Origin of the sequence: Streptomyces sp. HNM0575, from assembly GCF_012726265.1 — a bacterium.
GTDB lineage: Bacteria > Actinomycetota > Actinomycetes > Streptomycetales > Streptomycetaceae > Streptomyces.
This window is the reverse complement of record NZ_JAASAG010000002.1, coordinates 230,687-461,372: the sequence shown is the minus strand read 5'-3', so window position 1 is coordinate 461,372 and position 230,686 is coordinate 230,687. Positions and strand designations below refer to the sequence as shown.

The 230,686-nt window shown below is 71.6% G+C and carries 188 protein-coding genes, 2 tRNA genes and 4 pseudogenes (1 of these 194 only partly in view); 119 read left to right on the top strand and 75 right to left on the bottom strand.

Features of this window, described 5'->3' with window-relative positions; genetic code table 11:
* The 3 genes from HCC61_RS05875 to ilvA form a co-directional block, all read right to left on the bottom strand.
* On the bottom strand, positions 1-731 hold the 5' portion of the coding sequence (locus HCC61_RS05875; protein WP_169134183.1) for an ABC transporter permease. Its footprint begins 136 nt before the window's first position; the window shows 731 of its 867 coding nt (coding positions 1-731); it begins with the start codon at positions 729-731; the stop codon falls past the left edge of the window.
* Positions 728-1,804, bottom strand: coding sequence for an ATP-binding cassette domain-containing protein (locus HCC61_RS05870; RefSeq protein WP_169134182.1), 1,077 nt, complete (start codon positions 1,802-1,804; stop codon positions 728-730). The genes HCC61_RS05875 and HCC61_RS05870 overlap by 4 nt, the downstream gene beginning before the upstream one ends.
* A gap of 456 nt (positions 1,805-2,260) precedes the next feature.
* Positions 2,261-3,616 carry a threonine ammonia-lyase gene (gene ilvA / locus HCC61_RS05865; protein WP_169134181.1) on the bottom strand — a complete coding sequence of 452 codons (1,356 nt, stop codon included), beginning with the start codon at positions 3,614-3,616 and terminating at the stop codon, positions 2,261-2,263.
* 295 nt (positions 3,617-3,911) lie between these two features.
* Between ilvA and HCC61_RS05860 the strand changes: the two genes are divergently transcribed.
* The 3 genes and pseudogenes from HCC61_RS05860 to HCC61_RS05850 all read left to right on the top strand — a co-directional run bounded on the left by HCC61_RS05860 (position 3,912) and on the right by HCC61_RS05850 (position 5,479).
* Positions 3,912-4,418: a MarR family winged helix-turn-helix transcriptional regulator gene (locus tag HCC61_RS05860; protein ID WP_240968620.1), complete on the top strand. Its 507-nt coding sequence runs from the start codon at positions 3,912-3,914 to the stop codon at positions 4,416-4,418.
* Positions 4,419-4,463: 45 nt separating this feature from the next.
* Positions 4,464-4,895 (top strand): annotated as a pseudogene (locus HCC61_RS30540) (sigma factor-like helix-turn-helix DNA-binding protein); the annotation flags it as partial.
* A 335-nt stretch (positions 4,896-5,230) separates the two neighbouring features.
* Positions 5,231-5,479 carry a hypothetical protein gene (locus HCC61_RS05850; RefSeq protein WP_169134178.1) on the top strand — a complete coding sequence of 83 codons (249 nt, stop codon included), beginning with the start codon at positions 5,231-5,233 and terminating at the stop codon, positions 5,477-5,479.
* A gap of 164 nt (positions 5,480-5,643) precedes the next feature.
* Here HCC61_RS05850 and HCC61_RS05845 read toward each other — a convergent pair whose 3' ends face one another.
* Positions 5,644-6,810, bottom strand: a complete 1,167-nt coding sequence (locus tag HCC61_RS05845; RefSeq protein WP_169134177.1) for a cystathionine gamma-synthase — start codon at positions 6,808-6,810, stop codon at positions 5,644-5,646.
* A 238-nt stretch (positions 6,811-7,048) separates the two neighbouring features.
* Between HCC61_RS05845 and HCC61_RS05840 the strand changes: the two genes are divergently transcribed.
* Positions 7,049-8,221, top strand: coding sequence for a hypothetical protein (locus HCC61_RS05840; protein ID WP_169134176.1), 1,173 nt, complete (start codon positions 7,049-7,051; stop codon positions 8,219-8,221).
* Positions 8,222-8,428: 207 nt separating this feature from the next.
* Here HCC61_RS05840 and HCC61_RS05835 read toward each other — a convergent pair whose 3' ends face one another.
* Both HCC61_RS05835 and HCC61_RS05830 read right to left on the bottom strand, forming a co-directional pair.
* Positions 8,429-9,838, bottom strand: a complete 1,410-nt coding sequence (locus tag HCC61_RS05835) for an amidase (RefSeq protein WP_169134175.1) — start codon at positions 9,836-9,838, stop codon at positions 8,429-8,431.
* 172 nt (positions 9,839-10,010) lie between these two features.
* Positions 10,011-10,817 carry an alpha/beta hydrolase gene (locus HCC61_RS05830; protein ID WP_169134174.1) on the bottom strand — a complete coding sequence of 269 codons (807 nt, stop codon included), beginning with the start codon at positions 10,815-10,817 and terminating at the stop codon, positions 10,011-10,013.
* Between the two features lie 319 nt (positions 10,818-11,136).
* Here HCC61_RS05830 and HCC61_RS05825 point away from each other — a divergent pair, with 319 nt between their 5' ends.
* On the top strand, positions 11,137-13,221 hold the full coding sequence (locus HCC61_RS05825; RefSeq protein ID WP_169134173.1) for a thioredoxin domain-containing protein: 2,085 nt from the start codon (positions 11,137-11,139) through the stop codon (positions 13,219-13,221).
* On the opposite strand, the gene HCC61_RS05820 is transcribed toward HCC61_RS05825, so the two are convergent.
* On the bottom strand, positions 13,163-13,870 hold the full coding sequence (locus HCC61_RS05820; RefSeq protein ID WP_169134172.1) for a TetR family transcriptional regulator: 708 nt from the start codon (positions 13,868-13,870) through the stop codon (positions 13,163-13,165). The two genes, HCC61_RS05825 and HCC61_RS05820, sit on opposite strands and share 59 nt — an antisense overlap.
* 190 nt (positions 13,871-14,060) lie before the next feature.
* Between HCC61_RS05820 and HCC61_RS05815 the strand changes: the two genes are divergently transcribed.
* The gene (locus HCC61_RS05815) at positions 14,061-15,272 is read left to right on the top strand and encodes a pyridoxal phosphate-dependent aminotransferase (protein ID WP_169134171.1); all 1,212 of its coding nucleotides are present in this window, start codon (positions 14,061-14,063) and stop codon (positions 15,270-15,272) included.
* 86 nt (positions 15,273-15,358) lie between these two features.
* Here HCC61_RS05815 and HCC61_RS05810 read toward each other — a convergent pair whose 3' ends face one another.
* Together HCC61_RS05810 and HCC61_RS05805 are read right to left on the bottom strand one after the other, a co-directional pair.
* The gene (locus HCC61_RS05810) at positions 15,359-15,760 is read right to left on the bottom strand and encodes a hypothetical protein (RefSeq protein WP_169134170.1); all 402 of its coding nucleotides are present in this window, start codon (positions 15,758-15,760) and stop codon (positions 15,359-15,361) included.
* Between the two features lie 292 nt (positions 15,761-16,052).
* The gene (locus tag HCC61_RS05805; RefSeq protein ID WP_169134169.1) at positions 16,053-17,891 is read right to left on the bottom strand and encodes a phosphoenolpyruvate carboxykinase (GTP); all 1,839 of its coding nucleotides are present in this window, start codon (positions 17,889-17,891) and stop codon (positions 16,053-16,055) included.
* 537 nt (positions 17,892-18,428) lie between these two features.
* Here HCC61_RS05805 and HCC61_RS05800 point away from each other — a divergent pair.
* Positions 18,429-19,064 carry a hemolysin III family protein gene (locus HCC61_RS05800; protein ID WP_169134540.1) on the top strand — a complete coding sequence of 212 codons (636 nt, stop codon included), beginning with the start codon at positions 18,429-18,431 and terminating at the stop codon, positions 19,062-19,064.
* A gap of 50 nt (positions 19,065-19,114) precedes the next feature.
* Here the strand turns inward: HCC61_RS05800 and HCC61_RS05795 are convergent, their stop codons facing one another.
* Complete coding sequence (locus HCC61_RS05795; RefSeq protein WP_169134168.1) at positions 19,115-20,764, bottom strand: D-aminoacylase; 1,650 nt, start codon at positions 20,762-20,764, stop codon at positions 19,115-19,117.
* A gap of 124 nt (positions 20,765-20,888) precedes the next feature.
* Complete coding sequence (locus HCC61_RS05790) at positions 20,889-22,166, bottom strand: alanine racemase (protein ID WP_169134167.1); 1,278 nt, start codon at positions 22,164-22,166, stop codon at positions 20,889-20,891.
* A gap of 165 nt (positions 22,167-22,331) precedes the next feature.
* Here HCC61_RS05790 and HCC61_RS05785 point away from each other — a divergent pair, with 165 nt between their 5' ends.
* From HCC61_RS05785 to HCC61_RS05765, 5 genes are all read left to right on the top strand, one after another.
* A complete protein-coding gene (locus HCC61_RS05785) occupies positions 22,332-23,648 on the top strand; it encodes a sugar kinase (protein WP_169134166.1) in 1,317 nt (438 codons plus the stop codon).
* The gene (locus tag HCC61_RS05780) at positions 23,645-24,409 is read left to right on the top strand and encodes an IclR family transcriptional regulator (RefSeq protein ID WP_169134165.1); all 765 of its coding nucleotides are present in this window, start codon (positions 23,645-23,647) and stop codon (positions 24,407-24,409) included. The genes HCC61_RS05785 and HCC61_RS05780 overlap by 4 nt, the downstream gene beginning before the upstream one ends.
* Positions 24,406-24,828: a RidA family protein gene (locus HCC61_RS05775; protein WP_169134164.1), complete on the top strand. Its 423-nt coding sequence runs from the start codon at positions 24,406-24,408 to the stop codon at positions 24,826-24,828. The genes HCC61_RS05780 and HCC61_RS05775 overlap by 4 nt, the downstream gene beginning before the upstream one ends.
* A gap of 191 nt (positions 24,829-25,019) precedes the next feature.
* A complete protein-coding gene (locus tag HCC61_RS05770; RefSeq protein ID WP_169134163.1) occupies positions 25,020-26,489 on the top strand; it encodes a gluconate:H+ symporter in 1,470 nt (489 codons plus the stop codon).
* Positions 26,490-26,767: 278 nt separating this feature from the next.
* Entirely contained in the window at positions 26,768-27,664 is an 897-nt protein-coding gene (locus HCC61_RS05765; protein ID WP_169134162.1) for a serine protease, read from the top strand.
* 331 nt (positions 27,665-27,995) lie between these two features.
* Here the strand turns inward: HCC61_RS05765 and HCC61_RS05760 are convergent, their stop codons facing one another.
* Positions 27,996-29,039: a chitinase gene (locus tag HCC61_RS05760; protein WP_169134539.1), complete on the bottom strand. Its 1,044-nt coding sequence runs from the start codon at positions 29,037-29,039 to the stop codon at positions 27,996-27,998.
* Positions 29,040-29,267: 228 nt separating this feature from the next.
* Here HCC61_RS05760 and HCC61_RS05755 point away from each other — a divergent pair, with 228 nt between their 5' ends.
* The 9 genes and pseudogenes from HCC61_RS05755 (at position 29,268) to HCC61_RS05715 (ending at position 38,995) form a co-directional block, all read left to right on the top strand.
* Complete coding sequence (locus HCC61_RS05755) at positions 29,268-30,740, top strand: Nramp family divalent metal transporter (RefSeq protein WP_169134161.1); 1,473 nt, start codon at positions 29,268-29,270, stop codon at positions 30,738-30,740.
* Between the two features lie 244 nt (positions 30,741-30,984).
* Entirely contained in the window at positions 30,985-32,145 is a 1,161-nt protein-coding gene (locus HCC61_RS05750) for a hypothetical protein (protein ID WP_206322132.1), read from the top strand.
* Positions 32,146-32,148: 3 nt separating this feature from the next.
* Positions 32,149-32,880, top strand: a complete 732-nt coding sequence (gene cpaB / locus HCC61_RS05745) for a Flp pilus assembly protein CpaB (RefSeq protein WP_169134160.1) — start codon at positions 32,149-32,151, stop codon at positions 32,878-32,880.
* 15 nt (positions 32,881-32,895) lie between these two features.
* Positions 32,896-34,059, top strand: a pseudogene (locus HCC61_RS05740) (AAA family ATPase); the annotation flags it as partial.
* 849 nt (positions 34,060-34,908) lie between these two features.
* On the top strand, positions 34,909-35,241 hold the full coding sequence (locus HCC61_RS05735; protein WP_206322211.1) for a pilus assembly protein: 333 nt from the start codon (positions 34,909-34,911) through the stop codon (positions 35,239-35,241).
* Positions 35,242-35,326: 85 nt separating this feature from the next.
* Positions 35,327-35,707 carry a TadE/TadG family type IV pilus assembly protein gene (locus tag HCC61_RS05730; RefSeq protein WP_346777075.1) on the top strand — a complete coding sequence of 127 codons (381 nt, stop codon included), beginning with the start codon at positions 35,327-35,329 and terminating at the stop codon, positions 35,705-35,707.
* A 75-nt stretch (positions 35,708-35,782) separates the two neighbouring features.
* The gene (locus HCC61_RS05725; protein ID WP_169134158.1) at positions 35,783-37,135 is read left to right on the top strand and encodes a CpaF family protein; all 1,353 of its coding nucleotides are present in this window, start codon (positions 35,783-35,785) and stop codon (positions 37,133-37,135) included.
* Positions 37,132-38,076 carry a type II secretion system F family protein gene (locus tag HCC61_RS05720; RefSeq protein ID WP_346777042.1) on the top strand — a complete coding sequence of 315 codons (945 nt, stop codon included), beginning with the start codon at positions 37,132-37,134 and terminating at the stop codon, positions 38,074-38,076. The genes HCC61_RS05725 and HCC61_RS05720 overlap by 4 nt, the downstream gene beginning before the upstream one ends.
* Positions 38,077-38,089: 13 nt before the next feature.
* A complete protein-coding gene (locus HCC61_RS05715) occupies positions 38,090-38,995 on the top strand; it encodes a DUF5936 domain-containing protein (RefSeq protein ID WP_169134157.1) in 906 nt (301 codons plus the stop codon).
* A 216-nt stretch (positions 38,996-39,211) separates the two neighbouring features.
* Here the strand turns inward: HCC61_RS05715 and HCC61_RS05710 are convergent, their stop codons facing one another.
* Entirely contained in the window at positions 39,212-39,475 is a 264-nt protein-coding gene (locus HCC61_RS05710) for a hypothetical protein (protein WP_169134156.1), read from the bottom strand.
* Here HCC61_RS05710 and HCC61_RS05705 point away from each other — a divergent pair.
* The 4 genes from HCC61_RS05705 to HCC61_RS05690 all read left to right on the top strand — a co-directional run bounded on the left by HCC61_RS05705 (position 39,462) and on the right by HCC61_RS05690 (position 41,815).
* A complete protein-coding gene (locus tag HCC61_RS05705; RefSeq protein WP_169134155.1) occupies positions 39,462-39,665 on the top strand; it encodes a hypothetical protein in 204 nt (67 codons plus the stop codon). The two genes, HCC61_RS05710 and HCC61_RS05705, sit on opposite strands and share 14 nt — an antisense overlap.
* 182 nt (positions 39,666-39,847) lie before the next feature.
* On the top strand, positions 39,848-40,399 hold the full coding sequence (locus tag HCC61_RS05700; protein ID WP_346777041.1) for a hypothetical protein: 552 nt from the start codon (positions 39,848-39,850) through the stop codon (positions 40,397-40,399).
* Positions 40,400-40,431: 32 nt separating this feature from the next.
* A complete protein-coding gene (locus tag HCC61_RS05695) occupies positions 40,432-41,028 on the top strand; it encodes a hypothetical protein (RefSeq protein ID WP_169134154.1) in 597 nt (198 codons plus the stop codon).
* Complete coding sequence (locus tag HCC61_RS05690; protein ID WP_346777040.1) at positions 41,021-41,815, top strand: OmpA family protein; 795 nt, start codon at positions 41,021-41,023, stop codon at positions 41,813-41,815. Before HCC61_RS05695 ends, HCC61_RS05690 begins: the two co-directional genes overlap by 8 nt.
* Before the next feature lie 147 nt (positions 41,816-41,962).
* On the opposite strand, the gene HCC61_RS05685 is transcribed toward HCC61_RS05690, so the two are convergent.
* Positions 41,963-42,142 carry a hypothetical protein gene (locus HCC61_RS05685; RefSeq protein WP_169134153.1) on the bottom strand — a complete coding sequence of 60 codons (180 nt, stop codon included), beginning with the start codon at positions 42,140-42,142 and terminating at the stop codon, positions 41,963-41,965.
* Between the two features lie 342 nt (positions 42,143-42,484).
* Here HCC61_RS05685 and HCC61_RS30075 point away from each other — a divergent pair, with 342 nt between their 5' ends.
* From HCC61_RS30075 to HCC61_RS05660, 5 genes are all read left to right on the top strand, one after another.
* Complete coding sequence (locus tag HCC61_RS30075; protein ID WP_206322131.1) at positions 42,485-42,994, top strand: SseB family protein; 510 nt, start codon at positions 42,485-42,487, stop codon at positions 42,992-42,994.
* On the top strand, positions 42,991-43,620 hold the full coding sequence (locus HCC61_RS05675; RefSeq protein ID WP_169134152.1) for a hypothetical protein: 630 nt from the start codon (positions 42,991-42,993) through the stop codon (positions 43,618-43,620). The genes HCC61_RS30075 and HCC61_RS05675 overlap by 4 nt, the downstream gene beginning before the upstream one ends.
* A complete protein-coding gene (locus HCC61_RS05670) occupies positions 43,620-48,299 on the top strand; it encodes a putative T7SS-secreted protein (protein WP_169134151.1) in 4,680 nt (1,559 codons plus the stop codon). The genes HCC61_RS05675 and HCC61_RS05670 overlap by 1 nt, the downstream gene beginning before the upstream one ends.
* A 51-nt stretch (positions 48,300-48,350) precedes the next feature.
* Complete coding sequence (locus tag HCC61_RS05665; RefSeq protein WP_169134150.1) at positions 48,351-48,743, top strand: hypothetical protein; 393 nt, start codon at positions 48,351-48,353, stop codon at positions 48,741-48,743.
* Between the two features lie 210 nt (positions 48,744-48,953).
* The gene (locus tag HCC61_RS05660; protein WP_169134149.1) at positions 48,954-49,385 is read left to right on the top strand and encodes an HIT family protein; all 432 of its coding nucleotides are present in this window, start codon (positions 48,954-48,956) and stop codon (positions 49,383-49,385) included.
* Between the two features lie 441 nt (positions 49,386-49,826).
* Here HCC61_RS05660 and mgrA read toward each other — a convergent pair whose 3' ends face one another.
* On the bottom strand, positions 49,827-50,879 hold the full coding sequence (gene mgrA / locus HCC61_RS05655; protein WP_169134148.1) for an L-glyceraldehyde 3-phosphate reductase: 1,053 nt from the start codon (positions 50,877-50,879) through the stop codon (positions 49,827-49,829).
* Between the two features lie 152 nt (positions 50,880-51,031).
* Between mgrA and HCC61_RS05650 the strand changes: the two genes are divergently transcribed.
* From HCC61_RS05650 to HCC61_RS05635, 4 genes are all read left to right on the top strand, one after another.
* Positions 51,032-51,832: an isoprenyl transferase gene (locus tag HCC61_RS05650; protein ID WP_169134147.1), complete on the top strand. Its 801-nt coding sequence runs from the start codon at positions 51,032-51,034 to the stop codon at positions 51,830-51,832.
* A 427-nt stretch (positions 51,833-52,259) separates the two neighbouring features.
* Positions 52,260-53,582 (top strand): PhoH family protein, encoded by a 1,323-nt coding sequence (locus tag HCC61_RS05645; RefSeq protein ID WP_169134146.1) that lies wholly within the window; start codon positions 52,260-52,262, stop codon positions 53,580-53,582.
* 489 nt (positions 53,583-54,071) lie between these two features.
* A complete protein-coding gene (locus HCC61_RS05640) occupies positions 54,072-54,764 on the top strand; it encodes a transglycosylase SLT domain-containing protein (protein WP_169134145.1) in 693 nt (230 codons plus the stop codon).
* A gap of 238 nt (positions 54,765-55,002) precedes the next feature.
* Positions 55,003-56,592, top strand: coding sequence for an AI-2E family transporter (locus HCC61_RS05635; RefSeq protein WP_169134144.1), 1,590 nt, complete (start codon positions 55,003-55,005; stop codon positions 56,590-56,592).
* Between the two features lie 101 nt (positions 56,593-56,693).
* Here HCC61_RS05635 and HCC61_RS05630 read toward each other — a convergent pair whose 3' ends face one another.
* Entirely contained in the window at positions 56,694-58,409 is a 1,716-nt protein-coding gene (locus HCC61_RS05630; RefSeq protein ID WP_240968612.1) for an alpha/beta hydrolase, read from the bottom strand.
* A gap of 642 nt (positions 58,410-59,051) precedes the next feature.
* On the opposite strand from HCC61_RS05630, the gene HCC61_RS05625 reads away from it, so the two are divergent.
* From HCC61_RS05625 to HCC61_RS05595, 7 genes are all read left to right on the top strand, one after another.
* Positions 59,052-59,879 carry a helix-turn-helix transcriptional regulator gene (locus HCC61_RS05625; RefSeq protein WP_169134142.1) on the top strand — a complete coding sequence of 276 codons (828 nt, stop codon included), beginning with the start codon at positions 59,052-59,054 and terminating at the stop codon, positions 59,877-59,879.
* Complete coding sequence (locus HCC61_RS05620; protein ID WP_169134141.1) at positions 59,876-60,244, top strand: DUF397 domain-containing protein; 369 nt, start codon at positions 59,876-59,878, stop codon at positions 60,242-60,244. The genes HCC61_RS05625 and HCC61_RS05620 overlap by 4 nt, the downstream gene beginning before the upstream one ends.
* Before the next feature lie 120 nt (positions 60,245-60,364).
* Positions 60,365-60,892, top strand: a complete 528-nt coding sequence (locus tag HCC61_RS05615) for a PadR family transcriptional regulator (protein WP_169134140.1) — start codon at positions 60,365-60,367, stop codon at positions 60,890-60,892.
* Positions 60,889-61,665, top strand: a complete 777-nt coding sequence (locus tag HCC61_RS05610) for an ABC transporter ATP-binding protein (protein WP_169134139.1) — start codon at positions 60,889-60,891, stop codon at positions 61,663-61,665. Before HCC61_RS05615 ends, HCC61_RS05610 begins: the two co-directional genes overlap by 4 nt.
* A gap of 239 nt (positions 61,666-61,904) precedes the next feature.
* Positions 61,905-64,154, top strand: a complete 2,250-nt coding sequence (locus HCC61_RS05605; RefSeq protein ID WP_240968495.1) for an ABC transporter permease — start codon at positions 61,905-61,907, stop codon at positions 64,152-64,154.
* Between the two features lie 284 nt (positions 64,155-64,438).
* A complete protein-coding gene (locus tag HCC61_RS05600; RefSeq protein WP_240968611.1) occupies positions 64,439-65,341 on the top strand; it encodes an SPFH domain-containing protein in 903 nt (300 codons plus the stop codon).
* A complete protein-coding gene (locus HCC61_RS05595) occupies positions 65,338-65,649 on the top strand; it encodes a hypothetical protein (protein ID WP_206322274.1) in 312 nt (103 codons plus the stop codon). Before HCC61_RS05600 ends, HCC61_RS05595 begins: the two co-directional genes overlap by 4 nt.
* A 65-nt stretch (positions 65,650-65,714) precedes the next feature.
* Here the strand turns inward: HCC61_RS05595 and HCC61_RS31175 are convergent, their stop codons facing one another.
* Entirely contained in the window at positions 65,715-65,993 is a 279-nt protein-coding gene (locus HCC61_RS31175; RefSeq protein ID WP_169134137.1) for an ANTAR domain-containing protein, read from the bottom strand.
* Between the two features lie 336 nt (positions 65,994-66,329).
* On the opposite strand from HCC61_RS31175, the gene HCC61_RS05585 reads away from it, so the two are divergent.
* A complete protein-coding gene (locus HCC61_RS05585; protein WP_169134136.1) occupies positions 66,330-66,905 on the top strand; it encodes a carboxymuconolactone decarboxylase family protein in 576 nt (191 codons plus the stop codon).
* Between the two features lie 134 nt (positions 66,906-67,039).
* On the opposite strand, the gene HCC61_RS05580 is transcribed toward HCC61_RS05585, so the two are convergent.
* The 5 genes and pseudogenes from HCC61_RS05580 to HCC61_RS05560 all read right to left on the bottom strand — a co-directional run bounded on the left by HCC61_RS05580 (position 67,040) and on the right by HCC61_RS05560 (position 75,303).
* Entirely contained in the window at positions 67,040-69,460 is a 2,421-nt protein-coding gene (locus tag HCC61_RS05580) for a SpoIIE family protein phosphatase (RefSeq protein ID WP_240968493.1), read from the bottom strand.
* A gap of 270 nt (positions 69,461-69,730) precedes the next feature.
* Complete coding sequence (locus tag HCC61_RS05575) at positions 69,731-70,360, bottom strand: class I SAM-dependent methyltransferase (protein ID WP_240968609.1); 630 nt, start codon at positions 70,358-70,360, stop codon at positions 69,731-69,733.
* A 775-nt stretch (positions 70,361-71,135) separates the two neighbouring features.
* A pseudogene (locus HCC61_RS30535) lies at positions 71,136-71,726 on the bottom strand (DUF402 domain-containing protein); the annotation flags it as partial.
* Between the two features lie 337 nt (positions 71,727-72,063).
* Positions 72,064-73,458: a class II fumarate hydratase gene (locus tag HCC61_RS05565; RefSeq protein ID WP_169134134.1), complete on the bottom strand. Its 1,395-nt coding sequence runs from the start codon at positions 73,456-73,458 to the stop codon at positions 72,064-72,066.
* A 147-nt stretch (positions 73,459-73,605) separates the two neighbouring features.
* Positions 73,606-75,303, bottom strand: a complete 1,698-nt coding sequence (locus HCC61_RS05560; protein ID WP_169134133.1) for a fumarate hydratase — start codon at positions 75,301-75,303, stop codon at positions 73,606-73,608.
* A gap of 277 nt (positions 75,304-75,580) precedes the next feature.
* On the opposite strand from HCC61_RS05560, the gene HCC61_RS05555 reads away from it, so the two are divergent.
* Together HCC61_RS05555 and HCC61_RS05550 are read left to right on the top strand one after the other, a co-directional pair.
* Entirely contained in the window at positions 75,581-76,291 is a 711-nt protein-coding gene (locus HCC61_RS05555; protein WP_169134132.1) for a DUF1707 and DUF2154 domain-containing protein, read from the top strand.
* A gap of 225 nt (positions 76,292-76,516) precedes the next feature.
* Positions 76,517-76,888 (top strand): WhiB family transcriptional regulator, encoded by a 372-nt coding sequence (locus HCC61_RS05550; RefSeq protein WP_169134131.1) that lies wholly within the window; start codon positions 76,517-76,519, stop codon positions 76,886-76,888.
* 130 nt (positions 76,889-77,018) lie between these two features.
* Here the strand turns inward: HCC61_RS05550 and HCC61_RS05545 are convergent, their stop codons facing one another.
* Positions 77,019-78,365, bottom strand: a complete 1,347-nt coding sequence (locus HCC61_RS05545) for a GDSL-type esterase/lipase family protein (RefSeq protein WP_169134130.1) — start codon at positions 78,363-78,365, stop codon at positions 77,019-77,021.
* 234 nt (positions 78,366-78,599) lie between these two features.
* Complete coding sequence (locus tag HCC61_RS05540) at positions 78,600-79,181, bottom strand: TetR/AcrR family transcriptional regulator (RefSeq protein WP_169134129.1); 582 nt, start codon at positions 79,179-79,181, stop codon at positions 78,600-78,602.
* A gap of 233 nt (positions 79,182-79,414) precedes the next feature.
* Here HCC61_RS05540 and HCC61_RS05535 point away from each other — a divergent pair, with 233 nt between their 5' ends.
* Complete coding sequence (locus tag HCC61_RS05535) at positions 79,415-79,867, top strand: GNAT family N-acetyltransferase (RefSeq protein ID WP_169134128.1); 453 nt, start codon at positions 79,415-79,417, stop codon at positions 79,865-79,867.
* Positions 79,868-79,996: 129 nt separating this feature from the next.
* On the opposite strand, the gene glpX is transcribed toward HCC61_RS05535, so the two are convergent.
* A complete protein-coding gene (gene glpX / locus HCC61_RS05530) occupies positions 79,997-81,031 on the bottom strand; it encodes a class II fructose-bisphosphatase (RefSeq protein ID WP_169134127.1) in 1,035 nt (344 codons plus the stop codon).
* 239 nt (positions 81,032-81,270) lie between these two features.
* On the opposite strand from glpX, the gene HCC61_RS05525 reads away from it, so the two are divergent.
* Positions 81,271-81,921: a DUF4245 domain-containing protein gene (locus HCC61_RS05525; protein WP_346777039.1), complete on the top strand. Its 651-nt coding sequence runs from the start codon at positions 81,271-81,273 to the stop codon at positions 81,919-81,921.
* Between the two features lie 114 nt (positions 81,922-82,035).
* Here the strand turns inward: HCC61_RS05525 and HCC61_RS05520 are convergent, their stop codons facing one another.
* The 3 genes from HCC61_RS05520 to xseA all read right to left on the bottom strand — a co-directional run bounded on the left by HCC61_RS05520 (position 82,036) and on the right by xseA (position 84,368).
* Positions 82,036-82,629 (bottom strand): malonic semialdehyde reductase, encoded by a 594-nt coding sequence (locus HCC61_RS05520; protein WP_169134126.1) that lies wholly within the window; start codon positions 82,627-82,629, stop codon positions 82,036-82,038.
* 137 nt (positions 82,630-82,766) lie between these two features.
* On the bottom strand, positions 82,767-83,144 hold the full coding sequence (locus tag HCC61_RS05515; RefSeq protein ID WP_169134125.1) for an exodeoxyribonuclease VII small subunit: 378 nt from the start codon (positions 83,142-83,144) through the stop codon (positions 82,767-82,769).
* Between the two features lie 9 nt (positions 83,145-83,153).
* Positions 83,154-84,368 carry an exodeoxyribonuclease VII large subunit gene (xseA, locus tag HCC61_RS05510; protein WP_169134124.1) on the bottom strand — a complete coding sequence of 405 codons (1,215 nt, stop codon included), beginning with the start codon at positions 84,366-84,368 and terminating at the stop codon, positions 83,154-83,156.
* 193 nt (positions 84,369-84,561) lie between these two features.
* Here xseA and HCC61_RS05505 point away from each other — a divergent pair, with 193 nt between their 5' ends.
* Positions 84,562-85,638, top strand: a complete 1,077-nt coding sequence (locus HCC61_RS05505) for a 4-hydroxy-3-methylbut-2-enyl diphosphate reductase (protein ID WP_169134123.1) — start codon at positions 84,562-84,564, stop codon at positions 85,636-85,638.
* A 114-nt stretch (positions 85,639-85,752) separates the two neighbouring features.
* Here the strand turns inward: HCC61_RS05505 and HCC61_RS05500 are convergent, their stop codons facing one another.
* Positions 85,753-86,370, bottom strand: coding sequence for a DUF6542 domain-containing protein (locus tag HCC61_RS05500; protein WP_169134122.1), 618 nt, complete (start codon positions 86,368-86,370; stop codon positions 85,753-85,755).
* A 358-nt stretch (positions 86,371-86,728) separates the two neighbouring features.
* Here HCC61_RS05500 and ychF point away from each other — a divergent pair, with 358 nt between their 5' ends.
* From ychF to HCC61_RS05475, 5 genes are all read left to right on the top strand, one after another.
* Positions 86,729-87,817, top strand: a complete 1,089-nt coding sequence (gene ychF, locus HCC61_RS05495; RefSeq protein WP_169134121.1) for a redox-regulated ATPase YchF — start codon at positions 86,729-86,731, stop codon at positions 87,815-87,817.
* Between the two features lie 375 nt (positions 87,818-88,192).
* Positions 88,193-88,945, top strand: coding sequence for a GntR family transcriptional regulator (locus HCC61_RS05490; protein WP_169134120.1), 753 nt, complete (start codon positions 88,193-88,195; stop codon positions 88,943-88,945).
* Positions 88,946-89,044: 99 nt separating this feature from the next.
* Complete coding sequence (locus HCC61_RS05485; RefSeq protein WP_169134119.1) at positions 89,045-89,269, top strand: SPOR domain-containing protein; 225 nt, start codon at positions 89,045-89,047, stop codon at positions 89,267-89,269.
* Between the two features lie 59 nt (positions 89,270-89,328).
* Positions 89,329-91,809 (top strand): SpoIIE family protein phosphatase, encoded by a 2,481-nt coding sequence (locus HCC61_RS05480; protein ID WP_346777038.1) that lies wholly within the window; start codon positions 89,329-89,331, stop codon positions 91,807-91,809.
* A 328-nt stretch (positions 91,810-92,137) separates the two neighbouring features.
* Positions 92,138-93,925 (top strand): SpoIIE family protein phosphatase, encoded by a 1,788-nt coding sequence (locus tag HCC61_RS05475; RefSeq protein ID WP_169134118.1) that lies wholly within the window; start codon positions 92,138-92,140, stop codon positions 93,923-93,925.
* A 162-nt stretch (positions 93,926-94,087) separates the two neighbouring features.
* On the opposite strand, the gene HCC61_RS05470 is transcribed toward HCC61_RS05475, so the two are convergent.
* The 6 genes from HCC61_RS05470 to HCC61_RS05445 form a co-directional block, all read right to left on the bottom strand.
* On the bottom strand, positions 94,088-95,887 hold the full coding sequence (locus tag HCC61_RS05470) for a serine hydrolase domain-containing protein (protein WP_169134117.1): 1,800 nt from the start codon (positions 95,885-95,887) through the stop codon (positions 94,088-94,090).
* Between the two features lie 549 nt (positions 95,888-96,436).
* Positions 96,437-97,339, bottom strand: coding sequence for a succinate dehydrogenase/fumarate reductase iron-sulfur subunit (locus HCC61_RS05465; protein WP_169134116.1), 903 nt, complete (start codon positions 97,337-97,339; stop codon positions 96,437-96,439).
* Complete coding sequence (locus HCC61_RS05460; RefSeq protein ID WP_169134115.1) at positions 97,336-99,315, bottom strand: fumarate reductase/succinate dehydrogenase flavoprotein subunit; 1,980 nt, start codon at positions 99,313-99,315, stop codon at positions 97,336-97,338. Before HCC61_RS05460 ends, HCC61_RS05465 begins: the two co-directional genes overlap by 4 nt.
* A 30-nt stretch (positions 99,316-99,345) precedes the next feature.
* Complete coding sequence (locus HCC61_RS05455) at positions 99,346-100,128, bottom strand: hypothetical protein (protein WP_169134114.1); 783 nt, start codon at positions 100,126-100,128, stop codon at positions 99,346-99,348.
* Between the two features lie 215 nt (positions 100,129-100,343).
* Entirely contained in the window at positions 100,344-100,649 is a 306-nt protein-coding gene (locus HCC61_RS05450; protein WP_169134113.1) for a hypothetical protein, read from the bottom strand.
* A 296-nt stretch (positions 100,650-100,945) separates the two neighbouring features.
* Positions 100,946-102,001: a bifunctional helix-turn-helix transcriptional regulator/GNAT family N-acetyltransferase gene (locus tag HCC61_RS05445; RefSeq protein ID WP_169134529.1), complete on the bottom strand. Its 1,056-nt coding sequence runs from the start codon at positions 101,999-102,001 to the stop codon at positions 100,946-100,948.
* A gap of 364 nt (positions 102,002-102,365) precedes the next feature.
* On the opposite strand from HCC61_RS05445, the gene HCC61_RS05440 reads away from it, so the two are divergent.
* The 7 genes from HCC61_RS05440 (at position 102,366) to HCC61_RS05410 (ending at position 113,180) form a co-directional block, all read left to right on the top strand.
* Complete coding sequence (locus tag HCC61_RS05440) at positions 102,366-104,666, top strand: ABC transporter family substrate-binding protein (protein ID WP_169134112.1); 2,301 nt, start codon at positions 102,366-102,368, stop codon at positions 104,664-104,666.
* 257 nt (positions 104,667-104,923) lie between these two features.
* A complete protein-coding gene (gene typA / locus HCC61_RS05435; protein ID WP_169134111.1) occupies positions 104,924-106,795 on the top strand; it encodes a translational GTPase TypA in 1,872 nt (623 codons plus the stop codon).
* Positions 106,796-107,116: 321 nt separating this feature from the next.
* Positions 107,117-108,757, top strand: a complete 1,641-nt coding sequence (locus HCC61_RS05430) for an ABC transporter substrate-binding protein (protein ID WP_169134110.1) — start codon at positions 107,117-107,119, stop codon at positions 108,755-108,757.
* Between the two features lie 14 nt (positions 108,758-108,771).
* A complete protein-coding gene (locus HCC61_RS05425; protein ID WP_169134109.1) occupies positions 108,772-109,695 on the top strand; it encodes an ABC transporter permease in 924 nt (307 codons plus the stop codon).
* A gap of 182 nt (positions 109,696-109,877) precedes the next feature.
* On the top strand, positions 109,878-110,933 hold the full coding sequence (locus tag HCC61_RS05420; RefSeq protein WP_346777037.1) for an ABC transporter permease: 1,056 nt from the start codon (positions 109,878-109,880) through the stop codon (positions 110,931-110,933).
* An 11-nt stretch (positions 110,934-110,944) separates the two neighbouring features.
* Entirely contained in the window at positions 110,945-111,982 is a 1,038-nt protein-coding gene (locus HCC61_RS05415) for an ABC transporter ATP-binding protein (RefSeq protein WP_346777036.1), read from the top strand.
* 49 nt (positions 111,983-112,031) lie between these two features.
* Positions 112,032-113,180 carry a dipeptide ABC transporter ATP-binding protein gene (locus HCC61_RS05410; protein WP_169134526.1) on the top strand — a complete coding sequence of 383 codons (1,149 nt, stop codon included), beginning with the start codon at positions 112,032-112,034 and terminating at the stop codon, positions 113,178-113,180.
* Between the two features lie 25 nt (positions 113,181-113,205).
* Here HCC61_RS05410 and HCC61_RS05405 read toward each other — a convergent pair whose 3' ends face one another.
* The 7 genes from HCC61_RS05405 to HCC61_RS05375 all read right to left on the bottom strand — a co-directional run bounded on the left by HCC61_RS05405 (position 113,206) and on the right by HCC61_RS05375 (position 122,905).
* Positions 113,206-113,799: an ATP/GTP-binding protein gene (locus HCC61_RS05405; protein ID WP_169134108.1), complete on the bottom strand. Its 594-nt coding sequence runs from the start codon at positions 113,797-113,799 to the stop codon at positions 113,206-113,208.
* Positions 113,780-114,169, bottom strand: a complete 390-nt coding sequence (locus tag HCC61_RS05400; RefSeq protein ID WP_169134107.1) for a DUF742 domain-containing protein — start codon at positions 114,167-114,169, stop codon at positions 113,780-113,782. The genes HCC61_RS05405 and HCC61_RS05400 overlap by 20 nt, the downstream gene beginning before the upstream one ends.
* Entirely contained in the window at positions 114,170-114,595 is a 426-nt protein-coding gene (locus HCC61_RS05395; RefSeq protein WP_169134106.1) for a roadblock/LC7 domain-containing protein, read from the bottom strand. It abuts the gene before it with no gap.
* 41 nt (positions 114,596-114,636) lie between these two features.
* Positions 114,637-117,369 (bottom strand): nitrate- and nitrite sensing domain-containing protein, encoded by a 2,733-nt coding sequence (locus HCC61_RS31170; RefSeq protein WP_169134105.1) that lies wholly within the window; start codon positions 117,367-117,369, stop codon positions 114,637-114,639.
* 470 nt (positions 117,370-117,839) lie between these two features.
* Positions 117,840-119,021 (bottom strand): NAD(P)/FAD-dependent oxidoreductase, encoded by a 1,182-nt coding sequence (locus HCC61_RS05385; protein WP_169134104.1) that lies wholly within the window; start codon positions 119,019-119,021, stop codon positions 117,840-117,842.
* A 156-nt stretch (positions 119,022-119,177) separates the two neighbouring features.
* Entirely contained in the window at positions 119,178-120,860 is a 1,683-nt protein-coding gene (locus HCC61_RS05380; RefSeq protein WP_169134103.1) for an amino acid adenylation domain-containing protein, read from the bottom strand.
* Positions 120,857-122,905, bottom strand: coding sequence for a beta-ketoacyl synthase N-terminal-like domain-containing protein (locus HCC61_RS05375; protein WP_169134102.1), 2,049 nt, complete (start codon positions 122,903-122,905; stop codon positions 120,857-120,859). Before HCC61_RS05375 ends, HCC61_RS05380 begins: the two co-directional genes overlap by 4 nt.
* A 425-nt stretch (positions 122,906-123,330) precedes the next feature.
* On the opposite strand from HCC61_RS05375, the gene HCC61_RS05370 reads away from it, so the two are divergent.
* On the top strand, positions 123,331-124,332 hold the full coding sequence (locus HCC61_RS05370; protein WP_169134101.1) for a GAF domain-containing protein: 1,002 nt from the start codon (positions 123,331-123,333) through the stop codon (positions 124,330-124,332).
* Positions 124,333-124,436: 104 nt separating this feature from the next.
* Here the strand turns inward: HCC61_RS05370 and HCC61_RS05365 are convergent, their stop codons facing one another.
* Entirely contained in the window at positions 124,437-125,600 is a 1,164-nt protein-coding gene (locus HCC61_RS05365; protein ID WP_169134100.1) for a hypothetical protein, read from the bottom strand.
* Positions 125,601-126,126: 526 nt separating this feature from the next.
* Between HCC61_RS05365 and HCC61_RS05360 the strand changes: the two genes are divergently transcribed.
* The 5 genes from HCC61_RS05360 to HCC61_RS05340 all read left to right on the top strand — a co-directional run bounded on the left by HCC61_RS05360 (position 126,127) and on the right by HCC61_RS05340 (position 132,360).
* On the top strand, positions 126,127-127,173 hold the full coding sequence (locus HCC61_RS05360; RefSeq protein ID WP_169134099.1) for an ABC transporter permease: 1,047 nt from the start codon (positions 126,127-126,129) through the stop codon (positions 127,171-127,173).
* 85 nt (positions 127,174-127,258) lie between these two features.
* Positions 127,259-129,052: an ABC transporter substrate-binding protein gene (locus tag HCC61_RS05355; protein ID WP_169134098.1), complete on the top strand. Its 1,794-nt coding sequence runs from the start codon at positions 127,259-127,261 to the stop codon at positions 129,050-129,052.
* A gap of 113 nt (positions 129,053-129,165) precedes the next feature.
* Positions 129,166-130,143, top strand: coding sequence for an ABC transporter permease (locus HCC61_RS05350; protein ID WP_169134097.1), 978 nt, complete (start codon positions 129,166-129,168; stop codon positions 130,141-130,143).
* A gap of 10 nt (positions 130,144-130,153) precedes the next feature.
* Positions 130,154-131,227, top strand: a complete 1,074-nt coding sequence (locus HCC61_RS05345; protein WP_169134096.1) for an ABC transporter ATP-binding protein — start codon at positions 130,154-130,156, stop codon at positions 131,225-131,227.
* Between the two features lie 14 nt (positions 131,228-131,241).
* The gene (locus HCC61_RS05340; RefSeq protein WP_169134095.1) at positions 131,242-132,360 is read left to right on the top strand and encodes an oligopeptide/dipeptide ABC transporter ATP-binding protein; all 1,119 of its coding nucleotides are present in this window, start codon (positions 131,242-131,244) and stop codon (positions 132,358-132,360) included.
* A 198-nt stretch (positions 132,361-132,558) separates the two neighbouring features.
* Here the strand turns inward: HCC61_RS05340 and HCC61_RS05335 are convergent, their stop codons facing one another.
* Positions 132,559-134,853 carry a S9 family peptidase gene (locus HCC61_RS05335; RefSeq protein ID WP_169134094.1) on the bottom strand — a complete coding sequence of 765 codons (2,295 nt, stop codon included), beginning with the start codon at positions 134,851-134,853 and terminating at the stop codon, positions 132,559-132,561.
* A 252-nt stretch (positions 134,854-135,105) separates the two neighbouring features.
* Here HCC61_RS05335 and HCC61_RS05330 point away from each other — a divergent pair, with 252 nt between their 5' ends.
* From HCC61_RS05330 to HCC61_RS05295, 8 genes are all read left to right on the top strand, one after another.
* Positions 135,106-135,300 (top strand): hypothetical protein, encoded by a 195-nt coding sequence (locus tag HCC61_RS05330; protein ID WP_028434116.1) that lies wholly within the window; start codon positions 135,106-135,108, stop codon positions 135,298-135,300.
* A gap of 31 nt (positions 135,301-135,331) precedes the next feature.
* Positions 135,332-136,270, top strand: a complete 939-nt coding sequence (gene mshB, locus HCC61_RS05325) for an N-acetyl-1-D-myo-inositol-2-amino-2-deoxy-alpha-D-glucopyranoside deacetylase (protein ID WP_169134093.1) — start codon at positions 135,332-135,334, stop codon at positions 136,268-136,270.
* The gene (locus HCC61_RS31445) at positions 136,267-136,854 is read left to right on the top strand and encodes a DUF6113 family protein (RefSeq protein WP_346777035.1); all 588 of its coding nucleotides are present in this window, start codon (positions 136,267-136,269) and stop codon (positions 136,852-136,854) included. Before mshB ends, HCC61_RS31445 begins: the two co-directional genes overlap by 4 nt.
* Before the next feature lie 133 nt (positions 136,855-136,987).
* Positions 136,988-139,072, top strand: coding sequence for a hypothetical protein (locus tag HCC61_RS05315; RefSeq protein WP_169133884.1), 2,085 nt, complete (start codon positions 136,988-136,990; stop codon positions 139,070-139,072).
* Positions 139,073-139,239: 167 nt separating this feature from the next.
* Positions 139,240-140,394 carry an ABC transporter ATP-binding protein gene (locus tag HCC61_RS05310; RefSeq protein ID WP_169134092.1) on the top strand — a complete coding sequence of 385 codons (1,155 nt, stop codon included), beginning with the start codon at positions 139,240-139,242 and terminating at the stop codon, positions 140,392-140,394.
* A complete protein-coding gene (locus tag HCC61_RS05305) occupies positions 140,391-141,128 on the top strand; it encodes an ABC transporter permease (RefSeq protein ID WP_169134091.1) in 738 nt (245 codons plus the stop codon). The genes HCC61_RS05310 and HCC61_RS05305 overlap by 4 nt, the downstream gene beginning before the upstream one ends.
* Before the next feature lie 143 nt (positions 141,129-141,271).
* Positions 141,272-142,795, top strand: a complete 1,524-nt coding sequence (locus tag HCC61_RS05300) for a sensor histidine kinase (protein WP_346777034.1) — start codon at positions 141,272-141,274, stop codon at positions 142,793-142,795.
* Positions 142,792-143,397, top strand: a complete 606-nt coding sequence (locus tag HCC61_RS05295; protein WP_346777033.1) for a response regulator transcription factor — start codon at positions 142,792-142,794, stop codon at positions 143,395-143,397. The genes HCC61_RS05300 and HCC61_RS05295 overlap by 4 nt, the downstream gene beginning before the upstream one ends.
* A 57-nt stretch (positions 143,398-143,454) precedes the next feature.
* On the opposite strand, the gene HCC61_RS05290 is transcribed toward HCC61_RS05295, so the two are convergent.
* Positions 143,455-144,330 (bottom strand): transglutaminase-like domain-containing protein, encoded by an 876-nt coding sequence (locus HCC61_RS05290; protein WP_169134522.1) that lies wholly within the window; start codon positions 144,328-144,330, stop codon positions 143,455-143,457.
* A gap of 168 nt (positions 144,331-144,498) precedes the next feature.
* The gene (locus tag HCC61_RS05285; RefSeq protein ID WP_169134090.1) at positions 144,499-145,620 is read right to left on the bottom strand and encodes a GNAT family N-acetyltransferase; all 1,122 of its coding nucleotides are present in this window, start codon (positions 145,618-145,620) and stop codon (positions 144,499-144,501) included.
* A 139-nt stretch (positions 145,621-145,759) separates the two neighbouring features.
* On the opposite strand from HCC61_RS05285, the gene fdxA reads away from it, so the two are divergent.
* On the top strand, positions 145,760-146,086 hold the full coding sequence (fdxA, locus tag HCC61_RS05280) for a ferredoxin (RefSeq protein ID WP_027764481.1): 327 nt from the start codon (positions 145,760-145,762) through the stop codon (positions 146,084-146,086).
* Between the two features lie 164 nt (positions 146,087-146,250).
* Complete coding sequence (gene dapC / locus HCC61_RS05275) at positions 146,251-147,372, top strand: succinyldiaminopimelate transaminase (RefSeq protein WP_169134089.1); 1,122 nt, start codon at positions 146,251-146,253, stop codon at positions 147,370-147,372.
* A 241-nt stretch (positions 147,373-147,613) separates the two neighbouring features.
* Here the strand turns inward: dapC and HCC61_RS05270 are convergent, their stop codons facing one another.
* On the bottom strand, positions 147,614-148,162 hold the full coding sequence (locus tag HCC61_RS05270) for an ATP-binding protein (protein WP_169134088.1): 549 nt from the start codon (positions 148,160-148,162) through the stop codon (positions 147,614-147,616).
* Positions 148,163-148,533: 371 nt separating this feature from the next.
* Positions 148,534-149,610 (bottom strand): heavy metal transporter, encoded by a 1,077-nt coding sequence (locus tag HCC61_RS05265; RefSeq protein WP_206322125.1) that lies wholly within the window; start codon positions 149,608-149,610, stop codon positions 148,534-148,536.
* A 51-nt stretch (positions 149,611-149,661) separates the two neighbouring features.
* On the opposite strand from HCC61_RS05265, the gene dapE reads away from it, so the two are divergent.
* The gene (gene dapE, locus HCC61_RS05260) at positions 149,662-150,741 is read left to right on the top strand and encodes a succinyl-diaminopimelate desuccinylase (RefSeq protein ID WP_169134087.1); all 1,080 of its coding nucleotides are present in this window, start codon (positions 149,662-149,664) and stop codon (positions 150,739-150,741) included.
* Positions 150,742-150,884: 143 nt separating this feature from the next.
* Complete coding sequence (locus HCC61_RS05255) at positions 150,885-151,637, top strand: TIGR00730 family Rossman fold protein (protein WP_169134086.1); 753 nt, start codon at positions 150,885-150,887, stop codon at positions 151,635-151,637.
* 151 nt (positions 151,638-151,788) lie between these two features.
* On the opposite strand, the gene folP is transcribed toward HCC61_RS05255, so the two are convergent.
* Positions 151,789-152,658, bottom strand: coding sequence for a dihydropteroate synthase (gene folP / locus HCC61_RS05250; RefSeq protein WP_169134085.1), 870 nt, complete (start codon positions 152,656-152,658; stop codon positions 151,789-151,791).
* Positions 152,659-152,835: 177 nt separating this feature from the next.
* Between folP and HCC61_RS05245 the strand changes: the two are divergent.
* Positions 152,836-153,165, top strand: a pseudogene (locus HCC61_RS05245) (DivIVA domain-containing protein); the annotation flags it as partial.
* A gap of 256 nt (positions 153,166-153,421) precedes the next feature.
* On the top strand, positions 153,422-154,027 hold the full coding sequence (locus HCC61_RS05240) for a DNA-3-methyladenine glycosylase I (RefSeq protein ID WP_169134084.1): 606 nt from the start codon (positions 153,422-153,424) through the stop codon (positions 154,025-154,027).
* A gap of 76 nt (positions 154,028-154,103) precedes the next feature.
* Here HCC61_RS05240 and HCC61_RS05235 read toward each other — a convergent pair whose 3' ends face one another.
* Positions 154,104-154,892, bottom strand: coding sequence for an enoyl-CoA hydratase-related protein (locus HCC61_RS05235; protein WP_169134083.1), 789 nt, complete (start codon positions 154,890-154,892; stop codon positions 154,104-154,106).
* 288 nt (positions 154,893-155,180) lie between these two features.
* Here HCC61_RS05235 and HCC61_RS05230 point away from each other — a divergent pair, with 288 nt between their 5' ends.
* Positions 155,181-155,348, top strand: a complete 168-nt coding sequence (locus HCC61_RS05230; RefSeq protein ID WP_206322124.1) for a DUF3117 domain-containing protein — start codon at positions 155,181-155,183, stop codon at positions 155,346-155,348.
* A 187-nt stretch (positions 155,349-155,535) separates the two neighbouring features.
* Here HCC61_RS05230 and HCC61_RS05225 read toward each other — a convergent pair whose 3' ends face one another.
* Complete coding sequence (locus HCC61_RS05225) at positions 155,536-156,192, bottom strand: O-methyltransferase (protein WP_346777074.1); 657 nt, start codon at positions 156,190-156,192, stop codon at positions 155,536-155,538.
* 200 nt (positions 156,193-156,392) lie between these two features.
* Between HCC61_RS05225 and sigE the strand changes: the two genes are divergently transcribed.
* The 4 genes from sigE (at position 156,393) to HCC61_RS05205 (ending at position 159,805) form a co-directional block, all read left to right on the top strand.
* Positions 156,393-157,166: an RNA polymerase sigma factor SigE gene (gene sigE / locus HCC61_RS05220; RefSeq protein ID WP_206322123.1), complete on the top strand. Its 774-nt coding sequence runs from the start codon at positions 156,393-156,395 to the stop codon at positions 157,164-157,166.
* A gap of 11 nt (positions 157,167-157,177) precedes the next feature.
* A complete protein-coding gene (locus HCC61_RS05215; RefSeq protein WP_240968591.1) occupies positions 157,178-158,176 on the top strand; it encodes a zf-HC2 domain-containing protein in 999 nt (332 codons plus the stop codon).
* A gap of 264 nt (positions 158,177-158,440) precedes the next feature.
* Positions 158,441-158,932: a sec-independent translocase gene (locus tag HCC61_RS05210; RefSeq protein WP_169134080.1), complete on the top strand. Its 492-nt coding sequence runs from the start codon at positions 158,441-158,443 to the stop codon at positions 158,930-158,932.
* Positions 158,933-159,151: 219 nt separating this feature from the next.
* Positions 159,152-159,805, top strand: a complete 654-nt coding sequence (locus tag HCC61_RS05205) for a hypothetical protein (RefSeq protein WP_169134079.1) — start codon at positions 159,152-159,154, stop codon at positions 159,803-159,805.
* 132 nt (positions 159,806-159,937) lie between these two features.
* On the opposite strand, the gene HCC61_RS05200 is transcribed toward HCC61_RS05205, so the two are convergent.
* The 3 genes from HCC61_RS05200 to HCC61_RS05190 all read right to left on the bottom strand — a co-directional run bounded on the left by HCC61_RS05200 (position 159,938) and on the right by HCC61_RS05190 (position 163,269).
* Positions 159,938-161,125: an Mrp/NBP35 family ATP-binding protein gene (locus HCC61_RS05200; protein WP_169134078.1), complete on the bottom strand. Its 1,188-nt coding sequence runs from the start codon at positions 161,123-161,125 to the stop codon at positions 159,938-159,940.
* Positions 161,126-161,240: 115 nt separating this feature from the next.
* Positions 161,241-161,936, bottom strand: a complete 696-nt coding sequence (locus HCC61_RS05195; RefSeq protein WP_169134077.1) for a DUF1003 domain-containing protein — start codon at positions 161,934-161,936, stop codon at positions 161,241-161,243.
* A complete protein-coding gene (locus HCC61_RS05190) occupies positions 161,926-163,269 on the bottom strand; it encodes a CBS domain-containing protein (protein ID WP_169134076.1) in 1,344 nt (447 codons plus the stop codon). The genes HCC61_RS05195 and HCC61_RS05190 overlap by 11 nt, the downstream gene beginning before the upstream one ends.
* Before the next feature lie 232 nt (positions 163,270-163,501).
* Here HCC61_RS05190 and HCC61_RS05185 point away from each other — a divergent pair, with 232 nt between their 5' ends.
* Complete coding sequence (locus tag HCC61_RS05185; RefSeq protein WP_346777032.1) at positions 163,502-164,209, top strand: hypothetical protein; 708 nt, start codon at positions 163,502-163,504, stop codon at positions 164,207-164,209.
* A gap of 259 nt (positions 164,210-164,468) precedes the next feature.
* Here the strand turns inward: HCC61_RS05185 and HCC61_RS05180 are convergent, their stop codons facing one another.
* Entirely contained in the window at positions 164,469-164,999 is a 531-nt protein-coding gene (locus HCC61_RS05180; RefSeq protein WP_169134074.1) for a hypothetical protein, read from the bottom strand.
* Positions 165,000-165,159: 160 nt separating this feature from the next.
* Positions 165,160-166,275: a magnesium and cobalt transport protein CorA gene (locus HCC61_RS05175; RefSeq protein WP_169134073.1), complete on the bottom strand. Its 1,116-nt coding sequence runs from the start codon at positions 166,273-166,275 to the stop codon at positions 165,160-165,162.
* Positions 166,276-166,833: 558 nt separating this feature from the next.
* On the opposite strand from HCC61_RS05175, the gene HCC61_RS05170 reads away from it, so the two are divergent.
* From HCC61_RS05170 to HCC61_RS05160, 3 genes are all read left to right on the top strand, one after another.
* Positions 166,834-167,421, top strand: coding sequence for a suppressor of fused domain protein (locus HCC61_RS05170; protein WP_169134072.1), 588 nt, complete (start codon positions 166,834-166,836; stop codon positions 167,419-167,421).
* 89 nt (positions 167,422-167,510) lie between these two features.
* Positions 167,511-168,152 (top strand): DUF6758 family protein, encoded by a 642-nt coding sequence (locus HCC61_RS05165; RefSeq protein WP_169134071.1) that lies wholly within the window; start codon positions 167,511-167,513, stop codon positions 168,150-168,152.
* Positions 168,153-168,318: 166 nt separating this feature from the next.
* The gene (locus HCC61_RS05160; RefSeq protein WP_169134070.1) at positions 168,319-169,194 is read left to right on the top strand and encodes a PHP domain-containing protein; all 876 of its coding nucleotides are present in this window, start codon (positions 168,319-168,321) and stop codon (positions 169,192-169,194) included.
* A 127-nt stretch (positions 169,195-169,321) separates the two neighbouring features.
* Here HCC61_RS05160 and HCC61_RS05155 read toward each other — a convergent pair whose 3' ends face one another.
* Both HCC61_RS05155 and HCC61_RS05150 read right to left on the bottom strand, forming a co-directional pair.
* Positions 169,322-170,263, bottom strand: coding sequence for an alpha/beta fold hydrolase (locus HCC61_RS05155; protein WP_169134069.1), 942 nt, complete (start codon positions 170,261-170,263; stop codon positions 169,322-169,324).
* Between the two features lie 210 nt (positions 170,264-170,473).
* Positions 170,474-172,273 (bottom strand): DEAD/DEAH box helicase, encoded by a 1,800-nt coding sequence (locus tag HCC61_RS05150; RefSeq protein WP_169134520.1) that lies wholly within the window; start codon positions 172,271-172,273, stop codon positions 170,474-170,476.
* A 330-nt stretch (positions 172,274-172,603) separates the two neighbouring features.
* Between HCC61_RS05150 and HCC61_RS05145 the strand changes: the two genes are divergently transcribed.
* The gene (locus tag HCC61_RS05145; RefSeq protein ID WP_169134068.1) at positions 172,604-173,335 is read left to right on the top strand and encodes a ferritin-like fold-containing protein; all 732 of its coding nucleotides are present in this window, start codon (positions 172,604-172,606) and stop codon (positions 173,333-173,335) included.
* Positions 173,336-173,503: 168 nt separating this feature from the next.
* Here the strand turns inward: HCC61_RS05145 and HCC61_RS05140 are convergent, their stop codons facing one another.
* The 4 genes from HCC61_RS05140 to HCC61_RS05125 all read right to left on the bottom strand — a co-directional run bounded on the left by HCC61_RS05140 (position 173,504) and on the right by HCC61_RS05125 (position 175,359).
* The gene (locus HCC61_RS05140) at positions 173,504-173,794 is read right to left on the bottom strand and encodes a hypothetical protein (RefSeq protein WP_169134067.1); all 291 of its coding nucleotides are present in this window, start codon (positions 173,792-173,794) and stop codon (positions 173,504-173,506) included.
* Positions 173,795-173,944: 150 nt separating this feature from the next.
* Positions 173,945-174,175 carry a DUF3107 domain-containing protein gene (locus HCC61_RS05135; protein ID WP_169134066.1) on the bottom strand — a complete coding sequence of 77 codons (231 nt, stop codon included), beginning with the start codon at positions 174,173-174,175 and terminating at the stop codon, positions 173,945-173,947.
* Between the two features lie 206 nt (positions 174,176-174,381).
* Entirely contained in the window at positions 174,382-175,005 is a 624-nt protein-coding gene (locus HCC61_RS05130; protein WP_169134065.1) for a TetR/AcrR family transcriptional regulator, read from the bottom strand.
* Positions 175,006-175,128: 123 nt separating this feature from the next.
* Entirely contained in the window at positions 175,129-175,359 is a 231-nt protein-coding gene (locus HCC61_RS05125; RefSeq protein WP_169134064.1) for a hypothetical protein, read from the bottom strand.
* Positions 175,360-175,473: 114 nt separating this feature from the next.
* On the opposite strand from HCC61_RS05125, the gene HCC61_RS05120 reads away from it, so the two are divergent.
* The 7 genes from HCC61_RS05120 to moeZ all read left to right on the top strand — a co-directional run bounded on the left by HCC61_RS05120 (position 175,474) and on the right by moeZ (position 185,635).
* Positions 175,474-176,547, top strand: coding sequence for an alpha/beta hydrolase (locus HCC61_RS05120; RefSeq protein ID WP_169134063.1), 1,074 nt, complete (start codon positions 175,474-175,476; stop codon positions 176,545-176,547).
* The gene (locus HCC61_RS31440) at positions 176,547-178,172 is read left to right on the top strand and encodes a DUF3152 domain-containing protein (protein WP_346777031.1); all 1,626 of its coding nucleotides are present in this window, start codon (positions 176,547-176,549) and stop codon (positions 178,170-178,172) included. The genes HCC61_RS05120 and HCC61_RS31440 overlap by 1 nt, the downstream gene beginning before the upstream one ends.
* A 214-nt stretch (positions 178,173-178,386) precedes the next feature.
* Complete coding sequence (locus HCC61_RS05110) at positions 178,387-180,480, top strand: DUF3492 domain-containing protein (protein ID WP_169134062.1); 2,094 nt, start codon at positions 178,387-178,389, stop codon at positions 180,478-180,480.
* Positions 180,477-182,093, top strand: coding sequence for a hypothetical protein (locus HCC61_RS05105; RefSeq protein WP_169133883.1), 1,617 nt, complete (start codon positions 180,477-180,479; stop codon positions 182,091-182,093). Before HCC61_RS05110 ends, HCC61_RS05105 begins: the two co-directional genes overlap by 4 nt.
* Positions 182,094-182,449: 356 nt before the next feature.
* On the top strand, positions 182,450-183,508 hold the full coding sequence (locus HCC61_RS05100; RefSeq protein ID WP_169134061.1) for an NAD-dependent epimerase/dehydratase family protein: 1,059 nt from the start codon (positions 182,450-182,452) through the stop codon (positions 183,506-183,508).
* The gene (locus HCC61_RS05095) at positions 183,496-184,395 is read left to right on the top strand and encodes a spherulation-specific family 4 protein (protein ID WP_240968491.1); all 900 of its coding nucleotides are present in this window, start codon (positions 183,496-183,498) and stop codon (positions 184,393-184,395) included. The genes HCC61_RS05100 and HCC61_RS05095 overlap by 13 nt, the downstream gene beginning before the upstream one ends.
* Positions 184,396-184,456: 61 nt before the next feature.
* The gene (gene moeZ, locus HCC61_RS05090; protein WP_169134060.1) at positions 184,457-185,635 is read left to right on the top strand and encodes an adenylyltransferase/sulfurtransferase MoeZ; all 1,179 of its coding nucleotides are present in this window, start codon (positions 184,457-184,459) and stop codon (positions 185,633-185,635) included.
* Between the two features lie 223 nt (positions 185,636-185,858).
* Here the strand turns inward: moeZ and HCC61_RS05085 are convergent, their stop codons facing one another.
* A complete protein-coding gene (locus tag HCC61_RS05085) occupies positions 185,859-188,927 on the bottom strand; it encodes a flippase-like domain-containing protein (RefSeq protein ID WP_346777030.1) in 3,069 nt (1,022 codons plus the stop codon).
* Positions 188,928-189,058: 131 nt separating this feature from the next.
* Between HCC61_RS05085 and HCC61_RS05080 the strand changes: the two genes are divergently transcribed.
* The 5 genes from HCC61_RS05080 (at position 189,059) to nudC (ending at position 199,735) form a co-directional block, all read left to right on the top strand.
* On the top strand, positions 189,059-189,439 hold the full coding sequence (locus HCC61_RS05080) for an MGMT family protein (RefSeq protein ID WP_169134059.1): 381 nt from the start codon (positions 189,059-189,061) through the stop codon (positions 189,437-189,439).
* A 296-nt stretch (positions 189,440-189,735) separates the two neighbouring features.
* Positions 189,736-193,437, top strand: a complete 3,702-nt coding sequence (locus HCC61_RS05075; protein ID WP_169134516.1) for an ATP-dependent DNA helicase — start codon at positions 189,736-189,738, stop codon at positions 193,435-193,437.
* A gap of 196 nt (positions 193,438-193,633) precedes the next feature.
* Complete coding sequence (locus HCC61_RS05070) at positions 193,634-197,176, top strand: ATP-dependent DNA helicase (protein ID WP_169134058.1); 3,543 nt, start codon at positions 193,634-193,636, stop codon at positions 197,174-197,176.
* Positions 197,177-197,254: 78 nt separating this feature from the next.
* Positions 197,255-198,697 (top strand): dipeptidase, encoded by a 1,443-nt coding sequence (locus HCC61_RS05065; RefSeq protein ID WP_169134057.1) that lies wholly within the window; start codon positions 197,255-197,257, stop codon positions 198,695-198,697.
* A gap of 132 nt (positions 198,698-198,829) precedes the next feature.
* Positions 198,830-199,735 carry an NAD(+) diphosphatase gene (gene nudC, locus HCC61_RS05060; protein ID WP_346777073.1) on the top strand — a complete coding sequence of 302 codons (906 nt, stop codon included), beginning with the start codon at positions 198,830-198,832 and terminating at the stop codon, positions 199,733-199,735.
* 116 nt (positions 199,736-199,851) lie between these two features.
* On the opposite strand, the gene HCC61_RS05055 is transcribed toward nudC, so the two are convergent.
* Positions 199,852-200,094 (bottom strand): mycoredoxin, encoded by a 243-nt coding sequence (locus tag HCC61_RS05055; protein WP_169134056.1) that lies wholly within the window; start codon positions 200,092-200,094, stop codon positions 199,852-199,854.
* 343 nt (positions 200,095-200,437) lie between these two features.
* Here HCC61_RS05055 and HCC61_RS05050 point away from each other — a divergent pair, with 343 nt between their 5' ends.
* The 4 genes from HCC61_RS05050 to HCC61_RS05035 all read left to right on the top strand — a co-directional run bounded on the left by HCC61_RS05050 (position 200,438) and on the right by HCC61_RS05035 (position 204,001).
* Positions 200,438-202,759 carry an ATP-dependent DNA helicase UvrD2 gene (locus tag HCC61_RS05050; protein WP_169134055.1) on the top strand — a complete coding sequence of 774 codons (2,322 nt, stop codon included), beginning with the start codon at positions 200,438-200,440 and terminating at the stop codon, positions 202,757-202,759.
* A 149-nt stretch (positions 202,760-202,908) separates the two neighbouring features.
* Positions 202,909-203,184 (top strand): hypothetical protein, encoded by a 276-nt coding sequence (locus HCC61_RS05045; RefSeq protein WP_346777029.1) that lies wholly within the window; start codon positions 202,909-202,911, stop codon positions 203,182-203,184.
* Between the two features lie 131 nt (positions 203,185-203,315).
* On the top strand, positions 203,316-203,681 hold the full coding sequence (locus HCC61_RS05040) for a WhiB family transcriptional regulator (protein WP_169134054.1): 366 nt from the start codon (positions 203,316-203,318) through the stop codon (positions 203,679-203,681).
* A complete protein-coding gene (locus HCC61_RS05035) occupies positions 203,678-204,001 on the top strand; it encodes a hypothetical protein (protein WP_169134053.1) in 324 nt (107 codons plus the stop codon). Before HCC61_RS05040 ends, HCC61_RS05035 begins: the two co-directional genes overlap by 4 nt.
* Positions 204,002-204,182: 181 nt before the next feature.
* Here the strand turns inward: HCC61_RS05035 and HCC61_RS05030 are convergent, their stop codons facing one another.
* Together HCC61_RS05030 and HCC61_RS05025 are read right to left on the bottom strand one after the other, a co-directional pair.
* Positions 204,183-205,631, bottom strand: a complete 1,449-nt coding sequence (locus HCC61_RS05030) for an AarF/ABC1/UbiB kinase family protein (RefSeq protein ID WP_169134052.1) — start codon at positions 205,629-205,631, stop codon at positions 204,183-204,185.
* Positions 205,632-205,685: 54 nt separating this feature from the next.
* Positions 205,686-206,807 (bottom strand): ThiF family adenylyltransferase, encoded by a 1,122-nt coding sequence (locus HCC61_RS05025; protein ID WP_169134051.1) that lies wholly within the window; start codon positions 206,805-206,807, stop codon positions 205,686-205,688.
* A 181-nt stretch (positions 206,808-206,988) separates the two neighbouring features.
* Between HCC61_RS05025 and HCC61_RS05020 the strand changes: the two genes are divergently transcribed.
* Positions 206,989-207,540, top strand: coding sequence for a M48 family metallopeptidase (locus HCC61_RS05020; RefSeq protein ID WP_169134050.1), 552 nt, complete (start codon positions 206,989-206,991; stop codon positions 207,538-207,540).
* A 75-nt stretch (positions 207,541-207,615) separates the two neighbouring features.
* On the opposite strand, the gene HCC61_RS05015 is transcribed toward HCC61_RS05020, so the two are convergent.
* Together HCC61_RS05015 and HCC61_RS05010 are read right to left on the bottom strand one after the other, a co-directional pair.
* Complete coding sequence (locus HCC61_RS05015; RefSeq protein WP_346777028.1) at positions 207,616-208,167, bottom strand: NUDIX hydrolase; 552 nt, start codon at positions 208,165-208,167, stop codon at positions 207,616-207,618.
* Positions 208,164-209,750 carry a zinc-dependent metalloprotease gene (locus HCC61_RS05010; RefSeq protein ID WP_169134049.1) on the bottom strand — a complete coding sequence of 529 codons (1,587 nt, stop codon included), beginning with the start codon at positions 209,748-209,750 and terminating at the stop codon, positions 208,164-208,166. Before HCC61_RS05010 ends, HCC61_RS05015 begins: the two co-directional genes overlap by 4 nt.
* A 285-nt stretch (positions 209,751-210,035) precedes the next feature.
* Between HCC61_RS05010 and HCC61_RS05005 the strand changes: the two genes are divergently transcribed.
* The 3 genes from HCC61_RS05005 to HCC61_RS04990 all read left to right on the top strand — a co-directional run bounded on the left by HCC61_RS05005 (position 210,036) and on the right by HCC61_RS04990 (position 213,400).
* Complete coding sequence (locus tag HCC61_RS05005) at positions 210,036-211,133, top strand: SDR family oxidoreductase (RefSeq protein ID WP_169134048.1); 1,098 nt, start codon at positions 210,036-210,038, stop codon at positions 211,131-211,133.
* An 81-nt stretch (positions 211,134-211,214) separates the two neighbouring features.
* Positions 211,215-211,682 (top strand): molybdenum cofactor biosynthesis protein MoaE, encoded by a 468-nt coding sequence (locus tag HCC61_RS05000; RefSeq protein WP_169134047.1) that lies wholly within the window; start codon positions 211,215-211,217, stop codon positions 211,680-211,682.
* 623 nt (positions 211,683-212,305) lie between these two features.
* Entirely contained in the window at positions 212,306-213,400 is a 1,095-nt protein-coding gene (locus tag HCC61_RS04990) for a PDZ domain-containing protein (protein ID WP_169134045.1), read from the top strand.
* A 92-nt stretch (positions 213,401-213,492) separates the two neighbouring features.
* Here the strand turns inward: HCC61_RS04990 and HCC61_RS04985 are convergent, their stop codons facing one another.
* The gene (locus HCC61_RS04985; RefSeq protein ID WP_169134044.1) at positions 213,493-214,068 is read right to left on the bottom strand and encodes a PPA1309 family protein; all 576 of its coding nucleotides are present in this window, start codon (positions 214,066-214,068) and stop codon (positions 213,493-213,495) included.
* 110 nt (positions 214,069-214,178) lie between these two features.
* Between HCC61_RS04985 and HCC61_RS04980 the strand changes: the two genes are divergently transcribed.
* From HCC61_RS04980 to HCC61_RS04965, 4 genes are all read left to right on the top strand, one after another.
* Positions 214,179-217,067: a UPF0182 family protein gene (locus tag HCC61_RS04980; protein ID WP_169134043.1), complete on the top strand. Its 2,889-nt coding sequence runs from the start codon at positions 214,179-214,181 to the stop codon at positions 217,065-217,067.
* 86 nt (positions 217,068-217,153) lie between these two features.
* A tRNA-Met gene (locus HCC61_RS04975) sits at positions 217,154-217,227 on the top strand.
* A gap of 194 nt (positions 217,228-217,421) precedes the next feature.
* The gene (locus HCC61_RS04970; protein WP_240968490.1) at positions 217,422-219,203 is read left to right on the top strand and encodes a tetratricopeptide repeat protein; all 1,782 of its coding nucleotides are present in this window, start codon (positions 217,422-217,424) and stop codon (positions 219,201-219,203) included.
* A gap of 135 nt (positions 219,204-219,338) precedes the next feature.
* Positions 219,339-219,412: transfer RNA gene (locus tag HCC61_RS04965), tRNA-Met, on the top strand.
* Positions 219,413-219,521: 109 nt separating this feature from the next.
* Here the strand turns inward: HCC61_RS04965 and HCC61_RS04960 are convergent.
* Positions 219,522-219,938: a Fur family transcriptional regulator gene (locus HCC61_RS04960; protein WP_169134041.1), complete on the bottom strand. Its 417-nt coding sequence runs from the start codon at positions 219,936-219,938 to the stop codon at positions 219,522-219,524.
* A 127-nt stretch (positions 219,939-220,065) separates the two neighbouring features.
* On the opposite strand from HCC61_RS04960, the gene HCC61_RS04955 reads away from it, so the two are divergent.
* A complete protein-coding gene (locus HCC61_RS04955) occupies positions 220,066-221,532 on the top strand; it encodes a catalase (protein ID WP_169134040.1) in 1,467 nt (488 codons plus the stop codon).
* Positions 221,533-221,660: 128 nt separating this feature from the next.
* On the opposite strand, the gene HCC61_RS04950 is transcribed toward HCC61_RS04955, so the two are convergent.
* On the bottom strand, positions 221,661-222,074 hold the full coding sequence (locus tag HCC61_RS04950; RefSeq protein WP_169134039.1) for a CBS domain-containing protein: 414 nt from the start codon (positions 222,072-222,074) through the stop codon (positions 221,661-221,663).
* A 219-nt stretch (positions 222,075-222,293) separates the two neighbouring features.
* Positions 222,294-223,088, bottom strand: coding sequence for a histidinol-phosphatase (gene hisN, locus HCC61_RS04945; RefSeq protein ID WP_169134038.1), 795 nt, complete (start codon positions 223,086-223,088; stop codon positions 222,294-222,296).
* Positions 223,089-223,311: 223 nt separating this feature from the next.
* On the opposite strand from hisN, the gene HCC61_RS04940 reads away from it, so the two are divergent.
* Positions 223,312-224,004: a TetR/AcrR family transcriptional regulator gene (locus tag HCC61_RS04940; protein WP_169134037.1), complete on the top strand. Its 693-nt coding sequence runs from the start codon at positions 223,312-223,314 to the stop codon at positions 224,002-224,004.
* Positions 224,005-224,010: 6 nt separating this feature from the next.
* Here the strand turns inward: HCC61_RS04940 and rsgA are convergent, their stop codons facing one another.
* From rsgA to HCC61_RS04925, 3 genes are all read right to left on the bottom strand, one after another.
* Positions 224,011-225,021 (bottom strand): ribosome small subunit-dependent GTPase A, encoded by a 1,011-nt coding sequence (gene rsgA, locus HCC61_RS04935; protein ID WP_169134036.1) that lies wholly within the window; start codon positions 225,019-225,021, stop codon positions 224,011-224,013.
* Between the two features lie 13 nt (positions 225,022-225,034).
* Positions 225,035-226,441 (bottom strand): 3-phosphoshikimate 1-carboxyvinyltransferase, encoded by a 1,407-nt coding sequence (gene aroA / locus HCC61_RS04930; protein ID WP_169134035.1) that lies wholly within the window; start codon positions 226,439-226,441, stop codon positions 225,035-225,037.
* 202 nt (positions 226,442-226,643) lie between these two features.
* A complete protein-coding gene (locus tag HCC61_RS04925; protein ID WP_169134034.1) occupies positions 226,644-227,357 on the bottom strand; it encodes a M50 family metallopeptidase in 714 nt (237 codons plus the stop codon).
* A 122-nt stretch (positions 227,358-227,479) separates the two neighbouring features.
* Here HCC61_RS04925 and HCC61_RS04920 point away from each other — a divergent pair, with 122 nt between their 5' ends.
* The 4 genes from HCC61_RS04920 (at position 227,480) to rsrA (ending at position 230,671) form a co-directional block, all read left to right on the top strand.
* Positions 227,480-228,298: an SOS response-associated peptidase gene (locus tag HCC61_RS04920; RefSeq protein ID WP_169134033.1), complete on the top strand. Its 819-nt coding sequence runs from the start codon at positions 227,480-227,482 to the stop codon at positions 228,296-228,298.
* 137 nt (positions 228,299-228,435) lie between these two features.
* Positions 228,436-229,239, top strand: coding sequence for an alpha/beta family hydrolase (locus HCC61_RS04915; protein WP_240968489.1), 804 nt, complete (start codon positions 228,436-228,438; stop codon positions 229,237-229,239).
* A gap of 164 nt (positions 229,240-229,403) precedes the next feature.
* Entirely contained in the window at positions 229,404-230,228 is an 825-nt protein-coding gene (locus tag HCC61_RS04910) for a sigma-70 family RNA polymerase sigma factor (protein ID WP_206322121.1), read from the top strand.
* Positions 230,225-230,671, top strand: coding sequence for a mycothiol system anti-sigma-R factor (gene rsrA / locus HCC61_RS04905; RefSeq protein ID WP_169134031.1), 447 nt, complete (start codon positions 230,225-230,227; stop codon positions 230,669-230,671). Before HCC61_RS04910 ends, rsrA begins: the two co-directional genes overlap by 4 nt.
* Positions 230,672-230,686 lie beyond the last annotated feature (15 nt).

Genomic DNA, 230,686 nt, shown 5'->3' with positions numbered 1-230,686 from the left:
TTGCCGAAGAGCTCGCGGCAGGCCTGGACCGTCGCGCTGAACGGATTCCACTCGGCGAAGTGCCGCAGCACCGTCGGCATGTTCTGCGAGGGGACGAAGGCGTTCGAGATGAACGTCAGCGGGAAGAGCCAGATCAGCCCGCCGGAGGTGGCCGCCTCGGGCGTGCGGACCGTCAGGCCGATCAGCGCGCCGATCCACGTGAAGGCGTACCCGAGGAGGAGCAGCAGGCCGAAGCCGGCCAGCACCCTCAGCCCGTTCTCATGGGTGCGCCAGCCGACGAGGAGCGCGACGAGGGCGAGCACTATCAGCGTGAGCCCCGTCTGCACGAGGTCCGCGAGCGTGCGGCCCGTGAGCACCGCGCCACGTGCCATCGGCAGCGAACGGAAGCGGTCGATGAGGCCCTTGTGCATGTCCTCGGCGATGCCCGCTCCCGCGCCCGCCGTGGCGAAGGTGACGGTCTGGGCGAAGATCCCGGCCATCAGGAACTCGCGGTACAGGCCCGGGTCCAGGCCGGCTCCGGGGAGGTTGATGGAGCCGCCGAAGACGTAGCTGAAGAGCACCACGAACATGATCGGCTGGAAGAGGCCGAAGACGACGACCTCGGGGATGCGCAGCATCCTGATGAGGTTGCGCTTGGCGACCGTGAGCGAGTCGCGTACGGACTGGCGGAGGCCGCCTCCGCCCGTGGCGGCCGGAGTCGGGGCCGCAGGTGCCGTGGTCGTGGCGGTCACTGGACGGCCTCCTCCTTCTTCTTCTGCTTCCTGCTCTTGCGCTTCTGCTTCTTGCCAGGGCCGCTCTTGCCGGGCCCGGCTCCGGCGTCCTCGGCCGTGCCGGCGTCCTCGTCCTCGGCCGCGTGGCCGGTGAGGGTGATGAAGACGTCGTCGAGGGTGGGCCGCCGCAGGCCGATGTCGTCGATCTCGACGCCGTGGCCGTCGAGTTCGCGGATGACCTCGGCGAGCAGCTTGGCGCCGCCGGTGACGGGGACGGTCAGCCTGCGGGTGTGCTGCTCGACCGTGACGCCCTCCGGGCCGGCGCCGGCGCCCGGGATGCTGTGCCTGGCGAGCAGGCTCTCGGCCGCCGGGATCCCGTCGCGGTCGTGCACGACGACCTCGATGCGCTCGCCGCCCGTCTGGGCCTTGAGCTGGTCGGAGGTGCCGCGCGCGATGACCTTGCCGTGGTCGACGACGGCGATGTCGTGGGCGAGGCGGTCGGCCTCCTCCAGATACTGCGTGGTGAGCAGGAGGGTGGTGCCGCCGGCGACCAACTCCTCTATGACCTCCCACAGTTGAAGCCGGTTGCGGGGATCGAGGCCGGTGGTCGGCTCGTCCATGAACATCACCGGCGGACGTACGACGAGGGCCGCCGCGAGGTCGAGACGCCTGCGCATGCCGCCGGAGTACGTCTTGGCCGTGCGGTCCGCGGCGTCCGCGAGGTTGAAGCGCTCCAGCAGTTCGCCCGCCCTGCGCTTCGCGTCGCGTGCCGTCAACTGGTAGAGCTGCCCGACCATTCGCAGGTTCTCCCTGCCGGTCAGGTATTCGTCGATGGCGGCGAACTGGCCGGACAGGCCGATCGAGCGCCGCACCTCGTTGGGCTGCTTGAGGACGTCGAGCCCGGCCACGACGGCCTTGCCGCTGTCGGGCCGGATGAGGGTGGTGAGCACGCGCACGGCGGTGGTCTTGCCGGCGCCGTTGGGCCCGAGCAGGCCCAGCACTGTGCCCTCGGGGACATCGAGGTCGACGCCGTCCAGTGCCTTTACCCGGCCGAAGGTCTTCACGAGACCCTCGGCGTGAATGGCGCCTGGCATAAGTGGCTCCCAGGTGTGGAGAAGTGACGGTGGACGAACGGTCAGGGGCGGGCACGGACGCCGGAGATGTCCGGCACGCGTGGAAACGGCTGTTCTGCACGATGGCGAGGCCAGTAGTATGAGCGAACGCGATACATCGCGTCAACAAGTGGCCGGCAACTCACGACAGTCGTGAGTGCTTCCGGGGTGGAATCAGAGCTATGAGGACTACGAGAGATACCGGTGCTACGGGACGGAGCGTGGGCCGAGAGGCTTCCGGACGGGCCGGGCGCGGATCGGACGCCACGTGGAGCGCCGGTGGCCGCACCGCGCCTCCGGCCGCGAAGACGGCCGGCTGCAACCCCCCTTCGTGCGTCCTCCCCGCCGGCGCCGGGCGGCTCGGTGGAATGCGTCGTACGACTACGGTCTATGACCGCCGGCCGGCGCGGGACTCATCGCCCGGCTCCCCTCGCGGGCTCACCGGGCGAGGACGACCGTGTACCCCGCCTCGCGGAGTCTGGCCGCGACGTCCTGGCAGTGCTCCGGTCCCTTGGTCTCCAAGTGCAGTTCCACCTCCACCTCGTCGAGCCCGAGCCGCGGATCGGTCCGTACATGGCTTACGTCGAGGACGTTAGCGTCCGCCACTGACAACTCCCTCAGCAGCGCCGCGAGCGCCCCCGGACGGTCCGTCAGCCGCAGCCGCAGCCAGAGATAGCGGCCGGCGGCCGCCATGCCGTGCCGCAGGGTCCGCTGCATCACCAGCGGATCGACGTTGCCCCCCGAGAGCACCGCGACGACGGGCCCCTCGAACGACTCGGGTTGGGAGAGAAGCGCGGCGACGGGACTGGCACCCGCCGGCTCCACGACCAGCTTGGCCCGCTCCAGGCAGAGCAACAGCGCGCTGGAGAGGGCGTCTTCGGAGACCGTGCGGACCTCGTCGACGAGGCTGCCGACGATGCCGAACGGCACGTCGCCGGGCCGTCCCACCTTGATGCCGTCCGCCATCGTCGACACCGAGTCCAGCACCACCGGCTCGCCGGCCGCGAGCGAGGGCGGATACGCGGCGGCCCCCTCCGCCTGGACGCCGACGATCCGTACGTCCGGACGCAGCTCCTTGACCGCCACCGCGATGCCCGCGATCAGGCCGCCGCCGCCCACCCCGACCACGATCGTGCGCACCTCGGGGCACTGCTCAAGGATCTCCAGGCCGAGCGTGCCCTGGCCCGCCACCACGTCGGGGTGGTCGAAGGGGTGGATGAAGACGGCGCCGGTCTCGTGCGCGTACTCCTGGGCGGCCCGCAGCGTCTCGTCGACGACCTGGCCGCACAGCCGGACCTGCGCGCCGTAGTCGCGGGTCGCGGCGACCTTCGGCAGCGGGGCGCCCTCCGGCATGAACACCGTGGAGGCCACACCCAGCAGCGAGGCCGCCAGCGCGACGCCCTGCGCGTGGTTGCCGGCGCTCGCCGCGACGACGCCGCGCTCCCGCTCGGCGGGGGAGAGCCCGGCGATGCGCACGTAGGCGCCGCGGAGCTTGAAGGAGCCCGTGCGCTGGAGGTTCTCGCACTTGAGATGTACGGGGGAGCCGACGAGCGAGCTGAGGTGGCGGCTGCCTTCCATGGGCGTCGTACGGGCCACACCGGTGAGCGTCTTCTGCGCGGTACGCACGTCGTCGACGGTGACGGACGCCGTCGCGGAGGCCGCGGACGCCGCGGCCGTCTCAGCCTGGGCGGCCGGGTCGGCCTGGGCGGCCGGGTCGGCCTGGGCGGCCGGGGCGCCCGAAGCGGCCGCTGACGAGGCGGACGGCGCCGATGCGTCGGGGGCGGGGGAGACCATGGCGTCAGTGTCGCAGTTCGGGGGCCTGTGGGCGCCGTGAGGTGCGGTACAGCTTCGTAAGCACCGGTACGTCCCGCTCGCGCGCCGCGTACTCTGGGCAGCACAATCAGGTCTTTTCCGTGTCCCTTGGAAGTTCCCGGGTGGAACCTCCCGAAGAAGCGAGCGCCTCGGCATGCCCATGCAACCGGACACCATGACAGTGAACAGCACCGACCAGCCCACGGGCCGGTCGTCGGCCCGTACCCCTGCCCAGGCCCGGGGCGCGCAGGAGCCCGAGGGGCCGGTGCTCGAGGCGATGCAGCACCAGGTCGCCGTGTTCGCTCGCCGCGCGGAGCAGACGCGTCTGGGCGGCATAGGCCAGGCCCGCAACTCCATGGACCGGGCCGCCTACCTCCTGCTCAACAGGCTCGAACAGGTCGGCCCGATGGGAGTCAAGGCGCTCGCCTCCGGCATGGGGATCGACTCCTCGACGGTCACCCGGCAGGTGGCGCCCCTCGTCGAGGCCGGGCTGGTCACGCGCACCACGCACCCCGAGGACGGCCGTGCCGTCGTGCTCAAGCTGTCCCCGCACGGCACCGCCCGGCTGGGGCAGGTGCGCTCCTCGCGGCGCGAGCTGATGGCCGTGCTCACCGAGGACTGGAGCGAGGAGGACCGCGAGACGTTCTGCCGGCTCCTGACCCGCTTCAACAACGCGATGCAGAGCATCCACCCGTCGACGGAGCAGCCGGAGCCGGCGCAGACCCCGCAAGCAGCGGAGGGCGCGGAGGCGCCGGAGTCCCCCGAGGAAGTTCCGTCCTCTTGATTTGATCAGTGCGCCTGCCGTCCTATTGCGGTACGGGAGGCAGAGGTGGGAGAGCGGCGTACGCGGGAAGAACGCCGCCGGGCCCGGGAGTTCGAGGCGTTCGTCGCGGGCGCGGCAGGCAGGCTGCTGCATGCCGCCACGCTGCTCACCGGAGAGCCCTTCGGCGCCGCCGCGGACGCGGAGGAACTGCTCGTAGGCGCCCTTTCACGTACGTACGCGGACTGGGACCGGCTGCGCGGCGAGGACCCGTACGAGCACACCCGCCAGGATCTGACCGCCCACTTCGCGCACACCGCCCGCCGCTACCGGCGGCCGCGCGGCGGCCTGCTGGACCGTCTGCCGCCGCAGGAGCGGCTGATGCTGGTGCTGCGGCTCTACGAAGGGGTCGCGGAGGAACAGGTCGCCGCGTCGCTGGGACTGCCCGTCGAGCGGGTGCGCGGGCTGTGCACGCGGGGGATGGCGGCAGTGCTGAGCCGCGGGGCGGGGGACGCCGCGGGCCGGGAGGCCGGCGTCGGCGCCGGTGATCGCGCAGCGCCCGTAAGCGGAGACGGCGGCGTGAGCGCGGACGACGGCGTGAGCGGGGACGGGAGCGGAAGCGGAAACGGGAGCGGGGGGCCGGGCCTGGTCGGGGAGCACGGAAGCGGAACGGGAAGGCGGCCCGGGTCGGCGACCGTGCTCGCGTCCCGCATCGTCACGGGGCTGCGGCACACGGGAGCGGCCGTCGCCCGGAACGTGCCGCATCCCCACCATCCCCGCCATCCCCACCGCGAAGGCACGGGCACGGGCCCGGACCACGGCCCGGGAGGTCCCGCGTGAGGCTGCCCGACCGCAAGGAGACCGAGGTGCGCGCCCTGCTGGAGTCCGTGCCGCCCGTGCCCGTGCCGACCGACCTCGCCGCCCGTGCCCTGGCGCGCGGACTGCGTCTGGCGCACCGGCGGCGGGCGGTGGCGCTGCTGCTGTGGGCGTTCTTCGCCGCGGCCGTCGCCTTCGCCGTGTGGGCGGCGGTCACCGAGCCGTGGATGGGCGAGCCGGCGCAGACGACGCCGCCCCTCGGCTGGTAGCCGGCGGCCTGGTGGGGCGGCCTGGCGGGCAGTGGGCCCTCCGCTTCCCCGGGCCTGGCCGACCCCGTAGCCGTAGCCGTCGGTCCGCGGGACCGCACGGGACCGGCCGTACCGGAATCGGAGGGCCCGCCCGGCCGCGCCGGAAGCGGAGGGGCCCGCGGCGGTCAGCCCAGCGCCTGCCGCAGGTCCGCCAGCAGGTCCTCGACCGACTCGATGCCGACCGACAGCCGCACCAGGTCCGCCGGCACCTCCAGCGCGGAGCCCGCCGCCGACGCGTGCGTCATGCGCGCGGGGTGCTCGATCAGCGACTCGACGCCGCCCAGCGACTCCCCGAGCGTGAACAGCCGCGTGCTGTCGCATACCCGGACTGCCGCCTCCTCGCCGTCCTCGACCCGGAAGGAGACCATGCCGCCGAAGGCCCGCATCTGCTTCGCCGCCGTCTCGTGCCCCGGGTGGGAGGGCAGCCCGGGGTAGTAGACCTGCGATACCCGGGGGTGTGCCTCCAGCATCTCCGCGATGCGGGACGCGTTGGAGCTGTGCCGCTCCATGCGCACGGCCAGGGTCTTCGAACCGCGCATGACCAGCCACGAGTCGAACGGGCCCGCCACGGCGCCCATCGCGTTCTGGTGGAAGGCGATCTCCGCGGCCAGCTCCGCCTCGTCGAGCACGAGGGCGCCGCCGACGACGTCCGAGTGGCCGCCCATGTACTTCGTCGTCGAGTGCACGACGACGTCCGCGCCCAGGGCGAGGGGCTGCTGGAGATAGGGGCTCGCGAAGGTGTTGTCCACGACGAGCCGCGCCCCTTCGCCGTGCGCGAGCTGCGCGAGCGCGGTGATGTCGCTGATGCCGAGCAGCGGGTTGGAGGGTGTCTCCACCCACACCGCCTTCGTGCGGTCGCGCATCGCGGCACGCACGGCCGCCGGGTCGGAGGTGTCGGCCACCGACCACTCGATGCCCCAGCGTTCCGCGACCCTTGCGAAGAGGCGGAACGTACCGCCGTAGGCGTCGCCCGGGATCACCACGTGGTCGCCCGGCACGAGCAGGGTCCGCAGCAGGCAGTCCTCGGCGGCCATGCCGGAGGCGAACGCGAAGGCGTTGCGCCCGCCCTCCAGGGCGGCGAGGTTCTGCTCGAGTGCGGTACGGGTGGGGTTGGCGGAACGGCTGTACTCGTAGCCGCCGCGCAGGCCGCCCACGCCGTCCTGCTTGTACGTGGAGACCTGGTAGATCGGTGGTACGACCGCGCCCGTCGCCGGGTCGGCGGTCTGCCCCGCGTGGATCGCGAGGGTCTCGAAGCTGTGGGGCGTGTGCCCGCTGTCGCGCTGGTCGCTCATGGGGCGAGGGTAATGCGCCGTACGGTGTAGTCAGAGCGGCTCGGGCGAACCGCTCCGGCGGATTACACCCGTCACGTGAGCATCACGTCCCGCACCGGTTCCGCATCACGTGCCGCACCGTCCCGAACCGCCCGTCGCCGTCGTCCAGCCGTCCGCCCGTCCGACCGACCAGCCGTCCACCCAACCGTCCGTCCAGTCGTCGAGGGTCCCGACCCGCACCCAGGGGGAGACAGCAGCAATGGAAGCCCTGCTCGTGCTGATCGCACTGACCGCCGTATTCGGCGTCCTGATCGCGCCCGCGCTGCGCCGCCGCAGGCAGCGGCTCCAGGGCGCGCAGGGAGTCTCGCGCGCCGTCGATCCCGGCGCCGGTTACGGCTTCGTACCGGCGGAGCAGCTGGACGTACGGCTGCCGGGCCCCGACCACGAGTTCACCGAGGCGCTGGAGGAGACCCAGCGGACCCAGGACTGGCAGCCGGTCGCGCGGCTGCTGGCCCTCACCGGCGACGAGTGGGAACTGCGCTGGCAGCGGGTGCAGTCGATGGCCGGCGCGGCCGCGATGGAGCTCGCACAGGCCCGTGCGCTGGGCGCCCCCGGCTCTCCGGCGGCCGGAAAGGACGGCCCGGGCGGCGGCGTCTCCTTCAGCAAGGAGCCGGGCGTGCGCGACGCGCGCTGGCTCCGCGACTGGCGCGCGCAGCAGCCGGGCGACCCCGGCGGCGCGCAGGTGTACGCGCAGTTCCTGGTCTGGCAGGCCGTCTCCGACCCCTCGTCCGCGGACCACCGCATCATCCTCGAAGAGGCCCGTACGATCTGCGAGGAGGCGGCAAGGCTCGCCCCTGACGACCCCACACCGCACATCACCGAGCTGTTCGTCGCCCGCCATCTCTCCTACCGGCGGGCCGACTTCGAGGAGCTGTGGGCGACGCTGCGGCGCAAGGCGCCGGACCACATGGGCGCGCACATCGCGGCCCTCCCGTACTGGTCGGAGAAGGGCTGCGGCTCACGCGAGGACGCCGACGCCTTCGCGCAGACCGCCGCCGCGCACGCGCCCGAGGGCACGCTGCTGCCGGCGCTGCCGCTCTTCGCGGTGTACGAGCACCTGCCCGAGGTGAACGTGGTGCGGGGCCTGTATCAGAGCGCGGAGATCGAGAAGGCGGTCGAGGCCGCGGAGTACGCCGTCGACCAGGTCGAGGACGACCACCCCGTACGCCCGCACGTGCTGCATCTGCTGATCTGCTTCCTCGTGCGTGCCGAGCGGTACGGCGAGGCGATGGACGCCCTGCGCGTCGTCGACGGCTATGTGGGCGCGATGCCGTGGGCCGACTCGGGCGACCCGGCGAGCCATTACGCGGCGTACCGCGCCCTGGCGGTCTCGGGCTGGGAGGCGACGGGGGGCGCCCGCGCACAGCTCTAGTCCCGTCCGGCCCCGGGCCGGTCCCGGTACGGCTCCGTCCGGTCCCGGCCCGGGCGGCGTACCGCGCGCCGTGCGGCGTGCACGATGGGGGATGCTTTCGCCGGGCTGCGTGCCGTCGGCCCCAGGCCCGCGGTGCGGTACCGCTTGCGGGTGTCGCGGAGTGCGTAGAGGCCGGCGCCAGGGCTCCAGCGGCGAGCACCGCATGTGTCAGGTCAGGTCTGGGTGTTGGTGCCGTACGGGGCTGACCGTCTCGAGGGCGGTGGCGACCCGGAGGAGGGTGGTCTCGTCGTACCAGCGGGAGACGAGCTGAACACCGATGGGCAGATTCTCGCGAGTCCGGCCGAAGGGCAGCGACAGTGCCGGGAGGCCGGTGAGATTGAACGGCACGGTAGCCCGCATGATGCCGCGTGACGGGACGGTGACGCCTCCGACGTCGAACGTCGGCTGTGCGTGCGGCGGAGCCGGAATGGGGCACACCGGGCACAGCAGTGCGTCGTACTCCCGGAAGTATCCGGCGAAGAAGGAGCTGAGGGCTTCAACTCGTTGCTGGGCGCTGACGTAGTCAGTCAGGGGCACTTCCGGTGCGCTGATGCTGCGTCGGGTGACGGCGTGTAGTTCGGAGTCCCGGCCGGCCACGACCTGCCGGAAACAGGGTGCTACCTCGGCAGTGAACAGCACTGTGCTCAGCGCGGTGGCGTCGAATGACTCCAGACCCGCCAACGGGACGGGCTCGACGGTGCAGCCCAGAGTCTGCAGCGCCTGGGCTGCGGCCGTGAGGGCAGCAGTCACTTCGCTGTCCACCGGACCGAAGGCAGGTTCGGTCGCCCAGCCCACCCGCAGTCCCTTCAGGTCCTTCCGCTCGTCAAGGTCCAAGGGCGCGTGCCTCGTATAGCCGTCGACGCCGTCAGGCCCGGCAAGGATCCTCACCGCAGTCGCGACGTCCCGCACGCTGCGGGCCATCGGGCCCACATGCCAGTAACGGCGTGGCACCTCCGGCCAGTGTCCCGTGATCGGTATCCGTCCGCGGGTCGCCTTCAGCGCCACGATGCCGGTGTCGTGGGCCGGCCCTCGCACGGAGATCGCAACGTCACTGCCCAGCCCGAGAGGCGACATCCCGGAGGCGATCGCGGCCGACTCTCCGCCGCTCGAACCGCCCGGAGTGCGCTCGCCGTGCCAGGGGTTGCCGGTCCTGCCGTTGATGACGTTGTCGGTCTCGGTCCAATAGGAGAACTCGGGCAGGTTGGTCTTGGCCAGCACGATCCCGCCGGCCGCCCGAAGGCGGGACACCGCGGTGGCGTCCCTGACCGGCACGTGGTGCCGGAACAACGCCGAGCCGCGCGTGGCCACCGTCCCCGCGACGTCCAGTGAGTCCTTGACGGTGAAGGGAACACCGTGGAGCGGTCCCAGAGCGAGGCCGGATTCCACCGCGTGGTCTGCGGTGCGTGCGGCAGCGAGTGCCTTCTCTGCGGTCATCGTGACAACCGCGTTGATCTCGGGATTGAGCAGCTCGATGCGGTCGACGTGGGCCTGCATCACCTCCAGCGCGGAGACCTCCCGTCGGCGGATCATCTGCGCCAGCTCTGTCGCGTCCGTGTAATGGATCTCGCTCGCACCCATCGGCAGGCGTAACTCCCCTCCCTGTGAGATCGCGCTGTCCGTGCGAGGCGACCGGGCACGAGCCGGTCGTGGGAAGGTCCCCCCGGCTGTCCGCATCATCCGAAGACCTCGCCCGGCCTCCTAGCGGAACGACCGTCGCCACCGGCCGAATTCGCCCGGCCTGACTGACGCACTATCGGTCGGTGCCGATGGTCCCTCCCAGCAGCTTCGCCGTCGCTCGCGGCGCCTCAACCGGGAAGTGGTGGCTGCCCAGGTCGACGAGCACGATGTCGAAGCGGTCGCCGTACCGTTCGATCGCCTCCATCGTCACCAGGTCACGGATCGCGAATACGGTGACCGGCTGTTTCGTCTCCCGCAACGCTGCGTCCATGTCCCAGTGCACGAGGCCCTCGATGGAACGCAGGCCCGCGGGCTGCCGTACAGCGATCATCTTCCCGAAGTAGGCATCTTTGAGGGCGGTGTCGGTGCCTGCCGGCGAACCTCCTTCGACGAGGCCCCGCACCCCTCCGGCGAAGTCCTCACGGAACATGTGCAGCGTCGCTTCCCGCTGGCCTTCGTTCTGTGCCGGGAACAGTGACAGGTAGTGAAGCGCGTCGAGCGCCACCACATGCGTGACCGTGTCCGGGAGCAGCCGGCCGACTTCGACGGCCACCGCCCCGCCCAGGGAGTGCCCTGCCACGACGCACGAACTCACAGACTCGGCTTCCAGCACGGCTGCCACGTCCCGTGCGAACTCCTCCATGGTCCAGACGTCCCGCGTCGACCGTGACTCGCCGTGCTCGGCGAGGTCGATCCCGAGGACCCGGAGCGTCGCGGGCAGATGATCGGTCACCGCATCGAAGTCGCTGCGGTCGCACGCCCAGCCGTGTATCAGAACCAGGGTCGGTCCTCCAGCAGGACCGCTGGCCGTGTACCGGATCGTCGTTTCCTCCGATCGCCGAACCTCTAGGTTCAGCCGGGCCGTTGGCCCAGTCCCCATGGTGTCTCCTTGTGCCGGATCGTGGAATTCCGGGGCGAACCCACACGCGAGTGAGGTGAGTCCGAAGCCGGCGCGCGACCGACGATCCGGCACGCGCCGGACGGATACCAGAGCCCATTCATCCTGGTACAGGCGCTACCAGGCAACCGGCTGTGGCCCGCCGCGCAGTAGCGGCACGAGTGCGACCGCCGTCGGTGCGACGGGGCGCCCGCGCACAGCTCCAGTCCCGGTCCGGTCCCGGTCCGGTCCCGTCCGGTCCCGGGGTGGGCGCGCGCCCGGGCGGCGTATCGCGCGCCGCGCGTCGTGCACGATGGGGGGGATGGCGAACCGACTCGCGGACGAGACGAGCCCGTACCTTCTCCAGCACGCGGAGAACCCGGTCGACTGGTGGCCCTGGTCGGAGGCCGCGTTCGAGGAGGCGCGCAGGCGCGGGGTGCCCGTGCTGCTCAGCGTCGGGTACGCCAGCTGCCACTGGTGTCACGTGATGGCGCACGAGAGCTTCGAGGACCAGGCCACGGCCGACTACCTCAACGAGCGCTTCGTCTCCGTCAAGGTCGACCGCGAGGAGCGCCCCGACGTCGACTCCGTCTACATGGAGGCCGTACAGGCGGCCACGGGCCAGGGCGGCTGGCCGATGACCGTCTTCCTCACCCCGTCCGCCGAGCCCTTCTACTTCGGCACGTACTTCCCGCCCGGTCCCCGCCACGGCATGCCCTCCTTCCGGCAGGTGCTCGAAGGCGTCGCCACCGCCTGGTCGGACAGGCGCGAGGAGGTCGCGGACGTGGCGGGCCGGATCGTGCGGGACCTGGCGGCACGCTCCATCCGCTACGAGCAGCCGCAGCCGCCCGGCCCCGAGGAACTGGCCGGGGCGCTGCTGGAGCTGACGCGCGAATTCGACGCCGAGCGGGGCGGGTTCGGCGGTGCGCCGAAGTTCCCGCCGTCGATGGCGCTGGAGTTCCTGCTGCGCCATCACGCGCGTACGGGCTCCGACGGCGCGCTGGAGATGGCGCAGGCCACCTGCGAGGCGATGGCGCGCGGCGGCATCTACGACCAGCTCGGCGGCGGGTTCGCGCGCTACTCCGTGGACGCCGGCTGGGTCGTGCCGCACTTCGAGAAGATGCTCTACGACAACGCGCTGCTGTGCCGCGTCTACGCCCACGCCTGGCGCAGCACCGGATCCGCCCCGGCCCGCCGGGTCGCGCTGGAGACCGCGGACTTCATGGTGCGTGAACTGGGCACGGCACAGGGCGGGTTCGCCTCCGCGCTCGACGCCGACAGCGACGACGGGCAGGGCCGGCACCGCGAGGGCGCGTACTACGTATGGACTCCCGGCCAGCTCACCGAGGTCCTCGGTGAGGAGGACGGGCGGTGGGCCGCCGGGCACTTCGGAGTCACCGAGGACGGCACCTTCGAGGAGGGCGCGTCGGTGCTGCGGCTCCGTGATCGCGCGGGCGGCGACGGCGAGTCGGGAGACGGGGACGGAGACGGGGACGGCTTCGGTGAGGACGGGGCCGCACGTCTCGCCTCCGTACGGGAGCGGCTGCTGCGCGCCCGTGAGCAGCGGCCCCGTCCGGAGCGTGACGACAAGGTCGTCGCCGCGTGGAACGGGCTGGCCGTCGCCGCGCTCGCCGAGACCGGCGCCTACTTCGACCGTCCCGACCTGGTCGAGGCCGCCTCCGCCGCCGCCCGTCTGCTGACGGAGCTGCACATGCGCGGCGACGGCCGTCTCGTGCGCACCTCGCGCGACGGCACGGCGGGGCCCAGCGCGGGCGTGCTGGAGGACTACGCGGACGTCGCCGAGGGCCTGCTCAGCCTCTACTCCGTGACGGGAGAGACGAGTTGGCTCGACACCGCCGGCGTGCTGCTGGAGACCGTGCTCCGCCACTTCACCGATCCCGACGGCACGCTGTACGACACCGCCGACGACGCCGAGGCCCTCATCCGCCGCCCGCAGGACCCCACCGACAGCTCCACCCCTTCGGGCTGGACGGCCGCCGCGCACGCCCTCCTGTCGTACGCCGCGTACACCGGCAGCTCCCGCCATCGGGAGGCCGCCGAGCGGGCGTTGGGGATCGTACGGGCGCTGGCGCCGCGTGCCCCGCGCTTCATCGGCTGGGGCCTGGCGGCGGCCGAGGCGGCGCTCGACGGTCCCCGGGAGGTCGCCGTGGTCGGCCCGCACACCGATCCGGGCACGGGCACGCTGCACCGTACGGCGCTGCTGGCGACGGCCCCCGGCGCGGTCGTCGCGCTGGGCGAGCCCGGCTCCCCGGCGGCGCTGGACGTGCCGCTGCTGCGGGACCGCCCGCTGCTCGACGGCCGCCCGGCGGCCTATGTCTGCCGCGACTTCACCTGCGACGCCCCGACCGGCGACCCCGAGGTCCTGGAGCGGGCACTGCGGAGTTGAGTCCGCTCTCCACGAGGCTCAGGGCGCGGTCGACGGTGCCGGACAGGTCCCGTGCGTCGTCGCTCCCGCCCCAGCAGAACAGGGCCTCGGTGAGTGCGCCCAGCAACGCCCCTGTCAGCACCCGCAGTTCGAAGGAGTCCTCGGAGAGGCCCGTACGGCCGGCCAGGGCGCTCGCGAGGAGGCGGCCGGTGTCCGACATCTGCTCGGTCATGCGGGCCCGCAGTGCCGGCACGTCCCGTACGAGGCGCATCCGCCGGTGGGTCTCGTCCTCGTACGGTCCGCGGCCGGGCTCCTGGGCCGCCGTCCGCCCGAGGACCTCCACGACGGCCCGGCGCAGCGCGGTCACCGGAGGCTCGCCGGCGGGGCGGGCCGACAGCGCGTCGTGCAGCAGCGCGTCGTACTCGCCGGAGAGCACGATGTCCTCCTTCGTCGGGAAGTAGCGGAAGACGGTGCTGGGGGAGACCTCCGCCTCCTCCGCGATCCGCTCGACGGACGTCGCGCCGTACCCCTGCTCGTCGAAGAGCCTGTAGGCGGCCTTCCGGATCGCCTGCCTGGTCTTGATCTTCTTCCGCTCGCGCAGTCCGGGACGTGAGGCGGGCACGGCGGAGGGCTCGGTACGCGCGGGGGGCTCGGTACGCGCGGGAGGCATGGCGCTCATTGTCCGCCACCGCACCATGGGGGACCAGCCGTGCGTCGGGGCCCCGGGCGTCCGGGCCCGCAGCCGGCCCGGCGGGGTCCGGCGCGGTCCGGCGGTCCAGCGGTCCAGCGGTCCAGCGGTCCGTCACCAGGGTGGTCAATAACACGTGGCCCCGTGCGGGACCCGCCCGTAAGGTGGCGGAATGCAGGTGATCCAGTCGGCGAAGCTCGCAAACGTCTGTTACGAGATCCGGGGTCCGGTCCTGGAGGAGGCGATGCGGCTGGAGGCGGCGGGCCACCGCATCCTCAAGCTCAACACCGGCAATCCGGCGCCCTTCGGCTTCGAGTGCCCGCCCGAGATCCTCGAGGACATGATCCGCAACGTCGGCGAGGCCCACGGCTACGGCGACGCGAAGGGCCTCCTCTCGGCCCGCCGCGCGGTGATGCAGCACTACCAGACGCAGGGCATCGACCTCTCCGTCGAGGACATCTACCTGGGCAACGGCGTCTCCGAGCTGATCCAGATGGCGATGCAGGCGCTGCTGGACGACGGCGACGAAGTCCTCGTGCCCGCCCCGGACTACCCGCTGTGGACGGCCTCGGTCTCCCTCTCGGGCGGTACGGCGGTCCACTACCGCTGTGACGAGCAGTCCGACTGGATGCCCGACCTCGCCGACGTCGAGAGCAAGGTCACCGACCGCACCAAGGCGATCGTGATCATCAACCCGAACAACCCCACGGGCGCCGTCTACGACGACGAGATGCTGCGCGGCCTCACGGACATCGCGCGGCGGCACGGCCTGATCGTCTACTCCGACGAGATCTACGACAAGATCCTCTACGACGACGCCACCCACACCCCGACCACCGTCATCGCTCCCGACCTGCTCACCGTCACCTTCAACGGCCTGTCGAAGGCGTACCGGGTGGCCGGATACCGCAGCGGATGGATGGCGGTGTGCGGGCCGAAGGGCCATGCGCAGAGCTATATCGAGGGCCTGACGATCCTCGCCAACATGCGGCTGTGCGCGAACATGCCCGCGCAGCACGTCGTGGCCGCCGCGCTCGGCGGACGGCAGTCGATCAGCGACCTGGTGCTGCCGGGCGGCCGGCTGCGGGAGCAGCGCGACATGGTGCACGACCTGCTGACGCAGATCCCCGGTGTCACGTGCGTGAAGCCGAAGGGCGCCATCTACGCCTTCCCGCGGCTCGACCCCAAGGTCTACAAGATCAAGGACGACCGCGAGATGGTCCTAGACCTGCTGCGGGCGGAACAGATCATGATCGTCCACGGCACGGGCTTCAACTGGCCGGACCCGGACCACTTCCGCATCGTCAACCTCCCGCCGGCGGACGAGCTCCAGGACGCGGTCACCCGCATCGGCAACTTCCTGGACGGCTACAGCCAGCCGTAGCCGCGCAGGGGTGCGGCCGGTTCCGGGGCGAGCCCAACTGGGCTTGGAATAGGAGCGCGTGCGGTTCGCGCCGCCCGGTCAGCCGCTCAGGCCGCCGTGAGACCGAGGGCCGAGGCGTGGAAGTCCCGGCACCGGCCGGCCACCACGAGGGCCGGCTCGTCGGCCCGGTACGTGGCGATCACGACGGCGTGGCCCGCCAGGGTGTGTGCCCGGTGGTGCAGCGAATCGATGTGCGCGGCCTCGGCGACCCGCGTCGTAGGGGCCGCGCGGAGCGGCTCGGCGCGGAGCCGGGTGATCTGGGCGGCCAACTCCTCTGCCGCCTCGTCGAGTTCGTCACCCGGCGTGATCGCGCGCAGCTCGTCCGTGACGGTCAGCAGTGCCGTGAGGTGTCCGGCCAGCCGGATGTCGAGCTCCTCTTCGCGCGTGCGGTGCGGGAAGTCGGCCTCGGCCAGGGCGTGCACCGACTGGCTGCGGATCGGTTCGTACATGGGTCGGCCTCCTGCGTCACGTCGCTCGGATGCCAGCCTAACTTAGACTCCGTCTAAAGTTGAGCCGCGTACATAAAAGGACGAGACGGGGGCTTTGCCCGGGTCGTCTCGTCCTTCGCGGGCGGCGGGAGGGGCGGTACGCACCGGGTCCGCGCGTGTGGTCCGCACGCCCACCGGCCGGACAGAGCGGTGCCCCCCACCTCGCGGTGAGGGGCACCGGACGGAACCGGGTACGGGGCCCGAGCGGGAGACCGATGCCCGAGCGGGCGCGAGCCCGCACCGTCCCGGACTGTCAGCCCAGCCGGTCGACCAGCGCGTGGTACTCGTCCCACAGCTCCTTCGGCGTGTGGTCACCGAAGGTGTTGAGGTGCCCGGGCACGAGCGACGCCTCGTCGCGCCAGACCTCCTTGTCGACCTCCAGCACGAAGTCCAGCTCCGCGTCCGACATTTCGAGCCCGTCGCGGTCGATCGACTCCTTCGTCGGCAGCACGCCGATGGGCGTCTCGACGCCCTCCGCCTCGCCGTTGAGCCGCTGCACGATCCACTTCAGCACGCGGCCGTTCTCGCCGAAGCCGGGCCAGACGAACTTGCCGTCCTGGTTCTTCTTGAACCAGTTGACGTAGTAGATCTTCGGCAGCTTCGACTGGTCCGCGCCCTTGCCGATCTTCACCCAGTGGGCGAAGTAGTCGCCCATGTTGTAGCCGCAGAAGGGCAGCATCGCGAACGGGTCGCGGCGCAGCTCGCCGACCTTGCCCTCGGCCGCGGCGGTCTTCTCGCTGGCGACGTTCGCGCCGAGGAAGACCCCGTGCTGCCAGCCGAAGGACTCCGTCACGAGCGGCACGGCCGAGGCGCGGCGCCCGCCGAAGAGGATCGCGGAGATCGGCACGCCCCGCGGGTCCTCCCACTCCGGCGCGATGATCGGGCACTGCCCGGCCGGGGTGGTGAAGCGGGCGTTGGGGTGGGCGGCCGGAGTGCCGGATTCGGGCGTCCAGTCGTTGCCCTTCCAGTCCGTCAGATGAGCGGGCGTCTCCTCCGTCATGCCCTCCCACCAGACGTCGCCGTCGTCGGTGAGGGCGACGTTGGTGAAGACGGAGTTGCCCCAGAGGGTCTTCATCGCGTTGGCGTTGGTGTGCTCACCGGTGCCGGGCGCGACGCCGAAGAAGCCGGCCTCGGGGTTGATGGCGTACAGCCGCCCGTCCTCGCCGAAGCGCATCCATGCGATGTCGTCGCCGATGGTCTCGACCGTCCAGCCCTTGATGGTGGGCTCCAGCATGGCGAGGTTCGTCTTGCCGCAGGCCGAAGGGAAGGCGGCGGCAACGTACTTGGACTCGCCGCGCGGCGGTGTGAGCTTGAGTACGAGCATGTGCTCGGCGAGCCAGCCCTCGTCGCGTGCCATGACGGAGGCGATGCGCAGCGCGTAGCACTTCTTGCCGAGCAGGGCGTTGCCGCCGTAGCCCGATCCGAAGGACCAGATCTCACGGGTCTCGGGGAAGTGGGAGATGTACTTGGTGCTGTTGCACGGCCAGGGCACGTCCTGTTCGCCCGGCGCCAGCGGGGCGCCGACGCTGTGGACGGCCTTGACGAAGAAGCCGTCCTCGCCGAGCTCGTCGAGCACCGGCTGTCCCATGCGCGTCATCGTGCGCATCGAGACGGCGACGTAGGCGGAGTCGGTGATCTCCACGCCCAGCGCGGAGAGCGGGGAGCCGAGCGGGCCCATGCAGAACGGGACGACGTACATGGTGCGGCCGCGCATGCAGCCGCGGAAGACGCCTCCCTCAGAGCCTTCGCCCTGGAAGATCGCCCGCATCTCGTCGGGTGCCTTCCAGTGGTTGGTGGGACCGGCGTCCTCCTCCTTCTCGGAGCAGATGAACGTACGGTCCTCGACGCGTGCGACGTCGCTGGGGTCGGAGGCGGCGTAGTAGGAGTGCGGCCGTTTCACCGGGTCGAGCTTGGTGAACGTGCCCTTTTCGACGAGCTCTTCGCACAGCCGCTCGTACTCCGACTCGGAGCCGTTGCACCAGACGATGCGGTCCGGCTCCGTGAGAGCGGCGATTTCCTCGACCCAGGAGACCAGCTCCTGGTGGCGGGTGGGAACGGGGTTGATGGCGGGAGCCGCAGAACTGCGCGCCACGATCTCTCCAGACGTTGAGGGTTCGACGGATAACTGCACTGGTATCCGCATTTTTTGACTTGTGCTTCAACTCGCCCCTTGGGGGCCGCGACCCGGATGCGTTCGTGGTGTTGCTGCTGTGCTGATGTGTCTGCGCGGCTCGCTCATCCGGTGTCACCCTTGCTCCTCTGAGCATGGGAGCGTAACGCCCCACTGTCCAGATGGAAAGAATGTGTCCATCCCCACTCCGCTGAGCGGCATGAGGCCGCGGAAGAGCATGCCGCCGGTTACCCTCCCGTAGCTACGATGGGCCGCATGACTGACGCGCCTCGACCGAACGAGCCCGTGAACAGTGCGGACTCCGATCACGGCGCGGGCGGAACCGGGACGCCGGAGAGCACCGGGAGGCCCGAGCCGGTGGGAACGGATGAGCACACGGCGAAGCCGGGCGGCCCGAAGCAGCCGGAGAGCGCCGGGAGTTCCGCTACCGCGTCGCTGGAATCGGCCGCCGCCGCCGTCACTTCGGCGGCGTCCAGGGCGGCCGACGCGATCCCCGCGATGATCAAGCCGCGGCTGCGCGGCTGGCTGCACGCCGGGATGTTCCCCGCCGTGCTCGCCGCCGGGATCTTCCTGACCGCGCTCGCCGACAGCACGCGCGGCCGCGTCGCCTGCGCCGTCTACACCCTGACCGCGTGTCTGCTCTTCGGCGTGAGCGCCCTCTACCACCGCGGCGAATGGGGGCCGCGCGCCACCGCGGTGCTGCGGCGGCTCGACCACGCGAACATCTTCCTGATCATCGCCGGGACCTATACGCCGCTGACGATCCTGCTGCTGCCGGACGGCGGCGGTTCGCCGCTGCTGTGGGGCGTGTGGGGCGCCGCCGTCTTCGGCATCGGCTTCCGGGTGTTCTGGGTGGGCGCCCCGCGCTGGCTCTATACGCCGTGCTACATCGCGATGGGCTGGGCGGCCGTGTTCTATCTGCCCGCCTTCCTGCGCGAGGGCGGGATCGCGGTGCTGGTGTGCGTGATCGTCGGCGGCGTGCTGTACAGCGTGGGCGGTCTCGTCTACGGCATCAAGCGGCCGAATCCGTCACCGCGTTGGTTCGGCTTCCACGAGGTGTTCCACTCGTTCACGCTCGCCGCGTTCGTCGTGCACTACGTGGGGATCTCGCTGGTGGCCTACCAGCATCCGTAGCCCTTGCGCCGTGCGGGCCCGGCCCGAGCCGGGCGGGCGCGGCGGCGTCGTCAGCGGGCCGGGGACGTGCGCCCGGGTGTGCGGCGCACGGCGCGGCCCGGGAGGGCCTGTGTGCGGCGGCCGTCGTCGATGACGGGGCTGCCGTCGACCAGTACGTACGGGATGCCCGTGGGCAGCACGCGCGGCTCCTCGTACGTGGCGCCGGGCGCGACCGTCTCCGGATCGAAGAGCACGAGGTCCGCGCGGTGGCCCTCCCGTACCTGGCCGCGGTCGGGGAGGCGGAGCCGTGCCGCCGGGCGCGAGGTCAGGTGGGCGACGCACTCTTCGAGGGAGAGGACGCCCAACTCCCGTACATAGCGCCCGAGATACTGCGGGAAGGTGCCGTAGGCGCGCGGGTGCGGCTTGTCGCCCTGGAGGATGCCGTCGCTGCCGCCCGTGTGGGCGGGGTGGCGCATCATGTGGCGCACGTTCTCCTCGTGGCCCACGTGCTGGAGGATCGTCGTGCCCAGCCTGTCCTCGATCAGCAGCCGGCGGGCCGTGGCGAAGGGCTCCTCGCCCTCGGCCGCCGCCGACTGCGCGACGGTCCTGCCGACGTGGCGGGAGAGCGCCGGGTCAAAGACGCCGGAGATCTCGATCGTGTCCCAGTCCATGGGCACCCCGTGGCAGCCGTCCGAGCCCTCGACCTCCATGACGTGCCGGATGCGGACGCATGTCTCGTCGTCCGCGAGCCGCTCCAGGACCGCCTCCGGGCCGCCCGCGCTCGCCCAGCTCGGCAGCATCGCCACGAGGGTCGTGCAGCCGGGCGTGTACGGATAGGTGTCGAAGCTGATGTCCGCGCCCGCCGCGAGCGACCGGTCCAGGAGGGCCGTCAGCTCGGGCGCGCGGCCCTCGTTGACGCCGAAGTTCATGGTGGCGTGGGCGAGATGGAGAGCGCAGCCCGCCTCACGGGCGAGCGTGATCATCTCCTGGTACGCCTCCAGCGCGCCCATTCCGTAGGAGCGGTGGTGCGGGCAGTAGTAGCCGTCGTACGAGGCCACCGTGCGGCACAGCTCGGCGAGTTCGGCGTCGGAGGCGTACATGCCGGGCGTGTAGGTCAGGCCCGATGACATGCCGACCGCGCCCTGCTCCAGGCCCTCGGCGACCAGGCGGCGCATCTCACGCGTCTCGGCGGCCGTCGCGGGCCGGTCGTCCCAGCCGACGGCCAGCATGCGGACGCTGCCCTGCGGTACGAGATAGGCGGCGTTGACGGCGGTGCCCTGGCGGTCGATGCGGTCCAGATAGCCGCCGACCGTGCGCCAGTCGAAGTCGAGGGAGCCGGGGGAGGTGTCACCGGGCGGGCTGCCGTTCCAGCCGGTGATGGCGCTGCGCACCTCGGCGAGGGTGCGGTCGTCGACGGGGGCGTAGGACAGTCCGTCCTGGCCGACGACTTCGAGGGTCACGCCCTGCGCGGCCTTGGCCGAGTGGTCCGGGTCGCGGAGCAGGGCCAGGTCGGAGTGGGCGTGCATGTCGATGAAGCCGGGGGCGAGGACGAGGCCCGTGGCATCGATGGTGCGCCGGGCACCGGCCGTGCGGGCGCCTGGGCCGTCCGTTTCGGGGACGACGGCGGTGATGCGGCCGTCCTCGACGGCGACGTCGGCGCGGTAGGCGGGGGTCGTGCCGGAGCCGTCGACGACGTCCGCGTTGCGGATGAGCAGATCCATCAGAGCCGTCCCTTCGCGCCGGGTGCGGGCGTCCGCGCATTCGGAGACATCGGAGCAAGAGGCTTGGGAAGCCGGGACTTCGGAAGCGGAGGCGTCGGAGGAACAGGCGTCAGAGGAACAAGCATCAGAAGAAGGTGCGGATGTAGCCGGTGACCGTGCCGTCCGCCGTCGTCTCGGGGATGAGCTGCCACTTGTCGAAGATCGTGCAGGGGTGGGAGAGGCCGAGGCCGACCCACTCGCCGACCTCGAGCGGCGCGTCCGCTTCCGTACGCACCCAGGCGTGCTGGTCGGAGAGGGCGGTGACCGTGACTCCGTCCGCGGGGCGCGTCGTGCCGTCGGCGGAGCGGATCGTGTGCGGCTGGGGCAGGTGGAGGTCGAAGGCCGCGTCCCGCTTGCCCGCGTTGAGGAACGCCTGGCCGGGGGAGGGGCGGGAGACGACCTGCGTCCACAGCGTGAACGCCGCCTGGAGGGCGCCCTCTTCGGGGACGCGGTTGAAGGGCGTCTTCTCCCGGTAGGCACCGTCGTCGTGCGACACGTACGCGCCCGAGCGCAGCAGCTTGAGCACCGGCCTTGACAGCGGGGGGAGTTGGGCGAAGACGTCCGATACGGCGTCGAACCAGGCGCTCCCGCCGGCGCTGACCACGATCTCGGAGAGCCCCTCGAAGCGGCCCGCGGCGTCGAACGAGGCGGCGAGGGAGGTCAGCCGGTGCAGCCACGCCGTGACCGACTCGGTGGCGGCGTCCGGGACTTCGCCCTCGTAGCCCGCGACGCCGGTGAGCCGCAGGGTGGGCGCGGCGGCGACGGCGTCGGCGACCGCCTCGCAGTCGGACTCCGTGCGCGCTCCGGTACGGGCGCCCTCACCGGCGGCGAGCTCGACCACGACGTCCACGGGCCGCGCCGCGCCCGCCTCGGCCAGCGCGGCGTCCATCTGCGCTACGCCCTCGGGTGAGTCGGCATAGCAGAGGAAGCGGAAGTCCGGGTCGCCGTCCAGCTCGCGGGCGATCCAGCGCAGCGCGGCGGGGTCGACCAGCTCGTTGGCGAGGAAGATCCGCGGAATCCCGAACGCCCGTGCCACGCGCACCTGATGGGGCACCGCCAGGGTGATCCCCCAGGCGCCGTGGGCGAGTTGGCGGTGGAAGAGCTGCGGGGCCATCGAGGTCTTGCCGTGCGGGGCGAAGGCCAGGCCGTGCCGCTGCGTGTACGTCTCCATCAGCGCGAGGTTGTGCTCCAGGCGCTCCGCGGAGAGGGCGAGCACCGGGGTGGTGAAGCCGCCGGTGAACAGGTCGCGGTGCTCGGCGGTGAGGTCGGCCACGGTGGAACCCGCCGCGTCCGGCGGCAGGCCCTTGAAGCGGTGGTCGACGGGCTCAGCGGCGAGTGGGGCGAGAGGGTCCGCGGCGGCCATAGGGGCTCCTGCTGCGTTGCGTCGAGGGTTTCGGGTGTGGTGTGCCCGGCGGCGGGGGAAGGTGCCGGGCCCCCTGCTGCGTTGCAGTAAATGCAATCGCCATTGCGTATTTCGCTCAGAGCTGTTTAGCATCCCGCCGAACACCCGTCAATCGATGAGGAGCGGATGCGGACAGTGGTGAGCACCGACGTCGTCTGCCTCGGCGAATCCATGGTCACGTTCCTGCCTTCGCAGGCCGGACGGCTCGCGGACGTACCGTCCTTCGAGCGGGCCATCGGCGGCGCCGAGTCCAACGTGGCCTGTGCGCTTGCCGGTTCGGGGCACTCCGTGCGCTGGATCAGCCGGGTGGGCGCGGACGGATTCGGCGACCACCTGCTGGAGGCGATCGCGGCGCGCGGCGTGGACGTCGGCTTCGCCGGGCGCGATCCGCGGCGCCCGACCGGCATCTACTTCCGCACGGACGGGGAGCGGCCCACGGGCCTCGGCCCGCGCGATCCGCTCGGCACCGGCGCCCGGGGTGAAACCGGTGCCGGTGCTGATGCCGGCGACGGCCACGGCGACGGCGACGGCGACGGTGCCGCTGCGGCTGCCGACGACGACGCTGCCGTTGATGCCGCCGGCGGCAGTGCCGGGGGCGCGGGCGCCCGTACCGCCGAGGTCGTCTACTACCGCGCGGGGTCCGCCGCTTCGGCCATGTCGCCGCGGACCGTGGACCTCGCGGCCGTGGACGACGCGAGCGTGCTGCACATCACGGGCATCACCGCGGCGCTCTCCCCGGAGTGCCTGGAGCTGATGCGCGTGCTGACGGGGCCGCGTGCGGACCGTCCGCTGGTCTCCTTCGACGTCAACTACCGCGTGGGGCTGTGGGACCGGGCCGTCGACGCCGGTCACGGCCCGGGCATACTCCTCGAACTCGCCCGCGGCTGCGACCTCGTCTTCGTGGGCGAGGACGAGGCGGAGGCGGCCTGGGGCGTCACGGGCGGCCCTTACGCGCTGAGGGAGCGGCTGCCCGAGCCGGGGGTGCTCGTCGTGAAGCAGGGGGCGACGGGGGCGACCGCCTTCGTACGCGGCACGGGTTCCGGCACCGGTTCCGGCGGTGACCCCGAAACCGGCACCGACACCGGCACCGACACCGGCACCGACACCGGCCCCGACCCCGAAACCGGCCGCGGCGACGCGCACGACCGGCTCCGTGACGAGGTGCACACCGTCCCCGCGCTGCGCATCGACGTCGCCGGTTCCGTGGGCGCCGGCGACGGCTTCGCCGCCGGGTTCATCTCGGCGACGCTGCGCGGACTGCCCGTACGGGAGCGCCTGCGCCACGGCCATCTCACCGCCGCGGCGGCCCTCACCGTGCCCGGAGATCTCGCGGAGCCGCCGTCGCGCGAACTCGCGGACCGGCTGGCGGCGCTGGACGACGAGGCGTGGGGAAGGCTGCGCCTCGGCCCCGGCTGGAACACCCGGAAGGCGAACGCATCATGAGCCAGACCGTCGACCGCGCACTGAGCATCCTGCCCCTGCTCGCCGAGGGACCGGCGAACCTGGAGCAGGTCGCGAACCGGCTCGGCGTGCACAAGTCCACCGCGCTGCGCCTGCTGCGCACGCTCCACGAGCACGGCATCGTCCACCGCCAGCCCGACCAGCGGTACCGGCTCGGCACCCGGCTGTTCGCGCTCGCGCAGCAGGCCGTGGAGAACCTGGACGTGCGCGAGATCGCACACCCCCACCTCGTCGAGCTGAACGCGGCGACCGGGCACACCGTCCACCTCGCCGTGCACGAGGAGGACGAGGTCCTCTACATCGACAAGGTCGAGAGCCGCTACCCGGTGCGGATGTACTCCCGCATCGGCAAGCCCGTCGCGATCACGAACGCCGCCGTCGCCAAGCTGCTGCTGGCCGATCTGCCCGAGCAGGAGCGGCGGGCCATCGCCCAGCGCCTCGACTACCCCCGCTATACGGCCCGTTCGATCACCGACGCCACGGCCTTCCTCGCGGAGCTGGCGAAGGTACGCGAGCAGGGCTGGGCCACCGACCTCGGCGGCCACGAGGAGTCCATCAACTGCGTCGGCGCCCCGGTGCGCGGGCCGGACGGGCGGGCGGTGGCCGCCATGTCCGTATCGGCGCCGAACGTCGTCGTCAGCGCCGGCGAACTCCTCGAACTCCTCCCGCTGGTGCGGCGCACGGCCGAGGCCATCAGCGACGAGTACTCCGGAAAGACCCCAGAGAAGGAACGGCAGCCATGAGCGAGCAGACGTCCGGTGCGGCCAAGACCGCACTCACACCGTCCACGCACACCACGCCGCCCGCGAAGTTCTCGCACGGCGTGCGCAAGGGCAACATCCTCCAGGTCGCCGGGCAGGTCGGGTTCGCGCCGGCCGTCCCCGGACAGCCGCCCACACCGGTCGGCCCCGGTCTGCGCGAGCAGACGCTGCGCACCTTCGCCAACGTGGAGGCCATCCTCCAGGAGGGCGGGGCGAGTTGGGAGGACGTGGTGATGATCCGCGTCTATCTCACGGACACCGCGCACTTCGCCGAGTTCAACGAGATCTACAACGAGTTCTTCGCGGACCTCACCGAGGCGCCCGCCGCCCGTACGACGGTCTACGTGGGGCTGCCCGCGGGGCTGCTCGTCGAGATCGACGCGCTCGCCGTGCTCGGCTGAGGCACCGGGGCCGCTCCGGACCCCGGCACATCCCCGTACGCACCCCGCCCGCCTCCGTACGCACCCGGCACCCGCCTCGGTACGCACCCCGCGCCCGCGGCGCCCACCTCAGTACGCACCCCCCACGCCCCCCGTATGTCCCGATCCCCTTCCGAATCCGAGCTGTTGACACAGAAACCCCGAGGTCCACCATGCTTCTGCTCGCATCCGCGCCCGAGAAGGCGCCACCGCACACCGGCGGTCTGCTCGCCCTGATAGGCGGCACCCCGGGGCTGCTGACCGTCGCCGCCCTGGGCATCCTGCTGCTGCTCTTCCTGATCATCAAGGTCCGGTTGCAGCCCTTCGTGGCGCTGCTGGGCGTCTCCATAGCCGTCGGCCTGGCCGCAGGGCTCTCGGTCACCGAACTCTTCGGCACAGTGCAGAAGTCGGACGCCGTCTCCCTCATCGAGGACGGCATGGGCGGCATCCTGGGGCACGTCGCCATCATCATCGGGCTCGGCACCATGCTCGGGGCGATACTCGAGGTCAGCGGTGGCGCCGAGGCGCTCTCCAGCAGGCTGCTGGCCCTCTTCGGGGAGAAGCGCGCACCGCTGGCCATGGGCCTGACCGGCCTGATCTTCGGCATCCCCGTCTTCTTCGACGTGGGCATCTTCGTGCTGGCGCCGATCGTCTACGCGGCGGCCAAGCGCTCCGGAAAGTCGATCATCCTCTACTCCATGCCGCTGCTCGCCGGCCTGTCCATGACGCACGCGTTCCTGCCGCCCCACCCGGGGCCGGTGGCCGCCGCGGGACTGCTGAAGGTCGACCTCGGCTGGATCATCCTGATGGGCGTCGTCACGGGCATCCCGGCGGTGCTGGCGGCATGGGCGTACGCGGCGTGGATCGGCAACCGCCTCTTCGTCGAGGTGCCGCACGACATGGTCGAGGCGGCGGACGAGGCCAAGGCGGCCGTCGCCGCCGAGCAGAAGGCGGCGGGGGTCGCCACCGAGCGGCCCGTCTCGCTCGCCGTGGTGCTCGGCATCATCGGCACCCCGCTGCTGCTGATCCTGCTGGCGACGTTCTCGTCGATCGCGCTGGACCCCTCGACTCCGCGCTCCGTCATCGAGTTCTTCGGGCACCCCTTCGTGGCGCTGACAATCGCGCTGCTGCTGGCGTACTGGCAACTCGGCCTGAAGCGCGGCTGGTCGCGCAAGTCGCTGGAGACCGTCTCCACGTCCTCGCTGAAGCCCATCGGCAACATCCTGCTGGTCGTCGGCGCCGGCGGCGTCTTCGGCGCGGTGCTGGACGGCAGCGGCGTCGCGCAGGCGCTCGCGGACACCTTCGGCGACGCGGGGCTGCCCGTCATCGTGCTGTCGTACCTGCTCTCGCTGGTGCTGCGCGTCGCACAGGGCTCGGCCACCGTGGCGATCGTCACCACGGCCGGAATCGTCGCTCCGCTGCTGTCCTCCGGCGACTACTCGCAGCCGCACGTCGCCCTCGTCATCATGGCGATCTCCGCGGGCTCCATCTTCGCCTCGCACGTCAACGACGGCGGCTTCTGGATCGTCTCCAAGTACTTCGGCATCTCCGAGCGGGACACCCTGAAGTCCTGGACGGTCCTGGAGTCCGTGCTGTCGGTGGCGGGCTTCGCGGTGGCGGCGGTGGTGAGCGCGTTCGTCTAGGAAGGCGGGGCCCGGCGCCTCTCCGGCGCCTCTCCGGCGCCTCTCCGGCGGTTCGCCGCCGGGGAGGCGCCGTCGTCGTATCGGCCCGCGCCGGGAGCGTTCCGCGTACGGGCCCGTGTGGGGGTGCGTTCCGCCGTGCCCGCTCGGAAGGCCATCTTCCGTTTCTGGGGGCGCCGTTGGGGTCTTGTGGGGGTGCCGCATCTGCACCAAGAATGCACGGCGTCACCCCCAATGAATCACCGCAACAGGATTCGGTGAAGGAGAGGAAACCCCCCACCATGAAACGACCTCTCGTGATCACCCTGGCCGCCGGCTTCTTCGGAGCCGCCGCAGCCGCCGGGGTCGTCGTGTCCCCCGCCACCGCCCAGGCCCCCGACGCCAAGGCCAAGGCGGAAGCGAAGGCAGACGCGAAGGCGGAGGCCAAGGCCCATGCCAAGAAGGCCGCACCCGACTTCGCGGGCACGGTCGCGCTCAGCAACTGTTCGGGCTCACTTGTGAAGATGCCCGACTCCAAGGCGTCCGACCCGGCCCTGGTGCTCACCAACGGCCACTGCCGCGAGGCGGGCATGCCCGAGCCCGGCCAGGTCATCGTCGACGAGAACGTGAAGCGCGACATGACCCTGCTCGACGCCAAGGGCGACGACGCGGGCAAGCTCACGTCCAAGAAGATCGCCTACGGGACGATGACGGACACCGACGTCACGCTCTACGAACTCGACTCCACATACGAGGAGATCAAGTCGAAGACGAAGATCGACCCGCTCGAGGTCCAGGCGGCGCACCCCAAGGAGGGCACCGCCATGACCGTCGTCTCCGGCTACTGGAAGGAGACCTACAGCTGCTCGGTCGACGGCTTCGTGCCCGAACTGCGCGAGGACGGCTGGAAGATGAAGGACTCCATCCGTTACACGAAGGAGTGCGAGACCAAGGGCGGCACTTCGGGCTCCCCGATAATCGACGACTCCTCCGGCAAGATCCTCGGGATCAACAACACCCGTAACGAGGACGGCGAGAAGTGCACCCTCAACAACCCGTGTGAGGTGGACAAGGACGGCAAGGTCACCGTCCACGAGGGGATCGCGTACGGGCAGCAGACCCACACCCTCACCAGCTGCATCGCCGCGGGCAACAAGGTCGACCTGAGCCTGGCGGACTGCAAGCTGCCGAAGCCGTAGGCCGCGCCCGGCGGCCGGACCCTCGCAGTCGTGGCCGGCCGCCGCCGTGGCGAAGGGATGCCCCGGGGCACCGGCCCAGGCGTCGGGCCGCAGTACGGAGCCCGGCAGCTGCCGTCCGGCGGCGTGGTGCGGCGGCACCACGGCGCCGGACGGCGGTGAATCCGGCACCCGGCCCAGAACGGGCGACGCCCCCCGGACGGTGAGTCCGGGGGGCGTCGCGTGCGTACGGGGAGGTGGGGGACACCCCGCAGCAGTCGGGGAGGAGCCGTGGCGGCTCCGGCGGGCAGCCGGCGGGCGCGGCGACAGGGGCCGCGCGCCGCGCGCCGCGCGGTTACGGCAGCTTGTGCACGTGCGGGCCGACCGTGCCGGACCAGCCGTTGCCGTTGGACGCGTCCCAGTTGGTCGACCAGGTCATGGCGCCGCGGATCCCGGCGTACTTCTTCTCCGGCTTGTAGCTTCCGCAGTTCTCGCCCTTGGACAGGCAGTCCAGGGCGTCCGTCACCACCTTGGGCTCGACGTAGCCGGATCCGGCGGCCTTCGAGGACGCGGGGGTGCCGATGCCGACCTGCGACGGGTCGAGCCCGCCTTCGAGCTGCACGCAGGCGAGGCCCGTCAGGAAGTCGACGCTGCCCTGGGCGTAGGTCTTGCCGTCGCAGCCGTTCATCGAACCGCTGTTGTAGTACTGCATGTTGACGACCGTCAGATAGTCCTTGATCGCCAGCGCGGTCTTGAAGTACTCGGTCGACTTGGACTGCATGTCGATGGTCTGCGGGGCCATCGTCACCACGACGTCCTTCTTCTCACTGTGGATCGCGTCGAGCGCCTTCGTCATGTACGTCGAGTTGACGCCGTTCTCCAGGTCGATGTCGACCCCGTCGAAGCCGTACTCGTCCATGAGCTTGACGATGCTCTTGGAGAAGGCGTCGGCGGAGGCGTCGTCGGCGACGCTGACCGAGCCCTTCTCGCCGCCCACCGACACGACGACCGACCTGCCCGCGTCGTGCAGGGCCTTGACGTCGGCCTTGAAGTCGTCCGCGGAGCTGTAGCCCGTGGCCGGGTCCAACTTGAAGTCGACCGCGCCGGCGGTGCCGGTGGCGTCGGCGAAGGCGACCGCGACGATGTCGTAGTCCTTCGGGACGTCGGAGAGCTTCTGGGTCTTCGCGCCGTTGTCGAAGTTCTGCCAGTAGCCGGTCACGGCGTGCGCGGGGACCTCGGAGGCGCCCACCACGGGGCTGCTCGCCTTCTTCGCGGTGGCCGGCTTGGCGCCGTCCGCGGGACCGGCGTTGGCGGTGCCGACCGTGACGATGCCGCCGACCGCCAGTGCCGCCGCTGTGAACGCGGCGAGTACGCGCGGCCGCGTCAGCGAGTGGGACAGGAAACTTGCGCGTGCCACAACTGCCTCCGGGGTGGGGGGAGATGGGGGGAGGAACGGTGCTCGGTGTGGTGCGCGGGGCCCTGCGCTTCGCTGACAAGATGGTCCAGACCAATTGAGTTGTCAAGGCCTTCGGCGGTCGTACGGGGCCTTGTATTGATCGTCTGTCGGGGATTGGATGCGCCGGAGCAGGACCTCTTTCCGAGGGGACGAGCGCAAAGGCGGTCAGAGATGGCAACCGAGGACAGCAGGCAGAGCGGGGATTCCGCCGCCACTCCGGGCGGTCCGGGCACCCCGTCCGGGCCGGCCGGACCGGACGGTGCGAACGGCCCGTCGGACACGGGGAGTTCGCAGGCGCCGGCGGCTCCGCCCGTACGCAAGGCCAGCTGGAAACTCATCGGCCCGGGCATCGTCGTGGCCGCGACCGGCGTCGGCGCCGGCGACCTGGTGGCCACGCTGATCGCGGGCAGCAAGTACGGATACACCCTGATGTGGGCCGCCGTCATCGGCTGCATCGTCAAGATCGCGCTCGCCGAGGCGACCGGGCGCTGGCATCTGGCCACCGGCCGCACGATCTTCGACGGCTGGCGTTCCCTCGGCCCCTGGACCACCGTCTACTTCGCCGTCTACGTCGTCGTCTGGGGCTTCGTCTACGGGGGCACCGCGATGTCCTCCTCGGGGCTGCCCCTCGAAGCCCTCTTCCCCGGCGTCCTCGACCTCAAGGGCTGGGCGATCATCACCGGCCTGGTGGGTCTCGTCTTCGTCTGGTTCAACCGCTACGCCGTCTTCGAGAAGGTCATGACGGTGATGGTCGGCATCATGTTCGTCGTCGTGGTGTACGTCGCGGTCCTCGTCTCGCCGGACATCGGGGCGAGCTTCGCGGGACTGGTGCCGGTCCTGCCGGACGGATCGGTCATCTACACGCTCGGCCTCATCGGCGGCGTCGGCGGCACCATCACGATGGCCGCGTACGGGTACTGGGTGAACGCCAAGGGCTGGACCGACAGCAGCTGGATGAAGATGATGCGGCTCGACAACCGCGTCGCCTACGTCACCACGGGCATCTTCGTCGTGGCGATGCTGATCGTCGGCGCGGAGCTGCTGCACTCCACGAACATCGCGATCGCCGAGGGCGACTCGGGACTCTCCGACCTCGACAAGGTGCTGGAGGCACGCTTCGGCGCCTTCACCTCCACGCTCTTCCTCGTGGGCTTCTTCGCGACGTCCTTCACCTCGCTGATCGGCGTGTGGCAGGGCGTCAGCCTGATGTTCGCCGACTTCGTCGAGCGGCTGCGCGCCGCACGCGGGGCGCAGGGAGCGGTCGGTGCGGGCGGTGCACCCGGTGCCGCGGAAGGTGCCGGTGCCGGAGAAGGCGAAGGCGCCGGCGGCGACCAGGACGCCGTGCAGGCCGTGGCCGGCGGACAGCGCGAGCGCTCGCTGCCGTTCCGCGCGTACCTGCTGTGGCTGACCTTCCCGCCGATGACGCTGCTGTGGCTGGACCAGCCCTTCGCGCTCGTCGTCGCCTACGGCGTGCTCGGCGCGTTCTTCATGCCGTTCCTCGCGCTCACCCTGCTGTGGCTGCTCAACTCCGGCCGTACGCCCAGGGAATGGCGCAACGGAATCGTGAGCAACGTGATGCTCTTCGTCTCCGGGATGCTCTTCGTCGTGCTGTGCGTGCAGCAGGTGAGGGAGATTCCCTGGTAGGAGCGCCCGCGCCGCGGCGGGTTCGCGGGGCCGGGGCGGCGGACCGCCCCGGCCCGCTCCTTGTAGCGATGTGAGTACCGCTCGCCTGAGCGGATTGACCCGCGGACGGGGCGGGGTATGGCAGGGACAGCGGCCGGGGCCGAGCTGTTCCGAGGCAGGGTCTCCGCCCGTAAGGTGTGATGTCGTCAGATCAACTTGGCGCTAGTTCTCGGGCCTTGGGCCCGACCGGGAGCTCGGGGGCGGGATGACCACTGCGATAGCAGTCACCAGCCACGGTCACATGCTGCCGCCGCCCGACCGGAACACCCCGCGTGCGCACGTCTTCCAGCCGCCGGACGAGCAGCCCTTCGACGTGGCGCTCGCACAGACGCAGCGGCTGATCGAGCAGCACGGACATCTCGTCGTCGTCCATCCCACGACGCTGGGCAAGACCTTTCTGCACAGGCTGCACGCGATCCGCTCCGTACTGGAGACCGACCGGATCGCGCTGATGCCGACGTCGCTGCCGCCGCTCGGAACGGCCGTGCTGGTACGGCAGTTGAGGCAGCTCTCGCGGTGCGAGTTCAGCCCGGGAGTGCTCGGCGCGTCCGTACGGCTGCTGGCGCACTACATCTACGCGGGTGCGCAGCTGAATTCGGTGGCGAAGCTCGACCACGTGCCGGTCTCCCTCACCGCGAACGCCAAGTCCTGGAATCCCAGGGCACAGTTCGCCGTGCTGGCCGCGCCGACGCCGCAACTGGTGCGTACGGACGGCGGCGGCAGCAGCGGGAACGGCGGCGGGAGTGGTGGGAGCGGAGGAGGCGGCGGAGGCGCGCACGGCGCTCCGGGAGCGGGCGCCGCGATCCGGGCGACCCTCACCGGTCCGCAGTTCCCCACGCATCTCACCGTCGCGCACGGTCAGTTGAACTCCGACTGGGTGTCCTCGTCGCTGGCCCCGCAGTGGCAGGTCGGCGGGGTCCACGAGACATATCTGCCCGACGAGTCGGCCCGCTGGTGGGGGACGGGCAGGCTCATCGAGTTCGCCGCCGCGATCCCCGACGTCTCGGTGCTCTACCGGCTGGTGTCGTCCGTGCGGCGGGACGAGTGCCACTGGTGCGGGCTCGAACTCATCGGGGACCGCTGCGCGTTCTGCGCCGCGCCCGCCCCACACGGGCACGGAGGGCGCGGTACGGCCGCGGCCCGCCCGGCCCCGGCCCGTCCGGCTTCCCGCACCGGATCCGGCGGCGGCTCGGGTCCGGGCTCCGGTCCGGGTGCCGCCCGCGAGGGCGGCGGTCGCCGTGGCGGCATCCCCGGCAGGGGAGGGGCCGGACTCGCCGCGTTCCTCAAGCAGAAGCACACCGCAGCCGCCGAACGCTCCGATTCGCAATCCCGTCACGCCGTCGTCGCCGATCCCCGAGGTCTGTAGTCCATGAATTCACGCCAGCGCCGTGGCGTCATCCTGCTGGTCGTCTCCGTCCTGTGCGCCCTGGCGGCGTTCGGGGGCGTGCTGGCGCTCATACGTGACGTGGAGTCGAAGGTCGGCCCCGAGAAGACGGCGTACAAGCTCAAGGCGGACGTCCCGGCCTACAAGTCCCTGGACGAGGGGCAGTTCGAGAAGGTGTCGGTGCCGAAGCGCTGGCTGCCGGACACCGCCGTCACCGATCTCGGCGAGCTGCGCGACAAGGTCGCCGCCAGCAAGCTCCGCAAAGGATCGCTCCTCCAGAGCGACATGGTCTCCGACCGGCCCGAACTCAAGGCGGGACAGCAGGAGATCGCCATCATGATCGACGCCGAGACGGGTGTCGCCGGGAAGATCGACCCGGGCAGCAAGGTCAACATCTACGCCACCTTCGAGGGCGAGCAGCAGTCGGCCGGCAAGGGCAAGGCCCCCAACCAGTCGAAGGTCATCGTCAGCGACGCGGAGGTCATCGACGTCGGGAAGCTCACCCCGTTCAAGGACAGCGCCGACGAGGACCAGCGCACCCGCCAGCTGGAGCGCGACGGCGTCCCCATCACCTTCGCCCTCTCCACCGCGGACGCGCAGCGCGTCGCGTACGCGGAGTCCTTCGCGGAGCACGTGCGGCTCGCCCTCGTGGCGCCCGGCGACGGCAACGACATCCCCCAGAGCGACCGTACGTACACGCTCACCGGGGACGAGTGAGGCAGGAATCAGCCGATGGTCACCCGCATTCAGCCAGCCGTCAGCGACCCGGAAGCCGCCAGGTCGGTCGTCGGCCTGCTCAGCCAGCTTCCCGACAGCGAGCCGGTGGCGCCCGCCGTCGACTCCACCCAACTGCTCGACTCGCTCGGGCGGTTGGCGGAGGGGACCGTCGCGGACCTGCCCGAGGTCGTGCTCGTCCACGAGCTCATCCGGCCGCTTCCCGCGCTGGAGCTGATCCGCGAGATCGCACTGCGCTTCCCCGCGGTCGGCGTCGTCCTCATCACCCGTGACACCAGCCAGCCGCTGTACTCGGCGGCGATGGACGCCGGCGCGCGCGGTGTGCTGGGGCTTCCCCTCAGCTACGACGACCTGGCCGCGCGGGTGGGGGCCGCCGCCTCGTGGGCCGTGGGCGTACGGAAGCACCTCGGCGGCATGCCGGACGAGCCCGTCGGCCCCGGGGGCACCGTCGTCGCCGTCACGGGCGCCAAGGGCGGCGTGGGCACGACGCTCGCCGCCGTCCAACTCGCCCTGGCGGCACAGGCGTCGGGACGCGGCACCGCCCTGGTGGACATGGACCTCCAGTCCGGCGACGTGGCCTCGTACCTGGATGTGCAGTTCCGGCGCTCGGCGGCCGACCTCGCCGGCATCTCGGACATCTCCGCGCGTGTGCTCCAGGACGCGGTCTTCGCACACGAGTCGGGACTCGGGCTGCTGCTGGCGCCGGGCGAGGGCGAGCGCGGCGAGGAGGTCGACGACCGTGCGGCACGGCAGATCATCGGGGCGATCAGGGCGCGTTACGACATCGTCGTGATCGACTGCGGCACCCAGCTCAACGCGGCCAACGCCGCGGCGATCGAGACCTCCGACAGCGCGGTGCTCGTGACGACGCCGGACGTGGTGGCCGTACGGGCCGCCAAGCGCATGGTGCGGATGTGGGACAGGCTCCAGATCCGCAAGGCGGAGGAGACCGTCACCCTCGTCAACCGCACGTCGCGCTTCACGGAGATCCAGCCGGCGCTGATCGCCCGCATCGTCGGGACGCCGGTGGCCGGGACGACGATCCCCGCCAACTACAAGGAACTTCAGAGCGCCGTGGACGCCGGGCGCATCCAGGACCTGGAGGCCAAGAGCTCCGTCAGACAGGCGCTTTGGGCCTTCGCCGGAGAGCTGGGACTCGTCACGGCGGCCGAGGCGCAGGGCGGCGGCAGGCACGGCAAGGGCGGCGGCGTGCGGGGCGTCAAGGGCACGAAGGGGCTCGGGGGGTCCGGGCAGCCCAAGCAGGTGCTGCCGCCCACGGTCTCCGGCTCCGCCGCCGGGCGCGCCCTGCCGCCGGGATCCTCGGCGGGCACGCAGGGGCAGCAGCCGGGGCAGCAGCCGGGGCAGCCGGGGCAGGCTGCCGCCGGCGGACGGGCGGGCGGTACCGGCCGGTCCGGTGAGCCGGGGCAGACGCCGCAGACAGGGCAGCCGGGGCAGGCGGCCGGTCAGGGGAGCCAGGGCACGCACGGCCCGGGGCTGCACGGCCCGGGACCGCACGGGCCGGGGCTGCACGGGCCGGGTGCGCAGGGCGCCGCACAGCAGGGGCAGCAGGGACAGCCCGGACAGCAGGGCCAGGCGGGCCAGCAGGGTCAGACGGGCCAACAGCCCGGTGCCGCCGGGCAGTCCGGACTCTCGGGTCTCTCCGGTCTCGCGGGCCGTGGCGGCGCCGGGCAGGCTCCCGGGCCACGGCAGGGCGACCCGGGCGCCGAGGGACGGCAGGCGCTGCCTCCGGGCGCGTCGGGCCGTACGCTCGGCACCTCGCACGACGAGCGGACGCCCCCCGAGTACCGCGACCACCGCGCGCCGCAGGAGCCGAACAGCGCCGCGCCCTTCCACACCCGTACGAGGGTGGCGCCGGTGGGACCCGACATCGGACGCGTGGCAGGGGGCCGCCCCGTACGGCCGCCGCTCGACGACGACGACATCGACGACGACGAGGGCGAGACCAGCGTCTGGGGCGAAAAGGGCGCCGTCACCGTGGAGTTCGCGGGTATGGCGCCGGTCATCCTGGCCGTGCTGGCGGTGCTGTGGCAGTGCGTACTCGTCGGCTACACGTTCTCGCTCGCGGGCAACGCGGCCGACGAGGCGGCGCGGGCGGCGACCGCTGCGGCCTCCTCGGGCGACGCTCAGGGCGCCTGCGAGTCCGCTGCGACGAAGCATCTGCCCGCGGAGTGGCGTGACGGTTCGGACGTCAGCTGCAACCTCGAAGGCCACCTGTGGAAGGCGGACGTGGGCCTGTCCGCGCCCGTCCTCTTCCCCGGCGCCGGGAAGCTCCCCTTCAGCATCAGCGGCGACGCGGGCGCCGCGCAGGAGGGGGAGGGGTGAGTGCGGGATGAGCCGTACGGGGGCGGGGACGCCGGGTGGGAGACGGGTTGTGCGGGTTGTGCGGGCGGTGCGCTCGTCGCCGCCGGTGCGCGCCCTGCGCGCCCGGACCGGCGACCGCGACCTCGAACGCGGCGCCTCCAGCCTGGAGTTGGCGGGCATGCTGCCGCTGCTGCTGCTCGTGGCGATGGCCGCGATACAGCTCGGCGTCGCGGGCTACGCCGTACAGCAGGCCGGTACGGGCGCCCGTGCCGCCGCCCGCATCGCGAGCCGGGAGGACATCGCAGACGACTACGCGACGTCGGGCAAGGCGGCGATGTCGGACTGGACCGCCTCCCGCAGCCGTTTCGCCCTCGGCGGGGGAGCGGACGAGGTGAGGGTGACCACCACGGTGACCATCCCGTCCGTCGTCCCCGGGGTCGACGACTTCGGCCGCGCATCCCGCTCCGCGACCATGCCGCGCGACTGACGGGACGGGCCACATGAACGCAAACGTGAACGCAAACGTGAACAGGAATGTGAACGCACGGAGAGGAGGCCGGAATTGAGCCTGCGGGCCCGTATCACCACGCCGGAGACCCGGACGCGCAGCGGTTCGGCCGCCGACGGCGGTACCACGCACCTCGTGTCGGTCTACCGCGCGAAGCTCCTCCAGGAGATCGACCTCGCCGAGATGTCCGCCCTCGCGCCACAGGAGCGAAGGGCACGTCTGGAGCGCGTGCTCGGGCACATCATCAGCCGCGAGGGCCCCGTACTGTCCACCGCGGACCGGGCGCTGCTCATCCGCCGCGTCGTGGACGAGGCGCTGGGGCTCGGCGTGCTCGAACCGCTGCTGGAGGACGCCGGCATCACCGAGATCATGGTCAACGGACCGGATCAGGTCTTCGTGGAACGGGCGGGCCGGGTCGAGCAGGTCCCCGTCCGCTTCGCCTCCGAAGAGCAGCTGATGCAGACCATCGAGCGCATCGTCTCCACCGTCAACAGGCGTGTGGACGAGTCGAATCCGATGGTCGACGCGCGGCTGCCCTCCGGCGAGCGCGTCAACGTCATCGTCCCTCCGCTCTCCCTCAGCGGGCCGGCGCTGACCATCCGGCGCTTCCCCCGCGCGTACGCGCTGCACGAACTGATCGCGCTGGGCACGCTCGACGAGTACATCGTCTCGCTGCTGTCGGCCTTCATCCGGGCACGCTTCAACGTGATCGTCTCCGGCGGCACGGGCAGCGGCAAGACCACCCTCCTCAACGCGCTCTCCGGGCTCATCCCGGAGCACGAGCGCATCATCACCGTCGAGGACGCCGCCGAGCTCCAGCTCCAGCAGCAGCACGTCATCCGGCTGGAGACCAGGCCGCCGAACGTCGAGGGCAAGGGCCAGATCACCGTGCGCGACCTCGTGCGCAACTCGCTGCGCATGCGGCCCGACCGCATCATCGTCGGCGAGGTGCGCGGCGGCGAGACGCTCGACATGCTCCAGGCCATGTCCACCGGGCACGACGGCTCGCTGGCGACGGTGCACGCCAACAGCGCGGAGGACGCGCTGATGCGGCTCCAGACGCTCGCCTCGATGTCGGAGGTCGAGATCCCGTTCCCGGCGCTCCAGGACCAGATCAACTCGGCCGTGGACGTGATCATCCAGCTCGCGCGCTTCGCCGACGGATCGCGGAAGGTCGTGGAGATCGTGCTGCTCGCCTCGCACGGCAGGGAGGTCTTCCGCATCGCGTCCGTCGCCCGCTTCGACGCGCAGCCCATGTCCGCGGACGGCAAGGTGCACGGCGGCTTCGAGCATCTGCCCGTGCCGAGGCGCGCGGCCGAGCGGCTCTACATGGTCGGCGAGTCCGTGCCCCCGGTCTTCGGCGTGGCCGACGACGCGGACCAGCTGGCGACAAGGGAGGCGGTGTGAACGTCACCGCTCAACTCGCCCTCGGCGCCTTCCTGCTGGCGGCCGCCCTCGCCGTCGCCGCGGTCATGGCGTTCGCCTCGGGACGCGCGCAGAAGAAGGCCCTCGTGGAGCGGCTCACCGCCGAAGCGGTCGGCCGGGAGCCGCGGGAAGGCCCCCGCCGCGCCTTCGCCGGGGTGGACAGGCGGCTGCGCCGCACCAGGCCGGGCCGCCTCGTACAGAACCGGCTGGCGGCCACCGGACTGGACATCACGCCCGGCGAGTTCGCCGTCTATGTCGTCGTGCTCGTGGCCGGGCTGTGGCTGGTCGCCGCCTCCGTGCTCGCGCCGTTCTTCGGCCCGATCGCCGGGATAATCGGCGTGGTGGCCGCCGGCGCCTTCCTCACCCATCAACGGCAGCGCCGCACCGAGCAGTTCATCAACCAGCTGCCGGAGCTGTCCCGCATACTCGCCAACGCCACCTCCGCCGGGCTCGCCCTGCGTACGGCGCTCAGCATGGCCGCGGAGGAGCTGGACGCCCCGGCGGGCGACGAACTCACCCTCGTCACCAACCAGCTGGCGCTGGGCCGTTCCGTCGACGACACCCTCGGCGAGCTCGCCGAGCGGCTGCCGTCACGCGAACTCGTCGTGCTCGTCACGACGTTGGTCCTCGCCAACCGGGCGGGCGGCACGCTCGTCGCGTCCCTGCGCAACCTCACGACGACGCTGGAGGAGCGCAAGGAGACCCGGCGCGAGGTGCGCACCATGCTCGCCGAAGTGAACGCGACGGCCTTCACCGTCCCCGTGCTGGGCCTCGGCGCGATGCTGATGATGAACTCGATGATGCCCGGCGCCCTCGCCCGGGTCACCGGCTCCGCGCTCGGCCAGCTCGCGATCATCGTGGCCGTCGGCCTCTTCGCCGCGGGCTTCTTCGTCATCCGCCGGCTCGGCAAGATCGAGATCTGAGGAGGAGAGAGACATGACCGCCGTGCCCGTGCTGCCCTTCCTTCTCGCCGCCGTCGCCGGACTCGCCGTGTACGGGATCATCGCGGGCGTCCGCATGTACCGCGCCGACGCCGAGCTGCCCAGCGACCTCGCCCTCGCGCTCGAAGTGGGCTCCACCCGAACGACCAAGGGCGGAGCGGCAGTCGACCGTCTCGGCATGCCGCTGGCGCCGCTCGTGCTGCGGCTGATGGGCGAGCGCCGGGTCGACGCCAAGCGCCGCAGGATCGACCAGGCGGGCAATCCCGGCGGCCTGACCATCCACCGTTACGCGGCCAGGCGCGGCGCGTACGGGCTCTTCGGCATCCTCATGGCGCTGGTCGGACTGGCCTCCGACAGCTGGCTGTTCGCGGTCGTCGTGCTGGCCTTCGGCGCCACCGCCGCCGATCTCGGCATCCGGCAGGCGGTGCGCGACCGCAAGCGCGTCATCGAGCGCACCCTTCCCGACTTCCTCGACGTACTCGCCGTCGTCGTCTCCGCGGGCCTCAGCTTCCGGCAGGCGATGGAGCGGGTCGCCGAGCACTACGAGGGGCCGTGGGCGGACGAACTGCGCATCACCCTGCGGCAGATGGACCTCGGCGTCAGCCGCCGCGAAGCCTTCGACGACCTGCGCAGGCGCAACGACAGCGACCAGGTCGACCAGTTCGTGTCGGCGCTCCAGCAGGGCGAGGAGCTGGGCGCGCCCATCGCGGACACCCTCATCCAGATCGCCACGGACATGCGCCGCACGGACGCGCAGAACGCCCGCCGCCAGGCCGCCAAGACGGTGCCGAAGGCGACGATGACCACCATCGCGTTCCTGCTGCCGGGCACGCTGCTGCTGATCGTGGCCACCTTCGTCCTCGGCTCGGACACCGACTTCGGTTCCGTACTGAACGGGTGACGCGATGACAGCGGGCAGAGCGCGAACAGCGGGAAGAGCGCGAACGGCGGGAGGAGCCGCGACGCACGGGACGCGGCGTACGCCCGCGGGTCACGCCGGATCCCACCGCCCTTCGGCCGCCCTCTTCGTCGGAGGCGGACGATGTGGCACAGTCTGCATTCGGGCAACGACGGTGGGCTACGAGGTGGGGGCGGGATGACGGGGCGTCGGACCACTTCAGCGCCTTCGGGCTTCAACTCGCTTGCGCCGGCGGCCCGTTTGGCCGCCGACGAGACAGTGCAGAAGACCTTCGAGAGCTTCGAGGACGTCGAGAGCTTCGAGGACGTCGAGGACTTCGAGACCTGCAACACCCGCAAGACCGCCGGGAGTACCGGCGCGCAGACGGCCGAGAAGACCGTCGAGAAGAAGACCGTCGAGCAGACCGCCGGTACCCACACCGAGCCCGTCATCACCGAAGGAGACCGCGATGTCGAATGCCATCCGCAACTGGCGCCGACGCGTCTGGGAGCGCATGCACGGCCGCGAGTCGGACAGGGGCGCCAGCGCCATCGAATACGCGGGCATCGTGATCATCGTGGCCGCGATCATCCTCGCGATCAGGGGGCTGGGCCTGAACACGGCGATCTCCGCGGGGATCGCGAAGGCCGTCAACAGCATCCTGGGCGGTTGAGTCCCGGACGCGAGGTTGCCGGACGCGAGGGTCGCGGACGGCGGGGTCCCGGGCGGCCGGGTCCCGGGCGGCCGGGTGCGGTCCGGCAGCGCCTGGTCCGGCAGCGTCTGATCCGGCTCAGCCCCGTACGGCTTCGGCGCCGGCTCGACGCGCGGTCCGGGCACGGCGACGAGGGAGCGACCGTGATCCTCTACGGGGCGGTCATCGCCGGTCTGCTCTTCCTCGCCTTCGCCTTCTTCGCGGTCGCCCAGGCCGGCACCGTACGCAACGGCGGTCAGTCCGCCGCCGACGCCGCCGCGCTCGCCGCCGCCCAGGACGACCGGGACGAGCTGTTCGAGGACTTCCTGGACGCCGTCGTCGACGGCGACGACCTGGAGGACATCCTCGACGGACTCGGCTCGCTCGCCGGTGACGGATGCGGCGAGGCGGACCACTTCGCCGGCCGCAACCGCTCCGACGTCATCGCCTGCGACGCGGTGACCCGGGACGGCCACGACGGCTACAGGGTCAAGGTGCGCACGCGCTTCGACACCGGCGACACGGTGGTCCCCGGCGCCGACCACAAGAAGGCGGTGGCCCGCGCGACCGCCGTCATCAAGCCCCGGTGCGAACTCTCGGACGACGCCGACCTGATCGAAATCACGTGTGACGGCGACGACTTCACCATCGACCCGGACGACATCGACCTCGACCTGAAACCGTCGGACCTCTTCTCGGTGGTGCTGGTCGGTTGACGGGCGGACGACGAACAGGGGACGAGCAACCCATGACCTTTCGGCGCACGATGAGGCCCCGCAGAGGGATGACCGCGGCGGCGATCACCACTGGTCTGGTGCTCGCCGTGGCCGGTTGCAGCGGCGGGGACGACGGTGACGGCGGTGACGGCGGCGCGAAGTCCGGCGGCTCCTCGCAGCAGGACGGCTCGGGCGGCTCCGGCGGCGGTTCCGTCGACACGGACAAGGTGCTGGCCCAGGTGAAGGGCGGCAAGGGCGGGGACATCACCCTGACCATCAACTCCGCGAAGCGTGACAGCTCCGGATTCACCACGTTCAAGGGGACGTTGAAGAACGAGGGCCCCACGGTCGCGGTGCTGCCCGGCTGGTCGAGCGACGAGTCCGAACTCAAGGACAACGGCCTGTCGATGGCCGGCGCCACGATGATCGACAAGAGGGGCAAGAAGCGCTACTACATCCTCCGGGACACCAACGGGCACTGTCTGTGCACCAAGTTCACCGGCGGATTCGAGCAGGGGGAGACATCCGAATGGTTCGCGCAGTTCCCCGCACCGCCCTCGTCGACGACCAAGGTCGACTTCCAGGTGGCGGACATGCCCAGCGCGACGGTGAAGCTGTCAGGTGAGTGACGAGATGAATCCGAGCCGCTCCGGCCGCGTCGGCCGCGCCCACGCGCTCCGCACAGCGCTTCGTACCGTCCTGTGCACCTCCGCCTCCGCCGTGCTGCTGACGGCGTTCGGAGCGGCGAGCGCGCGGGCCGACGACCCCGCCCCGGAGCCCACGGTCAAGGTCCCGAGCGGCCCCACGTCGCTCCCCGGTGCCGACGACCCCACGACCATCCCCACCACGGCCCCTTCGCTGCCGGGCGAGGGCGGCGCGCCCGCACCCGACTACAGCGAACCCCCGGACCACATCGGCGACTCCAGACCGCCCGTGAAGATCGACCCGCAGGCCGCGGGCCTCAAGCTCGCCGACGGGGCGAAGCTCGCGCCGTCGAAGGTGCTCGACATCAAGTTCGTCACGGAAGACCTGGGCGGCCAGGAGCGTCGCGAGGACAGCACGGGGAAGACGAAGTTCACGCTCCAGGCCGAGGTGCTCTTTCCGAAGGACAGCTCGAAGCTCGACGGCGGCGCCCGGTCCCGCATCGCCGACATCGCGGACGAGGCCGGCTCGCAGAAGGCGAAGGAGGTCAACGTCTTCGGCTTCACCGACGACCTGGGCTCCTACGAGCACGGCAAGAAGCTGTCGAAGAAGCGCGCCGACGCCGTACAGCAGGCGCTGGCCGAGGAGCTGGACCCCACCGTCACCTTCAACGTCCGCGGCTACAGCGAGGATTACCCGATCGCGGACAACAAGACCGAAGAGGGGCGCGAGAAGAACCGCCGCGTGGAGGTGTCCTTCCCCCGCCAGGGCTGAGTGGGGGTGTCCTTGCCCCTGCCCGGACTGCCCGGAAGCCGGAGATCCGGGGAGACGGGAAGCCGGGGAGGCGGGGCTGCGCATGTGCGGCGCCCCGCACCCCTCGCGGCGACGGGCCGGCGGCTCTCGGTGCCGGCCCGTGCGGTCTCAGGCCGCCCGCGTCACCTGGGCCTGGACGGCGCGCTTCCAGCTCGTACGCAGCCGGTCCAGCTCGGCGAGGTCCGCCTGCGACCAGATCGTACGGCCGGAAACATACTGCCGGATGGCCTCGTTGGCCTCGGCGATTGTCTGACCGTCGGAAACTGGTGGCTGGGAAGTGGAGGACATGTGTCAAGACTAGATCCTCCCACTGACAGCGACGGCCAAATAGCGGGCGATTTAGGTCACGTGACGCCAACTCGGCTCATGTAAACCCCACTTGGGGCGAGGCGGCCCGACCGCCCGAACCCTCCCTGACCGGCCCCTTCAGCCTACGGCCACACGCCGCGCAGCCACCCCCGCCGCCGCCCCACCCACCGCACCGTGAGCCATGACTCACCGCCCCGGTGCCTTGCGACAGGTGTCAGTGACCGTGTGTACGGTCTTGGGTGCTGCCGGGGGATAGGGGCCCGGGAAGGTCGGGGGCCCGGGAGATCGGGACGGGGACATCGGGGACGGGGAGTTGTACGGATGCCGGGGGAAGCGACGGCGTCGGCGGACGCCCGTACGGGGCGGCGGGAGCCGCGGGAACTCCATGCGGAGTGGGAAGTCGCGGCGACGGTGGGGGAGTTCCGGCGCCGCCTGGTGCTGGTGCCGCTGCTGGACGGCGGGTTGATGTCGGCGGAGTCCGGCGGGCTGCGCTGGATCTACGCCTTCACCTCGCGGGAGGCCCTGGCGGAGTTCGCCCGCGGGCGGGGCGACGGGGGCGAGTGGGAGTTCCAGTCGCTCTACGGCGCACGGCTGCTGGACGAGGTGGTGCCGTCGCTGGACTTCTGGTGCGGTGTCGCGGTCGACGCGGGCAGCGAGGACGGGGTGTTGCTGCCGCCGGTGCGGGGGATCGTGCCGGAGCGCGCGGCGGTCGACGCGGCGGCGGAGGCGCCGGGGGGCGGATCCGGCGGCTCCCACAGCCCCGACGGCCCCGACGCCGGACCGGCGGACGCGGCAGCAGCCCACGGGGAGGGGGAGGGGAACGGCCCATGAGCGGCTACGAGTTCGACCCGCACGCGGCCAAGCAGATCGAGAAGGGCCTGAAGGACGCGATAGCGGAGCTGGAGGAGGTCGGCCTCTTCTCCATCACCAGCCAGCAGGGACACGGCTTCTCGCGCATGTCGCTGTCGGGCATGACGCTCGGCGACGCCGCTCTGGCCGATAAGTTCGAGGAGTTCTGCGACCGTTGGGGCGCGGCCGTCAGCGAGAGGATCCACGACGCCAACCAGCTCGCGCTGGGGCTCGGGCTCAACGCCGGCCTGTACCACGAGCAGGAGGAGTACGTCGTCGGCACCCTGAAGGAGCTGGCGGCGAGCGCCGCCGCGAACGACCCCGCCGCCGGCATGTCCGCGGGCGAGGGCGCCGCGGACAAGTCGTGGACTCAGATCGGGCAGGAGTCCGTCCAGGCAGCCCAGCGCGACAAGCCGGTTGACTACTCGCTGCCCGACTTCGACGAGATGGGCGAGCAGTGGGAGAAGGCCGGCGACGACGCCGAGACCTCCCCGCTGCTTCCGGGCTCGCGCGGCGAATGGCAGTGGGACGGCGACCCGGCCGGCCGGCAGGGGCAGGGCGGCGGCGCCGGAGGCGGACAGCAGGGCGGCAGCGGGGGTGCGCACTGATGGGTGACTGGATCGACGGCGCCGGCGAGGCGCTCGGCGACGGCGTCGGGTGGCTCGGTGACAAGGCCGCCGACGGCCTGGAGTCGGCCGGCGCGGACGGTGCCGCCGAGGCCGTGCGGGACGGCGGCGAATGGGCGGCGGACGGCCTCGGCGCGAAGGTCGCCGAGCGCGAGCTGGGCACGACCGAGGACCCCAAGGAGCTGATACACGGCGACGTCGAGGAGATCACGAAGACCGCCGAGCATCTGCGGGACTTCTTCCGCGCGTTCGAGCGGATGGGCTCGGGAATGCGCGGCATGGACGCCGACTCGTGGCGTGGCAAGGCGGGCGACGCCTTCCGGGAGAAGTTCTCGCCGCAGCCGAAGTTCTGGATCAAGGCGGCCGACGCCTGTGAGGACGCGGCCAAGTCCCTCGTGGAGTTCGCCTCCACGGTGCAGTGGGCGCAGGGCCAGGCCCGTGAGGCCGTCGCCGCGTACAAGAAGGCGAAGGCGGCCTCGGACAAGGCGGTCCACGCGTACAACAAGCGCGTCGACGCCTGGAACCGCACCAATGAGTCCGGCGGCGACCCCGGCCCCCGTCCCGAGCCCTTCCACGACCCCGGTGAGGACGGCCTCGAGCGTGCGCGGCATCTGCTGTCCGAGGCCCGCGGGCAGCGCGACTCGGCGGCCCGCGAGGCGCAGCGGACGATGTCGAAGCTGGTGGAGGACGCCCCGCCGGAGCCGGGCCTGATGGACCAACTCGGGCGCGGAGCACGGGACTACGCGGAGGGGATGTCCCTCAACACCATGCACGTGCTCGGCGGCGTGGGAAAGGGACTTGTGGAGACCCTCCAGCTGGCGCGGACGGTCAACCCGATGGAGCCGTACAACCTCACACATCCCGGCGACTACCTGAAGAACATGAACGGCGTCATGACCGGGCTGGCCTCCACAGCGGCCCACCCCGAGCGCATCGTCGGCGCGATCAAGAACGCCGACTGGAGCGACCCGGGCGAGATGGCCGGGAAGCTCGCCGTCGACGTCGTCGGCAGCAAGGGCGCCGGCGCCGTCGCCAAGGGAGGACTCAGGGCGGGCCTGAAGGCCGGGCTGAAGCGCGGGATCAAGGAGGGCGCCGAGGAGGGCGCCCGCAAGACGCTGCGGCATCGGCTCAGCGATCTGCGCCGGCAGTTCGACTGCAAGGTCCTGAGGAAGGAGCCGGTGGACATGGCCACCGGCCGCATGGTCATGGCCGAGACCGACGTCTCGCTGCCCGGCTCGTTCCCCCTCGGCTTCATCCGTACCTTCGAATCGGCCTACCGGCTGGGCGTCTGGTTCGGTCCGGCGTGGGCCTCCCCGCTGGACGAGCGGCTGGAGATCGACCCCGAGGGCGTGGTCTACGTCGCCGCCGACGGCAGCGTCCGCGATTACCCGCACCCCGCGCCCGGCGTTCCCGTCGTCCCGCAGCAGGGACTGCCGTGGCCGCTGGACCGCCGCGTCGACGGCTCGTACACCCTCACCGACCCCGTGAGCGGACTCACCCGCACTTTCGAAGCCCCGGAGGACGCACCACCCGGCGGCGACGGCGTCGCCCGGATCGCCGCGCTGAGCCACGAGACCGGCGGCTGGGCCTCGTTCGAGTGGGACGGCGAGACCGGCGCGCCCCTGTCGGTGACCCACTCCGGCGGGTACGAGCTGACCTTCGCCTGCGCCGGCGGCCGGGTCACCGGGCTGTACCTCGCGGGCGGTGCGCCGGACGGCTCCGCGCAGCTGCTGAAGTCGTACGGCTACGACGAGGCGGGGCACCTCACCTCGGTCGCCGACTCCACGGGAGCGGCGGTCCGCTACGGCGTCGACGACCGGGGCCGCATCGTCTCCTGGACCGACAGCAACGACAGCTCCTTCTCGTACACCTACGACGAGCAGGACCGCTGCGTCTTCCACACCGGCGAGGCGGGCCACCAGCGGGCCACTTTCGAGTACGGACTGCCGTCCGGCACCCCGGGGCACCACGTCACACGCGTCACCGACTCCCTGGGCCACCGGCTGCACTTCCTCGTCGACAGCCGGCTGCGCATCGTCGCCGAGACCGACCCCAACGGGCAGACCACGCACACCGCTTACGACGCGGAGCACCGCCCGCTCACCGTCACCGACCCGGCCGGCGGCACCGTCCGGTACACCTACGACGACGCGGGACGCCTGCTGAAGGTCGTGCTGCCCGACGGCGGCGAGACCAGTGCCGAATACGACGCCGACGGACGGCCCGTGAGCAGTACGGCCCCCGACGGCGCCGAGTGGCACTACGCACGCGACGAACGTGGCCTGCTCACCGCCGTCACCGACCCGTCGGGCGCGACCACTTCGTACGGCTACGACGAACGCGGCCATCTCGCCTCCGTCACCGCCCCCTCCCCGGCCTCCGGCCGGGGAGAACCCGACGGTGCCACGAGCCGCGTGCGCTGCGACATGGCCGGGCTGCCGCTGTCGGTCACCGACCCTTCCCCGGCCTCGGGCCGGGGAGCCCCCGATGGCGGCACCACCACCTATGTGCGGGACGCCTTCGGGCGGCCCGTCGAGGTCACCGACCCGGCGGGCGCCGTCACCCGGCTCTCCTGGACGCCGGAGGGCCGCCTGACCCGCCGCGAGGACCCGGGCGGCGCCGTGCAGAGCTGGACGTACGACGGCGAGGGCAACTGCCTGACCCACACCGACGCCCTCGGCCGGGTCACCTCGTACGAGTACACGCACTTCGACCTGAGGACGGCACGTACCGGGCCCGACGGCGTCCGCCACACCTTCGCCTACGACACCGAGCTGCGTCTCGTCGAGGTCACCAACCCCCAGGGCCTGCACTGGAGTTACTCCTACGACCCGGCGGGCCGGCTGATATCCGAGACCGACTTCGACGGCCGCACCGTGCAGTACGGCCACGACGCCGCCGGCCGCCTCGCCTTCCGCACCAACCCGGCCGGGCAGACCGTCAGCTTCACGCACGACGCGATGGGCCGCATCACCAGGAAGAACGCCGATGGCGACGCCACCGATTACGCCTATGACGCGGCCGGGCGCCTCATGTCGGCCACCGGCCCTGACGCCGAACTCGTCCGCCGCCACGACAAGCTCGGCCGCATCAGCACCGAGGCCGTCTCCGGCCGCGTACTGACGCACGCCTACGACCAGTTGGGCCGCCGCACCCGCCGCGTCACCCCGTCCGGCACGGTCACGACGTACGCCTACGACACGGCCGGCAACCGCACCTCGCTGACCGTCGACGGCCACACGGTCGCCTCCGACTACGACGCGGCGGGCCGTGAGACCGCCCGCCGGGTCGGCGGAGGCGAGCTGGCCTTCACCAACCTGTGGGACCCGGCGGGCCGGCTGGCAGCACAGACCATCACCGGGCCGTCGGCCGGCACGGTGCAGCGGCGCAGCTACACCTATCGGGCCGACAGCCGGCTCATCGGCCTCGAAGACGAGTTGAACGGCCCGCAGCGCTTCGACCTGGACCCGGCGGGGCGCGTGACGGCGGTGCGCGCCGAGGACTGGTCCGAGTCGTATGCCTACGACGCGGCGGGCAACCAGACGACCGCCGACTGGCCCGCACAGCACGCGGGTTCGGACGCGCGCGGCGGGCGCGACTACGCGGGCACACGGCTGCTGGCGGCCGGCTCGGTGCGCTACGAGTACGACGCGGCGGGCCGCACCACGGTGCGGCAGAAGTCACGGCTGTCGAAGAAGCCGGACACGTGGCGCTACACCTGGGACGGCGAGGACCGGCTCACCTCCGTCGTCACCCCGGACGGCACCCGCTGGCGCTACCTCTACGACCCGCTGGGCCGCCGCATCGCCAAGCAGCGCCTCGGCGACGACGGCCAACAGGTCCTGGAACAGGTCGACTTCACCTGGGACGGCACCACCCTCGTCGAGCAGACCACGACGGCCCCGAACCTTCCCGACCCGGTCACCCTCACCTGGGACCACGATGGTCTGCACCCGGTCACCCAGACCGAGCGCATCACGGACGCGACCGGCCAGGCCGAGATCGACTCCCGCTTCTTCGCGATCGCCACGGACCTGGTGGGCACGCCCACCGAACTGCTCGACGAGACCGGCGACATCGCCTGGCGCACGCGCCGCACCCTGTGGGGCACCACCACCTGGAACGCGGACGCCACGGCGTACACCCCGCTGCGCTTCCCGGGCCAGTACGCCGACCCGGAAACGGGCCTCCACTACAACTTCCACCGCCACTACGACCCCACAACGGCCCGCTACCTCACCCCGGACCCCCTGGGCCTCGCCCCGTCCCCCAACCCGACCACGTACGTGGACAATCCACATACGTGGGTGGACCCACTGGGGCTTGCGGGGTGCAAGGAGAAGATTTCACATTTTGACGATCTGAACGGTGCTCGGGCCGCTGCTCGCGATATGGCCGGTCTTGGTGATGATGCCCAGCCCTTTGTTCAGGAGATCGGTCCCCACAAGGGCCGAGTTACGGGGATGCAGAGCCCAGACGGTATGCGAGGGTGGAGAATCGACCTCGACCCGCACAACCCGGAGAAGGGCTTTCACGTCAACTGGTGGGTAAGGCACGGCCCCAAGAGAAGTGATGGCTGGGAATACGGCGCCAACGTGATCCGTTCTACAGACCCTGTGGGCGACTACTATTCCGTGTTGGAGCACTTCCCCCACGGCTAGAAGCGAGAGTTGCGTATGTCATACCTAGAGCATCCACACGTCCAGGAATGGATGGCCGATCACGACTGTCGCCGGTTGGAAAGCTCCTACTCCCAAGTGTTCCACGAGTACTTGGAATCACTTCCCTGGATTCCGAGCAAGGTCGACTGGTCAAGAATTCCGCACAAGTTCGTGTCCCTGGAGAGTGACGATACCGCTGCCGAGTTGAGACTGATCGATGAGACTCCGATCGGCCGGAATCCGTATGTGATGGTCACCTTCAATGCCGACGACATGGCGATCATGTGCCGGGCCGAAGACGCATTTCGTGATGCGGATTCCCTGTACATGCGGGCTCCGGGGCCACGCTATATGTGTGGCGCGAAATTCGAGAGCGATGGCATCGTGCTATCGGTTGAGGATTTCGCTGAGTATGACCTCCCAGGCTTCACGGTGCGCCTGTGAGGATCGGACTGCTCGGGGTCGGCCCTCTCGTGGAAGACGACGCCCGAGCCCCCCAGTGACCCTCGTCTGGCAACTCCGTGGAGGGTTGGAAAACTCCCAACCGTGCAGCGCGCACCCGGGGTTGTGCGCTTCTACCGTGAAGGTCCGCGGCGGTCTGCGGTCGTTCCTTCCGCATCGGCGCCGGGGCCTGCGAGAGCGAGGAGAGTGAGCGTGACCGGCGGCGAGTGCGTCTTCTGCGACATCGTGCGAGGTCGGGCCGAGGCGAGCGTCGTCCACGAAGACGACGCGACGGTGGCCTTCATGGACCTCCGGCCCGTCACTCCGGGCCATCTGCTCGTCATCCCCAAGGCACATGCGCAGGGGCTGGAGGACCTTGACGTGACCCTCGGCACGCGGGTGTGGTCGGCGGCCCACCGCCTCGGCCGCGCGCTGCGCGGATCGGGTCTGCGCTGCGAGGGCGTCAACCTCTTCCTGGCCGACGGCAAGGCCGCGTTCCAGGAGGTCTTCCACGTGCACCTGCACGTGCTGCCCCGCTTCGCCGGCGACGGCTTCCGCATCGACGCGGACTGGAAGGTAAGGGAGCGCGACGAACTCGACGAGAACGCCGCCGCCGTGCGCGCAGGGCTCGCGCGGCTTCCCTGACCGCGCGGCTTCCCTGATCGCGCGCTCTCCGCGACCGCGTTCCGTACGCGTGCGACCTCCGTAAGCGTGCGCCCTCCGTGAGCACTCAACTTCCGTACGGCACCTACGACTTCGGGCCCCGCCCGGACACCCGTACCGAAGGACCGGAGCGTCAGGGCGTCAAGTACGCGTTCGCCCGCGGGTCGCTCTTCGGGGTGCCGCAGGTGAAGGCCCCCGTGGGCCCCTCTGGGCCGTCGCCGCGCCAACGCCCGCGGAACGCCGGGCCTGCTCCAGCCGAAGAGTACGGAAACGACGCGCCCCGTAAGGCAGTTGGTGCCCGGACTGACCCCGGGCAGGGGCTAGGGTGGGAACCCCCCCTCGGGCCGGTCCGTATCCCCCCACGGACCGGCCCGCTTTACGTTGTAGCCCCACGCGCCCAAGCGTGCCTGCCCCCCGGAGACCTCAACTCTCGCTGCTGCGCGCCCAGATGTTCGTGCCGGGTTCCGAGACCGCGTACGAGTCGATCTCGCGCAGCTCGTCTTCGGTGAGCTCCGGCCCCTCCAGCGCCGCCACGTTCGCCTCCAGTTGCCGCACGCTGCTCGCGCCGATCAGCGCCGACGTCATCCGCGCGTCCCGCAGCACCCACCGCAGCGCCAGCTGTGCGAGCGACTGCCCGCGGCGCCGCGCGATGTCGTCCAGGCCGCGCAGCCGCCGCACCACGTCCTCCGTGAGCAGTGCCGGGTCCAGCGAGGTGCCCTTCGAGGCGCGCGAGCCCTCCGGTACGCCCTGGAGGTACTTGTCGGTGAGCAGCCCCTGCGCGAGCGGCGCGAAGGAGATGCAGCCCATGCCCTCTCCCTCAAGGGTGCCGAGCAGGCCGTCGTCCTCCGTCCAGCGGTTCAGCATCGAGTACGAGGGCTGGTGGATGAGCGCGGGCACGCCCATCTCCCGCAGCAGGGCGGCGGCTTCGCGGGTGCGGCGCGAGTTGTACGAGGAGATGCCGGCGTACAGGGCCTTCCCCTGCCGTACGGCGGAGGCGAGCGCCCCCATCGTCTCCTCCAGCGGGGTCTCCGGGTCGAAGCGGTGGGAGTAGAAGATGTCGACGTATTCGAGGCCCATGCGGCCCAGCGAGGCGTCGAGCGAGGAGAGCAGGTACTTGCGGGAGCCCCAGTCGCCGTACGGACCGGGGTGCATCGGATAGCCCGCCTTGGTCGATATGACCAGCTCGTCACGGTACGGGCGGAAGTCCTGGGCCATGAGCTTGCCGAAGTTCAGCTCGGCCGAACCGGGCGGCGGGCCATAGTTGTTGGCCAGGTCGAAGTGGGTCACGCCGAGGTCGAAGGCGCGGCGGAGGATCGAGCGCTGCGTCTCCAGCGCACGGTCGTCGCCGAAGTTGTGCCACAGGCCGAGGGAGACCGCGGGGAGCTTGAGGCCGGAGCGCCCGGTGCGCCGGTACTCCATGGAGCCGTAGCGGGCGCCGTCGGCGCGGTAGGGGTGCAGGGAGGAGTCGTCCGTCATGGGCCCTTCCTATCAGCGATTTCGCGGGGGCGTCCTGCCCCGGCCCCGCCCGCCGGCGCCCGCCCGCGCCCGCCCGGTTCGGCCTCCGACAGCTCCCGCAGGGGCCCGAACGGCCCGGCTTCGTCCAGGGGCTTCACCCGCAGTAAGGTTCTATGGTCCCGGACTCGCCGAAGGAGGGGCTGGCCATTTACAAGAAGCTTCGTGACCTGGCGTACAAGCTCTACGCCCGCCGGGTGGAGTACCGCCTCGACACCGACCAGGTGCCCAAGCACATCGGCGTGATCCTGGACGGGAACCGCCGCTGGGCACGTGCCTCGGGCGGCACGACGGAGCAGGGCCACCAGGCCGGCGCGGACAAGATCCGTGAGCTGCTCGGCTGGTGCGAGGAGACCGACGTCAAGGTCGTCACGCTCTGGCTGCTCTCCACGGACAATCTCAACCGCGCGGAGAACGAGCTGCTGCCGCTGCTCGGCATCATCGAGGACACCGTGCGCGACCTGGCCGACGACGGGCGCTGGCGCGTGCACCACGTCGGCCAGCTGGATCTCCTCCCGGACCGTACGCAGCGGGTGCTGAAGAAGGCCGAGGAGAAGGCCGGCGACATCGACGGGGTGCTGGTGAACGTCGCAGTCGGGTACGGCGGGCGTCAGGAGATCACCGACGCCGTGCGTTCGCTCCTCGCCGACCGCGCCGCCGCCGGTACGAGACTGGACGAGCTGGCGGAGACGCTGACCGTCGAGGACATCTCCGAGCACCTGTACACGCGCGGGCAGCCCGACCCCGACCTGGTCATCCGCACAAGCGGCGAGCAGCGGCTCTCGGGCTTCATGCTCTGGCAGAGCGCCCACTCGGAGTACTACTTCTGCGAGGTCTTCTGGCCGGCCTTCCGCAAGGTCGACTTCCTGCGCGCGCTGCGCGACTACGCGGCACGCCACCGGCGCTACGGGAACTGACGAAGCCCGCCACGAAGCCCGCCACGACCCCCGCCACGACCCCCGCATGAGGGGCGCAGAAGTGGCTCCGGGGGCGCGTCGACGCACGTACCGAGGCGCGCGCCGGACCCCGCGAGGCACCGGCCGCCAGGGTGACCAGCGCCCCCGTCCCCGGTACGGGTTCTCCGAGTCACCCTGGCGGGGAGCACCGCATATGCCGTTGCATGCTTGCCCTCAGCCGGGGGAATATCCCCTCATGGCCGGGTGCCCTCCACAGGCGCCCGGCGCCGGGAGGCCCGATTGCAGACCACGGACCACCGCAGCACTTCTGCGGTGACTGGGATGTCGCGGAGGGCCGGTGCCCGGCCCGCCCCGCGCGGGTCCGGACCGGTCTCTTCCCTTGCGACGCCGTCGCACCCCGACCTCTTCCGAGGGGGTTCGTCCACCCGTGGTGACAAGCAAGAAGCGCAACGATTCCGGCCGGCGCACGTATGTCATCGACACCAGCGTGCTGCTCGCAGACCCGATGGCGATGGACCGTTTCGAGGAGCACGAGATCGTGCTTCCCGTCGTCGTCGTGACCGAGTTGGAGGCCAAGCGGCATCACCCGGAGCTCGGCTACTTCGCGCGGCAGGCGCTGAGGAGGCTGGATGAATACCGCATCAAGTACGGCCGCCTGGACGCCCCCATCCCGATCGGAGACGTGGGCGGCTCGCTTCGTGTGGAGCTGAACCACTCGGACCCGGGGGTGCTGCCCGCCGGCTTCCGGCTGGGGGACAACGACTCCCGCATCCTCGCCGTGGCGCGGAACCTCCAGGCGGAGGGGTTCGACGTCACCGTCGTCTCCAAGGATCTGCCGCTGCGCATCAAGGCCTCGTCCGTGGGACTCCACGCCGAGGAGTACCGCGCGGAGCTGGCGATCACCGAGTCCGGCTGGACGGGCATGGCGGAGCTGACGCTCCCGGGCGAGGACATCGACGAACTCTTCGCGAACGAGACCGTGTTCGTGCCCGACGCGGCCGAATTCCCCGTGCACACGGGCCTGGTGCTGCACTCCGAGAAGGGCAGGGCGCTGGGCCGGGTGACTCCCGAGGGCCACATCAGGCTCGTACGGGGCGACCGTGAGGCGTTCGGCATCAAGGGCCGCAGCGCGGAGCAGCGCATCGCGCTGGACATGCTGCTGGACCCGGAGGTCGGCATCATCTCCATGGGCGGCCGTGCCGGTACGGGCAAGAGCGCGCTCGCGCTCTGCGCCGGGCTGGAGGCGGTGCTGGAGCGCCGGCAGCACCGCAAGGTGATGGTCTTCCGTCCGCTGTACGCGGTCGGCGGCCAGGATCTCGGCTATCTGCCGGGCACCGAGGCCGAGAAGATGAACCCGTGGGCGCAGGCGGTCTTCGACACGCTCTCGGCCGTCACCAGCCGCGAGGTCATCGAGGAGGTCGTGGAGCGGGGCATGCTGGAGGTGCTGCCGCTGACGCACATCCGGGGCCGCTCGCTGCACGACGCGTTCGTGATCGTCGACGAGGCCCAGTCGCTGGAGCGGAACGTACTGCTGACGGTGCTCTCGCGAATCGGCTCCGGATCGCGGGTCGTTCTCACCCATGACGTGGCACAGCGGGACAATCTGCGCGTCGGACGGTACGACGGGGTCGTCGCCGTGGTGGAGAAGCTGAAGGGGCACCCGCTCTTCTCGCACATCACGCTCAGCAGGTCCGAAAGGTCGCCGATCGCGGCCCTTGTGACGGAGATGCTCGAAGAGACCCACATCTGAGGGGAGTTGTCCCGTTCTGCGGGTGCCCGGCGCCGGCCGTCCTTCAAGGGCGGCCGGCGTCAACGCAGTTCAGGGGTGTGGGCGCTGTGATTCCCTCGTGCGGGTGTTGTGGAGGGCGCGGCACCTTAGTCCCGGAGAGGGTCGCGCGCGCTTGTTTCCGGTAATCGTGACAGGCAAACCAGGTGTGACCTATCCCACTCGGCACGGAATTGCCTCAGCGTGCTCGCGTCCGGCAGGGTGTGGGTTCTGTCAGGCCCCGCATACGGCACACCCGCACCAGCAATGGTGCTGCGCCACAAGCAGTGCAGAGCAGTGCAGAACTGAAAAGCAGTCAGCCGTATGCCGCCCGAGCACCACGCGGGCCCTCCGCGCCCAGGGAGGGTCCCTACGGGCCCGTATCTCCGGTGACCATGTTCCGAGGAGATCAGTGCCAGGGGCACGATCAGCGCCCGCGCGGTCACTCAAGCGGGCACGTTGGAAGGAAAACGTGTGACTCGGATCTCCGTCCGGGGATTCGCAGTGGCGTCCGCCACCGCGGTCACCACCGTCGGCGCCGTCGTCGGTGTGGCCTCCGGCAGCCAGCAGGGCCAGACGACGAACGATGTCGAGGCCACTGCCGCTGACTCGACGCTGCTCGAAGACATACCGGCGGGTCAGCAGGCCCGGGTGCAGACCGCTTCCCTGACGCAGCAGGCCGACACGGCATCCACCGCTGCACACGCCGAAGCGAAGAAGTCCGCCGAGGAGGCAGCGCGCAAGCAGGCTGCCGAGGACGCCGCCGCCAAGAAGGCCGCGGCCGACAAGGCGGCCAAGGAGCACGAGGCCAAGCTGGCCGCGAGCCGTTCCTCTTCGCGTGCGGACGCGGGCGACTTCCCGACTCAGAGCTCGTACTCGGTCGCCGAGGTCAAGTCCATGGCCCAGAAGATCGTCGGCGGCGGCGACTTCCAGTGCTTCTCGAACATCGTGGAGCGCGAGTCGGGCTGGAACTACCGTGCCAGCAACGCCTCTTCGGGTGCCTACGGGCTGCTCCAGGCGCTGCCGGGTTCCAAGATGTCCTCGGCGGGCTCCGACTGGCAGACCAACCCCGCGACTCAGATCAAGTGGGGCCTGAACTACATGAATGACCGGTACGGCAGCGCATGCGGTGCCTGGGACTTCTGGCAGGCCAACAACTGGTACTGAGCAGCACGGCCGTCATGGCCCGGCGCTGAGCCGTACGACCGCACAGACTTCGACGCTCACCCCCGTCCCGTACCGCGGGCCGGGGGTGAGCGTCTGTCGTGCGCCGCGAGGACCGGGCCGTGAGCGGGTGGTGAACATCATCGCGCCCTCGCCGCGTGAGCAACCCCGGCGCCGGTAACGTCGTCCCTCAACGGCAAGCGGGACGGACACGAGGGTTCTTGCGGGGGCGGAGGAACGGATGACGAGCAGGGTCGACAGGCTCCGCGACAGCGTGGCGCGGATGGCCGCGCGCATCGCGGCGCGGCGCGAGGAGCAGTTGGCGAAGGACGCCGAGATGGCCGGTGCGGGGGCGGGGCCCCGGCCCGGGACAGGGTCCGGTGCCGGTGCCGGTTCGTCCGCGGGGAGTCCGTCCGGTGCCGAGAGTGCCTCCGGCGGCGCGCGGTCCGGGGGCACCCCGGCCCCGCCGCCCGGCGGCCCCGCCGGTGCCCTGCCCGCCGCCGGTGCAGGCAAGCCCGCGCCCGCCACCGCAGTGCCGTGGGGGATGCGGGTCGCGGCCGAGGCGGGTTGGCGGCTGCTGGTGCTCGCCGGCGTGGTGTGGGTGCTGATACAGGTGATCAGCTCGATCAGCCTGCTGGTGCTGTCGTTCTCCGCGGGGCTGCTCGTGACCGCGCTGCTCCAGCCCACGGTCGCCCGTCTCAGGCGTCATCGCGTCGGACGGGGACTGGCCACCACGATCACCTTCGTCACCGGGTTCGTGGTGATGGGGCTCATCGGCTGGTTCGTCGTATGGCAGGTCACCGAGAACCTGCCCACGCTCACCGACCGCGTGCAGGAGGCGATCCAGGAGGGCAAACGCTGGGCGATCCAGGGCCCGTTCCACGTGTCGAAGACCCAGGTCAACGACATAGCCAAGAATCTGAGCCAGTGGCTGGGCGACAACAGCCAGGAGGTCACCTCGGCCGGACTCGCGGGCGTCACCGTCCTGTTGGAGTTCCTCTCCGGTGCCGTGCTGACGATGTTCATCACCCTGTTCCTGCTCTACGACGGGCGCGGAATCTGGGGGTGGTTCCTCAAGCTCGTGCCGCGGAACGCGCGTGAGGGCGTCGCGGGCGCGGGTCCGCGTGCCTGGATCACGCTCACCGGCTACGTGCGCGGGACCGTGATAGTCGCCTTGATCGACGCGATCTTCATCGGCGTCGGCATCTTCATCCTCAAGGTGCCGCTGGCCGTGCCGCTGGCCGTCCTGATCTTCATCTTCGCCTTCGTGCCGATCGTCGGCGCCGTCGTCTCCGGCGCGCTGGCCGTGCTGGTCGCGTTCGTGACCAACGGGCCCATCACGGGGCTGCTGGTGCTCGCCGTGGTGCTGCTCGTCCAGCAGATCGAGAGCCACATCCTCCAGCCGTTCATCCTCGGGCGGCTGGTACGGGTGCATCCGCTTGCGGTGGTGCTCGCGGTGACGGGAGGCAGCCTCATCGCCGGGATTCCGGGGGCGGTCGTCGCGGTGCCGCTGGTGGCCGTGCTCAACACGGCGGTCGGCTATCTGAAGGCGTACTCGGAGGGGCAGCGGGGCGCCGGTCCCGGGATCGCGCTCGCGGGCGCGGCCGCGGAGTCGGGCGGGCCCGGCGGCGGGTCTTCCGGCGCGGCCGCGGGCGGGACCTCGAGCGGATCCGGCAGGACGGGCGTCGGGGGCGTGGGTACGGCGACGGAGCCCGGCGCCTCACCGACGGAGTCCGCGGACGCGCCGCCGCCCCCGGAGAACGGCGCGGACACCGGAGGCACGGACTCGGATTCCGGCAAGGGCAAGGGCAAGGGCGACGGCAAGAGCTGACGGAAGCGGCGGGGGCCGGCGGAGCCGGCGTGCCCGTGCCCTCAACCGCCGCTGAGCGGGCGGCTGTTCGGCTGTTCGGCGGTTCGCCGGTTCCGGCAGGCTCAGTACGGAGCCTCGCGCTCGTCCATGTAGTGCTTCAGCCGGTGGTAGTCCGCCGCCTTCCAGCCCTGCGCGGGGGGCGCGACGGCGATCCACGCCTCGACCGAGCCCGTGCCGTACCGGTGCCCGTGCGGTGCGTCGACCTCGTAGGAGACGGCCAGGTCGACCGTCGTCTGCCAGAAGGTGACGAACGGGAACCAGCCGACCTCCTTGGTGATGTCCGGGCCCAGCGGCTCGCGCAGCCACCGCGGGCGCTCTATCGCCAGGTCCCAGGACCACCACACGATCGGGTCGGATGCGTTCTGTAGATACACCACCCGCGGGGCGCGCCAGGGCGCGGGCGGGCGCGACAGGTCCTTCGCGGGCCACTGCGCGAAGCGGAAGTGCCGGCCCCGCTCGTACTGCGGACGCCAGACCGGGCTGCCGGCGTCACGGTGAGCGGTGATCTCCCCGCGGACGGGGGAGAATTGCGGCGAACCCGCCAGCACCGCGCCGTCCGTCTTCGACAGCAGATCGTCCGGGCCGTCGAAGGCGGCCTCGATCCCGTACGCGCCGAGGCTCTCCCCGAAGACCACAAGACGGGGGCGGCTGTTCGCGGGCTCCTCCAGCCAGCGCGCACGCACGGCCTCGAAGAGCGCGCGGTTCGCCCGCCCCGCCTGCTCCTTGTCCACGGCGAAGGAGACCCAGCTGGGCAGGTACGAGTACTGCATGGCGACGATGGCCGTGTCTCCGCCGTGCAGATACTCCAGCGGTTCGGCGTCCGTCGAGTTGACCCAGCCCATGCCCGTGGTGCCCGCGACGGCCAGCACCTCACGGTCGAAGGCGCCCGTGCGCTCCAGCTCGGCGACGGCCAACTCGGCGCCCGCCGCGTAGTTCTCGGGCTCGCCGGTGCCCGGGCCCTCGAAGGCGCGCCTGCCCACGTACACCCGTACGGGATCCTTGGCGGGGCGGTGGGTGACCTGGCTGATGTGGCGGGCGGTGGGCGTGGACGCGGTGAAGTTGCGGCCCTCGTAGCCCAGTTCGCGCCAGGTGATCAACGAGTGCGGGCTGCCCGAGACCTGGGGCGAGCCCGACTGGACCATCCCGTCCTTGGTGCCGCGGTCGGTGCTCTCGGCGAACTGCGCCACGACGTCGACGACTCCGCGGTCGAAGACCACGTCGCGCGTCCCCACGACCACCGCCGTCGCACTGATCAGCAGTCCGGCCACGACGGCCACGGGGCGCGGTACGAAGCGGCACAGCGCCCTTATCAGCTTGCGGGTGCCCAGCCGTACGGCGCGCGCCACGAGCAGCAGCAGCGCGCACAGCGCCAGCGCCATCAGCGTGATCATCATCGAGTGCCAGGTCAGCGTCTCGGGCAGATCCTGTAACGCCCTCAACCGGCGCTGCATACGGGCGCTTTCGGAGAGCGCCAGCACCGTGAGGCCGAGCGCGAGCACGTAGTACGCCTGCCACGCGTGCGCCCGCGCGCCCTCGCCCGGGACCCGGCGCAGCAGGCGGCGGCAGACCGGTGTGAGCGCGAGGCGTGCGAGCCGGCCCAGCGGTGCGCCGATCGCGTAGCCGATGGCGGCGGTGATGCCGCCGATGACGCCCTGGAGGAACCAGGGGCGCGGCACCAGGGACGGCGTGAGCGAGAGCCAGAAGAAGACGGTGGCGAGGCAGGCCGCGCTCAGATCCGGCCAGCGGCGTATGACGCGCGCGGCGTCGGTGTGCGGCAGGTACGGGCGCCGGGCGACTGCGAGGAGGCGGGCGGCGGCGCGGCGCAGGGCCGCCGAGGGCGCGTCGGGCGGCGTCCCGGGCCGTGTCCCGAGTCGTGCCCCGGGCCGTGCCAACGGGTGCGGCTCCGCGGGGTGTTCGGGTCGACGTTCCGGGAGCCGGGGTTCCGGCGGGCGCGGAGGCTGCTCCGTCCCCGGGGCCGTCCCCGTCCTCGCAACCGGCCCCGTCCTTGTTCCCGCACCCGCAGCCGTCCCCGCACCCGTACCCGTCCTCGTCCCTGTCCCGACGACCGGGCGCCGTCCCGTCGACGGGCGTGCGTCCGGGGCGAGTTGAGCGCGGGCCCGGGTGCCGCTCTCCGTGCGGGCGTCCGCCGCCGCGGGGGCCTCCGTGGCCGTGCGGGTGTCCGCGCCCGGCCCGGTGTCCGCCGCCGTACCGGCAGTACGCTCTGCCCGCGGCGCCTCCTCCGTCCTGTACCCCATGGTCCGCCCCCACCCGATGCCGGTACTCGGTCACCGATACGGCTGACGCACCGGACAGGACTCGGGTTGAGTGCGCATATCCGTCCCGAATACGGGTTGTTCGCAACAACAAGGCCCGATAGGGCTGACAACAGGCGCGTAAATCAGGGGAAGCAGGGGATCGCGATGCCCGCACGCAGGTCCGGCCACGGGAGCAGGCCGTCGGCCCGGCTGGTACTGGCCGCGGAGGCGGTGCGCCTCCGGGAGCGTGCGGGACGGTCGCTCGGTCAGGTGGCGGCGGAGACGGGCTACGACAGCGCGTATCTGCGCGAGCTGGAGAGCGGCGAACGCCTGGGCACACCCGCGGTGTTCGCGGCCCTGGACGAGCTGTACGCGTGCGCGGGGCACCTCGGCGAGCTGTGGGAGCTGGCACGGGACGGCGTCTTCCGCGAGCGGTTCAAGCGCTTCATGGAGCTGGAGCGGCTGGCGACGGCCCGGCACGAGTACGCGGCGGCCACCGTCCCCGGACTGTTCCAGACGGAGGAGTACGCGCGGGAGCAGCTGCGCACGGCCCGGCTGGGCAACGCGCAGGAGCTGGAGGAGCAGACCTCGGCCCGTATCGGGCGCCAGGGGGTGCTGGTGGGCGACGGGGCCCCGCGTTACCGGGCGGTGCTGGACGAGGCGGTGCTCAGGCGCGGGCTGCGCGACGCGGCCGCGTGGGGGCGGCAGTTGGACCGGTTGCTTCAGGTCGCGCTGCTGCCCGGGGTGATGTTGCAGGTGCTGCCGTTCTCGTCGGGACTCCAGCATCTGCTGGGGAGTTCGCTGACGCTGCTGTGGATGCCGGACGGTGCGTGCGTCGCGTACAGCGAGGGCTGCTGGTCCGGCGAACTGGTCGAGGAGACCGAGGACGTGGAGCGGCTGCGCCTCTCCTACGACGTGCTGCGGGACTCGGCCCTGTCGCCGGAGGAGTCCGCGGAGTTCATCGGGCACGTGAAGGAGGGAGCCGCATCGTGAGCACGGGCCGCACCGTGGGTGCCAGCCGCACTGCGAGCGCGGGCCGCACCGTGACCGCGTACGCCGCCATGGCTCCGTACGCGGCGCAGGACCGCACCCGCTGGCACGCGTCCAGCTACAGCAACGCGGAGGCCGGCAACTGCGTCGAGGTCGCCCCCCTCACCGGCACCGGCACGGGACCCGGCGCCGGCACAGACGTCGGCGCCGGAACAGGCACCGGCTCCGGCACAGGAACCGGCACCGGCTCCCTGGCGCCCGCCGTCGTGCCCGTACGGGACGGAACGCGCCCGCACGGGCCCGCGCTGCGGTTCGGCGCGGGCGCCTGGGCCGCCTTCGTCGAGGCCTTGAAGGCTCCCGGGGCCTGAGGCCCCGACTCCCGCCGCCCGTACGTCACTTCGGCGGCCCGGCCGTCCTTCTCCGCAGGTCGGGCCCTTTTTCCGGTGATCTATACACGCGATGTATACCCCTGATGTATAGTCCCCGCCATGTCCATCAGCCACACGCTGCTCGGGCTCCTGGAGGAGTCCGGCCCCCGCCACGGCTACGACCTCAAGCGGGCCTTCGACGAGCGCTTCGGGCACGACCGCCCGCTGCACTACGGGCAGGTCTACTCGACGATGTCCCGACTGCTGAAGAACGGCCTTGTCGAGGTCGACGGGATCGAACCGGGCGGCGGGCCCGAGCGGAAGCGCTACGCCATCACCGACGCGGGCATCACCGACGTCGCCGACTGGCTCTCGCGCCCCGAGAAGCCGGAGCCCTACTTGCAGAGCACCCTCTACACCAAGGTCGTGCTCGCCCTCCTGACCGGACGGGACGCGGGCGAGCAGCTCGACACGCAGCGCGCCGAGCACCTGCGCCTGATGCGGGATCTGACGCGGCGCAAGCAGGGCGGCGATCTGGCGGACCAACTCATCTGCGACCACGCTCTCTTCCACCTCGAAGCGGACCTTCGGTGGCTGGAGCTGACGGCTGCACGTCTCGACAAGCTGGCCACGGAGGTACGGCAATGACGTCCACAGCGTCCGAAGCATCCACAGCGTCCACGGGGGCGGACGGAGCGGCGGCGTCCACCGCGACGGCCGCCGCAGACGGAGCCGGTGCGGCTTCGGGGTCCCTGCTCTCCGCGAGAGCGCTGTACAAGACCTACGGCTCGACGGCCGCCCTCGACGGCGCCGACTTCGACATCCGCTCCGGCGAGATCGTCGCGGTCATGGGCCCGTCCGGATCGGGCAAGTCGACCCTGCTGCACTGCCTCGCCGGGATCGTCCAGGCGGACTCCGGCACGGTGACGTACCGCGGCCAGGACCTGACCTCGATGAACGACGCCGCGCGCAGCGCCCTGCGCCGCTCGGACTTCGGCTTCGTCTTCCAGTTCGGGCAGCTGGTCCCGGAGTTGACGTGCCTGGAGAACGCCGGGCTGCCGCTGCGCCTCGCCGGCTTCGGCCGCAAGGAGGCCGAGTCGCGTGCCGCGGCGTGGCTGGAGCGGCTGGAGGTCGAGGACGTACGGCGCAAGCGTCCCGGCGAGGTCTCCGGCGGTCAGGGCCAGCGCGTGGCCGTGGCCCGCGCGCTCGCGGCCGGGCCGCGCGTGCTCTTCGCCGACGAGCCGACGGGCGCCCTCGACTCCCTCAACGGCGAGCGCGTGATGCAGCTGCTGACCGAGGCGGCCCGGGAGTCCGAGGCGGCGGTCGTGCTCGTCACGCACGAGTCGCGGGTCGCCGCCTACTCGGACCGCGAGATCGTCGTGCGCGACGGACGCGCCCGGAGCATGGCGGGCGCCCTGTGAGCGCCGCCGGCACCCGCGCCCCGGGCGCGGAGGACACGGAGGGCGGGCGCGGGGAGCCGCACCTCCACGGGCACCCCGGAGGGGCCGGACCGGCGGGACCAGCCGGACCGGCCCGGCGGACAGGAGGAACCGGCGCCGCTGCGGGAAGGCGCGGCAGCGGCGCCGCCGGTCTCCGGGAATGGGCCCGTGATCTCGCGCTGGGCGCCCGCTTCGCGACCAGCGGCGGGCGGCAGGGATGGATGCGTACGCTGCTGACGGCCGTCGGCGTCGCGCTCGGCGTTGCGGTGCTGCTGCTCGCGGCGGCGGTGCCGGAGATCATCCGCGCTCACAGCACCCGCGAAGACGCACGCTCGGGCGCCTTCAGCGTCCAGGAGCCGAACGAGAAGAACAAGCGCAGCGAGTACTCGGTTCTCGGCAAGGACGCCAACAACCGCTGGAACGGCTACCAGTTGTACGGCCGTCTGTTGCAGGCCGAGGGGTCCAGCCCGGCCACTCCCCCCGGGCTGGACCACATCCCGGGAGCGGGCGAGCTGGCCGTCTCGCCGGCGCTGAAGAAGGTGCTCGACTCCCCCCAGGGCGACGTCCTGCGGGAGCGGCTGGACGGCAGGGTCACGGAGATCATCGGCGAGGACGGCCTGATAGGACCCGCCGAACTCGCCTTCTACAAGGGCGCGGACGACCTGTCCGTGGACAACGGGGCCACGAGGGTCACGCACTTCGGCGGCTCGCAGGACGAGCAGCCGATGGATCCCTCGCTGGTGCTGCTGGTCGTGGTGGCGTGTGCGGTGCTGGTGATGCCGGTGGCCATCTTCATCGCGACCGCGGTGCGCTTCGGCGGTGAGCAGCGTGACGCGAGACTCGCGGCGCTGCGGCTCGTCGGGGCCGACGTCGCGACCGCGCGGCGGATGGCGGCGGGGGAGACGCTGGTGGGGGCTCTGCTGGGGCTGCTGCTCGGCGGCTGGTTCTTCCTGCTGGGCCGGGCGTTCATGGGCAGGGTCGAGCTGTTCCACATCAGCGTCTTCCCGGAGGACGTCACGCCGGGTCCGCTGCTGGGGCTGCTGATCGTCGTCGGCGTGCCCGTGACCGCCGTGGCCGTCACCATCTTCGCGCTGCGGGGCGTCGCCATCGAGCCGCTGGGTCTCGTACGCAAGAGCGAGCAGCGCAAGCGGCGGCTGCTGTGGCGGCTGGTGCCGCCGGTGGCCGGTGCGGCGATGCTGATCCCGCTCGCGGGCGATCTGGACAGCGGCGGCGGCACGGTCAACGAGATACAGGTCAGCTCCGGCGTGGTGCTCGTGCTCACCGGTGTCGTACTGCTGCTGCCGTGGCTGGTGGAACGCCTCGTAGGGCGGCTGCGCGGCGGCCCGGTCTCCTGGCAGCTCGCCACCCGCAGGCTCCAGCTCAGCAGCGGGAACGCCTCCAGGGCCGTCAGCGGGATCACGGTCGCGGTAGCCGGCGCGATCGCGCTTCAGCTGCTCTTCTCCGTGGTCAAGACCGACGAGGAGCACAACGACCACCTGAAGCAGAACCAGACCCAACTCGACATCTACGGGCCCGAGTCCAGGCTCGCCGACGCCCAGGCCCTCACCGCCCGGCTGAGGCAGACCCACGGCGTCACGCAGGCGCGCGGCTATCTCGAGTCGTGGCTGGACTCCGCGGAGGGCGGCGACGACGGCGTCAACGTCACCGTCGGCACCTGCGACGCGCTGCGCGGAGCGGCCCGGATCGGCGAGTGCCGCGACGGGGACGTCTTCATGGTGCAGCCCAGGAGCGAGGAGGAAGGCTCGCCGGTGAAGCGCCGCATGCCCCTGCTCCTCGGCAGCGCACCGCCCGACGACAAGAACGCCCATCGGAAGGTCTGGAGGGTGCCGTCCTCCGCCCGCACGGTCAAGGGCATCACCTCGCCCGAGGGCTATGCCCACGCCGGTCTGCTGCTGACGCCCTCGGTGCTCTCCGAGAAGCAGCTGGACACCCCGTCGTACCAGGGTTGGGCGGTGACGGCACGTACCGACGAGGCGCTGGAGAGCCTGCGTACGACGGTCTTCCACACCGACCCCGCGTACACGCTGTGGGAGAGCGCCGACCAGGAGGCCGCCCAGGAGGTCGACGGGGTCCAGCGGGCGGTCATGGCGGCCTCGATAGCCCTGCTGCTGCTGATCGGCGCCAGCATGACCGTCTCGACGCTGGAGCAACTGCGGGAGCGCAAGCGGCAGTTGTCGGTGCTGGTCGCGTTCGGCACGAAGCGTTCCACGCTCGGCGTCTCGGTGCTCTGGCAGACGGCCGTGCCCGTGGTGCTGGGCATCGTGCTGGCGGTCGCCTTCGGGCTGGGCCTCGGCTGGGTGCTGCTTCAGATGCTCGGCGAGGCGAGGGCGGACTGGCTGGTCTTCCTGCCGGCCGCCGGCGCGGGTGCAGGGGTGATCGTCCTGGTGACGCTGATCAGCCTGCCGTTCCTGTGGCGGATGATGCGGCCGGACGGCCTGCGTACGGAGTGATCCGCGGAGCGGTCCTCCGGGCGATCCGGAGGGCCGCTCCCACCTGCTCACGGTTCCGGCCAGGCCCCCATGCTGGCCGGGACCGTGCTTTTGCGCTAAAGTGCTATCACTTTGCTAGACAGGGTCGGCGGCAGCGGCCGGCGGCCGAACGACACGGAGACGGGGGCACCCCTATGTCAGCGCAGGATCCGGCACACAACACGCCCAACACATCGGGTTCGAAGGCGAGTTCACAGGGCCCGGGCTCGCCCGGTGCGGACGGCGGGCAGCAGGACCTCGTCGAGATGCCCGACCCCCAAGTCCGCGAAGTCACCGCGAACAGCATCCCCGGCGGTCTCGCGCTCCTCCTCGGACTGATCGGCTTCCTGCTGGGCGTCGGAGGCATAGTCTTCGGCGGCAGCCTCGCGTCGGGCGGCTCCGGAGGGGCGGGCGCGGGACTGATCGTCGGCGGCGTCCTGGTGCTGATCGGCTCGATCTTCGCGATGTCCGGGCTCAACATGGTCGCTCCGGGCGAGGCCCGCGTCGTGCAGCTCTTCGGCCGGTACACGGGCACGATCCGTACGGACGGGCTGCGCTGGGTCAACCCGCTGACCAGCCGCAGCAAGGTCTCCACGCGTGTGCGCAACCACGAGACGGCCGTGCTGAAGGTCAACGACGCCTACGGCAACCCGATCGAGCTGGCCGCCGTCGTGGTCTGGCAGGTGCGGGACACCGCCCAGGCGACCTTCTCCGTGGACGACTTCGTGGAGTTCGTCGCCACCCAGACCGAGGCCGCCGTGCGGCACATCGCCATCGAGTACCCCTACGACGCCCACGACGAGGACGGCCTCTCCCTGCGCGGCAACGCCGAGGAGATCACGGAGAAGCTGGCCGTGGAGCTGACCCTGCGCGTCGAGGCGGCCGGCGTGAAGATCGTCGAGTCCCGCTTCACGCATCTCGCCTACGCGCCGGAGATCGCCTCCGCCATGCTCCAGCGGCAGCAGGCGGGCGCCGTGGTCGCGGCCCGCAAGACGATCGTGGAGGGCGCGTGCGGCATGGTCGAGGACGCCGTGACCCGCATCGCCGCACAGGACTTCGTGGAGCTGGACGATGAGCGCAGGGCCGCGATGGTCAGCAATCTGCTGGTCGTGCTCTGCGGTGACCGCTCGCCCCAGCCGGTGATGAACACGGGGACGCTCTACCAGTGACGGACCCTCCTGAACGCGACGGCTCCGCGGAGCCCGTGGAGTCCGTACCGTCCCCGGACGGTACGGACGGCGGGTCCGCGGACGCTCCGCGCCGGAAGCCGGGGAGGTCCACGCGGCAGCGCAAGCAGGTGCTGCTGCGGCTCGATCCGGCGATGTACGAGGCGATCGCACGCTGGGCGGCGGAGGAACTGCGTTCCACGAACGCCCAGATCGACTATCTGCTGCGCAAGGCCCTCGCGGAGGCGCGGCGCCTGCCCCGCGACGCCCGGCCCCATCCGCGCAGGGGCCGTCCCCCGCGCGAGGAGTGAGCGCCGGGCGTCCCGGTCCTACGGGGTCCCGGCCCTACAGGATCCTGGTCCTACGGGGCCCGGCCCTACGGGAGCGCGTTGCGCAGCGCCCACGTGATGGCGGCCCTTATGGCGTCCGGCGGGGCTTGTGCGTGCCGCTCGGCGACGGCCACCACCTTCTCGGCGACGGCACGCAGTCCCGTACCGGAACTACGGGCGACCCCTGTGAGGATGCCCGCCGCCACCTGCGCCGTACAGCCGTGTGCCGCCATCAAGGCGTCCTGAGCGCGGTCGACGACCTCCTGGGAGGCGTCGCCGGCGTGAAGTCGGCCGATTCCGTTCCCCGGATGCTCCGCACAGTTCACAGCTGCCCCACTTCTGCGACAGAGGAGACCGGGTGGCTTGAATGCGCACCCGCTGTCCAGCAGACAATCACAGCGTGTGCGTTCTCGGCCACTGTGGGACTCCGGGGCTTGACTTCCGCACTGTCGGCGTGCTTACGAACTGCGAATCGGGCAGCGGCCGTTGACGGCGGCTTCGCCACGTCGGTCCGAGCAGAAGCGGCCGGGCCGGAGGACCATGACCATGGAGTGTCGGCCCGCCCGCCGGCCACGAGCACCCGCAGGCTACGAACGCCCGCAGGCTCCGAACGCCCGCCGGCTCCGAACACCCACCGACGCCCGCAGCGGAGGCGACCGCCCATGGCTCTCGACCAACTCAAGTCGGCGCTTCCCGGCTACGCCAGGGATCTCCGGCTCAATCTCGAATCTGTCGTGGACGGTTCGCCGCTGCCGCGGCAGCAGCTGTGGGGCACGCTGCTGGTCTGCGCGATCGCCTCCCGCTCCGCCGTCGTACTGCGCGCGCTGGAGCCCGAGGCCAGGGAGCGGCTGAGCCCACAGGCGCATGAGGCGGCGAAGCGTGCGGCGTCCGTCATGGCGGTGAACAACGTCTTCTTCCGCACCAGGCATCTGCTCTCCGACCCCGGTTACGCATCACTCCGCGTGGGCCTGCGCACGGACGTCCTCGGCGAACCGGGCGTCGCCAGGGCCGACTTCGAGCTGTGGTCGCTGGCCGTATCGGCGCTGAACGGCTGCGGGGAGTGCCTCGACTCCCACGAGCGGGCGCTGCGCGGGGCGGGCGCCGGCCGCGAGACGGTCCAGGAGGCGTTCAAGATCGCTGCCGTGGTGCACGCGGTCGCCACGACGCTGGAGGCCGAGGCCCTGCTACGGGCCCCCGCGCCCGAAGGGCCGAACCGGCCCTGCGCGCCTGCCGATTGAGCCGTACGGGACGACGACTCGGGCCGGCCCTCCCGCGGAGGACCGGCCCGGGTCGTATACGTACACGTTCAGACGGCGGCGTCACCGGCGGCAGGCGTCACCGGCTTCGGCGCACGCAGGATTGCGAACACCGTTCAGGACACGGGCAGTTCGAACCACACCACCTTGCCCGTCGACAGCCGCGTCGCGCCCCAGCGCCGCGCGAGCCGGTTGACGAGATACAGCCCGCGACCGCCCTCGTCCGTCGCCCGCGCCTGCCGCAGCCGCGGCAGCTGCGGCACGTCGTCGCCGACCTCGCAGCGCAGCGTGTCCGTACGCAACAGCCGCAGCGTGATGGGGCGTTCGGCATACCGCACGGCGTTCGTGACGACCTCGCTGACCAGCAGCTCGACCGCGTCGGACAGCTCCTCCAGGTCCCAGCGCGCCAGTGCGCGCCGCGCCAGCCTGCGGGCCTGCCCGGCGGTCTGCGCACGCGGGTCGAGGAACCAGTACGCCACGTCGCTCGGCGCGATCCCGTCGAAACGGGCGGCCAGCAGCGCGATGTCGTCGTCCCGGTCGCCCGGGCCGAGGATGTCCAGCACCTCGTCGCACAGCGGCTCCAGCGGAGCCGACGCGTCCGGCCTGGTCAGCCGTGCCGTCGCCGTCAGCTTCTCGCGTAGATGCTCGATGCCGGTCCACACGTCACGCTGGCGCGACTCGACCAGCCCGTCGGTGTACAGCAGCAGGGTGGCGCCCGCGGGGGCGTCCAGTTCCACCGCCTCGAAGTCCACACCGCCGACGCCGATCGGCGCGCCTGCCGGTATCCGCAGCACCTCCGCGCGTCCGTCGCGATGCAGCAGCACGGGCGGCGGATGGCCTGCGTTGGCGATGATGATGCGGTGCGCGACGGGATCGTAGACCGCGTACAGGCAGGTCGCCATGCGGTCGCTGCCCAGGCGCTGCGCCTGCTCGTCGAGGTGGTGCAGCACCTCCTGCGGCGGCAGGTCCAGCTGCGCGAGGGTCTGCGCCGTCGTGCGCAGCTGGCCCATGATCGCCGCCGATGTCATGGAGTGCCCCATGACATCGCCCACGACCAGGGCGACCCTGCTGCCCGGCAGCGGAATCGCGTCGTACCAGTCGCCGCCTACGCGCGCGGTCTCCGCCGCCGGGAGATAGCGGCTGGCGAGATGGCAGCCCGTCGGCTGCGGCAACTCGTCGGGGAGCATGGTGCGCTGGAGCTCGTCGGCGATGTACGCCTCACGCCCGTACAGGACCGCCTTGTCGACGCCCAGCGCCGTGTGCGTGGCGAGCTGGGCGGCGATCAGCAGATCGTCCGGTTCGAACGGGGCGCGCTCGGGGCCGCGCATGAACACGGCGGCGCCGATGACGCGGCGGCGCCCGCGCAGCGGGGCGAGTATGGCGCGCTGACCCGACGGCACGTCCGGGCCGTCGCCGAGGAGTTCGGGAAGGGCGTCGCGTGCGGCGGGTGCGTCGGCGAAGACGGGGCGCACGCCGCGCAGCACCTCGGCCAGCGGACCGCCGGAGACCACCTCCACGTACTCGGCCGCACCCGCCGTGCCGTCCGAGACCGCGGAGAGCGAGGGGCCCGCGGCGGTGCCGCCCGGTCCCTTCGCGGGGTCGCCGTCGGTCTGCCCGCGCCCGTCGGCGGCGGACGCCGCGGCCACCATCGCGTGCGGGTCGTCGGGGATGCGGTCGCTGCGCCGCAGCCGCAGCACCACCGGGCCGGTGGGCCGCTCGTCGCCGACGGGCAGCGGGTCGCGCAGGTAGACGAGGATCGCGTCGGAGTACGCGGGCACGCTCGCCCTGCACAGACCGAGCACGGTCTCGTCCAGGTCCATGCCGCGTGCGATGCGGCGGGTGGCGGCGCCGACGAAACGCAGCCGGTCGCCGCCGCGCCGCTCCCGCTCGGCGGCGTCGCCGTTCCCGGGAGCCGCCTCGCGTGCGGCGGGAGGGTCGGAGGACGGGGCCTTGGGGGCGGCGGGCGGTACGTCGGCGGCGGTCATGTCGCCGGTGGTCGGATGAGACACGGCACCGCTCTCCGCGGTAGGGGGCTGGGACGGGGTGGGGGACGGCCGCTCGCTCGCGGGTCCCGGCCCGCCGTGGGACGGTTCGGGGACGGCACGGCCCGCGCCGCCCCTCGCGCCGGAGCCCCGTGAGGCCTCGGCGGTCTGCTGCTGTGACGTGTGCTGCGCGGCGGCTCCCTGACCGGATCTGGCGGACGGCTTGGTGCCGGACTTCCTGCCCGAGCCGCCACCGGACTTGCGGCCCGTTCTCGTGCCGGAGCCGGCGCCGGACTTGGCACCGGAGCCCGCGCCGGAAGCGCCGGAAGAGCCGGAAGCGGCCGAAGCGCCGGACGCCGCCGACGGGCCCGTCGCGGCGGATGCGGCGGATGTACTGGACGTGCCGGACGTGCCGGACGTGCCCGGGACTGAGGCGCCCCGCGTGCCTGAAGTGCCGGACGTGCCGCCCTTGGAGCGCGTACGGGGGCGCACCCGCTCCACCTCCTCACCGCCCGCGCACGCCGCGGGGAGCGCACCGTCGTGCGAGTGCGCCATGCCTGCCGGGCGGCCCGCGTCCGCGGTGCTCTCACACGTGCGGGGCGCAGCGCCGTCCGCCGTACCCGCCGACCGCCGGCCCAGGGGAGGGGAGACCTCTCCGGAGCGCAGGCCGAAGCCCGCCGGCGCCCCCGCCGTGGGCGGGCCCACGGCCGTGAGCGGCGGCGCTGCTCTGCCTGTCGCAGGCTCTTGGTGCTCCGTCACGCGTTCGGTTTCCATCCATCCGTGGCCGCGCGTCCTGCGCGCGCGGCGCTCCATGCGCTCCCCGTACTACGGCCGCCTCCGGCACTGGAGGAAGATCTGGATCTCGGGCGGCACGTCAGTGCTGGCCGGAGCGTAGGCATAGGCGTCCTCCCCGGCGATCTCGAAACCCGCATCGCGCACGACCTGGCGCAATTCGTCCCGCAGATAGCCGGATACCCGGATCGTGTTGCCCAGGAACGGCATTGAGAAGTCATCGACATCCGCTTCCACCATCGACATGGCCATCGGTGCGCCTTCCCGCAGTTGCTGGTGCAGCATGCGCAGCGCGTAGGGAATTTCGGCCCGAGGCAGCATCAGGAGGGAGAAGAAAGCGGCGACACCGTCGAAGGGACCGAGGTCGTGCCTCTCCACCTCATAGATGTCCATACGGCGGAAATCGCCGTCCGGCACGTTCCCCCTGGCGAGGTCCACCATGACGGGAGAGAGGTCGATGCCGGTGACCCGGTGGCCCGCCTCCGTGAGCTGGCGCGCGGTGGGCAGCCCGGTGCCCGAGCCGAGATCCAGCACCCGGGATCCGGGCGGCAGTTGCTCGGCGAGCCAGGCGCCCGAGGCGATCTGGCCCTCCTTGTGCGGGAAGGCCTCGTCGTAGCGGTCGCCGATCATGTCGAAGGCGGAGGCCTGCCCGGCCCGGTCCAGCGATCCCCAGTCGAAGTCCTTGTAGGCGCGCGCCTTCGACCTCGGGGGTACGGCGTCCTCGCTCTTCCCTCTGGCGGGCTCCCCGGAGCCTTCGAGGCCCTCCGGATCGGCGGCGTCCTCGCTCTCCCCCGGCCCCGGCCAGGGGGGATCCCCGTGGCTTCCGTACGTGCTGCTCACGCTAGATCTCCTCTCTGGCCACGCGCCAAATCCCCGAGGGGGGAGGGGAGTTGTTGCAGCAGTGCGCCTACGGACGCTGATCCTACGTTTGCAGTATGGGGGCGCAGCAAGGGGGAACGAGAGGTCGAAGCGGGCGCGTGTCGTCCGATAAGTCCGGCACATCCGTGCAAGTGCGGAAGAGGGTGCGCTCTGCGGACCGCGACGAGGGGCCCGCCGGGCGGAACCGTGTTCCGGAGGGGCCGGGAGTCCGGCTGCCGGACTCGGCGGGCCGGGTGTGCACCGGATTCCGGACGCCGGTGCGGGGGGCGCGGTGGCGACGGCGGACGGGACGTACGGGACGGAGGGGGCGTAGGGGGCGGAGGGGACTCCGGGGGCCACCGGTGGGCCGGGTTCACGGGTGGCGTGGCTCGCCCGGCCGGTGGCCGTCGCCGGGCCCCGATCCGTTGCCGCCGTGGGCGCCCGAGCCGTTGGGCCCGGCGCCGTTCCGCCGCGCACCGTGTGCGTCCTCGCCGTGTGCGTCCTCGCCGTATGCGTCCCCGCTCTGTGTGCCGTCGTGTGTGCCGGTGTACGGCTTCGGCCTCCCCGGAGGCGGCCGGCCGTCCCAGTCCCGCGGGAGCGAAGGCACCGGCCAGCGCGGATCCGGGCGCCAGTGCTCCCAGCCGTCACGGAACGGCGACGCCCACGCGGCGATCCGCTCGACCACCGCGTGCCCAGCGGTCCTTACCCGCGCGGCGAGCGCCTCGTCGACGAGGCCCGCGCTCTGTGCGGCCGCGAACTCGTCCTCGTCCCGCCACTCCCAACTGCGGTCCGGATACACGGCGATGTCGAGGAAGTGGTCCTCGGAGTCGATGCCTCCGGGCCAGCGGCGCCGGGGCTCCTCGAGATTCACGTACCAGTTCTTGAACTGCCAGTCCCGCTCCCAGAACAGCCACACCGACCAGTGCTCGCCGGGGCGTGCCAGCTTCAGCACGCCCGTGCCGAACCAGCGTGAGAGCACCGTGCGGCGCGGTCCGGTGTAGCGGGTCGCGAGCGGCTCGTGGTGCACGGGCGTGCCGTCCGCCATCTCCGGCTTGACGCATACGGTGCCGGGCGCGACCCACGCTGCGAGCAGCTCCGGGGTGTCGCACACGACGGTCACGGGGCGGCAGATGTGCGTAAGGCCGGTGCCGTTGGCGCGGTATCGCCACAGGACGCGGGTGCCGGGCTCCCAGCGGACGGTGCGGTCGCGCTCCGCTTCCTCCCCCGCCGAGTGCTCTGCCTCCCCGTCCTCCGGGTACTCCTCGGGGCCCTCGTACTCCGCGTTCCGTTCCGCTCCCGCCGCTGCCCGCTCCGCTGTCATGCGCAGATCCTAGGTGCGCCCGCCATCCGCCGCCGTCAGCCGAGGCCCGAACGCGCCACGCCCGCGCCCGGGCCCGCGGCCCGGCACCGGCGCCCACCGGAGCGGTTCCGGAACGCCCGGGATCGGCACCGGCACCGGCGCCCGGACCGGACTCACGGCAGGCGCGCGGAACGGCGCGCGGACCGGCTCACGGCCGGGTCATGCGCAGCACGTCCAGCGCCTCGTCGAGCTGCTCGACGGTCAGATCGCCGCGCTCCACGTGCCCCGCGTCGAGCACCGCCTCCCGGATCGTCTTCCGCTCCGCCAGCGCCTTCTTGGCAGCGGCCGCGGCGTTCTCGTATCCGATGAACCTGTTGAGCGGCGTCACCACGGACGGCGAGGACTCCGCGTACTCCCGTGCGCGCTCCGCGTCCGCCTCGATGCCGTCCACGGTGCGCTCGGCCAGGAGCCGGGAGACGTTGGACAGCAGCCGCACCGACTCCAGCAGGTTCTTCGCCATCACCGGCAGCATGACGTTCAGCTCGAAGTTCCCCGAGGCGCCGGCCGCGGCGATCGTCGCGTCGTTGCCCGTGACCTGCGCCGCGACCATCAGGGCGGCCTCAGGGATCACCGGGTTCACCTTGCCGGGCATGATCGACGAGCCCGGCTGGAGGTCGGGCAGCCTGATCTCGGCGAGGCCCGTGCGGGGCCCGGACGCCATCCAGCGCAGGTCGTTGCAGATCTTGGTGATGCTCACGCCGACCGTGCGCAGCTGGCCCGAGGTCTCCACCAGCGCGTCCCGCGCGCCCTGCGCCTCGAAGTGGTCGCGCGCCTCGGTGAGCGGCAGCCCGCTGTCCGCGGCGATCCGCTCGACGACGGCGGCGGCGAAGCCCGGCGGGGTGTTGATGCCGGTGCCGACGGCCGTGCCGCCCAGGGGGAGTTCGGCGAGCCGCGGCAGCGAGGCCCGCAACCGCTCGACGCCGTTGCGGATCTGGGCCGCGTAACCCGCGAACTCCTGGCCCAGCGTCACGGGCGTCGCGTCCATCAGATGCGTACGCCCCGACTTGACGACGTCCGCGAACTCCTCCGCCTTGCGCGACAGCGAGGCATCCAGCACCTCCAGCGCCGGGATCAGATCGCGGGTGACCGCGGCGGTGGCGGCGATGTGGATGGAGGAGGGGAAGACGTCGTTGGACGACTGGCTCGCGTTCACATGGTCGTTGGGATGTACGGGGGTCCCCAGGCGCTCGGTGGCGAGGGTGGCGACGACCTCGTTCATGTTCATGTTGGACGAGGTGCCGGAGCCCGTCTGAAAGACGTCGACGGGGAACTCGCCGTCCCAGCGCCCCGTCACGACCTCCTCGGCCGCGGTGCGTACCGCCTCGGCCAACCCGGGCTCCAGCACGCCCAGCTCGCCGTTGACCCGCGCCGCCGCCGCCTTGATACGGGCGAGCGCCTCGATGTGGGCCCGCTCCAGGCGCTGTCCGCTGACGGGGAAGTTCTCAACGGCGCGCTGCGTCTGCGCACGCCACTTGGCGCGTGCGGGGACGCGCACCTCGCCCATCGAGTCGTGCTCGGTGCGGTACTCCTGGCTGTCGCTCATTCCGTGTGCACCTCCGTACGGGACGGTTTCCCGTGTACCCACTGGCCTGTGGGCAGTCTGCCGCGAGGACGGCGGGGAGGTGCAAACCGGCGAGGCCGCCGCCGGGTGGCTACGCCCCGGTTCGTACCGGAGTCTGCCGCCGGGTGGCTACGCCCCGCTTCGTACCGGGATCGAGGTGACGAACGGCTCTGCGGGGCCGGGGTCGGTGAAGAAGTCGTTGCCCTTGTCGTCCACGACGATGAACGCCGGGAAGTCCTCGACCTCGATCCGCCAGACCGCCTCCATGCCCAGCTCCTCGTACTCCAGCACCTCGACCTTCTTGATGCAGTCCTGGGCGAGCCGTGCCGCGGGCCCGCCGATGGAGCCCAGGTAGAAGCCGCCGTGCGCGGCGCACGCCTCGGTCACCTGCGGGCTGCGGTTGCCCTTCGCCAGCATCACCATCGAGCCGCCCGCGGCCTGGAACTGCGCGACGTACGCGTCCATGCGGCCCGCCGTCGTCGGCCCGAACGAGCCGGACGCGTAGCCCTCGGGCGTCTTGGCGGGGCCCGCGTAGTAGACGGGGTGGTCCTTGAGGTACCGCGGCATCTCCTCGCCCGCGTCGAGCCGTTCCTTGATCTTCGCGTGGGCGATGTCGCGGGCGACGACGAGCGTGCCCGTCAGGGACAGCCGCGTCTTGACGGGGTGCTTGGACAGCTCCGCCAGGATCTCCGGCATGGGACGGCCGAGGTCGATCCGGACCGCGTCGTCGTTGGCCGCTCCGGCGCCCTCCGTCAGCTGCTCCTCCGTCGTCTCCGGGAGGAAGCGCGCCGGGTCCGTCTCCAGCTGCTCCAGGAAGACGCCCTCGGCGGTGATCTTCGCCTTGGCCTGCCGGTCCGCCGAGCAGGAGACGGCGATCGCGACCGGGCAGGACGCCCCGTGCCGGGGCAGCCGCACGACGCGCACGTCGTGGCAGAAGTACTTGCCGCCGAACTGCGCGCCGATGCCGATCCGTTGCGTCAGCTCGAAGACCTGCTGCTCCAGCTCCTCGTCGCGGAAGCCGTGCCCGGCGGGTGAGCCCTCCGCGGGCAGCTCGTCGAGATAGTGGGCGGACGCGTACTTCGCGGTCTTCAGCGCGTACTCGGCGCTCGTGCCGCCCACCACGATCGCCAGGTGGTACGGCGGGCACGCGGCCGTCCCCAGCGAACGGATCTTCTCCTCAAGGAACTTCATCATGCTCGCCTCGTTGAGCACGGCCTTCGTCTCCTGGTAGAGGAAGGACTTGTTGGCGCTGCCGCCGCCCTTGGCCATGAAGAGGAACTTGTAGGCGTCGCCGTCGGTCGCGTACAGCTCGATCTGCGCGGGCAGGTTCGTGCCGGTGTTCTTCTCGTCCCACATGTTCAGCGGGGCCATCTGCGAGTAGCGCAGATTGAGTTCGGTGTACGCGTCGTGGATGCCGCGCGAGAGGGCCTCCTCGTCGCCGCCGGACGTGAGGACGTGCTGGCCGCGCTTGCCCATCACGATGGCCGTGCCGGTGTCCTGGCACATGGGGAGCACGCCGGCGGCCGCGATGTTCGCGTTCTTCAGCAGATCGAGCGCCACGAAGCGGTCGTTGGCGCTCGCCTCCGGGTCGTCGAGGATGCGGCGCAGCTGCGCGAGATGCTCCGGCCGCAGGTAGTGGGAGATGTCGTGGACCGCCTCGGCGGCCAGCAGGCGCAGCGCCTCGGGCTCGACCTGGAGGAAGGTGCGCCCGCCGGCCTCGAAGGTGCGCACCCCCTCCGACGTGACGAGCCGGTACGGGGTGGGGTCCTCGCCCGTCGGGAGCAGATCGGTGTACGTGAAGTCCGGTCGGGACGGGCTGGCGGCCATCGTTGGGTCTTCCTCTCGTACGGCTCGGCTCGTACGGTCCTCGCGCGGATCCTCGTACGGCTCGCGGCTGGGGCGGCGCGACCATCAGCGTAGAGCGCCCGCCCGTGGACGCGGGGGTGAGGTCGACCTCAGCGGACCCGGCGGACCGCGCGCCTCGGGCGGGCCGGGCGGACCGGGGGCGCGGGTCCGGCGGGGATCCGGGCGCGCGGCTCATCGATGCCGTCCGATGCCGCCGGTGGTCTAGTCGCGATCTATCGCGTTTGGGTACGCTGCCCGTGTGACTGACTCTCCGCTCGAAAAGAAGCCCCGCCCCGCCGGACCCGAGACCGCGCCCGCCGTCAAGGACGCGGAGTCCGCGGCCGTCTCGGTGCGCGCCTCGGACGCCGACCGCGACCGCGTCGCCGACATCCTCCGCGAGGCGCTTGCGGAGGGCCGGATCGACGCGGAAGAGCACTCGGAGCGCATCGACTCCGTCTACAAGGCCAAGACCGTCGGTGAACTGGAGCCTCTCGTAAGGGACTTGCCCGTCGGACGGCCCGAGGCGTCCGCGGCGCGCGAGGCCGCACCCGCGGAGTACCGGCCGGAGGCGCCGGCGGCCGGCGACTACTCGAAGGACAACCTGGTGGCCATCTTCAGCGGTTCGGTCCGCAAGGGCCGCTTCCGGGTCCCGGCGAAGATCAACGCCGTCGCCTGCTTCGGCGGCGTCGAGATCGATCTGACCGAGGCCGTCTTCGAGCGGCAGCACGTCCAGATCAACGCGACCGCGGTCTTCGGCGGGATCGAGATCCGCGTCCCGGAGAACGTCACGCTCCGGCAGAAGGGCGCGGGGATCTTCGGCGGCTTCGACGTGCGCACCGGGGAGTCCGACGATCCGCACGCCCCGGTCGTGCTCGTCGAGGGCGCGGCCGTCTTCGGCGGAGTGGACGCCAGGCCGAAGCGCGGCAAGCGGCTGCGGGACCTGCGCGACCGTCGCCGAAAGGAGCTGTGAGCGAGCGGTTCCGCGAGGCGGCACGGGCCCTGCGCAAGGCGCGTCCGGGGCGGGACGGCGGGCCGCGGACGGAGGCCGCACAGAGAATCCGTCCGCATTCCTACGGTATGCATACCGGTGCGTACAGCGGGTAGAGCCTGGGCATCGTCGTACGGCGGCAGCGCGAACTGCCGTGCGCAGCAAGTCGGGTGAAGGTACCCCCCGTCGTCCCGTCAGGAGTAGACCGTGCTGCAACCGCCGCGTCAGTCCCTTCAGGCAGCCCCCTCCGTCCCCGTGCCGCGAGCGGCCGCGCGTGAGGACGAAGAGGGTCCCTGGCACTCGGAGGCGGTCTGCCGCCGGGATGAGGCGGGACTGTTCTTCGCCCCTTCGAAGGAGCCCACGGCGGCGAGGCTTTCGCGCGAGCAGGCGGCCAAGCGGGTCTGCGCCCGCTGCCCGGTGATGATCGAGTGCCGTGAGCACGCGCTGGTGCTGCCCGAGCCGTACGGCGTGTGGGGCGGACTGACCGCCGCCGAACGGCGCGTGGCGCTGGCCAGGCGCCGCAGGCGTGAGGCGGCCGTCGCGGCGGGCGAGGCCGGGCAGGTCTCGCGCATCGCCTGAGCCACGGGCCTCCGGCGCGGTGCCGCCGGGCGGGATGCCGTCCGGTGCGGCCCTCGCGTCGGCAGGGCCGCGGAGCGGGGCGGTCGTTCTGCTCCACGGCGCCGCTCCGCTCCGCGTGCCCCTGCCGTGATCAGGCGCCGGTCTCTCCGAGTTCACGGCCGCTCTTTCCGAGGTCACAGGTGTCCTCGACGTCACGGCCGTCCTCAAGGTCACGGCCGTCCTCGACATCACGGCCGTCGTCGAAGGCGCCTTCCGCGCCGAAGGCGAGCTTCGCGAAGCGTTCGCCCATCAACCGGTGCGTGGCGGCGTCCGGGTGGAGCCCGTCGGGTAGCGGCAGCCCGGCGTGGTCGGCCTCGCCGTAGAGCCCGAGGCCGTCGAGATGGTGCAGGGCCGGGTCGTCCCCCGCGCGCTGCCGCACGATCCGGGCCAGTTCGTCCCGTACGACGCGCAGCGTCAGCTTGCCGTACGCGCGCTCCGCGGGGTCGCCCGTGGCGCGGAACCGCAGCCGCCCGGCGCTCAGTTCGGTGAGGTCCGGCGCGGTGGGCCCGGGTGTGTCCTCGTGAACGGGGCAGTGGACGGGGGAGATCACCAGCAGCGGTGTCGCGGGGTGGCCTTCGCGCACCGTGTCGAGGAAGCCGTGCACGGCGGAGGTGAAGGCGCGCAGCCGCATCGCGTCGGCGTTGACCAGATTGATGCCGATCTTGACGCTGATCAGGTCGGCCGGGGTGTCGCGCATCGCGCGCGCGGTGAACGCGTCGAGCAGGGCGCCCCCGCCGAAGCCCAGATTGACCAGTTCCACACCGCCGAGCGCGGCGGCGAGCGCGGGCCAGGTCGTGGTGGGACTCGCGGCGTCGGAGCCGTGGCTGATCGAACTGCCGTGGTGCAGCCACACCTTGCGGCCCGGTCCGTCGTGTACGGGCGTGACGGGAGCGTCGGTGCGCAGGGCCACGAGCTCGGTGGTCTCGTTGTGCGGCAGCCATATCGCGACGTCCTTCGGGCGGTCCGGCAGGCCGTCGAAGCGGAGGGTTCCGGGCGCTCCCTCCCGGTGCTCGGCGGTCCCGGCAGCCATGTCGATGGCGAGGGTGCTGCCGCCGGGCACGCTGCCCCGGCCGGTGAGGCGGCCGTCGACGAGCAGGTCGTACACGCCGTCCGGGCGGGCCGGCAGACCCGCGTAGACGCGCTTGGTGGGCAGGGTCTCCAGCTCCACGGCGGTGGCCCGGGTACGGAAGACCAGCCGTACGCCCGAGGGCTGGGACTCGGCCATGGCGAGCTGTGCGTCGGTGCACTGCGCGCGGGCGCGCGCGGGCAGCCGGTGGGGCAGCACGCCGTGCGCGGTGCGCTCCAAGTCGAGGGCGCCGCGCAGCAGTTCAGCGGTGACGGGCGTGGTGATCCAGCTCCGGTCCCCGGATGGGGCGGAGTGGCGGGACCGTCCGGACGGCTCGTTCTGCTGGGTGTGTTCGGTGTGTTCGGTGTGCATGGTCTCGGCCTGTCGGGTCGGTGGTCGGGATGGTGGGCGGTGCGGGGTGCGGGGTGCGGGGTAGGGGGTGCGAGGCGCGAGGTCCGGAGCGCGGACTGGGGCCTGCGGACTGGTGACTTGGGGCTGAGGACGGGGCCTGGTGGCCGGGGCCTCGGGGCGGAACTCCATGCCGGGCTCCGCGCGGAACGCTGTCGGCCGGGTCCGGTGGTCAGGCTCGGCGGCCGGGCCCGGCGGTCAGGAACCCGGGCCGGGCGCGGGCCAGTTCCGCAGCAGCGCGTCGAGGGCGTCCAGCACACGCGACCACGTCTCCTGCGTATCGGGCGCGCTGTGGCTGAATCCGCCGCCCAGCTCCAGGCTCACGTAGCCGTGGAAGACGCTGCCGAGCAGCCGTACGGCATGGGTCTGGTCCTCTCCCGTCAGGTCGTAGCCGCGCAGGACGGCACGCGTCATCTGCGCGTGCCGGACGCCCGCGCTCGCCGCCGCCGTCTCGGTGTCGAGCCTGAGCTGGGCCGCCGCGTAGCGCCCCGGGTGCTCGCGGGCGTAGTCGCGGTAGACGTCGGCGAGGGCGACGAGCGCGTCCTTGCCGGCCCGCCCGGCGAGGGCGTCGGCGGCCCGTTCGGCCATTTCCTCCAGGGCGAGCAGGGCGATCCTGGTCTTCAGGTCCTGTGAACTCTTCAAGTGCGAGTACAGGCTCGCGACCTTGACGTCGAAGCGCCTGGCGAGCGCCGAGACGGTCACCTGCTCGAAGCCGACGTCGTCTGCCAGCTCCGCCCCGGCCCGGGTGAGCCGCTCCGCGGTCAGGCCCGCGCGTGCCATGGGACCGCCCCCTCTCGTACGACGAAAGCCCGAAGGCCCGAAAGCCATTGTGGATGTGCCTAATGCTTTTAGGCAAATGGGATTCCGTCATAGGCGAGAGCGGGCAGGCAAGAGCGGGCAGGCAAGAGCGGGCAGACAAGGGCGGGACAGGGCAGAGGCCCGTACTGGAGCCGCGGTGGCCGTGCATGTCCGGTTCACGCGTCCGAAACAGGCTCCCGGCACAATCGCGCCGCATGAGGATCGAGCAGGTCGAATGGACGGACCCGGACGCCCTCGCGCTGCGCGCCAGACAGCGCGTCGAGATCGCCGAGAGATACGGCACCACGGACAGCGAGCCCGGTACCGCGCCCTCGGAAGAGGACGTCGTGGCGTTCTTCGTCGCGTACGAGCACGGCGGCACGGCCGTGGGATGCGGAGGACTCCGCGAACTCGGCGACGGCGTGGGCGAGATCAAGCGCATGTACGTGACCCCGCCCTGGCGCGGCTCGGAGTTCGCGTCCCGGATCCTGGGGGCCCTGGAGGACTGGGCGCGCGACAAGGACTGGAAGAGCCTGCGGCTGGAGACCGGGGACCGCCAGCCCGAGGCCGTCCGCTTCTACACGCGCGCGGGCTACGAGCGGATCCCGAACTTCGGCGCGTACGCGGGGGTTGAGGCGTCCCGGTGCTTCGAGAGGCTGCTCCGGTAGGTCCCGTCCTGCGGGTCCCGTCCGGTGGGTCCTGGCCGGTGGCTCCTGACCGGTGAGCCCCGTCCGGTGGGCCTTCGCGAGCCCCGGCCCGTGCGCAGCCGGGACTCCTCGACGCGGCCTGACTACCGCCTACCGCGCGCGGTCGAAGTCGACGGCGCTGTAGGCGCGCAGCTTGGAGAGCTTGTGCGTCGAGTCGATCATCCGGATCGTGCCGGACTTCGAACGCATCACCAGCGACTCGGTGAAGGCACGCTCGCCCCTGTAGTGCACGCCGCGCAGCAGTTCGCCGTCGGTGATCCCGGTGGCCACGAAGAAGACGTTCTCGCCGCTGACGAGGTCCTCGGTGTGCAGCACCCTGTTCAGGTCGTGCCCGGCGTCGAGCGCCCGCTTCCGCTCCTCGTCGTCCTTCGGCCAGAGCATGCCCTGGATCGTGCCGCCCAGGCACTTGATCGCGCAGGCCGCGATGATGCCCTCCGGCGTACCGCCGACGCCCAGCAGCAGGTCCACGCCCGTGCCCTCGCGTACGGCCATGATCGCGCCCGCGACGTCGCCGTCCGAGATGAACTTGATGCGGGCACCGGCCTCCCGCAGCTCCTTGACCATGCCTTCGTGGCGCGGACGGTCGAGGACCACGACCGTGACGTCGTCCGGAGTGCAGCCCTTCGCCTTCGCCACGCGGCGGACGTTGACCGCGGGCGGCGCGGTGATGTCCACGAACTCCGCGGCGTCCGGGCCCGTGACGAGCTTGTCCATATAGAAGACGGCACTCGGGTCGAACATCGAGCCGCGCTCCGCCACCGCCAGCACGGAGACCGCGTTGGACATGCCCTTGGCCGTGAGGGTGGTCCCGTCCACGGGGTCCACCGCCACGTCGCACTCGGCGCCCGTGCCGTCACCGACCCGCTCCCCGTTGAAGAGCATCGGTGCCTCGTCCTTCTCGCCCTCGCCGATGACGACCACGCCGTTCATCGAGACCGTCGAGACGAGGTGGCGCATCGCCTTCACGGCCGCGCCGTCCGCGCCGTTCTTGTCGCCGCGCCCCACCCAGCGGCCGGTGGCCATCGCGCCGGCCTCGGTGACCCTTACGAGTTCGAGTGCGAGGTTGCGGTCCGGGGCCTCGGGGCTGACGTCGAGCGGGGGAGGGAGGTGCTGATGATCGGTCATCGGGGCACACCTTTCTGCTCGGCTGAAGTCGCGGCCGGGCTGAAATCGAGGGTGCTTCGAGGGTACCCAGCATCCGTCAGAGTGAGCAGGGGGCCCCACGGATGAGCAGTTGAGCAGGGGTGCGTAGCGGGACATGTCCCCGAGTACGCGACAGAGCCACCGTGTGCCGACCGTCCCCGCGCCCCCGGTCCGAGGGCCCCGCGGACGGGCCGTGCTCCCGCATGAGCGACCATGGGGGCGTGGCAGCAGAAGCAGAGCAGGCGGAGAGGCGGCAGCGGGTGCGGACCGTGCGGGGCATGGTGCCGTCGCTGGCCGTGGTCCTGCTCGCGGCGTTCTTCATCTACCTCTTCGTCCCGCACGACGACAGCGCCGACCCGGTCAAGCCCGTCGGCTACAAGGTCGAGCTGGACTCCGCTCGCCGTGCCGCGCCCTATCCCGTGCTGGCGCCCGAGGGGCTCCCGTCGAAGTGGCGTGCCACGTCCGTGCGTTACGAGGCCGACGGCCCGGAGGGGCGTGCCTGGCACCTGGGCTTCGTGACGCCGGACACGCAGTACGCCGCCGTGGAGCAGAGCGACGAGCCCCGCCCCGTGAAGTACATCGAGGACGTCACGCACGGTGCGCGGAAGACCGCGAAGACCGTGCGGGTGCGCGGCGAGGAGTGGACGCGCTACGAGGGCGGGAGGTACGACGCGCTAGTACGGAAGTCCCCGGCCGGGGACGCTCCCGGCAGGGGCCGCGCGGACGGATCCGACCGCGCGACCGGATCCGGCAGGTCCCGCCCGTACACCACCGTCGTGACCGGCACGGCCGGCTTCGGGCAGTTGAAGACGATGGCAGCCGCGCTCAGCCCGGGCTGGGACCGGGGCGGGGGCGGCGCCGGCAAGGGCTGAGTCCTTCCCCCTTCCCCCGCACCTTCGCCGCCCCCGCTCGCCGCTCACGCCCCCGCTCGCGACTACGGCCCGAACTCCGGCCCACAGCCCGAACTCGCGCCTACGGCCGGGCAGTCAGAGGGTCGTGACCGCGTCCTCGTACGTGAGCCGCGGCTGCCGCGGCCGGTACGCCTCCTCGCCCGGCTTGCCGATGTTGATCACCAGCAGGGACTTCTGCGTCCCGTCGCCGAAGAACTCCTTGTCGACGCCGTGCCGGTCGAAGCCGCTCATCGGGCCCGCGGCCAGCCCGGCCGCGCGGACGCCGACGATGAAGTAGCCCGCCTGTAGCGAGGCGTTGAACGTGCCGGAGGTCTCCCGCACCTCCGCCTCCGAGAAGAAGGTGTCCTTCAAGTCCGGGGCGTGCGGGAGGAGTTCGGGCAGCCGCTCGTGGAATTCGAGGTCGACGGAGAGGATCGCGGTGAGCGGAGCCGTGGACGTCTTGGGCCGGTTGCCCTGCGCCATGTGCTTCAGCAGCCGGTCGCGGGCCTCGGCGGAGCGGACCAGCGTGATCCGCAGGGGGGACTGATTGAAGGCGGTCGGGGCGTACTTGACCAGCTCGTACACCGCCTGTATCTGCTCGTCGCTCACCGGCTCGTCCGAGAAGGTGTGCGCGGTGTGCGCCTCGCGGAAGAGCAGGTCCTGGGCGGTTCGGTCGAGGGCGAGAGTCATGTGGGGAAGCCTTGCCTTTACGCGCTGTCGATACGAACGAACGGCCCGCCGCAGGCGGCGGACCTCATAACACCCCCGCCAACAAACGGACCCCGCGTAATCTTCCGCTTCACCGCAGGCGCTTGTGTGTGTCCTGGTCAGCGACGGTCTGCCGCGTCCTCCGCATCGGTGCCGCCGGAGAGCGGGCCCGACTCCTCCGCCCCGGCGCCGGCCTCGTCCGCCCACGCCTCGTCACCCTCGGGATCCGCGTCGTCGCCTGCCTCGGCTTCCGCCTCCAGCACGGCGTCCAGCCGCGCCCTCGCGCCCTCCAGCCACTCGCGGCATACGCGGGCCAGCTCCTCGCCGCGCTCCCAGAGCGCCAGCGACTCCTCCAGCGTGGCGCCGCCGGCCTCCAACTGCTGCACGACACGCACCAGTTCGCCCCGGGCCTGTTCATAGCTGAGTGCGGAGTGCGCCTGCTGCCTGTCCGTCTCCGTCTCCACGCCCGATTCCGTCTCCGTGTCGTCCGAGGTCATACGGCAACCCTAAGCGTCCGGTCCGACCGTGACGCCGAACTCGCCCTCCGCGACCCGGGCCCGCAGCTTCTCCCCCTCCGAGGTCTCCTCCGCGGCCCTGATCACGCTGCCGTCCTCACGTTGGAGCACCGCGTATCCCCGCTTCAGCGTCGCCGCGGGGGAGAGCGCGACGACACGGGCACGCGTGTGCGCCAACTCGTCCTCGGCGCGCTCCAGCCGGTGTCCCAGCGTGCGCCGGGCGCGCGCCAGCAGATGCCCCAGCTCCTCCGCGCGCTCCTCGGTCATCGCGTGCGGATCGGCCATGACGGGACGGCTCAGCACGTCGGCGAGGCCACGCTCCTCCCGGTCGAGGAAGCCGGTGATCACGCGGTACGCCCGCGCCCTCAACTCCCGTACACGCTCGTGCTCCTCGCCCACGTCCGGCACGACGTCCTTCGCGGCGTGCGTCGGCGTGCGGGAGCGCAGATCGGCGACGAGGTCGAGCAGGGGCGCGTCCGCCTCGTGCCCGATGGCCGAGACCACGGGCGTACGGCAGGCCGCGACCGTGCGCACGAGCTGCTCGTCGGAGAACGGCAGCAGGTCCTCCATGCTGCCGCCGCCGCGGGTCACGATGATCACGTCCACATCGGTGCGCCCGTCCAACTCCCGCACCGCGTCGATCAGCTGGGGCACCGCCCGTACGCCCTGGACCGCCGTGTGCCGGACCTCGAAGCGGACGGCGGGCCAGCGCTCGCGCGCCGTGTGCAGCACGTCCCGCTCGGCGTCGGAGGCACGGCCCGTGACGAGCCCCACGCGACCCGGCAGGAACGGCAGCCGCAGCTTGCGCTCCGCCGCGAACAGCCCTTCCGCGGCAAGGGACTTCTTCAGCTGCTCCAGCCGCGCCAGCAGCTCGCCGATGCCGACCGGGCGGATCTCCGCGGCCCTCAGCGACAGCGTGCCCGCCCGCCCGTACCAGACCGGCTTGGCGTGGACGACGACACGGGCGCCCTCGGAGACGACGTCCTTCACGCGGTCGAAGACGTCACGGAAACAGGTGACGCTGATGGAGACGTCGCGCGAGGGGTCCCGCAGCGTGAGGAACGCCATGCCCGCGCCCGGCCTCGGCGACAGCTGGATGATCTGCCCCTCCACCCACACCGGGCCGAGCCGGTCGATCCAGCCGCCGATCAGCCTGGAGACCTCGCCGACGGGAACCGGGGCCTCGGGAGTGGTGATGAGAGCCATACGAGGACACTAACGGCCGCCGCCGACAACGCCGGTCCGCGGCGGGGGCACGTGACCGGGGCCCCGGCCGTGGCCTGCGGAGGAGGCCCGCGGACGAGGCCCGCGGACCGGCAGCCCCCGTTCGCACGGCCGCACCGGTGCTCCCTGCCGCCCGTCGAACGGCGAGCGCCCTGTGCGCCCTTACGATGGACGCATGTCTGCAACGCCCTCGCATCCCCCCGGGCTCCGCCCCGGGGAGACCCCAACGTCCGCTGCCGACGCCCCCGAGACCACCGACGCTCCCGAGACCACCGCCGCGCCCGGCGACCGCCGCCGCGTGCTGCTGGCCGCTCCCCGCGGCTACTGCGCGGGCGTCGACCGCGCGGTCATCGCCGTCGAGCAGGCCCTGGAGCAGTACGGCGCCCCCGTCTACGTACGCCACGAGATCGTGCACAACAAATACGTGGTGAAGACGCTCGAGAGGAAGGGCGCGATCTTCGTCGAGGAGACCTCCGAGGTGCCCGAGGGCGAGATCGTCATCTTCTCCGCGCACGGCGTCGCCCCCGCGGTCCACGAGGAGGCCGAGCGCGGCAAGCTGGCCACCATCGATGCCACCTGCCCGCTGGTGACGAAGGTGCACAAGGAAGCGGTGCGCTACGCCAAGGAGGACTACGACATCCTCCTCATCGGCCACGAGGGCCACGAGGAGGTCATCGGCACCAGCGGCGAGGCGCCCGAGCACGTGACGCTGGTCGACGGCCCGGACGACGTGGAGAACGTCGACGTCCGCGACCCGGAGAAGGTCGTCTGGCTCTCGCAGACCACGCTCTCCGTCGACGAGACGATGGAGACCGTCGACGCCCTCAAGGGCCGCTACCCGAATCTGCTCTCCCCGCCCAGCGACGACATCTGCTACGCGACGCAGAACCGCCAGACCGCCATCAAGCAGGTCGCCAAGGACGCCGACCTCGTGCTCGTCGTCGGCTCGAAGAACTCCTCCAACTCCGTGCGCCTGGTGGAGACCGCGATCGCTCACGGCGCCCGCGACGGCCACCTGGTCGACGGCGCGGAGGAGATCGACGAGGCCTGGCTCGAGGGCGTGACCACGGTCGGTCTCTCCTCCGGCGCCTCGGTCCCCGACGTGCTGGTCGACGGGGTGCTGGAGTGGCTCGCGGAGCGCGGCTGGGAGGACGTGGAGATCGTCCAGCCCGTCGAGGAGCGCATGCAGTTCTCCCTGCCGAAGGAGCTGCGCCGGGACCTGCGCGCGGAGGCGGCCCGCAAGACGGGCTGACGGCCGCCCGGCGAGGTGCGTACGCGACGGCGGGCGAGGCATGCGACGCCGGGTGAAGTACGCGGCCCCCGGGCGGAGTTCAGGCCGGGGGCAGCCATGGGGAACGGCTGAGGTTCAGCGCGCCTCGTCGGCCTGCGCGGCCTCTTCCTCCGCGTCCTCAGCCTCCATCAGCGCCCGTACGCGCGACCGCTGCACCATCAGCGCGATCTTTCGGGTGCTCGCGATGAGCACCGCGAGCAGCGTGCCCGCGTAGAGCCAGAACGCGTTGACGGCGAGGGCGGGGAACAGGTTCGTCAGCCGTTCCGTGTAGCCGGGGCGGCTCTCGCCGCCGCCCAGCAGGAAGAGTCCGGCGGTGAAGGCGAGCGGCACCGCGACGGGTGCGGCGGCCAGGTCGGTGGGGCGCACCCACACCGCGCAGGCCACGCTGACGCCCAGGAAGACACCCCCGTACACGGTGGGCGAGCCGCCCAGCAGCCACGCGTCGGCGGCGCCCGCCAGCACCATCAGCACCACGCCCATGAGGCCGCAGCCGAGCGCCGTGAGGCGGGCACGCGGCAGCCACGAGAAGGCGTCGGTGAGGGGCTCGGGGATCAGCGGGAAGCGCAGCTGCGCCTGGTAGAGCGCCGCGGCCTCCTGCCGTACGGCGCCTGCTACGGGCCGCCGCCGGGGTTCGCGGGAGGCGGCGCCGGCGTCGGGTGTGTGCTCGGGGACGCCGCCCGGACCGGCGGGCACGGCGGCGGCCGACTGTGTGGTGCGGGGGGTCTTCGCTCCGCGCGCGGGACGGTGCTGCCGGTGCGCTTCGTCGTTCGGCTGCCCCTGCGGCCGTTCCTCCGGCCCTTCCTGTGACCGCCCCTGTCTCTTCCCCTGGTTCCGCCCCGGCCCCTGTCCCGGCCCCTGACCGGGGTCTTTCCCACCCGTGTGAGCGCTGTGCTGCTGTTCCACTGCTCCAACGTAGGCCGCGTAACCGCTGTTCACCGCGGACGGACACGCATTGGCCGTCAGTTCGAGCCGTAGACTGGTGGACCGGCCGGGCGCGCGCCGTCCGCCGCATGCTCTGCACACCTCGGATCTCGCTACGGGAAGTCGCCTCGTGTCGCTCACCATCGGAATCGTCGGCCTGCCGAACGTCGGCAAGTCGACCTTGTTCAACGCCCTGACCAAGAACGAGGTGCTGGCGGCCAACTATCCGTTCGCCACGATCGAGCCGAACGTCGGCGTCGTCGGAGTGCCCGACCCCCGGCTGGCCACGCTCGCCGAGCTGTTCTCCTCCGAGAAGGTGCTGCCGGCCACCGTCGACTTCGTCGACATCGCGGGCATCGTGCGGGGTGCGAGCGAGGGCGAGGGCCTGGGCAACAAGTTCCTGGCCAACATCCGCGAGTCCGATGCGATCTGCCAGGTCATCCGGGCCTTCCATGACGAGAACGTCGTACACGTCGACGGCAGGATCTCGCCGAAGGACGACATCGAGACCATAAACACCGAGCTGATCCTCGCCGACCTCCAGACCATCGAGAAGGTGCTGCCCCGGCTGGAGAAGGAGGCCCGGGTCAAGAAGGAGAAGCAGGGCGAGGCCAGGGCCGTGCAGGAGGCCAAGGACATCCTCGAGCAGGGGCGCACGCTCTTCTCCGCCGGTCTCGCGCAGGGCAGCGAGGCCGCCGCGCCCCTGCACGACCTGCATCTGCTGACGACCAAGCCGTTCATCTACGTCTTCAACGTCGACGAGGACGAGCTCACCGACGAGGAGTTCAAGGAGAGCCAGCGCGCGCTCGTCGCGCCGGCCGAGGCGGTCTTCCTCAACGCCAAGCTGGAGGCGGACCTCGCCGAGCTCGACGAGGAGGAGGCGCTGGAGCTGCTTCAGACCGTCGGGCAGGACGAGCCCGGACTCGCGACCCTCGCGCACGTCGGGTTCCGCACGCTCGGGCTCCAGACGTATCTGACGGCGGGCCCGAAGGAGTCCCGCGCCTGGACGATCAAGAAGGGCGCCACCGCTCCGGAAGCCGCCGGTGTCATCCACACGGACTTCCAGCGGGGCTTCATCAAGGCGGAGATCGTCTCGTTCGACGAACTGGTCGAGACGGGCTCGGTCGCGGAGGCCCGCGCGAAGGGCAAGGCCCGCATGGAGGGCAAGGACTACGTGATGCGCGACGGCGACGTCGTGGAGTTCAGGTTCAACGTCTGACGGCGCGGGCGGTGCGGGCCGGGCTGCCGGCGGCGCAGCGTCCGCGAGCACGGCGGCCACCCCCGCGGCGGTGGCCGCCTTTTCGCGTCTGCCTCCGGTCTGCGTTCCATGCGTCTTCTGCCGCCCCTCGGGCATGAAAGCGCGGCGCGCGTGCGGGAGTTGGGGCGGCGAGTACAGGGCCGCCGCGGCGGGGTGGAATGTGAACGAATCGGGCTCGGTGTGGAGGCGCTGAGCAGCTACTCATCACATCGGGTGAAACTCTGGGCGTCGGTTGCGAGCCACAACCGTGAGTTGCGAAGCTGTTGCCCATTGTCAACTTCACCACCTGTCGCGACCCATTCAGGGACCGGCCTTTCGAGAACGGGGAGGGCACTCGTGCCATTCGGTGAACAGCCCGCCTACCTCCGCGTCGCCGGCGATCTCCGGCAGAAGATCATCGGCGGTGATCTCCCGCCCCACACCCGGCTGCCCTCGCAGGCCCGCATCCGCGCGGAGTACGGCGTCTCGGACACCGTCGCCCTGGAGGCCCGGAAGGTCCTGATGGCCGAGGGGCTGGTCGAGGGCCGCTCCGGCTCCGGCACTTACGTGCGCGAGCATCCCGTTCCCCGCTGCGTCGTCCGCAGCGGCTTCCGGACCCTGGGCGATTCCACGCCGTTCCGCCAGGAGCAGGCCGACGAGGACGTGAAGGGCAACTGGGAGTCGCGCAGCGAGCAGGAGGACGCCAGCCCGCTCATCGCGGAGCGGCTGCGCATCGCCCCCGGTGACCGCGTGATGCGGACCCGGTACGTCTTCCGTGCCGAGGGCGAGGCCGTGATGCTCTCCACCTCGTGGGAGCCCCTCTCCCTCACGGGCCGCACGCCTGTGGTGCTCCCCGAGGACGGGCCGCTTGGCGGCAAGGGCGTGGTGGAGCGGATGGCGGCCGTCGATGTCGTCGTGGACAACGTCGCGGAGGAGGTCGGCGCCCGCCCGGGGCTGGCCGAGGAGATGATCGACCTCGGTGGCGTTCCCGGGCACCACGTGCTCGTCGTCAGCCGCACGTTCTTCGCGGGCGGACGTCCGGTGGAGACGGCGGACGTGGTCGTCCCGGCGGACCGCTTCCGCGTCTCGTACCACATGCCCGTGAAGTGAACGCCCGGCTCCGCCCGCGTGCGAACATGTGGCCGAAATCGATGCCTCGTAGTGCCAAGCCGAATGCGGTGAGTGAAGGCCCGGCGTAAGCTCCGGCATATGCGAAGCGTGAGCGGTGACGGCGACACTGTGCTGCCCTGGCACGTCATACGTGAGGACGGCCACGGCAACCGCTATCGCGTGGGCAGCTACGCCACCCGTACGGAAGCACAGCAGGTAGCGGAACGGCTCGGGGGGAGCGGGGGCCGCGCGAGGGGCGGCGACGAGGGCGACGGCAGCTATCTGGTCGAGCCCCTGGGGTGCGCGAGCGGCGAATACGCCTGATCGGGCCCAGAATCGGTAGCAGGGACCTTTCGTTCCCGGCTGCCCGGAAGGTCCGGGCGGTGAGCTACCCGATCAGGGACGTGGGCGGTGTGAGCACAGGACCCTCCGAGGGAGTGGCCTCGATCCTCGACACCCTCCGAGTCGGCACCGTCATGCTCGACGGCAAGGGAAAGATCCTCCTCTGGAACCCGATGACGGAGGAGATCCTCGGCTGGCGGGCGGACCAGGTCGTGGGCTGCCTCATCCAGGACTTCCTCGACGACGGGTACGGCGAGGGCGAGCTCCGCCGAAGAGACACACTGCGGAACGAGGGCCGCTGGCGCGGCAAGTTGCGCATCCTGCACAGCGCCGGACACCGCGTGCCGGTGGAGGGGCGCGTCTCGCTTCTCCACGACAGGCAGAACCGGCCCGTGATCCTCGCCAACATCGTCGAGACCAGCAGGATCCGGGCCGTCGAGCACGATCTGGCCGCGCTCGACGCCCTCTTCGAGTCCTCGCCGCTGGGCATCGCCGTGTTCGACAACGACAAGCGGTTCGTGCGCGTCAACGAGGCACTGGCCAGGCTGAACCAGCTCGGCGCCGAGGAGCACGTCGGCAGGTCCGTGCACGATGTGCTTCCGCCGTGGATGGCCGAGGAGGTCTCCACCGTCCAGTCGACCGTGCTGGAGACCGGGGAACCCGTCGTCGACGTCGTGATGCCCGCGCCGGACGGCCCGGGCTCGCGGTCCGTCTCGTACAGCAGGCTCACCACCGAGAAGGGCGAAGTGCTCGGCGTGAGCACCGTGATCATGGACATCACGGAGCGGCGTGAGGCGCTGGAGAAGATCGAAGCCGCGCGCGAGCGCCTGGCGCTCCTCGACGACGTCGGGGTCGGACTGGCCGACCGCTTCGACGTCACCGCCATCTCCCAGGCCCTCGCCTCCGCCCTCGTGCCGCGCCTCGCGGACTACGCGGGCGTGATGCTGATCGGCGCCGCGGCGCACGGCGGCGACCTGCCCGACATCGAGATGCTCACCGGCACACCGCTCTTCCAGCTCGGGGTCGCCGCCCGCGACGAGGGACCCACCGTCAACCGGATGCTCAGAGTCGGCCAGGATGTCCCGTTCCTCGCCGACTCCTTCTTCGGCCGGACGCTGGCCAGCGGCGTGCCCCACGTCGCTTCCTCACCGCGCGAACTGCTCGCCGCCACCTACCCCGGCGACCCGAAGATGCAGGCGGCACTCGACCTGAGCGTCCACTCGATGATGGCCGTGCCGCTGCGCGCCCGCGGCGTCGTACTCGGACTGCTCGTCGTCAGCCGCGCCGAGGGCCGGGAGCCCTTCGGCAGGGACGACATAGCACTGGCCATGGAACTGGCCGACCGCGCAGGCGTCTCGCTCGACAACGCCCGCCTGTACGCCCGCGAGCGCGCCGGCGCCCTGATGCTCCAGCGGAGCCTGCTGCCGCAGAAGGTGCCCGAGCCGCCCGGCGTACACGTGGCCTACCGCTATGTGCCGGGCAGCAGCGGCACCGAGGTCGGCGGCGACTGGTTCGACGTGATCCCGCTCGCCGGAGGACGGGTCGCCTTCGTCGTGGGCGACGTGATGGGGCACGGGCTGCACGCGGCCGTGACGATGGGCCGGATACGCACGGCCGTGAGGACGCTCGCGGGACTCGACCTGCCGCCGGACGAACTGCTGCGCCGCATCAACGACTTGGCGGACGACTTCGTGCAGAGTTCCGACGATCCGCTCGTGGCCACATGCGTCTACGCCGTCTACGACCCGTCCACGCGCCGGTGCAGCCTGGCCAAGGCCGGCCACCCGCCGCCGCTGCTGCTCACCGAGACCCCCGGTGGCGGTTGGGAGGCCCACACGCTCGAACTGCCCTCGGGCGCACCGCTCGGAGTCGGCGGAGTCCCCTTCGAGTCGTACGACCTCGAAGTCGTCGAGGGATCCGTGCTCATCCTCTACACCGACGGCCTCATCGAGTCCCGCGGCGAGGACATCAGCATCGGCATCGACCGCCTCTGCCGGATGCTCTCCGGCGGTCCCGTCCGGCGCGATCCGGGCACTCCGGAGAGCATCGAAGAGGCCTGCGACAGCGTCATCGACGACCTGGAGGGCAGGACGGCATCCCAGCCCGACGACGACGTGGCGCTGCTGATGGCGAAGCTCGGCGGACTGCCCCAGGGCAGCGCCGCGTCCTGGACGTTCCCGTCCGAGAGCTATGCCGTGCGCAGGGCCCGCGAGGTGGTACGCCGCACCCTGCACGAGTGGGGCCTGGACGCGCTGGAGGACACCACCGTGCTGCTCGTCAGCGAACTGGTCACCAACTCCATGCGATACGCGCACGGGCCGATCGGAGTCCGTATGGTGCGCGGCAGTTCACTGCTGCTGGAGGTCTCCGACCCGCTGCCGGACCCGCCGCGTGAACGCAGCGCCATGCCCGACGACGAGGGCGGCAGGGGCATCCGTCTCGTCGCCAGGGAGGCGCGCCGCTGGGGTACGCGGCACGGCCCGATGGGCAAGACCGTCTGGTTCGAGATCGCCCTTCCCTGATCCGAAGTGATCGTTCCCTGCGGGGAGTTGAGGCACGGCGGTGCCCCGTGACCCGCCCCGCCCGCGCTCCGGCGGCGTGCCAGGACCCTCCTCCCGTCGCGCGCCCTCATAGAAGATGGTTCGAACGGGCTCAGCCTGGTTAGGAGACAGATGTCCCTGCCGGATCAGGCCAGGGGGAGCGCACGGAGGTGTGAGGCCGCACGTCAGTTGTCGGAAGCGACGGGAACCACGAATTTCGTGCGGCGATCGGGAAGAGCGTGTTCCGGGTGCCTTACGCCTGCCACACTGCTCAGAGCCGGTGCCACACTGGTCACGGGAAGGGGCGGCGTTGAGCGATATCCCTGTGGAGGCAGGCAAGCCTGACGACGTTCGCCGCGCTCTCGCTCTGCTGAACGCGGCGGGCGCCCGCATCGGCAATTCGCTCGACCTGGAGACCACGGCCCGCGAACTGCTGGACGTCGGCGTACCGCAATTCTGCGATCTCGCGTCCGTGGACCTGTACATGGACGTACTGGCAGGTGACGAACCGCGTCCCGTCGGCCCCGGCGACGGCAGCGGCGAGCTGCGCCGCGTCGGCTTCGCCAGTTCGGTCTCGGAGGCCCCGCCGTCGATCAGCCGGGAGAACCGGAACCCGACGGGTTCGAGTCCGGTCACCGTGGGCGCGACCCACTGCTATCCGTACAACACGCCCTGCGCACAGGCGCTTCGAAGCGGGCGCGTGCAGCACATACCCGGGCAGGACGGCACCGTGCCGGTGCAGTTCGGTGCCGTGGTGCAGTCGACGCTGGCCGTGCCGATGGTCGCCCGCGACCGGGTGCTGGGGCTCGTGCAGTTCTCGCGGGTCAAGGGCAGCGAACCGTTCGGCGAACGGGACGCGGCGCTCGCCGCCGAACTCGCCTCCCGCGCCGCCGTATGCATAGACAACGCGCGCCTCTACCGGCGCGAGCACGAGCGGGCGCTGATACTTCAGCGCAGCCTGCTGCCGCCCGGCGATCCCGAAGCCGCCGGCCTCGACATCGCCTGCCGCTATCTGCCCGGCAATCCGGCGACCGAGGTCGGCGGCGACTGGTTCGACGTCATCGAACTTCCCGGGCACCGCACCGCCGTCGTCGTCGGCGACGTGATGGGCCGCGGGCTGCGCGCCGCCGTCGCCATGGGCGAACTGCGCACCGCCGTACGGACGTTGGCGCTCACCACCGACATGGAGCCCGCCGAGGTGCTGGGCGCCCTGGACGAGATCGCGCGGGGGCTCGGAGACTCACCGGGCTCGCAGCGCGGCAGCGACCATCTGGCCGAGGTCTATCTGGCCACATGCATCTTCGCCGTCTACGACCCGGTCTCGCGCCGCTGCACCATAGCCAACGCCGGTCATCTGCCGCCTGTACTCGTCGAACCGGACGAGCCGGCGCTGCTGTTGGAGGTTCCCAAGGGCGTACCGCTGGGCGTCGGCGGCGAGCCCTTCGAAGAGATCGAGATGGAGCTCAACGACGGTTCGATGATCGCGCTCTACACCGACGGTCTCGTCGAGTCGCGCGAACACCCCATCGACGAGGGCCTGGGCTCCCTGCGGGCGGCTCTCACCGACGCCACCGAATCCCTGGAGAACGTCGCCGACCAGGTGCTGACGACCCTCAACGTCCACCACGGAGAGGACGACATCGCGCTGCTCGTCGCGCGAGTGCAGGGCCTGCCCGACGGCGCCGTCGGCGACTGGACGCTCTCCGCGGAGCCGCGCTCCGTGGCCCGCGCCCGCGAACTGACCCGCGAGCAGCTGTCCGCATGGGAGTTGGGCGCTCTCGCCGATACCGCCGAACTCCTCGTGAGCGAGCTGGTGACGAACGCGCTGCGGCACGGGGAGGGCGAGATAAGGCTCCGGCTGCTGCTGGACCGCACCCTCGTGTGCGAGGTGTGGGACTCCGGGCTGGTGCAGCCGCGCAGACGCCGCGCGCATGTCACGGACGAGGGCGGCAGGGGACTGCAACTGGTCGGGCTGCTCAGCGCCGGCTGGGGCAGCAGGCGTACGCACCGCGGAAAGACCGTCTGGTTCGAACTGGCCCGCCCCGGCGAGAACTCCAAGCCCGCCGACCCCACGGAAGCGCTGCTCAGCCTCTTCTGAGCCGGGCGCGAACTCCCCGCGCGTGAACTCCCCGGGCGGGAACTCCGCGCGTGTGAACTTCCCGCCCCCGTCCCGGCGTTGGCGTCGGCACCTACGCCACGATCGGCGCGCCGCGGAAGTCCGGCAGGTGAATCCGCCGTCCACGACCCGCGTTTCGCGCCGTCAGTTCTCCGAGAGCTTCCAACCCTCCGCGCACACGCGGGCGTTGTCACGCGGCCGTACGCTCATGAAGACCGGGCGGGGCCCGCTCAGCACCCTGATGTCGTCCAGGTAGACGCCGCGGCCCTGCTGCTCCTCGTCGGTGACGTACCGCCAGCGCACCGCCGTCACGCCGTCCGGCAGCTCGCCCTGTGCGTGCAGCCAGCGGCGCGCCGAGAAGCCGGAGAAGTCGCCCTTGCTCTGCCAACGCCGGTCGCCAGCGCGGAACTTCAGCGCCACGGGGTTCCACTTCGAGCCGTCGCCGGGCCGCGCGTCGGTGGTGGCCTCCACGGTGCACACGTCCGTGTCCTGGGTGTCGTACCAGAGCCGGAAGCGCAGCGACGCCTCGTCGGGCACCGGCTTCGTCAGCGGGACGCGGAGCGTGGCGGTCGCCTCGTCCCGCTGGCCCGAGTACCAGGCGGCGCGGGCGACCGCCGGACGCACCGGCACGGCACGCGCCAGGCGGCGTGCGGGCGCCCGGCGGTAGACGCTCTCGGTGCCCCAGTCGCGGGTGGGGTGCACGCGGTTGGTCATCAGCACGAAGAGCGTGCCGGCCAGCGGGTCGGCCACGATGCACGGCCCGGTGTAGCCGGTGTGCCCGGTGGTGACGGGCGAGGTGAGGGCGTCCATGTAGAAGCGCTGGTCGAGCTGCCAGCCGAGACCGCGGGCCGCGTCCTCGCCCATCCCCGCGTTCTCGTTGGTGATCATGGCGCGGACCCACTCCTCGCCGAGCACCCGATGGCCGCCGTACGTACCGCCGTTGAGCACCATCTGGCCGAGGACCGCCATGTCGGCGGCAGTTGAGAAGACGCCCGCGTGACCGGCGACGCCGCCGAGGTAGTACGCCTTCTCGTCGTGCACCGATCCGCGCACCATGCCGCGGTCCGTCCACGGCTGGTACTCGGTCGCGGCGATCCGGTCCAGCTCGGACTTCGGAGGGTTGTAGCCGGTGTCGTCCATGCCGAGCGGCCCGGTGATCAGCTCGGCGACCAGCTCCTCCAGTCCCTTGCCGCTGATCTCTTCCAGCAGGCGGCCCGCGGTGATGAGGTTGAGGTCGGAGTAGGTGTAGTGCTCGCCCGGCGGGTTGTCGAGCGGCTCGGCGTAGATGGCGGCCATCCGCGCCTCGTTGTCCGGGTAGGACTTCAGGTCCATGTCGGCCTTCATGCCCGAGGTGTGGGTCACCAACTGCCGTACGACGATGGGGGACTTGGCCGGGTCGCTGTCGTCGAAGCGCGGCAGGTAGCGCGCGACCGGGGCGTCGAGGTCGAGCGCGCCCTTCTCGGCGTGCGCGACCAGCACCACGGAAGTGAAGAGCTTCGAGACCGACGCCATGTCGAAGATCGTGTCCTCGCGCATGGGCACCCACTGGTCCCGCGGCAGCTCGACCGCCTGGCCGGCCGCGGCGTCCCAGGACGCGTAGCGCAGCGCATGACCGCGTGCCGCGTGCTCGACGACCACGCCGTTGCGGGCGGCCAGCACTACGAAGCCCGGGTGCGAGGGGTGCGGCCGCCCCGGTCCCGGCCGCATGTACTCCTCGGCCGCGGGCACGATCCGCTCCACCTCGGCCCGCAGCAGTCCCGCGCGCTTGGGGCTGCCCCGGCGCAGGGTGCGGGGACGGAAGCACAGGTCGGCGGGGGTCACGGTGGGCGGACCCTCCGGACCGGCGCCGTACGGTGTCGCGGCGAAGGCGGGGACGGAGCCCGGGCCGACCCCGGAGGCGAGCGCGACGCTGCCGACGGTGCCGATGAATTGCCGGCGTCTCATCGTGATCGATCCCCTGCCATGTCGAGTACGGACGTACGGACGGGACGAGGCCGGGAGACGGCCCCGCGCGACGGTGCTGCTGCCTGTCCGTGCGCCCCGCCGGCGGCGGTGCCGCCCACGCGGCGTCCGGACTACCGGCAGCGTAGCCAGCGCGGGGCCGCCATGAGCGGTTGTACGGGGATGTCGTTGGTACGGCCAATGACGGCGGGCGGCCGTCGGGCCGGGTCGGGTGAAGTCCCTGAAACCCCGGAAAACAGCGGAAAGCCGCATGCGGTGCGGAACGGGCGGAAGAGGCGTCACGGGAGCGCGCGGACGCGCACCCCCGTGACGGACCTCATACGGGGCAGGGCCGGTGCCTCACGGGCACCGGCCTCGGTTCGGGCCCGGCCGGGTGCCCGTACTCGGGCCCCGCTCAGGCCCCGCTCGTGCCCCGCGGACCCAGCTCCGGGCCTGCCCGGCCCCAGGCTCTGCCCGGACCTGCGCTCTGCCCGGACCCAGGCTGTGCCCGGCTCCGGCTCTGCCCGGACCTGCGCTCTGCCCGGGCCCGGATCAGGCCCCGTTACGGCGCCTGATCTTGTTGCCGAGCCAGACCAGCGGATCGTACTTACGGTCCGCGGCCCGCTCCTTGAGCGGGATCAGCGCATTGTCGGTGATCTTGATCCCCTCGGGGCAGACCTCCGTACAGCACTTGGTGATGTTGCAGTAGCCCAGCCCGTGGTCCTCCTGCGCGCTGGACTTGCGGTCCAGCCCGGACTCCTCGGCGGCGTCCAGCGGGTGCATGTCCAGCTCGGCCATCCGCATCAGGAAGCGCGGGCCCGCGAAGGCCTCCTTGTTCTCCTCGTGGTCGCGCACCACGTGGCACACGTCCTGGCACAGGAAGCACTCGATGCACTTGCGGAACTCCTGCGAGCGCCCGACGTCCTCCTGCTGCATCCGGTACTCGCCCGGCCCCAGGTCCTTCGGAGGCACGAAGGCCGGGATCTCCCGCGCCTTCTTGTAGTTGTACGACACGTCCGTGACCAGGTCCCGCATCACCGGGAAGGCCCGCAGCGGCGTGATCGTGACGGTCTCCGAACGCTCGAAGACCGACATCCGCGTCATGCACAGCAGCCGTGGCCGGCCGTTGATCTCCGCGCTGCACGAACCGCACTTGCCCGCCTTGCAGTTCCAGCGGACCGCCAGGTCCGGGGCCTGCGTGGCCTGGAGCCGGTGGACGATGTCGAGCACGACCTCGCCCTCGAAGACCTCTACCTTGAAGTCCTTGAGAGCGCCGCCCTCGGTGTCGCCCCGCCAGACCCGGAAGTTCGCGATGTAGCTCGTACCGGACGAGTCGGGGGCGCCGCCGCTGACGGCTCCCGGCGTACCGGTGCCCTCGGCGGTGCCCTCCGCGTCCCGCGCGCCGGGGCGCGTGTGCGTACCCGTGCCCTCGCCTGCATGCGTCTCGGCGCTCATTCGGTCGTCAGCTCCTCGTCGGTCAGGTACTTGATCAGCTCCTCCTTCTCGAAGAGCTCCAGCAGATCCGGGCGGATCGGCGGCATGTCACGTCGCCTCAGCCCGATGCGTCCGCGGTCGGCACGCTTCGCCGCGTCGCCGGGCTGGGTGGAGGCGTCCAGCGAGACGGGCTCGTCGGCCAGCGTGCAGACCAGGTTCGAGCGCCGCCACTGGCGGTCCATGTCCGGATAGTCGTCGCGGGTGTGACCGCCGCGCGACTCGGTGCGGGTCAGCGCGGCTCGCGCCACGCACTCGCTCACCAGCAGCATGTTGCGCAGGTCGATCGCGAGGTGCCAGCCCGGGTTGAACTGGCGGTGCCCCTCGACGCCCGCGTACGTCGCGCGTACGCGCAGCTCGGCCAGCCGCTCCAGCGCCTGACTCATCTCCTCGTCGCGGCGGATGATGCCCACGAGGTCGTTCATGGACTGCTGGAGGTGCTGGTGGATCGTGTACGGATTCTCCGCGGGCTCGCCGTCCGGCACCTCCGCGGCGCTGAACGGACGCAGAGCTTCCGCCGCGGCCTGCTCGATCTGCTCGTCGCCGACGGCGGGCCGTCCGTCGCCCTTGAGCGAGGAGGCGTACTGCGCGGCGTGCAGACCCGCGCGGCGCCCGAAGACCAGCAGGTCGGAGAGGGAGTTGCCGCCGAGCCGGTTCGAGCCGTGCATGCCGCCGGCCACCTCGCCCGCCGCGTACAGGCCCGTGACGCCGACCGCCGCCGCCGTGTCCGGGTCGACGTCGACGCCGCCCATCACGTAGTGGCAGGTCGGGCCGACCTCCATGGCCTCGCTCGTGATGTCCACGTCCGCCAGCTCCTTGAACTGGTGGTGCATGGACGGCAGCCGGCGCCGGATCACCTCGGGCGACATCCGGGTCGAGACGTCGAGGAAGACGCCGCCGTGCGGTGAGCCGCGGCCCGCCTTGACCTCGGAGTTGATGGCGCGGGCGACCTCGTCGCGGGGCAGCAGCTCGGGTGGTCGCCGGTTGTTCTCCGGGTCCTCGTACCAGCCGTCGGCCTCTTGCTCGGACTCGGCGTACTTCTCCTTGAAGACGTCCGGGATGTAGTCGAACATGAACCGCTTGCCCTCGGAGTTGCGCAGCACCCCGCCGTCGCCCCGTACCGACTCGGTGACGAGGATGCCCTTCACCGACGGCGGCCAGACCATCCCCGTGGGGTGGAACTGCACGAACTCCATGTTGATCAGCGAGGCACCGGCCAGCAGCGCCAGCGCGTGCCCGTCGCCCGTGTACTCCCAGGAGTTCGACGTCACCTTGAAGGACTTGCCGATGCCGCCGGTGGCCAGCACCACGGCGGGCGCCTCGATCACGAAGAAGCGGCCGGACTCCCGCTCGTAGCAGAAGACGCCCGAGACCTTCTCCCCCGAGCCGTCCGGGGCGGGCGACTTGAGGATCCGGGTGACCGTGCACTCCTGGAAGACCTTCAGCCTGGACTCGTAGTCCCCGGTCTCCTTGTAGTCCTCCTGCTGGAGCGAGACGGTCTTCTGCTGGAGCGTACGGATCAGCTCCAGGCCCGTACGGTCGCCGACGTGCGCCAGGCGCGGATACTCGTGCCCGCCGAAGTTGCGCTGGGAGATCCGGCCGTCGGCGGTGCGGTCGAAGAGCGCGCCCCAGGTCTCCAGCTCCCAGACCCGGTCCGGGGCCTCCTTGGCGTGCAGTTCGGCCATGCGCCATTGGTTGAGGAACTTGCCGCCGCGCATGGTGTCGCGGAAGTGGACCTCCCAGTTGTCACCGGGGTTGGCGTTGCCCATGCTGGCGGCGATTCCGCCCTCGGCCATCACCGTGTGCGCCTTGCCGAACAGGGACTTGCAGATCACTGCCGTGCGCAGTCCCTGTTCGCGTGCCTCGATCGCCGCCCGCAGACCGGCGCCGCCCGCGCCGACGATGACGACATCCCACTGCTGGCGTTCGACTTGCGTCATTTGTCGTGCATCCCTCTCGAAGAAGCGTGGTCAGAACAGCTGCGGATCGGTGAAGGCACCGGTCGCCAGCAGGTACACGTAGAAGTCGGCGAGGCCCACGCTCAGAAGCGAGGCCCAAGCCAGCCCCATGTGACGGCTGTTGAGCTTTCCGACCAGACCCCACATGCGGTACCGCACGGGATGCTTCGAGAAGTGCTTGAGCCGCCCGCCGACGATGTGCCGGCAGGAGTGGCACGAGATGGTGTACGCCCAGATCAGCACGATGTTGACGAGGAAGACCAGGGTGCCGAGGCCCATGTGGCCCCACTCGTAGTCGGAGTTGCGGAAGCCGAGGAGCGTGTCCCAGGTGAGGATGAGCGCCACCCCGACCGCCGCGTAGAAGAAGTAGCGGTGGACGTTCTGGAGGATCAGCGGCAGCTTCGTCTCGCCGCTGTAGCTCTTGTGCGGCTCGGCGACCGCGCAGGCCGGGGGAGCGGCCCAGAAGCCGCGGTAGTAGGCCTTGCGGTAGTAGTAGCAGGTGAGCCGGAAGCCCAGCGGGAAGATCAGGATGATCAGCGCGGGCGAGAGCGGCCACCAGTCCCCGAACAGCGCCCAGTTGGGGCCGCCCTGCATCTTCTCGCAGCTTGAGGCGAGGCACGGGGAGTAGAAGGGCGAGACGTACGGCGCGTGGTAGTAGTCCGTGTCCGCGAACGCGCGCCACGTCGAGTACACGACGAAGGCGAACAGGCCGAACGCGGTGGACGCGGGAGCGAGCCACCAGCGGTCCGTGCGCAGATGCCGCTCGGGAATGGCGGCACGCGTGCCGGTGCGCACTCCACCGGTGGCGGGCGGAGTGCTCGTGCTTCCTGTGCTGCTCGTATTCGGTTGGGGTCGGGTGCCAGTGGCCAACGGTTTCTCCGGTATGGGCGACTTGTCAGTTGAGAGTGCCTCTTGAGCTGCCGGACCGGGCTCCGCGACCGCGGTGGTGGCCGTGGTCGCTGCCGGGGCCGTGACCGCCGCCGGTCCGGCTCAGCTCGGGGGCGCGGGGCTCACGGCGCGTGCCGGTCCTTGGCGCCCACCCCCTCGTCATCGACGTCCGACCACAGGCCGTGGTCGTAGGGCTTGTCCGGGATCGTCACCATCTCGGGGTGCGCCGGTCCCGGCGCACCGGCGGCCGGTGAGGCCGCGCGCAGCAGGGACAGGGACTCCCGCAGGTGCTCGGCGTCGCTGCGTACGCGCCTGACCTCCAGGCTGCTGCCGAGGGTGCGCTCCAGTCGGTCGACGGTCCGGGTGAGCTCGTCGAGGCAGCGCTGGGCCGCCGTCAGGTCGTCGTGCAGTGACGTGTGAGGTGACATGCGTGCCTACCTCCGCTGGTCTTGGCGGCTGGCTTGTGTACATGAGCGCCTTGCGTGCCCAGGTGAGATGGCGAGTGTCGCTCTTCACACTCCCCGTTGTGAAGGGCGCTGCACGGGTTTACCCCCTGCGGGGCATTCCGGCCGGATCCCGTAACCCGGACGGGGCGGGACGCTTGCGCCGGGTCCACAAAGACGCAGGGCCGCCCGTACCACCGCCGCGATCAGCCGAGTCTCTTACGGGCAGGTCTCCGGCGCGGTCCGTGCAGGGTCCCGTGCGGTGCGCGAGCACCGCACGGTCACAGCACGAGACGCCAGTCCTGGCCCGTCAGATCGTGGCCGAAACTGTGGTGCCGGTCCTCTCCCAGCAGCTCGAAACCGGCCCGCTGATAGATGCGCCTCGCCGCGGCCAGCACGTCGTTGGTCCACAGCACCAACTCCCGGTAGCCGGCCGCGCGCGCGAAGTCCACGCACTCGGCGACGAGGCGGTCCCCGACCCCGTGGCCGCGGGCGGACGGGTCGACGAGCAGCAGGCGCAGCCTGGCGGTGTGTGGGGGCGTGCGCGCGGCACCGTCGGCGGCCGTGCCCTCGTCCCCGGCGGGGTTCGCGGCGGCGTCTTCGGCGGCGTCCTCGGCGGTGTCGTCCACGCACATCACGCATCCCGCCCGCCGCCCGTCGAGCTCCGCGATCCAGACCGCTTCGCGCTCCGGGTCGTGGCCGGCGGCGAAGCCCGCGACGATGCGCGCGACGAGCGCCTCGTACGTTCCGTCCCAGCCGAACTCCTCCGCGTACACGGCCGCGTTGCGCTCGACGATCCAGCCGAGGTCGCCGGGGCGCGGGCCCCGGATCCGTACGCGCGCCGCGGCCTCCTCCTTCGCGGGTCCGTGGCCCGTGGCCTCCCTTTCCGCGGGGGCCGTCCCGACGGGCCGGGCCTTCGCCTTCCGCGTGCCGCGGTCCTCCAGGATCCGCCGGGCCGTGCGCAGGCTCCGCGCCAGCCGCTCGCGGTCCGCCCCCGCCATGCCGTCCATCAGCGACTCGACCGCGCTCTGCGAACGCTCCTCCAGCAGCCCCGCCGCCTCCCTCCCCTCCGCGGTCAGCTCCACCTCGACCCGCCGGGCGTCCCGCGCCGACGGCCTGCGGCTGACGAGCCCGCGCTCCTCGAAGCGCGCGAGCATCCGGCTCAGCTGGCCCGCGTCCACGGACAGCGCGGACCGCAGATCGGCGGCGTCGGCCCGCGTCGCGTGCACCAGCTCGTAGAGCACGCGGGCCTCGGTGAGGGTGTACGGGGTGTGCAGGTGGCGGCTGTAGTCAAGCGCGCCGATGAGGTTCGTGTAGAAGCGGTTGAAGGCCCGCATCTCCTGGGCGGTCCCGGTGCGGGTCGTGGCCGGAGCAGTCACGGAGGCCTCCCCTCTCCTCGGCTCGGCCCTTCTTCGGCCGGCCGAAGTTCCATTGACTGAGTCAAAGGTATTGCCTCCGCGGCCACTTGTCTCCCCTCGGGCGTCCAGGCACGGGACCGGCCGATTCCGGGGCCGTACGAACCCCTGTGGTCCGCATGGGTGGCGTGCCGCGTGACCCGGCCGAGCCTCCGGGTCACGGCTCACGGCCTCCCCTTCAGTGGGCGATAGATGTGATGAAACGCCTATGCCGCCGAACGTGCCCACGCAGGCACCGAGCCGCGTGTACGCACAGTCGGACCCCGTCAGCCCCGGAGGTTCAGACATGCAAGCCGCGAAAGCTCTCGACGCAGCCACCCGGCGTTCACTGGCACTCCTCCTGGCCGGCGCACTGATCCCCCTCGCCGGATGCACGTCCGGCGACGGCTCAGGTCCCAGCTCCGAAGGAGGCGGCAGCGGTGCGTCGAGGGACGTACCGCATCTCGACCGCGAGCAGATCGCCTCGGGCGGCACGCTGCACTGGGCGGTCGACGCCCTTCCCACCACGCTGAACGCCTTCCAGCCCAAGGCCGACGCCACGACCGAGCGCATCACCGGCGCCACGCTGCCGAGCCTCTTCAAGCTGGACGCGGCGGCCCGTCCGCAGCCCGACCCGGACTATCTCCAGAGCGCCGACGTCACCGGACGCGAGCCGCACCAGACCGTCGTCTACAAGCTCAACCCGAAGGCGAAGTGGAGCAGCGGGCGCCGTATCGGCGTGGCCGACTTCAAGGCCCAGTGGCAGGCCCTGAACGGAAAGCGGAAGTCCTTCGGCGCCGCACGCAACGCGGGCTACGACCGGATCGGCAAGGTGACCAGGGGAGCGAACGCCCACGAGGTGAAGGTCGTCTTCCGCAAGCCGTACGCGGACTGGAAGTCGCTGTTCGCGCCGCTCTACCCGCGGAACGTCATGAACAGCGCCGACCACTTCAAGCACGCCGCCGGCCGGTCGCTCTCCAACTCCGCCGGACCGTTCCGCGTCGAGAGGATCCAGCGGGACGACACCACCGTCACGCTCGTACGCAACGGCAAGTGGTGGGGGGACCCGGCCAAGCTGAAGCGGATCACGCTCCGCGTCGTACCGCGGGACCAGCGCAAAGAGGCGCTGAAGCAGGGGCAGTTGGACCTCGCCGAGGTCGACGTGGCGACCGTGCGCAGCATCGTCCGCGCCCACAAGGGCGGGGAGGGGGACGCGAAGAGCCGGAAGGGCGGGGAGCACCCGCGCAAGTCCGCGGCGGAGCTGCGGAAGCAGGCGAAGCGGGACGGCGGGCTGCGCCACGTCGCCGTGCGCCACGCCTTCGAGCCCGCGTACACGCAGCTCGCGCTCAACGGCTCGGAGGGTCCGCTCGCCGACGAGCGCGTACGGCGGGCCGTCGCCCGCGCCATCGACCGGGAGGCCATCGCGAAGCAGGCGCTGCGGGGTACGGGGCTGCCCGTGAAGACCCTCGGCAGCCACCTGCGGATGATCGACCAGGACGGATACGCGGACAACAGCGACGCACTCGGCGACCAGGACGTGGAGTCGGCGCAGTCGCTGCTCGCCGAGGCGGGCTGGAAGGACGGCGGCGCGCGTTCGGGGCCGACCGGGGGCACGGACGCGAAGAAGGGCGAGCACGGCAAGAAGGAGGCCGGGGAGGACGCCGGAAAGAGCGACAAGAACGCGAAGGGGGACGAGAAGCGGAGCCAGAAGAAGAACGAGCAGGGGGAGGGGAAGGACGGCAAGGGCGGCAGCGACGGCGACGAAGGCGGCAAGAACGCACAGCACAGCAGCGCCCACGACCGCGCCGCGGGCGCAGTCCCCGCCCCCGCCGCCGTGCCCGTCAGCGAGCGGGAGGCCGCCCGTCTCGCCGCACAGCCGCTCACCCTCTCTCCCGTCACCGCGGGGCAGCGCGCGTCGCTGATGACGCAGGCGGCCCGCGTGCAGCTGCGCGACGCACGAGCCGGAGGCTCGGAGAGCAAGGTGCGCAGCGCCCGGGCCGCCGTCCGGAACGCCGAGGGGGCGCGTGCCGGCGCCGACGAGCTGCGGCTGCTCTCCGACGGCGGGGCGAAGGTGCAGCGCACCAAGGCGGGCAAGCCGCTGACGCTTCGCTTCGTGCTTCCCTCCGGGCCCGGGTCGGAGTCGATCAGGGCGACGGGTGCTCGTATCACCAAGGCGCTGACGCGCGTCGGCGTACGTACGAAGGTCGAGCAGGTGCCGGAGGAGGAGTACTTCGAGAAGCACATCGCCGCGGGCGACTACGACCTGGCCATCTACTCGTGGCCCGGCACGGCCTACCCGGCGACCGACGCCCGCCCGATCTTCGCCAAACCGGCCGCGGCGGCGGACGGTTCGCTGCTCGTCGAGCAGAACTACACGCGCGTCGGCACCAATCAGATCGACCAGCTCTTCGACCAGGCGTCGAGGGAGCTGGACGACGGCGCCCGCAACGACCTCATCGAGCGGGCGGACGCCCGGATCTGGGCGGCGGCGGGCTCGGTGCCCCTCTACCAGCGGCCGCAGCTCGTGGCGGCGGGGGAGAAGGTCGCCAACGCGGGTGCCTTCGGCTTCCAGTCGCCGCGCTACCAGGACATCGGTTTCGAGAAGTAGCCGGAGAGCGGCGGCGGCCGCACGAGCCGAGGCAGGAGGCAGCAGGCGGGAGGCAGCAGGCAGGAGGCAGGAGGCGGCGGACAGCGCGCAGCAGGCGTGAGCCGACGGCCCGGCCCCCACAGGGTGGAATCCGCCCGCAGGGTGGCCGGGCCTTACCATGGTCGGCGGAGCCGCGGCGAGATCCAGCCCGGCAGGGCGCGTGAGGAGCAGTCACGCACCGCGCCCCACCCACGACCCGGGAGAAGCGTCAGCCAGTCATGCCCACCCGCCACGACATCCGCAATGTCGCCATCGTCGCCCACGTCGACCACGGGAAGACCACCCTCGTCGACGCCATGCTCAAGCAGGCCGGGGCGTTCGCAGCGCACCAGCTGGAGTCGGTCGACGACCGGGTGATGGACTCCAGCGACCTGGAGCGCGAGAAGGGCATCACCATTCTCGCGAAGAACACCGCCGTGAAGTACCACCCCAAGGGCGGCGGTGACTCCGTCGTCATCAACATCATCGACACCCCCGGCCACGCCGACTTCGGCGGCGAGGTCGAGCGCGGCCTGTCGATGGTGGACGCCGTGGTGCTGCTGGTGGACGCCTCCGAGGGCCCGCTGCCGCAGACCCGTTTCGTGCTGCGCAAGGCGCTGGAGGCCCGCCTCCCCGTCATCCTCTGCATCAACAAGACGGACCGCTCCGACGCCCGCATCTCCGCCGTCGTCGACGACACCTACGACCTCTTCCTCGATCTGGACGCGGACGAGGAGCAGATCGAGTTCCCCATCGTCTACGCCTGCGCGCGCGACGGCGTGGCCTCGCTGACGCAGCCCGAGGACGGCGCCGTCCCCGCCGACAGCGACAGCCTGGAGCCGTTCTTCACCACGCTGCTGGAGACGGTCCCCGCGCCGACGTACGAGGAGGCCGCGCCGCTACAGGCGCACGTGACCAACCTCGACGCCGACAACTTCCTCGGCCGTATCGCGCTGCTGCGCGTGAAGAACGGCACGCTGAAGAAGGGGCAGTCGGTGGCCTGGCTCAAGCGCGACGGCACCGAGCAGAACGTCCGCATCACCGAGCTGCTGATGACCGACGCGCTGACCCGCAAGCCCGCCGAGGCCGCGGGCCCCGGGGACATCTGCGCGGTCGCGGGCATCCCCGACATCATGATCGGCGAGACGCTCGCCGACCCGGAGAACCCGGTCGCCCTGCCGCTCATCACCGTCGACGAGCCTGCGATCTCCATGACGATCGGCACGAACACCTCGCCGCTGGTCGGCAAGGGCGGCAAGCGCCACAAGGTGACCGCCCGTCTGGTGAAGGACCGGCTCGACCGCGAGCTGGTCGGCAACGTCTCGCTGCGCGTGCTGCCCACCGAGCGTCCCGACGCCTGGGAGGTGCAGGGCCGCGGCGAGCTGGCGCTCGCCATCCTCGTCGAGACCATGCGCCGTGAGGGCTTCGAGCTGACGGTCGGCAAGCCCGAGGTCGTCACGCGGGAGATCGACGGCAAGCTGCACGAGCCCGTGGAGCGCATGACGATCGACGCCCCCGAGGAGTTCATGGGCGCCATCACGCAGCTGATGGCGACCCGCAAGGGCCGCATGGAGACGATGACCAACCACGGGTCCGGCTGGATCCGCATGGAGTGGATCGTCCCGGCGCGCGGCCTGATCGGCTTCCGTACGGAGTTCCTTACCGAGACCAGGGGCACGGGCATCGCGCACAGCCTCTTCGAGGGGCACGAGAAGTGGTTCGGGGATCTGCGTACGCGGCGCAGCGGCTCGCTCGTCGCGGACAGGTCCGGCTCGGCGACGCCGTTCGCGATGATGAATCTCCAGGAGCGCGGCACGATCTTCATCGAGCCGGGCACCGAGGTGTACGAGGGCATGATCGTCGGCGAGAACTCGCGCTCCGACGACATGGACGTGAACATCACCAAGGAGAAGAAGCTCACCAACATGCGGGCGGCGGCGGCCGACACCACGGAGAACCTGGTGCCGCCGCGGAAGCTCTCCCTGGAGCAGGCGCTGGAGTTCTGCCGCGAGGACGAGTGCATCGAGGTCACCCCGGAGACGATTCGCATCCGCAAGGTGGAGCTGGACCAGAAGGCCCGGGGGCGGGCGGCGGCGCGCGCCAAGCGGTAGCGGCTGCTCCGCCGCGGGCTTCGCGGGCGCCGCGGTCCGGCGCCCGCCCGCTTCCTGTCCGTAGCCGTAGCCGTAGCCGCAGCCCTGCCCGTCTTCATCGAGCGGCGGTCCCCTGAGCCCGGTCACCCGGCCGGACGCACAGGGGGCCGCCGCTTTCCGTCGTGTGAATTCCCCCTGTCCGGCCCGCAATCGGGCCGCGGCGCACGGGGACCGGCGGGTGAATCACGGCCCGGGCGCGGTCATCGCAGCGAGATGGAAGCGCGCGAAGGGTGTTATCTGGTCCGCAAGGCAGGACGTCGGCGGTACCGAGGGAGGCACCCCATGCGTGGAGCCACGCGTGTCACGTGGGCATTCGGCTGTGCGACGGTGGTCACCCTGGCGGCCGCGGGTTGCGGCGGGGGAGCGGGCGGCGGAGCCGCGGCCGGTTCGGACGCCGGCATCGTGAGGGCCTTCTGGACCGACCCGCAGAATCCCCTGGAGCCCGCCAACACCAACGAGGTGCAGGGCGGCAAGGTCCTGGAGATGACGTTCCGGGGGCTCAAGCGCTACAACCCGCGCACCGGCAAGGCGGAGAACGCCGTCGCGAAGTCGATCAAGACCGACGACCAGCAGACCTTCGACATCACGCTGAAGAAGGGCTGGAAGTTCTCCGACGGCACGCCGGTCACGGCCGCGTCCTTCGTCGACGCCTGGAACTACGGCGCGCTCGTCAGCAACAACCAGGTCAGCTCGTACTTCTTCGAGTACATCGACGGCTACGACGATGTACACCCCGAGAACGAGAGCGCGAAGCCCAAGGCGAAGAAGATGTCCGGGCTCAAGGTGACGGGCAAGGACAGCTTCCAGGTGAGGCTCAATCAGAAGTTCTCGCAGTGGCCCGACACCCTCGGCTACGCCGCGTTCTCGCCGCTGCCCGAGAAGTTCTTCACCGACCACCAGAGCTGGCTGAAGAAGCCGGTCGGAAACGGCCCGTACAAGATCGACTCGTACACCAAGGGACAGTCCATGAGGCTGTCGGTGAACAAGAAGTACGCGGGTCCCGACAAGCCCAAGAACAAGGGCGTCGAGCTGAAGGTCTACACGGACCAGAACACCGGCTACACCGACTTGCAGGCCGGAAACCTCGACGTCTTCGACGAACTGCCCGCCGGGCAGCTGAAGAACGCGAAGCGCGACCTCGACGGCCGCTACATCAACCAGCCCGCGGGCATTCTCCAGACGCTCTCCTTCCCGCTGTACAGGAAGGAATGGCAGAGCGAGAAGGCCAAGCAGGTCCGGCGCGGTCTTTCGATGGCGGTCGACCGCAAGGAAGTGACCGAGAAGATCTACCACGGCACCCGCAGGCCGGCCGGCGACCTGACGTCCCCCGTGCTCTCCAAGTCCGGCGGCTTCGATCCGCGTCTGTGCGGCGAGGTGTGCGAGTACGACCCGAAGAAGGCGAAGAAGCTCATCGAGGACGCGGGCGGACTGCCGGGCGGCAAGCTCACGCTCACCTCGAACGTCGACACCGGCTCGCACCGTCAGTGGATGGACGCCGTCTGCAACAGCATCAACAACACGCTCGGCAAGAGCAACGCGTGCAGCGTCAATCCCGTGCCGACGTTCGGCGAATTCCGTAAGGACATCGCCGGGAAGAAGCTGAAGAGCATGTTCCGGACCGGCTGGCAGATGGACTATCCGCTGATCCAGAACTTCATGCAGCCGCTGTACTACACCGACGCCTCCTCCAACGACGCCGGATACTCCGACAAGCGCGTCGACAAGCTCATGGACGAGGCGAACGCCGCCGGCCGGACCGAGGCCGTCGAGAAATTCCAGAAGGCGGAGAAGATCGTGCTGGACGACCTCCCCGCCATTCCCCTCTGGTACCAGGACGGCAACGCGGGTTATTCGGACCGGGTGAGCGACGTACGGCTCAACCCCTTCTCCGTCCCGGTGTTCACCGACATCAGAGTCAAGTGAGAGTGTGAAGTCCCATGGGGCGCTACGTCGTCAGACGACTGCTCCAGATGGTCCCGGTCTTCCTCGGGACGACGTTCCTCATCTTCGTGATGGTGTACGCGGTCGGCGACCCGGTCAACGCGATGTTCGGGGACCGGGCCCCCGACCCGGCGACGGCCGCGCAGCTGCGGGCGCAGTTCAATCTCGACAAGCCCCTGTGGATGCAGTACGTGCTGTACCTGGGCGACATCTTCGGCGGCGACTTCGGCAACGCCTTCAACGGGCAGCCCGTCACCGAACTGATGGGCAGGGCCTTTCCCGTGACGCTGCGGCTCGCGCTGATCGCGCTCGTCATCGAGATCGTCATCGGGATCGCGCTCGGCGTGGTCACGGGGCTGCGGCGGGGCCGTCCGCTCGACAGCTCGGTGCTGATGCTCACCCTGGTCGTGATCTCCGTGCCGACGTTCGTCACCGGGACGCTGGCGCAGTACCTGCTGGGCGTCAAGTGGGGCTGGATCGCACCGGCCGTCTCGCCCGCGGCGCCGGTGGGCCAACTGCTGCTGCCGGGGCTGGTGCTGGCGCTGCTGTCGCTTGCGTACGTCACCCGGCTCACGCGTGCCTCGATCAGTGAGAACGCACGCGCCGACTACGTACGGACGGCGCTGGCCAAGGGGCTGCCGCGGGCCCGCGTGAACGTCCGTCACCTGCTGCGCAATTCGCTGATCCCCGTCGTCACCTTCCTCGGCACCGACGTCGGGAACCTGATGGCGGGCGCCCTGGTCACCGAGCGGATCTTCAACATCCAGGGCGTCGGCTTCCAGCTGTGGCAGGGCATCGTGCGGCAGAACTCGCCCACCGTCGTCGGCTTCGTGACGATCCTCGTGATCGTCTTCCTGCTCGCGAACCTGATCGTCGACCTCCTCTACGCCGTGCTCGACCCGAGGATCCGCTATGCGTGAACCCAACGGCATGCGTGAGCCCCACGGCACCGCGGCCGGCAGGCCCGACTCGCGGGAGGTGACGCATGGTTGAGCGCGCCCCCGAGAGCACGCCCTCCGCGGGCGAGCCTCCGGCCGGGACGGGAAGCCCGGGCGCAACGGGAAGCCCAGCCGAGACCGCTGCCGGGGCCGAGAGCGCTGCCGTGGCCGAGACCGCACCTGCCGGGGCCGCGCCTGCCGAGCAAGCCGTGGCCGAAGTCCCCGCCGAGGCCCCCGCCGATGCCCCCGCCGAAGCCGTCGCCGGTGGCGCGGCCGGTGCCGCGGCGGATGCCACGGCCCTGGCGCCCGGCCCCGCCACCGACCCGGCCGCGCCCCAGGCCGCCCCCGGCGAACCCGCACCGGGCGAGCGCGCCCGCAGTCTCTGGTCGGACGCCTGGCACGACCTGCGCCGCAACCCCGTCTTCGTCGTCTCGGCGCTGCTGATCCTCTTCCTCGTCCTGGTCTCGGTGTGGCCGGGGCTCATCGCCGGCCGCAACCCCCTGTCGTGCAGCCTCGACAAGTCCCTCGACCCGGCCGCGCCCGGCCACTGGTTCGGGTACGACACCCAGGGCTGCGACGTCTACACGAGGGTGGTCTACGGGGCCCGCACGTCCGTGACCGTCGGCGTCTGCGCCACCCTCGGCGTCGCGGTCGTGGGCAGCGTCTTCGGGGGGCTCGCGGGCTTCTACGGCGGCTGGTGGGACGCCCTGATCTCCCGGCTCACCGACGTCTTCTTCGGCATCCCGATCATGCTCGGCGGACTGGTCTTCCTGTCGATGACGGGTAGCCGCTCCGTATGGACGGTGGTCGCCTTCATCGTGCTGCTGGGCTGGCCGCAGATCGCCCGTATCGCGCGCGGCTCGGTCATCGCGGCCAAGCAGAACGACTACGTACTGGCGGCGCGGGCCCTCGGTGCCGGCAACGGGCGGATGCTGGTGCGGCACATCCTCCCCAACGCCGTCGCCCCGGTGATCGTGACGGCGACCATCGCCCTCGGCACGTACATCGCCCTGGAGGCGACCCTCAGCTACCTCGGAGTCGGGCTCCAGCCGCCCACCGTCTCGTGGGGCGCGGACATCTCCGACGCCTCGCAGGGGATGCAGTTCCGCAACGCGCCGCACATCCTGCTCTATCCGGCCGCCGCGCTGAGCCTGACCGTGCTGGCGTTCATCATGCTCGGCGACGCGGTGCGCGACGCCCTCGATCCCAAGCTGCGCTGAGGGAGGCGTACGTGACTCGGACACAGCCCGTGCCGGGGCGGCCTGCCGGCGCCGGTGCCTCGCCGCTGCTCCAAGTGCGGGACCTGAGCGTCGAGTTCCGTACGCGCGACGGTGTCGCCACCGCCGTGGACGGCGTGAGCTTCGGCGTCGGGGAGGGCGAGACCCTGGCCGTGCTCGGCGAGTCCGGCTGCGGCAAGTCCGTGACCGCGCAGTCCGTGATGGGCATCCTCGACTCCCCGCCCGGACGGATCACCGGCGGCGAGATCGTATTCGGCGGGCGTGACCTGCTGAAGATGCCGGAGGAGGAGCGCCGCGCCGTCCGCGGTGCCCGGATGGCGATGATCTTCCAGGACGCGCTGTCCGCGCTGAACCCCGTGCTCAGCGTCGGCGCCCAACTCGGCGAGATGTTCCAGGTGCACCGCGGCGCCTCGCGCAAGGAGGCACGGGAGCGGGCGGTGGAGCTGATGGAGCGGGTGCGGATCCCCGCGGCGCGCGCCCGCGCGGGCGACTACCCGCACCAGTTCAGTGGCGGGATGCGGCAGCGCATCATGATCGCCATGGCGCTCGCCCTGGAGCCGGAGCTGATCATCGCGGACGAGCCGACCACCGCGCTCGACGTCACCGTCCAGGCCCAAGTGATGGATCTGCTCGCGGAGTTGCAGAGCGAGTACCGGATGGGGCTGATTCTGATCACGCACGACCTCGGCGTCGTCGCGGACGTCGCGGACCGCATCGCCGTGATGTACGCGGGACGCATCGTCGAGACCGCGCCCGTGGCCGAGCTGTACCGGGCGCCCGCCCATCCGTACACCAGGGGCCTGCTCGACTCCATTCCCCGGCTCGACCAGAAGGGGCAGCAGCTCAACGCGGTGAAGGGCCTGCCGCCGAGCCTGCTCCGAGTGCCGCCCGGGTGCAGCTTCCATCCCCGCTGTCCCTCGGCGCGGCCCGTGTGCCGTGCCGACGAGCCGCCGCTGTACGAGGCCGGGGCGGGCCGGACCAGCGCGTGCCACTTCTGGAAGGAGCTGCTCGATGACGAGTGCGCCGAGTGAGGGTGCGCCTGGTGGCGCGGGGGCGGGTGACGCGGGCGCGACGGCGCAGATGGAGGCGCAGGCGGAGGCGCCCGCCGGGCGGGTGCCGGGCGAGGCGATCCTGGAGGCGCGCGACCTCGTCAAGCACTATCCGCTCACCCAGGGCATCGTCCTCAGGCGGCAGGTGGGCGCGGTCAAGGCCGTCGACGGCGTCTCCTTCGAGCTGAGACGCGGCGAGACCCTGGGCATCGTCGGGGAGTCGGGCTGCGGCAAGTCGACGGTGGCGAAGCTCGTGACGAGCCTGGAGACGCCGACCTCGGGCAGCATCCGCTTCAAGGGCGAGGACGTGACCCGGCTGAGCGGCAGGGCGCTCAAGTCCCTGCGCCGCAACATCCAGATGGTCTTCCAGGATCCGTACACGTCGCTGAATCCCCGTATGACGGTCGGCGACATCGTCGGCGAACCCTTCGACATCCACCCCGAGGTCGCGCCGAAGGGCGAACGGTGGCGCGCCGTACGGGAGTTGCTGGACGTCGTCGGGCTCGACCCGGAGTACGTCAACCGCTATCCGCACCAGTTCAGCGGGGGGCAGCGGCAGCGGATCGGCATCGCGCGGGGGCTGGCTCTGCGGCCGGAGATCATCGTCGCGGACGAGCCCGTATCGGCGCTCGACGTCTCGGTCCAGGCGCAGGTGATCAACCTGATGGAGCGGCTACAGGACGAGTTCGAGCTCTCGTACATCTTCATCGCGCACGATCTGTCGGTCGTACGGCACATCTCGGACCGGGTCGGCGTGATGTATCTCGGCAAGCTCGTCGAGACGGGGACGGAGAGCGAGATCTACGAGCACGCCACGCACCCGTACACGCAGGCGCTGCTGTCGGCCGTGCCCGTACCGGATCCGGGGGCGGAGGCGGGGCGTGCGCGGATCGTGCTGGAGGGCGATGTGCCGTCGCCGGCGAACCCGCCCTCCGGGTGCCGGTTCCGTACGCGCTGCCGGCGTGCGGACGAGCGGTGCGCGCGGGAGGAGCCGGTGCTGCGGATCCCGGCGGAGGGGGAGCGCGTCCTCGCCGGGCCCGCGCGCCATCCGTCGGCATGCCACTACGCGGCGGAGGCGCAGGACCGGCCGGTGCGGAAGGCAGGGGAGAGCACGGCAGGAGAGAAGAGGGCAGGGGAGAAGACGGAAGGCGAGACGGCGGGGGCGGCGGCGCCCGAGTGAGCCCGGCGGGCGGGCCCCCGTGGCGTCAGGCCATCACCTTCGTCTGCTCCGACTCCAGCAGCGCCAGCAGCACTTCCTTGCTCGGCTCGCGGTACCGCACGTCGCACATCACGATGGGCACCGGACTCCGCAGGCTCAGCGCGCCGCGTATCTGGTCGACGCTGAAGTCGCACTCGCCGTAGAAGCAGTTGACGCCGATCGCGAACGGAATGCCGCACTGCTCGAAGAAGTCCACCGAGGCGAAGCAGTCGGAAAGCCGCCGTGAGTCGGCGAGGATCACCGCGCCCAGCGCTCCCGACGCCAAGTCCTCCCACATGAACCAGAAGCGTTCCTGTCCGGGCATTCCGAACAGATACAGCACGTTCTCAGCCTCTTGATCGAGGGTGATGCGGCCGAAGTCCATGGCGACCGTCGTGGTCGATTTGTCCGGAATTCCTCTGAGGTCGTCGACCCCGAGACTGGCTTCCGTTATGTCCTCTTCGGTGTTCAGCGGCTCGATCTCGCTGACCGATCCGATCATGGTCGTCTTGCCTACGCCGAAACCGCCCGCGACGAGAATCTTCAACGCCGTCGGCAAAGCTGTCGGCGCACGCCGCGGTTCAGAGCTTTCGAATTCCATCGATCACCTTACGCAAAACCCGAGCGTGTTCGTCCGGGGTGTTCTTCTCCGGCCCTGGCTTCTTGACCAGGATGAGTGACCTGTCGGCCAGGTCCCCGCAGAGGACCCGCACGACGCTGGCCGGCAGGTCCAGGTACGAGGCGATTTCCACGATCGCCAGCGGGCGCTCCCTGACCAGGTCGAGGATGGCGGCCGACTCCGGCTGCTCCCTGCGTACGTCGTGGTCGGAACGCAGACCGTTTCCGACCACTTGGGTAATCAGCGTGAGATCCGAGCGGCTGGGTAATGTGCGCCCACCCGTGATCGCGTACGGCCGGGTGGTGAATCCGGCCTCTCTGTCGAACCACTGAGGACTGTGCGGGGTGCCCATTTATCGAGGTGGGTCACCGGCCGCGACTTCGAGTCGGGGCGCAGCGCCGAGGTGCATGCCGACCTGCTGGACGACCTTCGCCATCTCGTACGCGGCCATTCCCGCGTCGACCTTTTCGGAGGCCAGCAGCGCAAGGCGCGAACCGTCGCCGCCCGCGGTGATGAGGAGAAGCACGTTCTCCATTTCGATGACGGTCTGCCGCACCCTTCCTCCGTGAAAGCGGCGGGCGGCACCCTGCGAAAGGCTGTGCAGCCCGGAGGCGAGTGCCGACATGTGATCGGCGTCGTCCTTGCTGACATCGCGCGAACGCGCGAGAAGCAGTCCGTCCTGGGACAGCACAATGACGTGGTGCGTCTCCGGAACCCGCTCCAGCAAGCCGTCAAGTAGCCAATTGAGCTTTTCGTAGCCTGGTGACTGCTCGTTCAATGTTCTGGTCCTTCCTCAGGAAACCTCGGTGCCTCGGTCCGTCAAGGTCGGGGATCCTCCGGGGAGGCACCGTCGCGCTCTGTGTCCGTCGACTCGGTGCGGGCCTGACGGCTCGCGCGCTGCACGGCGCCGGCTATCGCCCCTGCGCGGTCCGGGGCGGGCCACGGGGACGTGTCGTCTGCGGGGGGTTGTTCGTGTCGTGGCTGCTCGGGCGAGCGGCGCAGGGGTGCTGCGAGGTTCTCGCCCGGCTTTCTCGTGGGCAGCGTCAGGGGTTTCGGCGCCGACTCCGGAGGCCGCGGGGCCTCCACGTGCTGGGAGGGCGCCTCGTCCTCGGGCGCCGGTGCCGCGTGCTGTCCGGTGGGAGCCAGCAGCGACACGGACTGCATGGGGGTCTCGACCGCGGTGCGCTGCTTCGAACGCGTCAGCAGGCCTCCGCCCGTGTACGAGGGGAAGCCGCCGTGGTCCTCCTCCGGGTCCCGCCAGTTCTCCTCCGTGTCCCGGGCGGCGGCCACCGAAGCGGCGGCGGGCTCGGGCTGCGGCGCGGGAGCGGCCGGGGCCGCGGGCCGGGGCTCGGCCTCGGGCTCGGGTGCGGGGGCGGATGCCGGTGCCGGTTCCGGTGCGGGCCGTTCGCGGCGCTCGACGGGCGCGGTTCCCGGCGCGGGCCACGGTGCGGGCTCCGGCACGGTGTCCTGCCCGGGCTCCGGATCGGGCTCGGCGGTCCCCTCGCGCGGGGGCGCCGGCGGCCGTTCACGCGCAGGTGCCGCGGGCCGCGGACGTGCCTGCTCGCTGAGCTTCGGCAGGATCGGCGGGGCTTCCTCGAGCAGCTCGTTGGGGATGAGCACGACGGCTTTCGTACCGCCGTACGCGGACTTGCTGAGCGTGATCTCCAGGCCGATACGGTTGGCCAGCAACGCCACCACGAACAGGCCGAGTTGCGGGATCTCGCCCAGCCGCGTGACGTCCGGCTCCGGGGGGTCGGCGAGCAGCTGGTTGAGGTGCGCGTACTGCTCGCCGTCCATGCCGAGCCCGCGGTCGATGACCTCCACGGCGAGCCGGCCGCCGGCGACTTCCTCGGCCCTGACGGTGACGTTGGTGTGCGGGGGCGAGAAGGCGGTGCCGTTCTCGATGAGCGCCGCGAGGATGTGGCCGACGTCGGCGACGACCCGTCCCGACAGCGAGAACTCGGGTGCGGTCTCCACCTCGATACGGGTGTAGTCGACGGTCTCCGCGACGGCGCTGCGCAGCACCTGGAAGACCGGGACCGGCTTGCTCCAGCGGCGGCCGGGCTGGACTCCGACGATGAGGGACTGGTTCTCCAGGTCCCGGCGGAGCCGGGTGACCAGGTGGTCGATCTTGAAGATGTCCGTCAGCAGCTCGGGGTCGTGCTCCCGGCGTTCGAGGCTGTCGATGAGGCTGATCAGCTGGCTGATCAGCAGCTGGTTCCGGCGGAGCAGGCCGAGCACGACGGTCTCGGCGCCCTCGCGCTTGCGCGCCTGCTGCTCGCTGGTCTGCGCGGCGGCCTTCCAGCGGTCGTCGACCATCTGCGCGATGGCTTCCAACTCCGTGACGGCGGCGCGCTGTTGGTCGCGTACGGCCTCGACCAGCCGGCCCATCTCGTCGTCGGCGGAGCCGCTGCCCGCGCCCCCGTACGGCATCTCGGGTGCGTCCTGGCCGCTTTCGCCGCGTGCGCGGCGCTCGACCAGCTCCGGCAGGGCCAGGTCCGTCCACTGCGCCGTGCCGTCCCGCAGCCGCGAGAGCCGGCGTACGAGCGAGAGCGGGAAACGCACGGTCAGATACGCCGTCAGGCCCAGCACGCCCAGCACGATCACGGAGCCGGTCACCGCCGACAGCAGCGCGTCGTCGGCCCGTTCGGAGCCCTGCGCGGCCAGGCCGTCGAGCGATGCGGAGGTGGCGTCGCGCAGGTCTCCGGCGACGGTGTCCGCGGCGGGCCGCCACTCGTCGGTCCGCTCGGGCAGCGCCCAGCGTGAAGGGGCGCCCTGCGACTGGGAGTTGCCTGCGTCGGGGAGCGTGCTGCCGGGGGTGGTGCGGTGGGCGACCGGATCCTTGTCGGCGGCGACCGCGTCCTCGATCCGTTGCAGCACGGTCCACTGGGGCGTGTCGGCGATCTTCCGGTAGTCGCGGGCGGCGGAGGCGGGGATGTCGCCGGTGTCCATGACGGCGGCGACCTGGCGCTGAGTGGCGACGTGGCCGAGGAAGGACTGCCGTATGCCCGCGCTCAGGTGCCCGGACGACTGGGCGCTGGTCAGCAACGCGTCTTCGCGGGCGAGGAGTTCGGAGATCTGCGTGAGCGCGGTCACGGCGGAGGCGCTGTGCGCGAGCTGCCCGTCGTCGCTGTGGAGCACCTCGGCGAGGAGGGCGGTGGCGGCCCCGGTGGTGTCGGTGTAGTAGCCGTAGGCGGCGCTGCGGGTGACGGCCCGTGAATCCACCTGGTTCCGCTCGCGGGTGAGTTCACCGAGGGCCTTGGTCAGGCCGCGTTCCTTCTCGCCGCCCCGGGAACCGGGATCCGCGCCGGCCGCGTGGAATGCGGTGACCGCGTCGTCGGTGCGGGTGCGGGCTTCTTCGAGGCTGCGGTGGCCTTTCTCCGTACGGTGGCTCTGCCAGGCGACGGTGAGACGGCGCTCCTTCTGCAAGCGGGTCACGAGGGTGTGGACGGACTGTCCGGCGGAGGCGCCGGCCTTGGCATCCGCTCTTAACGCGAGCCCGCTTTCGACGGAATCGCTTGCCGCGTACGCCCACATTCCCGCGAGGGCCACCGCGGGTATCAAAATGGGCGAAACCAGCGCAATGCGCAGGGAGCGACGACGTGCAGTCTTCGGCACTCTGTGCCGGTCGCGTTCGTCTGACATCTTCTTCCTCGCGACAGCGGACCGATGGTGGCGCTTAAGAGGTTTTCCGCCGAGTGGGCTCGGTTGTGCCAGTTGATCACTGCATTCGCTGACGCGGCTTTCCCGGCAGATGGCCGGGAACGCTACCAGTTGGGATGCGTCCACGGCGAATGCGAAGCCCCGTCAACACCCCCTGGTGAGCGGGGGAGTTACGACGAACGCGGCCCCGCGGTAAGGCTCCGCGGACCCCGGGATTCTGCTGTTCACAGGCTATGTCTATCAGTTGTGCGAGAGACCCGGAAAGCAGTGCCGACCTCCCGCGCAGGAGAGGTCTGACACTGTGTGGAAACCGGCGGGTTCGAAAAGATTCCGTGCAGCTTCCGGCCTCGTAGAACCCCCTATAGGCGGGCGAGCAGTTGAGGCGTGTACAGCGCGGTGGCCGGACGGATTCCGGCAAATATGTCGAAGTAGGTCGATGTGAGACCGGGGTCCGACTGCACCGCGCGCAGCAGCGACAGACGCTTGGGATGGATTTCCAGACGTGCCGCCGAGAGCGCGGCACGGTAACTCTCCGCCATCAGAATGTCCCGGTCGCGGGCGAAGTCCGCCAGCGCCTCGTCCAGGCTCGTCTCGTCGGCCGGCGCTCCGCCGATGTGTTCCGTCAGGGATTCCGCCTGCACGAACGCGTCGGTGATTCCGCGGGCGGTGATGGAGTCCTTGTGATGTCCGGCGTCGCCGACGAGCACCCAGCCCGGTCCCGTCGCCTGCCGGAAGAAGTTCTCCTGATGCCCGGTGCCCCGCAGCCGTTCGCTGCGCGTACTGCCGTGCAGCTCCTCGTACACCGCGGGAGCCGTGACCCGTATCTGTTCGAGATACGCCTTCTCTGCGTCGGCACGCACTTCCTCGTACGACGACTGCGGAAAGTAGGTCAGCACGAGGGTCTTCCGGCCGTTCGTCGGAACGGAGGCCACCCAGCCGCCCGGCCTCTCGTGGAGTTCGAGCCTTGACGACTCGTGGTCCCAGTAGGAGTAGTAGGCACACGTCTGACGCGGGGTCTCCTGCACCTTCGGGGCTTCGCAGAGCGACGCGACCGTGGAACGCATGCCGTCCGCGCCGATCACGAGCCTTGCGTGCTCGGTGAATTCACGTCCGCGGTGTTTCGCGCGCACCCCGCACACGCGTCCCGCGTCGTCGCGCAGCAGCCCGGTGACGGTGCACCGGGTGCGGTACTCGGCGCCGGCTTCGGCGGCCGCGTCCGCGAGCACGGGGTCGAGGAGATGCCGGCGGGGTGCGTACGCGGCCTCGTGGCCGTCGACTCCGCCGCTGCACCCCTCCAGGCGGATGTCCGCCACGCGGTAGAGCACCCGCTCGATGGGCGGGCAGCCCGTGGCGCGTATCCGGTCGAGGAGTCCCCAGCGGGCGAGCGCGGCGACTCCGGGCTGGTGGATGACGTGGGTGGACAGCGTGTCGGTTCCGCGTCCGCTTCTGTCGAGCAGAAGCACCCGGTGTCCGGCACGGGCGAGCAACATGGCCGTGGGTGATCCGGCGCACCGGGCGCCCACCACGATGACGTCGAACATGCCTGAATCTCGCAGACGTTGATGAGGTCACTGGTCTCCGGTACTCGGTGCGCCCGTAAGGCGTCCCCGGTCTCCCGGGCGTCCGCGGTGCCGCCGGCGTCATCGGCGGCACCGCGGAACGCCCGGGTCACCGGCGTCGTCCACGCGTCCCGGGTGTCAGGAGCGGTTCTTCGCCAGGGCGGACGCCAGGGCCTTTCTGTCGACCTTGCCGTTGGGGTTGAGCGGCAGCTGCTCGAAGGCGGTGATGCGGCGCGGGAGCATGTACGCGGGCAGTCGGGCGCTGAGCGTGCGGTACATGCCCTCGGTGTCGTCGTGGCTCGCGGTCACGGCGGCCTCCAGGTCCTGCTCGCCGTTGCGGCCCTCCACGGCTATGACGATCGCGTCGCGCACCTCCGGGTGCTGTCTGAGCTGCGCTTCGATCTCTCCCAGCTCGATGCGGTAGCCGCGGATCTGGACCTGGTGGTCCGTACGGCCGAGGTGCACGAGCTGCCCGTCCGTCTCCAGCACCCGGTCGCCCGTGCGGTACCAGCTGCTGTCCGTCGGCGGCGAACCTGTGGGATGCGGCCGCACGGCGCCTTCACCGTCGGCCGACAGGAAGCGGCCCGCGTTGTCGGCGGGGTCGAGATAGCCCGGGAAGCGCTGCGACCCGCGCAGGCACAGCTCGCCGTCCGTGGCGGGCGCGCCGTCCTCGTCCAGCACGAGGTACTCCACGGTCGGATAGCAACTGCCTATCGGCACGGTGCCGTTGGGCGACTCCGGCCACTCGGCGACGTCGTCCGGCAGCCGGTATCCGGTGCAGGTGCAGGTGAGTTCGGTCGGCCCGTACAGGTTGTCGATCGTGCTGTTGGGCGCGGCCGCCTGCCACAGCCGCGCGCTCGTGACCGACAGCGGTTCGCCGCCGAAGAGGGTGCGGCGGAGCGTCGGCATGCTGTCCGGCTTGAGGGTGCCGAGCCGGTCGGCGAAGGACACCAGCGACGGCACCGACCACCAGTGCGTCAGCCGGGCCGAGTTGACGAAGGAGACGGGGGAGAGTAACTGGCTGCGCTGCGGTACCACGAGGGTGCCGCCGCGGCTCCAGGTGACGAACAGGTCGTAGACCGAGCCGTCGAAGGAGAGATCGAAGGTCTGGGAGCAGCGGCTGCCCGGGGTCACGTCGTAGAGCCCGCTTGCGTAGTCGACGTAGGCCATGACGCTGCGGTGCAGCACCGGCACGCCCTTGGGCGTACCGGTGGAGCCCGACGTGAACACGATGTACGCGACGTCGCCGGGCGTGGCCGGGCACTCGGGCAGCCGGGCGGGCGCCTCCGCGGCCAGCCCCACGACCTCCTCCGGGGTCAACGTCAGTCTGGGGACGTCCAGTTCGGCGGTCGCCGGATGCGGATCGGTGATGAGCAGCCCGAGGTCCGCGGCCTCGGCGATGACGGCGTTGCGGCCGTGCGGGTAGTCGGGGTTGAGCGGCACGACCGTCGCGCCGGTGCACAGGACGGCGAGGTAGCTGACGTACGAGCCGATCGAGCGGTTGGAGAGCAGTCCGATGCGGCGGGGCACCCGCCCGTCGTGACTGCTGATCAGCCGTGCCGCCAACGCCTCGGCGGCGTCCCGGAGTTGCCGGTAGGTCAGCTCGTGGCCGCCCGCCTCCAGGGCGGTGTGGCCGTCGTGCAGTGCCGCCGCGGCGCGGAACTGCGCGTAGAGGTTGGGATGGCCGGTGGTGTCGGGGCGAGCGGTGGTGTCGGGACGAGTGGTGGTGCCGGGGCGAGTCGTGGTGCCGGGACGGCCGGTGGTGCATCGACGGCCGGTGGTGCGGGGACGGCCGGTGGTGTCGGGAGGGTCGGCGCTCATACCGTCTGCGCCTCCAACTGCCGGAGGAACACGCGCAGTTGGCCCACGGTGTGCAGCGAGGCCAGCTCCTCGGGGTCGATCTCGAAGCGGTGCTCCTGCGCCAGCTTCGCGATGATCTCGATCCTCGCCAGCGAGTCGATGCCGATCTCCGAGAGCAGGGAGCTGTCCCGGTAGTCGGACGCCGCACGGGCGTGCTCGCCGAGCAGGACCGTCGCCAGGTCGTCGCCGTCGCCGCTCCCGCCACCGGCGGAGTCCGCGCCGGCTGCGGCGTCGCGCGGCCAGTAGCGCTCCGCCTGCCAGGGGTAGGCGGGCAGCGGCACGAAGACACAGCCCGCTCCGAACAGGGCGTTCCAGTCGACGTCCTGGCCGTCGAGATAGCTCTTCGCCGCGGCCGACAGCGCCGGGTCGTACGACAGGGCGGCGTCACGGGAGATCTCACGGGAGACGTCGCGGGAGCGGCCCTTGCCGCCCGGCTCGTGCGAACGTGCCCGTGCGCACAGCGCGTTGACCAACTCGGCGTGGGTGGCACCGGCGACCGCCATCCGGTGCGGATGATGCTGGCGGCGCGTCGCCGCGCTGTGGCAGATGTCGCGCAGGCCGAAGGCCGCACCCTTGCCGCCGGGCGAGAGGTGCCGGGCGTATGCGAGCGCAAGTTCCTTGAGAGCGGCGGGTGTTCGGGCCGACAGCGGCAGCAGGTACGTGCTTCCGGCGGCGTCCTCAGCGGAACCGGCGCCGCCCCTTGCTGTGAGCGGCTCGCCCTCGCGCAGCACCACGTGCGCGTTGAGACACGACGCGCCCTGGCCGGTGACGCCGGCGATCGCGGGCCGCCCGCGGTCGGGGAACTCCAGCAGCCCGGTCGGCACCGCCAGCGGCAGCTCGTCCCAGGGGATCAGCGGCGTCGGGGTCGACAGGTGGAGGTTGGGCGGGATCCGCCGGTGCTCCAGGCACAGCACGGTCTTGATCAGCCCGGCGATGCTGCCGGCCCCCTCCGCGTAACCGATGTTGGTCTTGACCGAGCCGACGTAGCAGGGCCGGTCGGCCGGCCTGCCCTCGCCGACGACCCTGCCCAGCGCTTCGAGCTCCGCCTGGTCGAGGTTCGGGGCGCCGGACCCGTGGGCCTCGACGAAGTCCACCTCCGACGGGGCCACTCCGGCGTCCTCGTACGCCCACTTCAGCACCGCCGTCTGGCCCTCGACGGACGGCGCGAGCAGTGACTCGCTGGTGCGGCCGTTGTTGCCGACCGCGCTTCCCTGGATGACCGCACGTATCGGGTCGCCGTCGGCGCGGGCGGCGGCCAGCGGTTTGAGCACGACGACCCCGACACCGTCGCTGGGCGCGAAGCCGTCGGCCCCCACGTCGGCGAACTTGCTGCGCCCGTCATGGGCGAGGGTGCCCGCCTGCGTCATCATCACGGACTCGTCGGGCCGGAGCGCGATGTTCACGCCCGCGACGAGGGCGAGCGGGATCTCCTGTGCCCGGATGCTCTGAACCGCCGCGTGGACGGCCGCAAGTGAGGAGGAGCAGGCCGTGTCGATCAGCACGCTGGGGCCGCGCAGGTCGAGTTGGTACGACAGCCTTCCCGCCAGAAGCGCCCGGTAGTTGTTGAGCTGTGACGCGGTGACGGTCTCCAGCCCCTGGCGGAACCGCCGTTCGAGGAAGTCGCCGCGGGTGTTGCCCACGTATACGCCGGTACGTCCGCCTGCCAGCTCGCCGGGCGGCTGCCCGGCGTCCTCCAGTGCCTCCCAGGCGGTCATCAGCAGCAGCCGCTGCTGCGGGTCGAGGTCCGCGGCCTCGCCGGGCGACATGCCGAAGAACTCGGCGTCGAACTCGGCGATCGCGTCCAGGTATCCGGCACGGCGGCTGACCACCGTCCCGGGCTCGGGGTGTGCGGAGTACATCGCATCGACGTCGTAGCGCTCCGGCGGAGTCTCGCTTGTCGCGTCGCGTCCGTTTCGCAGGATGTCCCACAGCTGGTCGGGATCCGCGGCGCCGGGGAACTTGCATGCCATGCCGATGACAGCCACCGACCGGGGTTCGTTGCCCATCGCTTCTCGCCTCACTACCGCCCCTCCATTGCCTTCGTGACGCGCGATGATGATGCTGCCACCCGCTCGTCAGCATTCCACCGTGGCTCTAACTTGATGCGTTCGGGACATGTCGCCCAGTGACGTACTGGGCGGTATGGCGCAGTAACAGCATCGAGGACAGTCATTTGGCGGGCATATGCCTGGAACATGGCTTTTTTTCTTCACCGTTTCTTGGCCACCTGTGCCCAGGGTTTTCGCACGTCCCACGTGTCCGGATTTGAAGATTGGCGGGAAGCTTTCGCTGGGTGAACGGTCCGCCTCTGCGCTGCGCCTGTTCACCGCCGGCGCGCCCGTGTTCACGGCGGGCGGCGCGCGTCGTGCTGCCTCAGGCCGTACGAAGTGCGCCAGGACAGTACGCGCCATCTCTGGTTTCATGTGCGGCCATGGACTCCACCGCCTCCAAAGACGCGCGGCTCGCGGATGAGCAGCGTGAGCGCCGGCTCCAGCGCCTCGGCCTCAACTCCCCTGAGCCTGAAGAGAAGTTCGACCGCATAGCCACGCTGGCGAGCAGCCTCGCCGACGCCCCCATCGCCATGGTCAACTTCATCGGCGGACAGCAGATGTTCCGCGGTCTCTGCTTCCCCTCCTCCGAGCAGGAGGGCGAACGCTCCGGTGTGCCCTTCGGGATCGGCGACCTGCCCCCCGCCCCCGACTCGCGGGACGCGCCCATCGACATCGGGTTCTGCCCCCATGTGGTGCGGCAGAAGGCGCAGTTGGCGATCGAGGACGTCCTGGCGAGCCGTCACTACCGCAACAACCCGGTCGTGGAGGCGCTGAACGTACGCGCGTACCTCGGTACGCCGCTTCAGGACAACACGGGCCTGATCATCGGGACCGTCACGGTCGCCGACGTACGCCCGCACCGGTGGACCGAGAAGCAGAAGTCGGAGATGCAGTTCCTGGCCGAGACGCTGAAGCCCGAATTCCAGCTTCGTGACAGCGTTCTCGCGCAGCAGGACGAACTCCTCGCGGTATTCGACCGCGCGCCTTTCCCGATGATGCTCACCCAGGGGCCCGAGCATCTGCTGCGGTTCGCCAACACCCGGCAGGGAAGTGCCTTCGGCCGCGCGGATCTGCTGACTCCCGGGCGGGAGGCCTATCCCTCTCTGAAGGAGGCCGGAATCTTCGACTCGATGGACTGGGTCCTCCAGGAGGGCCAGGTCACCGAGTTGCGGAGCGTGACGCTGCCGCTGCACGGAACCGATCTCGCGCAGCGCTTCGACATCACCTGCACTCCGGTGCGGCTGCGTCCCGAGGCGCCCGTCAATTCCGTGCTGACGACGGCGATCAAGACCACCGAGTCGGTGCAGGGGAGCGAACAGCAGAAGATGGCCGAGGATCTGGTGTCACGCTTCGCCAATCCCGCGCCGTCTTCCGAGAACTGAGCGGAATACGGGCCCGGCCGGATTTCCGGGACCGGATTTCCGGGAGAGGCGGAACGTGCGCTCTCCGGTCCCTTCCGGGACCGTTCGCGCCCGGGCGGGTGCCGTCAGGTCGTCGCGGTGCCCCGCCCGTCCGTACCGGCGGCGAGGTCGTCCGTACCGCTCGCGGGCCCGTCCGTGGCGGTGGCGGGTCCGGGGCGGCGCGGGGCCGTGGCGCGGGCCTCACCGTCCGCGGCGGGTCCGGCGGCGGGTCCGGGGCGGCGCGGGGCCGTAGCGCGGGCCTCACCGTCCGTGGCGGGTCCGGCGGCGGCGTCCCCGTCGCGTCCGGCGAGGGCCAGCAGCACCCCGAGCGCGGCCAGGACGTCGAACAAGGCGGTGCAGAGCCACAGTTGATCCCGTGCGGCGATCTCGCCGAAGCCGCCGAGCAGCCCCGACCTGATCCCGAACGAGAGCCGGAAGAGGCCGAGTCCGAGCAGGGGCCCGCAGACGGTCATCCCGAGAGGCCGCGAGTACGGGGCACGGGCGCGGGCGGCGACCGCCGCGGGCAGGCAGACCAGGGCCAGCGCGCAGCCGTACCAGCTGTCGGGCACGGCGAGCAGCGTGGCCAGCGCCCTGTCGCCGGTGAAGTGGTGCGAGTACAGCTCCCAGCCCTGCTCCGTCACCGAGTGGATCTCCCAGGAGAGCAGCACGGCCGCCACCACGGTCAGCAGCACGCAGGCAGTGAGGCCTCCGGCGCGGGTGGGACGCGCGGGCGGATCGTCACGGGTGCCGCCGGTGGCGCCGGTGGCGCCGGTGCCGCCGAGGGCACCGTCGCCCCCGTCGTCCCCGTCCGCCCGCGGCACACTCCGCCGCCCGGCGGCCGCCAGCACGATCAGCGCGACACCGACCACGAGCATGGCGATCACGCTGGTGAAGACCTGGTTCCGCAGCGCGTCGGAGACGCCGCCCTTCACCCAACTCGCGTTCAGATTCCACAGGGTGGGGACGCGCAGCAGGATCGTCAGCACACCCGTGGAGACGAGCACGCCCCCGGCGGCGGAGGACACGGCGGCCGTGGCGGCGCACACCGTATAGAGGACGAGCAGGGTGGGCTCCACGAAGGAGCTGGCCCATATGCCGTCCTGCGCACGGAAGATGAGGCCCGACCACATCCACCACGCGTCGGTGACGTCCGTGGCCTGCCCGAAGTCACGGGCGATCCACGCGAGATCGAGCACCGCCAGCGCGGCCAGCAGTACGGCGCCGGCGATACGCGCGCCGGGTCTCAGCATCCTGCCCTGGCTCATTCACGCCCCCCGGCGGTGCGGTTCCCGAAACCGCTCGTTCGGTCAGGACGGCGGCGTCGTAGCGTCGGACAAGCCTACTGTGGCGTTTCCCCGCGGTTCACCTCGGCTGCCTGCGGACCTTGCCACCCGGCATGCGGAACGGCACGGCGACCGGGCCGTGGCGGCATGGCCCCGCCACGGCCCGGCGCTACGGCACCCGCACGGCCGTACGGAGTTCAGGGTTCATGGTCCGTATATCGGTGTGACGACGACGAAGTTGCGGTCGTGTTAACGGCCTTCAGGGCGCCATATGGCGATATGTCTCATGTCGCGCGAGGCGGTCAAGCACATTGTGACCTCAATCTGCAAAACCTTCGCTCAAGATGCGCTGAGGGTCCACATGCTGAAGCCGATACCCCTTGACTGAGCAGTTATTGACTTGCAAAGTCTCCTCAACCCATGGCACGGACTGTCAGCGTGCCAACGCATGGATCTATCCGCATAGATTGACGAGCGCGGGGGCGCAGACACGATGACAAGTCCATCCCAGGCCGCGATCGCCGGGGCAGAGACCCCAGAGCCCGACGGCGCAGGCCTGACCACCGAGCCGGTCGGCGGTCAAGAACCCGTGCAAGACCAGCTCGTGGGCCGCTCTCCCGGCCAGCTCATGTGGATGCGCTTCAAGCGCGACCGTACGGGCGTCATATCGGCATTCGTGGTTATCGCGGTGTTCGCGATCGCGGCGCTCGCGCCCGTGATCTCCTGGCTGTACGGGAAAGACCCGTGGACCCGTTACGGACAGACCCAGCCAGGTCTGCTCAACGACAACGCCTACCCGGTCAAGCCCAACGGGGGCATCGACGGCGACTTCTGGTTCGGTCTCGAACCGGGCCTCGGGCGCGACGTGCTCACCCAGCTCGTCTACGGGATGCGCACATCCCTCTCGCTCGCAGTGGTCATCACGATCCTCTCGGTGCTGCTCGCCGTCGTGATCGGTGTCGCGGGCGGCTACATGGGCGGCAAGACGGACTACTTCCTGGGCCGTCTCACCGACCTGATGATGTCGTTCCCGAACCAGCTCTTCTTCGTGGCCTTCGTGCCGGTGGTCGGTGCCCTCGTGGTCGACCCCACCGACGAGATGCCCACGTGGCTGCGCGCCTGCGTGCTGATCTTCGTGATGTGGCTGCTCGGCTGGATGACGCTCGCGCGGCTGCTGCGCGGGCAGGTGCTGACGCTTCGGGAGCGGGAGTTCATCGAGGCGGCGAAGGTGGCGGGCACTCCGCCGTGGCGGATCATCCGCAAGGAGCTGCTCCCGAACGTGGTCACGCCGATCCTCGTTCAGTCCACCTACATGCTCCCCAACTTCGTCACGGGCGTCGCCGGTCTCTCCTTCCTCGGCGTGGGCATGCCCGCCTCGACCCCGGACTGGGGCCGGATGTTCTCCACGGGCGCCAAGGTCTACCAGAGCGACATCACTTACATGATCTTCCCCGGCGTCGCGATGGTGATCTTCATCGTCGCGTTCAACCTGCTCGGGGACTCGGTCAGGGACGCCTTCGACCCGAAATCGGGACGTTGAAGACCGAGCAGCGGGGGGTGCTGCCACCCCAGCACCGCATGAGTCAGGCAGCAACGGACAACCGACAGGCAGGTGCTACCACACCATGAGGACATTCAGGATGCGTACGGCGCGCGTCTCCGTCGTGGGGCTTTCCGCGGGCGCTCTCATCCTCACAGGATGCAGCAGCGGCGGCGGGGGCGACGCGGGCGGCCCGAGCAAGGACGACGCCACCAAGCAGCAGGTCAGGTACGACTTCGGTGACGCCGCCGATTCGAAGGGCCCGGCCGAGCCGGTCAAGGGCGCACAGAAGGGCGGCGCGCTGACCGTCTACCAGCGCGACAGCTACGCCCACCTGGACCCGGCGCAGATGTACGTGAGCGACGAGGGCACCATGTCGACCCTCATCCACCGTCGTCTGACCACTTACAAGCGTGACAACGCCGGCAAGTACACGGTCGTCGGCGACCTCGCCACCGACAGCGGCAAGCCCTCCAAGGACAAGCGGACTTGGAAGTACACGCTGAAGGACGGCGTGAAGTGGGAGGACGGCTCCCCGATCACGTCGAAGGACATACGCCACACCTTCGAGCGGCAGTTCGCGCCGTTCATCTCCGAGGGCCCGGTCTTCATCCAGCAGTGGATGGCCGGCAAGAGCGGCACCGGCTACCGCAAGCTGCTGCCGGACGGCCCATACAAGGGCAAGCACCTGCCGGACAAGATCCTCGAGACGCCGAACGACAAGACCATCGTCTTCCACTTCAAGGACCCGCAGCCCGACCTGCCCTACGCGCTGGGCATGGTGGGATACTCGGCGGTCCAGGAGAAGGGCGACACGAAGGAGAAGTACGACAAGAAGCCGGTGTCCTCCGGCCCGTACAAGATCGCCTCCTTCAAGTCCGGCAAGGGCATGAAGCTGGTCCGCAACAAGGAATGGGACCCGAAGACGGACGCGGTGCGTCACCAGTACCCGGACACGCACAACATCCAGTTCGGCGTCTCCTACGAGGCCTCGACGAAGCGCCTGGTCTCCGACAGCGCCGAGAACAAGACCGCGGTCAGCTTCAACAACCAGGTCGACGCCTCCAGCATGCAGTCGGTCCGCTCCGACCCGAAGGTCAAGGACCGCTCGCTGTCCGGCTACCAGCCCTACGTCGGCAAGATCTCGCTCAACATGGACCGGCTGAAGGACAAGCGGGTCCGCGAGGCCATCGCCTACGCGCTCCCGGCGCAGTCCCTGCTCCAGGCCTTCGGCGGCTCCGGCGGCGGTGAGCTGGCGGGCAACTACCTGAGCCCGACGGTCGCCGGCCACAGCGAGTCCGACCCGTACGGCAAGGTCAAGAACCCGCAGGGCGACGTGAAGAAGGCCAAGCGGATCCTGAAGGAAGCCGGCAAGGACGGCATGAAGCTGACCTTCGCCTACCAGAACTCGCCCGAGTGGTCCGACTTCTCCATCGCGGCGAAGGACAACCTCACGAAGGCCGGCTTCAACGTCCAGCTCAAGGACATCGTGACGGACACCTACTACGACCAGATCGGCAAGATCAAGAACAAGTACGACATGTACCACTCCTCTTGGGGTGCCGACTGGCCGAGCGCCGGCACGGTGGTTCCGCCGACGCTGGACGGCCGCCAGGTGCAGGACGGTGCGACGAACTACTCGCACTACGACAACCCCAAGATGAACAAGGAGATGGACCGCATCTCCAAGATCACGAATGCGGACAAGGCCGCCAAGGAGTGGGCCAAGCTCGCGGACAAGATCCTCAAGGATGACCTGCCCGACGTTCCGCTGATGTACTACAAGCAGATCCAGCTGTACGGATCGAAGGTCGGCGGCGCCGTGATGAACGACGTGCTCAGCAGCATCGACCCGACACAGCTGTACGTGAAGAAGTAACAGCGCACACGGCGCGGTTGCCCGCGCCGGCCGTGGTGCCCTCCCAAGGGGGAGGGCACCACCGGCCGTTCCCCCACCCCTGAATCCGCTGCCCACGAGAGCTGCGTTCCGTCATGCTTCGTTTCCTCGTCCGCCGGACACTCGGCGCGATGGTGATCCTGCTGATCATCAGTGCGGTCACCTTCTTCCTCTTCTACGCCGTACCGCGAGATCCGGCGATGCTGGCCTGTGGCAAGAACTGCACACCGGACGCGCTGGAAGTCATCCGCAAGAACATGGGCATCGACGAGCCCATACCGATGCAGTACTGGCACTTCATGGTCGGCATCTTCGCGGGCCGCACCTTCGCCCAAGGTGCCTGCCCCGCACCGTGCTTCGGCTACTCGTTCGCCAACTCGGACCCGGTCTGGAACACCATCCTCGACCGCTTCCCGACCACGGTCTCGCTCACCATCGGCGGCGCCGTCGTCTTCCTGGTCATCGGTCTCGGCGCCGGCATGATCGCCGCCTGGAAGCGCGGCACGCTCGCCGACAAGGTCTTCAGCACCGCCTCGCTGGTGCTCAGTTCGATGCAGATCTACTTCGTGGGCCCCCTGGTGATGGCACTGCTGGTGTTCAACCTGGGGCTGCTGGACCAGCCCGCCTACGTGCCGCTGACGGAGGACCCGGCCGGCTGGTTCATGGGCCTGCTCATCCCGTGGATGGTGATCCAGATCATCTTCACGGCGAACTACACACGTCTGTCGCGCTCTTCGATGATCGAGCAGCTCGCCGAGGACCACGTCCGCACGGCACGGGCCAAGGGCATGTCGGGGAAGTTCGTCTTCTTCCGCTACGCGTGGCGCGGTTCGCTCATCCCCATCGTGACGATCTTCGGCGTCGACCTCGGGTCGCTGCTCGGCGGCGCCATGATCACCGAGTGGACCTTCTCGCTGCCGGGGCTCGGGAAGCTGGCGGTCGAGTCCGTGGAGAACACCGACCTGCCCATGGTGATGGGCGTGATGCTCTTCTCCGCGACCTTCATCATCCTCTTCAACGTCATCGTGGACGCCGCATACGCGTTCATCGACCCGCGCGTGCGGCTGGCCTAGGAGTACCGCTGTGACCACCCTGACCAAGGAAGCGGGCGTTCCGGCTCCGCGCGACGCGGGCGCCGCCAGTGCGTTCCTCTCCGTACGCGACCTGTATGTGCACTTCGACACCGAGGGCGGCACCGTCAAGGCCGTCGACGGTCTCTCCTTCGACCTGGAGCGCGGCAGCACCCTCGGCATCGTGGGCGAGTCCGGCTCCGGCAAGTCGGTGACGAACCTGTCGATCCTCGGGCTGCACAACCCCAAGAAGACCGCCGTCTCGGGGGAGATCCTGCTCGACGGGCAGGAGTTGACCGGCGCGAGGGAGAAGACCCTCGAATCGCTGCGCGGCAACAAGATGGCGATGATCTTCCAGGACCCGCTGACGGCGCTGTCGCCGTACTACACCGTGGGCCGCCAGATCGCCGAGCCGTACCGCAAGCACCTGGGCGCCTCCAAGCGCGAGGCGCACCGGCGCGCGATCGAGATGCTCGACAAGGTCGGCATCCCCAACGCCAAGCTGCGCGTGGACGACTATCCGCACCAGTTCAGCGGCGGCATGCGGCAGCGCGCCATGATCGCGATGGCGCTCGTGTGCGACCCCGACCTGCTCATCGCGGACGAGCCGACGACCGCGCTCGACGTGACCGTGCAGGCGCAGATCCTCGACCTGCTCAAGGACCTCCAGCAGGAGTTCGGTTCGGCGATCATCTTCATCACCCACGACCTGGGTGTGATCGCGAACGTCGCCGACGACATCCTCGTGATGTACGGCGGCCGCGCCGTCGAGCGCGGCAGCGTGTCCGAGGTGCTGCGGGCGCCCCGGCACCCGTACACCTGGGGCCTGCTGAGCTCCATGCCGCGGCTGTCCAGCGACGTGGACGAGGCGCTCGTCCCGATCAAGGGCACGCCGCCGAGCCTGCTCGCGCCGCCGCCCGGCTGCCCGTTCCACCCGCGGTGCGACTACGTGGACGAGGTCGCCGGCGGCAAGTCCTGCTCAGCCGACCGGCCCGTGCTGCCCGCCGGACGCGGTGCCGCCTGCCATCTGACGGGCGAGCAGAAGCAGACCTTCTTCATCGAGCAGATCAAACCCCGGCTGGGCTAGGGAGAATGACAGCAATGAGCGAAGAACTCACCCTGACCAAGCCGCAGGACGACGTGCCGGCCTCCGGCGACCCGCTGATGACGGTGAAGGGCCTGACCAAGCACTTCCCGATCATGGGCGGCTTCCCGTTCAAGCGGCAGGTGGGCGCGGTCCAGGCCGTCGACGGGATCGACTTGAGCGTGATGCCGGGCGAGAGCTTCGGCCTCGTCGGCGAGTCCGGCTGCGGCAAGTCCACGACCGGGCGGCTGCTGACACGGCTGCTGGAGCCCACGCGGGGCACGATCTCCTACCGCGGCCGGGACATATCGCACGCCAACCGCAAGGAGCTGGCACCCGTACGCTCCGAGATCCAGATGATCTTCCAGGACCCGTACTCGTCGCTGAACCCGCGGCAGACGGTCGGCTCGATCATCGGCAACCCGATGGAGGTCAACGGGATCAACCCGCCCGGCGGCCGCGAGAAGCGCATCCGGGAGATGCTGGAGACCGTCGGTCTCAACCCGGAGCACTACAACCGCTTCCCGCACGAGTTCTCCGGCGGCCAGCGGCAGCGCATCGGTGTCGCGCGCGCCCTCGCGCTGGAGCCGAAGCTGATCGTGGCGGACGAGCCGGTCTCGGCGCTGGACGTCTCCATCCAGGCCCAGGTCGTCAACCTGCTTCAGCAGGTGCAGCGCGACCGGGGCATCGCGTTCGTGTTCATCGCGCACGACCTGGCGATCGTGCGGCACTTCACGCAGCGGCTCGCTGTGATGTACCTGGGGAAGATCGTCGAGGTCGGCGACCGCGACTCGATCTACCTGCGCCCCCGCCACCCGTACACGCACGCGCTGCTGTCGGCCGTGCCGGAGGCGAAGCTCGACGAGGGCGAGGACGAGCAGCGCGAGCGCATCCGACTCGCGGGCGACGTGCCCTCGCCGATCAAGCCGCCCTCCGGGTGCCGGTTCCGTACGCGCTGCTGGAAGGCGCAGGAGAAGTGCGCCACGGAGGAGCCGCCGCTCGTCCAGATAACGGGGAACGCGGCCGGGCACCTGACCGCGTGCCACTTCCCGGAGGAGGGGTCGACGACCGCTCGCGAGGAGGACGTGGTCATGGACTCGGCGCTGAGGGCGATGGAGTCCGACAGCGCGGTGTGAGGCCGTCGGCCGTCGAGGGTGTTCGCGGGCGCCGTCGTGATCCTGGATCGCGGCGGCGCCCGCGCGTGTGTCCTGTGTCGTGCGACGCGTGTGCCGCGTGCTGCGTTCCGCGCCCGCGTTCGGTGCCGTACGGCCCGTGCAGGCCGCCCCGTGCAGGTCGCCCCGTGCAGGTCGCCCCGTGCAGGTCGCCCCGTACGGTCAGGCCGCGCCCAACGTCCGCTTGAGGAAGGCCACTTGGAGCAGCAGCAGGTTCTCCGCGATCTGCTCCTGCGGCGTCATGTGCGTCACCCCGGACAGCGGCAGCATCTCGTGCGGCCTGCCCGCGGCCAGCAGCGCGGAGGAGAGCCGGAGCGTGTGCGCGGCGGCCACGTTGTCGTCCGCGAGGCCGTGGATCAGCATCAGCGGGCGGTGCTGCGGGTCCGCCCCGGAGAGCCCCTCGTCGGTGACGACGGAGGAGCGCGCGTACACCTCGGGGTCCTGATCGGGGGTGCCGCAGTAGCGCTCCGTGTAGTGGGTGTCGTACAGCCGCCAGTCGGTGACGGGCGCGCCCGCGACGGCCGCGTGGAAGACGTCGGGGCGGCGCAGCACGGCGAGCGCCGCGAGATAGCCGCCGTACGACCAGCCGCGGATGCCCACCCTCGTCAGATCCAGCGGATGGTCCGCGGCGAGCGACCGCAGCGCCTCGATCTGGTCGTCGAGCGTGACGTCGGCGATCCGCCGCGAGACCGCCTTCTCCCACGAGGGCGAAGGACCGGGCGTGCCACGGCCGTCGGCCACCACCACGGCGAAGCCCTGGTCGGCGAACCACTGCGAGGTGAGCCACGCGTTGTGCGCCGCGACGACGCGCTGGCCGTGCGGTCCGCCGTAGGGGTCCATGAGCACGGGAAGCGGGCCGTCGCTCTCCCGGTATCCGGTGGGCAGCAGCACACCCGCGGGGATCCGCCGCTCCCCGGTGCGCAGCAGCCGGGGCGAGGCGGCGAGCAGGGGCGTCTCGGCGTGGGACGGCACGGTGTCCAGCGGCTTCAGCGGCAGCGCCCCCTCCGCGCCGCCCATGCGCAGCACCGCGACATGTGAACCGGGGCGCGAGAGCGACGCGGTGGACAGTACGAGGGTGTCGCCGCCGCGCACGGCCGACGCCACGTGCGGCGGCCCGGCGGGTTCGGTGCCGCCGTCCGTGTCCGTACGGCCGTCCGCGTCCGTGCCCGTGTCCGTGTCCGTGAGGCGTTCGACGCCCGCGCAGGAGCCGTCCGCGGCGAACCGCGCGAAGTACACGCCGATGTCGCCCACTTCGCGTCGCACCCGCTCGTCGGCGGCGTCCGCGGCGGCGCCCCCGCCCGCGTCCTCCTCGCCCGCGTCCTCGTCCTCAGCTCCCGCGGAAGCGGAGAAGAGCACCCCGTCCGCACCGACGTCCAGCACCGCCCGTACATGCGACGACGCCGTGGTGAACGCGCTGTCCCCGACCGTCAGCACCCGCGCCCCGGACGAGTCGTCGATCCGTACGAGCCGTCCGTCGTCCGTCCAGGCGGGCACGCCCGCGAACAACTCCAGCCATTCGGGGTCCTGTTCGGTGTGGAGCGTGCTGGTGGCGCCCGTAGCGGCGTCGACGCCGAGGTACTGCTGCGTGCGCTGGTCCCGCGCCTGTACGAGCAGCAGCGGCGGCCCGCCCGCGGACCAGTGGACGCGCGCGAGATACGGGAAGCCATCGCGGTCCCACCCGACCTCCCGGCGGGACCCGGGCCCGGTGTCGCCGTCGACGCTCAGCAGGTGGAGGGTGACGTCGGCGTTGGCCGTGCCCGCCGCCGGATAGGCCACCTCCGCCGGCTCACGGTCGGGATGCGCCGGGTCGGCGATCCACCACCGCTGTACGGGGGCGTCGTCGGCGCGTGCGACGAGCAGCCGCCGGCTGTCCGGCGCCCACCAGAAACCCCGTCCGCGGTCCATCTCCTCGGCGGCGATGAATTCGGCCAGACCGTAGGTGATCCCGTCGTTCTCGGGGGAGGCCAGCGCACGGTCGCCGGTCCCGTCGCTGCGTACGACCCGCAGAGCGCCGCCCGCCACGTATGCGATGTGCGTGCCGTCAGGGGAGGGGCGCGGGTCGACGACGGGCACGGGGGTCTCCAGCTCACGGCAATCGCCCGTCGTCAGATCCGCGGCGAAGAGGCGCCCCGACAGCGCGAACGCGGCCCGCTCCACAGCCTTGTCGGTGGCATATCCGACGATTCCCGCGGAGCCCTCGCGGCTGCGCTCGCGCCTGGCGCGCTCCTGTGCCGACAGCTCCTCGGCCGCGCCTCCAAGCAGGCTCCCGGGATCGGCGGCGACGTACTCGCGACCGCCGGACGGCTCGCGGACCCACAGGAGATTCGCCCGGTCAGTGCCCTCGCGGGAGCGCAGGAAGACGATGCGCGAACCGTCCGGAGCGACGGTGAACGCGCGGGGGGCGCCCAGGGTGAAGCGCTGGGTGCGTGCGAACTGACGGGGGAAAGTAGTGGCCATGCGGCAGAGCGTAGAGCCTGGCGGACGCTCCCCCGCTTCGCAGGGGCGCAGCCGGGGTCGCCCCGGCGGTGGCCGGATTCGAATATGCGCCCCTCGTCTGCACCCGTGCACCCGGCCAATGCCAACTGACGGATAGTTATGATCCATTGCGCGACGCGGGACCCGGGTATGAAGCCCGTGGCCCGCTCGTGTCATGGGCTCATGCTGTCCGGAATCCGTCGCCCGACCGCGCGTACTTGGAGGTGAACCGCCGTGGCACTCTCGATTTCGGCGGTCGTGCTGCTCCTGATCATCGTTCTGCTGCTCGTGAAGAAGGCCGGCCTCAAGGCCGGGCACGCGGTGGTGTGCGTGCTCCTGGGCTTCTATCTGGCGGGCTCGTCGATCGCTCCCACCATCAACGAGCTGACGACGAACGTGGCAGGCATGCTCGGGGACATCAAGTTCTGAGCCGTCGGAGCGGGGCCGTAGGGTCAGGGGCATGAGCGCAGCTCCTGACCGGCGGCTTCTCCTGGTGCACGCGCACCCGGACGACGAGTCGATCAACAACGGTGCCACCATGGCCAGATACGCCGCCGAGGGCGTACACGTCACGCTCGTCACATGCACCCTCGGCGAGGAGGGCGAGGTCATCCCCGCCGAGCTGGCGCACCTCGCACCGCCGGTGCCGCAGCCCGGTGAACCCGCTCCCGAGTCACCCGTGCCCCCCGGCGAGCTGACCCCGCTCGGGCGGCACCGCATGGGTGAACTCGCCCACGCCATGCGGGAGCTGGGCGTCACGGACCACCGCCTGCTCGGCGGCCCGGGCCGCTACCGCGACTCAGGGATGACGGGCCTCTCCACCAATCTGCGCCCCGAGTGCTTCTGGCAGGCCCCGCTCGACGAGGCGGCGCTCCACCTGGTCCGCGTCATCCGTGAGGTGCGGCCGCAGGTGATGGTCACCTACGACCCGGACGGCGGTTACGGCCACCCCGATCACATCCAGGCACACCGGGTGGCGATGCGCGCGGCCGGACTCGCCGCCGATCCCGGCTTCGCGCCAGAGGCGGGCGAGCCGCACGAGCCGGCCCGCGTCTACTGGAACTGCGTGCCGCGCCCCGTCGTCGAGGAGGGCTTCGCGCGGCTGAGGTCGCAGTCCCCGTCGCCGTACGCGGCGCTCGCGGAACCGGAGGACGTGCCGGGGCTCGTGGCGGACTCCGCCTCGGTCGACGCGGTCGTCGACGGACGCGCCTACGCGGAGGCGAAGGCCGCCGCCATGCGTGCGCACGCGACCCAGATCACCGTCGACGACGGCGGTTTCGCCCTGTCGAACGGGCTGGGCCAGCCGCTGATCGGCACCGAGTTCTACCGCCTCGCGCACTCCACGGGGGAGCATTCCGGCGGCACGGCACAGGACTTGTTCGACGGAGCGGGCGCATGAGCGGCGAAGAACGCGGAGAGCGCGAGCAGCGCGGGGAGCACGAGCAGAGCGAGGAGCGCGGGCAGCGCGGAGATCGCGACAAGCAGGGGCAGCGCGGCGGAAGCGTGGAGCGGCCGGGCCCTCGGCGGTGGGGCCCGGCGGCGGGAGCGGACGGCGCCGAGGGCGGCCGGGAGCGGTACGGCCCGCACGGCCTTCCCGCGTGGCCCACGCCGGTCCCCGCCTCCCGTACGGCACGCATGGGCGTCTATCTTCTGCTGCTCGCACTCGGCGTGCTGACGGCGGCGGCGGGTGCGCTGGTGCAGAGCGGCTGGCTCCCCGGCGGACTGCTGCTCGCGCTGGCCGCGGCCGTCGGACTCTTCTGGGGCGGCGCGAAGTTGTGCCGTACGCGGACGGGTGCGGCGGCGCCCGGCGTCGGCTGGGTGGTGACCGTGTTCGTGCTCACTTCCCCGCGTCCGGAGGGCGACTTCGTCTTCGGCGCGGGCATCGGTTCGTATGTCTTTCTACTAGGCGGGGTGCTCGCCGCTGTGATGTGTGCCACCATCGCGCTGCCGGCACCGCCAGTGCCTGGGCCCAAGTACCGCTGACGAGGCTCCTGTCCAGGGGATTACGAGGGAGAGGGTCCCGTGGCGGCGACCCCAAGTAAGCTGGTGCGCGCCGGCGAGCCGTCCTGGGACCTGCATGCATGATGGGCGGCGAACCCAACCGGGAGTACCTGCTTTGAGTCGTGAAACTGACCGTTCGTCCTCCGGGCCGCAGGGCCAGGGCGGTCCGTCGTACCCGTCGGGTACCGGACCGTACGGCCCCGGCGCCGCCGGGGACTCCGCCGACTCGGAAGAGACGGCGGCCTCGGACGCGCAGCGGCGGCCCGAAGACCGCAAGACGGAGACGACCCTGACGACCCGCATCCGGATCAACATCCCGGGTTCGCGGCCGATTCCGCCCGTCGTGATGCGGACGCCCGTGAGCGAGAGCGATACGGACGGCGGCGGCAACGCCGCGGGCGGGCCCGGGCAGGGCTCCTCGCCGTCCGATGTCGCGCACCCGCTGCGCGCTCCCGGCGACGGCGTCTCGGGCACCGGGCCCGGCGCGGTGCCGGGTGCCGGCGGAGCGGCCGGTGCGCCGGGGGCGGGCGCCTCCGGGCCGCCGCGTACGTCCGAGGAGACCTCCGGCGGCGCCGACTTCGCGCAGAAGACCAGCGACTGGTTCGCGCCACGGAAGTCCAAGCCCGGCCCGGGCGGACGCGGACCGGCCTCGGGCGCGGGCGGCGGTGCCGGTGTGGGTACGCCGCCGGGCGCCGGGGAGTCCCCGTACGGCAGTAGCGATCCCTACGGCGTCACGAACCCCTACGGCGCGGGCGATGCGGCCGACCCGTACGACACGGGCGCCTACTCCCTTCCCCGTACGGACACCCCGCCCGCCGGCACTCCGGCTGCGGGCGACCTGCCGGGCCAGGGCGTCCAGGACGGTCCGACGACCGGGCCCGCGACCGGGGACATGCCGCTGCCGCCGCCTCCCGTCGGGGGCGGCGCACCGCCGGAGTCCCCGGCGAGCTCCACTCTCGGACTGGGCACCGGCCGCGCTCCGTTCGCGCCGGGCGGCATCGGCGAGGAGATGCTCCGCGAGCAGGAGGGCCCGGGCGGCACGGGCGGACTGCCCACCTACGGCACGGCCGGCGCCGGACGCGAAGGCACCGCCGTCGCCGACGATCCCGAGGGCGAACGAGTCGTCGGCGAGACCCTGATGAGCAGGGCGCCGCGGCTGGCGGAGGACGAGGCGGGCCCCTCCGGCTCGCCCTTCGAGCGGGCCTCGTCGAGGTCGTCCGCGGGCCGTGCGGGCGAGGCGTCCGCCGGCGGCCGTTCGAAGCTGATGGTCGCGGGCGTCGGCGTGCTCGGCGTCGTCGGCATCGCATACGGTGCCGGCCTGCTGCTCGACCACGCAGACGTGCCCAACGGCACCACCGTGCTCGGCGTCGAGATCGGCGGCTTGAGCAGGCACGAGGCGGTCAACAAGCTGGACGCGGCCTTCGGCGACCGTACGACGCAGGCGTTCACCGTCGTCGCCCAGGGCCAGCGGGCCAAGCTCAAGCCGAGCGTCGCGGGGATGACGCTGGACACCGAGGCGACGGTGCGCACGGCTGCGGGCCGGGACTACAACCCGGTCTCCGTCATCGGTTCGCTCTTCGGCATGGAGCGCGAGGCGGAGCCCGCGCTCAAGGTGGACGAGGAGAAGATGACCTCCGCCCTGTCGCAGGTCTCCAAGGAGACCGGTGTCGGCGGCGCCCCCAAGGACGGGATGGTCAAGTTCGCCAACGGCAAGGCCATCGCCGTACCGGGTAAGCCGCACAAGGGAATCGACGCCGACAAGGCGAGCGACGAGCTGGAGAGCGCCTACCGCAAGCGCGCGGCCACCGGGAACAACAGCCCCGTCGAACTGCCCGTCTCCGCGCAGCAGCCGAAGGTCGGCAAGCAGGAGATCCAGCGCGCCATCCGGGACTTCGGCAAGCCGGCGATGTCGGGGCTGGTGACGATCAAGGCGGGCGACGCCTCGATCCAGTTCAGCCCGCAGAAGTCGCTTCCCAAGTTCCTCTCCATGAAGCCGGTCAACGGCACGCTGGTCGACACGTACGACCTGCCGGTGCTCAAGCAGCTGTACGGGACGACCTTCGCCGGCGTGAAGATCACGCGTGGCGACGGCAGCAAGACGCCCGTCACGCCGCAGGACGTCGCGGGTGCGCTGCGTCTGGCGCTCAAGGAGACCAGCCCTGCCAAGCGCGTACAGGAGATTCCGCTCAACGCACGGTGAGCGGATGGGCGCGGTGGCGGGCGCCGGGCGCCGGGCGCCGGGGCGGCGGCTGACGGATTCTGACATCTGTCATCTGTCACCTGTTATCCGTCATCTGACAACTGTCATACGCAGCTCACGACTTGCGGCACTGCACGGCAGGGGCCGCCGGGCGTCATCGTGAATGCATGACCAGACAGCATTCACCAGTCGTCGAATTCGCCGGGGTGAGCAAGAGCTACGGCTCGGTGCGCGCCCTCGCGGATCTCACCGTCAGGCTGCATCCGGGGGAGACGGTCGCGCTTCTCGGACCCAACGGGGCAGGCAAGTCCACCACGCTGGACCTTCTGCTCGGCCTGCGTTCGCCGGACCCGGGCGGCATGGTCCGCCTGTTCGGCACGTCACCGCGAAAGGCCGTCACCGAGAGCCGGGTCGGGGCGATGCTCCAGTCGGGCGGCCTGATGGAAGGCGTGAAAGTCCGTGAACTCGTGGGCCTCGCCTGCGACTTGCACCCCCGCGCCCACCCCGTCGAGAAGGTGCTCGCCGACGCCGGCATCACCGCCATCGCGGACCGCATGGTCTGCAAGCTCTCCGGCGGCCAGGAACAGCGCGTGCGCTTCGCCCTCGCCGTCGCGGGCGAGAGCGACCTGATCGTGCTGGACGAGCCGACCACCGGCATGGACGTCTCCGCTCGCGGGCACTTCTGGAAGGCGATGCGCGAACAGGCCGCACAGGGCCGTACGGTCCTCTTCGCCACGCACTATCTGGAGGAGGCCGACGCCGTCGCGGACCGCGTTCTCGTGCTGCACCGCGGACGGCTGCTGGCCGACGGCACGGCCGCCGACATCAAGAACCGCGCCGGCGCGCGCCGCATCTCCTTCGCCCTGCGCAGCGGCCCCGCCAGCGGCCCCGCCAACGGCACCGCCAACAGCACCGTCAACGGCACCGGGAACGGCCTCGGCAACGGCAGCGGGAGCGGCACGGGAGACCGCTCCAACGGCTACAAGGCGGCGGCCGAGACCGAAGTCAGGGCACATGAGCCGGCGCTGCGCGCGCTGCCGGGCGTCACCGAGTTCGAAGTGGCGGGCGGCACCGTACGGATGAGGTCGGCCGACGCCGACGCGACGGTGCACGCGCTGTACGGACTCGGCCTCTACCCGCGCGACCTCGAAGTGACGCACCTCGGCCTGGAGCAGGCGTTCCTCGCGATCACCAAGGACGCCGAGGAGCAGCACGAGCAGCAGCATGAGCGGCAGGACGCCGGGCGGGGCCCGGGAGGGGACGGCGGCGAGGTCGCCGCTCCGCGGAAGGACCACGACGACACGGAGGTGGCGGCGGTATGAGGACTCTCGTCAAGCTGGAGATACTCCGCGCGCTGCGCAACAAGAAGTTCCTGTTCTTCTCCGTGATCTATCCGTCGGCGCTCTACCTGATCATCGCGGGCGGCGCGGACGACGCGAAGCTGCCCGGCATGGACATGGGGCTGCCGCTCTACTACATGGTCGCCATGGCCGCCTTCGGGGCCATGACCGCCGTACTGCTCGGCAACAGCGAGAAGATCGCGAAGGAGCGCGAGCAGGGATGGGTGCGCCAGCTGCGGTTGACACCGCTCCCCGGCCGCGGATACGTACTGGCGAAGATCGCCGCCGCGTCGACGGTCAGCCTGCCCTCGATCCTGCTGGTGTTCGTGGTGGCGGCCGCCGTCAAGGACGTACGGCTGGAGGCCTGGCAGTGGGGCATGATCGCGCTGTGCACGTGGGCGGGAAGCTTCGTCTTCGCCGCGCTGGGCGTCGCGATCGGCTATCTCGCGTCGGGCGACGCGGTACGCCCCATCACGATGATCATCTACTTCGTGCTCGCGATGCTCGGCGGGCTGTGGATGCCGCTGAGCTTCCTGCCGTCCTGGGTGAGCGACGTGTCCGCATGGCTGCCCACGCACGCGTACAGGGCGCTCGGACAGGCCGTCGAGCTGGGGGACGCGCCCCATCTGCGGGACGTGGCGATCCTCGGCGGCTATCTGCTGCTGTTCAGCGCGCTGGCGGCCTGGCTGTACCGGCGGGACACCGCCAAGGTGTGAACAGGCGGCACGTCCGAGTGTGAACGAACGGCAGTACCGCGTCAGGAACAGCAGCCCACGACGGCACGCATGACGCGGGCAGCATGACGCGGGGCAGGGACGCATGACGGGGGACGACCGCCGTCGAGGATCGGAGGGGGCACATGAGCGCGGACCGGGGCGGCGGCACGGAGGTGCGGGGCGGCGGCACGAAGTCGCCCGCGGCGGACGGGACTTCCGCCCGTACGCAGGAGGCGGGGGAGGCGGGGGAGGCCTCCGCGGCAGCGCGGGCGGCGGAGCGTGAAGCGGTTCACGGGGGCCGCTTCACGGTCCCGTTCGACGGCACCGCCGCGATCGGCCGCGAGCCGGAGAACCGCCGCCAGATCTACGTCAAGGTGCTGTGGACCGGGATCTGGATGGTGTATCTCGGCGCTCCCGTGACCGACCTCTACGAGGGCGGGCACAGCACCCCGGTGGCGGTCCTCGCCGGGGCGGGCCTGGCCGCCTTCGTAGCGGTCTACGTGAGGCTGATCTTCCGGTACACCAAACCGCTGCCGGGCGGCTTCCGCGGCGTGTACGTGGGGCTGGCAGCGCTGCTGCTGCTGGCCCTCGTGCCGTCCTTCGCCCTCGGAAGCGCGTGGCTGGTCCTCTTCGTGTACTTCTCGGTCGCGGCCGGTGCCGTGCTGCCGTCACGTGCGTCGTGCTGGGTGATCCCCGGTACGGCGGCGGTGCTGGTGGCGCTGGGGCTGCACCTCGACGACACGGGCGACCTGTGGCCCGCGCTGTTCATCCCGGCGCTGCTGGGCGGGTTCGCCATGGTGGGGATCCGGCGCATGATCCGTACGACGCGCGAACTCCGCGAGGCCCGCGCCGCCGTCGCCCACCTCGCCGCCAGCGACGAACGGCTGCGCCTCGCCCGGGACCTGCACGATCTGCTCGGCCACTCGCTCTCCCTCATCACGTTGAAGAGCGAGCTGGCCGGGCGCATGCTCCCCGGCGAGCCGGAGGCCGCCGCGGCCCAGGTCGCCGACATCGAACGGGTCAGCCGCCAGGCGCTCGTCGACGTACGGGAGGCCGTCAGCGACTACCGCAGGCCCACCCTGCGGGTCGAACTCGCAAGCGCGGCAACGGCGTTCGGGGCCGCCGGCATCTCCGCACGGCTCCCGGAGCCCGCCGCGCTGAGCGCCGCCCTCCACCCCGATCAGGAGAGCGCGCTCGCCTGGGCGCTGCGCGAGGCGTGCACCAACGTCGTACGGCACAGCGGCGCCTCGCGCTGCACGGTGACGCTCACCGAGCAGGCCGACGAGACCGTGTGCCTCGCCGTCACCGACGACGGCCGCGGCGCGGACTCCCCGAGCGGCAACGGCCTCACCGGCCTCGCCGAGCGTCTCGCCCTCGCGGACGGCGCTCTGGAGACGGGGCCGGGGGTGCGGGGCGGCTTCCAGCTCCGCGCGGTCGTCCCGGCGGGGGTGCCCGCCGCGGTCGCGGCTGAAGGACCCGCCGCGGTCGCGGCTGAAGGACCTGCCGCGGTCGCGGCCCAAGGATCCCCCGCGGTCGCGGCCGAGGCGCCTGCCGCCGCTCGGGGCGACGGGCCCGCACGGGCGCCCGCGGACGGCCCGGGGCGCGACCACGGCCCGGGGCACGACGGTGCGCCGGGCGACGGCAAGAACGTAGCCTGGCCGTCGTGATCCGACTGCTGCTGGCCGAGGACCAGGCGATGGTGCGGGAGGCGCTCGCCGCCCTGCTGGGGCTGGAGCCCGGCATCGAGGTGGTCGCGCAGGTGGGCCGCGGGGACGAGGTGGTCGCGGCGGTGGAGGAGCACAAGCCGGACGTGGCGCTCCTCGACATCGAGATGCCGGGCGGCTCCGGAATCGACGCGGCCGCCGAACTGCGCACAAAGCACCCGGAGTTGAAGGTGGTCATCCTGACGACCTTCGGGCGCCCCGGATATCTGCGGAAGGCCATGGAGTCGGGCGCGGACGCCTTCCTCGTCAAGGACGCTCCCGCGGCGGGGCTCGCCGACGCGGTTCGCCGCGTGCTGCGCGGCGAACACGTCATCGACCCGGCGCTCGCCGCCTCCGCGCTCGCGGTCGGCGCGAGCCCGCTGACCGACCGGGAGCGGGACGTGCTGAACGCCGCCGCCGACGGTTCGGGCAACGCGCAGATCGCCGCGACGATGCACCTCTCGCACGGCACCGTGCGCAACTACCTCTCCACGGCCATCCAGAAGACCGGCGCCCGCAACCGCGCGGAGGCCGTGCGCATCGCCCGCGACAAGGGCTGGCTCTGACCGCACCGAGCGCGCCCGCGGACCATGCGAACCGGCCCGGCCGCGGCCGGGGTCACGTCAGTTGAGCCGTGCCCTGGCCGCCCGTGCCGCCTTGCGCAGCTTGTCCGACTCGGCGGGCTCCATCGCCGCGATCGCCGACGCGTACTCCTCCAACTCCCGTGCACCGCCGACGAAATCGCCGCGCTCCACCAGCAGCCGCGCCCGCTCCTGACGCAGCCGCGCCGGACGGTGCGGCAGCAGCAGGGACAGATCGAGCGCCCACAGCTGCACGCCCGACTGTTCCGGACGTCCCGCGGCCCATGCGCGGATGTTGTTGAGGATCCGCAGCACGATCTCCAGCGGGCCCGCGGGCAGCAGCGTCGCCGAGGACAGCGGTGTGCGCGCTCCGGTCGCCCCGGAGACGAGCGCCTCCACGTCGGCCTCCGAGAGCAGCCGGCCCCCGTCGTACGGGTCGGCCAGCGCATGGTCGCCCGACGGATCGCCGAAGCCGACCACGAAGTGGCCGGGCAGGCCCACCCCGTAGACCGGCGCACCCGCCCTGCGCGCCACCTCCATCCACACCACCGAGAGCAGGATCGGGAGCCCGCGCCTGCGGTGCAGCACCGACTGCAACAGGGACGAGTCGAGCCGCCGGTAGTCGTCCGGGGTGCCGTGGAAGCCTTCGTCCTGCCCCAGCAGCCGTCCGAGCGTGCGTGCCCACTCCTCGGGAGCGCGGGAGGCGGCGTACGGCAACTGCCCTGCGAGGCGGTCGAGTTCGATCTGCGCCTCCAGAACTGCCCGCTCGTGCCCGCCGTCGCCCGGGCCCGGCCGCGGGGCCCGCTCCGGCTTCCCGTCCGGCGTCTCCTCTTCCGGGCCGCGGTGCGCCTTGCCCGTGTGTGCCGTGCGCGTGTGCGCCGCCGCCTCGACGCCGATCAGCAGGCACAGCAGCGCCAGATCGGGCCGCTCGTCGCGTGCCGCCTCCGCGAAGCGCTCGCGGTTGCCGGAACCGGCGCCCGTGCCCGCGCCCGAGCCCCCACCGGAACCGGAGCCGGAACCGCCGCCCGAGCCCCCGCCGGAACCGCCGCCGTTCCCGCCCTCGTTCTCCTCACCGGCCAACGTGGATCAGTCCTCCGGGGCGCGGCGGTAGTGGTACGCGTGATGGTCGGCGAAGCCCATCCCGTCGTACAGCACTCGCGCCGCGCCGTTGTCGCGCTCCACCTGGAGATAGGCCGCCGACGCGCCCTCGGCGAGCGCGGCCCTCGCCAACTCGCCCATCACCGCCGTCGCCAGGCCCTGTCTGCGCTGCCCGGGAGCGACCTCTATGGCGGCGAAGCCGGCCCACCGTCCGTCGACCACGCACCGCCCGATCGCCGCCGCGCCTCCCGGTGCGTCCTCCCGCGCCGGGTCCGCCGTACGCCCCGCCGCAGCGGCTGCCGGCACCGTCGCGAACCACACGGACGCCCCGCCCGTCAGCACCTTCCTTGCCGTGTGCGGCATTTCACCGGCGCGGCGGTAGAGCGAGAACCAGTCCTCGCCGGGGGAGCGGCTCAGCCGCACCCGTCCGTCCGGCTCCCGGTCGGCCAGCGGCGCCAGGGCCGCCACCCGCAGCACCGCGTACCGTTCACCGGTCCACCCGAGCTCCTCCAGCTCCGCCGCGAGGAGTTCGTCGCCGCGTTCGCCGCCCGTGGTGACCTGTACGCGAGGCACCAGGCCGCGCGCCTCGTACCAGCGCCGCACCCGCGCCAGGGCCTCGCCCCGCGGCAGCCCCGGATCCTCAAGCGGCAGAACGGAGTTGGCGCGTGCCGTGAACCCTTCGCGTGCGGTGGGGCTCTCCGCCACGCGCCGTCCCGCGCCCCCGCCTCCGCCCCGGTCTCCGCCCTCCGTCTCGTCCGCGCTCGCCCTGAGCGTCCAGCCGCCCAGGCGCTCCGTCTCGACGGCGGGCCATCCGCGCGCCGCGACCTCGACGAGTTCACGTACGCTCGCAGAGGGGAGGCCGCGCCGCCTGGCGGGTGCGTCCGGCACGACCTTCCCGGCGACCAGCGCCGACTCCTCGACCGGCACTCTCTGTCCGCCGCGGCGGGTGATGTGAAGCACACCGTCGTTCCAGGATGTGAGAACGCCGACCGTGTCGGTGAAGGTCGCGTGCCGTCCCCCGGCACCGGTCAACGACCGGACAGAAACACGTTTTCCCACGTCAGACACGGTAATTCGGACCTCGAGGCGTCCGCCCGTGGTGAATTCCACAGCTCTACCCGCCCCTCCTGTTCGTGTCGGTACCGGGAACGGAGATACTAGGACGGGCATCGACGACGCCGCGCTCCCGCGCGCCCAGCGGCGGACCCCTGACACCGGTCCGCCGGCCCTATCGAGGAGGAACGACAGCGTGACCTACGTCATCGCGGAGCCTTGTGTCGACCTGAAGGACAAGGCCTGCATCGAGGAGTGCCCCGTCGACTGCATCTACGAGGGCCAGCGGTCCTTGTACATCCACCCGGACGAATGCGTCGACTGCGGTGCCTGCGAACCGGTCTGCCCGGTCGAGGCGATCTTCTACGAGGACGACACTCCGGAGGAGTGGAAGGACTACTACAAGGCGAACGTCGAGTTCTTCGACGAGCTCGGTTCGCCCGGCGGAGCCAGCAAGCTCGGACTGATCGAGCGGGATCACCCGGTCATCGCTGCGCTCCCCCCGCAGAGCCACGACGAGTGACACCGCGGTACGGGCAGTCCCCGTCCGCGGTCCCAGGTCCCGCACACCGCGCCGGTCCCGCCGGCGGGCGTGCTGGACCGCGTCTTTCGCAGCAGGCCGTGTGCTTCACGGCAGACCGTGTGTCCCGCAGCGGACCGCGCGTTCAGTAGAAAGGGAGTCATCCCGTGGCTTCATCCACAGGCCCGGACGGTTCTTCCGTCTCCGCGCGGCTGCCTGAATTCCCCTGGGACAGGCTGGAGCCGTACAAGGCCACGGCCGCGGCCCACGACGCGGGCATCGTCGACCTCTCCGTCGGCACACCCGTCGACCCCGTGCCGGAGGTGGTGCGGCGCGCGCTCGCCGGCGCCGCCGACAGCCCCGGCTATCCCACGGTGTGGGGCACGGCCGCGCTGCGCGACGCGATCACCGGCTGGTGCGAACGCCGGCTGGGAGCACGGGAGTTGACGCACCGGAATGTGCTGCCCGTCGTGGGCTCCAAGGAGTTCGTCGCTTGGCTGCCCACCCAGCTCGGCCTCGGCCCGGGCGACCGGGTCGCGTATCCGCGGCTCGCCTACCCGACGTACGAGGTGGGCGCGCGCCTCGCCCGCGCCGAGCCCGTCGTCTACGACGACCCCACCGAGCTCGACCCGCGCGGGCTGCGGCTGCTGTGGCTCAACTCCCCGTCCAACCCGACGGGCCGGGTGCTCGACGCCGAGCTGCTGACCCGTACGGTCGCCTGGGCCCGCGAGCACGGAGTGCTGCTCGTCAGCGACGAGTGCTATCTGGAACTGGGCTGGGAGACCGATCCGGTCTCGGTGCTGCACCCGGAGGTCTGCGGCGGTTCGTACGAGGGCGTGATCGCCGTCCACTCGCTCTCCAAGCGCTCCAACCTCGCGGGCTACCGCGCGGCCTTCGCCGCCGGCGACCCGGAGGTGCTCATGGAGCTGCTGCACATCCGCAAGCACGGCGGGATGATGGTGCCCGCCCCCGTGCAGGCCGCCACGGTCGCGGCGCTCGGTGACGACGAGCACGTGGCGCGGCAGCGGGACCGTTACGCGGCCCGCCGGGCGTCACTGCGGACCGCCCTCGAAGCGCGCGGCTTCCGCATCGAGCACAGCGAGGCGTCGCTGTATCTGTGGGCCACCAGGGACGAGCCGTGCTGGGACACGGTCGGCGATCTGTCCAAGCTCGGAGTGCTCGTCGCGCCGGGCGACTTCTACGGCACCGCGGGCGAGCGCTTCGTACGCGTCGCCCTGACGGCCACGGACGAGCGTGTGGCGGAGGCCGTACGGCGGCTGGAGAGCTGACGCCCGCACTGGCGTCGAACCGGCGTCGAACCGCCGTCGAGCCGGCATCGCATACCGCGCCGCGATCCGGCACCGGCCCGGGGTCCGGCCCGGGTTCCGGCCCGGGGTCCGTACGGACAACTCCCGGCAGACCGCATGGAGAAGGGGCCGCGGAGGAATTCCTCCGCGGCCCCTTTCGCGTGTGCGAGTCTCCCGAGTTCGAGGTTCCCGCGTGCGAGGCGCCGTCCGGCGCCCGTGCGGCTCAGTGGAACGAGACGACGCCCAGTCCGTTGGGGAGCAGGGTCTTCGTCGGCAGGTTGTCGGTCGACAGCTTCTGCGTCGGCGCCTGCTTGGCGGTGGCGGCCTGGGCGGGAAGGGCCTTCCCGGCGTTGGCCTGCCCCAGCGCGTCGGCGGGCAGACCCTGGGTCCGCACGTCCGGCAGCTGCTTCTGGACGTTCGGGGTCTGCTTCTGAAGACCCTCGTTCGTCCCCGTGGCGGTGCTGCCCGCGAGCTTGGACGCCTCCTCCACGGTCCGGCCGTTGTTGGTGTCGGCGCTCGCACCCGCCTCCGGAAGGCTGTCGGTCTTCTGGAGGGGGCTGGTGCTGCTCTTCGGGGTGAGGGCCTGGGCGCCCTCGGCGGCGCCGGAGACGTGGCTTTCGACGCCGTTGTCCAGGTTGCTCAGCCCGCCCACGTCAGCGGTCGTCGGCAGTTCGGCGGCACTCGCCGCACCGGCCGCGCCTACGACGGAGGCGGCGCCCGCGGCCGTCAGCAGCACGGTCTTGGCGATCCGGCGCGTGAGGGGGAGGGACATGTTGCTCCTTTGACGGAGAGATCTACTGCTACGGAAACGTGATGCGAGCCCGGCCGGGCGACCGCCGGGCCGGGCGCTGTGCCTATCGCCTTGAGGAGCCGGAAAGTTGCGGGCCGCCGAAGTAAAGGATTGGCAATGCGTCGCATGATCAGCTCTGCCCAACGGGCCCTGCGCACAGGCTTTTCGCGGTCCTGGCGCTGCCGACTCCCATGAAAAGCAAGGGAGTTGGGCGGGCGCACGCGGTGCGGCGTGCTTCGGTCCGGCGTCCACACCGGGGTGCGGATGTCCCCCGATGGTGATGAGTGATCATGCCGCGCGGTGAGCACGCATCGGCCCGTGATCACATGCCCGATCCGGGAACGGTTGCGCCGTCAGCTCCCCTTGGCCAGCCGTACGCTGACCGCCTGTTCGCCCTGCGCACCGTGTCCCGGGCCCCCGCGCGGACGCCAGCCCTCCTCCGAACTGGACGCGTCCCAGACGCGGTTGCGGTACGAGATCTGCTCGATGTGCAGATCCGAGGCGTTCGCGACCGCCCAGTGCGCCAGCTCCCAGCCGCGCCTGCCCTCCCGCGCCGGGATGCGCACCTCCGAGGCGTCCCCGGCGCGCGCGGCCGTCGCCGCCGCGGCGGTGCGCTTTGCGCCTTCGTCGCTGCGGCCGTCCTCACGTCCGTCGCCGCGGGTGTCCTCACGGCCGTCTTGCCGACCGGCGGCGCGCCGCTCCGGCGCATCGTCCAGGCGCACCTTGCGCGCCGACGGCGGCGCCGCCTCGTCGCGCCTCCCCGCGGGCAGCACGCCGTCGCCGAACTCCCGTACCAGACGGGCCCGTAGAGCGGTGGCGCTGCCCGCCCTGCCGTCGCCGCCGGCCGGTCCCGTGGTGCAGTTGAGCGCGGCGGCGCGGCGGCCGGTCAGCGCGGCGGTCAGCAGCGCGGCGTTCGTCTCGTGCTTCGCGTACGCCTGCGGATAGCCGCTGCGCTGCACGCGCTGTGCGGCGACGGTCAGCGGCAGCCGCGAATAGCCGGGAATCTGCACGAGATGGTCGTAGAACTTTCCTGACGAGTACACGGGATCCTGGATCTGCCGGATGCTTCCCCAGCCCTGGGAGGGCCGCTGCTGGAACAGGCCGAGGGAATCGCGGTCGCCGTGCTCTATGTTGCGCAGAGCCGACTCCTGCATGGCCGTGGCCAGCGCTATCGTGACGGCCCGCTCGGGCAGGTCGCGCTGGGACGCCACCGCGGTGATGGTGGCGGCGTTGGCGGCCTGCTCCGGCTTGATCTCGTACTTCTCCGGCTTTCCGCCGGGAGTCTCGACCATGCAGCGGGCGGGGCCCGTGCTGCTCGTCACGTACTGGGTCGCCGCGTAACCGGCGACGACGAGCAGCACCGTGCACGCCGCGGCGACGCGGAGGGCTCGCGCGCGGGACTTGTGGGGAGCGGATTCGGCGGGGGACACGGGCACAAAGGTAGCCGGTGTGCCAAGTCCCCTGGCCCGTAGGCTGTGTTCATGCAGCACAACGGACTCGACCTGCACCAGGACGCCGCACGGCTGACCGCCCGGCTCGTGGACATGCCCTCGGAGAGCGGGAGCGAGGGCCCGCTCGCCGACGCCGTCGAGACCGCCCTGAGCGCCCTGCCCCATCTGACGGTCGACCGGTACGGCAACAACGTCGTCGCTCGCACCCGCCTCGGCAGGCCCGAACGCGTCGTCCTCGCCGGGCACATCGACACCGTGCCCGCCGCGGACAACGTGCCGTCCCGGCTCGACGACTCCGGCGTGCTGTGGGGATGCGGCACGAGCGACATGAAGGCGGGCGTTGCCGTGCAGCTCCGCATCGCCGCGACCGTGCCCGAGCCCAACCGCGATCTCACCTTCGTCTTCTACGACAGGGAGGAGGTCGCCGCGCATCTCAACGGCCTCGGCCACGTCGCCGAGGCCCACCCCGACTGGCTCGCCGGCGACTTCGCGGTGCTGCTGGAGCCTTCCAGCGGCCAGGTCGAGGGCGGTTGCCAGGGCACGCTGCGTGTGCTGCTGCGCACCAGCGGCGTACGAGCGCACTCCGCGCGCGCCTGGAAGGGCGAGAACGCGATCCACGCCGCCGCGCCGATCCTGGCCCGGCTCGCCTCGTACGAGCCGCGGCGGAAGGTGATCGACGGCCTGGAGTACCGGGAGGGGCTCAACGCGGTCCGCGTCGAGGGCGGCGTCGCCGGCAACGTCATCCCGGACGCGTGCACCGTCACCGTCAACTACCGCTACGCGCCCGACATCGGCGAGGAGCAGGCCCTCGCGCACGTACGGGAGGTCTTCGCGGACTGCGGCGAGTGGGAGCTGACCGTCGACGACAGCTCCGCCGGCGCCCTGCCCGGCCTCTCGCACCCGGCCGCGAAGGCGTTCATGGACGCCGTCGGTGGAGAGCCGCAGCCGAAGTACGGATGGACGGACGTCTCCCGCTTCAGCGCCCTCGGCGTCCCGGCGGTGAACTACGGCCCGGGCGATCCGAACCTCGCCCACAAGCGCGACGAGCGTGTGGAGACGTCGAAGATCCAGCACTGCGAGGACCGGCTGCGCGCCTGGCTCACGGCGTGACCCCGGCGTGACTCCCGGCTGCCCCACCGTAAGAAACCGGCCGTACATCTCCCCGCCGGGTGCGGTGCCGCCGACTGTCACATCACTACGGGGCCCGCGTGCGTACGCTGAATCAGAATGATCGCAGTCGGAGGGAGCCTGGGATGACCAGCCCGGAGCGGGAGCGAGCACGGAAGCCGCGCGAGCAGCGTCTCGGCCCGGTGGTGCGCCGCCGCAAGCAGATGCAGGCCGAGACGACGGACCAGCGGCTGCTGGACACCTCCGGACCCTCGGACTGGGTGCACCAGGATCCGTGGCGTGTGATGCGCATCCAGTCCGAGTTCGTGGAGGGCTTCGGCGCTCTCGCGGAACTCGGCCCCGCCATCAGCGTCTTCGGCTCGGCGCGTACGCCGGTCGACTCGCCGGAGTACGAGGCGGGCGTGCGCATCGGGCGTGCGCTCACCGAGGCCGGGTTCGGGGTGATCACCGGCGGCGGGCCCGGCGCCATGGAGGCCGCCAACAAGGGCGCGCTGGAGGCGGGCGGCACCTCGGTCGGGCTGGGCATCGAGCTGCCCTTCGAGCAGGGCCTCAACCCGTACGTCGACATCGGCGTGAACTTCCGCTACTTCTTCGTGCGCAAGACGATGTTCGTGAAGTACGCGCAGGGCTTCGTCGTGCTCCCGGGCGGCCTCGGCACGATGGACGAGCTGTTCGAGGCGATGACCCTCGTGCAGACCAGGAAGGTCACGCGCTTCCCGATCGTGCTCTTCGGCAGTGACTACTGGCAGGGCCTCGTCGACTGGCTACAGCGCTCGGTCGTCGCACAGGGCAAGGCCTCGGCCCGCGACATCGAGCTCTTCCACGTCACGGACGACATCGACGAGGCGGTCGCCGTGGTCACGAAGGAAGCGGGCTGACGGAGCCGGGTGACGGAAGCGGTGACGGAGGCGGGCCGACCGCCGCGGGCCGACCGCGGCGGGCCGGGCTGACGGAGCCGGAGCCGGGGGCGGCAGCCGGCGGCGGCTGCCCGGGACGGGCCCCACGCGGGGCCGTCCCGGCGGGGGGCGCTCAGGCCAGGCCCCGCCGGGCCACGGCGGGCGGCCGGTGCCCCGCGAGCGAGGCGACCATGTCCAGCACCTGCTTCGTCTCGGCGACCTCGTGCACCCGGAACACCTGCGCGCCGAGCCACGCCGAGACCGCGGTCGTCGCGAGCGTCCCGGTCAGCCGCTCCTTGACGGGCCTGTCCAGCGTCTCGCCCACGAAGTCCTTGTTGGACAGCGAGACGAGCACCGGCCAGCCCGTACGCGTCAACTCCGGGAGCCCGCGCGTGGCTTCGAGCGAGTGCCGGGTGGACTTCCCGAAGTCGTGCCCCGGGTCGATGAGGATGCCGTCCCTGCGCACCCCCAGGGAGACCGCGCGCTCGGCCAGTCCGAGGGTCACCCGCAGGATGTCGGCGAGCACTCCGCCCTCGCCGTCGTAGCTCACCCGGTGCGGCCGGGTCCGCGGCTCGGCGCCGCCCGCGTGCGTGCACACCAGGCCGGCGCCGTGCCGGGCGGCGACCTCGGCGAGGGCCGGATCGACCCCGCCCCAGGCGTCGTTGATCAGGTCCGCGCCCGCCGCGCAGACGGCCTCCCCGACCTCGTGCCGCCAGGTGTCCACGCTGATCACGATGTCCGGGTGGCGGCGGCGTACCTCGGCGACGAAGCCCGCGGTGCGCCGCACCTCCTCCTCGGCGGTGACCTCGTCGCCGGGCCCGGCCTTCACGCCGCCGACGTCGATGACGGCCGCGCCCTCGGCTACGGCCTGTTCGACCCGCTCCAGGGCGGGTTCGTCGCGGAAGGTGGCGCCCCGGTCGTAGAAGGAGTCCGGCGTCCGGTTCACGATGGCCATGACCACCGTCTCGTGCGGACCGAATTCCCGTGTCCCCAGGCGCAGCATCGCCATCCTCCCGCTCGGCACAAGGGGCGGCACGCGCCGTTTCCCCCGGAGGCGACCTTAACGGGCGGCCGAGCGCGCTCCGCTTCGAGACCTGTCGGTTGTGTCGGTGGGGCGTGGCACGATCAGGGACCATAGGAAGCCGTAGTCATCCGGACGGACGTCGGGGAGTTGGCCTTCGTGTTCTGGTTCCTGCTGATCTCGCTTGCCGTGGTCGTCGCCGCGGTCACGCTCGCCGTGGTGGGCAGCTCGGGGGACGGGCGGGGCGGTGCGGTCGCCGGCGGTCTCGCCGAGGCCCCGCCGGACCAGCTCGACGAGCCGCTGCCCGCGGACCGGCCGGTGCACAGGGTGGACGTGGACGCGCTCCGGCTCCCGGTGACCGCCCGTGGATACCGGATGCAGCAGGTCGACGACGTGCTGGACAGGCTCGGCGCGGAGCTGGCCGAGCGTGACGCCCGTATCGCGGAGCTGGAGTCGGCGCTGGCCGGCGCGCAGGCGGCGGCGATGGGGCGCGGCGAGCCGGGCGGATTCGCCGCTCCCGGCGCTCCGGGCGCCCGCGGCGCTCAGGGCGGTCCGGGGCGCCCCGGCGGCCCGGGGGCGCCGACGTCCGGCGTCCGCGAACTCGACGGTGAGTACGGGGAGTTGGAGGAGGCGGGGGAGTTGCTGGATCGGGGCGAGCCCGGGAAGCACGGCACCGGAGGAGCGGTCGCCCCGGGAGGTCCCGGGGCTCCCGGGGCCTTCGTGCAGGATTCGACGGAGCCGCGCGATGGGCGTTGAGGGCGGCGCGCAGCCGGGGCCCGACGGGGAGCTGCGCTGCCCGTGGGGACTGTCCGCGGAGGACTATGTCGCGTATCACGACGGCGAGTGGGGCCGCCCGGTCCACGGTGACGACGCGCTCTACGAGCGGCTGTGCCTGGAGGCGTTCCAGTCCGGCCTGTCCTGGCTGACGATCCTCCGCCGTCGCGAGGGGTTCCGTAAGGCCTTCGCTGGCTTCCGCATCGAGGAGGTGGCGGGCTTCACCCCGGCCGACGAGGAGCGGCTGCTCGGCGATACGGGCATCATCCGCAATCGCGCCAAGATCAGCGCGACGGTGGCCAACGCGAAGGCCGCCGCGTCGCTCGGCGAGGGCGCGCTCGACTCCCTGATCTGGTCGTACGCCCCTGATGCGGAGCGACGCCCCGCGCCCCGCACGCATACCGAGATCCCCGCGGTGACGCCCGAGTCGACGGCCCTGTCGAAAGACCTCAAGAAGCGTGGCTTCCGCTTCGTCGGCCCTACGACGGCGTATGCGCTGATGCAGGCGTGCGGACTGGTCAACGACCACCTCGCGGACTGCTGGGTGCGTGACGAGATGCGGCCGGGCGCCGGCTGACCTGCGCTCGGCCCGGTGACTCCGGCCGCGGGCCCCCGGGACCGCAGCCGTCCCGCGTCGGTTTGCCGTACGGGCGTCAGCGCCCGGTGAAGCGCGGCTTCTCCTTCTTCACGAACGCCTCCACCGCCGCCCGGTGGTCCTCCGACGCCCCCGCGCGCACCTGGAGTTCGGCCTCCTTCTCCAGCGTCTCGGCCAGCGAGCGCCCGGCGCCGTAGGCCAGCGACTCCTTGATCGCGGCGTATGCGCGGGTGGGCCCCTGTGCGAGCTCGCGGGCCACGGTCAGGCCCTCTTCCGTGAGCTCGTCGTCCCGTACGACCCGGTGCGCCAGCCCCAGTTCCAGCGCCTCCCCGGAGCGCACGCTGCGCGGGAAGAGCAGCAGGTCGGCGGCGCGGGCCGGGCCGACGAGTCGCGGCAGCGTCCAGGAGATGCCGGAGTCGGCGGTCAGCGCGATCCCCGCGAACGAGGTGTTGAAGGCGGCGGACTCCGCGAGCACGCGGTAGTCGGCGGCGAAGGCGAACCCGGCGCCGGCGCCCGCCGCGACCCCGTTGACCGCCGCCACGACCGGTTTCGGCATCCCGGCGATGGCGAGCGTGATGGGGTTGTAGTGCTCCTCGACGGTGGTCAGGGCGTTGCCCCCGCTCTCTTCGAGCGCACCGATGTGTTCCTTGAGGTCCTGGCCGACGCAGAAGGCACGCCCGTTGCCGGTCAGCAGCACGGCTCGCACGGCGTCGTCCTCGGCGGCCTGGCGGAGGGTGTCGCGCAGCGCCGACTTGAGCTCGTTGTTGAGCGCGTTCATCGCATCGGGGCGGTTGAGGGTGACCGTCGCGAGACCCTCGGTCACGTCATAGAGCACGGTGTCCGACATGGGGCCAAGCATGGCCCAGATCCACGGGCCCCGACAGGGCGTCCCCGGGCCCTCCGCGACGGCCTCCGGGGGCGCTCCGCGAGGTCCCGCGGGGGGCGAAGCGGAGCAGTATCGCAGCTTCCCCGTCGGAATGAGTGGTTTTGTGCGAGAGCGGGTCACAAGTGATGCGACCTCTTGTTGGTCATCGGGTCCTGCGATGCGGGATAATGACGGGGAAGCAATGTGTTCGATGCCGGTGACACGCGCGTTGTCGGCTGCGATCAGCTGGTTTCAGGAAGGGGAACGAGCATGGCGGCCATGAAGCCGCGGACGGGTGACGGCCCGCTCGAGGTGACCAAGGAGGGGCGGGGCATCGTCATGCGCGTTCCGCTCGAAGGCGGTGGGCGACTCGTCGTCGAGCTGACCCCGGATGAGGCGACTGCGCTCGGTGAGGAGCTGAACAAGGTCTGCGGCTGACGTCCGCAGCCCGGCGGCCCCGCGGCCCGCACGCCGCGTACCGAGTGACGAGCCCCCAGTGGGTCTCCCAGTACCAGGAGTCCGCTGCCCCGGAGCACGCTTCGTGCTCCGGGGCAGCGGCGTTCAGGGGCCCGGCAGGTCTCGCCGTTGGGGATGCGGGCACGGTCGCGAACGGCCCGCGCCCGTCTCACTGCTGGCGCTTGACCGCGCAGAGCAGTCCGTCCCCGACTGGCAGCAGCGACGGCACGAGCGCGTCGCTCTCCCTTACGGCGCCGAGCAGTTCGCGCAGCCTGCGCACCTCGGTGGGCTGCGCCGCGGAGTCGACCGTACGGCCGTTGGCGAAGACCCCCTCGAAGCAGACGAGACCGCCGGGCCGCAGCAGACGCAGCGCCTCGGCGAAGTAGTCCAGGCACTCCGAGCGGTCCCCGTCGCAGAAGACCAGGTCGTAGCCGCGGTCGGCCAGGCGCGGCAGCACGTCGAGGGCGGAGCCGGGGATGAAGCGCGCGCGATTGCCCGCGAACCCCGCGTCACGGAAGGCCTGCCTCGCGAACTGCTGGAGCTCCGGATCCGTGTCCACGGTCGTCAGCACGCCGTCGGAGCGCATCCCGGCCATGAGATGGATTCCGGAGACGCCGGTCCCGGTGCCGATCTCCGCTACGGCCTTGGCGCCCGCGGTGGCGGCGAGCAGCCGGAGAGTGGCGCCGGTGGCGGCTGACACCGCGCGCACGCCCGCCTGCTGGGCCCGCTCACGGGCCCAGCGCAGCGCCGCGTTCTCGGCGTCGTCGACGAGCTCGGCGCCGTAGGCGTCGGCGAACGCCCAGCTCGACTGCCGGTTGCCGGTAATGGCCCTCTCCTGTCCCCGTCCTCCACCAACCGTGACTGTATCCGTTGCCCCGGGAACCCGCGGATGGGACCGAGCGTTGAATCGGGGTGGAAGGTGCCAGGGGTGCCGGGCGATTGCGAGCGACGGCTGTGAAGCAGGCAGAGCGGCAGGACCGGGAGCCGGTCAAAAGTGCTTATCCGGAGCTAACGGGCGAGGTGGTTATGGTTGGTGCTCCACTGGACACCACCAGAGCCGACAGGGGAGGTGCGGCTGCTGTCCGGGACCGTGGAATGCTCCGGCGTTTTCGCAGGTCGGCGGACGAGCCGAAATCCGTGACTGACACAGCTGACCAGGTCCGCCCCGCCGATTCCGCGACCACGGCGACTTTCGACACCGATGCGGACAGCCAGGCGTGGACCCCTCCTTCCTGGGAGGAGATCGTCAGCACGCACAGTGCGCGGGTCTACCGCCTCGCCTACCGCCTCACCGGCAATCAGCACGACGCCGAGGACCTCACCCAGGAGGTCTTCGTCCGCGTCTTCCGTTCCCTCTCGACTTATACGCCGGGCACTTTCGAGGGCTGGCTGCACCGCATCACCACGAACCTCTTCCTGGACACGGTGCGCCGCAAGCAGCGCATCCGCTTCGACGCCCTCGCCGACGACGCCGCGGAGCGGCTGCCCAGCCGTGAGCCCACTCCGCAGCAGCACTTCAACGACACGCACTTCGACGCGGACGTGCAGCAGGCGCTGGACACCCTCGCCCCGGAGTTCCGCGCGGCCGTGGTGCTCTGCGACATCGAGGGCCTGTCGTACGAGGAGATCGCCGCCACGCTCGGCGTGAAGCTCGGGACGGTGCGCAGCCGCATCCACCGCGGGCGCTCGCAGCTCCGCAAGGCGCTCCAGCACCGCTCTCCCGAGGCGCGCGCGGAGCAGCAGCGTGCGCTGAGCGCGGCGGCTTCCGCAGTGGGGAGTGGGGAGGTCGGTGCCGCGTGAGTGGCACAGGCATGGGCGGCAGAGCGCCCCATCCGGAGCGAGAGCTCACCCCGGCCGAGCAGCATCTCGGCGACCGGCTCGCCGCGCTGATCGACGGCGAGTTGGGCCATGACGCACGCGAGCGTGTGCTGTCGCATCTGGCGACGTGCCGCGGCTGCAAGGCCGAGGCGGACGCACAGCGCCGGGTGAAGAGCGTCTTCGCGGACATGGCGCCCCCGCCCCCTTCGGACGGTCTGCTGGCGAGGCTCCAGGGCCTGCCGGGCACGGGCCCGGAGGACGACCCGTATGACGGCATGCCGCCCGGGAGCGCGGGCGCCGGCGTCACCGCCGACGGTTCGCGAAGCGCCGGCGGCGGTCTCCCCGGTACGTCGGCGCCGGCGGCGCACGCGGAGTCCAGCGGCTCCGTATGGCCCCTCGACCAGCTGTGGGGAGGGCGCGGCGGCAGCCTGCTCTCGCCGGGCCGCGGCTTCCGTATACACGAGTTCGAGCGGCTCTCCGCGCGCGGCAGGCGCTTCGCCTTCGCGGCGGCGGGCGCGGTCTCGCTCGCGGCCCTCGCCCTCGCGGGCGGTGTGGGTACGAGCGGCACGGCCGGCGGGCCCTCCATCGCGAAGGGCGACACCGGCACGGCTTCGGCCAGTTCGGTACGTACGGCCGGATCGGGCGGCAGCGCCGACCGCGAGCGCCGCCGCCGGGACGGCTACGCCTCGAACGAGGCGGTGAGCGGCACCGTGCTCAGCGCGAGCACCGCGTCCGCCGACAGCACAGGTGAGTCGCTGAAGTCGGGCCGCGGCACGGGCCTCCACCGCGGCGCACCCTGGGCGGCGCCCACCGCGCCTCCGGCGGGTGCCGAGCGGGACGGCTCCGGCGCCCCGCTGCCGCTGCTGCGGGAGGCCTTCTTCAGCTCGTACGCCCACGGCTCGCAGGGGCACGGCTCGTACGGCCTCGCGGCCGCGGGGGACAGGGACTCCGCGCCCTCCCCGGTCACGACGGCGGCCTCGCAACAGCATTGAGCCGGACCGGGCTCTCCGGCCGTCGGCCATGCGCCGTCCGCAGCGTGCTGCTGAAGCCGGCGCGTACGGCGGCAAGTCCCCACGGGCGAGGGGGACTTGGGGGACACGAATCGCGCGATACGGGTCAGGACCGCACTTCCCGGGGCCGTTCCGGCCGTTCGTACGGATGCCGAGGCGGGCTCCCACCGCGGAGCGCACTGCGGGTACCGTGAGACCGGGCCGTAGGACCGCCCCGTGAACGCTTGAGGATGAGGGAGCTGCAAGGTGTTCTTCGACATAGGACCCCTAGAGCTGGTCGCGCTCGTCATCCTCGCTGTGCTGGTCTTCGGGCCGGAGAAGCTGCCCAAGGTGATCCAGGACGTGGCCGGCTTCATCCGCAAGGTGCGCCAGTTCTCCGACAACGCCCGGGAGGACATCCGCTCCGAGCTGGGGCCGGAGTTCAAGGACTTCGAGTTCGAGGATCTGAACCCGAAGACCTTCGCCCGCAAGCATCTGCTCGACGGCGACGACCTCGGCATGAAGGAGATCCGCAACAGCTTCGACTTCCGCGACGACATGGCGGAGGTCACTGACGCGGTGAACGGGACCGAGAGCGTCGGCGCCCGCGGTTCCGGAAGCCGCGGCGGCGGCAGCCGTACGAGCCTGAGCAAGGGCGGCACGGCCACCGGTTCCGGCTCCTCCGACCCGCTCAGCAAGGAAAGCCCCCGGGAGCGCCCGAAGGACGAGCCGCCGCCCTTCGACGCCGACGCCACCTGAAATCTTTCGGGTCACTTCTCAGGGCACATCGCGCACCGCCCGCATCATCTGCCTCAAACAGGTCACCTGAGAGGCGCATCTCACGTCCCTGATGAAGGGCCGTTGTTTGGTCATGCCCGAAACGGCGGACCCGGGTGGCTATCCTCCCTGTGTCCGGGGTTCGCCGTCCGAGGGGGGCAGGCTGCCCGTGGCACAGGGCATTGAGGAGGCGTCGCGCACATGGAGACGACGAGTCGGGTGGCCGGTGAACCCGGGCCCGCCGCACCGGAGGAGACCGGTGCCGTGCGGGCTGTGGACGGGTTTCTGACGGCTTCCTTTCCGTGGTACGGCCTCGACGAGGCGTTCACCGGACCGCGCTGGCTGATGCAGGTCGGCACGACGGCGGACGGCACGGTCGAGCATGGTTCGACGGGGCATGGAGAGGTGCCCTCGCTCAAGGTCGAGGCGAATCCGGACAATCAGCGGTTCGCGGTCACAGTCACGGTCGCGAGCCGTCCGGTGAGGCGCAGCGCGGACGGCACCGGCGTGCTGGAGGCGACGTCCGTCTCCACGGCTGCCTGGCTGGCCGGTTCGGGACTGCTGTCCTGCACGTGGCCGCAGGAGATGGAGCGCGGCCTGCGTCAGGACTGGCTCGACCAGCAGACGGTGGTCGCGTGGGAGCTGGCCGACGACCTGGGAGGGCAGGGATGGTCCACGCTGACCCTGCCCGTGGACGGCGTGCCCACCGACTTCCACTACCGGGAGTCCGAGTACGGATGGGTGCTCGCGGGCGCGGCACAGGAGGGCGTGCACATCGGGGCGTACGGGCGCGGCATGAGCGCGTACGGCCTGGGTTTCGCCGTCGTGAAGGACATCTCCGCGTACCAGCAGTGATCCGCTCGCGGCTCGTACCGCGAATCACGTGAAGCGCGGAAGGGGCGCCCCGGGCCGGTGGTCCGGGGCGCCCCTCACGCATGGTCCGGCCGATGGCGTCCCGGCGGGACCGGCGTCACAACAGGGCCGTTGTCAGAACTTGTTGGACGGCGTCAGGCCCAGCGACATGCCCGACAGGCCGCGCTGCCGTGTGCCGATCTTGGCCGCGATTCCGCGCAGCGCCGATCCCGCGGGGGAGTCGGGGTCGCTGAGGACGACGGGCTTGCCCTCGTCGCCGCCCTCGCGGAGCCGCAGATCGATCGGGACGCCGCCGAGCACCGGGACCTCGGTGCCCGTGGTCTTCGTCAGGCCCTCGGCGACGCGCTGTCCGCCGCCGGTGCCGAAGATGTCGACCATCTCGTCGCAGTGCGGGCAGGGCATGCCCGACATGTTCTCGATCACGCCGACGATCTTCTGGTGCGTCTGCACGGCGATGGCGCCGGCGCGTTCGGCGACCTCGGCGGCCGCCTGCTGCGGCGTGGTCACGACCAGGATGTCGGCGCTCGGCAGCAGCTGCGCGACGGAGATGGCGATGTCGCCCGTGCCGGGCGGCAGATCGAGCAGCAGCACGTCCAGGTCGCCCCAGTAGACGTCCGCGAGGAACTGCTGGAGGGCGCGGTGCAGCATCGGACCGCGCCAGACCACCGGGGAGTTGCCGGGCGTGAACATGCCGATCGAGATGACCTTCACGCCCTGTGCCGACGGCGGCATGATCATGTCTTCGACCTGAGTCGGACGTCCGTCGGTGCCCAGCATCCGCGGTACGGAATGTCCGTAGATGTCGGCGTCGACGACGCCCACCTTCTGGCCGTCGGCCGCAAGCGCCGCGGCCAGATTGACCGTCACCGACGACTTGCCGACACCGCCCTTGCCGGACGCCACGCAGTAGACGCGGGTCAGGGAACCGGGCTGGGCGAACGGGATTTCACGTTCCGCCTTGCCTCCCCGCAGCGAGGAGGCGAGTTCACGGCGCTGCTCGTCGCTCATCACGTCGAGTTCGACCGAGACCCGTGTGACACCTGCCACACCTTGCACGGCCTCGGTGACGTTCGCGGTGATCGTCTCGCGGAGCGGACAGCCGGACACCGTCAGATAGATTCCGACGTCGACCGCGCCGTCGGGAGCGATGGCGATGGACTTCACCATGCCGAGGTCGGTGATCGGCCGGTGGATCTCCGGGTCGTCGACCGTCGCGAGCGCGGCACGTACTGCGTCCTCGGTGGGAGGGGTCGCAGAGGGATCCCCCTCCCGTACGGACTCTGGGGGAGTGTCGGTAGCCATGCGCAAATGGTACGGCCGTGCCCCGGTGCACCCGAAGTCGCGGGTGCGGGGTGCGGATCCCCCTCCGGCTCGCCCCCCGTCTCCCCTCCGGCTCACCCTCCGTCTCCCCTCCGGCTCACCCTCCGTCGGGCCGGCCTCCCGTGCCGGTGCCGGCCCGTTCCGGTTCCTGCTCCTGCCGTCCCTGCTGCTGCTCCAGCTCCTTCACCATTTCCTGGAGTTCAGAGCGGATCCAGTCGCGGGTGGCGACCTCGCCGAGGCCCATCCGGAGCGAGGCGATCTCCCGGGTGAGGAACTCGGTGTCGGCGATGCTGCGTTCGTTCTGCTTCCGGTCCTGCTCCAGATTGACCCGGTCCCGGTCGTCCTGGCGGTTCTGCGCGAGCAGGATCAGCGGGGCCGCGTACGACGCCTGAAGGGACAGGGCGAGCGTCAGGAAGATGAAGGGGTATTCGTCGAAGCGCAGCGGCGCCGGAAGCAGCACGTTCCAGGCGATCCAGAACGTGACGACGACGGTCATCCAGACGATGAACCTGCCCGTGCCCAGGAAGCGCGCGATCTCCTCCGACAGCCGCCCGAAGGCGTCGGGGTCGTACTCCGGCAGCAGCCTGCGCGTCGTCGCCCGCGGCACGTCCAGCCGGCCGCGCGTGCTGCGCTCCCGTTCGCGCTCGCGGGCCTCGGCCTCCTCGCGGTCCCGGTCACGCTCGCGTTCGAGCTCCCGTTCCAGATCGCGGTCGCGTCCGCGGTCGCCTTCGCGCTCTCTGCTCCGCTCCCTGATCCTGTCCCTGATCCGGTCCCGGTCGCGTTCAGCCGCCATGGCGCACGACCCCCTCCCTGCGCGGTCCGCCGGCCTCGGGCAGCCGCTGGGCGGCCTCCTCGCGCCAGTCGTCCGGGAGCAGATGGTCCAGCACGTCGTCGACCGTGACGGCGCCCAGCAGATGCCCGCCGTCGTCGACGACCGGGGCCGCCACGATGTTGTACGTGGCGAGATAACTGCTCACCACGGGCAGCGTGCTCTCGGGCGGCAGCGGCCGCAGATCCGTGTCCACGATCGAACCGACGAGGGTGAACGGCGGGTCCCGCAGCAGCCGCTGGAAGTGAACGAGCCCCAGATACTTCCCCGTCGGCGTCTCGTCGGGCGGCCGGCAGACGAAGACCTGCGCGGCCAGCGGCGCGGACAGGTCGGCGTTGCGCACCCGCGCGAGCGCGAGTGCCACGCTGTCGTCGGGCTGGAGGACGATGGGCTCGGTGGTCATGATGCTGCCGGCCGTGCCCTCCTCGTACGACAGCAGCCGCCGTACCGGCGCCGCGTCCTGGGGTCGCATCAGCTGGAGCAGGCGCTCCTTGTCCTGCTCGGCCAGCTCGGAGAGGAGGTCGGCGGCGTCGTCCGGGTCCATGGCCTCAAGTACGTCGGCGGCGCGCTCGTCGGGCAGTTCGTCGAGGAGCTCGACCTGGTCGTCGGTGGGCAGCTCCTCCAGCACGTCGGCGAGCCGGTCGTCGTCGAGCGCCGCGGCGACCTCCGTGCGGCGCTTCGGCGAGAGGTGGTGGACGGTGTTGGCGATGTCAGCCGGGCGCATGCGCTCGAAGGTGGCGAGCAGAGTCGCCGCGCCCTGTTCCCTCTCCTCCAGCGCGAAGCCGGTCACGGCCGACCACTCGACGGTCAGCGCCTCGCCCCGCCGCCGGAGGGCGCCGGCCTTGCCGCGCCGTCCCCGCCGTACGAAGACCTTGTCGATCTGCCAGTCGCGCCGGGCCGGAAGCTGCTGGATCCCGACGTCGAGGACCGTGACCTGCTCGCCGGTCTCCACCAGGGTCACCTGACGGTCCAGCAGCTCGCCGAGCACGAGAGTCTCCGCGGGGCGCTGCTCGAAGCGGCGCATGTTCACCACGCCCGTGGTGATCACCTGGCCCGACTCCACGCCCGTGACGCGCGTCATCGGCAGGAACACCCGTCGTCTGCTGACCACTTCGACCACGAGGCCGAGCACGCTCGGCGGCCGTTCGCGCTGCGGCCGGTCGCCGGCCCCGGGGACGGGCTGGCCGCGCAGCATGACGACGACGTCGCGCACCCGCCCCACCTGGTCGCCGTTGGGATCGAAAACGGCGATGCCGGACAGGTGCGAGACGAAGACCCGGGAGGCGCCTGCGGCCATCAGTCGGGCCTCCTCGTCCGTCCGTACTTCGATGCAAACGCACCCTTTGCCGCCTTCAGCCTAGCCTGGCACGGGCCCGCGGGACCGTGCGCGATGGTCCGGACGGCTGCCGTCCGGTACGGCCCGGGGACCCCGGTAGGGTGCGGTTCCCGGGCTCGATCTCCAGGAGGTTGCCGACGTGGTTGGACGCGCCCGCACAGGAGGAAGCACGGTCTTCAGGGGGGCCGTCTGCGTGGGACTCACCGTCGTACTGGCCGCATGCGGGACGGTCGATCCCGACGCCGGCACCAACGGCGTCGGCAAGCTCTCCGCGTCCAAGATCGAGAAGAAGGCGCGGACCGCGGCCGAGGGCGCCAGATCCGTGAAACTCTCCGGCACCGTCGTCAGCAAGGGCGGCACCTACCACCTGAACATGCGGCTCAGGAAGGACGGGGCCACGGGCAAGGTCGCCTCCAAGGGCGGTTCGGCGTTCTGGCTGCTGCGCATCGGCAAGGAGCTGTTCCTGAAGGCCGACGCGGACTTCTGGGCGCGGCAGGAGAAGGGCGGGAAGCAGCCCTCCAAGTCCGATGTGCAGGCGGCGGGCAAGCTCGACGGCAAGTACGTCAAGGTGCCCGCGGGAGACCCCGCTTACCGGCAGCTCAGCGGCTTCGCCGACATGCGCGTGCTGCTGGAGGGGCTGCTGGTGATGAACGGCAAGCGCGAGACGGCCGACCGGGGCGAGGTCGGCGGCGTCAAGACCGTACGGGTACAGGGCGGCGGCGGCAGCGGCGGCATCGTCGACGTCTCGCTGCTGGGCACTCCCTATCCGCTGCGCATCCAGCGCGCAGGCGGTGCGGGCACCATCGAACTCGACGACTGGAACAAGGAGTTCGACCTTCAGCGGCCGGCGAAGCAGCAAGTGGTCGACTACGGGAAGAAGATCTTCGGCGACAAGGGCTGAGCCGGGGCGGGGACGGACTCAACACCGGGAATTCCAGCGGGTGATGGGACGTCAGCGTCCGATGGCTGTCATCTGTCATCTGTCATCTGTCAGCCGTCAGCCGTCAGCCGTCAGCCGTCAGCCGTCATCTGTCAGCCGTCAGCCGTCAGCCGTCATCTGTCCGCTGTCCGCGGTGTCCCGTGTCCCGGCCCCGCTTCGGGTCGGTCCGATGTGCCGACCGCTCCGGGCTCCCGCGACCGCTATGCCGCTCCCGCGGCCGCTACGCGCCGTGCTGGCGGCGCCTGCGGAAGAGCAGCCTGGGCAGCCCCGCCGGAATGCGCCGCCGGGTCGTCGCGGGCGTCGGCTGCGGCACCGCCGCCTGCGAACCGTCCGGCATGGCACCGGGCTTCTGCACGGGCGCTCCCGCGGGCTCCAGCCGCAGCACCCGGCACTCAAGGGCCCAGCGCTCCGCGACCGTGGGGAAGTCGGGTGCGTTGAGCCGCTTGCCGCGCAGTTCGCCCACCGCCGTCTCCCACCGCTCGCCGTGCGGCGCCAACTCGACGACGCGGGCGGGCCAGACCACCAGACGACCGCCCTTGTCCTTGCTGCGCACGCTGACCGTGGCGGTGCCCCCGTCCGCCAACCCGAGGTCGTCCAGGGGCTGTTCGAGCGGTCCGCCGCCGACGAGGCAGACGGCGCCGTCGTGCCACACATGCCACAGGGCACGGGAGGGACCCTCGGTGCCGCGCACCCAGATGAGGCCGGACTTCTTCGTGGCCTCCTCGATGAGGGCCTGATCGAGCAGCGTCATGTGCGCAGGCTACCGGGCGACGGCGGGCACGCCGGCGGCGACAGGCGCCGTGCACCGCCCGCCGCCGCGGTCGTGACCCGGTATTCGCCGCGTACGCCTGCGAGTTCGCCGCCGTGGCGCGCCGACGCGTCCCGTCCACTACGGGTGACGGCGTAACCCGTCAGAGCCACCCGTTCCGCTTGAAGCCGCGGTAGATGGCGACGCAGATCGTCACCGTCACGGCCATCACCGTGGGATAGCCGTACTTCCAGCCCAGTTCGGGCATGTACTTGAAGTTCATCCCGTAGATGCCCGCGATCATCGTCGGCACGGCGAAGATCGCCGCCCATGAAGTGATCTTGCGCATGTCCTCGTTCTGCGCGACGGTCGCCTGCGCCAGGTTGGCCTGGAGGATCGAGTTGAGGAGCTCGTCGAAGCCCAGCACCTGCTCGTTGACCCGCGTCAGGTGGTCCGCCACGTCGCGGAAGTACTTCTGGATCTCCGGGTCGATCACCTGCAACGGCCGCTCGCTCACCAGCTGCATAGGCCGCAGCAGCGGCGAGACGGCGCGCTTGAACTCCAGCACCTCGCGCTTGAGCTGGTAGATGCGCCCGGCGTCGCCGCCGCGCCGCGCGTTGCCCCCCGTGGTGTCGGAGAAGACCTCGATCTCCACCTCGTCGATGTCGTCCTGCACGGCGTCGGCCACCGCGAGATAGCCGTCCACGGTCTGGTCGGCGATCGCGTGCAGCACCACCGAGGGCCCCTTGGCGAGGAGTTCGGCGTCGTCCTCCATGCGGTGACGCAGCGCGCGCAGCGAACCCTGGCCGCCGTGCCGCACCGTGATGATGTAGTCCTGGCCCGTGAAGCACATCACTTCGCCGGTCTCCACGACCTCGCTGGTGGAGGTCAGTTCGGCGTGCTCCACGTAGTGGATGGTCTTGAAGACGGTGAACACGCTGTCGTCGTAGCGCTCCAGCTTCGGGCGCTGATGTGCCTGTACGGCGTCCTCCACGGCGAGCGGGTGCAGTCCGTACTCCGTGGCGATGCCGGAGAACTCCCGCTCCGTCGGCTCGTGCAGACCGATCCACACGAACTCCCGCCCGCCGCTGGAGCGGACGCGCTGAAGTGCCTCGTCGGGTGTCATGCGGGCGGAGACGCGCTGCCCGTCCCGGTAGACCGCGCAGTCGACCACGGCGGTGCCGGCGGCGTGGGTGCGGGTGTTCTCGTACGGGTGGGAGGAACGCCCCTTGCGCAGGGACGGGCGGACGGCGGCGCGCAGGTCTCGGATCATCGACATGCTGAGCTCCTTGTCGGTGCCTGACGCGGCCCGGCTCAGCGCTGCCCGGAATGTGGACCTACGGTTCGTGCGCGCGGTGCTCGACGGCCGGAGGTCTGCAAAGCGGGTACCGCTCGGTGCCGGTCACGACGGCGTTCATCGGTTCGCTGTCGGACGGGGTGGAGCGAAGCTCTGCGCTCTTCCGACTTGATGCGTCCCGGGGAGCAGAGTGGAGAACAGCCCGGAAAAAGCTTCCCTCTGTGGGGTTTCACCGTTGAAACCCGTGGGGAGTAGGGCGCTCAGGAGTGGGGACGCGGCCTTGCGACGGAAGAGCAGTTGGTACTGCACGGTCGACTCGGATCCATGTCAGTCCCACCTCCTCCGGCCGGTCCCCTGCGGGGGACGATTCGCATGTCTGACCAGCAGCCAACGGTAACACCGGTCAGAGGGTGCCGTGTCCGTTCGGGCCTATGGGCGCATCTCTTTGCCACCTCCTTACGCGACCGGCCACCCCTTACGAGTCCTTACGCGTCCTTACGCGATCGGCCACGCGATTCCGTGCGGATCTATGCTCGCGTCATGGCTGACGTGACGGAACTGGTGGAGGCACGGCTGCGTTCGGCGCTGGGCGAGCCCGACGCGCGGGCCTCGGTGACGTTCCTCGGCACCGAGCGCATCGACGTGCTGCGCTTCGTCGACGACGACGTCGTGCGCTACGCCACGCTCGGGATGTCAGCCGCACCCATGACGGATCCCGCCGACGCGCTGGCCGACCCCGACCGTGGCCCCCGTGCCGAACTCCTGCTGTCCGTAAGGGCCGGGATCACGGAGACCGGCAAGGTGCTGCGTCCGCTGGCCGTGCTCGCCGCCTCGCCGCAGGTGGAGGGCGTCGTCGTGGCGCCGGGCGCCTCGCTGGACGTCGGGGAGCCGCTGTGGCCGGGCGCCCCCTTCACATCCGTACTCGTGGCCGAACCGGGCGGTCTCGTCGAGGACTTGGAGCTCGACGCCCCGCTGGAACCGGTGCGGTTCCTGCCGTTGCTGCCCATGACGCCGAACGAGGCGGCGTGGAAGCGGGCACGCGGCGCCGACGCGCTTCAGGAGCGCTGGCTGCGGTACGGCACCGACCTGCGCGACCCGCTGCGGCAGGCGGTCCCGCTGGAGGGCTGAGCGGAGGCCGGCGGGGCGGCCGGGGGCCGTGGCCGGACCGGGCTGATCGTCCTTGACGCGGGAGCCCCCGGGGAGCACCGTTGTTCAACATGAGGGGCGAACCCAGTTGCCCGAAATGCGGTGGCCGGGTGCGGGCGCCCGGACTCTTCGCCGATACCTGGCAGTGCGATCTGCACGGGACGGTGCACCCGTTGCAGCCCGTCGTTCCCCCCAGCGTGGAAGCTCTCGCCGTGGCCGTCGGCCGTACGAAGGTGCCGGTCTGGATGCCGTGGCCGCTGCCCGTCGGGTGGCTCTTCTCCGGTGTGGCCTGCGCGGGCGACGACCGCAGCGGCGGACGCGCGACGGCCGTGGCGTGCTCGGGACCGGGACCGCTCGGCGGTCCGGGCGAACTCATCCTGGTCGCCGAGGAGTTGGGCGTCGGCCTCGGTGCGCGGTACGCGGGCGTGGACGGGCCCGACCCGGGACGCGGCATGCGCGTGGACCAGCCGCCGCCGGTGAAGGTGCTGGCCGCGGGCCGCCCGACGCCGCTGTGGCACGTGACGGGCTCGGCCAGCGACCGCGCCGTCTTCGCGGGCGAGGCCCGCGGGCTGTGGCTGTGGGCCATCGTCTGGCCCGAGCAGTCGGGGCTGCTGCTGTACGACGAACTTGTGCTCACCGACCTGCGGGACGCCGGCGCCGAAGTCGATCTGCTGCCGTGCGGCACGCTCTCGCCGCGCATCATCTCGCCCTGAGCGCGGGCGGGATCCCCTCCGCGAGCCCGGGCGGAGCCGAGGGCGTGTGGTCTGCGCGGCCCGGGCGGAACCGGGCGTGCGGGTGCCCGGCGGGAGCCCAGGCGGCCGCGGCTATCCTGGGCACCCTCGTCTCCGTACGCCCCCGTCCGCAGCTGGAGCCCTTCTCGTGCGCATCGACCTGCACACCCACTCCACCGCCTCGGACGGCACTGACACCCCCGCCGAACTCGTGCGGGGCGCGGCCGCCGCAGGACTCGACGTCGTCGCGCTGACCGACCACGACACGGTCGCCGGGCACGACGACGCCGCGGCGGCCCTGCCCGCCAGGCTCACGCTGGTGACCGGCGCCGAGCTCTCCTGCCGTCTGGACGGCGTGAGCCTGCACATGCTGGCCTACCTCTTCGACCCGTCCGAGCCCGAACTCGCCCGCGAGCGCGAGCTGGTGCGCGACGACCGCGTACCGCGGGCCCGCACCATGGTGGGCAGGCTGCGCGAGCTGGGCGTCCCCGTGACCTGGGAGCGGGTGGCCGAGATCGCGGGCGACGGCGCCGTAGGCCGCCCGCACATCGCCACCGCCATGGTCGAGGCCGGCGTCGTCGACAGCGTCTCGGACGCCTTCACGGCGGAGTGGATCGCCAACGACGGAAGGGCGTACGCGGAGAAGCACGAGCTCGACCCGTTCGACGCGCTGCGCCTGATCAAGGGAGCGGGAGGCGTCGCCGTGTTCGCGCATCCGCTGGCGGCCAAGCGCGGTCAGTGCGTGCCGGAGAGCGCGATCGCGGATCTGGCCGCCGCGGGCCTCGACGGTGTCGAAGCCGACCACATGGACCACCTGCCGGAGACCCGTGCCCGACTGCACGGCATCGCCGGCGATCTGGGGCTGCTCGCCACCGGCTCCAGCGATTACCACGGCAGCCGCAAGAGCTGCGGGCTCGGAGAGCACACCACCGATCCCGGGGTGTACGAGGAGATCGTGGCCCGTGCCTCCGGCGCCTCGCCCGTCACGGGACCGGCGTCCGGCGCCGCATTCCCGGAGAGCTGAGGCCCCGGACTTCCTGGAGGGCTGAGGTCGTCGACCGCTGAGGCTTCAACGGCTGAGGCTTTCAACGGCCGAGGCTTCAACGGCTCAGGCCGTCACCGGCTGAGGCCCTCAATCTCCGGGGACGCCGTCATTTTCCGGGGAGGTCGCCGCTCCAGAAGGACGCGAGCGCGCGGGCCGTCTCCTCGGGGCGCTCGGCGTTCGGCGAGTGCCCGGCATCCGCCACGACGGTGCGGGCCGCCCCGAGCCGTACGGCCGTCTCGTCCAGCAGCCGCACCGGCCACGCGTAGTCCACCGAGCCCGAGATCACATGTACGGGCAGCGGCTCCGCCCGGTCGCGCAGCACCGTCGCGAGTGCGTCGATCCGGTCCGGCTCGTCGAGCAACTGCTTCCCGGTGGCGGCGAGTTGCTCCGGTACGTGCCGTATCCAGCGCCTGCGCAGGAACTCGGCGACGTGCGGCGGCGTGTCCTCGTCGGCCGCCTCGGCCGGGTCCAACTCGCACATCGCCCGCCAGATCTCGGCCATCTCCATCACCCCCAGCGCCCCCAGCAGCATCTTCAGACGGCGCTGCTGCACCGTGGAGACCGCCGCGGGTCCGCTGCTCATGAGGGTGAGCGACGCGAACGGCGAGGCGTCCAGCAGTACGGCGGCTCGCGCGACGAGGCCGCCCAGCGAGTGCCCCAGCAGATGCACGCGGTCCACGGGGTCCACGGGTGGTTCCCCGGAAGCGTCGCCGTCGGTGCCGTCGCGTCCGTCCCCGCCCTCCCGTAGCGCGGCCGCGAGAGCCAGCACGTCTCGGGCCAGCTCGGGCTGTGCGTACGCGGACTCCTCGCGGGGACCGCCCGTCTCGTACTGCCCCCGGCCGTCGACGGCCACGGTCCGGTAGCCCATGCCCGCGAGCGGGGCGAGGAGTGCGAGGAAGTCCTCCTTGCTGCCGGTGAAGCCCGGCAGCAGCAGTGCCGTGCCCGCGGCGGGCTCGCCCGCCTCGAGTACGGCGAACTCACCGCGCGCGGTGGGCAGTCGGCGGGCGCGGACCGTGGGCGGCAGCCCGAGGAACGGCGGCTTGCTCATGCGAGGACGCTACCGCCATGCGCGGCGGGCGGCAGCGGCGCGTGGCGGCGGCGCTCGCCGCACGGACGAGGCCCGGCGCCCCTCAGCGGGTGCCGGGCCTGTCACCGGGCCTGTACGGGCCCTCATGATTCGGTTGTCAGCCGTGCGGCGGGTGCCGTGCGCTGCCGTGCGCGGTGAGGCGCGGGCGGGCGGCGCGGGCCCCGCCCGCCGTCAGCTCTCGGGGCTCGCCTGCGGCTGCTGTCCCGCCTTGGCGCTGTTGCCGCCGCCGCGGGTGCGGCGCCGGCGGCGCGGCTGGGCGCCCTCCGCGTCCGACGCGTCGTGCTGCCGGCCCGTCGCCGTGGCCGTGGCCGTAGCGGTGGCTCCGGAGGCAGCCTTCGCGCCGTTGCCGCTGCCGCCTCCGCGCGTACGGCGCCTGCGGCGCGGCTTGCGGGCCCCACCGGCCCCGCCGTCCTGGTTCGCGTCCGCGGCCGGAGTCACCGGTGCGCCCCCGTCGGCGCCGGCTCCCGGATCGGTCCCCGTCGCGGCCGGGCCGCCGTCGCCGACGGGCTGCCCGTTGCGGGTGCGCCGACGCTGCCGCGGCGGACGTGCGCGCCGCTCCCGCGTCCCGGACTCGCCGTCGCTCTCGTTGCCGCCACGTCCGCCGCGGCCGCGCGCCGGGCCACGGCCCGTCTCGCCCAGGTCCTCGACCTGCTCCGCCGAGAGCCCCGCACGGGTGCGCTCGCCGCGCGGCAGCACGCCCTTGGTGCCCTCGGGGATGCCGAGCGCCTCGTACAGGTGCGGGGAGGTGGAGTACGTCTCCTCCGGGTCGGGCAGCCCGAGCTCCAGCGCCTTGTTGATCAGCTGCCAGCGGGGGATGTCGTCCCAGTCGACGAGGGTCACGGCCGTACCGTAGGCGCCCGCGCGCCCCGTGCGCCCGATGCGGTGGAGATACGTCTTCTCGTCCTCGGGCGACTGGTAGTTGATGACGTGCGTGACGTTGTCGACGTCGATGCCGCGTGCCGCCACGTCCGTGCAGACCAGGACGTTGACCTTGCCGTTGCGGAAGGCGCGCAGCGCCTGCTCGCGGGCGCCCTGCCCGAGGTCGCCGTGCACGGCTCCGGCGGCGAAGCCGCGCCGGGCGAGCTGGTCCGCGACGTCCGCCGCGGTCCGCTTCGTACGGCAGAAGATCATCGCCAGTTCGCAGCCCTCGGCCTGCAGTATGCGGGCCACCATCTCCTGCTTGTCGAGCGAGTGGGCGCGGAAGGCGTGCTGTGTGGTGTTGGCCACGGTCTGGCCCGCGTCGTCCGGCTCGGAGGCGCGGATGTGCGTGGGCCGGTCCATGTAGCGGCGGGCCAGGGAGATGACCTGGCCCGGCATCGTCGCGGAGAAGAGCATGGTCTGCCGCTTCACCGGCAGCATCTGGATGATCTTCTCGACGTCGGGCAGGAAGCCCAGGTCGAGCATCTCGTCCGCCTCGTCCAGCACGAGGGAGCGCACGTCCGACAGGCGCAGCTTCTTCTGGCCCGCCAGGTCGAGCAGCCGCCCGGGAGTGCCGACGACGACGTCGACGCCCTTCTTGAGGGACTCGATCTGCGGCTCGTAGGCACGGCCGCCGTAGATCGGGACGACCCGGACGTTACGGACCTTGCCCGCCGTCAGCAGATCGTTCGTGACCTGCTGGCACAGCTCACGCGTCGGTACGACGACGAGCGCCTGCGGGGAGTCGGTGAGCATCTCCGGCTCCGCCCTGCCGGACTCGACGTCGGCGGGAACGGTGACGGACTCCAGCAGCGGAAGGCCGAAGCCGAGCGTCTTGCCCGTGCCGGTCTTCGCCTGGCCGATGACGTCGCCGCCTGTGAGGGCGACGGGGAGCGTCATCTCCTGGATGGGGAAGGGAGTGGTGATGCCGACGGCTTCGAGGGCCTCGGCTGTCTCGGAAAGGATTCCGAGTTCGCGGAAAGTCGTGGTGGTCAGGATTCTGGCCTCTTCTGTGTGACGCGCGAGGAGGCGGCGAGGAGGGTCGTACCGCATCAGCGGGGGCGGCGTCTGCCGGCCCGCCGGTCCGTGCGGGACCACTGGCTCTCGCTCAAGCGCTCTTCACGCGAGCGGTCCCTCATGTCACGAGACGTGTGGTGAACACGCGTCACGCGCGGAGGGCTGTCGGGTCGGAGCCGATCGGGCCTCCGACCGGGCATCCGCAGTCTTGCGTGCTTGCGTCCCGCCGTGCGGCGGAAACCTTTATCACTGTACCCCGGATCCGTGCATGTGTACCGGGGCGATTGTTGTGTACGAGTTCACTGTGGCTTGCGGGCCCGGAACCAGGGGCTTACCGGGGAGTTGACGAGGGCTATCGTGCTCGGCATGGAGACCAATGGGAAGACCCCCGATGCCGTGCACACAGGGATCGCCACCCAGGACTGGGCTGCGGCGTCCGCCGACCCGACGTACCGGGCGGCGGCGGTGGACCTGCTGGGTGCCCTGGCCTACGGGGAGCTTGCCGCCTTCGAACGGCTCGCGGAGGACGCGAAGCTCGCGCCGACGCTCGGCGACAAGGCCCAGCTCGCGGCCATGGCGGCCGCCGAGTTCCAGCACTTCGCGCAGCTGCGGGACAGGCTGTCGGTGATCGACGCCGAGCCGACCGAGGCCATGCAGCCCTTCGCGGCGGCCCTCGACGAGTTCCACCGGCAGACCGCTCCCTCGGACTGGCTGGAGGGCCTGATCAAGGCGTACGTCGGCGACTCGATCGCCGCGGACTTCTACCGCGAGGTGGCAGTACGCCTGGACTCCGACACCCGTGCCCTGGTGCTGGGAGTCCTCGAGGACAGCGGGCACTCCAGCTTCGCGGTGGAGAAGGTACGGGCCGCGATCGACGCGGATCCGCGGGTCGGCGGCAGGCTGGCGCTGTGGGCGCGGCGGCTGATGGGGGAGGCCCTGTCGCAGGCGCAGCGCGTGGTCGCGGACCGCGACGCGCTCTCGACGATGCTGGTGGGCGGCATGGCCGACGGCTTCGATCTCGCTGAGGTGGGGCGGATGTTCTCCCGTATCACGGAGGCGCACACCAAGCGCATGGCCGCGCTGGGGCTGGCCGCCTGAGCCGGGGGAGTCCGGGCGGGGGCGGGGGCGCGAGCGAGGGGTCGCGCGATGTCGAGGCGTCGAGGAGCCTGCCGGGCCGACGCTCGAACGAGGGACGAAAGCGCACGTGCGGGCCTTGACCGGCCCGGTGCGCAGGCGGCCCCGGCGGAATCGGCGCCGCCGCGACCGCTACATCCGCGGAGGGCTCGCCACCTCGGGGCCGAGGCGCTGCGGCGGGCGCACGTGCTCGCCGAGCAGCAGTGAGAGGATCGCCACACTCACGGCCGCGGCGACCGCGAGGATCACCAGCACATGACCGCCGCCGAGCACGATGTAGCAGATGAGCCCGCCCAGCAGCCCGGCCACGGGGCCGGTGGCGAGTACGAGGGAACGGCTGGGGAGTCGCTCGGGCAGCTGCCGTACGGCGGCATAGGCGATGGCGAACCCCAGGGCCGTGGCGCCGAGTGCCTCCCAGATCATGGGACCTCCTCGGGGTGGACGGCGGCCGGTCGGCCGGCCGTGCAGTTCGAGTCGCTCCCGTACTCCCCGCGCGCCACGTACGCGAAACGGCGGCTCCCCGAAAGATTCGGGAAGCCGCCGCAATGCCCGACGTATCCGTCGCGCGGGCCCTCAGATGGTGCCGAAACCCACCTTGCGGCCGCTGTGTTCGCCGATCTCGACGTATGCGAGGCGGTCCGCCGGAACCAGGACCTTGCGACCGTGCTCGTCCTCGAGGGCGAGTGGCTTCGAGCCACTGTCGGCCAGTGCGGCCGTCACCGCCTTCTCGACTTCCTCGGGAGACTGCTTGCTCTCGAAGACGATCTCGCGGGGCGCGTGCTGCACGCCGATCTTGACCTCCACGGCTATGTCCCTCCGAACGGTCAGTTGATTACGCGGTCAGCCGCGCTGTACGGAGCACACATTAGCCCGACGGCCGCCCGCCCCGGGGCCCGGCTCCGAACGCCCGCAGCGAACAGGAATCGCGGACAAGGGCGAAGTCCCCGCCCGGAGCGGGCGGGGACTTCGTACGCACCGTGCCGTGCCCGCCTCGGCGGGGCGGCGGGGCGTCACTGCATGGGGAAGCCGGCGATGCCCCGCCACGACAGCGAGGAGATCAGCTTCGCGGCGGTGTCCCTGGGAATGGGGCGGCCCGAGCCGAGCCAGTAGCGCGCGGTGATCTGTGCCATCCCGCACAGGCCCACGGCGAGCAGCATCGACTGGTCGCGCGAGAGCTTCGTGTCCTCGGCGATCACCTCGCTGACGGCTTCCGCGCACTCCAGGCTCACCCTGTCCACGCGGTCGCGCACCGCGGGCTCGTTGGTGAGGTCGGACTCGAAGACGAGCCGGAAGGCGCCGCCCTCGTCCTCGACGTACGCGAAGTAGGCGTCCATGGTCGCCGCGACCCGCTGCTTGTTGTCCGTGGTGGACGCCAGCGCCGCCCGCACCGCTTCGAGAAGGGATTCGCAGTGCTGGTCGAGCAGTGCCAGATAGAGGTCGAGCTTCCCTGGGAAGTGCTGGTAGAGCACCGGCTTGCTGACGCCCGCCCGGTCGGCGATGTCGTCCATGGCCGCCGCGTGGTACCCCTGCGCGACGAACACCTCCTGTGCTGCCCCCAGCAGTTGGTTGCGTCGGGCCCGGCGCGGCAGGCGCGTACCGCGAGGGCGCGCCTCGGTTTGCTCGATGGCTGTCACGCCGCCTCCCTGATCAGTCTGTGTGCGCTGTGCGCGCTGCGCCCCGCCATCGTACTTTTCAGTAACCGGACTGTGCCTGCCGTGGGCCGAATATTTCAGCCCGGGGCTGTGGCAACGGGCGCTTTATCGGTACTCATCCTCGTTCAGTTCGACCACGCGTGCCTGCTCGGCCGCGTCCGCGGGATCGACCTCCATGTCCTCTCGGCCGGTGATCGGCATCTCCCGCTGGCGGAGCAGATCGGCGTGCTGTTCGGCGGCGTCCTCATGCGGAGCTTCGAATCCGGTCGCCTCCTCGTCGGGCTCCTCCTCGTAGGTGTCCTCGAAGTCCTCGGGGTCGGTCGGATCAACAGACATGCTCGCTCCCCTTTCCAGGAAGGACGCCTCCTATTCGAGGCTACGACGCGGGCAGGGCGAGGGTGTGACCATGAACACCGGTGGGGCCACGTGATCGTCTCGTAATATTGCGCCATGTCGTCGACCGATCAACCCGGTGTGCAGTCCGGGGCACCGGGTCCTGCCGCGGCGTCCCAGGTGGCTCAGGCGGCGTCGCAGGCGGCTCAGGCTGTGCCGCCCGCGGGCGATCCGCCGGTCCACAGGGGAGAGGAACTGCGTACGGTCTCCCTCTCCGGTCTGACGCTGAACGTACGCTCCCGGCCCCCGGCGCGTGCGGGGCTGCCGCCCGCCGTCTACGTGCACGGGCTCGGCGGCTCCTCGCTCAACTGGTCCGCCCTGATGCTGGAGCTGGCCGGCGACGTCGACAGCGAGGCCGTGGACCTGCCGGGCTTCGGCCTCTCCCCGCCGCCCGACGACGGCGACTACTCGGTCTCCGCGCACGCGCGTGCGGTGCTGCGCCACATCGGCGCCTCCGGCCGGGCCCCCGTGCATCTTGTCGGGAACTCCCTCGGCGGGGCGGTGGCCACGCGGGCCGCGGCGCTGCGGCCCGATCTCGTGCGCACCCTGACGCTGGTCTCGCCCGCGCTGCCCGAACTGCCGCCGCAGCGGGCCGCGCTGCCGACGGCGCTGCTCGCCGTGCCCGGCGTCGCCGGCCTCTTCGGGAGGCTGACGAAGGACTGGTCGGCCGAGCGGCGCACCCGCGAGGTGCTGGCGCTGTGCTACGGCGATCCGGGGCGGGTCTCGCCAGGGGGTTTCGCGGCGGCGGTCGCCGAGTTCGAACGAAGGCTCCGCCTCCCGTACTTCTGGGATTCGCTGGCACGTTCAGCGCGCGGCATCGTCGACGCCTACACTCTGGGCGGTCAGCATTCGTTGTGGCGGCAGGCGGAGCGCGTGCTCGCACCGACGCTGCTGGTGTACGGCGGGCGGGACCAGCTCGTGAGTTTCCGGATGGCACGGCGCGCCGCCGCGGCGTTCCGTGACAACCGCGTGCTGGCACTGCCCGAGGCAGGGCACGTGGCGATGATGGAGTACCCGGAGATCGTCGCGTGCGCATTCCGTGAACTGCTTGTGGACACGGCTCGGTTGACGGGTGACGCCGGGGTCGGCGACGCTTCGCCTCCGAGGCCCGTACCTCCGGAAGGTGACTAGTGGGACGCCATAGCCGCAAGGGGCGCGCAAAGGCCGGTCATCCGCCGGAGGGCACGGCACCGCACGGCGACCTTCCGCCTTCGTACGACACCGCGGAACCCGGTGCGGCGGCGCCGTCGCAGGCGACATCTCCACATGCGGCTCCCGGGTCCGGCTTCGGGCCGCCCGATCCGCGTGACGGCTCCGCGGACGGGCCCGCCCCCCGCTCCTCCCGCGAGGGGCACCCCAACGGGTACGGCCGGGGTCCCGCCGTGCGCGGCGGCCACCCCGAGCACCGCGAACCGGGCGGCGGCTGGGGCGCGGACGGACAGGGCCGCGGACCCGGACCCTCCCACGGCAGCGGTCCCGGCGGCGACGTGGTCGGGCGGGTGCTCCAGGGCACGCCCGGCGGTGCGTTCGGCACGGGCCGGCCGTCCTCCGGGTCCGGGCCGCGGCAGGAGTACATCGACGCGTTCGACGACGACGTCTTCGGCAAGGGCCTCGCCGGCAAGTCCGGCCGCCCACCGCGGGCTCCGTCGCCGCGGCATCCGGACCGCGGGCCTGCGTCCGCCTCCCCGCCGCCGCTTCCGGGCCGCCCGCTGCCCGACCCCGGTCCGGCTCCCGTGCGCCGCGCCGCAGGGCGCAGGCCCGGTACGGCCGGACCGTGGAACGGCTACGAGGACCCCGTCGCCTTCCCGCGTGCGGCCTCCGCGGAGTCCGGTCCGCCGCGGCAGGGCGGAGGCGCCTCGGACTCCGGCCGTCCGGACTCCGGCGGCCCGGACGCCGGGTCCGCGCCGCCCCGCGTGCCCGCGCAGATGCCGCGTACGGAGAAGGGCGGAGGCTACAGGGGCCGTGCCCTCACGGGTGTGCTGGCGGTGGCGGTCACCACCGTGATCGCGTTCGTCGTGGCCACACAGGTCACCAACGGCGGCACGCACGCCGACGACTCCGCGGACGACGGAGGTGGCGCCGATCGCGGCACGTCGGCGAAGGGGCCGGCGTCCCGGTCGCAGAAGGAGCGGAGCTCGGCGCTGAGCGCGGCTCCCTCGTACACGGAGAAGCTGAGCAAGACCTACTCCCTGGACGCGGACTTCAAGGGCAAGGGTGACTTCAAGGCCGTGCCCGGCAAGGACGAGGGCGCCGGCGGCAGCCAGGTCATGCACTACCGCGTGGACGTCGAGAAGGGACTGCCGCTGGACTCCGGCCTGTTCGCGGAGGCCGTGCAGAAGACGCTGAACGACAGGCGCAGTTGGGCGCACGGCGGCGAGCGCAGCTTCGAGCGGGTCTCGAAGGGGAAGGCCGACTTCGTCATCACGCTGGCGAGTTCGCCCACCACGGACGAGTGGTGTGCGAAGTCCGGGCTGGACACCAGCGAGCAGCACGTCTCCTGCGACTCCGCGTCCACCGACCGCGTGATGATCAACGCCTACAGGTGGGCGCAGGGTTCGAAGACCTTCGGCGACGACCGGGTGTTCGCCTATCGGCAGATGCTCATCAACCACGAGGTGGGGCACAGGCTCGGGCGCGGCCATGTTGGCTGTGAGAAGGACGGCGCGCTCGCTCCGGTGATGATGCAGCAGACGAAGTCGCTGAAGACGGGCGACGCGAAGTGCCGCCCCAACCCCTGGCCGTATCCCAAGGGTTAGGGAGCCCGCCGAGCCCCTCTGAGGGGCCGGTTCCGCCCGGCTGACGCAGCGAAACGTCCAACTCGGCGATAAGTCACGGGCATTCACCCCTTTTGGTGGCGCGACGGACAACCGTCCACCGTGTGCGAAACGCGCGCATAGCGTCTTCCGCGTCACGCCATCGGCCCGGACGGTCGATGGCCCACTCGGAGAACCGGTCGGGGGTGGTGCGTCCATGCGCATCGCATTGCTTACGGAGGGTGGGTACCCGTATGCGCGCGGTGAGTCGGTCGTCTGGTGCGACCGGCTGCTGCGGGGTCTCGGCGGGCACGAGTTCGAGGTGTACGCGCTGAGCCGCAGCGCACGTCAGGCGAGCGGCATGTGGTGCGAACTGCCGGACAACGTAAGCCTGGTGAGGACGGCGCCGCTGTGGGACGCCGCCGCGGGCCGCGGTGCCGGCCGTGGCCGTGGCCGCGGAGCGGGCCGTGGCCGGGGCGAGACGCGGGCGGGTTCTGCGGGCGTCTACGGGCGGCGGGAGAAGCGCCGCTTCGACGAGGTCTTCGGCGAACTGGCTGCGGCCGTCTGCGGTGGCGGGCAGCGAGAAGAGGCGGACCGCGGGGACGAACGGGCCGATGAGGTCTGGGAGTTCGCAGGGACGCGGCTCATGGACCCGCGGCTGGCGGACGCGCGGTCCGCGGGCCCGTCGCCCGCGGACGCCCCGTCGGCGGACCGTTTCGCCGCCGGTCTCTACGGCCTCGCCGAGCTGGCGCGCGACTGCGGCGGCGGTCTGGGCGCGCTGCTCCGCTCCGAATCGGCCGTCCGCATCCTCCAGTCCGCCTGCCGCGCACCCGGCGCTCTCCGCGCGGTGCGCTCCGCACAGGTCGCGGACCTGCTCGCCGTGGCCGGGCGGCTGGAGCGCGCCCTGCGGCCGCTCTCGCTCGACTGGTACGGCGGGGGCGAGACGTACGGCGAACGGGGAGCGGACGAGGAGTGCGGCGGCCTCGCGGACGTCGACCTGTGCCACGCCGTCGGCGGCGGTGTCGCGGCGCTTCCCGGCCTGCTGGCGAAGCGATTCTTCGGTACGCCCCTGCTGATCACCGAGTACGGGGTGCGCGTGCGGGAGCACTATCTCGCCAGTGCCGCCGACGCGGTCGCCCCGGAGGCCGCCGTACCGCCTGCGGCCGCGGGAGCACCCGTAAGGGCGCTTCTCGCCTCGTTCCAGCGGCAGTTGGCGCACGAGGCGTACTCCTGCGCCCAGCTGATCACGCCGGGGAACACCCACGCGCGCCGGTGGCAGGAGCGCTGCGGCGCACCGCGCGGGAAGCTGCGCACCGTCTACCCGGGCATGGACGCCGCGCCCTTCGCGGAGCTGGGCGAGCGGGCGGGCGCCGGTGCGGACGAGGAGTGCTCGACGCTGGTGTGGGCGGGCCGCGTCGAGCCGTCCAAGGACCTGATCGGACTGCTGCACGCCTTCGCCGAGGTCCGCCGGGCGGTTCCGGGTGCGCGGCTGCGCATCGTCGCAACCACCGAGTCCGGGCGCGGGCCGGAGGCTCGGGAGTACGAGACGCGGTGCCGGGCGCTGGCGGCGCAGCTCTTCCCGGACGAGGCCGCCGACTCCGTCGCCGTCGGTGAGAACCCGGTGTCCTTCGAGGAGGTGGGCGGCCCCTCCGTGCCGGCGCACGCCGACGCCTACGGGGCGGGGTGCGTGGTGGTGTCCTCCAGCTCGGTCGAGGGGTTCCCGGTGACGCTCGTCGAAGCCATGTTCAGCGGGCGGGCCACCGTCTCCACGGACGTGGGCGCCGTCTGCGAGGTGATCGGCGGCACGGGGCTCGTCGTGCCGGCGCGCAACCCGCGTGCGCTGGCGGACAGTTGCCTCGCGCTGCTGCGCGATCCGGAGCGGCGGGAGCGTCTCGGGGCGGCGGCGCGCGCCCGCGCGCTCGAACTCTTCACGGTCGAGCAGAACGTCGCGGCCTTCCGTGCGATCTATCTGGAGCTGATGTCCCGCTGGCCCGTCGCCGCGGGCGAAGCGGCGCCCGCGGCCGGCGAGGAGGAGCCGCTGCCGCTGCCCTTCGCGAGACCGGCGGAGTCGCATGTGCCGGGGCGCTGGGCCGGAGACCGAAGCGGAGGGGGCGGGGCGAGCCTCGGCGTGAGCGGTGGGGCGGGCGGTGCGTGCGGCACGGGCGGCGCGGGCGCGGGACAGGCGGACGCCTGCGCGGCCACTGCCCCCGTGCCCGCGCCGCCGGTCACGCTCGCGGTCTCGCCGGTACGGGCGGCGGTGCTCGCCGCGGTGCACGCCGGACGCGAACACCGGGAGGTTGAGGGCAGATGAGTGGTCACAGACCTCGCATCGGGGGAGCGGCGGTCACGGAGTCCGTCCCGGAGCCCGTCGCGAACTCAGTCGCGAACTCGGTCACCAACTCAGTCACCGACACGGTCTCCGACTCGGTCACCGACGCGGTCGCCGACTCCGTGACCGCGCCCGGCGGTACGGCCGCCGACGGAGCAGGCATCGCGTCCCGTACCGCGACCGGTGCCACGTCACGTGCCGCTGCGCTGCGGGCACCGGCGGGCCGTCCCCGCCGTCCCCGCACACCGGCGCAGAGGGCGCAGCCGATGCGGGCGGTGCCGGCCGCACCCGCCGACGTCCGGGACGCCCGCCCCAAGGCACCAGCGGAGTCGTCCGACGGGTCCGTGCCGGGGCCCGCCCGTACGAAGCCGGCGAGCGGGCACGCACCGTCCGGGGCCCGACCGGCCGATCCCGTACGGGAGTTGATGCACCGCCACCGCGAGCTGTGCGCGTACGCAGTCGATCCGCTGGAGATCGCGGCCGCCCTGGAGGCGGACGGGATCACCGACCGGGTCGCGGCCCGCTTCCGGCACCGGGACGTCTTCTCCCTCGCCGAGGAGCTGTTCGCACGCGTACCGCGGGCGGAGCAGGGGGCGCCCGGTCCGCCCGGCAGGCCCGGCACGTCCGGTCCGGCCGCAGGGTCCTGTGCGGCGGAGTACGGGGCCTCGGCTGGCCCCGCGGCGTCGGCGGACCCGGCGGTCGCGACCGTACGGACGGCCTCGGCCGGTTCGGGGCATGCGCGTACGCGTCCGCGTGTGCTGCTTGCGCTTCCGGCCGTGCTGCCGGGGGTGCTCGCCGCCGCGGCCGTGGCCGTCTTCGCGTCGGCAGGTACGGGTCCGGGGCAGGGTGCCGGAGCCGTCAGATCCGGGACGGAGACCGGGATCGGCCTCGCGTGCGCGCTCGTACCGGCCGTGTGGTGTGCCCGCTGGTTCGCCGTACGGACGCGGCGCGGGCTCGAACGCAGCCGCAGTCTGGGCGAGTTCGCGGCCGGTACGAGGTCGCTGCTGACGGCTGCCGCGCTGATGTTCACGGGCGTGCTGGCCGGGCTCCGTACCGCTGTGCACGGGATCGCGGCGCTCGCCGGTGCACATGGCGGGGGCGGCGAACGGGACGGGGGCGGATGGTTCGGGGGCGCGGGGCCCGGTGGTGCCGGTCCCGGTGGTGTGGGCCCCGGTGGTGTGGTGCCCGCCGAGTCGATGCCGGGGACCGTGGCGCTCGGACTCCTGCTGTTCGCTGCGCTGCTGCTGGCGGTGCACGGCTTCGGCGGGACCGCGGCGGCGGGGCTCGTGGCCGCGTGTGCGCTCCAGGCGGCCGCCGCGTCCGCGGTGTCCGCCGTCGCCGCAGGCCCGGCCGTCGCACGGGCGTCCGCCGTGGCCTGTGGGTGCGTGGCGCTGGTCCTGCTGGCGTGCGCGTACCGGCTGCTCGGCAGGGCGTCCGCGCATCGTCCGCGTGAGGCCGCGGTCAAGGCGAAACCCCCTTGCGGAGCGGGACTTCGCGTACGCGACGGAAGCGGCGGACGCGGAGGGCCCGGCGGGCGCGGCGAATGCCGCGAACCCTGCGAGCGCTGCGAGGGCCCACCCGGCCCGGGGCTCTGACCCCCGCCGGTGCCGCCCCGTACGGCAGGCGCACCGGGACCGGCGGACAGCCACCGGGACCGGCACCGGCAGTGGCCCGCGGACACACAGGCAGACAGGACGCAGGGACACAGGACACCGGCTCCCGGAACGCCGGCACCGGACGACGGATCCGTACGACCCGTCCTCCTCGCCCGGCCCCGCCCCACGGCCCCCACACCCCCCCGCATACGACCGACCCGCGCACGCAGCCCGCCGAGGGCCGCCGCGCGAACGGCACAACGACCCCGCACAACGACCCCGCAGAACGACAAGGAGCAACACGAAATGATCACTGCACGGCCGCCGTACCGCATGTCCGGACAGGAGGACCTGCCATGAGGGTGCTCCTGCTCGGTGCCGGGGGCTACCTCGGCCGCTTCGTCGCCGACCGGCTCCTGGCCGATCCCGCCGTACAGCTGACGGCCCTCGGACGCAACGACGACGCCGACGTCCGCTTCGACCTGTCCACGGGCAGTCCGGGTGCGCTCACCCGCTTCCTGGACGCGGTGCACCCCGGCGTGGTCATCAACTGCGCGGGCGCCACCCGGGGCGGCGCACGCGAACTGACCCGCCACAACACCGTCTCCACCGCCACCGTCTGCGAGTCGCTGCGCCGCAGCAGCTGCGGCGCCCGGCTGGTGCACCTCGGCTGTGCCGCGGAGTACGGGCCCTCCACGTCGGGTTCGTCGATCGGGGAGTCCGCCGTGCCGCGTCCCGGGGGGCCGTACGGCGTGAGCAAGCTCGCCGCGACCGAGCTGGTGCTCGCGTCGGGCCTGGACGCCGTGGTGCTGCGCGTCTTCTCGCCCACGGGCCCGGGCACTCCCGCCGGTTCGCCGCTGGGGCGGCTGGCGGAGGGCATGCGCCGGGCGATGCAGCAGGGCGACAGCGAGCTGAAGCTCGGCGGGCTCGGCGTGCAGCGGGACTTCGTCGACGTACGGGACATCGCGCGGGCCGTGCACGCGGCGTCGCTGTCGGCGGCGCAGGGCGTCGTCAACATCGGCACGGGCAGGGCGGTGCGGCTGCGCGAGGCGGCCGGCGTGCTCGCACGCGTCGCGGGCTTCGGAGGCTCCCTGCACGAACTGGAGCCCGGCGGCGGGCAGCAGCCGGTCTCCGCCGCGTCCGCCCTCGCCACGGCCTCCTCCGCTTCCTCTGCTTCCCCCGCTTCTTCCGCGTCCGCTGCCTCCTCCGTCCCCGCACCGTCCGCCCTGTCCGCCTCCTCCGCGGTTCCCGCACCGGCTTCCGCGGGTGCGGCGTCGTACCCCTACCCCGACGGCTGCGGCAGCTGGCAGCAGGCGGACGTACGCACCGCGCGCGACCGGCTCGGGTGGCGTCCCCGCATCGGCCTGGAGGAGTCCCTGGCCGACATCTGGATGGAGGCCGCATGCCGCATCTGATCGATACCGGCGGTGCGTTGAGCGCACCGGCCGGGCAGACGGGAGGGACGAGGTTCGGCGTCCCCGGCTGGGCGCATCCGATGCTGGCGCCCGTCGAGTGGGCGGTGCTGGCACAGCCGGGACTGCCGCTGCACTGGACGGTGCTGGACGTGGCGGGCGGCCCGGGCGCCAGGCCGGACTCGTACTGCGTGGCGGCGGCGGCCACGCTGCGCGAGGCCGGCGTGACCGTGCTGGGTCATCTCGCGATGCGGGACGGCACACGGTCGTTCGGCGAGCTGGTGTCGGACGCGCACCGGTTCCTCGACTGGTACGGGGTGGACGGCTTCTATCTCGCGGACTGCCCTTCCGGGCGGGCGCAACTCGCGGAGACGGCGCGGACGGTGACGACCCTGCGGGCCCTGTGCGCGCAGCAGCGCCGCTACCAGCACCGGCACACCGCCGGGCGTCAGGGAGGGCCCGCCGGTCACGGTCGTCACCGCGGCCCCGGCGGACCGTGCCCACGGGTCGCGGAGCCGGGCGGCGTCCCGGCAGGTACCGGGACGGCAGGGCTGCGTCCCGCCCTCGTCTCCGAGCACGGCACGCATCCGCATCCCGGATACGCGGACCTCGCGGACCAGTTGGTCACCTTCTCCGGCAGCTGGACCGACTACCGCTGGTCGCAGGCGGCCGGCTGGACGGCGGACCATCCGCCGGAGCGCTTCTGCCACCTGGTGCACGGCGTTCCGCGCATGCACATCGAGGAGGCGTTGCGCATCGCACGCTGGCAGGGAGCGGGCACCGTCTGGTTCACCGACAGGACGGACAGGGAGGGACGCAACCCCTGGGAGGCGCTGCCCGGCTACTGGGACGAGCTCGTCTCGCGCCTCGGACCGGGTGTCTCGGAATGAGACCGTGCGTGGCAGTGTTACGGGAGAACAACCGTACGTTCCACCGACCAACGGAGTCCCCGTGTCGCTGCCACCCCTGGTCGAGCCGGCTCCCGAGCTCACCGTCGACGAGGTCCGCAGGTACTCACGCCACCTGATCATCCCCGACGTCGGGATGGACGGGCAGAAGCGGCTGAAGAACGCCAAGGTGCTCTGCGTCGGTGCGGGCGGCCTCGGGTCGCCCGCCCTGATGTACCTCGCCGCCGCGGGCGTGGGCACGCTGGGCATCGTGGAGTTCGACGAGGTCGACGAGTCGAACTTGCAGCGCCAGATCATCCACAGCCAGTCGGACATCGGGCGTCCCAAGGCCGAGTCCGCCAAGGACACGGTGCTGGGGATCAACCCGCACACCACGGTGAACATCCACGAGGAGCGTCTCGACTCCTCGAACGTGATGGACATCTTCGCCCCGTACGACCTGGTCATCGACGGGACGGACAACTTCGCCACCCGCTATCTCGTCAACGACGCCTGCGTGCTGCTGAACAAGCCGTACGTGTGGGGCTCGATCTACCGCTTCGACGGCCAGGCGTCCGTCTTCTGGAGCGAGCACGGCCCCTGCTACCGCTGCCTGTACCCGGAGCCCCCGCCGCCCGGCATGGTGCCGAGCTGCGCCGAAGGCGGCGTACTGGGCGTGCTGTGCGCCTCGGTCGGCTCGATCCAGGTCAACGAGGCGATCAAGGTGATCGCCGGCATCGGCGAGCCGCTGCTCGGCCGCCTGATGATCTACGACGCCCTGGAGATGAGCTACCGCCAGGTCAAGGTCCGCAAGGACCCGGACTGCGCCGTCTGCGGCGAGAACGCGACGGTGACCGAGCTGATCGACTACGAGGCGTTCTGCGGCGTCGTCTCCGACGAGGCGCAGGAGGCCGCGGCCGGGTCGACCATCACTCCCAAGCAGCTCAAGGAGTGGATGGACGACGGCGAGTCGATCGAAGTCATCGACGTGCGCGAGCCCAACGAGTACGAGATCGTCTCGATCCCGGGCGCGAAGCTCGTCCCGAAGAACGACTTCCTGATGGGGAGCGCGCTCCAGGACCTGCCGCAGGACAAGAAGATCGTCTTGCATTGCAAGACGGGTGTCCGGTCGGCGGAAGTCCTCGCGGTGCTGAAGGACGCGGGCTTCTCGGACGCGGTGCACGTGGGCGGCGGAGTCATCGGCTGGGTCAATCAGATCGAGCCGGACAAGCCGGTGTACTGAGCGGCTGCCGCGGCTTCGCCGGGCTCGGTCACTGCTCCGGGGATCCGGGGTCCGGACCGGATGCCAACGGCAGACGGCACACGACAGACGGCCGGGGTCCGTACGCGCTCATGGGCGGGTACGGACCCCGGCCGTCTGCGTATACGCCCGGCGGCCCGCAGGACCGCCGGGCCCCGTCCGTCGGATCCCGCCCATCAGATCCCGAACGTCGGATCGCGGACCGTCAGATCGCGCCCTTCCGCGTCAGATGCGTGAACGACAGCCAGCCCGGCCCCACCGGCAGCCACAGCGTCAGCAGCCTGAAGAGCAGCACCGCGGGCGTCGCGATCTCCTTCGGCACCCCGAAGGTGATCAGGCCGGCGATGAGAGCCGCCTCGACGGCGCCGAGTCCGCCGGGCGTCGGGGCTGCCGACCCCAGGGCGTTGCCCGCGAGGAAGACGACGGCGATGCTCGCGTAGCTCGCGTCGTGGCCGAAGGCCCGTACGCATGAGTCCAGGCACATCACGAACAGCAGCGTCATCAGCAGCATTCCGCCGATGCCCGTCACCAGCTTCCGCGGCCGCTGCACCACATCCAGCATCCGCGGCACCACGCCCGCGAAGAGCGAGCGCAGCCGGTTGGAGACGAACCGCCGCAGCGCCGGCACGGCGGTGACGATCAGCACCAGCACCGCCGCCGCCAGCAGTCCCGCGATGACACCCCGCGACGGCGACAGCGTCGGCGTGTGCTCGGTGCCCGTGAGGTAGCCGAAGACGAGCAGCAGCGTGATGTGGCTGCCGAGTCCGAACAGCTGTGAGGCGCCGACGCTCGCCACCGCGTGCCCCGGCCGTACGCCCGCCCGTTGCAGGAAGCGGGCGTTGAGGGCGACGCCGCCGATCTGCGCCGGCGCGACCAGCTTCACGAAGGAGCCCGCGACCTGGGCGACGACGGTCCGCAGGAACGGCACCTTCTCCGGTACGAAACCCAGCAGCGCCATGGACGCCGCGAAGTACGTGAACGCCGAGAAGACGGCGGCGCCGCCCACCCAGGCCCAGTTGGCCTCGCCGACGACCTGCCCGAACTGAACCTGCGTGAGCTGCGACAGCAGGAAGTACGCGGCGAGCGCACCCGCGATGAAGGTGACCAGCGTGCGCGGCTTGACCCTCTCCAGACGGGCCGGCTCTATCGGCGCCTGCGGTCTGATCAGCAGCACCTGCTGGCGGATCTGCGCCAGCAGGTCCTCCTCGCGCGCCTCCTCCAGCGCATCGTCGATGGCGCGCTTCTCCGCGTTCTTCTCGGCCCGCAGCGACTTGCGGTCCGTCTTGTGCGCCGCGGCCCGCGTGCCGCCCTCGCCGGTGTGGGACCTGGCCTCCTTGCCGTGGCGTGAGGCCTCGATGACGGCGTCCCGCTCGCGCTGGGCGCGCTCCTTGGCGAGCCTGCGCAGCGTGTGGCGCGTACGGCGGCTGAGGGCGATGGGCTGGAGCAGCGGGAGGCTGTCGGCGACGGCGTCCGGCCCGAGCACGTCGACGGCGGCGGCGACCGCACGCTCGGCGCCCACCCGCAGCCCGAACGTCGTCATCAGCTGCGCGATGTCCATGCGCAGCACGACGTCGCCCGCCGCGATCTCACCGCCGCGCATGTCCGTCAGATAGACCGTGCCGGAGCCGTCCACGAGGATCGCGTCGCCGACCAGGCGCCGGTGGGTGATGCGCCGCGACTGGAGCGCGTCGACCTGGCGCCACGCGGCACGCATCAGGGTGTCGGTGATCTCCTCGTCGGCCAGCGTGTCGAGGGTGCGGGCCTCGATGTGCTCGTAGACGAGCATGACGGCGTCCGGGCCGAGTTCGGAAGTGGCGATGAGGCGGGGGGCGTTGGCCCCGGCGGCGATGGCGGCGTACGCGAGCAGCGCCTCCTGCTCCAGCGCCTGGCGCAGCGACTGGAGGCTGCGGTACTGGATGATGCCGCGCAGCGTCAGACGGCGCCACACCCGGTAGAAGAAGCCGTGCGCCTGCTGCTCGCGGTCGACGACGGTCACGTCGATGGGGGCGCCGTGCTCCAGCGTGACCAGATAGCGGCGTCCCTGGTCGCCCGGCTCGGTGCCGTCGGGGCCCTCGGCGTCCTCCAGGCGCTTGGCGCTCACCGGGCTGAAGCCGACGTGCCGCAGCCCGGCGAGCAGCGTCTGGCCGGTGGGGCGCACGTTCGGTGTGCCCACCGCGTAGAGGGTTCCGTACGCGACCGACCAGCCGATCAGCACCGTGACGAGGATCGAGAACAGCGTCGAGTAGCCGGGGAAGAGGATGGCGAAGGCGTTGAGCAGCAGCACGGCCCACAGCAGCACCCGCCAGCGCGGCCTGCGCGCCATGCCCACGGCCGTCATGTAGGCGATGACGGGGGCGAGATAGCTGTGCACCGGGGTGGTGAGACCGGTGTCCGTGAACTGCTTGGTCAGGGCGTCCCGTACCGAGCCGGGCGCCGCGTCCGCCACCCACAGGTCGACCGCGAGCGATGCGCCGTGCGCGAGGACGGCCGCCAGCACGCCGTCCGCGATGCGCAGTCCGTCCCGCTTGATCAGCCGCTCGATCGCGAACGCGACGGGGACGAGCAGGATGACGATGCTGGACGCGAGCCCGGTGATGCTGATCAGCAGCGGCGGTGCCTGCTGGGTGCCCTTGTCGATGTCCTGCTCTAGGCCCGCGGTGGTGCCGTGCGCGAAGTTGGCGATGACCAGTACGACGGTGATGGCCAGCAGTCCGAGGCCCAGCCGGAGCAGGTCGGAGGGGCGGTGGACGCGGGCGGAGAGCAGCGGCTCGTCGTTCTCGACGGCGTCGTCCGGGGGGCCGGCGGGCCCCGGCGTTCCGGCGGGCGTCCCGGAGGGCTCGGACGGTCCGGAGGCGCGGGCGGTGTCCTCGCGCGGCTGCCCGCCCTCTCGGCCTTCCTCGCGCCCTGCCTGCTCCTCGTGCTGCTCGTCGTGCTCCGCCTGCGAATCCTGGTCCTCCGCCTGCGAATCCTCGTGCTCCGCACGCGAACCGTCCCCGCCGCGCGAGCCGTTCGTGCCGCCCTTACCGCTACCGCCCTTACCGCCCTGCCATCTGCGCGCGCCGTGCGGCTCGTGCCGTGCGCCGTCACCGGACCGCTGCCGCCGCTGGGATCCCGTGCTCCCCGAGCGGTCGGTGCGGCTGCCGTCCGTATGGTCCGTGCCACTGCCGTCCGTGCGGCCGCGGGCAGCATCGCGGGAGGTGCCGCTCCCGCCCGAGGCGGGGCGTTCACCTTGCCTTCGGCCGGCTGCCGCCGCCCCGTCCTGGTCCCGTATCACTCGTCACCGCCCGCACGATGGTGGCACGAGGTGGTACCCGACCGGCAGTCCAGGGTGGCCTCCCGGTGCGCGTACGGCAGGAGAAGCCACCGCGGAAGCGGCTGTCGGTGGTGTACGGCACCATTGCCGGCATGCATGCGAGCCACCGGCAGCCGGGCCCGCCGGACCGGCCGGAAGACACCGGACCACCCGCACTGCCCGAGTTCGCGGAGCGGGTGCTGGACGTCGCGGACCGGATCCCGCCCGGCCGCGTCATGACGTACGGCGACGTGGCCGAGTGGCTCGAAGAGGGCGGCCCCCGTCAGGTGGGCCGCGTCATGTCGCTGTACGGAGGCGCCGTGCCGTGGTGGCGGGTCGTGCGGGCCGACGGCGTGCTGCTCGCGGGCCACGAGCTGCGGGCGCTGGAGCGCTACAGGGCGGAGGGCACACCGCTGCGGGAGGCCGCACGCACGGCGGAAGGACACGTTCCGCGGATCGACATGCGAAGGGCCAGGTGGGACGGCGAGATGTGACCACGTACTGCGGCTGCTCACGGTTACCACCTTCCGCCATCCCCGCTCCCAGCTCGTACCGGGCCACCCGTACGGAGTACACGAGCGCCGCGCTGCGGCACGTGTGCCCGCTGGCGTAGCGTCTGCACCAGTCAGCACAGACCCTCCCCGAGGCGATCCACGTGAGCTCCTCCATCCCGTCCGATGCCCGCCGGCAGGGGGCCGGTCCCGTCGCGGACCCGGGCTCCGGCGCGGCTCCGGGCTCCGCTGCGGACGCGGGCTCCGGCTCCGGCGCGGGCCCCGGCACGTACCGTCTGGTGCGTACCCGGCCGGAGAGCGTGGACCCCCCTGTCCTGGACCCACAGCAAAGCGCGGTGGCCGCCCATTCCGGCGGGCCGCTTCTGGTGCTGGCGGGTCCCGGTACGGGCAAGACCACGACGCTCACCGAGTCCGTGGCGGAGAGGGTACGTGCGGGAGCCGACCCCGAGCGCATCCTCGTACTGACCTTCAGCCGCAAGGCCGCCGTCGAGCTGCGCGACCGGATGGCCGTCCGCCTGACGGGACTTGGGGAGCACACGTCGGCGCCGCAGGCGACGACCTTCCACTCGTACTGCTACGCGCTCGTCCGCGCGCATCAGGACGCCGAGCTCTTCGCCGAGCCGCTGCGGCTGCTCTCCGGGCCCGAACAGGACCTGTACATCCGCGAGTTGCTGGAGGGCCAGCTCGCTCTGGAGTCGGAGGGCCGCGGCCGCATCGCTTGGCCCGGCGAGCTGCGCGCCTGCCTGACGACGCGCGGCTTCGCGGACGAGGTGCGGGCGGTGCTCGCGCGCAGCAGGGAGCTGGGGCTCGGGCCGCGCGAGCTGGGCGACTTCGCGGACCGCACGGGGCGGCCCGACTGGTCGGCGGCGGCGGGCTTCCTCGCCGAGTACCTCGACGTGCTCGACGCACAGGGCGTGCTCGACTACGCGGAACTGGTGCACCGCGCCGTGCTGCTGGCGGAGAGCCCGGGCGTCGCGGAGGCGCTGCGGGAGCGGTACGACGCCGTGTACGTCGACGAGTACCAGGACACCGACCCGTCCCAGGTGCGGCTGCTGCGCGCGCTCGCCGGGGGCGGCCGTACGCTCGTCGTCTTCGGCGACCCGGACCAGTCGATCTACACCTTCCGAGGCGCGGACGTGAACGGCATCCTCGACTTCCCCGAGGCCTTCCGGCAGCGCTCCGGCGAGCCCGCACCGGTCCACGTGCTGCGTACGGGGCGCCGCAGCGGCGGCGAACTGCTGGAGGCCACGCGCGAGATCACCCGCCGTCTGCCGCTGACGCGGCTGCCCGCGGAGGCCGTGCGGGCGCACCGCGGTCTCGTGGCGCAGCGTGAGGGCGGACGGGTCGAGGTCTTCACCTGCCCGACCGCCGGGGCCGAACTCGACAACATCGCGGACCTGTTGCGGAGAGCGCATCTCGAACAGGGCGTTCCCTGGGGCGAGATGGCGGTGCTGGTCCGCGCGGGCGGCCGTACGATCCCGGCGGTCCGGCGGGCGCTGACCTCCGCAGGGGTGCCGCTCGACGTGGACGGCGACGACGTGCCGCTGCGCCACGAGCCCGCCGTCGCACCGCTGTTGACGGCGCTGCGGGCGGTGGCGCGCGCGGCGGTGCACGGGCCCGGGCCCGGGCCCGGGCCCGGGCCGGGCGACGGGCAGAGGGACGGGCAGGGGGACGGGGACGGGGCGGCGGTTCACGGGAAGGACGGGGACACGGAGCCGGGGCGGGGGCGGGGGCCGGGCGGTGCGGAGGGTGGTCCTGCGGACAGCAATGACGACGGCGGCGACGAAGCCGGTGACAGCGACGACGAAGGTGACAGCGACGAAGCTGGTGTTAGCGCCGGTGCCGGTGCCGACGCCCATGCCGCGGCGGGTCCCGCCGCCGGCTGGCTGGACACCGAGACCGCCCTCACCCTCCTCGGCTCGCCGCTCGGCGGCATGGACGCCGCCGACCTGCGGCGCCTGGGCCGCGCCCTGCGTGAGGAGGAGCGCGCGTCGGGCGCGAGGGTCCCGCGCCCCTCCGACGTACTGCTCACCGAGGCGCTCGCCGAGCCCGAGCGCCTGGTGGCGCACGACCCGGCCTACGCGCGCGGCGCCCAGCGCCTCGGTCTGCTGCTCCGCAAGGCACGCGAGCTGCTCGCGGGCGGCGGCACCGCGGAGGAGGCGCTGTGGCAGCTGTGGGACGGCACGCCGTGGCCGCGCCGGCTGGAGCGCGCGGCCTTCCGCGGCGGTGCGGCGGGCCGCAACGCCGACCGCGATCTGGACGCCGTGTGCGCCCTGTTCGAGTCCGCGGCCCGCGCCGAGGAGCGCAGCGGGGGCAGGGGCGCGCTCAACTTCCTGGAGGAGGTCGACGCGCAGGACGTGGTCGCCGACACCCTCGACCGCCGTGCCGTACGGCCCGACGCCGTACGGCTGATGACGGCGCACCGCGCCAAGGGACTGGAGTGGCGGCTGGTCGTGGTCGCGGGCGTGCAGGAGGGCCTGTGGCCCGATCTGCGCCGTCGCGGCTCGCTGCTGGAGGCCGACCGCATCGGCCGCGACGGGCTGGCCGAACCGCTGCCCCCCGGCGCCCTGCTGACCGAGGAGCGCAGGCTCTTCTACGTGGCGGCGACGCGCGCCAGGGAGCGGCTGGTCGTCACCGCCGTGCGGGCGCCCGCGGACGACGGCGACCAGCCGTCGCGGTTCCTGAACGAGCTCGGCGTCGAACCGAAGGCCGTCAACTCCCGTCCGCGGCGGCCCCTTTCGGTCTCCGCGCTCGTGGCGGAGCTGCGCGCCACGACCGTCGATCCGGCGGCCTCGCCCGCCCTGCGGGATGCGGCTGCCGCGCGGCTCGCCCGGCTGGCGGGACTGCGCGACGAGGAGGGCCACGCGCTCGTACCGGCGGCGCATCCGCACCGCTGGTGGGGGCTGCACGAGCCGACGCGTTCCGCGACGCCGCTGCGCGATCCCGGACGGCCCGTCACGCTGTCGGGCAGCGCGCTGGACCAGCTCGCCAACTCCTGTGCGCTGCAATGGTTCCTGGCACGCGAGGTCAAGGCGGACGCTCCCGCGACGGCGGCCCAGGGCTTCGGGAACGTACTGCACGTACTCGCCGACGAGGTGGCCTCCGGAGGGACCCCGGCCGATCTCGCCGTACTGATGGAGCGGCTGGAGACCGTCTGGGACGGGCTGGCCTTCGAGGCGCCCTGGAAGTCCCGGCAGGAGAAGCAGAACGCGAGGGCGGCTCTGGAGAGGTTCCTGCGCTGGCACGTGATGCGCGCCGGTACGCCGGGCACGGGCACGAGTGCGGGTACGGGTGCGGGTGCGGACGGTGACCCGGACGACGGCTCGGACGCGGGAGCCGGAGGAGTCCCGGACACCGGCGGGGTTCCGGACGGCGACGGGATGCGGGACACCGGCGCCGGGGTCGCCGGGAGCGAACTCGGCTTCGACGTCACGCTGGAGGCGGGCGAGTACGAGGTGCGGATCCGCGGCAGCGTCGACCGAGTGGAGCGCGACGGCCAGGGCCGTGCGTACGTCGTCGACTTCAAGACCGGAGCCACGAAGCCGAGCGGCAAGGAGGTCGCGCGCCATCCGCAGCTCGCCGTCTACCAGTTGGCCGTGCGCGAAGGCGCGGCGGACCGGCTCTTCGGCGGAGAGCGCCCGGAGCCCGGCGGCGCGGAGCTGGTACATCTGCGCCTGGGAGCACCGGAACGCGACGGCGGTGACGCTTTTCCGGTGGTGCAGCGTCAAGAGGCGCTGGGCGAAGGGGGATCGGGCGGTGCGGACGCGGACGCGGACGCGGGAGCGGATGCGGCGGTGGACGGGGGCGCGGATGCGGGCCCCGGCGCCGGGGGCGGCGAGTGGATCGGCGAACTGCTCGCGACGGCGGCGGGACGCGTCCTCGACGAGCGCTTCACGCCCTCGCCCGGCACGCACTGCACCCACTGCTCGTTCCGCGGCGCCTGTTCCGCGCGTGCCGAGGGGCGGCACATCGTGGAGTGACCGACTGCCGCTCGTACGCGGACAGTTGAGAGACAGTCGGAAAGACATCGGAAGACAGCCGAGAGGCAGTCGGAACGCCAGCTGAAAGGCAGTCGGAAAGGCGCTCGCAAGCCCGGGTCGAGCGGCCGCCCTTGCCGTGACCCTGTGACCAGGCGTCGCTGGGCCGTTGTCGGTGCCTGCCGTTAGCGTCTCTCCCGTGCCCGAACGACTCACCCGCCCCGCACAGCTCGCAGACCTTCTCGGCATCCCCTTCACCCCTGAGCAGCTCGACTGCATCACCGCGCCCCTCGCCCCCCAAGTCATCGTGGCGGGCGCCGGTTCGGGCAAGACGACGGTCATGGCCGCGCGCGTCGTATGGCTGGTGGGCACCGGCCAGGTCCAGCCGGAGCAGGTGCTCGGCCTCACGTTCACCAACAAGGCGGCGGGCGAGCTGACCGAGCGGGTGCGGAAGGCGCTCGTGCGGGCGGGCATCACCGACCCCGACCCCGCCGACCCCGAACATGCGGGCGGCGAGCCGCAGATCTCCACCTACCACGCCTTCGCGGGACGCCTTCTGACCGAGCACGGGCTGCGGCTCGGCATCGAGCCGGGCGCCAGGCTGCTCGCCGACGCCACCCGCTTCCAGCTCGCGGCGAGCGTGCTGCGCGCCGCCCCGGGCCCGTTCGAGGCGCTGACCAAGTCCGTCGCCGCGCTCGTCGAGGATCTGCTCGCGCTCGACGGCGAGTTGAGCGAGCATCTGGTGCGGCCGGGCCGACTCCGCGCGTACGACGAGGAGCTGCTCGCGTCCCTGGACGGCTCGGTGCTCAGCAATCAGGCCCTGCGCAAGGTGCCGCGCGCGGCTCTCGGCCGCGGCGAACTCCTGGGCCTCGTCGAGCAGTACCGCGCCCGCAAGCGCGAGCGCGACCTCCTCGACTTCGGCGACCAGATCGCGCTCGCCGCCACCCTCGCGCGCGATGTGCCGGAGGTGGGGCGGGCGCTGCGGGAGCAGTTCGCGGCCGTCCTCCTCGACGAGTATCAGGACACCTCCGTGGCCCAACGCGTCCTGCTCTCCGGGCTGTTCGGCGCGGGCGGCGCGGGCGGCGCGGGCGATACGGGTGGTACGGGTGGTACGGACAGTACGGGTGCTACTGGCGGCACGGCGGCTGCGGCGGCCGGTGCGGGCCACGCCGTCACCGCCGTCGGCGATCCCTGCCAGGCCATCTACGGCTGGCGCGGCGCCTCCGTCGCCAACCTCGACGACTTCCCGCGGCACTTCCCGCACGCCGACGGCACCCCCGCCCGCCGCTATGCGCTCAGCGAGAACCGCCGCAGCGGCGGCCGCCTGCTCTCCCTCGCCAACACCCTCGCCGCACCGCTGCGCGGCCGCCACGAGGGCGTGGAGGCGCTGCGTCCCGCTCCCGGCGCGGAGACCGACGGCACGGTGCGCTGCGCCCTGCTGCCCACGCACGAGGAGGAGTTGGAGTGGCTCGCCGACTCCGTCGCCCATCTCGTCCGTACGGGCAGGGCGCCCGGCGACATCGCGGTGCTGTGCCGCGGCGCCGGCGACTTCGCGGGGATCCAGTCCGCGCTGGTCGCCCGCGAACTCCCCGTGGAGGTCGTGGGCCTGACGGGGCTGCTGCATCTGCCGGAGGTCGCCGACCTCGTCGCGATGTGCGAGGTGCTCCAGGACCCGACGGCCAACGCCTCGCTCGTACGGCTGCTGACCGGCCCGCGCTGGCGGATCGGCCCGCGCGACCTCGCGCTGCTGGGGCGCCGCGCGCGCCTGCTCGTGCACCACGAGGACGACCACGGCGGCGATCCGGACCGGCGGCTGGCCGCGGCGGTCGAGGGCGTCGACCCGGCCGAGGTGGTCTCGCTCGCGGACGCGCTGGAGACGTTCCTGGAGCCGGGCGGCGGCCCCGACGACGGGCTGCCCTTCTCGGCCGAGGCGCGCGTGCGCTTCACCCGGCTCGCCACGGAGATACGCGATCTGCGGCGCTCGCTGGCCGACCCGCTGATGGACGTGCTGCACAGGGTGCTCGCGGTCAGCGGCCTGGAGGTCGAACTCTCCGCGTCGCCGCACGCATTGGCCGCCCGCCGCCGCGAGACGCTCAGCTCCTTCCTCGATGTCGCCGCCGGATTCGCCGCCGTCGACGGCGAGGCCACGCTGCTCGCGTTCCTCGGCTTCCTGCGCACGGCCGCGCAGTACGAGAAGGGGCTCGACAGCTCGCTGCCCGGCGGGGAGGACGCGGTGAAGGTGCTCACCGCGCACAAGGCCAAGGGCCTGGAGTGGGACGTGGTGGCGCTGCCGGGGCTGGTGGCCGGGCAGTTCCCCAGCAGTCAGCCGCGCGAGTCGTGGCTGAGCCGGCCGAGGGTGCTGCCGCACGCCCTGCGCGGCGACGCGGCCACCTTGCCGGATGTCGACGAGTGGACGGCGAAGGGCGTCAAGGAGTACGAGACCGCGATGCGCGACCATCAGGCCACCGAGGAACTCCGCCTCGGCTACGTCGCGTTCACGCGCCCGCGCTCCCTGCTGCTCGGCTCCGGCCACTGGTGGGGTCCGCATCAGAAGAGGCCCCGCGGACCCTCGGCGTTCTTGGAAGCTCTGCGGACGCACTGCGAGACCGGTCCCGCGCACGGCGAGGTCGAGCACTGGGCGGAGGCACCCGCGGAGGACGAGGAGAACCCGGCGCTGGCGGCCGCCGCGGAGGCACGGGCGTGGCCGCTGCCGCTCGACGAGGAGGCGCTGACGCGGCGGCGGGCGGCGGCGGAAGCGGTCCTGGAGCGGCTCGCGGAGGATCCCGTACGCGAGGATCCCGCGAGGGAGGAGGTCGTACGGGAGCAGGCCGTACGGGACTCGGAGGCGGCGGAAGGAGAGCCGACGGAGCGGGAGGCGGTGGAAGGAGAGGCGGAACCGGAGCCCGCCGGCTCGTCACCGGCCGCAGCCCATGCCCTCACTCCGGAGGAGTCCAGGCTCATCGAATCCTGGGACCGCGACCTGGAGGCGCTCAGCGGTGAGCTGCGCCGTTCACGCGTCGCCGTCCGCGACGTTCCGCTGCCGCCCTCGCTCTCCGCGTCACAGGTGCTGCGCATGGCCGCGGACCCGGACGGCTTCGCGCGCGAGCTGGCGCGGCCCATGCCGCGGCCGCCGCGGCCGGACGCCGCCCGCAGGGGCACGCGCTTCCACGCGTGGGTGGAGTCCGGATTCGAGGAATTGACCCTTCCGATGCTGGGGCCCGACGAACTGCCGGGCGCGGACGACGGATCCGCGGCCCCCGGTTCCGGGTACGGCTCGGTCCCGGGCCAAGCCGGGACGGACGTAGAGCCGCACGTAGAGCCGGACGGCATCGCCGACGAGCGCGACCTCGCCGCGCTGAAGGAGGCCTTCCGGCGTTCCCCGTACGCGCGGCGCACGCCGTACCGCGTCGAGGAGCCCTTCCAGCTCGAACTGGCGGGCCGCGTCGTCCGCGGCCGTATCGACGCCGTCTACCGCGAGATCTCGCCCGACGGCTCGCCCACGTACGACATCGTCGACTGGAAGACCGGCCGCGCGCGCGACGCCGACCCCCTCCAGCTCTCCGTCTACCGCCTCGCGTGGGCGGAGAAGCAGCGGGTGCCGCTGGAATCGGTCGGCGCCGCGTTCCTGTATGTACGGGGCGGAGAGCTCGTACGGCCGGAAGGGCTGCTCGACCGCCCCGGCCTCGAAGAGCTGCTGCTCGGCGAGGGCGGCCCCGCACGACGGCAGGAGCCCGGGCCGTAGCGGAAGGCACGGGGTGCTGACGGGACGGCCGGGCACGGGATGGGAGCCGTCCCCCGTATGCCGGATAGGCTGCCCGGCATGAGCAGCATCCCGGCAGCTCCGGACGACGCCGTCCGGGCCTGCATCGAAGACAGGCGCGCCGCCTTCCTCGACGACCTCGCGGAGTGGCTGCGCATCCCGTCCGTGTCCGCCGACCCGGAGCGCGCCTCCGACGTGCGGCGCAGCGCGGACTGGCTCGCCGGGAAGCTCGCGGAGACGGGCTTCCCCGTCACCGAGGTCTGGGAGACCGAGGGCGGGCCCGCCGTCTTCGGGGAGTGGCCGTCCGGCGACACGGGCGCGCCGACCGTGCTGGTCTACGGCCACCACGACGTGCAGCCCGCGGACCGCTCCGACGGCTGGCACTCGGATCCGTTCGTCCCCGAGGAGCGCGACGGCCGCCTCTACGCGCGGGGTGCGGCCGACGACAAGGGCCAGGTCTTCTTCCACACCCTCGGCGTGCGGGCGCACCTGGCCGCCACGGGACGTACGTCCCCGGCCGTGAACCTCAAGCTGATCGTGGAGGGCGAGGAGGAGTCCGGATCGCCGCACTTCCCGGAGCTGATGCGGACGAAGGCGGCACGGCTGGAGTGCGACGCGGTGATCGTCTCCGACACGGGCATGTGGTCCCGCGAGACCCCGACTGTCTGCACCGGCATGCGCGGCCTGACCGACTGCCAGATCGACCTGTACGGGCCGGACCAGGACATCCACTCCGGCTCCTTCGGCGGCGCCGTCCCCAACCCGGCCACGGAGGCCGCGCGGCTGGCGGCGGCGCTGCACGACGAGGAGCGGCGAGTGGCCCTCCCCGGCTTCTACGACGGCGTCGTGGAGCTGACGCCCCGCGAGCGCGAACTCTTCGCGGAGCTCCCCTTCGACGAGGACGCCTGGCTGCGTACGGCCCACTCGCACGCCGCCCTGGGTGAGGAAGGGCACACCACGCTCGAGCGCATCTGGGCCCGGCCGACCGCCGAGGTCAACGGCATCGCCGGCGGCTACCAGGGACCGGGCAGCAAGACCGTCATCCCGTCCCGCGCTCAACTGAAGCTCTCCTTCCGGCTGGTCGCCGGTCAGGACGCGGAGAAGGTGCAGCAGGCGGTCCGGGAGTGGGTCGTGCGGAGCCTGCCCGACGGGATCCGGCACGAGCTGACGTTCTGGGGCGTGAGCCGTCCCTGTCTGACCCCGCTGGACCATCCCGCGCTGCGCTCGGTCGTACGGTCGATGGAGCGGGCCTTCGGGCAGCGCGTCCTCTTCACGCGCGCGGGCGGGTCCGGGCCCGCGGCGGATCTCCAGGACGTACTGGGGGCGCCGGTGCTCTTCCTGGGCATCTCGGTGCCAGCGGACGGCTGGCACTCACCGGACGAGAAGGTCGACCTGGACCTGCTGACGAAGGGCGCCGAGGCGGCCGCGTACCTCTGGGGCGACCTCGCGGAGCACTGGAGCACCGAAGCACGCACCACCGAGGTGCTGTCGCAGGAGGAGTAGAAAGCTGAAGTGACGACTCGGACCGACTCGACCGCAACTTCCGGCGCCGGCGCGGACGCCCGCGCCGGGAGCCCCGCGGACGGCACAGGCACCGGCACCGGTACAGGCGACGGCACAGGTGAAGACCGCCCGATCTCCCTCACCCCGACCGGCGGCATCGACCGCGCCGCGCACCACCGCATGGACGAGGCGTGGCTGGCAGCGGCCTGGAGCCACCCGACGACACGGGTGTTCGTGGTCTCCGGCGGTCAGGCGCTGATCGAGGAGGACGGCGAGGGCAGCACGGAGCTGGTCATGATGCCGTCGTTCGACGCGCCCTTCACCGAGGCCCACAGATACTTCCTCGGCGTCGACGCGGAAGGCATCCGCTACTTCGCGCTCCAGAAGGACGCGCTGCCGGGCCGCATGGACGACATCGCGCGCCCCGCCGGGCTGCGCGAGGCCGGAGTGCTGCTCGGCCCGCGCGACGCCGAACTCATGGCACACGCCGTCGGCCTGGAGAACTGGCAGCGCACACACCGCTTCTGCTCGCGCTGCGGCGAACGCACGGTCATCGCCGCGGCCGGACACCTGCGCCGCTGCCCGGCCTGCGGCGCCGAGCACTATCCCCGTACCGACCCTGCCGTGATCATGCTCGTTACGGATGAGAAGGACCGTGCGCTGCTGGGCCGTCAGGTCCACTGGCCCGAGGGCCGCTTCTCGACGCTCGCGGGATTCGTCGAGCCGGGGGAGTCGCTGGAGGCCGCCGTGGTCAGGGAGGTCGCGGAGGAGGCCGGTGTCACGGTGGGCTCCGTCGACTACGTGGCCAGCCAGCCCTGGCCGTTCCCCGCGAGCCTGATGCTGGGCTTCATGGCGCGTGCCACGTCGCCCGAGATCCGGGTGGACGGGGACGAGATCGAGGAGGCCCGCTGGTTCTCCCGCGAGGACCTCAGGGACGCGTTCGCGTCCGGGGAGGTGCTGCCGCCTTCCGGCATCTCGATCGCATCACGCCTTGTGGAGCACTGGTACGGGGAGCCGCTGCCCCGGCCCGGGCGGTGAGGCGCGGGCCGGGGGGCGCGTGAGCGCTGCGGCGCGGGGCTCACGACCAGGCGCCGCGGCGCGGGCGGGCATGGGGGTCCGCCCGTACGGGGCCGCGGCACCGGTCCGCGGTGGGCTCAGGCGCCGACCTTCTCCTTGACCTGCGCGAGCGAGGGGTTGGTGAGCGTGCTCCCGTCGGGGAAGAGCACCGTCGGCACGGTCTGGTTGCCGTTGTTGGCCTTCTCCACGAAGTCGGCGGACTCCGGGTCGTGCTCGATGTTGATCTCGGTGTACGGGATGCCCGCGCGGTCCATCTGGCCCTTCAGCCGACGGCAGTAGCCGCACCACGTGGTGCTGTACATCGTCACGTTTCCCGTCATGGGTCCTGAGCTCCTTCATGTCCGTTGGTGACAGGGGAACGTGTGAACGGGCGGGACCATTCCCGGGCCCTGCGCGGGGTCGCGGGTGACAGCGCGGGTGCGGGTGCGGGGGCGTTCCGTGGGGAGTGGGGAGCGGGGAGCGGGAAGCGGTGGCGGCGGCTCGGGGACTCCGCGGCTTCGGGGCTCTGGAACTCCGGGCCGGAGTTCGGGGCTCTGGAACTCCTGGCCGGAACTCCAGGCTGGAACACAGGACTCCGTGAGTTCCGTGAGTGTCGTATGACGATCCGGGACCGGCTGTGGACAACCGTCCCGCCCGTCTCGTGCGACCTGGCAGCATGGCGGGGTGACAGCAGCCACTGACTCCACTCTCTTCTCCCACTCCGAGCAGGCCGCCTTCGCCGGGCCGCCGCGCGACGCGGACGCGGTGCTGGAGGGGCTCGACCCCGAGCAGCGCGAGGTGGCGACGACGCTGCGGGGGCCGGTGTGCGTGCTCGCCGGCGCGGGCACGGGCAAGACGCGCGCGATCACGCACCGCATCGCGTACGGGGTGCGCGCGGGGATCCTGCCCCCCGCGGGCGTGCTCGCCGTCACGTTCACCAACAGGGCGGCGGGGGAGATGCGCGGGCGGCTGCGGCAGCTGGGCGCGGGGGGCGTGCAGGCCCGCACGTTCCACTCGGCGGCGCTGCGGCAGCTCCAGTTCTTCTGGCCGCGCGCGGTCGGGGGCGAGCTGCCGAGACTGCTGGAGCGGAAGGTGCAGCTCGTCGCGGAGGCCGCCGCCCGCTGCCGGCTCCGCCTGGACCGGAGTGAACTCCGGGATCTCACAGGGGAGATCGAGTGGTCGAAGCTGACGCAGACCGTGCCGGAGGACTATCCGGCCATGATCGCCAAGTCGGGCCGCGTCCCTCCGCGCGACCCCGCGGAGACGGCGAAGGTCTTCGGGCTCTATGAGCAGCTCAAGCGTGAGCGCTCGGCGATGGACTTCGAGGACGTGCTGCTGCTGACGGTCGGCGTCCTTCAGGACCGTCCGGACATCGCCGACCGGGTGCGCGCGCAGTACCAGCACTTCGTCGTCGACGAGTACCAGGACGTCAGCCCCCTCCAGCAGCGGCTTCTGGAGCTGTGGCTCGGCGACCGCGACAGCCTCTGCGTCGTCGGCGACGCCAGCCAGACGATCTACTCCTTCACCGGCGCCACCCCTGACCATCTCCTCGACTTCCGCACCCGCCACCCTCAGGCCACGGTCGTGAAGCTCGTACGGGACTATCGCTCGACACCCCAGGTCGTGCACCTGGCGAACGGCCTGCTCGCCCAGGCCGCCGGCCGCGCCGCCGAGCACCGGCTGGAGCTGGTCTCCCAGCGCGAGGCGGGCCCCGAGCCGGTCTACACGGAGTACGGGGACGAGCCCTCCGAGGCCGAGGGCACCGCCCGGCAGATCCGCAAACTCGTCGACGCGGGCACCGCGCCCAGCCGTATCGCGGTGCTCTACCGCATCAACGCCCAGTCCGAGGTCTATGAGCAGGCCCTCGTCGACGCCGGTGTGCCCTATCAACTCCGCGGCGCCGAGCGGTTCTTCGAGCGGCCCGAGGTCCGCGAGGCCGGTGTCGCGCTGCGCAGCGCGGCCCGCTTCGGGGGCAACGACTCCCTGCTCGACGGTGCCGTCGGCCTTCCCTCCCAGGTGCGTGCGGTCCTCAGCGGCAAGGGGTGGACGGACGAGCCGCCCGCGGGCTCGGGCGCCGTCCGCGACCGCTGGGAGTCCCTGATGGCTCTGGTGCGGCTGGCCGAAGCCCTCTCCGCCGGGCGTTCCGCCGCGGCCCGTGAGGAGCCCACGCTCTCCGACTTCGTCGCGGAGCTGGACGAGCGCGCCAACGCCCAGCACGCTCCGACCGTCGAGGGCGTCACGCTCGCATCGCTCCACTCGGCCAAGGGCCTCGAATGGGACGCGGTGTTCCTGGTGGGCCTCACCGAGGGCATGATGCCGATCACCCACGCCAAGAGCGACGCCCAGATCGAGGAGGAGCGGCGGCTGCTCTACGTCGGCGTCACCCGGGCCCGCGTCCATCTCCACCTCTCCTGGGCGCTGTCGCGTTCGCCCGGTGGCCGCGGCGGACGCCGCCCGAGCCGCTTCCTCAACGGGCTGCGGCCGGGTTCCTCGCCGGCCGGCGCGGGAGGCGGGCCAGGCGGCCGGGGCGGCATCGAGCGAGGGGGCGCTTCCGGAAGCCGCTCGCGCAAGCGCCGCGGACCCGTCCGCTGCCGGGTGTGCGGGCGCTCGCTGACGGACCCCGGCGAGATGAAGCTGATGCGCTGCGAGGGATGCCCCTCGGACCTGGACGAGGCGCTCTACGAGCGGCTGCGCGAATGGCGCTCGGAGCGGGCAAAGCAACTCGGACAGCCCGCGTACTGCGTCTTCACCGACAAGACCCTGATGGCGATCGCCGAGACCGTGCCCGGCGACGATGCCGCTCTCTCGCGCATCTCCGGCGTGGGCGGGCGCAAGCTGGAGCGCTTCGGGGCGGACGTCCTCGCGCTGTGCGCCGGCGAGGAGTTGGGGACCGGCGACGAGCCGGAGGCGCCCGGTGAGGAAGGGGCGGATGGGACTGACGGTGCGCCGTCGGCACATGTCTCCGACACCGCCGCGGAAGCTTTTTCGGAGACGGCGGAAAAATAGTTTGCGCCCGCTGTCCGGAGCCCCATAGCCTTCCGGACGTGGACAGGGCGGGGGCTTTCCGCTCCAACCCATCCATGCTGTACTGACTCTTGCACGTTTGCGGATCGGCCCCGGCCGGTCCCCCGAGTCGCCGAGAGGAGGCGAGCCCAGTGATCGACTTCATTACCACCACCAAGATGACCGACCGCTCGGTCGTCGCCTCTTGCCTGCTCGGATCCCGGGTCGATGGCACGGGTCTGTCCCGCGTCGCCCCCGGCGCCGGCAAGCGACCGGCGACGGCACTCGAGGTAGCGGCAGCAGTGGCGCCGGCAGCGGCCTACGCCATTGCGCTCGCGCCCGCTGGTGTCGGCGATGGCAGCCAGAAGACGAAGCACAACCCGATGTGGGCCTTCCGTGGGCTCGAACCCTGGAGAGATCCAGCCTGATCGGCGAGATCAGGTCGGCACCTTCCAGGGCCGCGGAACCCACACAGGGATCCGCGGCCCTTCTGTTTGCCCCCGCCCGGCCACCAGCCGGGCCGACAAGACAACAGACATCGACAGACGAGGAACCGGTAGTGCACCCCGATACGCACACCCCGTCACCCACGACAGACCTGATGCCGCCTGACGCCACCACGGAGGATCTCGTGACCGCCCCGCTGATCACGCTCACCGAGCTCGACGAAGCCATCGAGCGGCTCGGTGTCACCGTGCCCTGTCGCTCCTACGACCCGGAGGTCTTCTTCGCCGAGGCCCCTGCCGACGTCGAGTACGCGAAGACGCTGTGCCAGACCTGTCCGCTGCGTGAGGCCTGCCTCGCAGGCGCCAAGGACCGCCGTGAGCCCTGGGGCGTCTGGGGAGGCGAGCTGTTCGTCCAGGGCGTGGTCGTGCCCCGCAAGAGGCCGCGTGGCCGTCCCCGCAAGAACCCGGTCACGGCATGAACACCGCAGGCACGATCGACCGCCCGACGACGCGCGATCCGCAGCAGCGTCCCCTTCCGAAGCAGGACCCGACGATGACATCCGAATCCGAGACCCGGACCCACACAGGTATCGACGCCAACTCCGCGCGTCAGAACAGGACACGACAAATGCAACTCATGCCAGAGTCCCTGGCCCGGGCTCATATGAACGACCGTCTGCAAGAGGCCGAATCCGAACGCAGGGCTCTGCGCATCACTTCGGCCCGCCGCCTCCAGCGCCGCGCCGAGCGTGCCTCGCTGCGCGCCCGCAGAGCGCTGGCCATGGCGGTCATGCAGTGAACGAGCGGCTCATCTGAGAGAGCCGGCCATGTGAACGTGCCGGTGCGGATGTGCCGGTCGTTGAGCGAGACAACCGAAGAGTGAGGGGAGCCGGGGCCGTACGCCTCGGCTCCCCGCCGTGTGTGGCGGGGCGCTGCCTGCTCGTGCCCGGCGCGCGCCGGGCAGTTGTGAACTCCGCCCGTCAGGCAGGCGTCCCGGCTTCCGCCGGGGAGTCGTCCTCCTCGCCGGTCTCCGGGGATTCCTCGTCGACCCCGTCCAGTTCCTCGACTCGGTCCACGTCCTCGACCCCGTCCTGGTCCTCGATGAAGCCCGGGACCCAGGCCTCCATCTCCTCCCGCATCCGCACCGTCGCCCCCAGCTGACACAGCACTCCGATGGTGCTGAGCGTGACCCTGTGTATGAGCAGATACGACGGGGGCAGATTGAGCTGCTTGCCCAACTGGTGTGCGGGCGAACGGGGATCGGCGATCCGCGCCGCCTGCTCCCGCATCCAGCCCCGGTGGAAGTGGAAGGAATCCGCCCGCGCCGGCTCTATGACGGGCACCAGATACTCCAGCACCGCTGACGGCTCCAGCTCGATGGACTCCTTCACGAACCCCTCCGAGCACAGCAAGTCGTAGACGGCGTCGGCCTCACCGTCGATGACCATCCGCAACGCCGTCCCGATCGTGGGCGGCAGACCTCCGGGAAGCCGGTCCACGGTGCCGAAGTCCATCACCCCCAGCCGCCATTCGCCGCCCTCGTCGGGCTCTTCCGCGGGCAGGAGACGGAAGTTGCCGGGGTGGGGGTCCGCGTGCAGCAGCCCCGTACGAGCCGTGCCCGAGCAGAGGAACCGGGCCAGCAACTGCCCCGCACGGTCCCGCTCTTCCTCGGTGCCCTCGGATATGACCTCGGCGAGCGGCACTCCGTCCATCCACTCCGTCACCAGCACCTGCTCGCACTGGTGCACCACGTCGGGGATCACGACGTCCGGATCGTCGGCGAACTCCTCCGCGTAGAGCCTCTGGGCCTCCGACTCCAGGCCGTAGTCCAGTTCCTCGGTGACCCGGTCCCGCAGCTCGGAGACCAGCGGCTTGATGTCCATGCCCGGGATCAGCGGCCCCAGCATCCGTACGAACCGGCCGAGTTGAGTCAGGTCCGAGACCAGCGCCTCGCCCGCTCCCGGATACTGCACCTTCACGGCGACCTCGCGCCCGTCGTGCCAGACGGCATGGTGCACCTGCCCGATCGACGCCGCCGCGGACGGCATGTCGTCGAATTCCTGGAAGAGTTCGAGCCAGTCCTCTCCCATCTGCTCGGCCAGCACCTCGTGGACCGTGCTGGTCGGCATGGGTGGAGCCGCTTCCTGGAGCTTCGTCAGCGTCGCCCTGTACGGGCCGGCTATCTCCTCCGGGAGCGCCGACTCGAAGACCGAGAGCGCCTGCCCGAACTTCATGGCGCCGCCCTTCAGCTCCCCGAGCACCTTGAACAGCTGCTCCGCTGTGCGGCGTTGAAGATCGTGACCGACGAGTTCCGCGGAGAGCCCTCCGATCCGCTTGCCGATGCCCCACGCGGAGCGCCCGGCGAACCCCAGCGGCAGTGCGGCCAGTTTGGCCGTACGCGTGACTGCCTTACGGGGAAGATCAGACATGGGCCCCTCCAACTTTCAGACGGCTCGGTGGCCTCCCACCGAGAACGGCGGCCGTCAGGCCATTGTGACCTCTTCTGCGGCGTCCGCCGAGGGTGGGAGATCCCCTGTCACGGAAGCGGCACCGCACGGACACTCCGGATGGGCCGTGAACTGCTCCGTACCGCCGATGAGATGCGGCAGCGCGAACCGCATCCGATATCCGGACGCACAGGCGCCGTCGCCGTCGAGGAAGGCCAGCGCATAGGAGGCGATGGCCCCCGCGACCACCGTCGCCAGCGCCGTGTCGCACGCCGGAACCCCCGAGCGCCGCCTCGCAGACATCCGCCACTGGCCCACCACCAGCGGCCAGCTCGGCTCGCGCTCCGCCCGGCCCCGCAGTATGCAGCCCGCGCAGGGCGAGCAGCCGGGCATCACCAGTGGCCCGACGAAGCCCGTGCTCTCCACCACCCCGCCGTACAGATGGGGTGTCCTCGCCCCCATGAACCCCTCGGCGACCCCCGGATCCGGCGCATATGCGTCGAGTCCGTCACGGGGCACGAGAATCACCAGCCCCGGTCTCGGCCGCGACCGGCAACGAGAGGGCGGGCGCCGCCGTGAGGACCAGGGCCGCGCACGGGAGACCGCCCTGCGCGCGGCGACGTCTCGCCGCTCGCCGCAGTCGTCCGGCGCGAGCCCGCCCGGGGAGGTGTCCCACGGCTCGACCTTGCCGCCGTCCACGACCGCGACCTCGCCCACCCCGGCCGCGGAGAGGGTCGTCGCGACCAGAGCACCGACCCGCCCCGCTCCCCGCACCTGCACGCCCGCTTCTCTCCGCGCCGTAAGCCGGCGCAGTCCGTCCCCGGGCCTCGGATGCACCACGGACAGGGAGGCCAGATCCGGCCGGAGCCGCCCGCCCACCTGCGACGACGCCTCTCTGTCCGCCGTGGCGTCGTCCAGGATCCCCGCAGAGCCGAGCCGCTCGACGAGCTGCTCCGCCGTCCCCCCGGCCAGCCCCAGCCGGCCCGCCTCCTCGCGGAGCTGCACCATGGACCGGGTGCCGTCCATCGACTCCATGAACGCCGCCGTGGTGTCGTCCACCGGCCCCAGCAGCACCGCATGAGCCGGCGCCACCCCGTACTGCACCGTCTGCCTGTCACGCCACGCACGACGCAACGCAGGCTTGATCATCGGATGCATCTGCCCCGTCCTTTCGCATTCGCCCACTGCCACGCACAGAATGCGTTTGCCGGTCCAGGCGGCGCAGAAAGTTGTCCACAGCCTCGGGAAACAGTCGTATGAACCGAACAGATACGGGGCGATTGCCGCGAACCCGACCGGAGGTGGGACTTCCGCTCCCATCAGCGGGTAACGTCGAGGCGTGTCCGCCGATCCGCTGAACAGCGCGAGCCAGCCGGCGGTCGAAGTGCGCCGAAGCGCACGCCGCAGGCGCACGGTCTCCGCCTACCGCGAGGGCGACCGCACCATCGTGATGATCCCCGCCCGTATGTCGACGGACGAGGAGCAGCGCTGGGTCGGGGTCATGCTCGACAAGCTGGCGGCACAGGAGAGCAAGCGCATGCTCGGCGACGCCGAGCTGGCCGAGCGCGCAGCCAGGCTGTCCGAGCAGTATCTCGGAGGGCGGGCCAGGCCCGACAGCGTCCGCTGGGTCACCAACCAGAACACCCGCTGGGGCTCCTGCACCCCCGCCGAGGGCAGCATCCGGCTATCGCACCGGCTGCGCGGCATGCCCGAGTACGTCATCGACTACGTTCTGCTGCACGAGCTGGCGCATCTGCTGGTGCCGGGGCACGGCTCGGGCTTCTGGCGGCTGCTCGACACCTATCCCCGTACGGAACGGGCCCGGGGCTTTCTCGAAGGGGTCGTCGCCGCCGACCGGCTGCCCCATCTCCCGGCCGCCCGCGAGGAGTAGAGGAGCGGCCGCGCAGCCCGGACCGACCCCGACCGCTCTCGCCGACGAGCCGGACCCGTGCCCGTGCCCCGTACCTCAGCGCCGCCCGTCGCCCACTAGCGAGCGGGCGCGCTCCGTGAGCCGCACGACCGACTCGTCGGCCGCCCCGGCCACGTCCTCGTACGCGTACCAGCGCAGCTCCAGGGACTCGTCGCTCACCTGCTCAAGAGCCCCCTCGGGCGCGAGCGCCGCGTACTGCACGTCCAAGTGCCAGGCGCACGGCGTGAGATGACGGTCGAGGCGCAGCGGCCCGCCGGGCAGCAGCGTCAGCTCCTCGATCCCGGACTCCTCGCGTGCCTCGCGCAGCGCCGCATCCTCCAGCGTCGCGTCCTCCGGCTCGCAGTGCCCGCCCATCTGGAGCCACATGCGCAGCTTGCGGTGGAGCGTCAGCAGCACGCGGCCGGCCGACGGGTCGATCACGAGGGCGCTCGCCGTGATGTGGCCGTCGGCGCACGCCTTCCACAAGCCGTCCTCGTGGGCGCCCAGATGCGCGAGATACTCCTGGCGCAGCTTCTCCTGCTGCTCGTCGCCCGCCGGAGCGGACCATTCCGTGAGCGTCCCGACCGCGCTGTCGCGCAGGCCGCTCACAGCTTCTTTCCGCCGTCGCCGTCGCTGCGGCCGTCGCCGTCCCCGCCGTCGTCCTCGGTGCCGTCCTCGGCGTCCGTCTGGGTCCCGGTACCGGCACCGGCCGCGCCCTCATCGCTCGACTTCCCGGCCGCGTCGCCGAGCAGCGACTCGAGTTCCGAGAAGTCGGCGTTCTCGCGGTGCACGAAGCCGTCGGGGTCGTCCAGGTCCTCCGCCGTCGGCAGCATGTCGGGGTGCGCCCAGAGCCCGTCGCGGCCCTCGGAGCCCCGCGCGTCCGTGAGCGATGCCCACAGCCGGGAGGCGTCCCGCAGCCGCCGCGGCCGCAGTTCGAGCCCGATCAGGGTCGCGAAGGTCTGCTCGGCGGGACCGCCCGAGGCGCGGCGTCGGCGCAGCGTCTCGCGCAACGCGGAGGCGGACGGCAGGTGCGGCTCCGCCGCAGCGTGCACCACCGCGTCGACCCAGCCCTCGACGAGCGCCAGAGCGGTCTCCAGCCGCGCCTTCGCGGCGCGCTGCTCGGGAGTGTCCTCCGGCTGGAACATGCCCTGCTGGAGGGCCTGTTGGAGCTCCTCCGGGTTCTGCGGGTCGAACTGCCCGACGACGTCCTCGAGTTTGGAGGTGTCCACCTTGATCCCCCGCGCGTAGCCGTCGACCGCGCCGAAGAGATGCGAGCGCAGCCACGGTACGTGCATGAAGAGCCGCTGGTGCGCGGCCTCGCGCAGCGCGAGATACAGACGCACCTCCTCCTGCGGTACGCCCAGGCCCTCACCGAGCGCGGACATGTTCGCCGGAAGCAGCGCCGCCTTCCCGTCCGGGCCGAGCGGCAGCCCGATGTCCGACGAGCCGACCACCTCGCCCGCCAGCACGCCGAGCGCCTGGCCGATCTGCGTACCGAACATGGCCCCGCCCATGGAGCGCATCATCCCGAGGAGCGGGCCCGCCATGGCCTGCATCTCCTCGGGCAGCACATCGCCCATGGCCGTACCGACGCGCTCCGCGACGGGGTCGACCAGGTCCTTCCACACGGGGAGGGTGTTCTCCACCCACTCGGCGCGGCTCCAGGCCTCGACCGTCGTCGAACCGGACGGCAGGGACGTCACGCCGTCCAGCCACAGGTCGGCCAGTCGTACGGCCTCCTCCACCGCCGAGCGGTCGGACGGCCCGATGCTCGCGTCCTTGGTGCCCGTGCCCGTGCCCGTGCCCGTGCCGGAGCCGCCCGTCTCGGAGCCGCTGCCGGGAGGCCCCGCGGCGACGGTCTGCCGGGCGATGTCCTTGGCCATGTCCCAATTCACGGGACCGCCCTCGTACGAGAGCATCTGGCCGAGCTTCTGGAAGGCGGCGCCGAGGTCGTTCGGATCCATGCCGCCCTGGCCGCCGCCGAGCGAACCGAACATCGCCGCAAGCGGATTGTCGGCGCCGGGACCGCCCGCGCCGCCGCCGAAACCGAAGGGGTTGGGCACACCGCCCTGACCGCCGCGACCGCCCTGGCCCTCACCGCCCCGGCCCGCGTCGTCGCCCTTCTTCTTGCCCTCGTCCCCGTCTTCGGGCTCCTCGGGAGGTACGCCGAATCCGAATGGGGTGTCACTCACGGGTTTCCTCGGCTCTGTCGTGTGGGTCTCGTGGGTCTTCGTACGTCGTGCGGTCTCGCCGGAGGGTGCGCCCGCAGCCGGCCGGGTCGGCACGGTCCGCCGTCGGCCGGCCCGCAGGCACGCGCGCGTGGACTACGTTGGACTGGCCTCGATCGGTCGAAGTGGACCAATCGGGACACGGGCGAGCCTGCTTCGGTGTCACGGGCTCCACCTCCAGCCTAGACACCTGTCAGGCAGGATGGAGCTTGCGCACCTCCTACCAGAAACAACCGCTGGAGACGACTGGTGAGTTCCTCCGACAGCAACGTTCGCGCAGCGCGAACCCCGACCGTCGCCGTCACGGGGGCCGCGTCAGGAGTGGGCGCGCTGCTGACGGAGCGGCTCGCGGCATCGGAGGAGATCAAGAGCGTCATCGCGCTGGACGAGCGCCGCGGCGAGGTCAGCGAGGCCCAGTGGCACACGCTCGACGTGCGTGACCCCGCGATCGCCGACCGGCTGCGCAACGAGGGCGATCCCGTCGACGTCGTCGTCCACCTCGCCCTCGATCTCGACCTGGAGACCGACCCCACGGCCCGTACGGCCCTCAACGTGCGCGGCACGCAGACCGTGCTGACCGCGGCGGCCGCGGCAGGCGTGCCCCGCGTCATCCTGTGCACGTCGACGATGGTCTACGGCGCGCTGCCTGACAACGACGTCCCGCTCGCCGAGGACGCCGAGCTGCGGGCCACCGCAGAGGCCACGGCCGTCGGCGACCTCCTGGAGATCGAACGGCTCGCACGCCGGGCGCCCCGCGCCCACCCGGGGCTCAACGTCACGGTCGTACGCCCCTCGGTGCTCGTCGGCGCCGGCATGGACACGGCCCTCACCCGCTATTTCGAGTCGCCCCGCCTGCTGGTCGTGGCCGACTCCCGTCCGTGCTGGCAGTTCTGTCACGTCGAGGACCTGGTGAGCGCGCTGGAGTTCGCCGTGCTGGAGAAGGCCGACGGCGAGATGGCCGTCGGCTGCGACGGCTGGCTTGAGCAGGAGGAGGTCGAGGAGCTCACCGGCATCCGCCGCATGGAACTGCCCTCGGCCGTCGCCCTGGGTGCCGCCTCCCGGCTGCACCGGCTGGGCCTGACCCCCTCCCCGGCCGGTGACCTCGCGTACACCATGCACCCCTGGGTCGTCTCCGGCGCGCGGCTGCACGACGCGGGCTGGCGGCCTCGCTGGACGAACGAGGAAGTGCTGGCCGAGCTGCTGGAGGAGGTCGCCGGCCGCCACACCCTCGCGGGCCGCAGGCTCGGCCGTACGGAAGCCGCCACCGCGGCGGGCGCGGGCGCCACGGTGGCGCTGCTGGGCACGGCGGCTCTCGTACGCAGGGCACGCAAGCGCCGCGGCTTGTAGCGCTCCGTCGCGCCGGTACGGCGCAGTCATGGCCCGGGGTCGACGGCGGCGCAGTTCCCCCGCCGTCCGGCGTGCGGCAGCATGAGAGCCATGGCGCACAAGCACGATCACCCGGGCGAACAGGGGGCGGCGGACCCGATCCGGCTGCTCGGAATCCGCGACGCACCGCTCTCCTTGGACGAGGTCTTCACTGCCGTCGGCGACTCCTCGGCGGGCGGCACCGCACTGTTCGTGGGCACGGTGCGCGATCACGACGGCGGCGCGGACGTCACCCGTCTGGGGTACTCGTCGCACCCCACAGCTGAAGCGGAACTGCGCAGGGTCGCCGAGAAGACCGTCGCCGACTTCCCGGTGCGCGCGCTTGCCGCGGTGCATCGCGTGGGCGATCTGACGATCGGCGACCTGGCCGTGGTGGTGGCGGTCTCCTGCCCGCACCGCGCCGAGGCCTTCGCCGCGTGCCACCGCTTCGTCGACGACCTAAAGCGCGAGGTCCCCATCTGGAAGCACCAGACCTTCACGGACGGCTCCCAAGAATGGGTCGGCGCGTAGCGCCACGTTGAGGGGTGGTGGCCGGGCGACGGGAGGGAGGGTCGGCGCGTAGCGGCCTCCGCTTGTGACGCCCCTTCTGTGACGGTCGTGTGCCGCTCTCGCTGCGGATCCGTTTACCCGCGGTTCTCCTTCGCGCCTTCGGGTAAGAGGACGGCGTGCGCGTCGGTCGGCGTAGCGCCGTCACCGGGTGAGGCGATCAGCGCACCCGTACGGTGCACCTTCCGGTTGCGTAACCGGATCCCGGGAAAGAGCGTTGTCGTGCCGAGAGTTAATCTGCTCATCGGCCGTTCTGCCCGGTGGATCCGGAGCGAACAGCGTCTTCACAAGGGGTCGGGAGGTCTTCATGGCGGCACTCTCCTGGTTGCTGATTCCGATCATGGCTGCGGTCGCGGCCGGTGTATGGAGCAGCTGGGCCAGTCGGCGTCGGACGGGCATCCCGGATTCCGTGGGCGTCGCCGGGTACGAGCGTTTCCGGGCTGCGATGGAACGTTCACGCGTCGAGGAGGCCGACGGAGCTTTCTCCCCGGAACCTGCCATGGAGCCCGTTGTGACGGCCGCCGGGCAGGCCGCGGATCGTTCCGCCCGGACGGCGGACTGACGGTCCCTTCCCGTACTGTCGTGCCATGCCACGACGCACCGCGACGATGCTCGCGTCCACGCTGCTTCTCATAGCGATGCTCTGTGCCGGGCTGCTGATCCAGGTGCCTTACGCGGAGATGTCGCCCGGCCCCACCGTCAACACGCTCGGTGAGCACGACGGGGCGCCGGTGCTCAACATCAAGAACCGCAGGACGTATGAGACGTCAGGGCATCTGAACATGACGACGGTCCGCGTCACCGGCGCCGACTACCGGATGAACCTGGTGGAGGCCGTCGGCGGCTGGCTTCAGCACGACAGCGCGGTGGTCCCGCACTCGACGCTCTACCCGGAGGACAAGTCGGCCAAGGAGGTCGACCAGCAGAACGCCGAGGAGTTCAGCGCCTCGCAGGAGAGCGCGAAGGTCTCGGCGCTGAAGGAGCTGGGGATCCGGGTCCCCTCGTACATCGTGGTCGGGTCGGTGGTGAAGGGCGGGTCGGCCGAGGGGCGGCTGCACGCCGGGGATCTCATCCGCAGCGTCGACGGCAAGGCGGTGAAGAATCCCGCGGCCGTCGCGGACGCGGTGACCAAGCACAAGCCGGGGGAGAAGGTCCGCTTCACGATCATCCCGGCGGCGAAGGTCAAGGCGGCGCAGAAGGCGGGGAAGAAGCCGTCGCCCCGCGACGCGGAGCAGATAACCGTCGGCACCAAGAAGGCGGAGGACGACGGCCGGCCGATCGTCGGCATTCAGCCGGCGACGGGCCACATCTTCCCGTTCGACATCGACATCAAGCTTGCCGACGTGGGCGGTCCGAGCGCCGGGCTGATGTTCTCGCTCGGCATCGTGGACAAGCTGACCCGTGAGGACCTCACCGGCGGCTCCTTCGTCGCCGGCACCGGCACGATCGACGACAAGGGCAAGGTCGGTGCCATCGGCGGTATCCAGATGAAGACGGTCGCCGCGCGCGCCAAGGGCGCCAAGTACTTCCTGACCCCGTCCGCCAACTGCCAGGCGGCGGCGCAGGACAGGCCCGAAGGGCTCACGCTCGTCAAGACCCGCACCATCGACGACGCACTGGACGCGCTGAAGAAGATCCGGGACCACGACACGGGCGGCCTCTCGCGCTGCAAGGCGAGCTGACGGGGGGCGGCGCCCGGCCGGGGCCGCCGCCCGGGCCGGACACGGGCCGCCGCGGCAGGCCCGCCTCTGCGCCGCCCGCGCCCGTCCGCTCCTCACTCCTCGAACGTCGCCGCCAGTGCGTCGGCCAGCCCCGGCACCAGCCCCGCCCCCGTGAGCACCTCGGTCGTGCTGTCCTTCGCGCGCAGCCGCAGCGCCGATTCGCGTGTGCCGTCCCGCAGCACGGCGACGGTGAGCCGCACCTCCTGCCGTTCGGGGTGCTCGGCCACCCACTCCGAGAGCTTCTCCTCGGATCCCTCCTCCTGGAGTTCGTCCGGCACCGCCGCCTCCGCGGACTGCGGAAGCATCAGCCGCTCCACCGTCATCGCGCAGCCCGCGACGGCTTCGGGCCAGGCGATCGTCGCCAGGAACTCGTCGAGGGGAGCGCCGGTCGGCAGCTCGTCCTGTTCCACGGGTGTCAGTGCGGCGGCCGTCTGCTCCGAGTCCTCGTCGAGACCCAGCTGACCTGCGAGTTCGGGCTCCTCTGCGCGAAGTCGTGCGGTGTCGACGAGGGCGAAGAGGCGGCTGGGCTGGTCCCAGCCCAAGCCTGCCGCGTATTCGTCGAGTTCCAGCACCGCTCGGGTGAGAGGGGTGGACGCCAGGGGCGTGCCGTCGGTGGGGAGGTTGTCCATGCGTATATCGTGCCCGCTTCCACCCCGGGATCGGGAACTGGGTAAAGCTTCGTTAAGTTGCATGAGTGGGCTTACGATGCGGGGCCCGTTCTGTCTCAGCGATCTTCGAGGTGCGCACCTTGGCTTTCCAGATGCCGGACCGTGGCTCAGGCGGTCCCTCCGGGCCACGGATCAGAGTGGGACGGCCGTCGCGGCGTGCCCGTACGCTGCTGATGACCGTCGGCGTTCTCGCAGTGCTCGCGATGCTCTTCGTCATGTTCGCCGGATTCTGGACCGACTGGCTCTGGTATCGCTCGGTGCAGTACAGCGCGGTCTTCACCAAGACGCTGTGGACGAAGGTCGGGATGTTCGCCGTCTTCGGGCTGCTGATGGCGGCCGTGGTCGGCTTCAACATCTGGCTCGCGCACCGGCTGCGGCCTCCGCTGAGCGCCATGTCCCTGGAGCAGCAGAGCCTCGACCGCTACCGGATGGGCATCGCCCCGTACAAGAAGTGGGTGCTGCTCGGGGTCACCGCCCTCGTCGGGCTGATCGCGGGCGCCTCGGCGGCCGGTCAGTGGCGCACCTGGCTGCTGTGGGTCAACTCCGTGCCGTTCGGCAAGACCGATCCGCAGTTCGGCAAGGACATCTCCTTCTACGCCTTCGATCTGCCCTGGTACCGCTTCCTGCTCAGCTTCGGCTTCGCCGCCGTCGTGCTGTCGCTGCTCGCCGCGGCCCTGGTCCACTACCTCTACGGCGGGCTGCGCGTGACGACCCCGGGCGCGCGCGCGACCGCTCAGGCCACGGGGCATCTGTCGGTGCTGCTCGGCTTCTTCGTCGCGCTCAAGGCCGTGGCCTACTGGCTGGACAGGTACGGACTGGCGGTGAAGTCCGGCGACTTCAAGGCGACGGACAACTGGACGGGCCTGAAGTTCGTCGACGCCAACGCCTATCTCCCGGCGAAGACGATCCTCTTCTGCATCGCGATCATCTGCGCCCTGCTCTTCTTCGGCACGCTCTGGCGCCGTACCTGGCAGCTGCCGGTGATCGGCTTCGGTCTGATGGTCCTCTCGGCGATCCTGATCGGCGGGCTGTACCCGGCGATAGTCCAGAAGTTCCAGGTCCAGCCGAACGAGCAGGCCAAGGAGACGCCGTACATCAAGAAGAACATCAAGGCCACGCGTGAGGCGTACGGCATCGACGACTCCCAGGTGAGCGACTACTCGGGCACCAGCAAGGCGGGCAAGGAGCAGCTGCGGCAGGCGGCCGACGACACGGCGAGCACCCGCCTCCTCGACCCGAACGTCGTCTCGCCCACCTTCCAGCAGAAGCAGCAGGTCAGGGGTTACTACCAGTTCCCGGCCGTGCTCGACGTGGACCGCTACAAGAACAAGGACGACAAGGAGCAGGACACCGTCGTCGGTCTGCGCGAGATCAACACGAACGGCATCCCCGAGAAGAACTGGATCAACGAGCACTTCAAGTACACCCACGGCTACGGCATGGTCGCCGCCAAGGGCACGACCGTCGACAAGGACGGCGCCCCCGCCTTCACGGAGAAGGACCTCCCGCCCAAGGGCGACAAGGGCAAGTACGAGGGGCGCGTCTACTACGGCGAGAAGACCAGCCAGTACTCGATCGTCGGCGGTCCGCAGAAGGAGCTGGACTACGCGGACGACAAGGGCGAGAAGACGTACACCTACAAGGGCAACAGCGGTGTCGACCTCGCCAATCCGATCAACCGTGCCGCGTACGCGGTGAACTTCAACGAGCCGCAGATCCTCTACTCCGGGGCGATCGGCGAGGGTTCGCGCATCCTGTACAACCGCACGCCGAAGGACCGGGTCGAGGCCGTCGCACCGTGGCTGACGATCGACGGCGACCCCTATCCGGCGGTCGTCGACGGCCGGATCAAGTGGATCATCGACGCCTACACGACGTCCGACAACTATCCGTACTCGTCGCGTACGACTCTCGGCGACACCACGCAGGACTCGCTGACGGACGGCCAGCGCGCGGTCCTCGCCCGGCAGAACCGGGTCAACTACATCCGCAACTCCGTGAAGGCCACGGTCGACGCGTACAGCGGCAAGGTCGAGATGTACCAGTGGGACAAGAAGGACCCGGTGCTGAAGACCTGGATGAAGGCGTTCCCCGACACCGTCAAGCCGAAGAGCGCGATCGGCGACGACCTGATGGATCATCTGCGGTATCCCCAGGACCTGTTCAAGGTGCAGCGGGAGCTGCTGACGCGCTATCACGTCACGACGCCTTCGCAGTTCTACAGCGGCAGTGAGCGCTGGCAGATCCCCGACGATCCGACGCACAGGGGCAACGCCGTACCGCCGTACTATCTGAGCCTCCAGATGCCGGACGAGAAGAGGCAGTCGTTCTCGCTGACGACGACCTTCAACCCCAACAACCGGGAGACGCTGGGCGCGTTCATGGCGATCGACGCCGATCCGCGCAGCTCCGGCTACGGCAAGATCAAGATGCTGAGGCTGCCGTCCAACACCACGGTGTCCGGACCGTCGCAGGTGCAGAGCAAGTTCAACTCCGATCCCAACATCGCCGAGTCGCTGAACCTCCTCAAGCGCGGCGACTCCGAGATCGAGTACGGGAACCTGCTGACGGTGCCTCTGGAGGGCGGACTGCTCTACGTCGAGCCGGTGTACGTGCGCGGTGCAGGCACCAACTATCCGCGCATGCGGAAGGTTCTGGTCACCTACGGCGAGCGCATCGCCTTCGAGGACACTCTCGGGCAGGCCCTCGACAAGGTCTTCGACACCAAGGGCGATTCCGGGACCGGCACCGGAGAGCAGCCGGAGGAGCCGCCGTCTTCCGGAGACGCCTCCGTACGCGAGGCGTTGAAGAACGTGCAGGACGCCTACGACGCCGGACAGGACGCTCTGGAGAAGGGCGACTGGAAGGCGTACGGCAAGGCGCAGGACGACCTCAAGGACGCCATCAAGGAGGCGCAGGACGCCGAGGGCAAGGCCGGGAAGGGCGCGAAGAACCCGTAGCCGGCGGTGTCCTGACGCACGCGGGGCGGCTCGCCGCCCCGCGTGCGGAGCACTCCGTACCGTGGTGTAGAGTTGTCACACAACGGCGCGGGGTGGAGCAGCTCGGTAGCTCGCTGGGCTCATAACCCAGAGGTCGCAGGTTCAAATCCTGTCCCCGCTACTGAAGTCGAAGGGCCCGGATCCTCAAGGATCCGGGCCCTTCGCATGTGTCAACGCGTCAGTCCTCAAACCCCTTTCGTGGCAAGCGGTTTGAGGTGTCTCTCTGTCGGGAAGTCGACAAACCTCTGAAGTGACCTCACCCGGTGGTGGTTTTCCAGGTGTACGTGGGTTGCGGGTGGTGCGAACATGGGGTTCATGGGGGACAAGGTGAGGCTGGAGGCTCCGCCGGGTACCGGCACGAGTCCGGCCGGTGCTGACTGCGGGGCCGAAGACGCAAAGGACGCCGGGGCGTTGAGCGTGCTCGGTGCCCGGCTGCTGCGCGGGGGCGATCTCGACGGGGCCGAGGCTCCGCTGCGGGCTGCCACCGCGGCGGGTGACCGTGCCGCGGCCAACAATCTGGGGGTTCTGCTCCACCAGCGCGGGAAGTCGGACGAGGCCGCCGGCTGGTGGCGCGTCGCCGCCGTCGCCGGCTCGGCCGCCGCGGCGCACGCGCTCGGGAGGCACCACCGTGAGCGGGGGGACGAGGCCGCGGCGCACTACTGGCTGCTGCACGCCGCCGAGTGCGGGCACGCGCTGGGTGCGTACGCGCTGGCCGATCTGCTCGACCACCGTGACGAGGACGGCGCGGAGGCCTGGTTCCGTGCCGCCGCCGAGCAGGGCCACCGCGAGGCCGCGTACCGGCTCGCGCAGATCATCGGCGCACGCGCCGCCGAGATCACGGCCGAGGCGGAGGAGAGCGATGAGGCCGAAGCGCGGCGGGAGACAGCCGAGCGCGAGGCCGAGCAGTGGTTCAGGCAGGCCGCCGCGCGCGGCCACCGCCGTGCCGCGCTACGGCTCGGGGCGATCCTCGAGCGCCGTGGCGAGCTGAAGGAAGCGGGTCGCTGGTATCTCACGTCGGCGAAGGAAGGCGAGCCGCGTGCCGCATGCGCGCTCGGCTTCCTGCTGCGTGACGCGGGCGACGAGGAGAGCGCGGCCGTCTGGTGGCGCCGTGCCGCCGAGGACGGCGACGGCAACGCCGCCAACGCGCTCGGCGCGCTCCACGCCGACCGCGGCGAGCGCCAGGCCGCGGAGCGCTGGTACCGCGTGGCGCTCGAAGCGGGCTGTGACAACGGGGCGTTCAACCTCGGGCTGCTCTGCGCGGCACAGGGGCGTACGGCTCAGGCCGAGCAGTGGTATCGCCGCGCCGCGTACGCCGGACACCGCGAGGCGGCGAACGCGCTCGCTGTGCTGCTGCTCCAGCGCGGAGACGCCGACGGGGCCGAGCCGTGGTTCTCCAAGGCTGCCGAGGCGGGCAGCATCGACGCCGCGTTCAACCTGGGCATCCTGCACGTCGGCCGGGGCGATCACCGTACGGCCCGCGTCTGGTACGCACGGGCCGCGGCGGCGGGGCACACGGAGGCCGCGCTCCAGGTGGGCATCGCGCTGCTGAGGGAGGGCGACGAGCAGGGGGCGGAGCGCCGGCTGCGCTGCGCCGCGGGCGGCGGCAGCGTCGAGGGCGCCTTCCGGCTGGCCGTGCTCCTTGAGCGCCGCAGGCCGCGGGAGGCCGACGGCACGGGCGCCACGTCGTCGGTGAGCAGCCGTGACGAGCACGAGGAGTGGTACGAGCGGGCGGCCGAGCAGGGGCACCGGCGCGCGCAGGTGCGTCTGGGCATGTGCCTGGCGGCGCGGGGCGAGATCGTCGACGCGGCCCGCTGGTACCGCGTCGCGGCGGAGGCCGGAAGTCCCAACGGGGCGTTCAATCTCGGGCTGTTGCTGGCCCGTGAGGGCAGCGAGCCCGAGGCGGCCCTGTGGTGGACGCGCGCTGCGGAGGCCGGGCACGGGCGGGCGGCCTTGCGTCTCGCGCTGCTGAGCGCGCGCAGGGGCGAGCTGGAGACGGGTCAGCGCTGGTGCGCGCGGGCCGTCGAACTCGGGCCGGCCGAGGTCGCGGAACGTGCGGCCAAGCTGCACGACGCTCTGCGCTCGGAGCTGACCGCCTGACGCGGTGCCGTCCAGGACCGGCGGTTCCCCGGGCCGGGGGCCGCCGGCACCGGGCTCCGTCGATCAAGGCCGGGCGGCTGCTCGTAAAGCGATTTGCGCTGGTCGTCGGCTCAGGGTTAGAGTTGCGGAACACGACGCGGGGTGGAGCAGCTCGGTAGCTCGCTGGGCTCATAACCCAGAGGTCGCAGGTTCAAATCCTGTCCCCGCTACTGAAGTCGAAGGGCCCGGATCCTTGAGGATCCGGGCCCTTCGCATGTGCCGAGCGCCCTGTCCCGGCACATGGGCACGGGCGGAACAGCGGCCGGGAGTGGCCGGGGGTCAGTCGCCGGCGCACCGGGGACAGGTGCCCCGGTATGTGACGGTGGCGTCCGAGACCGTGAAGCCGTAGCGCTCGGTCTCGGGAAGACCGGCCAGCGGGTCGCCGGTGGGGTGGACGTCGCGGATCGTGCCGCACTGCGAGCAGACCAAGTGCTGGTGGGAATGGCGGGCGTTGGGGTCGTACCGCTTCGCGCGGCCGTCCGTGCTGACCTCGATCACCTCACCGATGGCGACGAGTTCGCTCAGCGTGTTGTAGACGGTGGCCCTTGCGATCTCCGGCAGGCGGGCTGCGGCGCGCGCATGCACCTCGTCCGCCGTGTAGTGCACGTGCTCGCCGTCCAGAACCTCGGCGACGACTCGCCGCTGCGCGGTGAGCCGCCAGCCACGGTCTCTAAGCCGCTCCAGCAGGTCGCTCATACGTCAACCCTAGCAGTGCCGGGGTCTGAGAAAAGAACCCGTATGGACTTCGTCATGTTCTTGACTTAGACATTGTCCAATGTAGGATCGGCTCAAGCTCAGCTCAGCGCACAAAGCAGGAGGAGTCGTGACGGTGCAGGACAAGCAAACCGGTCCGCTGACCACGGAAGCCGGCGCTCCGGTCGCGGACAATCAGCAGAGCCAGACCGCCGGTCCCGGCGGGCCGGCATTGATCCAGGACCAGCTCCTGCTGGAGAAGCTCGCGCACTTCAACCGCGAACGGATCCCGGAGCGGATCGTCCACGCCCGTGGTGCGGGCGCGTACGGCACCTTCACCGTGACCGCGGACGTGACGCGCTACACGAGGGCGAAGTTCCTCTCAGAGGTCGGCAAGCAGACCGAGACCTTCCTCCGGTTCTCCACGGTGGCCGGCAACCTCGGAGCGCCGGACGCCGTCCGCGACCCGCGTGGCTTCGCGCTGAAGTTCTACACGGAAGAGGGCAACTACGACCTGGTCGGGAACAACACTCCGGTCTTCTTCATCCGGGACGCCATCAAGTTCCCCGACTTCATCCACACCCAGAAGCGCGACCCGTACACGGGCTCCCAGGAGCCGGACAACGTATGGGACTTCTGGGGGCTGTCGCCCGAGTCGACGCATCAGGTGACGTGGCTGATGGGCGACCGCGGAATCCCCGCCTCGTACCGGCACATGAACGGCTACGGCTCCCACACCTTCCAGTGGAACAACGCCGACGGCGAGGTCTTCTGGGTCAAGTACCACTTCAAGACCGACCAGGGCATCCAGACCCTCACCAACGAGGAGGCGGAGATCCTGGCGGGCAAGGACCCGGACAGCCATCAGCGGGATCTGCGCGAGGCCATCGAGCGCGGTGACCATCCCAGCTGGACGGTGCAGGTGCAGATCATGCCGGCGGCGGACGCGCCGAACTACCGCTTCAACCCGTTCGACCTGACCAAGGTCTGGCCGCACGAGGACTACCCGCCCATCGAGATCGGGAGGCTGGAGCTCAACCGCAACCCGGAGAACATCTTCGGCGAGGTCGAGCAGTCGGTCTTCTCGCCGCACCACTTCGTGCCCGGCATCGGCCCGTCGCCGGACAAGATGCTCCAGGGACGGCTCTTCGCGTACGGCGACGCGCACCGCTACCGCGTCGGCGTCAACGCCGACCACCTGCCGGTGAACCGTCCGCACGCCACGGACGCCAACACCCACGGACGTGACGGCGTGATGTACGACGGGCGCCACGGCGGGGCGAAGAACTACGAGCCGAACAGCTTCGACGGTGCGAAGCAGACCGACAGGCCGCTGTGGGAGCCGGTCGCGGTCTCCGGTGTGACGGGCGACCACGTGACGCCCTCGCATGCCGAGGACGACGACTTCGTACAGGCGGGCAACCTCTACCGGTTGATGCCGGAGGACGCCAAGCAGCGTCTGATCGACAACGCCGCCGGGTTCATCGCGAAGGTCTCGCGCGACGACATCGCGCAGCGCGCCATCGAGAACTTCCGCAAGGCGGACGAGGACTACGGCAAGCGGCTGGACGCCGCGGTACAGGCCCTGCGCGGCTGACAGGGCGTTTGCCGTAAGACCCGGAGGGACCGTGCCGTCGCGCGGTCCCTCCGGTGTTGCACGGGCTCATGATCGTGCCGGTCCCGGTGCGGGGCCGGGTGTCCGTGCCGGTGCGCTCAGCGCTCAGGTCAGACGCTCGCCCCCACGGTTCCCACCGCCTCGTTCCGTCCGGTCCAGAAGCGCACGATGTCCCGTACGGACACGATGCCGACGGGCTCCTGCGCGCGCAGCACGATCAGGTGGCGGAAGCCGCCGTGTGTCATGGCCTCGGACGCCTGCTCCAGCGTCCATTCCTCGGCCGCGAAGACGACGTCGGTGGTGGTGTGGGACTGGGCGGTCTCGTGGTCCGGATCCTGGCCCGCGCCAAGGGAGTTGAGGATGTCGCGCTCGGTGAGGATGCCGAGTCCGCTGGTGTCGGGGTCGAGCACCACGGCTGCGCCGACCCGGCGGGCCGACATCAGTGCTGCGGCCTGGCGGAGTGTGTGGGCGGGACCGATGGTGAGGACGACCGTGGTCATTGCGTCTCGGACGAGGGTGGGCATGTGCGTGGTCCACCTCCTTGGTGTCTCTTCCCTTCGAGAAGAGATTCACAAGCTCACAAGCTTACGGAGCCTTATGTTCACATGGCTCCGGGACCACAACAAGGGCACGCACACCGGGAGATGGGGCGTGCGCGCGGGGATTCGTGCCGGGCCGGCAGGACCGGGCGGGAGAGGACCGGGCGGGACAGGACCGGGGGGACAGGACCGGGCGGGGCCGGCCTAGGCGGTGAGGTAGGTGAGGACTTCCTCGTGCAGCAGCCCGTTGGAGGCCACGGCGTTGCCGCTGTGCGGGCCGTCCCTGCCGTCGAGGCCGGTGAACATGCCGCCCGCCTCCTTCACGATGACCGTGCTCGCGGCCATGTCCCACAGCGACAACTCCGGCTCCGCGCAGGCGTCCACCGAACCCTCGGCGACCATCATGTACGGCCAGAAGTCGCCGTAGCCGCGCGTGCGCCAGCAGTCCCGGGTCAGTTCGAGGAAGCCGGGGAGCATGCCGCGCTCCTCCCAGCCGTGCAGTGAGGAGTACGCGAACGACGCGTCCCGTACGGTCTCGATGCCGGAGACACGAAGACGGCTGGCCTGCGACAGGCTGCGGCCGGTGTAGGCGCCGCCGCCCTTCGCCGCCCACCAGCGGCGGTTGAGGGCCGGGGCCGAGACGAGACCGACGACGGGCTGGTCGCCGCCCTCGCCCAGCTCCGTCAGGGCGATCAGGGTCGCCCAGACCGGGACCCCGCGGATGTAGTTCTTCGTGCCGTCGATCGGATCGATGATCCAGCGGCGCGAGCCGTGCCCGTCGGTGCCGAACTCCTCGCCCAGCACCGCGTCGCGCGGGCGCGTGCGCTTCAGCGACGTACGGATCAGCTCCTCGGCCGCCTTGTCGGCCTCGCTGACCGGAGTCAGGTCCGGCTTCGTCTCGACCTTGAGATCGAGAGCCTTGAACCGCTCCATCGTCGCGGCGTCGGCGGCGTCGGCCAGTACGTGGGCGAGACGCAGATCATCGTGGTAGTCCGGCATGTGTGAACAGTATCGACCTGCCGGATACCCAGCCACAGGGCAGAGCGTCCGGGACGCCATGCGGGTGCAGCCGATTCGCGTCGGCGGGCGGTGCGGCGCCGGCGGGAGACGCGGCGGAGGACGGCTGACCGGCATCGTCGACGGGTCTGCGCACATTGTCTTGACAGGAGTTGGTGACGCGTCAATTCTGTCCCGCACCCCAGCCGCCGGGTTCGGAGGCACGATGCCTACTGCACGCGAGACATTGCTGGAAGCCGCACACACGGCCGTCGGCGCACAGCCGTGGGCAGGAGTGCGGATGGTGGACGTCGCCGGCGCCGCGGGTGTGTCACGGCAGACGCTCTACAACGAGTTCGGGACGAAGGAAGGGCTTGGCGCCGCCCTCGTCGGCCGCCTGATCGACGGCTTCGTCGAGGGCGCCGCGCGTGCGGCTGCGGAGGGCGGCCGGGGAGGCACCGACCCCGCCGCCTCGTGCGCCGCCGCGGGGGCCTGGATGCTGCGTACCGCTCGCGACGAGCCCATCGTCCGTGCCGCGCTCACGGGATGCTGGGGCTCGCCGATGCCCCTGCCCGTGGTGGCCGTCCCCGACGGCGGGGGACGGGAGGGCGGTGTCCGCGACGGGTCCGCTCGCACGGTCGGCAGGGCCGGCATGGACGATGCGGACGGCATGGACGGGTTGGGCCCGTCCGCGGGCGTACGGCCCGGAGAGCCCGGGGTGCTGGCGGCCAGGCTGTGCGACCGCGTGCTCGAAGGGCTCTCGCCCAACGGCTCCTCGGGCAGGCTGGGTCCGGCCTGCGAGGCGGGAATGCGGATCGCGCTGTCGCACGTGGTCGCGCCCGCGGCGGAGCGTACGGAAGAGGAGGCGGTGGGGCAGATCCGCGAGGTGGTGCGGGCGCTCCTCGCCCACCACCGCTGACGGCGGTCAGTCCCCCTCGTGCTCCTCCCGCGTCCTCAGCAGGCGGCGCAGCGAGTAGAGGCGCTGCGGATCGGCGTGGCCGTCCGAGACCCACTGGTCGAGCGCGCAGTCCGGCTCGTCGTGGCTGCAAGCGCGCGGGCAGCCGGCCGTGCCGGGCTCGAGGTCGGGGAAGGCGCCGATGACGCGTGACGGGTCGACGTGGTGCAGCCCGAACGAGCGGACGCCCGGGGTGTCGATCACCCAGCTCCCCTCCTCCGGCATGGGGAGCGCCAGCGCCGAGGTGGTGGTGTGGCGGCCGCGGCCGGTCACGGCGTTGACGTGACCCGTGGTGCGGCGGTGCTCCTCCGGTACGAGGGCGTTGACCAGGGTGGTCTTGCCGACTCCGCTGTGGCCGACCAGCACCGTGATCCGGCCGTTGAGCGACTCCCGTACGCGCTCCGCGGCCGCGCCGTCCGCCAGTTCGGTGCGGCTGGTGACGACGTGCCGGACGCCCAGCGGCGTGTACTGCTCCAGCAGCGGCCGTGCGGACGCGAGGTCGGACTTGGTCAGCACGAGCAGCGGGTCGAGCCCCGCGTCGTACGCCGCGACGAGACAGCGGTCGATCAGCCGCGGCCGGGGCTCGGGGTCGGCGAGGGCGGTGACGATGGCGAGCTGGTCGGCGTTGGCGACGACGACGCGTTCGTAGGGGTCGTTGTCGTCGGCGGTGCGCCGCAGCACCGAGGTGCGCTTCTCGACGCGCACGATGCGGGCGAGGGTGTCCTTCTCGCCGGACAGGTCGCCGACGAGGGCCACGCGGTCGCCCACGACGACGCCCTTGCGGCCGAGTTCGCGTGCCTTCATGGCGGTGACGGTGCGGTCGTCGACGAGACAGGTGAGCCGGCCCCTGTCGACGGTCAGGACCATGCCCTGTGCGGCGTCCTCGTGCTTGGGGCGGGTGTGCGTGCGCGGACGGCTGCCTTTGCGATTGGGACGTACGCGGACGTCGTCCTCGTCGGTGTGCTTGCCGTAGCGCCGCATCGCGGGGCCGTCCTCAGTCGCTCTCTTCGAGTCGCGAGCCGGCCGGACCCGCCGCGCCGCCCGTGACGGTGGCAGTAGCGGTGGCGGTGGCGGTGGCGGTGGCGGTGGCGCCGAGCATCTCCGCCCACATGCCGTCGAAGCCCGGCAGCGTCTTGCCGGTGGTGGCGATGTCCTCGACCTCCACTCCCTCGACGGCGAGGCCCAGCAGCGCCCCGGCCGTCGCCAGCCGGTGGTCGTCGTACGTGTGGAAGATCCCGCCGTGCAGCGGGCGCGGGCGGATGCGCAGGCCGTCCGCGGTCTCGGTGACGTCGCCGCCGAGGCCGTTGATCTCCTTGGTGAGGGCGGCGAGCCGGTCGGTCTCGTGCAGCCGCAGATGGCCCACGCCCCGCAGCACCGACTCCGAGTCGGCCAGGGCCGCGACGGCGGCGATGCCGGGCGTCAGCTCGCCGACGTCGCCGAGGTCGACGTCGATGCCGTGGACGCGGCCGCCGCCGGTGAACGTCAGCCCGCGCTCGTCCAGTTCGCAGGAGCCGCCCATCTCCGTGAAGATGCCGCGCAGCGCGTCGCCGGGCTGTGTCGTGTGCTCCGGCCAGTCCGGCACGGTGACCCGGCCGCCGGTGATCAGCGCCGCCGCCAGGAAGGGCTGCGCGTTGGAGAGGTCGGGCTCGACGACCAGGTCCCGGCCGAGCAGGGCTCCGGGCGTGACCCGCCAGACGTCGGGCTCGCCGCCGTCCTCGGGAGCGTCGACCTGCGCACCGGCCTTGCGGAGCATGTCGATCGTCATGCGGATATGGGGAGCGGACGGCAGGGTGCCGCCGGTGTGACGCACCTCGACGCCCTGGTTGAAGCGCGGCGCCGACAGCAGCAGCGCGCTGACGAACTGGCTGGAGGCCGACGCGTCGATCTCCACGCTGCCGCCGGCGAGTGAGCCTCCGCCGTGCACGGTCATCGGCAGCCGTCCGCGGCCGTCGTCGTCGATGCGGGCGCCGAGGGTGCGCAGGGCGTCGATGACGCCGTGCAGCGGGCGTTCGTACGAGCGCGGATCGCCGTCGAAACGCACGGGACCGTCCGCCAGCGCGGCCACGGGCGGCAGGAAGCGCATGACGGTCCCGGCGTTGCCGACGCCGACGGCGGCGGGGCCGTGCAGCCCGGCGGGGATGACGCGCCAGAACTCGCCCGTGCCGTCAGGGCCGACGCCCTCCTCGACGTGGACGCCCATCGTGCGCATCGCGTCCGCCATCAGCACGGTGTCCCGGGAGCGCAGCGGGCGGCGCAGCACACCGGTGTCGGCGGCCAGGGCGGCGAGCACGAGACCGCGGTTGGTGACCGACTTCGACCCGGGCACGGCGACGGTCGCGTCGACGGGCGAACTGGCGGAGGGCGCGGGCCACAGGGCGGCGCCGGCGGTGTGCTCGGTCATGAGTTTCACCTTAGTCGTTCGGCGGCCGTGCCCTTCTTGTGCCGGTTCTCCGCCGTCAGGCGCAGGACTGCACCGGCCTGTGCCGTCCTGCGCAGTCCTGCGCCGTCCTGCGCAGTCCTGCGCCGGCTTCGGCGACGATCCGGCAGGTCCCGGGAACGCGGGCCGGATCAGCCACCGGGCCGCCGCCCGGGAAGCCCGCGGCTCACCAGCCCAGCAGCCACCGGCCGCCGCCGGTCAGCGAGCACAGCGACACCGCGTGGAAGAGCACCAGCCACATGAGCGGGGGCACGTGCGTGAGCCGCGAGAGCTGGTCCGCGTCGGAGTCCGGAGCGCCGCCGCGGCGGCGCTTGCCCTGTAGCTCGAAGACCGGCCGTACGCCCCCGAACAGCAGGAACCAGACGACGACGTACGCGAATCCCGCCTGCACCTGCGGCTCCGTCAGCCACGAGACGAGTACGAAGGCGCCGCCGGTGAGGAAGACGGTGAGCACGCCGTAGGCGTTGCGGATCATCGCGAGCATCGCCAGGAGCAGCCCGGTGGCGCTCCACAGCAGGAGCGTTATGTGGTTCGCGGCGAGCAGCCAGGCGCCGCCGAGGCCGAGCAGGGAGGGTGCCGTATAGCCGGCCGCAGCGGTGAGGACCATGCCGATGCCGGTGGGCTTGCCGCGGGAGAGGGTGAGGCCGGAGGTGTCGGAGTGGAGCCGTATGCCTTCGAGTTGACGCCCGGACACCAGGGCGATCAGACCGTGCCCGCCCTCGTGCGCGATGGTTACCGCGTTCCGTGACAAGCGCCACACGCGGTGCGGCACGACGGCCGCGAGGGCTATGACGGCGGTCGTGAGGACCAGCCACTGGGCCGGGTCGGGCTGCGTGCCGGCGACCCTGTCCCACAGACCGGCGATGCTCGTGGTGTCCATTCTTTCCTTTGTCCTCCCCTGCCCCGCACCTGCACTGCTCCGGCACATCCTCTCCCTGAGCGGAATGTGCTTCTCCGTGAACGCGGGGCGATCCACATCAGTGCCGTGGCAGTGTGGCACTTATGTGCGGACGCTACGCAGCAAGCCGGAGACCCGAGGACCTCGTCGAACGCTTCGGTGTGGAGCTGTGGAACCCCCGGGAGACCCTGGCCCCCGACTGGAACATCGCTCCCACCAAGCAGGTGCACGCGGTCCTCGACCGCCCGCTGAAGGGATCTGAAGACCCGCGGCCGGTAAGGCAGTTGCGGACGCTGACGTGGGGGCTCGTACCGGCCTGGGCCCAGTCGCCCGACATGGGCGCGAAGATGATCAACGCCAGGGCGGAGACGGTGCACGAGAAGCCCGCCTACCGGCGTCCCTTCGCCTCCCGCCGGTGCCTGCTCCCGGCCGACGGCTATTACGAGTGGTGCACCGCGAAGAACGAGCTCGAGCTGGAGCAGGAGGGGAAGCGGAAACGGCCGCGCAAGCAGCCGTACTTCGTGACGCCGGCGGACGGTTCCGTGATGGCGATGGCCGGGCTGTACGAGTTCTGGCGCGACGGCACGCTCCCCGACGACCACCCCCGCGCCTGGTGGACGACCTGCACCGTGGTGACCACGGAGGCGGAGACGGCGCCGCTCGCCGGTCCCAGCGGCGAGGACGGCCCCAAGTCGCTGGCGGACATCCACCCGCGGATGCCGCTGATGATGCTGCCGGAGCGCTGGAACGCCTGGCTGAACCCGGCGCGCAGGTCGCAGGAGGAGCTGCGCGCGCTGCTGGAGCCGCCGCCTCCCGGGATGATGCGCGCCTATCCGGTCTCCACGGGCGTCAGCAACGTACGCAACAACAGCGCCGAGCTGCTCAGGGAACTGGCCGGGCCCGAGGTCGGCACGCTGTTCTGACCGGCCCGCTGCTCTGATCGCACGCTGTGCTGAGGGGCGCTGTGCTGAGGGGGGTGGTGGGGGCCGAGGCCGGGGACCACCGGCTCGCGGACAGGGGGACGAGGGGGACGGGGACGCACGGGGCAGGATGGCTTTCCATGACCAGCAAAGCCGCACGAGGCGGAGACGGCGCGGCTGCGGAGCGCGCACAGCACGCCGGGCGATCCGCGCACCCATCGAAGTCCGGGAGCTCCGGATCCGGGCATGCCGAGACTGCCGAGAACCCCGGCCCCTCCGAGGGCTCCGGGCACTCCGGGCGTGAGACCGTTGCGACCCCCGCCGGTGACGCCCGCATCACCTGGCACACCGCCCCCGAGGCGCACACCGTGCTCGCACTCGGCCACGGGGCGGGCGGCGGAATCGAGGCGCGGGACCTACGGGCGCTCGCGCGCGTGCTGCCCGGTTCGGGCGTCACGGTCGCGCTCGTCGAGCAGCCGTGGCGGGTGGCAGGGAAGAAGGTCGCGCCCGCGCCGAAGACGCTCGACACCGGGTGGCGTGCGCTGTGGCCGGCGCTGTGCGCGCCGGGCCTGCCCGTCGTGGCGGGCGGCCGCAGCGCGGGCGCCCGGGTGGCATGCCGTACGGCCGGAGAGCTGGACGCCGCGGCGGTGCTCGCGCTCGCCTTCCCGCTGCACGCCCCCGGGAAGCCGGAGAAGTCCCGTGCCGGTGAGCTGAACGGTGCGGCAGAGGCGGGGCTGCCGGTGCTCGTGGTGCAGGGCGGGCGTGATCCCTTCGGGCGCCCCGAGGAGTTCCCGGAGGGCACGCGGATCGTGGAGGTCCCGGAAGGCGATCACGGTTTCGCCGTGCCCAAGCGCGCCGCCGTGGGGCAGGAGGAGGCGCTGGCCCTGCTCACCGGCGCGGTCGCCGACTGGCTGGCCGGGCTGTCGCCCGTGGGCGGGCGCTGACGGGGGGGGCTGACGGGGGGGGAGGACCGCGACCGCGGCCGGTCGGACGCCTCGGTCATGCCGGTCGGACGCCTCGGTCATGACTGGCCCCGCCCGGGAATGAACACCCGGCGGGCATGTGTTCACGCAAAAGTCAGAGTGTCGAGAACGAGGGAGCCGTCGGTATGGGTTCTGTCGCTTGCCCGCAGCGTCCGAAGGCCGCTGACCTTGACTGGGCCACGGTCGCGCTTGCCGGCGGGACGACGGACGTGAGGAAGACCGGGGCGGCGCGAGAGCTGGAACGTCGTCTATTCTCCGATTCGGGCGGGTCCGCTGGGCTCGCCGGAGCACCGGAGGAGGTGGGTCCGGTCACCGGGACCGAAGACGGCGGCAACGCCGGACAGGAGACCGAGTCGGAGCGCAGCGCGCGCTTCGAGCGGGACGCGCTGAACTACCTCGACCAGATGTACTCGGCGGCGCTGCGCATGACGCGCAATCCCGCGGACGCAGAGGACCTGGTGCAGGAGATGTATGCGAAGGCGTACGCCTCGTTCCACCAGTTCCGTGAGGGCACCAACCTCAAGGCGTGGTTGTACCGGATCCTCACCAACACGTTCATCAACTCGTACCGGAAGAAGCAGCGCGAGCCCCAGCGCAGCGCTGCCGAGGACATCGAGGACTGGCAGCTCGCGCGCGCCGAGTCGCACATGTCGACGGGGCTGCGCTCCGCCGAGGCCCAGGCCCTCGATCACCTGCCGGACTCCGATGTGAAGGAGGCCCTCCAGGCGATTCCGGAGGAGTTCCGCATCGCGGTCTATCTGGCGGACGTCGAGGGGTTCGCGTACAAGGAGATCGCCGACATCATGGGGACACCGATCGGCACGGTCATGTCCCGGCTGCACCGCGGCCGTCGGCAGCTGCGCGGGATGCTGGAGGACTACGCGCGTGACCGGGGCCTTGCTCCCGCGGGCGCCGCGCAGTCGCACGACGGGAAAGGTTCGGGCTCATGAGCTGCGGAGAGCCGCACGAGACGGACTGCTCGGAGGTGCTCGACCATCTCTACGAGTACCTGGACCGGGAAATGCCGGACAGTGACTGCGAGAAGTTCAAGGAGCACTTCGACGAGTGCTCGCCCTGCCTGGAGAAGTACGGCCTCGAGCAGGAGGTCAAGAAGCTCGTCAAGCGTTGCTGCGGCCATGACGACGTGCCGTCGGGTCTGCGCTCGAAGGTGATGGGGCGCATCGAGTTGATCCGCGCTGCCGAGGCGGCCGGGACCGAAGTGCCCGTCGGGCCGGACGAGTCGCAGACGGACGCGAAGGCGGAAACCAAGCCGGAGGCGAAGGCGGAAGTGAAGCCGGACGGGAATGCGGACGCCGTCCCCGCGGACACGTCCTCCGAGCAGCCCTCCGGGCCGGCGTCGCAGTCGGTCTCCGGGCGCAGCAAGTACGCCTGACGCACCGCCCCTTGG

Bases quoted from the DNA above. Each gene is read 5' to 3' on its own strand.
- rsrA (WP_169134031.1), top strand. From the start codon at position 230,225: ATGAGCTGCGGAGAGCCGCACGAGACGGACTGCTCGGAGGTGCTCGAC.
- HCC61_RS05255 (WP_169134086.1), top strand. From the start codon at position 150,885: ATGACCAGCCCGGAGCGGGAGCGAGCACGGAAGCCGCGCGAGCAGCGT.
- HCC61_RS05145 (WP_169134068.1), top strand. From the start codon at position 172,604: ATGGAGACCAATGGGAAGACCCCCGATGCCGTGCACACAGGGATCGCC.
- ilvA (WP_169134181.1), bottom strand. From the start codon at position 3,616: ATGGTCTCCCCCGCCCCCGACGCATCGGCGCCGTCCGCCTCGTCAGCG.
- HCC61_RS05505 (WP_169134123.1), top strand. From the start codon at position 84,562: ATGTCTGCAACGCCCTCGCATCCCCCCGGGCTCCGCCCCGGGGAGACC.
- HCC61_RS05470 (WP_169134117.1), bottom strand. From the start codon at position 95,887: ATGAGACGCCGGCAATTCATCGGCACCGTCGGCAGCGTCGCGCTCGCC.
- HCC61_RS05125 (WP_169134064.1), bottom strand. From the start codon at position 175,359: ATGTCTGTTGATCCGACCGACCCCGAGGACTTCGAGGACACCTACGAG.
- typA (WP_169134111.1), top strand. From the start codon at position 104,924: ATGCCCACCCGCCACGACATCCGCAATGTCGCCATCGTCGCCCACGTC.
- HCC61_RS05305 (WP_169134091.1), top strand. From the start codon at position 140,391: ATGAGGACTCTCGTCAAGCTGGAGATACTCCGCGCGCTGCGCAACAAG.
- HCC61_RS04950 (WP_169134039.1), bottom strand. From the start codon at position 222,074: ATGCCCACCCTCGTCCGAGACGCAATGACCACGGTCGTCCTCACCATC.
- HCC61_RS05120 (WP_169134063.1), top strand. From the start codon at position 175,474: ATGTCGTCGACCGATCAACCCGGTGTGCAGTCCGGGGCACCGGGTCCT.
- HCC61_RS05810 (WP_169134170.1), bottom strand. From the start codon at position 15,760: ATGTACGAACCGATCCGCAGCCAGTCGGTGCACGCCCTGGCCGAGGCC.
- HCC61_RS05400 (WP_169134107.1), bottom strand. From the start codon at position 114,169: ATGGGCACCCCGCACAGTCCTCAGTGGTTCGACAGAGAGGCCGGATTC.
- HCC61_RS05150 (WP_169134520.1), bottom strand. From the start codon at position 172,273: ATGCGGTACGACCCTCCTCGCCGCCTCCTCGCGCGTCACACAGAAGAG.
- HCC61_RS05350 (WP_169134097.1), top strand. From the start codon at position 129,166: ATGCTTCGTTTCCTCGTCCGCCGGACACTCGGCGCGATGGTGATCCTG.
- HCC61_RS05450 (WP_169134113.1), bottom strand. From the start codon at position 100,649: ATGTCACCTCACACGTCACTGCACGACGACCTGACGGCGGCCCAGCGC.
- HCC61_RS05385 (WP_169134104.1), bottom strand. From the start codon at position 119,021: ATGTTCGACGTCATCGTGGTGGGCGCCCGGTGCGCCGGATCACCCACG.
- HCC61_RS05715 (WP_169134157.1), top strand. From the start codon at position 38,090: ATGACCGCCGTGCCCGTGCTGCCCTTCCTTCTCGCCGCCGTCGCCGGA.
- HCC61_RS05785 (WP_169134166.1), top strand. From the start codon at position 22,332: ATGCGGACAGTGGTGAGCACCGACGTCGTCTGCCTCGGCGAATCCATG.
- HCC61_RS05105 (WP_169133883.1), top strand. From the start codon at position 180,477: ATGAGTGGTCACAGACCTCGCATCGGGGGAGCGGCGGTCACGGAGTCC.
- HCC61_RS05665 (WP_169134150.1), top strand. From the start codon at position 48,351: ATGGCCGATCACGACTGTCGCCGGTTGGAAAGCTCCTACTCCCAAGTG.
- HCC61_RS05695 (WP_169134154.1), top strand. From the start codon at position 40,432: ATGACCTTTCGGCGCACGATGAGGCCCCGCAGAGGGATGACCGCGGCG.
- HCC61_RS05170 (WP_169134072.1), top strand. From the start codon at position 166,834: ATGGCTGACGTGACGGAACTGGTGGAGGCACGGCTGCGTTCGGCGCTG.
- cpaB (WP_169134160.1), top strand. From the start codon at position 32,149: ATGAATTCACGCCAGCGCCGTGGCGTCATCCTGCTGGTCGTCTCCGTC.
- hisN (WP_169134038.1), bottom strand. From the start codon at position 223,088: ATGCCGGACTACCACGATGATCTGCGTCTCGCCCACGTACTGGCCGAC.
- HCC61_RS05780 (WP_169134165.1), top strand. From the start codon at position 23,645: ATGAGCCAGACCGTCGACCGCGCACTGAGCATCCTGCCCCTGCTCGCC.
- HCC61_RS05425 (WP_169134109.1), top strand. From the start codon at position 108,772: ATGGGGCGCTACGTCGTCAGACGACTGCTCCAGATGGTCCCGGTCTTC.
- HCC61_RS05405 (WP_169134108.1), bottom strand. From the start codon at position 113,799: ATGGAATTCGAAAGCTCTGAACCGCGGCGTGCGCCGACAGCTTTGCCG.
- HCC61_RS05675 (WP_169134152.1), top strand. From the start codon at position 42,991: ATGAGCGGCTACGAGTTCGACCCGCACGCGGCCAAGCAGATCGAGAAG.
- HCC61_RS05650 (WP_169134147.1), top strand. From the start codon at position 51,032: ATGGTCCCGGACTCGCCGAAGGAGGGGCTGGCCATTTACAAGAAGCTT.
- HCC61_RS05520 (WP_169134126.1), bottom strand. From the start codon at position 82,629: ATGACTCTCGCCCTCGACCGAACCGCCCAGGACCTGCTCTTCCGCGAG.
- HCC61_RS05580 (WP_240968493.1), bottom strand. From the start codon at position 69,460: ATGGCGCACTCGCACGACGGTGCGCTCCCCGCGGCGTGCGCGGGCGGT.
- HCC61_RS04910 (WP_206322121.1), top strand. From the start codon at position 229,404: ATGGGTTCTGTCGCTTGCCCGCAGCGTCCGAAGGCCGCTGACCTTGAC.
- HCC61_RS30075 (WP_206322131.1), top strand. From the start codon at position 42,485: ATGCCGGGGGAAGCGACGGCGTCGGCGGACGCCCGTACGGGGCGGCGG.
- HCC61_RS05605 (WP_240968495.1), top strand. From the start codon at position 61,905: ATGCGTACGCTGCTGACGGCCGTCGGCGTCGCGCTCGGCGTTGCGGTG.
- sigE (WP_206322123.1), top strand. From the start codon at position 156,393: ATGGTTGGTGCTCCACTGGACACCACCAGAGCCGACAGGGGAGGTGCG.
- HCC61_RS05625 (WP_169134142.1), top strand. From the start codon at position 59,052: ATGCCCGCACGCAGGTCCGGCCACGGGAGCAGGCCGTCGGCCCGGCTG.
- HCC61_RS05380 (WP_169134103.1), bottom strand. From the start codon at position 120,860: ATGAGCGCCGACCCTCCCGACACCACCGGCCGTCCCCGCACCACCGGC.
- HCC61_RS05030 (WP_169134052.1), bottom strand. From the start codon at position 205,631: ATGTCTGATCTTCCCCGTAAGGCAGTCACGCGTACGGCCAAACTGGCC.
- HCC61_RS05165 (WP_169134071.1), top strand. From the start codon at position 167,511: ATGAGGGGCGAACCCAGTTGCCCGAAATGCGGTGGCCGGGTGCGGGCG.
- HCC61_RS05860 (WP_240968620.1), top strand. From the start codon at position 3,912: ATGCAGCACCAGGTCGCCGTGTTCGCTCGCCGCGCGGAGCAGACGCGT.
- HCC61_RS05610 (WP_169134139.1), top strand. From the start codon at position 60,889: ATGACGTCCACAGCGTCCGAAGCATCCACAGCGTCCACGGGGGCGGAC.
- HCC61_RS05300 (WP_346777034.1), top strand. From the start codon at position 141,272: ATGAGCGCGGACCGGGGCGGCGGCACGGAGGTGCGGGGCGGCGGCACG.
- HCC61_RS05830 (WP_169134174.1), bottom strand. From the start codon at position 10,817: ATGGGGACTGGGCCAACGGCCCGGCTGAACCTAGAGGTTCGGCGATCG.
- HCC61_RS05155 (WP_169134069.1), bottom strand. From the start codon at position 170,263: ATGAGCAAGCCGCCGTTCCTCGGGCTGCCGCCCACGGTCCGCGCCCGC.
- HCC61_RS05055 (WP_169134056.1), bottom strand. From the start codon at position 200,094: ATGACGGGAAACGTGACGATGTACAGCACCACGTGGTGCGGCTACTGC.
- HCC61_RS05110 (WP_169134062.1), top strand. From the start codon at position 178,387: ATGCGCATCGCATTGCTTACGGAGGGTGGGTACCCGTATGCGCGCGGT.
- HCC61_RS05790 (WP_169134167.1), bottom strand. From the start codon at position 22,166: ATGGCCGCCGCGGACCCTCTCGCCCCACTCGCCGCTGAGCCCGTCGAC.
- HCC61_RS05100 (WP_169134061.1), top strand. From the start codon at position 182,450: ATGAGGGTGCTCCTGCTCGGTGCCGGGGGCTACCTCGGCCGCTTCGTC.
- HCC61_RS05140 (WP_169134067.1), bottom strand. From the start codon at position 173,794: ATGATCTGGGAGGCACTCGGCGCCACGGCCCTGGGGTTCGCCATCGCC.
- HCC61_RS05755 (WP_169134161.1), top strand. From the start codon at position 29,268: ATGGCAACCGAGGACAGCAGGCAGAGCGGGGATTCCGCCGCCACTCCG.
- HCC61_RS05000 (WP_169134047.1), top strand. From the start codon at position 211,215: ATGAGAGCCATGGCGCACAAGCACGATCACCCGGGCGAACAGGGGGCG.
- HCC61_RS05705 (WP_169134155.1), top strand. From the start codon at position 39,462: ATGTCGAATGCCATCCGCAACTGGCGCCGACGCGTCTGGGAGCGCATG.
- HCC61_RS05775 (WP_169134164.1), top strand. From the start codon at position 24,406: ATGAGCGAGCAGACGTCCGGTGCGGCCAAGACCGCACTCACACCGTCC.
- HCC61_RS05215 (WP_240968591.1), top strand. From the start codon at position 157,178: ATGGGCGGCAGAGCGCCCCATCCGGAGCGAGAGCTCACCCCGGCCGAG.
- HCC61_RS05025 (WP_169134051.1), bottom strand. From the start codon at position 206,807: ATGCATCCGATGATCAAGCCTGCGTTGCGTCGTGCGTGGCGTGACAGG.
- HCC61_RS04970 (WP_240968490.1), top strand. From the start codon at position 217,422: ATGGGGGACAAGGTGAGGCTGGAGGCTCCGCCGGGTACCGGCACGAGT.
- HCC61_RS05340 (WP_169134095.1), top strand. From the start codon at position 131,242: ATGAGCGAAGAACTCACCCTGACCAAGCCGCAGGACGACGTGCCGGCC.
- HCC61_RS05540 (WP_169134129.1), bottom strand. From the start codon at position 79,181: ATGGCACGCGCGGGCCTGACCGCGGAGCGGCTCACCCGGGCCGGGGCG.
- HCC61_RS05365 (WP_169134100.1), bottom strand. From the start codon at position 125,600: ATGCTGAGACCCGGCGCGCGTATCGCCGGCGCCGTACTGCTGGCCGCG.
- aroA (WP_169134035.1), bottom strand. From the start codon at position 226,441: ATGACCGAGCACACCGCCGGCGCCGCCCTGTGGCCCGCGCCCTCCGCC.
- HCC61_RS05310 (WP_169134092.1), top strand. From the start codon at position 139,240: ATGACCAGACAGCATTCACCAGTCGTCGAATTCGCCGGGGTGAGCAAG.
- HCC61_RS05460 (WP_169134115.1), bottom strand. From the start codon at position 99,315: ATGACGCAAGTCGAACGCCAGCAGTGGGATGTCGTCATCGTCGGCGCG.
- rsgA (WP_169134036.1), bottom strand. From the start codon at position 225,021: ATGCGGCGCTACGGCAAGCACACCGACGAGGACGACGTCCGCGTACGT.
- HCC61_RS05190 (WP_169134076.1), bottom strand. From the start codon at position 163,269: ATGGCCGCAGGCGCCTCCCGGGTCTTCGTCTCGCACCTGTCCGGCATC.
- HCC61_RS04925 (WP_169134034.1), bottom strand. From the start codon at position 227,357: ATGGACACCACGAGCATCGCCGGTCTGTGGGACAGGGTCGCCGGCACG.
- HCC61_RS04960 (WP_169134041.1), bottom strand. From the start codon at position 219,938: ATGAGCGACCTGCTGGAGCGGCTTAGAGACCGTGGCTGGCGGCTCACC.
- HCC61_RS05035 (WP_169134053.1), top strand. From the start codon at position 203,678: ATGAACACCGCAGGCACGATCGACCGCCCGACGACGCGCGATCCGCAG.
- HCC61_RS05710 (WP_169134156.1), bottom strand. From the start codon at position 39,475: ATGGCATTCGACATCGCGGTCTCCTTCGGTGATGACGGGCTCGGTGTG.
- HCC61_RS05270 (WP_169134088.1), bottom strand. From the start codon at position 148,162: ATGTCCCTCCCCCTCACGCGCCGGATCGCCAAGACCGTGCTGCTGACG.
- HCC61_RS04915 (WP_240968489.1), top strand. From the start codon at position 228,436: ATGACCAGCAAAGCCGCACGAGGCGGAGACGGCGCGGCTGCGGAGCGC.
- HCC61_RS05440 (WP_169134112.1), top strand. From the start codon at position 102,366: ATGCAAGCCGCGAAAGCTCTCGACGCAGCCACCCGGCGTTCACTGGCA.
- HCC61_RS04920 (WP_169134033.1), top strand. From the start codon at position 227,480: ATGTGCGGACGCTACGCAGCAAGCCGGAGACCCGAGGACCTCGTCGAA.
- HCC61_RS05670 (WP_169134151.1), top strand. From the start codon at position 43,620: ATGGGTGACTGGATCGACGGCGCCGGCGAGGCGCTCGGCGACGGCGTC.
- HCC61_RS05685 (WP_169134153.1), bottom strand. From the start codon at position 42,142: ATGTCCTCCACTTCCCAGCCACCAGTTTCCGACGGTCAGACAATCGCC.
- dapE (WP_169134087.1), top strand. From the start codon at position 149,662: ATGCAGCACAACGGACTCGACCTGCACCAGGACGCCGCACGGCTGACC.
- mgrA (WP_169134148.1), bottom strand. From the start codon at position 50,879: ATGACGGACGACTCCTCCCTGCACCCCTACCGCGCCGACGGCGCCCGC.
- HCC61_RS05240 (WP_169134084.1), top strand. From the start codon at position 153,422: ATGGGCGTTGAGGGCGGCGCGCAGCCGGGGCCCGACGGGGAGCTGCGC.
- HCC61_RS31445 (WP_346777035.1), top strand. From the start codon at position 136,267: ATGAGCGGCGAAGAACGCGGAGAGCGCGAGCAGCGCGGGGAGCACGAG.
- HCC61_RS05840 (WP_169134176.1), top strand. From the start codon at position 7,049: ATGGAAGCCCTGCTCGTGCTGATCGCACTGACCGCCGTATTCGGCGTC.
- HCC61_RS05370 (WP_169134101.1), top strand. From the start codon at position 123,331: ATGGACTCCACCGCCTCCAAAGACGCGCGGCTCGCGGATGAGCAGCGT.
- HCC61_RS05195 (WP_169134077.1), bottom strand. From the start codon at position 161,936: ATGGCGGCTGAACGCGACCGGGACCGGATCAGGGACAGGATCAGGGAG.
- HCC61_RS05815 (WP_169134171.1), top strand. From the start codon at position 14,061: ATGCAGGTGATCCAGTCGGCGAAGCTCGCAAACGTCTGTTACGAGATC.
- HCC61_RS05585 (WP_169134136.1), top strand. From the start codon at position 66,330: ATGGCTCTCGACCAACTCAAGTCGGCGCTTCCCGGCTACGCCAGGGAT.
- HCC61_RS05410 (WP_169134526.1), top strand. From the start codon at position 112,032: ATGGAGGCGCAGGCGGAGGCGCCCGCCGGGCGGGTGCCGGGCGAGGCG.
- HCC61_RS05600 (WP_240968611.1), top strand. From the start codon at position 64,439: ATGCCCGACCCCCAAGTCCGCGAAGTCACCGCGAACAGCATCCCCGGC.
- HCC61_RS05235 (WP_169134083.1), bottom strand. From the start codon at position 154,892: ATGTCGGACACCGTGCTCTATGACGTGACCGAGGGTCTCGCGACGGTC.
- HCC61_RS05535 (WP_169134128.1), top strand. From the start codon at position 79,415: ATGAGGATCGAGCAGGTCGAATGGACGGACCCGGACGCCCTCGCGCTG.
- HCC61_RS05750 (WP_206322132.1), top strand. From the start codon at position 30,985: ATGACCACTGCGATAGCAGTCACCAGCCACGGTCACATGCTGCCGCCG.
- HCC61_RS05360 (WP_169134099.1), top strand. From the start codon at position 126,127: ATGACAAGTCCATCCCAGGCCGCGATCGCCGGGGCAGAGACCCCAGAG.
- HCC61_RS05615 (WP_169134140.1), top strand. From the start codon at position 60,365: ATGTCCATCAGCCACACGCTGCTCGGGCTCCTGGAGGAGTCCGGCCCC.
- HCC61_RS05545 (WP_169134130.1), bottom strand. From the start codon at position 78,365: ATGCACACCGAACACACCGAACACACCCAGCAGAACGAGCCGTCCGGA.
- HCC61_RS05735 (WP_206322211.1), top strand. From the start codon at position 34,909: ATGGCGCCGGTCATCCTGGCCGTGCTGGCGGTGCTGTGGCAGTGCGTA.
- HCC61_RS05180 (WP_169134074.1), bottom strand. From the start codon at position 164,999: ATGACGCTGCTCGATCAGGCCCTCATCGAGGAGGCCACGAAGAAGTCC.
- HCC61_RS04940 (WP_169134037.1), top strand. From the start codon at position 223,312: ATGCCTACTGCACGCGAGACATTGCTGGAAGCCGCACACACGGCCGTC.
- HCC61_RS05515 (WP_169134125.1), bottom strand. From the start codon at position 83,144: ATGACCTCGGACGACACGGAGACGGAATCGGGCGTGGAGACGGAGACG.
- HCC61_RS05065 (WP_169134057.1), top strand. From the start codon at position 197,255: ATGAGCAGCATCCCGGCAGCTCCGGACGACGCCGTCCGGGCCTGCATC.
- HCC61_RS05835 (WP_169134175.1), bottom strand. From the start codon at position 9,838: ATGGGTGCGAGCGAGATCCATTACACGGACGCGACAGAGCTGGCGCAG.
- HCC61_RS05560 (WP_169134133.1), bottom strand. From the start codon at position 75,303: ATGGCCGCCAGCCCGTCCCGACCGGACTTCACGTACACCGATCTGCTC.
- xseA (WP_169134124.1), bottom strand. From the start codon at position 84,368: ATGGCTCTCATCACCACTCCCGAGGCCCCGGTTCCCGTCGGCGAGGTC.
- HCC61_RS05795 (WP_169134168.1), bottom strand. From the start codon at position 20,764: ATGGATCTGCTCATCCGCAACGCGGACGTCGTCGACGGCTCCGGCACG.
- HCC61_RS05205 (WP_169134079.1), top strand. From the start codon at position 159,152: ATGGAGACGACGAGTCGGGTGGCCGGTGAACCCGGGCCCGCCGCACCG.
- HCC61_RS05800 (WP_169134540.1), top strand. From the start codon at position 18,429: ATGATCAAGCCGCGGCTGCGCGGCTGGCTGCACGCCGGGATGTTCCCC.
- HCC61_RS05095 (WP_240968491.1), top strand. From the start codon at position 183,496: ATGCCGCATCTGATCGATACCGGCGGTGCGTTGAGCGCACCGGCCGGG.
- HCC61_RS05375 (WP_169134102.1), bottom strand. From the start codon at position 122,905: ATGGGCAACGAACCCCGGTCGGTGGCTGTCATCGGCATGGCATGCAAG.
- HCC61_RS05080 (WP_169134059.1), top strand. From the start codon at position 189,059: ATGCATGCGAGCCACCGGCAGCCGGGCCCGCCGGACCGGCCGGAAGAC.
- HCC61_RS05565 (WP_169134134.1), bottom strand. From the start codon at position 73,458: ATGAGCGACAGCCAGGAGTACCGCACCGAGCACGACTCGATGGGCGAG.
- HCC61_RS05770 (WP_169134163.1), top strand. From the start codon at position 25,020: ATGCTTCTGCTCGCATCCGCGCCCGAGAAGGCGCCACCGCACACCGGC.
- HCC61_RS05175 (WP_169134073.1), bottom strand. From the start codon at position 166,275: ATGTCGATGATCCGAGACCTGCGCGCCGCCGTCCGCCCGTCCCTGCGC.
- HCC61_RS05845 (WP_169134177.1), bottom strand. From the start codon at position 6,810: ATGAGCGACCAGCGCGACAGCGGGCACACGCCCCACAGCTTCGAGACC.
- HCC61_RS05445 (WP_169134529.1), bottom strand. From the start codon at position 102,001: ATGCGGGCCTTCAACCGCTTCTACACGAACCTCATCGGCGCGCTTGAC.
- HCC61_RS05485 (WP_169134119.1), top strand. From the start codon at position 89,045: ATGCGAAGCGTGAGCGGTGACGGCGACACTGTGCTGCCCTGGCACGTC.
- HCC61_RS05430 (WP_169134110.1), top strand. From the start codon at position 107,117: ATGCGTGGAGCCACGCGTGTCACGTGGGCATTCGGCTGTGCGACGGTG.
- HCC61_RS05230 (WP_206322124.1), top strand. From the start codon at position 155,181: ATGGCGGCCATGAAGCCGCGGACGGGTGACGGCCCGCTCGAGGTGACC.
- HCC61_RS05825 (WP_169134173.1), top strand. From the start codon at position 11,137: ATGGCGAACCGACTCGCGGACGAGACGAGCCCGTACCTTCTCCAGCAC.
- HCC61_RS04985 (WP_169134044.1), bottom strand. From the start codon at position 214,068: ATGGACAACCTCCCCACCGACGGCACGCCCCTGGCGTCCACCCCTCTC.
- glpX (WP_169134127.1), bottom strand. From the start codon at position 81,031: ATGACCGATCATCAGCACCTCCCTCCCCCGCTCGACGTCAGCCCCGAG.
- HCC61_RS05870 (WP_169134182.1), bottom strand. From the start codon at position 1,804: ATGCCAGGCGCCATTCACGCCGAGGGTCTCGTGAAGACCTTCGGCCGG.
- HCC61_RS05465 (WP_169134116.1), bottom strand. From the start codon at position 97,339: ATGAGCGCCGAGACGCATGCAGGCGAGGGCACGGGTACGCACACGCGC.
- HCC61_RS05355 (WP_169134098.1), top strand. From the start codon at position 127,259: ATGAGGACATTCAGGATGCGTACGGCGCGCGTCTCCGTCGTGGGGCTT.
- folP (WP_169134085.1), bottom strand. From the start codon at position 152,658: ATGCTGCGCCTGGGGACACGGGAATTCGGTCCGCACGAGACGGTGGTC.
- HCC61_RS05200 (WP_169134078.1), bottom strand. From the start codon at position 161,125: ATGGCTACCGACACTCCCCCAGAGTCCGTACGGGAGGGGGATCCCTCT.
- HCC61_RS05635 (WP_169134144.1), top strand. From the start codon at position 55,003: ATGACGAGCAGGGTCGACAGGCTCCGCGACAGCGTGGCGCGGATGGCC.
- HCC61_RS04990 (WP_169134045.1), top strand. From the start codon at position 212,306: ATGCCACGACGCACCGCGACGATGCTCGCGTCCACGCTGCTTCTCATA.
- HCC61_RS05335 (WP_169134094.1), bottom strand. From the start codon at position 134,853: ATGGCCACTACTTTCCCCCGTCAGTTCGCACGCACCCAGCGCTTCACC.
- HCC61_RS05820 (WP_169134172.1), bottom strand. From the start codon at position 13,870: ATGCCTCCCGCGCGTACCGAGCCCCCCGCGCGTACCGAGCCCTCCGCC.
- HCC61_RS05765 (WP_169134162.1), top strand. From the start codon at position 26,768: ATGAAACGACCTCTCGTGATCACCCTGGCCGCCGGCTTCTTCGGAGCC.
- mshB (WP_169134093.1), top strand. From the start codon at position 135,332: ATGAGCGCAGCTCCTGACCGGCGGCTTCTCCTGGTGCACGCGCACCCG.